Source organism: Paenibacillus sp. FSL H3-0469 (assembly GCF_038051945.1).
Taxonomy (GTDB): Bacteria; Bacillota; Bacilli; order Paenibacillales; family Paenibacillaceae; genus Paenibacillus_AQ.
Genome location: NZ_CP150302.1, coordinates 3686456 through 3917141 on the forward strand (window position 1 = coordinate 3686456; position 230686 = coordinate 3917141).

At 50.6% G+C, this 230686-nt stretch carries 185 protein-coding genes, 1 tRNA gene, 3 rRNA genes, 1 pseudogene and 2 riboswitches (2 of these 192 cut by a window edge); of the genes and pseudogenes, 26 read left to right on the top strand and 164 right to left on the bottom strand.

The features are described 5' to 3' along the window. From gltX to NSS83_RS16250, 4 genes are all read right to left on the bottom strand, one after another. Positions 1–211 carry the beginning of a glutamate--tRNA ligase gene (gene gltX / locus NSS83_RS16235; RefSeq protein WP_341183727.1) on the bottom strand. The gene continues 1253 nt to the left of window position 1, outside the view, so the window shows 211 of its 1464 coding nt (coding positions 1–211); its start codon is at positions 209–211; the stop codon falls past the left edge of the window. A 58-nt stretch (positions 212–269) separates the two neighbouring features. After that, a complete protein-coding gene (gene ispF / locus NSS83_RS16240; RefSeq protein WP_209994308.1) occupies positions 270–758 on the bottom strand; it encodes a 2-C-methyl-D-erythritol 2,4-cyclodiphosphate synthase in 489 nt (162 codons plus the stop codon). Next, positions 755–1453 (bottom strand): 2-C-methyl-D-erythritol 4-phosphate cytidylyltransferase, encoded by a 699-nt coding sequence (ispD, locus tag NSS83_RS16245; RefSeq protein ID WP_341348630.1) that lies wholly within the window; start codon positions 1451–1453, stop codon positions 755–757. Before ispD ends, ispF begins: the two co-directional genes overlap by 4 nt. Before the next feature lie 100 nt (positions 1454–1553). Continuing rightward, positions 1554–2642, bottom strand: a complete 1089-nt coding sequence (locus tag NSS83_RS16250) for a PIN/TRAM domain-containing protein (protein WP_341183724.1) — start codon at positions 2640–2642, stop codon at positions 1554–1556. A 210-nt stretch (positions 2643–2852) separates the two neighbouring features. Between NSS83_RS16250 and NSS83_RS16255 the strand changes: the two genes are divergently transcribed. Next, positions 2853–3248, top strand: coding sequence for a hypothetical protein (locus NSS83_RS16255; RefSeq protein WP_036692322.1), 396 nt, complete (start codon positions 2853–2855; stop codon positions 3246–3248). Positions 3249–3417: 169 nt separating this feature from the next. On the opposite strand, the gene pssA is transcribed toward NSS83_RS16255, so the two are convergent. The 12 genes from pssA to NSS83_RS16315 all read right to left on the bottom strand — a co-directional run bounded on the left by pssA (position 3418) and on the right by NSS83_RS16315 (position 18736). Beyond that, positions 3418–4155: a CDP-diacylglycerol--serine O-phosphatidyltransferase gene (gene pssA, locus NSS83_RS16260; RefSeq protein WP_076081725.1), complete on the bottom strand. Its 738-nt coding sequence runs from the start codon at positions 4153–4155 to the stop codon at positions 3418–3420. 64 nt (positions 4156–4219) lie between these two features. Beyond that, on the bottom strand, positions 4220–5296 hold the full coding sequence (disA, locus tag NSS83_RS16265; protein ID WP_076161525.1) for a DNA integrity scanning diadenylate cyclase DisA: 1077 nt from the start codon (positions 5294–5296) through the stop codon (positions 4220–4222). Positions 5297–5309: 13 nt separating this feature from the next. Further along, complete coding sequence (gene radA, locus NSS83_RS16270) at positions 5310–6677, bottom strand: DNA repair protein RadA (RefSeq protein ID WP_341183723.1); 1368 nt, start codon at positions 6675–6677, stop codon at positions 5310–5312. A gap of 217 nt (positions 6678–6894) precedes the next feature. Beyond that, positions 6895–9363, bottom strand: a complete 2469-nt coding sequence (gene clpC, locus NSS83_RS16275) for an ATP-dependent protease ATP-binding subunit ClpC (RefSeq protein ID WP_341183722.1) — start codon at positions 9361–9363, stop codon at positions 6895–6897. Positions 9364–9399: 36 nt separating this feature from the next. Further along, positions 9400–10464 (bottom strand): protein arginine kinase, encoded by a 1065-nt coding sequence (locus tag NSS83_RS16280; RefSeq protein ID WP_341348631.1) that lies wholly within the window; start codon positions 10462–10464, stop codon positions 9400–9402. A 28-nt stretch (positions 10465–10492) separates the two neighbouring features. Then, on the bottom strand, positions 10493–11017 hold the full coding sequence (locus NSS83_RS16285) for a UvrB/UvrC motif-containing protein (RefSeq protein ID WP_341183720.1): 525 nt from the start codon (positions 11015–11017) through the stop codon (positions 10493–10495). A gap of 30 nt (positions 11018–11047) precedes the next feature. Then, complete coding sequence (locus NSS83_RS16290) at positions 11048–11509, bottom strand: CtsR family transcriptional regulator (RefSeq protein ID WP_036721901.1); 462 nt, start codon at positions 11507–11509, stop codon at positions 11048–11050. A 362-nt stretch (positions 11510–11871) separates the two neighbouring features. Further along, on the bottom strand, positions 11872–13044 hold the full coding sequence (locus NSS83_RS16295; protein WP_341183719.1) for a GNAT family N-acetyltransferase: 1173 nt from the start codon (positions 13042–13044) through the stop codon (positions 11872–11874). 436 nt (positions 13045–13480) lie between these two features. Beyond that, positions 13481–13597 (bottom strand): 5S ribosomal RNA (rrf, locus tag NSS83_RS16300). A gap of 145 nt (positions 13598–13742) precedes the next feature. Then, positions 13743–16669 (bottom strand): 23S ribosomal RNA (locus NSS83_RS16305). Positions 16670–16972: 303 nt separating this feature from the next. Next, positions 16973–17048: transfer RNA gene (locus NSS83_RS16310), tRNA-Ala, on the bottom strand. A 127-nt stretch (positions 17049–17175) separates the two neighbouring features. Beyond that, positions 17176–18736, bottom strand: a 16S ribosomal RNA gene (locus NSS83_RS16315). The 16S, 23S and 5S rRNA genes sit together here with 1 tRNA gene alongside, the layout of an rRNA operon. A 480-nt stretch (positions 18737–19216) precedes the next feature. Between NSS83_RS16315 and NSS83_RS16320 the strand changes: the two genes are divergently transcribed. Further along, complete coding sequence (locus NSS83_RS16320; RefSeq protein WP_036721068.1) at positions 19217–20467, top strand: MFS transporter; 1251 nt, start codon at positions 19217–19219, stop codon at positions 20465–20467. Positions 20468–20581: 114 nt separating this feature from the next. Next, entirely contained in the window at positions 20582–21856 is a 1275-nt protein-coding gene (locus NSS83_RS16325) for a molybdopterin-dependent oxidoreductase (RefSeq protein WP_341348632.1), read from the top strand. A gap of 181 nt (positions 21857–22037) precedes the next feature. Here the strand turns inward: NSS83_RS16325 and NSS83_RS16330 are convergent, their stop codons facing one another. The 27 genes from NSS83_RS16330 to NSS83_RS16460 all read right to left on the bottom strand — a co-directional run bounded on the left by NSS83_RS16330 (position 22038) and on the right by NSS83_RS16460 (position 58650). Continuing rightward, a complete protein-coding gene (locus tag NSS83_RS16330; RefSeq protein ID WP_341348633.1) occupies positions 22038–22946 on the bottom strand; it encodes a hypothetical protein in 909 nt (302 codons plus the stop codon). A 13-nt stretch (positions 22947–22959) separates the two neighbouring features. Beyond that, positions 22960–24204 (bottom strand): FtsX-like permease family protein, encoded by a 1245-nt coding sequence (locus NSS83_RS16335; protein ID WP_341348634.1) that lies wholly within the window; start codon positions 24202–24204, stop codon positions 22960–22962. Further along, positions 24201–24926 carry an ABC transporter ATP-binding protein gene (locus NSS83_RS16340; protein WP_341348635.1) on the bottom strand — a complete coding sequence of 242 codons (726 nt, stop codon included), beginning with the start codon at positions 24924–24926 and terminating at the stop codon, positions 24201–24203. Before NSS83_RS16340 ends, NSS83_RS16335 begins: the two co-directional genes overlap by 4 nt. Positions 24927–24938: 12 nt before the next feature. Continuing rightward, entirely contained in the window at positions 24939–26678 is a 1740-nt protein-coding gene (locus tag NSS83_RS16345; protein ID WP_341348636.1) for an alkaline phosphatase, read from the bottom strand. A 178-nt stretch (positions 26679–26856) separates the two neighbouring features. Further along, positions 26857–28869 carry an NAD-dependent DNA ligase LigA gene (gene ligA, locus NSS83_RS16350; protein ID WP_341183709.1) on the bottom strand — a complete coding sequence of 671 codons (2013 nt, stop codon included), beginning with the start codon at positions 28867–28869 and terminating at the stop codon, positions 26857–26859. A gap of 77 nt (positions 28870–28946) precedes the next feature. After that, entirely contained in the window at positions 28947–31316 is a 2370-nt protein-coding gene (gene pcrA / locus NSS83_RS16355) for a DNA helicase PcrA (RefSeq protein WP_341348637.1), read from the bottom strand. 264 nt (positions 31317–31580) lie between these two features. Then, positions 31581–32288, bottom strand: coding sequence for a heptaprenylglyceryl phosphate synthase (locus tag NSS83_RS16360; RefSeq protein ID WP_341348736.1), 708 nt, complete (start codon positions 32286–32288; stop codon positions 31581–31583). A gap of 165 nt (positions 32289–32453) precedes the next feature. Next, on the bottom strand, positions 32454–33320 hold the full coding sequence (locus NSS83_RS16365) for a phosphatidylinositol-specific phospholipase C/glycerophosphodiester phosphodiesterase family protein (RefSeq protein ID WP_341348638.1): 867 nt from the start codon (positions 33318–33320) through the stop codon (positions 32454–32456). A 120-nt stretch (positions 33321–33440) separates the two neighbouring features. Further along, positions 33441–34841 (bottom strand): undecaprenyl-phosphate glucose phosphotransferase, encoded by a 1401-nt coding sequence (locus tag NSS83_RS16370; RefSeq protein ID WP_341348639.1) that lies wholly within the window; start codon positions 34839–34841, stop codon positions 33441–33443. Beyond that, positions 34838–35791 carry a glycosyltransferase family 2 protein gene (locus NSS83_RS16375; RefSeq protein ID WP_341348640.1) on the bottom strand — a complete coding sequence of 318 codons (954 nt, stop codon included), beginning with the start codon at positions 35789–35791 and terminating at the stop codon, positions 34838–34840. The genes NSS83_RS16370 and NSS83_RS16375 overlap by 4 nt, the downstream gene beginning before the upstream one ends. A gap of 156 nt (positions 35792–35947) precedes the next feature. Continuing rightward, complete coding sequence (locus NSS83_RS16380; protein WP_341348641.1) at positions 35948–36763, bottom strand: hypothetical protein; 816 nt, start codon at positions 36761–36763, stop codon at positions 35948–35950. A 215-nt stretch (positions 36764–36978) separates the two neighbouring features. Beyond that, on the bottom strand, positions 36979–37839 hold the full coding sequence (gene rfbD, locus NSS83_RS16385) for a dTDP-4-dehydrorhamnose reductase (RefSeq protein WP_341348737.1): 861 nt from the start codon (positions 37837–37839) through the stop codon (positions 36979–36981). Positions 37840–37847: 8 nt separating this feature from the next. Next, positions 37848–38870 (bottom strand): dTDP-glucose 4,6-dehydratase, encoded by a 1023-nt coding sequence (gene rfbB, locus NSS83_RS16390; RefSeq protein ID WP_341348642.1) that lies wholly within the window; start codon positions 38868–38870, stop codon positions 37848–37850. 1027 nt (positions 38871–39897) lie between these two features. Further along, entirely contained in the window at positions 39898–40716 is an 819-nt protein-coding gene (locus NSS83_RS16395; RefSeq protein ID WP_341348643.1) for a glycosyltransferase family 2 protein, read from the bottom strand. 19 nt (positions 40717–40735) lie between these two features. Beyond that, positions 40736–41545 (bottom strand): sugar phosphate isomerase/epimerase family protein, encoded by an 810-nt coding sequence (locus tag NSS83_RS16400; RefSeq protein ID WP_341348644.1) that lies wholly within the window; start codon positions 41543–41545, stop codon positions 40736–40738. Further along, positions 41526–42320 carry an NAD-dependent epimerase/dehydratase family protein gene (locus NSS83_RS16405; RefSeq protein WP_341348645.1) on the bottom strand — a complete coding sequence of 265 codons (795 nt, stop codon included), beginning with the start codon at positions 42318–42320 and terminating at the stop codon, positions 41526–41528. Before NSS83_RS16405 ends, NSS83_RS16400 begins: the two co-directional genes overlap by 20 nt. Before the next feature lie 15 nt (positions 42321–42335). After that, complete coding sequence (locus tag NSS83_RS16410; RefSeq protein WP_341348646.1) at positions 42336–43310, bottom strand: glycosyltransferase; 975 nt, start codon at positions 43308–43310, stop codon at positions 42336–42338. Then, positions 43307–44419, bottom strand: coding sequence for an FAD-dependent oxidoreductase (locus NSS83_RS16415; protein ID WP_341348647.1), 1113 nt, complete (start codon positions 44417–44419; stop codon positions 43307–43309). Before NSS83_RS16415 ends, NSS83_RS16410 begins: the two co-directional genes overlap by 4 nt. A 40-nt stretch (positions 44420–44459) precedes the next feature. Continuing rightward, a complete protein-coding gene (locus NSS83_RS16420; protein ID WP_341348648.1) occupies positions 44460–44810 on the bottom strand; it encodes a hypothetical protein in 351 nt (116 codons plus the stop codon). A 112-nt stretch (positions 44811–44922) separates the two neighbouring features. Continuing rightward, positions 44923–47193, bottom strand: coding sequence for a hypothetical protein (locus NSS83_RS16425; protein ID WP_341348649.1), 2271 nt, complete (start codon positions 47191–47193; stop codon positions 44923–44925). 56 nt (positions 47194–47249) lie between these two features. Further along, positions 47250–50909 (bottom strand): hypothetical protein, encoded by a 3660-nt coding sequence (locus NSS83_RS16430; RefSeq protein WP_341348650.1) that lies wholly within the window; start codon positions 50907–50909, stop codon positions 47250–47252. Between the two features lie 46 nt (positions 50910–50955). Continuing rightward, positions 50956–51885 carry a glycosyltransferase gene (locus NSS83_RS16435; protein WP_341348651.1) on the bottom strand — a complete coding sequence of 310 codons (930 nt, stop codon included), beginning with the start codon at positions 51883–51885 and terminating at the stop codon, positions 50956–50958. A gap of 19 nt (positions 51886–51904) precedes the next feature. After that, positions 51905–54157: a glycoside hydrolase family 99-like domain-containing protein gene (locus tag NSS83_RS16440; RefSeq protein WP_341348652.1), complete on the bottom strand. Its 2253-nt coding sequence runs from the start codon at positions 54155–54157 to the stop codon at positions 51905–51907. Positions 54158–54168: 11 nt separating this feature from the next. Next, the gene (locus NSS83_RS16445; protein WP_341348653.1) at positions 54169–55626 is read right to left on the bottom strand and encodes a hypothetical protein; all 1458 of its coding nucleotides are present in this window, start codon (positions 55624–55626) and stop codon (positions 54169–54171) included. Between the two features lie 33 nt (positions 55627–55659). Then, positions 55660–56562 (bottom strand): class I SAM-dependent methyltransferase, encoded by a 903-nt coding sequence (locus NSS83_RS16450; protein WP_341348654.1) that lies wholly within the window; start codon positions 56560–56562, stop codon positions 55660–55662. Then, positions 56555–57832 carry an ABC transporter ATP-binding protein gene (locus tag NSS83_RS16455; protein WP_341348655.1) on the bottom strand — a complete coding sequence of 426 codons (1278 nt, stop codon included), beginning with the start codon at positions 57830–57832 and terminating at the stop codon, positions 56555–56557. Before NSS83_RS16455 ends, NSS83_RS16450 begins: the two co-directional genes overlap by 8 nt. A 17-nt stretch (positions 57833–57849) precedes the next feature. Continuing rightward, a complete protein-coding gene (locus NSS83_RS16460) occupies positions 57850–58650 on the bottom strand; it encodes an ABC transporter permease (RefSeq protein WP_341348656.1) in 801 nt (266 codons plus the stop codon). Between the two features lie 100 nt (positions 58651–58750). Between NSS83_RS16460 and NSS83_RS16465 the strand changes: the two genes are divergently transcribed. Next, positions 58751–61210 (top strand): O-antigen ligase family protein, encoded by a 2460-nt coding sequence (locus NSS83_RS16465; RefSeq protein ID WP_341348657.1) that lies wholly within the window; start codon positions 58751–58753, stop codon positions 61208–61210. Between the two features lie 120 nt (positions 61211–61330). Here NSS83_RS16465 and galU read toward each other — a convergent pair whose 3' ends face one another. Continuing rightward, positions 61331–62218: a UTP--glucose-1-phosphate uridylyltransferase GalU gene (gene galU / locus NSS83_RS16470; protein ID WP_341348658.1), complete on the bottom strand. Its 888-nt coding sequence runs from the start codon at positions 62216–62218 to the stop codon at positions 61331–61333. Between the two features lie 187 nt (positions 62219–62405). Here galU and NSS83_RS16475 point away from each other — a divergent pair, with 187 nt between their 5' ends. Further along, complete coding sequence (locus tag NSS83_RS16475) at positions 62406–63239, top strand: hypothetical protein (RefSeq protein ID WP_341348659.1); 834 nt, start codon at positions 62406–62408, stop codon at positions 63237–63239. 180 nt (positions 63240–63419) lie between these two features. Here NSS83_RS16475 and NSS83_RS16480 read toward each other — a convergent pair whose 3' ends face one another. Further along, positions 63420–65939, bottom strand: a complete 2520-nt coding sequence (locus NSS83_RS16480; RefSeq protein WP_341348660.1) for a DUF3656 domain-containing protein — start codon at positions 65937–65939, stop codon at positions 63420–63422. Between the two features lie 268 nt (positions 65940–66207). On the opposite strand from NSS83_RS16480, the gene rfbA reads away from it, so the two are divergent. After that, on the top strand, positions 66208–67086 hold the full coding sequence (rfbA, locus tag NSS83_RS16485; protein ID WP_341348661.1) for a glucose-1-phosphate thymidylyltransferase RfbA: 879 nt from the start codon (positions 66208–66210) through the stop codon (positions 67084–67086). 21 nt (positions 67087–67107) lie between these two features. Then, entirely contained in the window at positions 67108–67668 is a 561-nt protein-coding gene (rfbC, locus tag NSS83_RS16490) for a dTDP-4-dehydrorhamnose 3,5-epimerase (protein WP_341348662.1), read from the top strand. A 79-nt stretch (positions 67669–67747) separates the two neighbouring features. On the opposite strand, the gene NSS83_RS16495 is transcribed toward rfbC, so the two are convergent. The 4 genes from NSS83_RS16495 to gmd all read right to left on the bottom strand — a co-directional run bounded on the left by NSS83_RS16495 (position 67748) and on the right by gmd (position 72508). Then, the gene (locus NSS83_RS16495; RefSeq protein WP_341348663.1) at positions 67748–69712 is read right to left on the bottom strand and encodes a stalk domain-containing protein; all 1965 of its coding nucleotides are present in this window, start codon (positions 69710–69712) and stop codon (positions 67748–67750) included. Then, entirely contained in the window at positions 69693–70880 is a 1188-nt protein-coding gene (locus tag NSS83_RS16500; RefSeq protein WP_341183686.1) for a trypsin-like peptidase domain-containing protein, read from the bottom strand. The genes NSS83_RS16495 and NSS83_RS16500 overlap by 20 nt, the downstream gene beginning before the upstream one ends. A 131-nt stretch (positions 70881–71011) precedes the next feature. Further along, on the bottom strand, positions 71012–71221 hold the full coding sequence (locus tag NSS83_RS16505) for a hypothetical protein (protein ID WP_036721132.1): 210 nt from the start codon (positions 71219–71221) through the stop codon (positions 71012–71014). A 288-nt stretch (positions 71222–71509) separates the two neighbouring features. Next, positions 71510–72508, bottom strand: coding sequence for a GDP-mannose 4,6-dehydratase (gene gmd, locus NSS83_RS16510; RefSeq protein ID WP_341183685.1), 999 nt, complete (start codon positions 72506–72508; stop codon positions 71510–71512). 189 nt (positions 72509–72697) lie between these two features. On the opposite strand from gmd, the gene NSS83_RS16515 reads away from it, so the two are divergent. After that, positions 72698–72937 (top strand): DUF3977 family protein, encoded by a 240-nt coding sequence (locus tag NSS83_RS16515; RefSeq protein ID WP_341183684.1) that lies wholly within the window; start codon positions 72698–72700, stop codon positions 72935–72937. A 422-nt stretch (positions 72938–73359) separates the two neighbouring features. Here NSS83_RS16515 and uvrA read toward each other — a convergent pair whose 3' ends face one another. Beyond that, entirely contained in the window at positions 73360–76236 is a 2877-nt protein-coding gene (gene uvrA, locus NSS83_RS16520) for an excinuclease ABC subunit UvrA (protein ID WP_341183683.1), read from the bottom strand. 480 nt (positions 76237–76716) lie between these two features. After that, entirely contained in the window at positions 76717–78708 is a 1992-nt protein-coding gene (gene uvrB, locus NSS83_RS16525) for an excinuclease ABC subunit UvrB (RefSeq protein ID WP_036721141.1), read from the bottom strand. A 181-nt stretch (positions 78709–78889) separates the two neighbouring features. Here uvrB and NSS83_RS16530 point away from each other — a divergent pair, with 181 nt between their 5' ends. The 3 genes from NSS83_RS16530 (at position 78890) to NSS83_RS16540 (ending at position 81284) form a co-directional block, all read left to right on the top strand. After that, positions 78890–79675, top strand: coding sequence for a flagellar motor protein (locus tag NSS83_RS16530; protein ID WP_341183681.1), 786 nt, complete (start codon positions 78890–78892; stop codon positions 79673–79675). Further along, complete coding sequence (locus NSS83_RS16535) at positions 79672–80568, top strand: flagellar motor protein MotB (RefSeq protein ID WP_341183680.1); 897 nt, start codon at positions 79672–79674, stop codon at positions 80566–80568. The genes NSS83_RS16530 and NSS83_RS16535 overlap by 4 nt, the downstream gene beginning before the upstream one ends. Positions 80569–80651: 83 nt before the next feature. Beyond that, positions 80652–81284: a hypothetical protein gene (locus NSS83_RS16540; protein ID WP_341183679.1), complete on the top strand. Its 633-nt coding sequence runs from the start codon at positions 80652–80654 to the stop codon at positions 81282–81284. A gap of 97 nt (positions 81285–81381) precedes the next feature. Here the strand turns inward: NSS83_RS16540 and gcvH are convergent, their stop codons facing one another. After that, positions 81382–81774, bottom strand: a complete 393-nt coding sequence (gene gcvH / locus NSS83_RS16545) for a glycine cleavage system protein GcvH (protein WP_341348664.1) — start codon at positions 81772–81774, stop codon at positions 81382–81384. Between the two features lie 184 nt (positions 81775–81958). After that, positions 81959–82056, top strand: a riboswitch (glycine riboswitch). 184 nt (positions 82057–82240) lie between these two features. Between gcvH and gcvT the strand changes: the two genes are divergently transcribed. The 3 genes from gcvT to gcvPB are packed head-to-tail and all read left to right on the top strand — an operon-like array spanning position 82241 to position 86171. Beyond that, positions 82241–83365, top strand: a complete 1125-nt coding sequence (gene gcvT, locus NSS83_RS16550) for a glycine cleavage system aminomethyltransferase GcvT (RefSeq protein ID WP_341183678.1) — start codon at positions 82241–82243, stop codon at positions 83363–83365. Beyond that, on the top strand, positions 83362–84714 hold the full coding sequence (gene gcvPA / locus NSS83_RS16555; protein WP_341348665.1) for an aminomethyl-transferring glycine dehydrogenase subunit GcvPA: 1353 nt from the start codon (positions 83362–83364) through the stop codon (positions 84712–84714). Before gcvT ends, gcvPA begins: the two co-directional genes overlap by 4 nt. Beyond that, a complete protein-coding gene (gene gcvPB / locus NSS83_RS16560) occupies positions 84711–86171 on the top strand; it encodes an aminomethyl-transferring glycine dehydrogenase subunit GcvPB (RefSeq protein ID WP_341183676.1) in 1461 nt (486 codons plus the stop codon). Before gcvPA ends, gcvPB begins: the two co-directional genes overlap by 4 nt. 107 nt (positions 86172–86278) lie before the next feature. Here gcvPB and NSS83_RS16565 read toward each other — a convergent pair whose 3' ends face one another. Further along, on the bottom strand, positions 86279–87052 hold the full coding sequence (locus tag NSS83_RS16565; RefSeq protein ID WP_341348666.1) for a LuxR C-terminal-related transcriptional regulator: 774 nt from the start codon (positions 87050–87052) through the stop codon (positions 86279–86281). A 209-nt stretch (positions 87053–87261) separates the two neighbouring features. Between NSS83_RS16565 and NSS83_RS16570 the strand changes: the two genes are divergently transcribed. The 4 genes from NSS83_RS16570 to NSS83_RS16585 all read left to right on the top strand — a co-directional run bounded on the left by NSS83_RS16570 (position 87262) and on the right by NSS83_RS16585 (position 90439). Continuing rightward, positions 87262–87612, top strand: a complete 351-nt coding sequence (locus tag NSS83_RS16570) for a hypothetical protein (RefSeq protein WP_341027288.1) — start codon at positions 87262–87264, stop codon at positions 87610–87612. A 167-nt stretch (positions 87613–87779) separates the two neighbouring features. After that, entirely contained in the window at positions 87780–88835 is a 1056-nt protein-coding gene (locus tag NSS83_RS16575; RefSeq protein WP_341348667.1) for an ATP-binding cassette domain-containing protein, read from the top strand. Next, on the top strand, positions 88813–89622 hold the full coding sequence (locus tag NSS83_RS16580; RefSeq protein WP_341183674.1) for an ABC-2 family transporter protein: 810 nt from the start codon (positions 88813–88815) through the stop codon (positions 89620–89622). Before NSS83_RS16575 ends, NSS83_RS16580 begins: the two co-directional genes overlap by 23 nt. Positions 89623–89641: 19 nt before the next feature. After that, a complete protein-coding gene (locus NSS83_RS16585; RefSeq protein WP_076161251.1) occupies positions 89642–90439 on the top strand; it encodes an ABC-2 family transporter protein in 798 nt (265 codons plus the stop codon). A 790-nt stretch (positions 90440–91229) separates the two neighbouring features. On the opposite strand, the gene NSS83_RS16590 is transcribed toward NSS83_RS16585, so the two are convergent. The 6 genes and pseudogenes from NSS83_RS16590 to NSS83_RS16615 form a co-directional block, all read right to left on the bottom strand. Continuing rightward, the gene (locus NSS83_RS16590) at positions 91230–92060 is read right to left on the bottom strand and encodes a hypothetical protein (RefSeq protein WP_341183672.1); all 831 of its coding nucleotides are present in this window, start codon (positions 92058–92060) and stop codon (positions 91230–91232) included. A gap of 91 nt (positions 92061–92151) precedes the next feature. Continuing rightward, positions 92152–92352 (bottom strand): annotated as a pseudogene (locus NSS83_RS16595) (cation:proton antiporter); the annotation flags it as partial. Positions 92353–92502: 150 nt separating this feature from the next. Further along, positions 92503–92826: an L-rhamnose mutarotase gene (locus NSS83_RS16600; RefSeq protein WP_341183671.1), complete on the bottom strand. Its 324-nt coding sequence runs from the start codon at positions 92824–92826 to the stop codon at positions 92503–92505. Positions 92827–92933: 107 nt separating this feature from the next. Further along, positions 92934–94094: an ABC transporter permease gene (locus tag NSS83_RS16605; protein ID WP_341348668.1), complete on the bottom strand. Its 1161-nt coding sequence runs from the start codon at positions 94092–94094 to the stop codon at positions 92934–92936. Next, the gene (locus tag NSS83_RS16610; protein WP_341183669.1) at positions 94087–95253 is read right to left on the bottom strand and encodes an ABC transporter permease; all 1167 of its coding nucleotides are present in this window, start codon (positions 95251–95253) and stop codon (positions 94087–94089) included. The genes NSS83_RS16605 and NSS83_RS16610 overlap by 8 nt, the downstream gene beginning before the upstream one ends. A gap of 15 nt (positions 95254–95268) precedes the next feature. Beyond that, the gene (locus tag NSS83_RS16615; protein WP_341183668.1) at positions 95269–96204 is read right to left on the bottom strand and encodes an ABC transporter ATP-binding protein; all 936 of its coding nucleotides are present in this window, start codon (positions 96202–96204) and stop codon (positions 95269–95271) included. A gap of 194 nt (positions 96205–96398) precedes the next feature. On the opposite strand from NSS83_RS16615, the gene NSS83_RS16620 reads away from it, so the two are divergent. After that, positions 96399–97562, top strand: coding sequence for a sensor histidine kinase (locus tag NSS83_RS16620; RefSeq protein WP_341348669.1), 1164 nt, complete (start codon positions 96399–96401; stop codon positions 97560–97562). 385 nt (positions 97563–97947) lie between these two features. After that, positions 97948–98613 carry a response regulator transcription factor gene (locus NSS83_RS16625; protein ID WP_341183666.1) on the top strand — a complete coding sequence of 222 codons (666 nt, stop codon included), beginning with the start codon at positions 97948–97950 and terminating at the stop codon, positions 98611–98613. A 335-nt stretch (positions 98614–98948) separates the two neighbouring features. On the opposite strand, the gene NSS83_RS16630 is transcribed toward NSS83_RS16625, so the two are convergent. From NSS83_RS16630 to ftsE, 5 genes are all read right to left on the bottom strand, one after another. Beyond that, positions 98949–100238 (bottom strand): PDZ domain-containing protein, encoded by a 1290-nt coding sequence (locus NSS83_RS16630; RefSeq protein WP_341348738.1) that lies wholly within the window; start codon positions 100236–100238, stop codon positions 98949–98951. 157 nt (positions 100239–100395) lie between these two features. Next, a complete protein-coding gene (locus tag NSS83_RS16635) occupies positions 100396–101862 on the bottom strand; it encodes a S41 family peptidase (protein ID WP_341348670.1) in 1467 nt (488 codons plus the stop codon). 143 nt (positions 101863–102005) lie between these two features. Further along, on the bottom strand, positions 102006–103322 hold the full coding sequence (locus NSS83_RS16640; protein ID WP_341348671.1) for a peptidoglycan DD-metalloendopeptidase family protein: 1317 nt from the start codon (positions 103320–103322) through the stop codon (positions 102006–102008). Between the two features lie 43 nt (positions 103323–103365). Beyond that, entirely contained in the window at positions 103366–104280 is a 915-nt protein-coding gene (gene ftsX, locus NSS83_RS16645; RefSeq protein WP_076080079.1) for a permease-like cell division protein FtsX, read from the bottom strand. Beyond that, positions 104270–104956, bottom strand: a complete 687-nt coding sequence (ftsE, locus tag NSS83_RS16650; protein ID WP_036721184.1) for a cell division ATP-binding protein FtsE — start codon at positions 104954–104956, stop codon at positions 104270–104272. Before ftsE ends, ftsX begins: the two co-directional genes overlap by 11 nt. 189 nt (positions 104957–105145) lie before the next feature. Here ftsE and NSS83_RS16655 point away from each other — a divergent pair, with 189 nt between their 5' ends. After that, complete coding sequence (locus NSS83_RS16655) at positions 105146–106573, top strand: VanW family protein (RefSeq protein ID WP_341348672.1); 1428 nt, start codon at positions 105146–105148, stop codon at positions 106571–106573. Positions 106574–106687: 114 nt separating this feature from the next. On the opposite strand, the gene NSS83_RS16660 is transcribed toward NSS83_RS16655, so the two are convergent. From NSS83_RS16660 to NSS83_RS16695, 8 genes are all read right to left on the bottom strand, one after another. After that, positions 106688–107293: a DL-endopeptidase inhibitor IseA family protein gene (locus NSS83_RS16660; RefSeq protein ID WP_341183661.1), complete on the bottom strand. Its 606-nt coding sequence runs from the start codon at positions 107291–107293 to the stop codon at positions 106688–106690. A gap of 197 nt (positions 107294–107490) precedes the next feature. Continuing rightward, on the bottom strand, positions 107491–108150 hold the full coding sequence (gene pilO / locus NSS83_RS16665; RefSeq protein ID WP_341183660.1) for a type 4a pilus biogenesis protein PilO: 660 nt from the start codon (positions 108148–108150) through the stop codon (positions 107491–107493). Next, positions 108137–109759: a pilus assembly protein PilM gene (gene pilM, locus NSS83_RS16670; RefSeq protein WP_341183659.1), complete on the bottom strand. Its 1623-nt coding sequence runs from the start codon at positions 109757–109759 to the stop codon at positions 108137–108139. Before pilM ends, pilO begins: the two co-directional genes overlap by 14 nt. A gap of 14 nt (positions 109760–109773) precedes the next feature. After that, positions 109774–110523 carry a prepilin peptidase gene (locus NSS83_RS16675; protein ID WP_341183658.1) on the bottom strand — a complete coding sequence of 250 codons (750 nt, stop codon included), beginning with the start codon at positions 110521–110523 and terminating at the stop codon, positions 109774–109776. 99 nt (positions 110524–110622) lie between these two features. Next, positions 110623–111141, bottom strand: a complete 519-nt coding sequence (locus NSS83_RS16680) for a type II secretion system protein (RefSeq protein ID WP_341183657.1) — start codon at positions 111139–111141, stop codon at positions 110623–110625. Positions 111142–111262: 121 nt separating this feature from the next. Then, positions 111263–112468 (bottom strand): type II secretion system F family protein, encoded by a 1206-nt coding sequence (locus NSS83_RS16685; RefSeq protein ID WP_341183656.1) that lies wholly within the window; start codon positions 112466–112468, stop codon positions 111263–111265. After that, positions 112455–113516 carry a type IV pilus twitching motility protein PilT gene (locus tag NSS83_RS16690; RefSeq protein ID WP_341183655.1) on the bottom strand — a complete coding sequence of 354 codons (1062 nt, stop codon included), beginning with the start codon at positions 113514–113516 and terminating at the stop codon, positions 112455–112457. Before NSS83_RS16690 ends, NSS83_RS16685 begins: the two co-directional genes overlap by 14 nt. Positions 113517–113534: 18 nt before the next feature. Beyond that, positions 113535–115199, bottom strand: a complete 1665-nt coding sequence (locus NSS83_RS16695) for an ATPase, T2SS/T4P/T4SS family (protein WP_341183654.1) — start codon at positions 115197–115199, stop codon at positions 113535–113537. Between the two features lie 295 nt (positions 115200–115494). Here NSS83_RS16695 and NSS83_RS16700 point away from each other — a divergent pair, with 295 nt between their 5' ends. Continuing rightward, entirely contained in the window at positions 115495–120021 is a 4527-nt protein-coding gene (locus tag NSS83_RS16700) for a DUF5057 domain-containing protein (RefSeq protein WP_341183653.1), read from the top strand. A gap of 109 nt (positions 120022–120130) precedes the next feature. On the opposite strand, the gene NSS83_RS16705 is transcribed toward NSS83_RS16700, so the two are convergent. Genes NSS83_RS16705 through NSS83_RS16715 form a run of 3 tightly spaced genes read right to left on the bottom strand, consistent with a single transcriptional unit; the run spans position 120131 to position 123078 of the window. Then, positions 120131–122035 (bottom strand): hypothetical protein, encoded by a 1905-nt coding sequence (locus tag NSS83_RS16705; protein ID WP_341183652.1) that lies wholly within the window; start codon positions 122033–122035, stop codon positions 120131–120133. Next, the gene (locus NSS83_RS16710) at positions 122010–122537 is read right to left on the bottom strand and encodes a prepilin-type N-terminal cleavage/methylation domain-containing protein (protein ID WP_341183651.1); all 528 of its coding nucleotides are present in this window, start codon (positions 122535–122537) and stop codon (positions 122010–122012) included. Before NSS83_RS16710 ends, NSS83_RS16705 begins: the two co-directional genes overlap by 26 nt. After that, complete coding sequence (locus NSS83_RS16715) at positions 122521–123078, bottom strand: type II secretion system protein (protein ID WP_341183650.1); 558 nt, start codon at positions 123076–123078, stop codon at positions 122521–122523. The genes NSS83_RS16710 and NSS83_RS16715 overlap by 17 nt, the downstream gene beginning before the upstream one ends. Positions 123079–123294: 216 nt before the next feature. Here NSS83_RS16715 and NSS83_RS16720 point away from each other — a divergent pair, with 216 nt between their 5' ends. Next, positions 123295–124080, top strand: a complete 786-nt coding sequence (locus tag NSS83_RS16720; protein ID WP_341183649.1) for an alpha/beta hydrolase family protein — start codon at positions 123295–123297, stop codon at positions 124078–124080. 269 nt (positions 124081–124349) lie between these two features. Here NSS83_RS16720 and argH read toward each other — a convergent pair whose 3' ends face one another. The 88 genes from argH to NSS83_RS17160 all read right to left on the bottom strand — a co-directional run bounded on the left by argH (position 124350) and on the right by NSS83_RS17160 (position 225412). Further along, positions 124350–125765, bottom strand: coding sequence for an argininosuccinate lyase (argH, locus tag NSS83_RS16725; protein ID WP_341183648.1), 1416 nt, complete (start codon positions 125763–125765; stop codon positions 124350–124352). Between the two features lie 88 nt (positions 125766–125853). Next, positions 125854–127089 carry an argininosuccinate synthase gene (locus tag NSS83_RS16730; protein ID WP_036694693.1) on the bottom strand — a complete coding sequence of 412 codons (1236 nt, stop codon included), beginning with the start codon at positions 127087–127089 and terminating at the stop codon, positions 125854–125856. Between the two features lie 308 nt (positions 127090–127397). Further along, positions 127398–128366, bottom strand: coding sequence for an ornithine carbamoyltransferase (gene argF / locus NSS83_RS16735; RefSeq protein WP_341183647.1), 969 nt, complete (start codon positions 128364–128366; stop codon positions 127398–127400). Then, positions 128366–129649, bottom strand: a complete 1284-nt coding sequence (locus NSS83_RS16740) for an aspartate aminotransferase family protein (RefSeq protein WP_341183646.1) — start codon at positions 129647–129649, stop codon at positions 128366–128368. Before NSS83_RS16740 ends, argF begins: the two co-directional genes overlap by 1 nt. A 121-nt stretch (positions 129650–129770) precedes the next feature. Continuing rightward, positions 129771–130595 (bottom strand): acetylglutamate kinase, encoded by an 825-nt coding sequence (argB, locus tag NSS83_RS16745; RefSeq protein WP_341183645.1) that lies wholly within the window; start codon positions 130593–130595, stop codon positions 129771–129773. Between the two features lie 44 nt (positions 130596–130639). Beyond that, complete coding sequence (gene argJ / locus NSS83_RS16750) at positions 130640–131872, bottom strand: bifunctional ornithine acetyltransferase/N-acetylglutamate synthase (protein WP_341348673.1); 1233 nt, start codon at positions 131870–131872, stop codon at positions 130640–130642. A 22-nt stretch (positions 131873–131894) separates the two neighbouring features. Continuing rightward, positions 131895–132944, bottom strand: coding sequence for an N-acetyl-gamma-glutamyl-phosphate reductase (argC, locus tag NSS83_RS16755; RefSeq protein WP_341185195.1), 1050 nt, complete (start codon positions 132942–132944; stop codon positions 131895–131897). 156 nt (positions 132945–133100) lie between these two features. Then, positions 133101–133985 (bottom strand): YitT family protein, encoded by an 885-nt coding sequence (locus NSS83_RS16760; protein ID WP_036694686.1) that lies wholly within the window; start codon positions 133983–133985, stop codon positions 133101–133103. 73 nt (positions 133986–134058) lie between these two features. Beyond that, a protein-coding gene (gene prfB / locus NSS83_RS16765; RefSeq protein ID WP_341348739.1) for a peptide chain release factor 2 occupies positions 134059–135136 on the bottom strand; the annotation gives its coding sequence in 2 pieces (ribosomal slippage) (positions 134059–135099 and positions 135101–135136; 1077 coding nt in all). Between the two features lie 655 nt (positions 135137–135791). Next, the gene (gene secA / locus NSS83_RS16770; RefSeq protein WP_341348674.1) at positions 135792–138296 is read right to left on the bottom strand and encodes a preprotein translocase subunit SecA; all 2505 of its coding nucleotides are present in this window, start codon (positions 138294–138296) and stop codon (positions 135792–135794) included. A gap of 308 nt (positions 138297–138604) precedes the next feature. Further along, positions 138605–139162: a ribosome-associated translation inhibitor RaiA gene (gene raiA / locus NSS83_RS16775; protein ID WP_341348675.1), complete on the bottom strand. Its 558-nt coding sequence runs from the start codon at positions 139160–139162 to the stop codon at positions 138605–138607. 230 nt (positions 139163–139392) lie between these two features. Beyond that, on the bottom strand, positions 139393–140850 hold the full coding sequence (locus tag NSS83_RS16780) for an S-layer homology domain-containing protein (protein WP_341348676.1): 1458 nt from the start codon (positions 140848–140850) through the stop codon (positions 139393–139395). A gap of 425 nt (positions 140851–141275) precedes the next feature. Further along, positions 141276–141473: a cold shock domain-containing protein gene (locus tag NSS83_RS16785; RefSeq protein WP_036721237.1), complete on the bottom strand. Its 198-nt coding sequence runs from the start codon at positions 141471–141473 to the stop codon at positions 141276–141278. Between the two features lie 252 nt (positions 141474–141725). Beyond that, positions 141726–142061, bottom strand: a complete 336-nt coding sequence (locus NSS83_RS16790; RefSeq protein WP_341348677.1) for a flagellar protein FliT — start codon at positions 142059–142061, stop codon at positions 141726–141728. Continuing rightward, positions 142054–142446: a flagellar export chaperone FliS gene (fliS, locus tag NSS83_RS16795; protein WP_341348678.1), complete on the bottom strand. Its 393-nt coding sequence runs from the start codon at positions 142444–142446 to the stop codon at positions 142054–142056. The genes NSS83_RS16790 and fliS overlap by 8 nt, the downstream gene beginning before the upstream one ends. Before the next feature lie 28 nt (positions 142447–142474). After that, positions 142475–144361 (bottom strand): flagellar filament capping protein FliD, encoded by a 1887-nt coding sequence (fliD, locus tag NSS83_RS16800; RefSeq protein ID WP_341348679.1) that lies wholly within the window; start codon positions 144359–144361, stop codon positions 142475–142477. Between the two features lie 17 nt (positions 144362–144378). Then, a complete protein-coding gene (locus tag NSS83_RS16805; protein ID WP_341348680.1) occupies positions 144379–144771 on the bottom strand; it encodes a flagellar protein FlaG in 393 nt (130 codons plus the stop codon). Positions 144772–144911: 140 nt separating this feature from the next. Beyond that, positions 144912–146645: a flagellin gene (locus NSS83_RS16810; protein ID WP_341348681.1), complete on the bottom strand. Its 1734-nt coding sequence runs from the start codon at positions 146643–146645 to the stop codon at positions 144912–144914. A gap of 259 nt (positions 146646–146904) precedes the next feature. Continuing rightward, a complete protein-coding gene (gene csrA / locus NSS83_RS16815; protein WP_341348682.1) occupies positions 146905–147141 on the bottom strand; it encodes a carbon storage regulator CsrA in 237 nt (78 codons plus the stop codon). 1 nt (position 147142) lies between these two features. Continuing rightward, positions 147143–147589, bottom strand: coding sequence for a flagellar assembly protein FliW (gene fliW / locus NSS83_RS16820; RefSeq protein WP_341348683.1), 447 nt, complete (start codon positions 147587–147589; stop codon positions 147143–147145). Between the two features lie 84 nt (positions 147590–147673). Continuing rightward, positions 147674–148237 carry a DUF6470 family protein gene (locus NSS83_RS16825; RefSeq protein WP_341348684.1) on the bottom strand — a complete coding sequence of 188 codons (564 nt, stop codon included), beginning with the start codon at positions 148235–148237 and terminating at the stop codon, positions 147674–147676. Positions 148238–148255: 18 nt separating this feature from the next. Further along, positions 148256–149173, bottom strand: coding sequence for a flagellar hook-associated protein FlgL (flgL, locus tag NSS83_RS16830; protein ID WP_341348685.1), 918 nt, complete (start codon positions 149171–149173; stop codon positions 148256–148258). A 13-nt stretch (positions 149174–149186) separates the two neighbouring features. Then, entirely contained in the window at positions 149187–150782 is a 1596-nt protein-coding gene (gene flgK / locus NSS83_RS16835; protein WP_341348686.1) for a flagellar hook-associated protein FlgK, read from the bottom strand. Between the two features lie 57 nt (positions 150783–150839). Next, entirely contained in the window at positions 150840–151340 is a 501-nt protein-coding gene (locus NSS83_RS16840; protein ID WP_341348687.1) for a flagellar protein FlgN, read from the bottom strand. A gap of 12 nt (positions 151341–151352) precedes the next feature. After that, positions 151353–151640 carry a flagellar biosynthesis anti-sigma factor FlgM gene (gene flgM / locus NSS83_RS16845; RefSeq protein WP_036694667.1) on the bottom strand — a complete coding sequence of 96 codons (288 nt, stop codon included), beginning with the start codon at positions 151638–151640 and terminating at the stop codon, positions 151353–151355. A gap of 105 nt (positions 151641–151745) precedes the next feature. Continuing rightward, positions 151746–152153, bottom strand: a complete 408-nt coding sequence (locus NSS83_RS16850; RefSeq protein WP_036694666.1) for a TIGR03826 family flagellar region protein — start codon at positions 152151–152153, stop codon at positions 151746–151748. Between the two features lie 141 nt (positions 152154–152294). Then, positions 152295–153176, bottom strand: a complete 882-nt coding sequence (locus NSS83_RS16855) for a ComF family protein (RefSeq protein ID WP_341348688.1) — start codon at positions 153174–153176, stop codon at positions 152295–152297. Between the two features lie 111 nt (positions 153177–153287). Next, on the bottom strand, positions 153288–154313 hold the full coding sequence (locus NSS83_RS16860; protein ID WP_341348740.1) for a helicase-related protein: 1026 nt from the start codon (positions 154311–154313) through the stop codon (positions 153288–153290). 40 nt (positions 154314–154353) lie between these two features. Continuing rightward, complete coding sequence (locus NSS83_RS16865; RefSeq protein ID WP_341348689.1) at positions 154354–155316, bottom strand: hypothetical protein; 963 nt, start codon at positions 155314–155316, stop codon at positions 154354–154356. Positions 155317–155410: 94 nt separating this feature from the next. Then, positions 155411–155854, bottom strand: coding sequence for a hypothetical protein (locus NSS83_RS16870; RefSeq protein ID WP_341348690.1), 444 nt, complete (start codon positions 155852–155854; stop codon positions 155411–155413). Positions 155855–156106: 252 nt separating this feature from the next. Then, a complete protein-coding gene (locus NSS83_RS16875; protein WP_036699238.1) occupies positions 156107–156829 on the bottom strand; it encodes a response regulator transcription factor in 723 nt (240 codons plus the stop codon). Positions 156830–156833: 4 nt separating this feature from the next. Continuing rightward, the gene (locus NSS83_RS16880; protein ID WP_036699270.1) at positions 156834–157991 is read right to left on the bottom strand and encodes a sensor histidine kinase; all 1158 of its coding nucleotides are present in this window, start codon (positions 157989–157991) and stop codon (positions 156834–156836) included. Positions 157992–158048: 57 nt separating this feature from the next. Further along, complete coding sequence (locus NSS83_RS16885; RefSeq protein WP_341185191.1) at positions 158049–160763, bottom strand: stalk domain-containing protein; 2715 nt, start codon at positions 160761–160763, stop codon at positions 158049–158051. Positions 160764–161012: 249 nt separating this feature from the next. Next, a complete protein-coding gene (locus NSS83_RS16890; RefSeq protein WP_341348691.1) occupies positions 161013–165050 on the bottom strand; it encodes an Ig-like domain-containing protein in 4038 nt (1345 codons plus the stop codon). A 218-nt stretch (positions 165051–165268) separates the two neighbouring features. Then, positions 165269–166471 carry a methionine adenosyltransferase gene (gene metK / locus NSS83_RS16895; RefSeq protein ID WP_341348692.1) on the bottom strand — a complete coding sequence of 401 codons (1203 nt, stop codon included), beginning with the start codon at positions 166469–166471 and terminating at the stop codon, positions 165269–165271. Between the two features lie 203 nt (positions 166472–166674). Beyond that, positions 166675–166947: an alpha/beta-type small acid-soluble spore protein gene (locus NSS83_RS16900; protein WP_341183621.1), complete on the bottom strand. Its 273-nt coding sequence runs from the start codon at positions 166945–166947 to the stop codon at positions 166675–166677. Positions 166948–167136: 189 nt separating this feature from the next. Next, positions 167137–167697 (bottom strand): hypothetical protein, encoded by a 561-nt coding sequence (locus NSS83_RS16905; RefSeq protein ID WP_341348693.1) that lies wholly within the window; start codon positions 167695–167697, stop codon positions 167137–167139. Between the two features lie 90 nt (positions 167698–167787). Next, positions 167788–170649, bottom strand: a complete 2862-nt coding sequence (locus NSS83_RS16910; protein ID WP_341348694.1) for an Ig-like domain-containing protein — start codon at positions 170647–170649, stop codon at positions 167788–167790. Between the two features lie 591 nt (positions 170650–171240). Then, positions 171241–171582, bottom strand: coding sequence for a hypothetical protein (locus tag NSS83_RS16915; protein ID WP_339220749.1), 342 nt, complete (start codon positions 171580–171582; stop codon positions 171241–171243). Positions 171583–171756: 174 nt separating this feature from the next. Then, on the bottom strand, positions 171757–175440 hold the full coding sequence (locus NSS83_RS16920) for an S-layer homology domain-containing protein (RefSeq protein WP_341183618.1): 3684 nt from the start codon (positions 175438–175440) through the stop codon (positions 171757–171759). A gap of 187 nt (positions 175441–175627) precedes the next feature. Next, complete coding sequence (locus tag NSS83_RS16925; protein ID WP_341183617.1) at positions 175628–176755, bottom strand: MraY family glycosyltransferase; 1128 nt, start codon at positions 176753–176755, stop codon at positions 175628–175630. Positions 176756–176868: 113 nt separating this feature from the next. Continuing rightward, positions 176869–177564, bottom strand: coding sequence for a WecB/TagA/CpsF family glycosyltransferase (locus NSS83_RS16930; protein ID WP_341183616.1), 696 nt, complete (start codon positions 177562–177564; stop codon positions 176869–176871). A gap of 70 nt (positions 177565–177634) precedes the next feature. After that, on the bottom strand, positions 177635–178801 hold the full coding sequence (gene csaB / locus NSS83_RS16935; protein WP_341185190.1) for a polysaccharide pyruvyl transferase CsaB: 1167 nt from the start codon (positions 178799–178801) through the stop codon (positions 177635–177637). Continuing rightward, entirely contained in the window at positions 178774–180813 is a 2040-nt protein-coding gene (locus NSS83_RS16940) for a DUF5693 family protein (RefSeq protein ID WP_341183615.1), read from the bottom strand. Before NSS83_RS16940 ends, csaB begins: the two co-directional genes overlap by 28 nt. A gap of 147 nt (positions 180814–180960) precedes the next feature. Next, positions 180961–182679, bottom strand: coding sequence for a phospho-sugar mutase (locus NSS83_RS16945; RefSeq protein WP_341183614.1), 1719 nt, complete (start codon positions 182677–182679; stop codon positions 180961–180963). A gap of 47 nt (positions 182680–182726) precedes the next feature. Further along, positions 182727–183149 carry a 3-hydroxyacyl-ACP dehydratase FabZ gene (gene fabZ / locus NSS83_RS16950; RefSeq protein WP_339251866.1) on the bottom strand — a complete coding sequence of 141 codons (423 nt, stop codon included), beginning with the start codon at positions 183147–183149 and terminating at the stop codon, positions 182727–182729. 303 nt (positions 183150–183452) lie between these two features. Then, positions 183453–183692 carry a DNA-directed RNA polymerase subunit beta gene (locus NSS83_RS16955; protein ID WP_341183613.1) on the bottom strand — a complete coding sequence of 80 codons (240 nt, stop codon included), beginning with the start codon at positions 183690–183692 and terminating at the stop codon, positions 183453–183455. Between the two features lie 9 nt (positions 183693–183701). Further along, on the bottom strand, positions 183702–184523 hold the full coding sequence (locus NSS83_RS16960) for a flagellar hook-basal body protein (protein ID WP_341183612.1): 822 nt from the start codon (positions 184521–184523) through the stop codon (positions 183702–183704). A gap of 74 nt (positions 184524–184597) precedes the next feature. Beyond that, complete coding sequence (locus NSS83_RS16965; RefSeq protein WP_341348695.1) at positions 184598–185476, bottom strand: flagellar hook-basal body protein; 879 nt, start codon at positions 185474–185476, stop codon at positions 184598–184600. Positions 185477–185525: 49 nt separating this feature from the next. After that, positions 185526–186524 (bottom strand): rod shape-determining protein MreB, encoded by a 999-nt coding sequence (gene mreB / locus NSS83_RS16970; protein ID WP_036699265.1) that lies wholly within the window; start codon positions 186522–186524, stop codon positions 185526–185528. A gap of 127 nt (positions 186525–186651) precedes the next feature. Continuing rightward, complete coding sequence (gene spoIIID / locus NSS83_RS16975; protein ID WP_019915029.1) at positions 186652–186939, bottom strand: sporulation transcriptional regulator SpoIIID; 288 nt, start codon at positions 186937–186939, stop codon at positions 186652–186654. Positions 186940–187249: 310 nt separating this feature from the next. Next, a complete protein-coding gene (locus tag NSS83_RS16980; RefSeq protein WP_341183610.1) occupies positions 187250–187987 on the bottom strand; it encodes a M23 family metallopeptidase in 738 nt (245 codons plus the stop codon). 61 nt (positions 187988–188048) lie between these two features. Beyond that, positions 188049–189020: a stage II sporulation protein D gene (gene spoIID / locus NSS83_RS16985; RefSeq protein WP_341348696.1), complete on the bottom strand. Its 972-nt coding sequence runs from the start codon at positions 189018–189020 to the stop codon at positions 188049–188051. A gap of 371 nt (positions 189021–189391) precedes the next feature. Then, positions 189392–190768, bottom strand: coding sequence for a UDP-N-acetylglucosamine 1-carboxyvinyltransferase (murA, locus tag NSS83_RS16990; RefSeq protein WP_036699206.1), 1377 nt, complete (start codon positions 190766–190768; stop codon positions 189392–189394). Positions 190769–190965: 197 nt separating this feature from the next. Further along, on the bottom strand, positions 190966–191223 hold the full coding sequence (locus NSS83_RS16995; RefSeq protein ID WP_036699207.1) for a DUF1146 family protein: 258 nt from the start codon (positions 191221–191223) through the stop codon (positions 190966–190968). Between the two features lie 194 nt (positions 191224–191417). Next, positions 191418–191834 carry a F0F1 ATP synthase subunit epsilon gene (locus NSS83_RS17000; RefSeq protein ID WP_036699230.1) on the bottom strand — a complete coding sequence of 139 codons (417 nt, stop codon included), beginning with the start codon at positions 191832–191834 and terminating at the stop codon, positions 191418–191420. A 63-nt stretch (positions 191835–191897) separates the two neighbouring features. Then, positions 191898–193295, bottom strand: coding sequence for a F0F1 ATP synthase subunit beta (gene atpD / locus NSS83_RS17005; protein ID WP_341183608.1), 1398 nt, complete (start codon positions 193293–193295; stop codon positions 191898–191900). Positions 193296–193330: 35 nt separating this feature from the next. Continuing rightward, on the bottom strand, positions 193331–194200 hold the full coding sequence (atpG, locus tag NSS83_RS17010; protein WP_341183607.1) for an ATP synthase F1 subunit gamma: 870 nt from the start codon (positions 194198–194200) through the stop codon (positions 193331–193333). Positions 194201–194312: 112 nt separating this feature from the next. Beyond that, a complete protein-coding gene (gene atpA / locus NSS83_RS17015; RefSeq protein WP_341183606.1) occupies positions 194313–195824 on the bottom strand; it encodes a F0F1 ATP synthase subunit alpha in 1512 nt (503 codons plus the stop codon). A gap of 11 nt (positions 195825–195835) precedes the next feature. Further along, positions 195836–196387 carry a F0F1 ATP synthase subunit delta gene (locus NSS83_RS17020; protein ID WP_341183605.1) on the bottom strand — a complete coding sequence of 184 codons (552 nt, stop codon included), beginning with the start codon at positions 196385–196387 and terminating at the stop codon, positions 195836–195838. Then, complete coding sequence (atpF, locus tag NSS83_RS17025; RefSeq protein ID WP_209868445.1) at positions 196384–196872, bottom strand: F0F1 ATP synthase subunit B; 489 nt, start codon at positions 196870–196872, stop codon at positions 196384–196386. Before atpF ends, NSS83_RS17020 begins: the two co-directional genes overlap by 4 nt. A gap of 97 nt (positions 196873–196969) precedes the next feature. Then, the gene (gene atpE, locus NSS83_RS17030; protein ID WP_036699216.1) at positions 196970–197182 is read right to left on the bottom strand and encodes a F0F1 ATP synthase subunit C; all 213 of its coding nucleotides are present in this window, start codon (positions 197180–197182) and stop codon (positions 196970–196972) included. A 104-nt stretch (positions 197183–197286) separates the two neighbouring features. After that, positions 197287–198054 (bottom strand): F0F1 ATP synthase subunit A, encoded by a 768-nt coding sequence (atpB, locus tag NSS83_RS17035; protein ID WP_036699217.1) that lies wholly within the window; start codon positions 198052–198054, stop codon positions 197287–197289. Between the two features lie 29 nt (positions 198055–198083). Continuing rightward, positions 198084–198461: an ATP synthase subunit I gene (locus tag NSS83_RS17040; RefSeq protein ID WP_036699219.1), complete on the bottom strand. Its 378-nt coding sequence runs from the start codon at positions 198459–198461 to the stop codon at positions 198084–198086. After that, positions 198454–198687: an ATPase F0F1 gene (locus NSS83_RS17045; protein ID WP_341183604.1), complete on the bottom strand. Its 234-nt coding sequence runs from the start codon at positions 198685–198687 to the stop codon at positions 198454–198456. The genes NSS83_RS17040 and NSS83_RS17045 overlap by 8 nt, the downstream gene beginning before the upstream one ends. Positions 198688–198851: 164 nt before the next feature. Beyond that, positions 198852–200027, bottom strand: a complete 1176-nt coding sequence (wecB, locus tag NSS83_RS17050; protein WP_341183603.1) for a UDP-N-acetylglucosamine 2-epimerase (non-hydrolyzing) — start codon at positions 200025–200027, stop codon at positions 198852–198854. A 64-nt stretch (positions 200028–200091) separates the two neighbouring features. Beyond that, on the bottom strand, positions 200092–200721 hold the full coding sequence (gene upp / locus NSS83_RS17055; protein WP_036721735.1) for a uracil phosphoribosyltransferase: 630 nt from the start codon (positions 200719–200721) through the stop codon (positions 200092–200094). A gap of 443 nt (positions 200722–201164) precedes the next feature. After that, on the bottom strand, positions 201165–202412 hold the full coding sequence (gene glyA / locus NSS83_RS17060) for a serine hydroxymethyltransferase (RefSeq protein WP_341183602.1): 1248 nt from the start codon (positions 202410–202412) through the stop codon (positions 201165–201167). Between the two features lie 59 nt (positions 202413–202471). Beyond that, complete coding sequence (locus NSS83_RS17065) at positions 202472–203077, bottom strand: TIGR01440 family protein (RefSeq protein ID WP_341185189.1); 606 nt, start codon at positions 203075–203077, stop codon at positions 202472–202474. A gap of 137 nt (positions 203078–203214) precedes the next feature. After that, a riboswitch (ZMP/ZTP riboswitch) is annotated at positions 203215–203298 on the bottom strand. A 49-nt stretch (positions 203299–203347) separates the two neighbouring features. Beyond that, entirely contained in the window at positions 203348–203935 is a 588-nt protein-coding gene (locus NSS83_RS17070; RefSeq protein WP_341183601.1) for a low molecular weight protein arginine phosphatase, read from the bottom strand. 71 nt (positions 203936–204006) lie between these two features. Next, positions 204007–204603, bottom strand: coding sequence for a manganese efflux pump (locus tag NSS83_RS17075; protein WP_341183600.1), 597 nt, complete (start codon positions 204601–204603; stop codon positions 204007–204009). Between the two features lie 328 nt (positions 204604–204931). Then, the gene (locus tag NSS83_RS17080) at positions 204932–206104 is read right to left on the bottom strand and encodes an L-threonylcarbamoyladenylate synthase (RefSeq protein WP_341183599.1); all 1173 of its coding nucleotides are present in this window, start codon (positions 206102–206104) and stop codon (positions 204932–204934) included. 151 nt (positions 206105–206255) lie between these two features. Further along, on the bottom strand, positions 206256–207047 hold the full coding sequence (gene spoIIR, locus NSS83_RS17085; RefSeq protein ID WP_341346115.1) for a stage II sporulation protein R: 792 nt from the start codon (positions 207045–207047) through the stop codon (positions 206256–206258). Positions 207048–207154: 107 nt separating this feature from the next. Beyond that, on the bottom strand, positions 207155–208351 hold the full coding sequence (locus NSS83_RS17090) for an FtsW/RodA/SpoVE family cell cycle protein (RefSeq protein WP_341346116.1): 1197 nt from the start codon (positions 208349–208351) through the stop codon (positions 207155–207157). Between the two features lie 169 nt (positions 208352–208520). Then, positions 208521–209714, bottom strand: coding sequence for an FtsW/RodA/SpoVE family cell cycle protein (locus tag NSS83_RS17095; protein ID WP_341183596.1), 1194 nt, complete (start codon positions 209712–209714; stop codon positions 208521–208523). Between the two features lie 353 nt (positions 209715–210067). Next, positions 210068–211153 (bottom strand): HemK/PrmC family methyltransferase, encoded by a 1086-nt coding sequence (locus NSS83_RS17100; RefSeq protein ID WP_341346117.1) that lies wholly within the window; start codon positions 211151–211153, stop codon positions 210068–210070. 4 nt (positions 211154–211157) lie between these two features. Further along, on the bottom strand, positions 211158–212225 hold the full coding sequence (gene prfA / locus NSS83_RS17105; protein WP_341016126.1) for a peptide chain release factor 1: 1068 nt from the start codon (positions 212223–212225) through the stop codon (positions 211158–211160). A gap of 230 nt (positions 212226–212455) precedes the next feature. Beyond that, positions 212456–213556, bottom strand: a complete 1101-nt coding sequence (ychF, locus tag NSS83_RS17110; protein ID WP_341183594.1) for a redox-regulated ATPase YchF — start codon at positions 213554–213556, stop codon at positions 212456–212458. Positions 213557–214130: 574 nt separating this feature from the next. Continuing rightward, positions 214131–214604, bottom strand: a complete 474-nt coding sequence (locus NSS83_RS17115; RefSeq protein ID WP_341183593.1) for a GNAT family N-acetyltransferase — start codon at positions 214602–214604, stop codon at positions 214131–214133. A 43-nt stretch (positions 214605–214647) separates the two neighbouring features. Beyond that, a complete protein-coding gene (gene fni, locus NSS83_RS17120; RefSeq protein WP_341183592.1) occupies positions 214648–215793 on the bottom strand; it encodes a type 2 isopentenyl-diphosphate Delta-isomerase in 1146 nt (381 codons plus the stop codon). A 421-nt stretch (positions 215794–216214) separates the two neighbouring features. Further along, a complete protein-coding gene (gene crtI / locus NSS83_RS17125; RefSeq protein ID WP_341183591.1) occupies positions 216215–217690 on the bottom strand; it encodes a phytoene desaturase family protein in 1476 nt (491 codons plus the stop codon). Further along, positions 217687–218844 (bottom strand): glycosyltransferase family A protein, encoded by a 1158-nt coding sequence (locus NSS83_RS17130; RefSeq protein ID WP_341346118.1) that lies wholly within the window; start codon positions 218842–218844, stop codon positions 217687–217689. The genes crtI (NSS83_RS17125) and NSS83_RS17130 overlap by 4 nt, the downstream gene beginning before the upstream one ends. Then, complete coding sequence (locus NSS83_RS17135; protein WP_341183589.1) at positions 218841–219581, bottom strand: lysophospholipid acyltransferase family protein; 741 nt, start codon at positions 219579–219581, stop codon at positions 218841–218843. Before NSS83_RS17135 ends, NSS83_RS17130 begins: the two co-directional genes overlap by 4 nt. Continuing rightward, positions 219550–220335 carry a carotenoid biosynthesis protein gene (locus tag NSS83_RS17140; RefSeq protein ID WP_341183588.1) on the bottom strand — a complete coding sequence of 262 codons (786 nt, stop codon included), beginning with the start codon at positions 220333–220335 and terminating at the stop codon, positions 219550–219552. Before NSS83_RS17140 ends, NSS83_RS17135 begins: the two co-directional genes overlap by 32 nt. Positions 220336–220337: 2 nt before the next feature. After that, entirely contained in the window at positions 220338–221195 is an 858-nt protein-coding gene (locus tag NSS83_RS17145; RefSeq protein ID WP_341183587.1) for a phytoene/squalene synthase family protein, read from the bottom strand. Next, positions 221188–222708, bottom strand: coding sequence for a phytoene desaturase family protein (gene crtI, locus NSS83_RS17150; RefSeq protein ID WP_341183586.1), 1521 nt, complete (start codon positions 222706–222708; stop codon positions 221188–221190). The genes NSS83_RS17145 and crtI (NSS83_RS17150) overlap by 8 nt, the downstream gene beginning before the upstream one ends. Further along, positions 222705–224261 (bottom strand): phytoene desaturase family protein, encoded by a 1557-nt coding sequence (gene crtI / locus NSS83_RS17155; RefSeq protein ID WP_341183585.1) that lies wholly within the window; start codon positions 224259–224261, stop codon positions 222705–222707. The genes crtI (NSS83_RS17150) and crtI (NSS83_RS17155) overlap by 4 nt, the downstream gene beginning before the upstream one ends. Before the next feature lie 221 nt (positions 224262–224482). Next, entirely contained in the window at positions 224483–225412 is a 930-nt protein-coding gene (locus tag NSS83_RS17160; RefSeq protein ID WP_341183584.1) for a MerR family transcriptional regulator, read from the bottom strand. A gap of 275 nt (positions 225413–225687) precedes the next feature. On the opposite strand from NSS83_RS17160, the gene NSS83_RS17165 reads away from it, so the two are divergent. After that, complete coding sequence (locus NSS83_RS17165; protein WP_341183583.1) at positions 225688–227235, top strand: phospholipase D family protein; 1548 nt, start codon at positions 225688–225690, stop codon at positions 227233–227235. Between the two features lie 65 nt (positions 227236–227300). Here NSS83_RS17165 and cls read toward each other — a convergent pair whose 3' ends face one another. Then, a complete protein-coding gene (gene cls / locus NSS83_RS17170) occupies positions 227301–228809 on the bottom strand; it encodes a cardiolipin synthase (protein ID WP_341183582.1) in 1509 nt (502 codons plus the stop codon). A 183-nt stretch (positions 228810–228992) separates the two neighbouring features. On the opposite strand from cls, the gene NSS83_RS17175 reads away from it, so the two are divergent. Both NSS83_RS17175 and NSS83_RS17180 read left to right on the top strand, forming a co-directional pair. Further along, positions 228993–229907 carry a TetR/AcrR family transcriptional regulator gene (locus NSS83_RS17175; RefSeq protein ID WP_341346119.1) on the top strand — a complete coding sequence of 305 codons (915 nt, stop codon included), beginning with the start codon at positions 228993–228995 and terminating at the stop codon, positions 229905–229907. Positions 229908–229966: 59 nt separating this feature from the next. After that, on the top strand, positions 229967–230686 hold the 5' end (the start) of the coding sequence (locus tag NSS83_RS17180) for an efflux RND transporter permease subunit (protein WP_341346120.1). Its footprint extends 2523 nt past the window's final position; 720 of the gene's 3243 nt are visible here — the first part of the coding sequence; it begins with the start codon at positions 229967–229969; its stop codon lies off the right edge, out of view.

Below are 230686 nucleotides of genomic sequence, written 5' to 3' on the forward strand. Positions count from 1 at the left end.
CCCAATCGATTCCCAGCCACTTCAGATACTTCAGCTGGCTCTCTTCCCCTTCTGCAATGTTGCGTTTAAGATCCGTATCTTCAATCCGGATAATGAATTTGCCGCCCAGATTGCGGGCGAACAGATAATTAAACAAGGCTGTTCTGGCATTTCCGATATGTAAATGTCCCGTAGGGCTCGGTGCGTAACGCACCCGAACTTGATCCGCCATGGGTTTCCCTCCGCTTCATAATGGTTAAAATTAGGCATTTCCTTAAGCTAAAGCCATCTCACGATGATATCACATCTTGCAGCAGACAAACAATAGATTGGGCGGCAATTCCTTCTCCGCGCCCTGCGAAGCCAAGCTGCTCAGTCGTTGTTGCTTTTACATTCACCTTCGATACGTCAGCGTTCAGCGTGCGGGCAATAATCTCCGTCATCTGCGGAATATAAGGTGCCATCTTCGGTTTTTGCGCAATGATAGTTGAATCGATATTCCCCAGCCGGTATCCGCGCTCACGCGCAAGTGCCCATACCTGCTCCAGCAGCTTCAAGCTGTCTGCATCCTTGAAGGCCGGATCGGTATCGGGAAAATGTCTGCCGATATCCCCAAGGCCCAGTGCTCCCAGTATAGCGTCGGTTACAGCATGCAGCAGCACATCCGCATCGGAATGCCCCAGCAGCCCCTTCTCATAAGGAATCGTCACTCCGCCGATAATACACGGCCTTCCCTCGACCAGCTGGTGTACGTCAAATCCTTGTCCTACAGCAATCATCTGTGTTCCTCTCCCCTGCTTCTTACTGTGAATTCAGCGAAATCCAGGTCCTCCGGCGTCGTGATCTTAATATTCTTGTAGCTGCCTTCTACAACTGACACGGTAATGCCGCTGCGTTCCGCCAGACTGGAATCATCTGTACCAAGAAAACCGTCCCGCTCTGCCTGCTCATAGGCCGACAGCAGATCGGACAAACGAAAAGTCTGCGGGGTCTGAATCGCCCACAGACTTCGCCGGTCCGGCGTTGACAGCACCTTGCCTTCACTGTCTACCTGCTTAATCGTATCCTTAACCGGTACTGCAAGCACCGACGCTCCGGCGGACTGCGCCCGCTCGTAGCAAGCCTCTATCTCACTATCCTGCACGAATGGCCGTACCCCGTCATGAACCATGACCCAATGGGTCTTAAGTTCCTCCAGTCCGCGGCGAACCGAATGCTGGCGCTCCGTCCCTCCGGGAATGACTGCAACCACCTTATCCAGCTTGAAGGCTTGTACCCATTGCTTACAGCGCTGCACACCCGCTTCCCCGGTGACAAGCACAATCTCGGAGATCAGCTTATGCCGCTGGAACACCTCCAGGGTATGCACGATAATCGGCTTGCCCTGCAGCAGCAAATATTGCTTGCTCTCTGCCGTTCCCATCCGGGTTCCTCTGCCTGCCGCTACGATAACGACGCCAACACTGTTTGACATGCTTTCGGCTCCTGTCTTTCTTTCACGTATACTCCCATCATAACGTGTTTGGCTGGCATTTCCAAGCCCGAAAGGACACTGCCGGAAGCCTTGACTGAACTTATTGTGCTTTTTCCAGAAGCTTCGGTTTGGCAAAAATCATCCGTCCTGCCGATGTCTGCAGCACGCTCGTCACCAGAACCTCCATCGTAGTGCCGATATAATCCCGGCCGCCCTCCACCACAATCATCGTGCCATCGTCCAGATAGGCTACGCCTTGTCCATGCTCTTTGCCGTCCTTAATGACCTGAACAATGATCTCTTCGCCCGGCAGAACCACCGGCTTCACTGCATTTGCCAAGTCATTAATATTCAGCACCGACACACCCTGCAGCTCACACACCTTGTTAAGGTTGAAGTCGTTGGTAACGACCTTGCCGTGCAGTACTTTCGCCAGCTTGACCAGCTTGCTGTCCACTTCCGAGATCTCCTCGAAATCCCCTTCATAGATCAGCACCTTGACGTCCAGTTCCTTCTGAATCTTATTTAGAATATCGAGCCCTCTGCGCCCGCGGTTACGCTTCAGCAGATCCGATGAATCCGCAATATGCTGCAGCTCCTCCAGTACGAACTCAGGAATAACAATCGTGCCTTCGATGAAGCCCGTTTTACAGATGTCTGCAATCCGCCCGTCAATAATCACACTGGTATCGAGGATTTTATGCTCCTGAGTTCCACGCTCCTCAGGTTCAGCAGCGCGTGCCCAGCGTCCGGTGTTCCAGAGCGAAGCCAGCTCCTCCTTCTTTTCCAGCCCGATCCGCAGGCCCATATAACCCAGAGCAAGCGTAGCAGCTACCTGCAGCAGCTCCCCTGCTTTGCCCAGCCAGGACATAGCGGGGTACAGCAGCAGAGACAGCAGCAGACCTCCCGTAAGCCCTGCTGCGCCTGCAGCAAGCTCATTCATCGGGATACCCGAGCAATACGCAACCATCTCCCGCAGCTTTGAACTTGCCCATTCCGCGCATAAAGTCCCCGCAATCAGAAAAATAATGGCACCCAGCACCGCAAACAAAATACTTCCTTCCATAGGCAAGCTATCCTCCAGTTTCCCAAGGCCTACCGGGAACCCTCTTTCTGCCGCGTGATATAGCGAATAACCGGACCAGGCTCCACAACACCCGGCAAGTATTAAAACAAACTTTTTCCACATAACCTCGCACCTCCTTTTATTCATCCATCAATCCTCTATACCTCACCAGTATGTTCCAATTTTTAGGACAATAATCCGAGGGAACGTTATTTTTTCTGCAAGCCCGGAATTTCCATTGGACTCTGTTGCCGTAAACTGCTATTCCTGGTTGAAAATGAGGGAGGCCCTGGCATATAATGAACTCAATTCGAACCCAGGGGTGAATGGAAAATGAGCGCACCAAGTTTACAGGCCTTTCAGGATCAAGTCTCCGAACTGCTGCTCCGTCACCGTAGTCTTCTGGATGTCATGTCCAAGAATGGACAGAGCAGTGCTTCCGTCAACCGGGCCGTCGTCAAAGCCATTACCGAATGCGGCTGCATTCAGCTGCATGCCACCAAGCAGGTCTTCGAGCCCACTCTAGGACTTGAGCAAGCCAAAGAGCTTGCCGGGACTCATCTGGCAGGAGAGCTGTGTGAGAACTGCCGGGAGGTCATTGGCTCCGAGCTGGGCCGAGAGCTGTTCTACATGTCTGCACTCTGCAATTTGCTTGCTATCAACATGGACGAGGTTGTCGCCAAGGAATCGCAGAAATGCGCAACACTCGGGTTGTTCAACTTGTCCTGAGCAGACCGTCCGTGCTCTCCTTCATCCATTCCGCCAGCTCCGAAGGCCAGTATTCCGTATACTTCCCTTCCCGCAGGCAGCAAAAAGGCATTGCACTCTCCTGATATTCAGGAAAGGCAATGCCTTTTGTACTTACCGGTCTATGAATGAAATAAGTTCTGAAGAAGAGCTAACCGTTCTTGGAATGATATACCTTATCTTCCGCGCGTCTTCTGCGGCGGCGTTGCCGCCGGACCTTAAATAATCCTAAGCTCTGTCTAAAGCCATACAAGGCATACAGCGCCAGCAGTCCAAAGATCAGCTTGGCAATCTGTTCAGGGAAGACCACCGCAACAGCTACAGCGATCACGATAACTACAGGTGCGCCTATAACCGCTTTTTTGGGAAAACCGATCTTCTTGAAATTGGGATACTTCACTGTGCTGACCATCAGATACGACAGCAGGAGAGTAGCCACAATCATGAATGGTGCAGATACATCCTTATGGAAAAGTGCAAGAGTGGCCAGAACACCACCCGCAGCAGGAATCGGCAATCCTACGAAATATCCCGGAATCCCCGGGCGGACATTGAACCGGGCCAGACGCAAGGCTCCGAATACAGGGAAGATCGCTGTGACCGTCCACCCCAGTGCAGGATTCAGCTCCTGCAGACTTGTTAAATACATAATCAGCGCAGGTGCGACTCCAAACGAAACTACATCAGATAAAGAATCCAGCTCCTTGCCGAATTCACTTTCACATTTCAGCGCACGGGCCATACGGCCATCCAGCCCATCGAGCAGCATCGCGATAATCACCATGATAGCGGCCATGCTCAGCTTACCGTCAAACGCCATCATGATACCAAACATTCCAAGCATCAGATTACCAATCGTAAAAAGACTTGGAATTGATTTTTGTATCATTTCTTCACCTCAATTTTCCTACTTGTACTGCATGGGACTGCAACATTACGTGATTGTATGGTATTTACATTTGTCTGTCAATAAGAACTTGTTTCTGGAGCCGCTTCAGCCCGTCCTGAATATTACGTGCGCGAACCTCGCCAATGCCGTCTACTTCATCAAGCTCAGCTATGCTTGCCGTCATCAGGTTAGGCAGCATTTCGAAGCGTTCCACCAAATTGTGGATGATCACATTCGGCAGCCTTGGGATCTTGTTCAGCAGGCGGTAACCGCGCGGAGTCACAGCTTCTTCGGAGGAAATGGCTGTTGAGGAATAGCCCAGCAGACGGGCAATATGGTTGTCATCCATCAGTTCATCATCGCTGCTGCGCTTCAGCCCGGCAATGATCTCACGGATCTTCTCCTCCTGCTCTTCTCTGGCATAGTCTCTGTACAGCAGCCATGCTTCTTCCTCTGTATTTCCAACCAATTCTTCCATCTGCATACTGATCAGCCGGCCTTCATTGCCAAGCTCGTTGATGTAACGCTTAATTTCCATTTTGATTCTCAGAACCATCTCCACGCGCTGGATTACACCGACGACCTCGGCCACCGTCACAATCCCTTCATATTCGGAAGCGGACAGGTTGGTCAGCCCTTGTGTCAGCACGGCTTTGTACTTCTCCAAAGTCTGAATCGCCTGGTTGGCCTTGGCCAGAATGGCGCCAATTTCCTTGAGCGCGTAACGAATGGAACCCTGATACAGTGTAATAATATTCCGGCGCTGGGAAATGGAAACGACGAGCTTGCCGGTCTGCTTCGCTACACGTTCAGCCGTCCGGTGCCGGATTCCTGTCTCGATCGAAGAGATGGAGGAATCCGGGATCAGCTGCGTATTGGCGTACAGAATCCGCTTCAGATCCTCGCTCAGAATAATCGCTCCGTCCATTTTGGCCAGCTCGTATAAATAGTTTGGTGAAAAATCGCAGTTAATGGAGAAGCCGCCATCGACAACCTCCATAACCTCCGGACTATATCCGACAACAATCAGTGCCCCGGTCTTCGCTCGAAGCACATTCTCCAGCCCTTCCCGGAAAGGTGTTCCGGGTGCAGCCATTCTAAGCAGATCATTCATATTATCTGATGGATTATATTCTTTCATGTCCCTGTGCCCCCTAATCTAACGCGACCGCTAGTGCCTGTGCTACTGTGCTGACGCCTATAATCTGGATATCCTGCGGATGCTTCCATCCTTTCAGACTCTTCTCGGGCATAATGACCCGCCGGAAGCCAAGCTTGGCCGCCTCTTTCACCCGCATCTCTGCGCGTGATACCCCTCTCACCTCACCAGTAAGCCCTACCTCCCCGAAAAACACATCATACGGCTTGGTCGGAAAATCACGGAAGCTGGAGGCAATGCTGATGGCGACAGCCAAATCCACCGCCGGCTCATCCAGCTTCACCCCTCCCGCAACGTTGAGGTAAGCGTCCTGATTCTGCAGGAACATGCCCATCCGCTTCTCCAGTACAGCAATAATCAGCGCCATCCGTTGATGATCCATACCTGTGCACATTCTGCGGGGCGAAGGGAAATGTGTCGAAGCAACCAGCGCCTGCAATTCAACAAGAACGGGTCTTGTGCCCTCCATGCTGGCGACCACCGCTGACCCGGCCACTCCAAGCGGGCGCTCGGACAAGAACAGCTCCGACGGGTTCTCCACCTCAGTCAGCCCGACTTCCCCCATTTCAAAGATCCCGATCTCGTTGGTGGAGCCGAAGCGGTTCTTCACCGCCCGCAGCAGACGGTACGTATGATGGCGTTCCCCTTCAAAATAAAGGACACAATCCACCATATGCTCCAGCATACGCGGGCCGGCAATAGCCCCTTCCTTGGTTACATGCCCTACAAGCACCGTAGCAATTCCCCGGATCTTAGCAATCCGCATGAATCTTGTCGTACATTCCCGCACCTGTGCTACACTGCCCGGCGCACTGGTTACTTCCGGCATAAATACAGTCTGTATCGAGTCAATGACCAGAAATTGAGGCTGAATCTGCTCAATGGCTTCCTCAATGCTCTCCATATTCGTCTCACACAGAACATACAATTCCGCAGACAGCGCTCCGAGGCGGTCGGCCCGCAGCTTGGTCTGCCGCACAGATTCTTCCCCCGAAATATACAGCACGCGCAGCCCTTGTGTAGTCAAGGCATGCGAGGTCTGCAGCAGCAGTGTCGATTTCCCGATTCCGGGATCGCCTCCCACCAGCACCAGCGAGCCGGGCACGATCCCGCCGCCAAGCACGCGGTTAAGCTCTCCGATGCCCGTCAGAATACGCGGCTCCTTGTCACTTTCTATATTTATGATCGATTGCGCCTTTTCTTTACTCTGAAAAATAGGTGCATTCATGCCTTGTGTTTTGACGACGCTTTCCGTTTCCTCTACCATCGAGTTCCATTCCTGGCACCCCGGGCACTTCCCGAACCATTTCGGCGATTCATAGCCGCATTCGGTACAGAAAAATTTTGTTTTAGGTTTAGCCATGTGCACTCCTTACCGTCCGAACTTGCTAAAATTGCGGATATTTTACTCTTATTCAAAGTTTACCATTTCTGCACACTGAACGGAAGGACACTTAAGATCTAGTTTTCATTTGCGTCTTCTTTTAGGCGTGTCTAGGTATGCCTGAGGGGCGGAAGCAAAAAAAGCTCCCGCCCCTCTATACGGAGGAGCGGGAGCTTTGTTTCATTTTACGGAACAATTATTCAGTTTCGACTGTTTTCTCCAGAGAGACCTCGGCCCGTGCTTCAACGGTGGTTACGACCAGTTCGCCGTTCACCTCATCAATGTTAAGGGAATCCCCTTTCTTGATGTTTCCTTTGAGCAGTTCTTCGGAGAGACGGTCTTCGATATGCTTCTGAATCGCCCGGCGGAGCGGACGGGCACCGAAGGCCGGATCATAACCCTCTTTGGCCAGGAACGCTTTGGCGCCATCGGTGAGCAGGAAGTCTACATCATACTCACGCAGACGCTTGCGCAGCTCGTCGGACATCAAGGTAACGATCTCTGCGATATGCTTCTCCTCCAAAGAGTGGAACACGATGATCTCATCGATCCGGTTCAGGAACTCAGGCCGGAAGCTCTTCTTCAGCTCTTCCATAACCTTGCCCTTCATATTGGTGTAATCGGCGCCTGCATCTTGAACTGCCGTGAAGCCAAGCGTCGAATTCTTCTTGATCGCCTGTGCCCCGACATTGGAGGTCAGGATAATCAGGGTATTGCGGAAATCGACCACGCGGCCTTTGGAATCGGTCAGACGGCCGTCTTCCAGCACCTGCAGCAGAATGTTAAACACTTCAGGGTGGGCCTTCTCGATCTCATCCAGCAGTACAACCGAGTAAGGCTTGCGGCGCACCTTCTCTGTCAATTGTCCGCCTTCTTCATACCCAACATACCCTGGAGGCGCTCCGACCAGACGGGAAGTGGAATGCTTCTCCATGTACTCGGACATGTCGATGCGGATTACCGCATTCTCGTCACCGAACATCGCTTCGGCAAGTGCCCGCGCCAGCTCGGTTTTACCAACCCCGGTAGGTCCGAGGAAGATGAAGGAGCCCATCGGACGTTTCGGGTCCTTCAGTCCTGCACGCGCCCGGCGGAGTGCCCGGCTGACCGCCTTAACGGCCTCATCCTGGCCGATAACACGTTCATGCAGCAGAGCTTCCATATTCAGCAGACGGTCCGTCTCTTCTTCCTTCAGCTTACTGACCGGAATGCCGGTCCAGCTGGCAACCACCTGTGCGATATCCTCAGGTGTAACCTGGGAATCGGTGCGGCCCTGCTTTTCTTTCCACTGATTCTTCGTAGTATCCAGCTCTTCACGAATCTTCTGCTCAGTATCGCGCAGTGCAGCAGCCTTCTCGAACTCCTGGCTCTGGACTGCGGAATCCTTCTCCTTGCGGATATCATCCAGACGCATTTCGAGTTCCTTCAAATTCGGCGGAATGGTGTAAGAATTCAGTCTTACCTTGGAGCCCGCTTCATCAATCAGGTCAATGGCCTTGTCCGGCAGGAACCGGTCTGGAATATAACGGTCCGACAGCTTGACAGCTTCCACAATGGCTTCATCCGTAATTTTCACCCGGTGATGGGCTTCATAGCGGTCGCGGAGGCCGAACAGGATCTGAACAGCTTCTGCAGGAGAAGGCTGATCCACCGTGATCGGCTGGAAGCGGCGTTCCAGGGCAGCGTCCTTCTCAATATATTTGCGGTATTCATCAAGCGTTGTAGCACCGATGCACTGCAGCTCACCACGGGCCAGGGCGGGCTTCAGGATGTTGGAGGCATCAATCGCGCCTTCCGCACCGCCTGCTCCGATCAGCGTATGCAATTCATCGATGAAGAGCACGATATTGCCTGCTTGGCGAATCTCATCCATAATTTTTTTGAGGCGGTCTTCGAACTCACCGCGATATTTCGTACCGGCCACTACAGAACCCATATCGAGGGTCATGACACGTTTGTCGCGCAGTGTCTCCGGAATTTCATTGTTGATGATCTTTTGAGCCAGACCTTCGGCAATCGCCGTTTTACCGACCCCGGGCTCACCGATCAATACCGGATTATTCTTGGTCCGGCGGCTGAGTACCTGAATGACACGCTCAATTTCCTTGCTGCGGCCGATCACAGGGTCGAGGTTACCGTCCTTGGCATATGCCGTAAGATCGCGGGCCAGTCCGTCCAGCGTCGGCGTGCTGACATTAGCCGGAGCCCCGCTGTGACTGGAGGTCGCTTCACTGCTGCCCAGGAGCTGCAATACCTGCTGTCGGGCCTTGTTCAGGCTGATGCCGAGATTGTTCAGCACACGGGCTGCTACGCCTTCTCCCTCGCGGATCAGACCGAGCAGGATATGCTCTGTTCCTACATACGTGTGACCCAGCTTGCGGGCTTCGTCCATGGACAGCTCGATGACCTTCTTGGCACGAGGAGTATAAGCGATGTTGGTCGGTTGTTCCTGACCTCTGCCAATCAGCGTTTCCACTTCATCCTGTATCTTCTCCAGACCCAGACCAAGTCCGATCAATGCCTTAGCGGCAATGCCGTCTCCTTCACGAATCAGTCCGAGTAAAATATGCTCTGTCCCAATGTTGTTGTGTCCCAAACGTACGGCTTCTTCCTGCGCCAGCGCCAGCACCTTTTGTGCGCGTTCCGTAAATCTTCCAAACATCATATCTCCTGCACCTCCACGGATAATAAATATCTATAATTAATGTTGTGATCCCAGTGTCTCCCGGAGCAGCTTCGCCCGGTACATATCGCGTTCAGTAGGCGACAGCTCGTCACCGAACAGCTTTTGCAGAAAGCCCGGCTGAGTCTTAACATTCAGCTCATTGAGCACTGAAATCGAAGGCCCTTCCAGAATCCCCAGATCTACACCAAGCCGCAGATCGGAGAGCCGCTGTGCCGATTCTTTCAGTTCCATCACAGCAGCATAGGCCAGAATTCCGTAAGAGCGCTTGATACGGTCAGTAATCCGCAATGCGGAATCCGCCAGCAGGCGTTCACGCGCATTCCGCTCATGCTCTATAATCTGGGTGACTACGCTGTGAAGATTCTCAATAATCTCATTTTCGGTCTGTCCCAGCGTAATCTGGTTCGAGATCTGAAAGATATTCCCTACTGCTTCGCTGCCTTCACCATAAATCCCTCTAACGGTAAGCCCCACCTGATTGACTGCGGATAAAATGCGGTTGATCTGATGAGTCATCACCAAGGCTGGCAGATGGACCATAACCGATGCTCTAAGTCCTGTTCCCACATTGGTGGGACAGCTTGTTAAGTATCCTCTGCGGTCATCGAAGGCGTAATTGACAGCAGCCTCGAAAATATCATCGATGGCGGTTGCCCTAACCCATGCTTCTCTGACCTGCAGTCCAGGGAACAGACATTGAATGCGGAGATGATCCTCCTCATTAATCATAATGCTGACCGACTCGTCATCATTAAGAATGACTGCCCCGCCTTTGGAATCATCCGCCAGATTAGGACTGATAAGGTGCTTTTCTACCAGCACTTTTTTGTCCAGCTCACCCAGCTCATCCAGTCTCAGCAGTTCAAAGCTGCCGAAATCTGCAGAGGCATCGCCCTGAAATACAGGGGCAAGCTGCTCCAGCACCTCCTCCGACTGCTCTGTTGTAGCGAGCAGCGGGAAAGGAAGGTGCTCCAGATTACGGGCGATACGCATACGGCTGCTGATGACAATCTCCGAATGACTGCCGCCGCAGCGCATCCATTCACTAAGTGCTTGTTCGGTATACCGGAGACTTGACATGCCTGATCCCCCCTATATATCAAAGACTTTACTCTTGTGGCAATTCTTTTTCAAGCTTGCGGATTCTGTCCCTCAGCTCAGCTGCGGTCTCGAACTCCTCCTGCACAATACTCTGCTGTAATTCCTGCTTCAGCTCGTCAATCTGACGCTTGCACATAATCTGTGCGCCAGCCCGCTTGGGAAGCTTGCCGACATGTGCTGTACTGCCATGCACCCGTCTGAAGAGCGGGTCAAGCGTACTGTCGAAATACTTATAGCAGGAGCTGCAGCCGAACCGTCCCAGCTTGCTGAACTGTGAATAGGTCATGCCGCAGTTTTCACAATGCAGACCCTGCACACTTTGTGCTGCTGCTGATTTGCCCTTGCCCGAGCCTTCCAGATCCAGGAGACCGGAAAGCAAGCTGTGGATTGAGAAGCCTCCCGCAGTTCCGGGAATCAGTTCACCCTTCTCCCGCGCACAGCTTTCGCAAATATGAAATTCCGTCTTCTCCCCGTTCACGATCTTCGTGAAGTGGAGTGTAGCCGGTTTGACGCCGCATTCCTGGCATAGCATGAGCGGTGTCCCTCCTTACCATTTGACAAATTATTTGCCCAATAAAGAGATTAGCATAGCCTTCATAAGCTTGGCACGAATCTCATCCCGGTACGGCAGATTAACCGTCAGGCATTCCCGGGAAACCGCAGACCGCATCAGACACGCTTCACGTTTGGAGAGGAAACGGGCCTCCTCCAGCTGATAAATCAGCCCTTCGGCAGAATTCTGATCAATATCATTCCCTATCGTGGAGTTCAGATGTGCGTATAAGGCCACATTCTGAGGCAGCTCATAGCGCTGAATCCGGATATATCCGCCCCCGCCCCGTTTGCTCTCCACCACATATCCCTTTTCCAATGTGAAGCGTGTACTGATGACGTAATTGATCTGTGACGGGACACAGGAGAACTGGTCCGCCAGATCATTGCGCTGAATTTCCACCGTACCTTCGGGACTTTCATGCAAAATATTCTTCAGATATTGTTCAATAATATCGGAGATATTACGCATCACTCATCCTCCAGTGTGTAAGCATTGGTTAAATCTGTGCTGCGCCAACGCCTGCCGCCCAGTGACATGCTCTTAAGAACTTAACCCGGGCAATGCAATAAGAATCGGCTGTAATAGCCTCTGCACTGCGCTTTTCTCTAAATGTTACATTCCTGAGAACGATCCTATCCGGCCTGCGTTGACTTTGACTTTCTTTGACTTTTTCATATTATAACATATTCTCACTGAATTCCAAGGGGTTACTCTTATTTTTTACTTTTTGGCTGTAATGTATTCCGGTTGCCTGCTTAGTTCACTGAATTGGGGCGTTATGTATAGGAAAGCTCCTCCGCTTCCAAGGGAAGAAGAAGAGCCGTTCGCTGTCAGAAAAAATCGAATAATGCCGTCTCGGCCTGCGGAATCAGCGCTTCAAGCCAAGCAGTCGCCTCAGCAGTCCCGGATAATTGTCCGTACTTTGCCGCCTGAAGCGGACGTTTGTATCCCATCAGCAGCACAGTAAGCGTGCCGATACTGCATTCCAGGTCAGCCTCTGACCGCTCGCCCTGAATCTGGATAAGCGTCGCCTCCCCGTGCTCCGACACCGTCCACCGCCATAACCCGTTGTTCCAGGGCGCATGCTTATCTTCAATATAAAGCACCCGCTCCCGGTCACCCTCCGGCACATTGAAGGTCACGTTCTCCACAAAAGCCTTAGCATTGACGATTCGCGCCATGAAGTATGGATAATTCTCCTGTGCAATCCGCGGATCAGGAAGGAGGAAGGGCAGAATATCGTCAGCAGGCACCAGCTTCAGCTGTGCAGCCGTTATCATGGAGTCATGATTGGCAAGGAAGGTCCACAAGCCCTGGCGGGCAAGCTCGTTCCCATAGATGAACTCATCTATGACCAGCTCCTGCTGCACTATTTTATACAGCACATAGCCTTCCGGTTGACCCTCCTCTGAATAAAACACACAGGAATGCGTATCGTCATCAAGCACACTTTCCTTCCACCAGGTCTCAGTGCGCTGGAGAGTCCCGTTATACCTCATGGCGAATTGGCCGTACAGCTGCTGGAATACTGCAAGATCAGGAGTATCGCGTTTCACGCTGCCCTTAATCTCCTTCTTGTGCGGGAACTTCCCTACCGGAAGAGTGTACTTCTTATATTCACAATAGATCTCCCATCCGAATTTACGGTAAAAGGGAATCAAGAATGGATGCAAAAAGGACAATGTCTGACCGGCTTCGTTCATTGTCTGGAGCGCATGGGTCAGCAGATGGGCCACATACCCCTGCCGGCGGTTCTCCGGCCAAGTAGCTACACCGGCGATGCCCCCCATAGAAACGGGCTTGCCTTGTATATATACCTGTAACGGAAGAAGCGTCAGCTTCGCACCGATGCTGTCCCCTTCAAAAATCGCCCAGGTTTGTTCCGGTTTGAATTTTTCCTTGGCACGTACTCTATCTTCTGCTGAAACCTTATATTTAAAAGCATATTCGGACAAGCTCAGGCTGTCCTCAAATTCTCCGGCACGTAATTGCCTGATTTCCATTCTGTTCCCCCCGTTACATTTCATAAATTAGCTCCAGTTATTTGCTTAATAGAGAGTATAACAAGCGAAGCCGCCAGATGCTAATAGAGGCTTGCCATCAGCTGCAAAAAGAATAGTTATCCACAGCTTTTGCACAGCAACGCAAAAAACCGGAAAGAGATTCTTTCCGACTGAAATGAGTTATCCACGAATATGTTTTATCTATCCACAATATTCACTTTTTATCCACAAAATCGGTGTATTACTCATGTTTTTGCTTGACTCATCCACAATATTATGCGTTATGTCCCCATAATCCGGGGATCAATTTGTTCCTGCAAAGGTATCCACATGTGCGCAACTTTTCTGTACTTACTGAAATCTATCCACAGCTTTTCCACAGCCCTGCCTGCACGCAAAAAAACCACTGTCGATTGCTCAACAATGGCTCATGTGTGCTTGGCAACGTCCTACTCTCCCAGGACCCTTCGGTCCAAGTACCATCGGCGCTGGAGGGCTTAACGGTCGTGTTCGGGATGGGTACGTGTGGAACCCCTCCGCTATCGCCACCAAACGGGCATTTACAGCGTAAATGCTTCAGGAATTTGATTCCTGAAAACTGAATCCGAAACGAATTTGTGTTTGCCCTTCTTACGGGGCCCCCGGAAAGTATTCGGAATCGGCTTCGTCAGCCTCTTCTTCACTTTTTGGGGTAGCTTTTGGATAAGCCCTCGACCGATTAGTATTGGTCAGCTCCATGCATTGCTGCACTTCCACCTCCAACCTATCTACCTCGTCGTCTTCAAGGGGTCTTACATACTGGGAAATCTCATCTTGAGGGGGGCTTCACGCTTAGATGCTTTCAGCGCTTATCCCGTCCGTACGTAGCTACTCAGCCATGCTCCTGGCGGAACAACTGATGCACCAGCGGTACGTCCATCCCGGTCCTCTCGTACTAAGGACAGCTCCTCTCAAATTTCCTGCGCCCACGACAGATAGGGACCGAACTGTCTCACGACGTTCTGAACCCAGCTCGCGTACCGCTTTAATGGGCGAACAGCCCAACCCTTGGGACCTACTTCAGCCCCAGGATGCGATGAGCCGACATCGAGGTGCCAAACCTCCCCGTCGATGTGGACTCTTGGGGGAGATAAGCCTGTTATCCCCAGGGTAGCTTTTATCCGTTGAGCGATGGCCCTTCCATGCGGTACCACCGGATCACTAAGTCCGACTTTCGTCCCTGCTCGACTTGTAGGTCTCGCAGTCAAGCTCCCTTATGCCTTTGCACTCTGCGAATGATTTCCAACCATTCTGAGGGAACCTTTGAACGCCTCCGTTACTCTTTAGGAGGCGACCGCCCCAGTCAAACTGCCCGCCTGACACGGTCCCCGTACCCGATAAGGGCACTAGGTTAGAACCTAGATACGATCAGGGTGGTATCCCAACGGCGCCTCCGCAGAAGCTTGCGCTCCTGCCTCCACGGCTCCCACCTATCCTGTACAGATCGTACCCAAATTCAATATCAAGCTGCAGTAAAGCTCCATGGGGTCTTTCCGTCTTGTCGCGGGTAACCTGCATCTTCACAGGTATTAAAATTTCACCGGATCTCTCGTTGAGACAGCGCCCAAGTCGTTACGCCATTCGTGCGGGTCAGAATTTACCTGACAAGGAATTTCGCTACCTTAGGACCGTTATAGTTACGGCCGCCGTTTACTGGGGCTTCGGTTCACAGCTTCGGACTAAGTCCTAACCGCTCCCCTTAACCTTCCAGCACCGGGCAGGCGTCAGCCCGTATACTTCGCCTTACGGCTTCGCACAGACCTGTGTTTTTGCTAAACAGTCGCTTGGGCCTTTTCACTGCGGCCCCCTCGGGCTATTCACCCTACCGAGGCACCCCTTCTCCCGAAGTTACGGGGTCATTTTGCCGAGTTCCTTAACGAGAGTTCTTCCGCGCGCCTTAGAATTCTCTTCTCGCCTACCTGTGTCGGTTTGCGGTACGGGCACCTTCTCCTGACTAGAGGCTTTTCTTGGCAGTGTGAGATCATGACCTTCGCTACTGTAATTTTCGCTCCCCATCACAGCCCAGCCTTACGGTGTGCGGATTTGCCTACACACCAGCCTCACTGCTTAGACGGACATCCATCAGTCCGCGTCACTACCCTCCTGCGTCACCCCATCGCTCATAGCGGATTACGGTGGTACAGTAATTTCAAACTGTTGTCCTTCGACTACGCCTTTCGGCCTCGCCTTAGGTCCCGACTTACCCTGAGCGGACGAGCCTTCCTCAGGAAACCTTGGGCTTTCGGCGGATCAGATTCTCACTGATCTTTTCGTTACTCATACCGGCATTCTCACTTGTATACTCTCCAGCGCTCCTTACGGTACACCTTCAACGTATATACAACGCTCCCCTACCCCAGATACAAAGTATCTAGCCATAGCTTCGGTGGTGTGTTTAGCCCCGTTACATTTTCGGCGCAGAGTCACTCGACCAGTGAGCTATTACGCACTCTTTCAATGGTGGCTGCTTCTAAGCCAACATCCTGGTTGTCTGTGCAACTCCACATCCTTTCCCACTTAACACACACTTGGGGACCTTAGCTGATGGTCTGGGCTGTTTCCCTTTTGACAATGGATCTTAGCACTCACTGTCTGACTCCCGGCAAGAAGTAAATGGCATTCGGAGTTTGACTGAGCTTGGTAACCCTTGCGGGCCCCGCACCCAATCAGTGCTCTACCTCCACCACTCCATTCACCGAGGCTAGCCCTAAAGCTATTTCGGGGAGAACCAGCTATCTCCGAGTTCGATTGGAATTTCTCCGCTACCCCCACCTCATCCCCGCATTTTTCAACATGCGTGGGTTCGGGCCTCCAGTGCGTGTTACCGCACCTTCACCCTGGACAGGGGTAGATCACACGGTTTCGGGTCTACGTCCACATACTTAATCGCCCTATTCAGACTCGCTTTCGCTGCGGCTCCGGCTTCTCACCTTAACCTTGCATGTTAAACGTAACTCGCCGGTTCATTCTACAAAAGGCACGCCATCACCCATAAAAAGGGCTCTGACTTTTTGTAAGCACACGGTTTCAGGTTCTATTTCACTCCCCTTCCGGGGTGCTTTTCACCTTTCCCTCACGGTACTGTTTCACTATCGGTCGCCAGGTAGTATTTAGCCTTAGCAGATGGTCCTGCTGGATTCATACGGGGTTTCACGTGCCCCGCACTACTCGGGATCCGTCTCGGAGAGAATACCATTTCGGCTACAGGGCTTTTACCTCTATCGCGGGCCTTTCCAGACCTCTTCGCCTACCATATTCCTTTGTAACTCCATGTGAGACGTCCCACAACCCCAAGAGGCAAGCCTCTTGGTTTAGGCTGTTCCGCGTTCGCTCGCCGCTACTGACGGAATCACTATTGTTTTCTCTTCCTCAGGGTACTTAGATGTTTCAGTTCCCCTGGTCTGCCTCTGCGTATCCTATGTATTCAGATACGAGTAACTGCGAATTACCACAGCTGGGTTTCCCCATTCGGACACCCCCGGATCAAAGCTTGCTTACAGCTCCCCGAGGCAGTTTCGTTGTTCGCCACGTCCTTCGTCGGCTCCTGGCGCCTAGGCATCCTCCGTGTGCTCTTAGTAGCTTAACCAATCGCTCCGGTATTGGCTCATTCGCTCATCTTGTTTTGAATAGCGCACCCGGATTACTCCGTATGCTAGATTATTCAAAGCTAAAAGTCGCTCACCATCCAAAACCATCGCTTAGCATTACTAATTATTGAAACTTGTTTACACAAGTTCAGCTTAAAGGAATGTTCTAAAACGCAAATTCGTTTCGGTATCCAGTTTTCAAGGATCAAGTTGCTGTTATTACGGGACAATCACGGCTGTGATGTTCGGAATAACAGACAATGTATCTAGTATTTCAGACATAACAAATAGATGAAGTTTGTTGGTGGAGCCAAGCGGGATCGAACCGCTGACCTCCTGCTTGCAAGGCAGGCGCTCTCCCAGCTGAGCTATGGCCCCGCAAATTCCATCAAAACCGAACAAATGGAAACGCTCAAGGCTTTACGAAGTAAAGCCTACTTCAGGAAGCAAGCTTCCTGAAGACTTTTATTTGAATGTCTTCATTGCAGAAGACGATTCTCCATAGAAAGGAGGTGATCCAGCCGCACCTTCCGATACGGCTACCTTGTTACGACTTCACCCCAATCATCTACCCCACCTTCGGCGGCTGGCTCCCTTGCGGGTTACCCCACCGACTTCGGGTGTTGTAAACTCTCGTGGTGTGACGGGCGGTGTGTACAAGACCCGGGAACGTATTCACCGCGGCATGCTGATCCGCGATTACTAGCAATTCCGACTTCATGCAGGCGAGTTGCAGCCTGCAATCCGAACTGAGACCGGCTTTGCTGGGATTGGCTCCACCTCGCGGCTTCGCTTCCCGTTGTACCGGCCATTGTAGTACGTGTGTAGCCCAGGTCATAAGGGGCATGATGATTTGACGTCATCCCCACCTTCCTCCGGTTTGTCACCGGCAGTCACTCTAGAGTGCCCAGCTCAACCTGCTGGCAACTAAAGTCAAGGGTTGCGCTCGTTGCGGGACTTAACCCAACATCTCACGACACGAGCTGACGACAACCATGCACCACCTGTCTCAACTTTCCCCGAAGGGCACCTGATGCATCTCTGCTTCGTTAGTTGGATGTCAAGACCTGGTAAGGTTCTTCGCGTTGCTTCGAATTAAACCACATACTCCACTGCTTGTGCGGGTCCCCGTCAATTCCTTTGAGTTTCAGTCTTGCGACCGTACTCCCCAGGCGGAGTGCTTACTGTGTTAACTTCGGCACCAAGGGTATCGAAACCCCTAACACCTAGCACTCATCGTTTACGGCGTGGACTACCAGGGTATCTAATCCTGTTTGCTCCCCACGCTTTCGCGCCTCAGCGTCAGTTACAGCCCAGAAAGTCGCCTTCGCCACTGGTGTTCCTCCACATATCTACGCATTTCACCGCTACACGTGGAATTCCACTTTCCTCTTCTGTACTCAAGTCACCCAGTTTCCAGTGCGACCTCAGGTTGAGCCCAAGGTTTAAACACCAGACTTAAATAACCGCCTGCGCGCGCTTTACGCCCAATAATTCCGGACAACGCTTGCCCCCTACGTATTACCGCGGCTGCTGGCACGTAGTTAGCCGGGGCTTTCTTCTCAGGTACCGTCACTCCGGCAGCAGTTACTCTACCGGACGTTCTTCCCTGGCAACAGAGCTTTACGATCCGAAAACCTTCATCACTCACGCGGCGTTGCTCCGTCAGGCTTGCGCCCATTGCGGAAGATTCCCTACTGCTGCCTCCCGTAGGAGTCTGGGCCGTGTCTCAGTCCCAGTGTGGCCGTTCACCCTCTCAGGTCGGCTACGCATCGTCGCCTTGGTGGGCCGTTACCCCACCAACTAGCTAATGCGCCGCAGGCCCATCCCCAAGCAGCAGATTGCTCCGCCTTTCATTCTCTCCTCAGGAGAAGAAAGAAATTATCCGGTATTAGCTACCGTTTCCGGTAGTTATCCCAGGCTTGAGGGCAGGTTGCCTACGTGTTACTCACCCGTCCGCCGCTAAGTTTGAAAGGAAGCAAGCTTCCTCTCAAACTCCGCTCGACTTGCATGTATTAGGCATGCCGCCAGCGTTCGTCCTGAGCCAGGATCAAACTCTCCAATTAGGTTTTTCCGAGCGGCTGCTTCACCCAAATCACTTTGAGGAAATAACCATCCGAAAACTATCGAAAAGAGCGATTGCTCATTTTGAAACTGACGATTCATTGAATGAATCTTGTAAAAATTAAAGCGTTCCATTTGTTCAGTTTTCAAAGAACTTGCTCCCGGCATTTCAACGTTATGTCTCTTGCACAGGAATTAGATCATATCATTTTATTACGTTTGTTGTCAACTTATTTTTCTTCCGCCGCTCAATTCAGCGTCGATGTCTCATAAGCACAAGAAATAATATATCACGCGCTCCAAGCGTTTGCAAGTCTTTTTTTATAATAGGATTAAGCACTGCTTTTTTTGAGTTAATAATGAATAGTTCACCGCAGCCCTGCACAAATTGATTCCCATAATACTTCATTTGTCGCTACAATAGAATTTATCTTCGTGTCCATAGATAACTTATTTATTAAATGTTCCTGAAAGGAGTTCAAATGTCCAACAAGACCCTGCCTCAAGCTCCACCCGGCCCTCTGGGGGAATCACGAAATCTGCAGCAGGCTACCATCTACCGTATTTTGCTTGCTGTCAGCTTTGTTCATTTATTCAATGATTCCATTCAGGCACTGATTCCGGCGATGTTCCCTGTACTAAAGGATAATCTGGTACTCTCCTATGCCCAGATCGGCTGGATAGCGTTCGCGCTGAATCTCACCTCTTCGGTGATTCAGCCTATTATCGGCTTCGCCGCTGACCGGAAGCCGCGTCCGATCCTGCTCCCGCTAGGGATGTGCTGTACCTTTGCCGGGGTGTTCCTGCTCGCTTTTGCAGGTAATTATGTATTAGTGATTGTATCCGTAATGCTTGTGGGCTTCGGATCAGCTGCGTTCCATCCGGAAGGGATGCGTGTGGCTCATATGGCTGCCGGTCAGCGCAAGGGGCTGTCGCAATCCATATTTCAGGTGGGCGGCAACGCCGGCCAGGCCTTGGGTCCTCTATTAATGAAGTGGGTATTCATTCCCTTCGGTCAGATGGGTGCTCTCGGCTTCACCGTTATCGCCGCTGCCGGAGTCGCCATCCAGGCCTATGTGGCCCGCTGGTACCGAGAGATGCTGGATGCCGGATACACCTTCCGCAAAAAGTCAGCGTCACGCTCTATCGACCCTGCCCGCAGCAAACGTATTCTGATTACAACGGTTATTCTGGTCTTCATCGTATTCGTGCGATCCTGGTACGGCGCCTCCATCGGCGGGTATTATGCCTTCTATTTAATGGACAAATACGGGATGACGCTGGATAAGGCTCAGATCTATATCTTCATCTATCTCGCTGCCGGCGCTGTCGGCACCTTCTTCGGGGGCCCGCTGGCAGACCGCTTCGGCCGCCGCAATCTTATTCTGGTGTCGATGATCGGGACGGTGCCTTTTGCGCTGGCCCTGCCTTTTGTGAACCAGTTCTGGGCGGCCGTGCTGCTGATCATCTCCGGGTTCATTCTATTATCCAGCTTCTCCGTCACTGTGATCTACGCGCAGATGCTGTATCCAGGCAATATCGGTACGGTCTCGGGTCTTATTACCGGCCTTGCCTTCGGGCTTGGCGGAATTGGCTCTGTCGTAATTGGGCATCTGATCGACACGATCGGAATAGCCACGGTGTTCGTGGCCTGCGGCTTCCTGCCGCTGCTCGGTCTGCTGGCCCTGCTGCTGCCCGGCGACAAGAAGCTGGAGGAATGGGCAGCGGAATAATCCGCTGAATCTGGATAACGGCAGAGAATTATTCAAGGGACACTTTTTGCGGTACAATTAGTTAAAACTTGAATTAATCACTCTAAGGTGGAGGCACCAGAGGAGGCTAAACGCTTGAAAAACTTACTTACAACCCTTCGCAAAGGATACGGCAAGAAGCTCGTCTCGATTCACTTGTGGAATGCCTGGCTGGTCTTAATTCTTGCCCTTAGCGGTCTGATGCTGGTAGGCGGCTTCTGGAGAGAGCTGCTGGGTGAGGGCAGAGTGTGGCTGAAATGGGGCCATATCGTGTTCGGTCTGGCGCTGTTGATCCCTGTGGTCTACTATCTGCTCCTGGCGGCGAAGCACTGGAAGCGGCTCAAAGGTAAACCTGCGCAAAAAGCCAACGTCCTCTTCGTGCTGACGCTTTTGATCGGCTGGCTGATCTCAGGGGTTGTGCTCTGGCTGTTCAGGCTTGCCGGGCCGAGAGCAGCGAATACTGCGTTATTCATTCATGATCTGCTGACCTGGGTCGGCCTGCCAGTCATCATCTATCACTCCATTACACGGGTGAAGTGGCTGAAGGAGCCCAAGAAGCGCACGATTGTGGCAGAAGCTGTCCCTGTTGAAGAGGCCTCTTCTCCCGCAAGCCGGACACGGCGCGCGGCTCCTTCTGAAGCCCAGCCTATGTATTCACGCCGCGGGTTCATTAAGGTTGCGGTAGGCGCAGGGCTTGCTGTCACGCTCGGCCCAACTTTTGTCCGCTGGATCGGTAAATCCCTGCAGTTTCCCGGCACAGCCGACTATGCGGCAAGCAATGCCAATGCATTGGTTCCCGATCCTATTCCGCTGGCGGAATCGGCACCTCCTATCGGCGGGGGAGCCGAGGGCAGCTTTCGCGTATATACGGTCACGGCCATTCCCGCGTTCGACAACTCCAACTGGTCTTTTACCATTGATGGCCTGGTGGATAAAAAGCTGAGCTGGAACTGGGAAGAGTTCGTCAAGCTGCAGCGCGAGGTGCAGGTCAGTGATTTTCACTGCGTAACAGGCTGGTCTGTGTACAAAAATACATGGGAGGGCCTCCCCCTCTCAAAGCTGCTCGATATGGCCGGTGTGCAGCCTGGGGCCGTCATGGTCAAGTTCTACTCGGGAGACGGTGTCTATACGGACTCACTCACTCTAGATCAGGCGAGGATGGACGATATCATGGTGGCTGTGATGCACGATGGCAAACCTATCCCCAATCAGCTCGGCGGGCCGGTTCGCCTCGTTACTCCGCAAATGTATGCCTATAAATCAGTCAAATGGCTGAACCGCATTGAGTTAATCAATGAAGATTATGTCGGGTACTGGGAACAGCGGGGATACGATAAAGATGCCTGGCTGCCGGGTGCGAAGCGGGTGTAATGTAGCTTCTGTCCTCTATTCAGACAAGTGGAAACGGCTTTGCCGTCCTTTTAAAGGACGGTACCGTTTCAGCGAGAAATAGAAGGATAATGGATAGCGTGAAACCTATACATTCTTATATTTTAAAAAACCTCCTTTCCCAATCCGGGATTTGGAGGTTTTTTGGTTCTTGCTTCATGGATCACAGGCTTTTGAAGGAAGCGTCGTACAGGCGGAACATGGTTTTGTAGCCGGACTCGTCAATCTTGATTCCGACATCCAGACGCCCCGATATTTCCAGCGGACCAGAGGTGTAGCGGAGCTTACTGCCTTCAGGAACAAACACGATCATAATCTTGTTCCAGTAGGTCTCATCCCCATTATCGAACGGACACTCTGCACCCGGTTCGGGAATAAGCAGGAACCAGTTTTTCTCAAAAGAAAGGACCTCACCCATGAATCCCTTAATGGTAACCTGCTGTCCGCTAAGATCCCAGAAGTGCTCTGAGGGCCGGGTCTGATCGTCTCCGTCAAAAAAACCGTTCCAGTCTATGGCTGTATTCCCTGTGGAGGCAGCAACCACGGTAGCCGTTGCTGCCGCAGACGGTGAAGGCGATACGCTCAATGCCGGAGCAGATCCAGCCTTGACGGGTTCTGCTTCATCTCTACTCCCCCTGGTATCCTTAGACACTCCCGCTGGGCGGGGGCTTTGTACAGAAGATGAGGCTGCCGGACTCGGAGTAGTAGTTACGGTCTTCCCAGGGGTCTTCCGGGAAGCCGTCTCAACAGGTGCAGCAGCAGGCGATGGAGACGGCTTGAACGTAACCGTCACCTTGGATCCGGCATCCGCACCTTTGGATGGAACAGCAGACGCAGCAGCTCCGCCCTTGGCAACTGGAACAGTGGCCTCCGGAGAAGGGGCCTGCGGGGAAGGGGATGCGGATATCTGTGCTTCCACCGTGACTTCCGCAGTGCTCTGCGGAGCTTCCGCCACCGCCGCAAAGGACTCCCCGTTCCCATTAGTAGCAGTATTCTGGCCGCATGCCTGAAGCAGCAGCATACCTGTCACAGCTCCTGACAGCAGAAGCATTCTTCCTTGTAGTCGTATCAATTGAACGTACCTCCTATGATTTGAACAAGGCGAGCGGATGCATCCGGTACATCCGGAAGGCCGGTCCAAGCGAGGACAGCAGACCTATAGCCAGCGCCCCAAGCACAATAAGCCAATGCTCCGGTGTCCAGTGATAGGGCTCGATTTGAATGCCCGCCTGCGAGAACAGCATATCCCTCAGCAGATAGGCACCTAAATGACCGGTCACAAGCCCCGCGATAAGTCCGGTTGCCGTTACCAGCAGGCCTTCTGTGGTCAAGGACAGCCATACGTAGGCCCGTGATTTTCCGAGAAGACGCAGAATTCCGACATCCTTGGTCCGCTCCGAGGCTGCTGCAACAAGCGATAATAGAATCGCAATACCTGCGAGCAGCACACATATGGCCGTCAACATCCCAAGCAGCCGGGAGCCCTGATCCACTGCATTCAACACATCGGACACAGCCTTGCTGGTATACACCGCCTGAATACCGCTGCTGCCATCGAACGCCTGCTTCAAATCATGGGCCCCCAGCAGACTAGCCGGCTTAACCAGCACTGCCGTAATCTCCCGCTCCTCAGGCGCCAGCCCATGTACAGCCCAGGCATAGTCCACCGTTGTAAAGACCGCACGGTCATCCGGAGTATGGAGTTCTGGAAGAATACCCGCTACCCTGTACCGAAAATCTCCATGGGCATGCCCGCCTGATTCTCCGGCTGCATGCTCCTCCTCATGACCCTCCTCATGCTCAGGAGCTGAGGATTCGTGGTCTTCTCCCTGCACCAGTCCATGCGCCCCCGCAAAGGTATCGCCTATCTTCAATCCCAGCGACCGGGCGACGTAAGAGCCTACAATCGTCTCTCCAGTATCGGCATACATCTTGCCTTCCTGTAGTCTGCTGCCGCCGTAACGGGTGAAGAAGTACCCGGAATCTATCCCGACAATTGGATAGCCCTTGTAGTTGTCGCCCGTGGTCATTGCATAAGCGGCTTCCACAGACGGGTCCTGCCGTGCCTCATCCAGCACAGCAAGCGGGATATTCCCGGTTGGTGCGCCGATATGATAAAAGGTATTGAGTACCAGCTGTGTCTCACTGCCCGCTGCGCCTATGACAAGATCAAAGGGCCCATAGCCTTTCTTGGCCCCCTGCTCTACACTCTGCCGGGACAAAACAAGCAAGACAATAAAGGCCACTGTAATGGCCACGGCGCACACGGTAAGCAGAGACAGGAACCGCCGGTGCAGCACATTGCGGAGGGTGAGCCGGAACAGGCTCATAGTGAAATCCCCTCCTTGTCCATCCCGCTGAACGAAGACCGCTGACGGGCTGATACCTCCCGGTGCACTTGGTTGATATCCTGAATGTTCAAGCGGTGCGGAAACCGTTCAGCCATATTGAGGTCATGGGTTACCACGATTAAGGTGTGTCCATGCGCTGCGCTAAGCTCCAAGAGCAGAGAGGATATCTCATCGGCCGTCTCCCAGTCCAAGCTGCCTGTCGGTTCATCTGCCAGCAGAAGCGGCGGGTGATTGACCATGGCTCTTACAATGGCAACGCGCTGCTGCTGCCCGCGTGAGAGCTGGGAAGGCAGATGCCTTCCGCGGCCCCCCAGGCCCACCTGCTCCAGCCAGCCGTCCACTATGCGCCGCCGCTCCTTTTGCGGAAGCCGGGCCGTCATGGCAATCTCGACATTTTGCCGTGCGGTCAGCGAGGGAATCAGATGGAAGTCCTGCAGCACATAGCCTATAGCAGAAGCACGGAAGGCATCGCGCTTCGCCTCAGTTAACTCTTGAAGCCGCTGTCCATCTACTGTAATTCTGCCGCCATCTGCACGCATGATGCCGCTGATCAGGTGCAAAAGCGTGCTTTTACCGGACCCGCTGGGTCCGGTAATGGCTACGCGCTCTCCCTTTTCAACCTTCCAAAGCGGGATATCAAGAATCGGCACAGCTCTGCCGTCCACTTTGAATTGTTTGGTTACATTCTGAATCTGGAGCAATAAGAGCCACTCCTATCTGAGGACAATACGTTCGGACAAGGCATCCCAGGTTAAGGTCTTGCCCTTCAACTGGTTGAATGCACTAAGCGGAAGGTAGAGTACGTTGTTATCCACATCCACTGTATATGCGGCCGCTTTGCTGTTCAGCTTCGCTGTTTTACCGGTCAGATCGACTTCAATCGTATTCTTTCCAATAGTGAGCTTGGCGGAGGAAGTATTCCCTGTATAGGTTCCTCCAAGCGCCTTCACCAGTGCCTGTGCCGGGTAGAGCACCTCATTGTCCCGGCTAATTTTGAATTTCGGATAGAGATACTTCGACTGCAGCTCTGCGGAACGCTTGTTCAGATCAAGTCCCAGGATTCCTGCTCCCACAGTGGCAATCTGCGTGTTGTCGATCTGTCCCTTCACCTTGTCAGCAATCGGGCCATACGCCCACACCCCAACATCCACCGCAGAGTGGCCGTGACCCGACCAGCCGACCAGCAGGCGCTTGGAAATCACTGCATTATATGCGCCTTCGCGTTTGTACGAAGAACCGTCGCCATTCATAATCTGGGTAACTTCCTCGTCCGTCAGATCTGTAATCCAGGTGTTTGCCGTTACGATCTTGCGGATCTCTTCCGGTGTCTGTGCGGCTTCAAGATCGGCTGCCAGACTCTCGGAGGAATGCTTCTGCTTGTTCCACAGATCGATGTTGATCTCATAGATATTGTCACGCGAGAGTGAGAGGCCGCCTGTCTCATGGTCAGCCGTAACGACCACGGAGGTGTTGCCGTTTTTCTTCGCAAAATCAACGGCAGTCTTGAAGGCTGCATCGAAGTCGAGCGCTTCCTGCACGAGGGTCGGCAGATCGTTGGCATGACCGGCATGGTCAATACGCCCGCCTTCAATCATCATAACGAAGCCGTCTTTATCGGTGGACAGAATATTCAGGGCCTTGGAGGTCATCCCCGCCAGGCTCGGAATTTCCGGAGTGCGGTCTGGAGTGTAAGCCACATGGGAGTTACCGAACAAGCCTAACACCTTGGTATTCTTGGAAGTAAGTGCATTTAAGGCGGTGGTATTCTCAACAACTGTGTACCCTTTAGCCTTGAAGTCCGGCAGCAGGTTCTTATCCGTACGTTTGCCCTTCTCATCCTTGGTCAGGAAGAACTGCTTCCCGCCGCCCATAAGCACATCTACACCGCTCTCCAGATACTGTGAGGCGATCGCTGACTCATTGTCACGGTTACGGACATGGGATGCATATACAGCTGGTGTGGCATGGGTGATACGGGCAGTGGTCACAAGTCCGGTGGCCTTGCCCGCGCTCTCCGCAGCTTCGATTATGGAAGCAAACGGCTTGGAGACATCCTCATTAGAGACACTGATGCCCGCGTTGTAGGTTTTATGGCCTGTAGCAAATGCAGTACCGGCTGAGGCGGAATCTGTGACGATCCCGGATACGATTTTACCGCTGTCCTCTCCCCGGTCTGCATATGTAGTAGCTTGTCCCACGTAGTATGGATCGAGGTTCAGGTGCTTAACACCCTTGGTATATTGCTGAAAATATCTTGCCGCAGACACTTGGGCCGGGCCCATGCCGTCGCCGATCAGAACGATAAGATTCTTAGACTGGGCCTTGGCAGCGCCCCCGGAATTAGCCGGGCTCTTGGCTGCACCTGCAAGGGTTGCTCCTGATACTACGGCTGCCGCCAATCCTCCAACAATCATGCCCCTCATTAACTTGTTCATCATATACCCCTTCCTCATTGTGACGGTTCTAATCCCAAGCTTACCCTCGAAAGATTAACTAACTGTCAAAATAAGTATGGAGTTGTATTAAATTATCAAGTGTTCACACGTACATAAAAAAGCCCTGTACCCCACCGCCGTCAGGCAAAGGAGTTACAGGACTCTCTATACACTCTATCCGTTGATCGTTCTCACTTTACAACTCCAGCAAGCGAATCAGCTCATCTTCATCTTCGATGACCTTGACCCCTAGTTGCTGCGCCTTGGCCAGCTTGCTGCCCGCCTTCTCCCCGGCGATGACCAGGTCGGTCTTCTTCGAGACGCTGCCGGATACCTTGGCTCCCAGAGCTTCCAGGCGTTCGGCAGCTTCTTCGCGGGTCATTTTGTGCAGCGTACCTGTGAGTACAACGGTTAAACCGCTGAAGTAAGAGTTGGTAGCAATTACACGCGGAGCTTCTGGAGCCTTGGCCTCTACCCCCAGCGCCCGCATACGGTCAATGCTGACCACTACGAACGGATCGGCAAAATAGTTCACGATGCTCTCCGCCACAATCCCCCCGATATCCGGCAGCCCGGCCAGCTCCTCCGCTGTAGCAGACATGACGGCTTCCAGGCTGCGGTAATGGTCGGCCAGCATTCTTGTTGTAGCTTTGCCGGTATTAGGAATGCCGAGCGCATAGAGGAAGGATGCCAGATCTCTGCCCTTGCTGTCTTCGAGTGCCTTCAGCAGATTCGCTGCCTTCTTCTCTCCGAACCGTTCCAGCTTCACCAGCTGGTCGAAGGTTAGCTCATACAGATCCGCAGGCTCCCGTACACTAAGCTCCTCATGCAGCTGAGCCGCCGTCTTCTCACTGAACGTCTCGATATCCATGGCATCTCTCGATGCAAAATGAGTAATCCGGCTGACAATCTGCGGCTTGCAGTCAAGCTTGTTGTTGCAGAACAGATGAGCGCCGCGCATCTCCAGCGGGAATCCACAGGCCGGGCACTCCTCAGGGAATAGGATCTCCCCGCCGTCACTCTCTTCTGTCACCTTGCCCAGAATCTCTGGGATAACATCATTGGAGCGGCGGATGAACACCCGTGTGCCCAGTGCGAACTTCAAATTCTTGCGCTCAATATCGCCCACGTTGTTAAGGGTGCAGTTCTGCACCGTAACCCCGGCTAGTTCTACAGCCTCCACCCGCGCGAGCGGAGTCACTTTGCCGGTACGTCCGACATTCCAGCTTACAGATTCCAGAATGGTTGTGGTCTCTTCCGCCTCGAATTTATAGGCAACGGCCCAGCGCGGGAACTTGTCGGTGTACCCCAGCGCCTCGCGGATGCGGAAGTCCGTGACCTTAATCACTGCTCCGTCAATCAAATAATCCAGACCGGAACGGCTCTCTTCAATCTCTGCCAGCTGCTCGGTCACATCATCGAAATTGCTGAAGTAGTTGAGGTAAGGGTTAACCTTGAACCGGTTGCTGCGCAGGAAATCCATCATCTCTTGGTGATCGCCGAACTGTACGCCCTCTGCATACCCCACATTATAAAAGAAAGCATTCAGCCTGCGGTCGGCCGTCATCTTGGGATTCAGGTTGCGCAGCGCACCCGCAGCACCATTGCGTGCATTCTTCAGCGGCTCTGCTGCGCGGGTATTATAATCCGCCAATACAGACAAATTCATAATTCCCTCGCCCTGCACTTCAATAACGCCTTCCTTGAACGGAATATTCAGCGGAACGGACTTGATCGTCTTCACCTGAGCCAGAATTCCCTCACCTGTCACCCCGTTGCCGCGGGTAGCTGCTTGTACAAGCGCCCCGTCACGATAGGTCAGGTTCAGCGTCAAACCATCGAACTTCAGCTCCACGGCATAACACGGCTCCGGCAGCGGATTGTCCGGGTTCTTGGTGTTATAATCATTCACCAGCTTCAGCACACGGGTGTTCCAGGTACGAAGCTGTTCAATGTTCTGTGCCTTATCCAGACTCCACAGCGGTGCCAGGTGGCGGTGCGGTGTGAACCCCTTCAGCAGCTCCCCGCCTACCCGCTGGGTCGGAGAATGCGGCAACACAATTCCGCTCTCCGCTTCCAGTGCTACCAGCTTATCGTAGAGAACATCGTATTCCTTGTCGCTGATCTGCGGGGTATCCAGCGTATAGTAGTGATAATTGTATTGATTCAGCTCGGCAACAAGTTCTTCCATCGTGAACATAATATCCATCCGGCACATCCCTCCGTCAAATGGGTTTCCTACGGTTAGCGTGATCCAAAAGCACTGCCGTTAATCGCAAGCTTGATTTATTCAACTTTGGTGATCGGCGCAAAGCCGGCCAGCAGGCGCTTGACGCCTACCGGGGCCGGGAAAGCAATCTGCAGCTCCGTATCGTTGCCGCTGCCCTTCACGGCTACAATGGTGCCGATGCCCCATTTGCCGTGGGACACCTTGTCGCCCGCCTTGAAGCCTCCGGCCTCCGCAGCCGCCCCGGCCCCGCCCGTCGTGCGCTGCGCGCCTCCGGTCGTGACCACAACACGGCCCGCGCCAGGTACCGCGCTTGCCGAGCTGCCGCTGCCGAAGCTGGCGGACCCGCCGCCTCCCGGCGCGTTCCCGGCAGCAGCGGTGCGGCTGCCGAAGTTCCCCCGGCCGCCTCCGCTTCCGCCGAAGCCCCGGCCGCCATAGGCACCGCCTGCCTCCGCGCCTCCGCGCCGGAAGCGGTCCGATTCACGGACGGTATCTTCCTTCAGCTCCTCCGGAATCTCCTCCAGGAAGCGGGACGGCGCATTCGCGTTCGTCCGCCCGAACAACGTGCGCATCCGTGCGCAGCTGAGGAACAGCTGCTTCTCCGCACGGGTAATGCCCACATACGCCAGCCGGCGTTCTTCTTCCAGTTCATCATTGTCCTGGAAGGCACGGCTGTGCGGGAACACCCCTTCCTCCATCCCGATGATGAAGACAGTCGGGAACTCCAGCCCCTTCGCGCTGTGCATCGTCATCAGCACCACCGCATCACTGCGTTCCTCATCATCGTTCACGCTGTCGATGTCCGCGATCAGTGCCAGATCGGTCAAGAAGGAGACCAGTGACTTGTCTTCATTATTCTTCTCGAATTCCATCGTAACAGACAGGAACTCGTCAATGTTCTCCAGGCGTGAACGGGACTCCAGCGTATTCTCATTCTGCAATTCAAGGCGGTACTGGGACAACTCCAAAATCTTCTCCGTCAGCTCTGTCACCGAGAGGAATTCCACCATCCGGTGCAAGGCTTCGATCATATCGTAGAATTCCACCAGCGTATTGCGGGTCCGTCCGGCGAACCCTAGATCATCCACTGTCTGCAACGCCCGGAAAATCGAGACGCCCTGAGAAGCAGCCGCTGCCGCCAGCTTGCCAACGGTTGTATCCCCCAGCCCGCGCTTAGGAACATTAATAATTCGCGTCAGACTGATATCATCATCAGGATTAGACAGCAGGCGGAGATACGCCAGCAGATCCTTGATTTCTTTACGGTCATAGAACTTGATCCCTCCGACAATCTGGTAGGGAATATCCGATTTGATCAGAATTTCTTCTATTACACGGGACTGGGCGTTTGTACGGTACAGAATCGCATGGTTCTGGTAAGCCTGTCCCTGCTTCACATTCTTGGTGATCTCCCCGGTGACGAAATATCCTTCGTCGTGCTCGGTGTCACCGCGGAACACCTTGATCTTCGCGCCTTCATCGGAGTCGGTCCACAGCTTCTTCGGCTTGCGGCCCGTATTGAGGGCAATCACGCCGTTGGCGGCATTCAGAATGTTCGAGGTGGAACGGTAATTCTGCTCCAGCAGAATCGTCTGGGCTTCGGGGTAATCCTCTTCGAAGTTCAGGATGTTCGAGATATCCGCCCCGCGCCAGCGGTAGATCGACTGGTCACTGTCCCCGACCACGCAGATCCGGTGGTGGCCTTCAGCCAGCATCCGGCAGAGCATGTACTGCGCCCGGTTCGTATCCTGATACTCATCGACATGAATATACTTGAACTTCTTCTGATAGAAATCCAGTACATCCGGCTTCTCCTTGAACAGCTCGATCGTCTTCATAATCAGGTCATCGAAATCCAGAGAGTTATTACTTCTCAGCCGATGCTGGTATTTGGTGTATACCTTGGCAACCAAGCCTTCAAAATAATCGCCAACCTTCTGCTCATACTGCGCCGGTGTGATCAGCTCATTCTTGTTCGTGCTAATAACGGCCTGGATGGCCTTCGGCTCGAACTTCTTGGTATCAATGTCCAGATCCTTCATACAATTGCGGATAACGGACAGTTGGTCTGTCGAATCCAGAATGGAGAAATTCGAGGTAAAGCCGATCTGATCGATATCCTTCCGCAGAATCCGCACACACATGGAGTGAAAAGTGGATACCCAGATATCCCGGCCCTCCGGCCCTACCAGCTTGGAGACACGATCCTGCATCTCCCGGGCGGCCTTATTCGTAAACGTAATCGCCAGAATCGCCCAAGGCGGTGCCTTGCGGTTCGCGATCAGCCAGGCAATCCGGTGGGTCAGCACGCGGGTCTTGCCACTGCCTGCGCCAGCCATAATGAGCAGGGGGCCTTCAGTTGCTTCTACAGCCTGACGCTGCGGGGGATTCAGACGGCTTACGGCGTCTTGTATGTTAACAAGTTGCATGTGTTACATGCTCCTTTCTGAATTTAAGCTATATCAAGAGGCACTTAAGGTTTGAACTCTAAGCTTGGTCGTCACTGCGGTGAACATTTGGACTTCCGGCCGCTGTTGTCACCTGATTTCCTTGATTTATCCGCTCTTCGCGGTTGAAATCCGTTGACAAAGGCGGTCGCTATCGCTCCTACAGTTCCAAATTTCCCCTCCGCTTCTTTTTGCTTTTCGTTAATTTCTTCAGTGCTTCTTGTATACGCTAAAGATCTATCAATTCTACCAGTCCATCTGCGGTGTATCCCGTACAGCCTGGACCGTCAACAGCGCTTGTTCCACATTGCTATAAATAATATTGCCGACCACTACTGTATCACATAGCGCGGCTACATGCATGGCTTCCTCTGGACCTGTAATTCCGCCTCCGTAGAAAAGCTGGCTGTGCTCAACCACTTCCCTGACCTCGCGCACAATCTCCAGATCTCCATAACGTCCGCTATATTCAAGGTAGACCACCGGGAGGTTCATCAGCTTGTCTGCAATCTGCGCATAGGCTCCCGCACCAGCCGCATCCAGCGAGCAGTCCGCACCGGTCAGGCGCGCTACCGAGGAATCGCTGTTCAGCACAATATAGCCCTCTGTCAGCAGCAATTCCCATGGGATCAGACTGCCGAAGCGTTCAATCGCCCAGCGGTGATGGCCGAGAATCCATGAAGTATCGTCAGTGTTGAGCACCATGGGAATCATATACACGTCAAAACCGGGCACAGCGGCCTCCAGCTCCGAGATCTCCAGCGCGCAAGGCAGGTCATACTGCCGGATTCTCGCAAGCAGACTCACTGTATTCTCATAAGTCACGCCAGTAGAGCCGCCTACGATAATCGCATCGGTTCCCGACTGGCACACAGCGGCCAGCTCCTTGTCACCAAGCACACGGTCCGGGTCCAGCTTGAATGCATGCCGCCATGGCCTGATCATTTGCCGCATCTCGTTCATCTTTGTCCATCCTCATTGTTCATCTAAGTAATATACACACTCCTGCGCACGCACAATCCGTATCTCTAGTCTAAGTCAGTACGAAGGGGAGTGTCAATTTAAAAGAGAACAAAATGCGAACATTTTTTCGCATATTTGCCTTAGCCTTCTCCTCGATCAGCGGAGACCCTTGATCCGGTTCAAATCATTTTCCGGGACAAAATCAGTATAGAATCCGTTGACGCCCAGCCGGGACAGCTCCACAATCTCCTGCTCATCGTTCACGGTATGCACATAGACTCTGGCGCCCGCTTTTTTCAAGTTACGCACGAAGCTCTTGGTAGCCCTGGTTGTCGGCATCGTGATGTCCACGCCGGTCTGCTTGACGAATTCAATGACCACCTCGTCGCTGTCCTCTGTCTGGTATAGGGTATAGATGATTTCCGGAAAAGCGTACACCTGCTTCACAACCTCCAGCATCTCCCGGCTGTAAATCTGCGGAACAATCCGCTCCAGCAGCGCTGGGTCCTTCTTCCGGGCGGCTTCTACAATGAGCTGAAATTGCTTCGTTACCTGCTGCGGCTCCAGCTCCTTCGTGTCCGTTACAATATACGTGTCCGGGTAGATCTCCATCAGATTGACGATTTTCTCAATATCCAGCGGAGAGTAGAGCTCCAGCACCGGGCTGTTCATCACTTCATCGTGAGTCAGCACCTCTCCCTGCTTGTCAGGAGGAAGAACCTCCTGTTGACCCAGCTTCTTACTCATACCTGTAGTCCATTCATGACGGGCCACGAGCTGTTCATCACTGGTCAGCAGCAGGTCCGCCTCAAAGATCCGGGTCCCCTGCTCATAGTTCGCAATAAAAGCGTCCTTGGTATTGGTATACGCCTTGTCATTGATTCCGCCCATGGCATGGGCAATGACCCTGTGGGCCGCGAAGCCTGTAGCTGGCTGTTTTTCTTTTCCTCCAAGCATTAATACAAGCAAAAGTGTAACAGCCCCGATCATAGTAATAGAAGCAATAAGCTTTGTTCTCTTCATGATGGCAGTCTCCTTTGCAAGTAGTAGAGAGTCGGCTGAAAAAAGCAAAAACGGCTGTGTCATCCTCAAGGGGCAGCAACCGTTTTTTAGCGGAGAATAGAATATAGATAAGACCGTGTATTAATAAGCGTTCTTAAACCCATTACGAATAGTCTTGGCAATAATCCGGATATCGAACAGCAGAGACCAATTCTCGATATAGAAAATATCATGCTTGATCCGGTCCTCAATCGAGGTATCCCCGCGCAGACCGTTACTCTGAGCCCAGCCGGTAATCCCCGGCCGTACATGATGCTTCACCATATACTTCGGAATCTCGCCGCGGAACTGCTCTACAAAATAAGGGCGCTCCGGCCGCGGACCAACCACACTCATCTGCCCGAACAGTACATTAAAGAATTGCGGCAGCTCATCCAGACTCGTTCGGCGGATAAACGTACCAAAGCGGGTCCGGCGCGGATCTTCCTTCGTGCTCCAGCCTGTGTCCACTTCACCGTCCGTCTGCATTTTCATGGAACGGAACTTGTACATCATGAAATTACGGCGGTTCAGGCCCACCCGCTCCTGCTTGAAAATCACCGGTCCCGGTGAAGTCAGGCGCACTCCGAGCGCAACAATCAGCATCACCGGAGACAGCATAAGAATGGCGAACAAGGCGAACACAATATCAAACGCACGCTTTGCCATTTTGTTCCCGGCCATATCCAGCGGAATATCGCGCACATTAATCATCGGCATCCCGGCAAAGTTATCGAAATACGGACGGGCCGGCAGGTAATCGAAGAAGTCAGGGATAATCAGCGTCCGCATCCCGGCTTTCTCACAAGTTGCAATAATAGCCGGGTATTTCGAGTGGGCATCCAGCGGCAGCGCCAGAATCACCTCATCGACAGGAAGCATCTCCAGCATAGCCTCCAACTGATCCACTGTACCCAGAATCGGCTTATACCGCTGCTCCTCAATGCCATCCCACTGATGGAAGTCATCCAGGAACCCGATAGCCTCATAGCCCAGCTCCGGATACTGCTCCAGGTTGTTATAGAATCTTTTACCCAATGTGCCTGCACCAAGAATCAGGACGAACTGGCGGTTGAAGCCTTTTTCACGCAGCGACTTCAGCATCTTCTTCAGCACATAACGGTACAGCATAATGGATAGAATATTGAAGCCCATGTAGATCGCCAGGTATTGCCGGGAGATATCAATTTCTCTCAAGAAGAACATTAGACCAAGCAGAATAAAAATACCCATAACATGTACCTGAAAAATTTTGACGAATTCATCAATGAACCGCTTCTTCCGCTTAGGCAAGTAGAGCGACACCATAATCCCGATCAGTATGGCGATGGCCCCGTAAATAATGCTCCAGTAGGCATAGGATTCTACGGGTAGCGTCCGGTAGGACTCCAACAATCCGCTCTTGAACTTCAGCCACCAGGCCGCCAGGAAGGACAACTGGATAATAAGGAAGTCAGCAACCATATAGAGTTGGGTTAGGAATCTCTGATTCCGGCGAATCATAATCTCACCTCAGCCTTCGATTCATTGCGGATACCGGCTTCGCCGGGAACATTCAGACTCTGTGCGGGTGTAGGTACCTTACGCGGGGCAATCAATGCGTTGCGCAGCAGCGATAGAGTGAACTTGACGCCGACGCCCGCATAGACCGCTCCATTTATCATACTATTGTAACGGCTGCTATAATGCTTCTTATGAAATAAAATCATGGCCCGGTGAAACTCATACACAATCTTGAATGGTCTGCGGCGCGCACTGCCACCCTTCAGATGTACGATGGACGTCTGCGGATAATAATAAATCCCCCAGCCCGCTTCCTTGATCCTGTAACACCAATCCAGATCCTCTCCATACATAAAAAAGGTCTCATCCAGCCCGCCCACCTGCTCAATCGTCTCCCGGCGCAGCAGCATGAATGCTCCAACCAGACAATCTACCGGATATTCGTCATCCGGGTCCAGATAGCCGAGCTGATAGCCGTTGAACTTCGGACGGTCCGGGAACAGCTTACTGAAGCCAAACGCATAATAAAAGGACGCAGACGGTGTCGGGAACCCTCTCCGGCAGGCCTTATCAAGCGACCCGTCCGGCAGAATCACCTTACACCCGGACGCGCCAAGATCAAGGCGGCTGTCCATGAACGCAAGCATCGTCTCCAGCGTATCCTTACGGATCACGGTATCTGAATTGAGCAGCAGCACATAACGCCCGGAGGCGACCTCCATCCCCTGGTTATTCCCCTTGGCAAAGCCAACATTCTCCGAATTAGCGATTAACAGCACCTCCGGGAACTCCTTGCTTATCATCTCCACCGAGTCATCCTGGGAGTTATTATCTACTAGAATAATTTCATAGGAATAGCTTGTCTCCGAATCATACACCGACCTCAGACAATCCATCGTCAGGCGGCATGTGTTGTAATTTAGAATCAATATACTAACATCTACATTCACTGCTATACTCTCCTGACAAATATAGTAATCTATCGACAATTATTATAACACAAAAACCTCGCTGATAGGCAGCGCCTGTTCAGGGAGGTTTTCCAAATGAGAATATTTCATTGGTTATTTGGTTAAGTTCCACCTCGAGTCAGTGTTATCCAAAGATTAATTAAAAAAATCATTAGTAACAATGATTCTATTTCCTGGTCGGTCTACCCAATATAATTTATCCCCTATTAGTTCGACCCCTTGACCTGCCCCATATGTAGGCGCTTTAAGCCTTTCAATAAAATTAAAAGAAGTTCCGTCGAATTGATAGTGGTCCAATCCTTGCGTATATTTCTCACCGTATTTATTAGAACCATGGAGATTACCATAAAGTTCATTATCTTTAAAAAAGATACCTTGATATCCACCCTCACCCCCAAATTGTTCAGACAATGCATAACTTGCTTGATATTCAAAGTTACTATTGTATCGTTTAATTTCATTTCTATCATGATAAACTACCCAGAAGGATCCTTTATATGTTGCTAGCGATTCTGCAGTGCCCTGTCCGATATCATACTCCTTTACCAACTTTAAATCAGGTAACCTATATTTAACAATCCGGCTAATACGCTCTTCTTCCGGTGGAGACGAGTTGAAATTATACACTGTGGCATACAAATAAGTACCGGATACAAAACAATCTCCAAAGGACATGAAGCGCCCTTTTACATCTCTACCTGCATAGGCATTCTTTTTTTCTGTTATATATTTCCCCGAAACATCATATACAGAAATTGTGTTTGACAGAGTGAAATTTGAATCCCTATCAGATGTCACATAGATTCTTTCCTGGTCAGCCCCCACTCCCTGCCATGCTCTAAAAAAGTTCTTCATTTGTATAGATTTTGTAATGAGGCCATCGCCACTTCCAATTGTTGAAAAAGAAAATAAAGATGTCAAAACAATTATAATAACAAATGCTTTTTTCATATTTAACACTCCCAGTCCATGGGTTTTACAATCATTTGATGTTCGGTTAAATATAGGTTTAATGGGCATCATAGCCTAAAAAAAACCTACCAAAAAACAGCACAACACCCCTAACCGTTTGCCGGAATAGGGGATGTGATCATATTACTCAGTTCAGTTACTTCTTAGGTGTCTAATTGTTATCTCGTCACTTGCCGAGCTTCCCATTCCTGCAGCTATTTAAGCTCCAGTAAAAAGTCTCTAAGCCCTTCACGCCATGGACGGATATCCTGGAACCCGTTGGTACGGATCGCCAGATGCTCCATCACAGAGTTGCGTGGACGAGGCGCCGGACGGGGAAATTGCTCCGTCGCACAAGGTTCAAGCTTCGCTGTAAACTTCAGCCCCAGAAGTTCCTCGGCCTCAGCAAAGATCGCCTGTGTGAATTCATACCAGGTGCAAGAATCTGTGTTCGAGGCATGGTATACTCCATACTTTTCAGTCTGGATAAGCTCAAGCAAGAATCGTGCCAAGTCTACAGTATAGGTAGGCGAGCCTTTCTGGTCATCGACAACCTGCAGCAACGGCTTTTCCTGCCCCAGCTTCAACATGGTTTTGACAAAGTTATTGCCGTATTTGCCATAGACCCAAGAGGTACGTACGATAAAGAATTTAGAAGATAAGGACTGGACCAGAATTTCTCCTGCCCGTTTGGACTTACCATAGATACTCTTAGGATCAGTGTTATCATATTCATGGTAAGGCTGTTCCCCCATGCCATCGAAGACATAGTCCGTACTGATATAGACCAGCTTAGCCCCTGCCTTCTCAGCAGCGAGCGCTACATTCCGGCTTCCTGTAGCATTAATGAGGTACGCTGCATCAATATCTGTCTCCGCCGCATCAACCGCTGTATGAGCCGCGCAATGGACGACCGCATCAGGCGCAAAAGCGCCGATGATCTCCAGACACTGGTCCAGATCGGTAATATCCATCTCCTGTCGGTCACAGCCCAGCACCTTATAATCCTCACCTTGAAGCAACAGCATAAGATCCTGGCCTAATTGTCCGGCTGCCCCCGTAACCAGTACCTTCATCTTCGCCATTACAGGGAATCTCCCAGACGGCTGCCGTACTGAAGTGCAGCATACTTCTGGTATTCACCAGACTGAATACGGGTCCACCATTCCTTGTTATTCAGATACCACTGAATAGTTTCCTTAATGCCGGTTTCAAAAGTGTGCTTAGGCTTCCAGCCCAGCTCATTCGTAATCTTCGTTGGATCAATGCCATAACGGCGGTCATGTCCGAGGCGGTCCTGAACATACGTAATCAGCGAGTCTGGCTTGCCGAGCTCTTGAAGCACAGTATTCACAATATGCACATTCGTCCGCTCATTGTTGCCGCCGATGTTGTACACCTCGCCATTCCCGCCTTCATGAATAACCAGATCAATTGCGCTGCAGTGATCTTCAACATACAGCCAGTCACGGATATTCATTCCGTCTCCATACACAGGCAAAGCCTGATCTGCCAACGCACGCGAGATCATCAGCGGAATCAGTTTCTCCGGGAACTGATAAGGACCGTAGTTATTAGAGCAGCGGGTGATGTTAACAGGCAAACCGAAGGTTTCGTTGTAAGCACGCACCAGTAAATCTCCGCCTGCTTTACTTGCAGAATACGGGCTGTTAGGCGTCAGCGGTGTTTCTTCCGTGAACAGACCTGTAGCGCCAAGCGATCCATAGACCTCATCCGTGGACACTTGAACGAACTTAGTCACACTATATTTCTTAGCCGCATCCAGTAGCACTTGAGTACCCAGCACATTCGTCTTCACAAACACTTCCGGCTCCAAAATACTCCGATCCACATGCGACTCCGCCGCAAAGTTAACAACCACATCCACGCCATCACCGATCAGCTTATCCATCGCTGCTACATCGGTAATATCCGCCTTCACAAACGTATAGTTAGGATGATTCTCAACAGATTTCAAGTTCTCCAGATTCCCCGCATACGTCAACGCATCTACATTGACGATGCGGTAATCTGGGTGTTGCTGAAGCATATATATTACGAAATTACTGCCGATGAAGCCTGCTCCGCCGGTAACTAGAAGTTTCATATCCCAAACCCACCCTTTATACATGATTGATACTTTCTAATTAATATCCCTTGAGATAGCTAATCTTTTTTTAGTATTAGTAAAGATTCAATTCTGATCCTTATTAATTAGGTAAGCTAATCTTTTCTGATTAACCTAAATTCGCTGTCGTCCATTTCCCAGACATACGGATCATTCATAGTATGCCACGGTCGCTCTTAAGGTAATAACATTCGTCAATTTATATACGACTTGTGTTTTGCAAAAACCTTACAAAATCCATACGCCCCCGCCTAGGCACAAGCAGCAGCGCTTAGTAAATTCCTCAGGATAACCCCGACCTATTGTCTGAATGGAGGAGAGTTGCGGCGAATATCCAAAAATTAAATCATATATCGCCCCGTTAATCACACGAATTAGCCGGGTTTGTGATTTCGGATTCAGCTGGTAACACAGTTGACGTAATGGTAATGAAAGAGATTGATTGTCTTGGATAACTTAAAGTTAATTCTGGCTTTATACATAATTTCTTCATTATAGCTCTCCATAAAAAGAACGGCTATCACCATGGACACCGGCTTCAGAACCTTAGCGATCTAAACAAATGCACCCGTCAACCTATAATTTCAATAACAAAATTCTCACTTAATATCTATCTTGTGCCAGATTGTGAGCTTTGGCTAATGAAACCCGTTTACCAGCCACCTTTAAGTACAACGAAACGTCAATTCTCTACAATTAATATATGCATTATTAACATCAGTGTTTTTACACTACTAAATTACTTCATTATCAAAAGATCAAAAGCTTAGACAATTTCCTCAGATTCATCTTGGACTTTACAAGACAATTATACCCCATTTCTCGAACACTTCCTAAAAAATCGCTACATCTCCCCCATGTGTTCTTCATCGGTGACAATATGGATATATTTTATATAATCTTACAGAAAATCCTTGGACACTTTCCTACGGGAAGAAGATCTTTATTTGTAACCTAGGTTAACAGATCCAAGCATGAGCCCGTCCTCCATCAAAAATTATTTGTTTCACACTTCCTCCTTTAATAAATCATTTCTACTTTGATGTTTGACATCATACTTTTTCAAGAATAAATTAAGCAAGGTCTTAATTAATAGCCAATTTCCTTTTATAGGACTGATTTTCGTTGGGATTTTCCCCCTTGGATATGAACGCGAAACAGGAATTTCTGTTACTTTATACCCTAGTTTTGGGGCTTGAACGGATAGATATCCAAGTAACTCATATGTTTCAAATATATCTCTGAAAGGCTGCACTTTATGATCCAAAAGAAAGTCTAAAGAATGTGCTCTGAATCCATTAGTTGTGTCAGTATAATGGAATCCAGAAATCAGTGAAATAAAGGGTGCATGTATAAGCTTGATAGCTAATTTTCTGCTTAAAGGAGTATTAACCTCAGTACCTCCCGGTACATAACGTGAACCTTGCACGAAGTCATACCCATCCTCAAGTTTTTTGATAAATTCAGGAATATCCTCCACACTGTCTTTATTATTACCATCCACTGTAATAACACCCGAATATTGTTCGTTAATTGCATACGAAAACCCCATCCGCAATTGGGCACTTAGTTTGCCTTTATCCTGTTTGGTCAGAAGAGCCCGTACATTCATTTCTAATAGAAATGAATCTGCTAATGATCCATCTGTACTGCCTCCATCAAGAATAATTATATCTACAACTTCAGAAAATCCTTTTAGTTTGGCCAACTGCTTTTGAATTTTTGCGCCTTCATTGATAACAGGAATGCACACACAGTATTTGTTCGCTTTAGGCTTATATTCAGTAAGCTTAAAAGCGGGTATTTTCCATTCCCCGTTTAACATAAATTAATTAGCTCCTTCATTAGTTGTAGATCGCCATCGCGTATGACAAAGCTTTTTCAACGCTCTCAACATTATTATTTAAAAGATTATCCTTCATTTCGATAGAGACCCAATTTGAATAACCTAAAGTCTTAAGAGCATGAGCAATTTTCACATGAGAAGTAGGATTTAAACCGATAAGGTTAAGATATGGTTCACTAATGTGGAAATGATTCAAATAAGGGAAACCTTCCTCAATAGCAGCAAAAATATTCTCTTCATTTAAAATAAGCGCTCCTGAATCTAAATGCAATTTAAAGCTAGGGTTTGCTACCTCCCGGACCAGTGAAACCGCATCACTTGTGTTAGTGATAAAGTCACAACCGTACTGGACAGGATTAGGCTCAATACAAAAAACAACATTGTTTTTCGTTGCTTCGGCTCCTAAATCATTAAAAAAAGGGATAGCTATTTCAAATTGTTCCTTCTTCGATAACTCCCCTGCCAACCTATTTTTAGGAGATCCAAACACAAGTGATTTAATACCCATCTTTCCGGATAATTGAATTATCCCAGTCAAGTACTTAAGCATTTCCTCGCGCACTTCTTTGGAAAATAGATTCAGGTGGCTACGGCCGAATAGTAGGGATTGCATAGCAACTAGTTCTATTCCTTTATGCGCCCAATCTTCTCTAACTTTCTCAGCTTCAATATCAGAAACATCTAAAGGGTTTGTCCAAATTTTCGTAGGTGCAACCTCGATTCCTTTAACACCCAGTTCATTAAGCAGAGCTATTACACTTATATCTTCTTTTGAGTCCCAAGCAATATTAGAAATTGATAGATTCATCTATAATCCTCTTCTCTCGCTCAATAAATTCAGATATTTCAGAAAGAACAATTTCCTTGGATGCTAAATATCCTTGGTTTGGCTCTGAAGTAAACAAAGAGGCGTGCTTACTAAGCATATTGTAATAGACAGGTTTTTTTTCCGTTTCATTCACAAAAGATACACCCGCAGATCCTGCTATTTCCGAAGCACTGACTGGTTCTGTCGCAAAATTCACTAACGAGAGTGAATTGTTCAGCGCAATTTGAATATCATTCCATAAGCGATCCATATTATAAAATTGAAATTCTGATTGATAGTGGGTTAAATCTAAAGTATTTGTATGGATCAAATCAAAAATAAAATTCTTTTTTAGCCCCTTACCAAATAGTCCTGGAAGTCTAATAATCAAATGATTATCGAAGTTATCCACTACAAACTGCTCCAAATAAAAACGATGACGGCCATAAGGTTCCGTTTTGTCCGGTTCAATTATTGAATCTTCATCTACATTAACTGGATTCATATATACATCGACTGTAGAAATCAAAATAAATTTCTCTGCCTTCACATTTCTTAAAGAGCTAATTAATTTATTTATATTATCGATATCTTCTTGAGGAGCTTTATTAGCTTTCCATTTCACTGCTGGTGCCGCTGCACAAACAACAACTCTGTATTCTTTATTTTGTATTGTTTCAATATTCGAAGAGTTATACAAATCATCAAAATCAGTTTGGGTTAGCAGCGTTTGGCCCACAAAACCTGTATAACCTACAAGACAACTTTTATTCATTGAGAATCCTCCTGATTATTGATTTGAAACACTTTCTCTATCTTGAACTAATTCTAAACGTGCTTTCTTTTCCTTATACATTTCTACAGATTTCGTACTGTAGAAGGGACGATTCTGTATTTCAATTAAGATTCTCGACGTATATTCCCCAATAATTCCACCTATAAAGAATAATCCAGCAAATCCCAATGAAATCAAAATCATTAATGTTGTCCAGCCTTCTACTAACGATTGATTAAATAAATAATTATAAAAAGCGTATCCCCCCATAAACAATGAGAAAATAAAAAATACAAATGTAAGTAAATGAGCAGCTCTTAAACCAAAGTGTGAAAAGGATACCAGTGCATCCATGGCAAGGGATATATTTTCGCGATTGACCGCTCTACCTTTTCTTTTATTAATTGCATCGTACTGAATTAACGTTTTAGAATACCCAGTTAACTCATAAAGTGCCTTCCGATATCGAACGCGTTCCTTTAAATTTTGCATAGAGTTCAGCGCACGACGAGTAACCAAGCGCACAGTCTCAGTAGAAAGGGAAACGTTCAAATAGGAGAGTTTATTTAAAAGTTTATAAAATGTTTTAGATTTCCAATCTGCTTCTCCGGAAGAAGCAACAACAATATCAAAACCCTTACCGGTAGAAGTTTTAAACATTTCATATAGTAATTCTGTATCAAAATCAATAGATAGTGATTCTATTTCAAACACAAAATCACCCATAGACTTATTTAAGCCCGCCATCATAGCATGCTCTACACCATGCTTGCGCGACAAGTTAATGATAGTTGTATCACCGTATATATTTTTCATGACATTATGCATACATTCTAATGTACCATCAGAACTGAAATCATTAACTAATATAATTTCATAATTTTTAAAGTGATTCATCATCGTATTATCAATTTGAACTAATACAGTCTCAACATCTCGTTCGTTATTATGTGCATAAAGAACTACTGACACAAAAACCTGTTCTTTCATAACACTTCCTCCAAATCATATATTGTATTAAACTTTCCAGAAAAGACAGATAAAAATCTAGGACTTTCCGAAAACTCTTTAATTACAGTCGGACGAGAATCATCAAGTTCAGATGCACTAATCAGAGCTTTCACAGCATATAAGGATTTCCTTTGTTGAATTTCTATTTCTGGGATCAAATATTTTTTAGCCAATTGATGCATCCTGATCCAAGCAGAATCCGGTTTAGCAAAACAAAAATTGCAATTTGCTAATTGGTTGGGAGTACAATTGGGATTAAACTGCTGACAAGACAATTCAGGCAAAGCGCTGAACGAAGATTCATGTGGGGTATGCCCCACTGAAGTTAAAGAGTGATAACCGCTTTCTCCAAAAGGCATTAAAGAGAAGAAAGGACCATCCATAACTGTAATTCCGACATTTTTCACATTATCTGTAACTTCGGTCATAATAACTTCACAGATCTCATATTTAGTAGTAAATAATTCATAATCAAACTTACGGAGAATTTGGTTAATGCTAGCATAAGTAGCATTGAGTATATTTGAGGCAGTACTTATTGTTCCATCACTGAAATCAAGGACAAACTGATTTTCGAACTCACTAACCCTTTCTAGAACTTTATTGAAGTGTAAATGGACGTTCTTGAATTTACCTAACTCATTCATATACCAGTCTCGAATAATATTCGCATCATAGCTATACTCTAGTGTCTCGAATGTAGCTTCCACTGTTCCGTTTTTAAAGTATGCCTTACTGTTTATCTCAGATGCAGGTATGTCCACATATTCGCAGAAGTTAAGAAATTGCTCTGCATTAGTGAGCGAGTCATTAGCGGATATAGCATATACCTTCTTGAATCTATTATTAATAGAAAACGAAAAATCCTTAACAAACCGCTCATAATAATGAGCTGATTTGCTTGCAGTCGAGACACTCCGCGGATAATGATATCCGTTATGCACTCTAGCTTGATTAATAAAACTTGCTCGTTGTAATGGTTTGTCATCAATCTCCATCACTGCAACATTCAGGTCTCTTTTAGCCAATAAATGCGCAGCGTACAAACCATATATTCCAGCACCGAAAATCACATAATCATAATTCAAAAAAGTCAATTCCTTTCTATAATTTACTCAAGGTACAATTTCATTTGAATATAATCAGTGTTCCTACTATTAATAGTATTATCCCTAATATTTTTGAACCTGTGATAGGTTCATGAAATATTAAAATGGAGACTGTTACAATACCTAATGTAGTCAATGCTTGTGACACAGGAGAAATCCTACCGAGTTCTCCACGAGATAACGCAAAGATATAGAAGATAAAACTTACCCCGTACATGATAGCCCCTGACCATAAAAAAGGAGAGGCAATCATTTTACTAACCGCACTGATACTTAATCCATCTAGACTTATAAGATTAATCCCATGTTTCAATGCAATTTGAGCAATAATATTAAAAACCATCGCGAGAATCAATAAAAAAATAAGCATTTAAGTCTCCTAATATTCGACATATAATTAATTCTAGAGCTATTATACTTCATTTAATGGACATTTGGTTATGCTATAAGCACTTTTTCATTCCAATTATAGACATATAAATCTATTTTACTTCGAATGATGAAATCGGATTAACAACCTCTCTATCAAGATATACATGTATCCATTGTGAACCCATGTTTTCCAAGTAGGATATTGAATACATCTCACCATTGATTTGAATTTGCTTAGAATTGTTTAAACCTATAACATTGTTGAGATTTTGATCAAATAGAAGAAGTGCCCTATTTTCGCGATTCACCCCGTTATCCCAGTTTATATCTGTATAACTAGATAATAGCACATCGTTTTTATCAAAAGCTCCTTCTAACCGCTTATCATTGAGCATGTTCGTCCTTACAGTTCCATAATCCACGCTATCTCGATATAATTTACTAACAACAATATTGCTTAATTGCAAATCCGTCATATTTGCTGGGTATGAGGTAATACGAACAGTACCTTCTCCATTATTGATTCGAACTGGGATATTATAATTCTCATGTGCATTAGGAATATTGTATCCTCCCTGCCCCTCATTTACCCATCCATCCGAAACATTCACAATCCTACGAATCCCCAAGCCTTTCCATCTATTGGTATTCCACATGCTTTTATAATCAAATGAAATATCGGCTATTCCGTTGTTGATTATTGGATCAGTTGTAACTTTTATCTCCCATGTACTACCATCAATCTGCTGAATACTTGATACTTTCGCTATAGCTTTTAGAGTCAAATCCTTGTTAGTCTTCTCCCATAAAACATTATATTCAGTAACAGCTACTGGTTCATAATTCTCTAAAAACTCTTTATAGAAAAACCAATTCTCTCTTTTAGCCCAATACTCCCAATATGTAAAATCCTCCCGGATCGTAGTCACATACTTCGGATCAGTGGCGTTAAAACTCTCCAAATACTTTTTACGATATTGATCTCCTAAAACATGAATAATATAGTCAATCCCAGAAGGCTGGAATTTACCTGCCATCACATCAAGTGCAGAGGCATATGTCGAGAATATTTCATCGTTTTTTACATAGTATTTTGAAAGAAGCTGAAGTGAATCACCATAATGTGATAAATAACCATTTAACTCTTTTACATAAATCCCCCGTGTTGTATTCAACTCATCTAAAGCTTTTGATATATTGGGTACTAACACTATGGCAACAATCAATATTGTGAGTATTTTGGAATAATTCACAAACCTCACACTTACTTTCGTTATTTTTTTCATGGAATGAAAAATGAAGGATAAAACAGAAATATAGAACACAAGATAATAAGGAGCAAATTGACCGTCTTTCATGCTACTCAACGAATAAGCATATCCAGCCATTAGTGTACTCAAAAAGATGAATAGCAACAAAACATCCTTAATTTCATAGTTAGATTTTCTGATTTTATACGAATAGTACAGCAAAATTCCAAACCCGCATATTAACTCCAAATTTCTTGGTATATCAGATAAAACTAACAATTTACTATTTTGATCTTGCATATAATACCAAAACTGATCACTCGCAACACCTAAGAAATTATAATCAATCCAATTCATTAGATTTCCCCAAGTCAAAACGGAGACAAATACAATTAATCCGCTTAAAGTCCCTAACAAGAATAAAGCAGCTCTCTTAACAAATTGTAAGTTCCAATGTAAATAGAGGATCATAAGAATATAACATATCGAAAGAAACACACTAATTCCAAAATCATTGGACCAGCTAATACATGAACCCGCCAAGAAACCAAATGTAATAATACGAAGATTTTCATTCCGTATCAATTTCTTCCCTTTTCTCTTGCTAATAATCAATAGTACTAATGCAATAATGAAGGGAAGCGCAGCTCTTTGCATTCTCAGGGAAACTCCAGGTGTAGCATAACTTAACAAATTAATTTTTTCAAAAAACAAATGAATGTTCAAAAAATCCCTAAAACCTAATCCAAATGCCAAAAGTGTAAAGGTTACAACCAACGCACTATTTCTGCTAATACGATTTAATTTTAAAATTGAGAATATGGCAATTGAAAAAACAAACGCCGTAACAGAGTTTGTAACAAAAAGACTATGAGTGAAATTATCGCCAAACAATAAAAGAAAGAAGGAATTTAAATATAATGGACCCAAGCCTAAATAAAAATAAAAATCTTTGAAAGGAATCTGTCCACTCAACAGTCGTCGAAATCCATTATAGCTTTGAAAATCACCATTAATAGGAATAAAATCAGAAAGATAAATCCTCCTCAAACCTGCCAAAATACATAATAAAATAATCGAAATAGTCATTAAGACAGTAAATACATCTTTCATACCAAATTTCAATTTCATTGATTTTACTTCCCCTGTCTCATAAATATATTTACCTTTATATAATTGGTCAGCTACTATTTATTCATGATAATCAGGTTTGGAAAAGCAGCACTATCTGTAAATTCATCAACGTCTCCATACACTTCAACGCGCATATAATTCCCCGAAATATTTACAGAACGTATTTTGACTTCTCTGTTATCACTAAAGGTCATTTTTCTGCCAACTTGTAGTTGTGACCTATTATATGGCGTATTATCAAACAAAAATCCATTAATATCACGGCCTATTCCATTAATCCAATTTTCATCAGTAATATCTGAAAGTCTTAATTCTTGTTGAACATCATAATATTTCCCACTTCCATCTACATAAAAAGCAAATTTGTTGATAGAAACAGACTCATTACTTTTAAAATCAATATAATCCACCGTTCCATTCCACCATTTATAATCAGTACTTAATCGAATAGCGTAATCATGCTTTCCTTGGGAGATATTAAATGAGAAATCCCCTTGTTTGTTATTTATCTTTGATCTCATTTCTACTGAGGCAGTGGTATTAACATCACTATCAACTTGTACTATTAAATACATTGCCTTGTTCTTAACAAGGCCCGCCGTACCAAAAGTTATATTGTCAATATTACTTATAGATTCTGAAAGATATGGAGCGTTATAGAACACCTTATTCCCGTCTTGTTCAGCCCATAACTTAGGAATATCTCCAAGTGATCTGCTCCAAACCTCTGGTTGGTTATCAATAACGTCAAGGCCTTGGGAAATATCGATCCACTTTAAAGTAATACTTTTATTAATATCTATTCTGATTTTCTGTGGTTGTGCCGAGAGATTCATTTCTATGCTTCCATCACCAATATCGTTAATATTATAGGTTTCGGACTGTACTTCAGAGAAATCTTCATTTTCTTTCAGTGTATAGAATATTTGCAAATCCCCTATATCATTTGCTGCAAAGTGAAGCTTTATTGTGGTAGGTTTAGTAGCATTAGCTATACTATCACCAACCTCATTTCCGACAAAATCCATTAACGCTCCAGCTATATATGGATCGTCTCCCTGTACTTCAACGTTTAGGGAACCATTAGCTTCTTTTTTAGCAGTAGCATTGTGATAGGTAATATTATCTATGTTTAAATTCTCAAACCCTCCTGAGTATACGCTGTTTCTTGAAATCCCTAAGATACTCAGTTTACTTAGGTATTCCTTCTTCTTTGTCTTTAATGAATATATATCAAAGTTAGATAGTCTAAGTAACGGTGTATAGTTGTTATATATATATTCAGATAACATATAATACTTATAATCTACTGCAATATTATCAATATAGCTCCATGGTTTACCCGAAATTGGCATTAGAACAATGGGTGGCTGCTTTTCTTTAATTGAATCAAGCGCTAAACTCTGAGTTGCATCATCGCTAATCAGAAGAGGAGATTGATTAGCATATATAGGATTCTTTCTTCCAACTAATGAATAGAAATAATTAGTCGAAGAAAAATCAAAATATGTCTCATCTGCATCTATAAGATTATCCAAAATTGTTTTAAGATAAGCTGCATCCGTTGGAATATCTCCGTAAACCCTAGTATTATTAAAATCATAGACTTCAGTGTATTGTTGTTGGTAACTTGGAGAGACTAATGCCCTGGTAGCTATTGAAGCCCCTCCCTTTAAAGAATTATAATTAATGTTGATTAGAATTACAGTCAACAACGAAACCACCAAGAATTTCAAAACCCTATTATCCTCGTTATTTTTAAAGCCAGTAAATGATAGCATAGCCAAGGGAAATGTCCCTAAAACATAAATTAGGTTCCCCTCAGCAAGAGAATGTCTTACAATCCCTCTAGAAATATTGAAGAAAAAAAATGCGGAGAAAAACAGGAACATAATTAGGTTCTGCCGATTCATCTTTAGCATATTAATTTCTGAATAAATAAGTTTTATAAGCACATAAATTACAAGTGCAATTGTAATCATTGGAAATATATAGTACCCCAACACATATGCCACTAAGTTACTGTCACCCACCGATGCATAAGCCCAATTTTGATTGGATTGGCATAACTTAATGAACTCGATAATTCTTCCCCAAGGATTCACACCCTTCGTCAAACATAAAAGAACAAATACAGCTATAGCTGAGAAAAGGGTTATCAACCCTGCTTTCAAAAATATTAATATTCTCGAATACTTTTTATAAACAATAGATAAAACAATGTACGTAAACAAACCTGCTAAGGTAGCGGAAAAACCCAAATCGAGTCTATAAACACATAATATTCCTGAAACAACCCAAAATTTATACTCTGCAAAACCCTTTTTATCTTGGTTTAAACATTTATGAATACTGAATATTAAGACTCCCCCAAGCAAATATGTCACATTGATGAGGCTTCCTAATAAAGGGAAAGTGAGGATGAAAATAAAAGCATTGAGGTTACCGATAAGTAATCTGATTAGATAAAACAAGACCAGAGTGTAGGCTACTTCAATATATGGATTGTATAAAAAAGCAGCCCATGGCTCGTATCCATTGATTAAGGAGTAAAAGTATGCAAATATCTGGCTTGACAACATGTGAGCATCAAAAGTCTCAATAATAGGTATACTTCCATATCTAAATAAATGATCCACGGATAGACCATGATTGGCCATTTCAAAAAACTCTGTTCCAACTGCTGCTGCCCGATAGGGTTGTGCGATGATAAGGGAAAAGGAAACTAAAATCGTCGGAAAATAAACCTTATTTATAAGGTCGATTCTAGAGATATTTAAATAATTCAATTCTCTTTTTAGAATAAAAAAAGCAATAAAAAACATTATAGCCGCACAAAACATTATCACCAATAAATACATTAGGTAAGGTTTGTTAATAAGAATATCAAATCTCTTATTTAAAACATTATTGAGTTCTAACATTATACATTGTAAAATCCCTGTTAACAAAACAGGAATACCGCAAAAAACAATAATTTTTCTATACTTATCTACTAAAACATCACTTTTCCTGCTCACTACTTTTATGATCGATTCAAGTGTAAATAACAATATGACACTTATAAAAAACCAAATTATCACAAACAAAAATGTTGCATTCTGAATTTCTAACTTTTGCAGTACCGAAATGGTCTCTAACCGGCTACTGATATGATATTTATTTGATAGAACCCATACAAATAAACTTAATGGCAATGAAATTAGTATATAAACAACTAGCATCGAGATATCAAAGTCCTCATTTTCTTTCAGTCCAACAAACTTAAGATATACCCATCCCAAAAAAACTGCTCCCCCTATTATGTACAGGGGGAGTTCAACACTTGCTGATAAAAAGCTAGCCACTGTCCCTGCTATACCAACATAAGACAGTCCTTTGATATATTTCACAAAAGAATCGAGTTTCCCCTCCTCGTAAGTTTCAGAGAAGACCTTGCATATTAAAAAGAACAGCAATAGAAAAATTAATAACGTCACTAGCATAAAAGCATAGTAACTGTTAATACGGGAAGCGATATCGACATTAGATGCTGTCGCCCAGGACATAATATGTTTTGAGAATTTTTTTATTTCAGGAGTATAAGTCAATACACTCCGTATAGCTGAAAGTACCAGCAATAGAGAAAAGAGCAGGCTTGAAGCTGTAGCCGAAACAATCAAGCCTCTTTTGCTCTCATACAAATTAATAATATTCTTAAAATAGATTCTCATATTTATCTCCTTAAGTTCGGCAATCCATGTGAATATTCGCAAATATTTATCTGCCTTTATAGTCCAAAAAATATTGCCTCATTTGGTACATTAAATTTATTGGTGTCTTCGAAAAAAGCCAAAAATGATGAAGTGACATCCTTTTAATTTGCTCTAGAAATAAACCATCCCAATTTTGGGGGCTTGGACATAACTTATTCATTGCTTTTTTTGTACGACATTTATAAAAAAATGACCCTAATACTGTTTTCACTTCTTTATCAACCACGTCATTCAATTTGAGATAAGAATTATTTCCATGTAGTCTATAATAATATTGAGTACCAGGAATATATAATGGCTCAGTATAAATCAAGCTTCTCAAGATGAAATCCCAATCATGGCAGTATTTCAAATTTCTAAAGCCGCCAACTTTCTCAAATATTTCACGGGTAAAAAGCATGTTACCAGTAGAAATGGCCGCATTATGGGGAACAAGCGACCATCCCACCGAGGGGAAATTATTAATCGAGTCTTGAATAGCCAGAAATTTACTGGATTCTTCAGATGAAGTTCCCAACAGAACTCCGTCCCCATTTATCACTTCTATTTTGGAGAAAGAAAAATCAGCATTCCGTTTAACCATTTCATCAATCATAGTATCGAATCTATTTTCTTGGAAGAGGTCATCTGCGTTCAATATAGATATATATGATCCTTCAGACGATCTTATCCCTTCGTTTATAGAATAATGAGCTCCCCGATTCACATTATGCTTAATAAACTTTATATTACCCTCAAATCTTTCTTTCACTTTTTTCTGAGAAATATATTGACTAATCAGTTTAACACTTGAATCTTTCGACATATCATCAACAATCACTAATTCTAAATTAGGGTATGTTTGAAGTGAAATTGAGTCTAATGCTTCAACAATAAACTTCTCATAATTATAAGAAGGAACAATAATACTAACTAAAGGACTTTTGATATCCATCTAATTCTCTCCCTGCTTATTAACGCACATTTAATGCTCTTTGAGTTGCTTTAAGATAAGCATGACCATATTTCTGATCGGGTTCTAAGTGTGTTCCCTCTGCCCATTCATTCCATGCATTAATGAAAATCACTTGATTTTCTTCACTATTAAATTTCCTTGTATAGTCTACTAAGCCAATCAACCATTTCTCATATTCCTCTGGGGAAGAGTTATAGAATATGTTAGACGAGCTTTTCCTCCTGGCTGTATTATCCCAACTCAACATTGCACCACGAAACCAATTGTACCCTGCAGAATTTTTCTTTTGTAAAGTTCGTTCTACAACCTCCTTGTAATCGTATATGTTTCCGTTGAATTCTTGATTTAAACCTTTAATTTGACTTGATATCTCGCTAGCGTATATTCCGTGTGGAGGAAATTCAACAGCAGAATCACAACCATAAACTTCAGGATCTTGCTGTCCAAATGACTGTACCATGCAAACATGCAAATCCTTAATTCCATTTTCCCTGCATTTTTCTTTCCAAAACAAAATTGTATTCTTTAGATCCGGGAATAGTTCAGCTCGATAAATAAGTATTATCGGCACTTCATCTTCAATACATATATATCTTTTGTCTTTCAACATCGGAATAATTTCTTCTATGAATCTCTTATCTGAGTCTTCATCATGGATTTGTTGCATTAGCAATTCTTTTTCTTGTCCATCCCACCGTCTAGACCAACTTTCATTAGCCCAGCAAATACAAAAAGGAAAATCCAGTTCTTTATTTTCCAGTAATATATTTAGAGGTTTTTCCAACAACCTCCTACCATTAAACCAATAGTAGTAGTAGCAAAATCCAAATATGTCATTTTCTCTTGCGAGCTTTATTTGTTTTGCATTAATATCTTCTTCCTCAACTAAGTTGTAGTACCCAAGCTCAGCTGGTACATGTGGTTGATAATGCCCCTCATATAAAGGCGTAGCCTTTTTTACATTTGTCCATTCCGTGAATCCCTCTCCCCACCATTCATTATTTTCAGGTATTTCATGATATTGAGGAAGATAGAACGGAATCGCTTTAATCTTGTTTTGATTTAGTTCGTTCCATTGGGATGCAGTTGCTCTTTTATGATATAGAATGTGTGGAATATGAGTTATGATCTTGCTGTTACCTATGATCTTGCCCTTAAATGTAGAGTAAAGAGTTTCATTACAGTAGGCTTCGAAAATATTTTCTTTCACAAGTAATGGTCCAATAAACTCCACCTTATTTTTTATGTCATTTAAAATAAAGTCACTCTTGTAAAAAGGTGAGAAATGCTCATTATCTATGAACCTGTCTTCATCCATGTATAAAAGATCACAATTTTTCTGTTCAATTAGCAGCGTAGAATAATAAAAAGAATTAATTGATAAGAAATCCTCTTCTTCCATAACAAATACGTAGTCTCCAGAAATTTCTGGTCTTGCAGCCCTAATATAATCCATAAAATCAGCACTGCTAAATTCAACATATTTTACATTAAGTCCATTGAATTTGTAGTCTAAATCTTCGAGTTTTCTACCGACTAATATTATCTCATGATTTTTGTACGACTGGTTTTTTAGAGAGTCCAGACATCTATATAGAAATTCAGCATTTTTACTTTGATAAGGGATTATGATGGTGTAAAGAAGATTACTCTTAATATCCTGAGTATCAATTACATCATTATCAATAAATTTATATGGAACAAAACTATATTGTACATCAGCATCAGACGAATGATTCAAAATAAAAGACTCCGCTTTGTTAAATATCCACTTAAAACCGTTCTCACGCCACTTACGAAAACCTTTTTGAAATAATTTCAGAACACCATCTCTACCATATAATTTTGAATATCCCTCAAATACTAGTTTAAAATAAGATACAGATGAAATCTTTTCAATGCTAATATCGCCTAACACAAATTGACCAGGTGAATCTCCGGGATCAAGTCTTAATTGTGTAATATTTTTTTCAAATTTCACAACTTTAAAATGTTGACCCCCTCTTTCATTTATTGAACCTAAAAGAACAGAGTTTTCTTGACTGAAACCATCACCAGAGTTTTTATACAGACGTATATATCTTGTTTCTTTAGATTCGCCTTGCCAGACAAACCTGTAAAATCCTTTGGAGAAGCTTTCATTAAAATATATCTGGGGGTCGTTATTTTGGCTCTCCCAATTATGTTCATTAGTTGACCCTCGCAAACCTTCAACGCCATACAATGAGGATATACGTAGATTCTTTTTCATTTTCCGTCCTTTCAATTCCCTTTAATTTTCCTAATTTCTTTCTTTATTCTATTTTCAATTCTCCACCAGTATTTTTTTTTGATTTCATTCAAAATCTCTTCATTTCGTTCTAACTCTGCTTTCAATTCAACTTTTTCCATTATGAGCCTTTCATTCTCCGATATAACCCCATCTTTTTCCAACACAAGTTTATCTCTTTCAATAATGAGTTGTTCATTCAAGCTTTTAAATTCTTGCATGGTAGCTTGTAGTTCAATATAGGAATTTGAAAGTACATCTTTGTTGTCCATCAATATTCTATATGCTTGACCAAGCTCATTTAAATAATCATTTTCAAAAAAATAAGCATACTTCAAAGAAATCACTATGTTCGCGATTTGTAACTCATTATCTGATGAAAAATAAATTTGGGGATCATCTGTCTCAAAGAAATAACATTGGGAATTCAAAACAAAAAGTGCATTTGACCAAACGTTATTAATACTGAGCTCATTCCCAGCCTCATCATAAGCGGAAATACCATTAAGCTTGATGACACATTTCTTATCAGCGGGATCAAATCTAAATGATTTGAAGCTGGAATCAACAGTAAACTTTAAAATTTCAGTATTATAATCAACTTTCAGCTTATAACTATCTCGTTCTGTAAATAAATCACTTTGTTGCAAGTTGCTATAAAATAATTGTGCTGAAACAACATCGCTTTCTATAAACTCAAAACGCACTCCATTCCGGAGATAATTATTCTGTTTTGCTATAGCTTGGTTAGTGCCTACATAATCCGCAAAACAAATAGACATCTCAGTGTAATATTTGATTTTCACAATACTATCAATACCAAACAGCTCAAACAACTCAGAAATCTCAACAAAGTTAATAAGGGCCGAATAATGTGCGTAATAAAAAGTATTAATTGCTCTAAATGCTACAAATTCAAGAGGCACAGGAAAATCAAGCACCCATTCATAATCCAATACTTTGAAATCACCATTTGTCATTCGGATAATATTATCCAAATTCAAATCTATATTTGGAGTAATAAATGCTTTTAAACCTTCTATTGGGTATTCTTTTTTAAAAAAACAAATAAACTTATCAGTATTACAAAATTCAGAATAATTCTCCATTGCAACTTCATTTATAAAGTTTTTATATAAATTAATATAAAAAATAAATTCATTCTTCTTCTTTTTAAGGGCAGCTTCCAAGAGCAACTCATCAAGACTTTTCCCATCAATAAAATCAAAAACAATTTTATTTTCTTTATATGTCGGCTTTAGCAAGACATCAGATTTGTAATGAGCTTCCAACTCAATGTAATTTTGCATAATACGTTTCAAATGAGGAGCACCCGAGGCATTAATTGCTTGTTTCATCACTTTTTTCATTCCAAATTCACTATAAATGATAGTTTTCATTTGAAACTGAGTATGCCTATCCCTACTATATCTCGCATATAGTACTTCCAAAAATCCCTCACTCCTCAAGAATAGGTAATCAATTCATTTTGAAAAAACCAAAAAAGAATTAGAGAAAAAAGGATATTCTTTTGCACTGAAAAGAATATTATCATAAACTGCTTGTTCATTAAAAAGAATGGCTCTTGATTGATCGTAATTATTAATTACATTTTGCAATTCCCCAATTTTCGGCAACCTTTCGTCAGAATATATAGAGTCCGAAAATTTATAGTCAGGAAATGGATAGTAAAATTTATTTTTTTCAAATCCAGCCTCAGTAATGATATTGATTAATTCTAGTTTGGAGAAGGTTTGAATTTTATGATTAGAGGGATAATTTTCCAAACCATCAAATAAAAGCCCTGTATGATCCTCTTTACTTCCCGCCCAATACTTCAAGCCAAACTTATTCTCAATTGCAATTATCAAAGTACCGCCCGGCTTTAAATTCTTTTTTATATTTTTCAAAAAGTCAATATAAGGGGATTCGGATGCAGTATACATTGCAGCATATTCCAACACCCCTACAAGAGTTATATAGTCAAACTGCTTATCAAAAGTAATATCATTCAAATTACCTACAATTATCTCGAAATTCCTCTTATCTTTATTACGATGATAATTAATTAATGATCGTTTCTGCGAAAGTTCTACAGAGGTTACATATCCACATTTATCGCACAACATTCCAGTAATTGCGCCACACCCAGCTCCAATTTCCAGAACTTCAGTTCCTTCTTCAAACGGATACCACTCTAATAGGTTTTGTCTCTTGTTAGAAAAATGATACAGTACAGGCCATCGATCATCAGTTGCAATGACTGTTTCTAAATCAGCATTACTTTTGACCAAATTAAGCATTTCATCTTCAATTTCTCCATCGGAGTATAAATCCACTCCACTATAAAACGAATAATTAAGTCGCCGGTCTTCAGAATTATCCATTTAGTACAGTCCCTTCGCTTTTCAAAACTTTTATATTCGAGTCCATATCAAAAAAACCAACGCTGTTCTTATTTGCAATTACATGAATGCTAAAAATATCGTATAGCCGATTGTATACAACAAACTCATTACCCTCATATCCCGTGCAACCAAAAGATATAAGATAATCCCCACCCTGCAAAGCAATGTTCTGAGAAAATTCAATCATGTATATATCATCTTTCTTGATTAATCCGGTATTAATTGATTCCAGCATCGTATTCGTTCCAGTTATTTCGGTACCACGAATATCCTTGATACTAAAAGCAAAAATGGGATCTACTATATCCTCATTGAAACGCACTTTGATTTTCAGTTTAAACTCTTTTCCCTTCATAATAACATTCGTCAAATCTCCCGAATGATCAAAAACTCCAAAGTCAATAATTTGCGCTTTATTATTTCCATAATCACTAAAGGAAGGATTAATATTAATCCCTTTTTTCCACTGATTTTCAACTAATGTGTTTTTAACATCTACGCTTTCCACTTTAGAATATTGATTAACCAATATTTTTTTATAAATGTCAATCATAGGACCAGGCGCCCCTTCATCAATGATGACGCCCTCATTCATAACAATGACCCTGTCACAATATTTCATTACGCTGCTCATATCATGAGTAACAAATATTATCGTCTTACCTTGATCCTTAAATTCACTGAATTTTTTAAAACACTTTGCTTGGAAGAATATATCACCTACTGATAAGGCTTCATCAACAATAAGTATCTCAGGTTCAACATTAATCGCTACAGCAAAGGCTAATCTAACAAACATACCACTCGAATATGTTTTCACCGGTTGATGAATAAAGTCACCAATATCTGCAAAGGCAGTAATATCGTCAACCTTCTTATCAACATCTTCCTTGCTCATCCCCATCATCGTGCCATTTAGATAAACATTTTCCAGACCAGAGAAGTCAGGATTAAATCCTGCCCCTAGTTCTAATAGCGCAGATATTCTCCCTTTAACAGATAACTTACCAGAAGTTGGTGACAATACTCCTGTCATTATCTTTAGAAGCGTAGATTTACCAGAGCCGTTTTTTCCAATAATACCTAAAGCTTCTCCTTTTTGAACATTTAACGTCATACTATTCAGAGCAAAAAAATCCTTGTGATAATTTTTACCAAATAAACTTAAAGATTCTTTCAATCTATCTACAGGGTTTCTATATAATTTGTATATCTTTGTAAGCTCATTTATTTCAATTACATTCTCCATTTTTACACTCCTTAATTCTAAAGCACATCTGCAAAGTGAGGTTTTAATTTTTTATAGAGTAAACCACCAACTAATAACAAACTGAAAGCAACAATCCAAAAATATAAAGTTTCAAACGGTTTCTCCCAAAACCACATCTTGTTGAGGAAACAATCTCGATAGCCTTCTGCAATATAATAAAAAGGATTCAATTTAAATAAAAATTGATATTTGGGAGGTGTAATATCTAAAGACCATACAATGGGAGTTAGCCAAAATCCAATTTGGACAATTATGGATACAATTTGATTCATATCTCTAAAGAACGGAACAATGGATGAAGTAATAAAACTAACACCAATCAGCAAGATTATCATTCCTGCTATGTAATAGATAACTTGAATCCAATAAATATCAGGATATATCCCATAAAATATTAATATTAAAAATAAAAATAAAAGAAAAAATAAGTGAATAAAGAATGAAGAGACTATTTTAACAATAGGAAGAATACTAATTTTAAAAACAACCTTCTTAACTAAGAAACTATACTCAGTAAAACTTAAAGTTGCATTCGCAAAAGCCTCAGCAAAATAAAACCAAGGTATCATTCCACAGATTAACCAAACTACGAATGGCGCACCACTGGTTGTAATTCCTGAGCGAAACCCTACCTGAAAAACAAACCAGTATAGCAAAATAGTAATGAGAGGATTTGCAAAAGCCCAAAAAACTCCAAAATATGATCCTTTAAACTTCTTTTTAAAATCATTTTTTGCCAGACTATATATTAGGTTGTTTCTGGCACTAGTTTCTTGTGAGAAGCGTAAATTTAGCAATTTCCTTATCTCCTTATTAATTGAAAATTGATGTTCCTTTAAGATTCTAACCGCTTATGCTAAAATATCCTCGTACCTACAGATAAAGGAGATTAAAAACGTGTCGAAACCAGTATACGGTAAAAATGCGGTTCAGTCGAGAAATGTTGAAAAGATATCCAGTTACATATGGGCGTTAGCGATAGGGTTCATTGTTTTTTTGGTCTGGGCTCCGTTTCAAGTGGGATTATTTAATGGGCAGCAGATTGATTTTGAGAAGCCGATCTATCTGTCTTCACTCCTCAGCAGCCTGTTGCTGCTGGTGTGGATAGGCTTGTACTTCACCAAGTTCAGGCTGGAAGGACAGCGTGATGCGCTGGCTGTGGCTTCGCTGCTGTTGCCTGCTACCTACGCGTTGTCGCTTATTGGCGCTGCTTCGCATTATATGGCGATGAATCTGCTGTTTGTGCAGAGCATGTATGTCGCAGTATTCATTATAGCGTTATATTTGCTCCAACAAAAGCAACTAAATGTTGTCATTCAAAATGCTATTCTGGCGATTGCTTATTTCATCGTCGGTTTCGGTCTGCTGAACTGGCTTGGCAGCTGGAAATTTGCCGGGGGGCTGATAGGTTGGTTCTCCAATACAGTGCGGGATAGTAAATACTTGGATGCGGTCATGACGGACTCTAACGGTCTGCGTTTGACTTCCATTTTCCAGTATGCTAATACTTATGCCGCCTTCCTCATGGCCTTCCTGTTCGTGGCGGTGTATTCCCTTGTCCGCTCCAAAAAGTGGTACGGCACGCTGACGCACAGCTTCATGCTGGTGCCTATCATTGTATCTCTGCTGCTGACCTTGTCCCGTGGGGGACTTGTCATGCTGCCTGTAGTGTTCATCCTGCTCCTGTTGTTCCTGAAGCCAGCGCAGCAGATTCTCTGGATTATTCATCTTGCGCTTTCTGGCCTTGCGGCTCTGCTGGTCACTAACCCGCTGACTACACTTGGAACAGAGTTAAATACTACTTACACCTCATCAGCAGCACTTAAGGCTTGGGCCTATCTGATCGGAGCCTCGGCAGTAGTGGCCGCTCTGGGATGGTTGATTCAACGTTATGTTGCACCTTGGCTGCATGGGAAGCTAGGGAGCTCGGGCACCCGTAAATTCACAGGACTATGGATTCCTCTCGGCTCAGTTGTAGCTGTGGCTATCGTTGCTTTCCTGCTGATTGGGACTAGCGTCCGCAGTGTATTGCCGGATAACATCGAGACACGGCTGGAGAACATTAACTTTAAACAGCATAGTGTACTCGAACGTTTCACTTTCTACAAGGATGCCATGAAGGTAGTGAAGGACTATCCGATTCTCGGATCAGGCGGCGGCGGTTGGGCTTCCTTATATGAAGAGTACCAGAACAATCCTTATATAAGCCGTCAGGTTCATAACTTCTTCTTGCAGTATTTGATCGAAGTCGGGATTGTCGGGTTCATTATATTTATGGGCTTTATCGGATTTATTTTCTACAAATACATCCGTGCCTACCTGAAGCGTGACAAGGATGAATTCCATAATGGGTTCTTCTTCTACATTATTGCGATGTCTATCCTTGTACACAGTCTGCTGGACTTTAATATGAGTTACGCGTTCATGGGTATTCTGGTGTTCATCGGTTTGGCTGGTATGGGCGCTGAAATGGATAACAAACCGCTCCGTCAGAGCTGGAATAAAGTCGAAATTCGGATGGGATACATGGCTGTACTGACCATCGGGACGATATTCCTGCTGTTCCTGTCGATCAACTACATCGGGTCAAGTAATGCGGCGCTCAAAGGAAAAAACTTAGTTTCGGTAAGTACTTCCTATGAGGAGATCAAAACACCTCTAGTTAAAGCATTAGATGCCCGTCCATACCATCCGGAAGCAGCATTATACCTATCTACTCTTGACATGCAGGTATTCAAGCAAACCCAAGACGAACAGTATCTGGCTGAAGCGTCTAATGTGTTAACGCGCGCTTTGAAAGACGAGCCTTACAACAAAAATCTTTTGGCTCAATTGGGCAGTTATTACGATCTGAAGGGTCAACCTGATATGGCACTGGCAGTATACAGTGACAATGCCTACAAGTTCAACTGGGATATCACGTGGTATGAGTCATTGATTAACCGTGCTCAGACGCTTGCTGCGGCAGCTAATGAGCAGAAGGATGAGGCCAAGAAACAGGAATACCTCACCGCTGGACTGGATGCGTACAAGCATGTTGTGAATGGTGTGGAGCATCTGAAAACTTTACCGCCAGAGCAGTTGCAGGGCCGTCCGTTCTCGGTTACTCCTGCTATTGCACTAAATGTGGGTAAGTTACAGGTTATCTCAGGACAAAATGATGTGGCTGCTGCAACGTTGAAGCTTGGTTTAAGTGACGATTACAGTGATCCTACTAACCGCGAGATAGCACGCTGGTACTTGGCAGCACTGAAGAAAGCAGGAACAGCAGTTGATCAGCCAGTCTATGACAAGCTGGTTGCCGCAGATCCGGCCGAAGCCGCAGCCATTGAGGCTGTTGTGAAGACACAGTACTGATCGGAATAGCAGAACAGTTTTAGAAAAAAGCGGCTTACTGTCTGAGTACAGTAGGCCGCTTTTTATGATGATTTAGGAGAGGTTGGATAAGTATACGCATGAAGATAAGCGATAGTTTTCTTACCTGCTAAACAGTCTCTCCTCGTTCTCGATAACCTGCTTCAAATACTCCAACAGCCCTTCCTTAAGCTCTTCATGCTGAAGTGCGTAGTGAATGCTTGTCTGGATAAAACCCATCTTCTCACCGACGTCATGCCGTCTGCCTTCGAAATCATAAGCTATAATCCGTTCCACTTCACTTAAACGGGAAATCGCATCTGTAAGCTGAATCTCGCCGCCTACCCCAACCTGCTGCTCACCCAGCATATCGAAGATACGCGGAGTCAGGATATAACGCCCAAGGATCGCTAGGTTAGATGGGGCATCCTCACGCTTCGGCTTTTCTACAAGCCGGTTGGCTTTATAGACACGTTCTGCTAATTCAGATCCGTCTACCACCCCGTAGCGGGAAACTTCTTCCCAAGGCACCTGTTGGACACCCACAATGGAGGATCTATATTGATCGTACACATCAATCATCTGCTTCAAACAAGGCTTGTTCGACTCCACGATGTCGTCTCCCAGCAGAACCGCAAACGGCTCGTTGCCGATGAATTTCCGCGCACACCAGATGGCATGTCCGAGGCCACGGGGCTCTTTTTGGCGGATGTAATGAATGTCGGCCATTTCTGACGATTTGCGTACTGACTCCAGCAGCTCCCACTTCTGCTTTTCAGCCAAATTGAATTCCAGTTCAAATGAATTGTCGAAATGGTCTTCGATCGCACGCTTGCCTTTACCCGTCACAATAATAATATCTTCAATCCCAGAAGCAACCGCCTCCTCAACAATATATTGAATCGTGGGTTTGTCTACGATGGGCAGCATTTCTTTGGGCATCGCTTTGGTCGCAGGCAGGAAGCGGGTTCCCAGACCGGCAGCGGGAATAATCGCTTTACGGATCTTCATCTCATTGCTCCTTTAACAGATATACTCATAATCTCAATTATAACAGTTCCTGCTGATTTTGGGCAGTATACTGAGGCAGGGACAAACAGGGACGAAGATCTCTGGGTGAACGCCCAGCGTTGACGTTCCCTTTGGATGTTGATATAACAGCACTATACAGCACTTCCATTCGAAGAGGAGGGTATCCATGTTAGACTTATCCAGTCCGGTATGGCAACAGCTTCACGGCCCTTTCGGCCCTGCTGAAGCGGTCCCCGGGTTACTGCAGCAGTTGCGGAAGGAGTATAGCACCGAGGTTAAAGATGAGTTGTACTGGGAGCACCTGTTCCATCAGGACACGATCTACAGCTGCACTTTTGCCGCAGTGCCTTATTTGTCGCAGCTTGCCAGGCAGTCGGATGACCCCGAAGTAAAACTGGATATTTACGTGAACTGCGGGATCTTCCTGACGAATCAGCTGACAGTGAACAGCGAAAATCTTCCTTCTGAGTTTGCTCACCAGAACCCGCCGCTTGCTGAGGAGCTTGTGCAAGAGATTTATACGGCCTACCTCACTGCTATTGAATACCTGGGCAACCTGTCGGAAGAGATCTTCCGCTATGCGGAATCGGCGCAAAAGGATGACCAGGAGAAGCGATACATCCTCGCTGCGGATGCTGCTTACCGGGGAGATCGGGCAGTAGCGGGTATATTGTTGACCTATTCGGAAGGCGATGAATACATGGTCGGATGCCCGAGCTGTTATGAGGAAATGTATATCTGGCCGGATGAGAACAGCCCCGGGATGACCGCCTATTCTGACGACCCGGTATTCAGCGGCAAGGAGAATGGTCAAGCCGTTACGCCTTCCGCGCTTGGCAGCGTCAGTTCGGAAGACAGCCCGTTAGCACGCCTATGGCAAGCAGCTCATGCCGTCAAGAACGGTCAGCTGATGGAGCAATTGCCTTATCTCACCGGAAAGGTGAACTGCCCGGCCTGTGGTGAAGCTCTGGACATCTGGCCGGAGCTGTTGCCGTTGTAAGGGAGCACGGGTGGATAAAAGACTTGGCGGGATAGTTAGGGATACAAAAACAGACCCGGCAGAATCGGGAGCCATCTGATTGGATGGCCCCGGTTTCTGCCGGGCCTTTTATTATGGCCTTAGCCAGTTATATGCGTGAAACACACGAAACCAGCCCTCTTGCGATTGGGTATGATTCATTTACTTCGCATTCACCAGTTGCCCGCGCGTAACGCCAAGCTGGTTAGTGGCCTTCAGGCTTTTCCAGACCTGGGTGCCGGAGATTTCACCACGCAGTGCGCGGCTGTAAAGGCTAATGACCTCTTCTACCTGCTCAGGTGTCTCTTCAAGGAACTCTACACGGAAAGAAGCGACGCCTAGCTCATGGAAGTGATTGAGGTATTCAGCGCCCGACTGCTCGACGGCGTTATAGACGGTGTTGCGGCAGCCTTCATCCACACGGACGGGATGGGACATGCCGATGCGGTCCTGTAAGGACGCACGCTGCTCCTCACAAGGACGGCCACAGTTGGTGTAGTCCGTGCCTTCACTCATGAAGGTACAATAGACGCAGTGTTCTGTATGGAACATCGGCAGATGCTGGTGGATAACAACCTCCATGCGGGAGGTGTCACTGTGCCCGAGCAGATCGACCATCTGCTGAATGTTCAGGTCATACGACGGTGTCACCCTGTCACAACCGGCGTCCAGGAACAGATCCACGGCTCTGTGATTGGCGATATTCAGCGAGAAATCGCCAATCAGCCGGGGATGCACAGCATCCGGGTGCTCCATCCGGTGGCGCAGGTAATAATACAGCGCACCGGTGTTGCGCACCAGCACAGCATCCGGCTGCAGCCGCAGGATGTTGGCATGGTAGCCGTTCTCGTTCGGCATATGGATGCGCGGGGTGGCCAGCGCAATGCTGGCCCCAGCAGCCCGCACAGCGTCTACTGCCGCCGGGAACTGCTTGATGAACTCGAAATCGGCGTAAATATTCGTTACGCCGGCTTCGAGCGCAGCCTGCACCTGCGGCAGGCTGCGGCACAGCGCGGTGAGCTCCGCTTCACCGCTGCCCGCTGCGGCGCCCCTGCGGGAGGCGCCGCTGTAGACCTCTACCTCCCGCTTCACATATACGGGAGGCTTAGGGCGCTCGCCTGCAAGCAGCTCCACCGCCTGGCGGCGGATGCTGTTCAGCTCGCGCATGGGCACGATCACGTCGCCTTGCAGATGCGACTCCAGCGCTTCAAGCTGGAACAGGGTCCCGCCCAGGCGGCCGAATTGTTCTTCCAGCAGCGCGGTATCCATCGGACGCTTCTGCGCTGTCTCCAGCGCGAGCTCCGAATCCACACGGACAGTGACGTTCTTCTGAACGTCCGTCCACCAGGTCGTCAGCTTCTCGCCTACGCAGCCCTGTACTCTTACATGAACCGGGAATACCCGGTACGGCTTCTCGGTCTCGTAGGACTGGCGCAGCGCCTTGTCGAGTGCCGGGTCGTTCGTCTTCCAGATGCGGTCCCCCACATGCAGACGGCGCAGATCTACGTCACTGCGGCCCGGAACAATATCAATGATCCAGCCCTCACCGGCTTCGCCTTCCAGCTTGACGCCCTTGCGGCGCAGATCGTAGACGCGGCCGCCTTCTTCCTTCTTCGTCGGATCTCCGGCGTCGAACACAATGCCGTCTCCGCGTTTAAGCGGAGCATGAATGCGGCAGACCACGCCATCGCGCAGGATCTGCTCCACGGTGCCCAGGTACACCCCGCGGCTTTTCGGGAAGGTGCCATCGACTAATTTCTTATTATTGGTGCCTTCAAGGAAACCGTTCGTGAACCCGCGCGAGAAGCTCTGTTGCAGCTCACGCATATCCTCCTTCGAGGTAGGCGTCCAGTTACCTTCAAAATACTTATCGATCGCCTTACGGTACTTACTGACCACATTAGCGACATACTCCGGGGTTTTGAGCCGGCCTTCGATTTTGAACGAAGTCACTCCGGCTTCAATCAGCTCCGGCATCAGATCGATGGCGGCAAGATCCTTCGGCGACAGAAGATAAGTCACATCGCCCATCGGCTTCACTTCACCGTCAATCATCAGATCATACGGCAGACGGCAGGCCTGGGCGCATTCCCCGCGGTTCGCTGAACGTCCGCCCCACATTTCAGAGGTTAGACACTGGCCCGAATAAGACACACAGAGCGCACCGTGCACGAAGACCTCCATCGGCAGGCGGGCTTGCTCGCCAATCGTGCGGATCTGCTTCAGATTATTTTCACGGCCGAGTACGACGCGTTCCAGCCCCCACGGCTTCGTGAATTCCACCGCTTCCGGCGAGGTAATCGTCATCTGTGTAGAACCGTGAATCGGGAAGTCCGGAGAGATCTCACGGATCATCTTCACCAGCCCCAAGTCTTGAACAATTACAGCATCTACACCAGCGTCCACACAGGCATCAATCAGTCCCTTGGCATCCGGCAGCTCATTCTCGAACACCAGTATATTAAAGGTCAGGAACCCCTTCACGCCATAGCTGTGCAGAAACGCCATAATCTCCGGCAGCTCGTCCATCCGGAAGTTGTTCGCTCTGGCCCGTGCATTAAATTTCTCTACGCCAAAAAAGACAGCATCCGCCCCGTTCGCCACCGCTGCACGCATGCAGTCCCAATCTCCCGCCGGAGCCAGCAGCTCTACGTCTTCTCTGCGTATTCCTTGCTCTTTCATTTATATCCTCCCAAACCGCCTGTTCGGCGGGTCATTTACAGCTTTTTAACTTATTAATTGTATCAAATATCACAGTACTCTGCCAGTAAAATAGCAACACTTGGATTTTGCTTTCCCTAGGGATCTATCTTAAAATAAGCCAGGAGCTCCTGCTTGAATAGACAAATGAAGAAGAACCAGCGTAAAATATGAATAGAAAAGAATAAATACGTAAATGATCTCATCGTTCCCAAAATTTATATGCAGCAAAAGGAGAGTTGAAACAGTTATGAAAGGCATAATTCTTGCGGGAGGAAGCGGTACCCGGCTATACCCTCTCACAATGGTAACCAGCAAACAATTACTGCCGGTTTATGATAAACCCATGATTTATTATCCTCTGTCCACATTAATGCTGGCAGGCATCAAAGAAATTCTGATCATTTCCACCGCTGAAGACACACCGCGCTTTGAAAATTTACTCGGCGACGGCTCCCAGTTCGGAATCTCGTTGCAATACAAGGTTCAGCCAAGTCCGGACGGGCTGGCGCAGGCTTTTATTCTGGGGGAAGACTTCATTGGGGAAGACTCCGTAGCTATGGTGCTCGGAGATAATATATATTACGGCAACGGCATGACTAGAATGTTAAAGCAAGCTGCCGATAAAACAAGCGGGGCGACTGTATTCGGCTACCATGTTCCCGATCCCGAACGCTTTGGTGTGGTGGAATTTGACGGAGACGGCAAGGTCCTCAGCATCGAAGAGAAACCGGAGCATCCAAAATCCAATTATGCGGTTACCGGCCTTTATTTCTATGACAACCGGGTAATTTCTATTGCTAAGGAAGTCAAGCCGTCGCACCGCGGCGAGCTGGAAATCACTTCGATTAATGAAGCCTATCTGAAGCTGGGTGAGCTGGATGTTGCTCTGCTTGGACGCGGATTTACTTGGCTCGATACCGGAACCCACCAGAGTCTGGTAGATGCCACCAACTTCGTCAGAACGATTGAAGACCATCAGGGGATCAAAATCTCTGCACCCGAAGAAATTGCTTATGTCAATGGCTGGATCACTAAGGAACATCTCCTGGAATGCGGACATAAGCTGAGCAAGACCGGATACGGCCAATATTTAATTAAGGTTGCTACAGGTAAAATTCAATTTTAAACCAAAGAAAGAGTGGATACGATGAAGTTTATCAAAACCCATCTGGAAGATGTTCTCGTCGTTGAACCGGCAGTCTTTGGAGACCACCGCGGCTGGTTCATGGAGACCTACAGCGAGGCTAAATTCCATGAGCAAGACCTCCGCTATCAGTTCGTTCAGGACAATCAGTCTTATTCCGCTGTAAAAGGTACTCTGCGCGGACTTCACTTCCAGCTGAACCCAAAGGCACAGACCAAGCTTGTACGCTGTACACGCGGTTCGATCTTTGATGTAGCTGTGGATATCCGTCAAGGCAGTCCTTCATATGGCAAGTGGTTTGGCATTGAACTGAACGCCGAGAACAAGAAACAGCTGCTCATCCCCAAAGGGTTCGCCCATGGCTTCATGACGCTAACAGAGGATGTCGAGGTGCAGTACAAGTGCGATGAGCTGTACGCGCCTGAATGTGACGGCGGAATTCTGTGGAATGACCCCGATATTGCCATTGAATGGCCGATCAATGTAGTTCCTGTACTATCTGCTAAGGATGAACAAGCACCGCTGTTAAAGGATGTAAAGCATAATTTTGTTTATCAGGCTTAAGTAATTATTTTATTCGTATCTTACAAAACAACGTCCCAGCTGATCAGCAGCTTGGGACGTTGTTTTTGTATATACCCTCCTACTCCCCCACCCACCCAAACGACCCCAGCACCCGCTCCAGTACCGCCTGCTGGCTCGCCGTAGCGTTGGCGGTGTTCAGTGTGATAGTGAGCGTATAGACTACATCGTTGCGGCTGAAGACGATGATCTTCTTGCCCACCGGGATGCTATTCTTGGTCTGCTCTACTGTGAGTATGGTGGCTGGCATACCGGCAAAGGTGGTTTCTGTGACGTTTTTTATCTGCGGACCCTTGGGATCTTGCTTGGTGTTCTGGTAGTAGCCCTGCAGCTGGCCGACGGCATATTCCGGCGTAACCTCGGGGCTGGCATAGAGCTGGAACCGGCCGCCGGTGAAGCGGTATTCCACGCTCTGGCTCTCAAACAGATCCTGAACCGGGCTCCACAGCCGCGGAATCTCGAGCTTATAGCCGTAAGTCTTGGAGGTTTTGGTGACCGACTTCTGGCTGAGCTGGGTATAATCCTCTGAAGCCAGGCGTCCAAAGTTACTCTTGGTCTGCGCAAAATCAATATCAATCGAGTTCAGCACCTCTGTGAAGCGCGCCTGATCACTACTCTGCCCCGGCCCGGAAGCCGCAACATATTCAAAATAATAACGGTACCCGTTCTTCAGCAGCAAAATCTGATATTCAGTGCTCCACCCGCTGCCCGGGTTAAGTCCGATCTCATTGATCAGCACCCGCTCACCGGAGACCTTGCCCGCTACGCTGTCCTTCAAGGTGTAGGCCTCAGCCATATAGGTGTCGCGGAGCTGAGACAGCAGCTCCTGGTTCCAGCTTGCCAGCGTGGAGCCCGCAGGGGCGGAGCTTACTTTTACACGCAGATAACTCCCCTGTTTGCCTGCATAGTAGAGCTGCTGGTCATCCGCACTCCAGTCGGCAGGGACCTTAAGCGCAATCCCGTAATCGTCGTTGTAGCCTTCGCGCAGCCCGTTGCGGATGGTGGACAGGTCGCGGATGCTCCGGTCGGATGCGTCAAAAGAGGGCTGGAAAGAATTCAGCAGCGCCGCATATTTGCCCAGGTCCTTATAATTCGCTGCATTATCATCTGTCAGATAGATCTCATACAGCCTGCCTCCGGCATAATATTGCCTGCCCTCCCAGAGCGCACCGCTCGAATCCTTGCTCACAGTCCGGGCATAAGGAACCTTGGCCGTAGGTACAGCCTCCCGGTCCAGCACAGTCTCCCCTCCCTCCTCCGAGGAGCGGACCAGATTCTCCAGCAGCCCTTCGGGATCAAGCGGAACGGCCAGCGGCGAAGCGTGCACCTCCAGATAGTACCCGTTCTCTGCACTCGTAAAAGTCGCTACGCTCTCATTCCCGCCGCTGTCGCCTACCACAAGCCCCGGCGGATAGTTCATGCTCCACTCCAGATAACTGTTGCCGATCCGGGTTTTGCCGGCGTCACTGTCAATCCCGCTCTGCGCTTCAACGCCTACAACCGCTACCGGAGGAGATAGCGTAACCAGTACCCCACCGCCCTCCGCTGGAGCCACCCGCGCGCCGAGCACTTCAGCCACGAACCTCAGCGGCACCATCAGCACACCTGATACCATACGCGGGGGCGCGGCGAGCTTGATTTTGACACCATCCTTCCAGGCAGTCGTGCTGCCTATCGTCATTGCACCGGTATGCGGTCCGTACATAATTTTCACCACATCATCGCCTTGCAGGGAGACGGTGCTGCCGAAGGCTTTTTTGAAAATCCCCAGCGGGACCAGCAGCGTTCCATTCTCCGAAAAAGGCTTCGGAATCGTAACCGGCTTCCCGTTAACCGTTGCGGAAGTACTGCCCGCTTGAAGACTAAGCTGTAGCAATCCCCCCTCCGCCGCCTGAGCCTTTCCCACAGGAAATAGGCTGAGCAGCAACAACAGGACTACAATAACTGACACTCCGCGCCGTAGATGTCCCGCCCTGCTGCCCGGCCCGGCTGTAACTACCGCCTCCTCACTCTGTCGTCTGATCATCGGTCTCCCCCTCCGTCTTAGCGGCGTTCACCAGAGGGTCACCTTGTCCAAGAACAAGGCTTCTGGCCACGATATCGCCGTCACTCTGCATCAGCAGCTTGACCACTGCCCCCGGCTTGTACTGTCTGAATAACTCATTAACATCGACAAGTGAGGTAACCCGGTGTCCGTCTATCGCATAGAGGGCATCGCCTGACGTGATCCCTGCCTTGCGCGCTTCTGCCGTAAGCACCTTCGTCACCGTCAATGGCTCCTGCACCGGCAGTCCGACAATCACGGGCCAGCTCTCCTCAAGCTCCACTCCAAGGCTCGGACGCCGGACCTCTCCATATTGGAGCAGCTGATTCATGATGTACTTCATCGTATCTGCGGGAATCGAGAAACCCATATTCTCTACACCCACAGCTGCGAACTTCATACTGTTGACCCCGAGTACCTCCCCCTTCATGTTAACCAGCGGTCCGCCGCTGTTGCCGGGATTGATCGCCGTATCGCTCTGAATCAGCCGGTACGCCGCATCCACCGAACGGTTGAGACCGCTGATTACACCTACAGTAGCCGAATTTCTCAGGGAAAAAGAGATCGGTGTCCCGATCGCTATCACCTTCTCCCCTACCTGAAGATTGGCGGCGCTGCCTGCGAAGGTTGCGGGTTTTAAGGCTTTGGCTTTGATTTTTACCAATGCAAGATCACTGAATTCGTCCGAGTATGTATCTGTGATGTTATAGCTCGTCCCGTCTGAGGTGACCACTACTGCCTTCTCCAGCCCAGCCATAACATGGGCATTGGTAATGATCCATCCGTCTGCGCTGACGATAATCCCGGAGCCGTGGGTCAGATTGTAACGGTCATCCGGCCCGCCGGTTTCTCCGCCCGTTTTGCCGATAATGCCGACTACAGACGGCGAGACTTTGCTTATGATTTGCGGAACCGGATCTGCTGCTGCAGGCTGGCTCCATTGTCCCTTACTCTCCTTTTGCACAATACCTGCTTGTCCGCCCTTCATTACGTTGACAGCCGTGCCTCTATCAGCCGCTAATGCTCCTGCCTCTCCGTAGCCCACCCCATGAATAACACCGGCTGGACCTATGATTCCCGACAATGATATCAGCAGAATACCCGGCAGTACCACACTAGCCCGGACAATCCCGCTCCTCCCTATTCCCATGGCTCTCCCCTTCTTTCCTGCGCTCGAAGCATATAAATTCTTATCTTCAAAAAAAGACGCCTTTAGGATCGCCGCAGGCGGTAAAGGTGTCTTTAAGATGAACTTGCATTTGAGGTTATGTGTGCTCTACTCTAGCTGAACCAGTTCATAATCATTGCATAATCGGATACCACAAAAACCAGCAGGCTTACCACTGCAAAACCGATGGCAAATTTGTTCTTCTGCGGAGCTCTAAGCAGCCGGACCACACCGATAAGTATCAGGATCGTGAATACAATCATAAACGCATCGAAGGTATGAAATTTAGACGGTTCTTGCGCGGCAGCTTCTGCAAGCAGCATGGCAATCCCTCCCTGAGAGTGTTGTCAAGCAAGTTTCTCTAATCCATATCACCTTCTATGTTATCGTTACCATTTCCGTCACGCAATAGAAATATTTTAAAAACGGTGTATTTGTCACAAAAAATATTCCTGATGGCTAAAACGCGCCTCGAATTGGCGATATTTATCATTGACCGCTGTTGTATCTTCAGTTTTCAATGAGCCCATCCACCTCAATCCAGCCTACAGCTGCTGCTATTCAATCAACGCAAAAGCTTCTCATTGAATCTTACGGCGGACATGCTTTAATTATGCGTGTTTGATTTGGCTGGCCTTTGTGGACTTAGTGGACCGGATAAGCGCTAAATCACTATCCACCATCATCTTGACCAGATCCTCAAAGGCAACCTCTCTTCTCCAGCCGAGCTTTTCCTTAGCCTTGGTACTATCACCTAATAGCAGATCCACTTCTGCTGGTCTGACAAACTGCTGATCCACTACAACATAATCTTTCCAATTCAATCCTACATGACTAAATGCGATATTTACAAGTTCTTCAATTGAATGGGTCTCTGCCGTAGAAATGACAAAATCATCCGCATTATCCTGCTGAAGCATCAGCCACATTGCTTTTACATAATCGCCTGCGAAGCCCCAGTCTCTTTTGGCATCCAGATTCCCCATCCGGAGTTCCGTTTGCAGACCCAGCTTAATTCTCGCAACAGCATCAGACACTTTACGGGTTACAAATTCAATGCCGCGGCGTGGAGATTCATGGTTGAACAAGATCCCGGAGCAAGCAAACATGTTATAGCTTTCTCTATAGTTAACAGTAATCCAATGACCATAAACTTTAGCAACACCGTATGGACTTCGTGGATAGAAAGGGGTCGTTTCTTTCTGTGGTGTTTCTAACACTTTACCGAACATTTCACTGCTTGAGGCTTGATAAAATCTGGCTTCCGGTTTAGTTAAACGAATCGCCTCGAGCAAATTGGTAACGCCCATTCCAGTGGCCTGAGCAGTTGCGACAGGTTGAAGCCATGAGGTGGCTACGAAAGACTGAGCAGCCAAGTTGTACACTTCATCCGGGTCCGAGAGGCTCACTGCTCTCATCAGAGATCCCAAATCAAGCAGATCCCCTTCTATAAACTCTATTTCATTCTTGAGATGCTCGATATTATCCATTATTGGTATACTTGTTCTACGGCGCAAACCAAATACTTTATAGCCTTTGGATAACAGAAGTTCTGCCAAATATGATCCATCTTGTCCTGTAATCCCTGTAATTAGTGCATGTTTTGTCATTTTACGATCTCCTTTTTCAAAGGTAGTTGAGCTTACTCATACCTATTAACAAAGCCTGAATAATATGTCTAAGCGCTTTCTTGTCCGGTATCCTTACAAAGTGGACTAATTGACGCTCATACACACGCTCTACTCCGAATCCATCTCAAGACTCGGTACACATTATTTAGAAAGAACGGTGACCCCTGCTTGAAATACATCGAATTCGGAATCGGAAACACATGGTGGGTGCGAACAGAGATTGAACAGCCGGATGGCACGGAGGTCGAAGTACAGGGGATCATCCGGCCAGTTATCTTCCGTTCCTGTTACATTCGAGTCTGGATTGGAAGAATAGTCTGGATTGCGGACTCACGGGAAGGGATCAAGCGGGGATCTAAAGCTACCCGCCGGTTCAAAATCATCTTCGGCATCCGCAGTGAGTTGTAGCGGGAAGCAGATAATGACAAATGGTGACCGGCTAACATTTCTGTTGTGTGCGTTTTTGCTTACCGCCGGAGTGCGAGTGTTGGGGGTATTTAAGTTGAATTCGTACATTTAATTTGGCGAAAACTTTGCAATTATAATAAATAGTTGGAAAAACAACACTTGTTGAACCCGATTTTTAGGAATTTACAGAGTTCCAGGGAGAGAAGTGGACTTTTTCCAACTACGTTCGTCCAACACACCGTTTCAGCTGTATTAAGTGCCTTATTTCCAATTAAGTTTGCTCTACAACTTAGAAACTCAATCGAGGGCATTCTGACTCTCCAAAACGTATGAACCGCGTGACATTGGCCGCAATATTAAAATACCCCATGCCTCTTCTGTAAGAAGGGACATGGGGTATTCGGGTTAATGAGGTGATTAGACTACACCGTCTCAGACGTCTGCAGTTCCATAGCCTGCGTACGTTCCGTATCACGGATCAGGACAGGCTTCAGGTAGCGGCCCGTGTAGGATTCTTCAACACTGATCAGCTTCTCTGGTGTTCCGGTAGCAAGGACAGTACCGCCGCCGCTGCCGCCTTCCGGCCCCATATCGATGATATAGTCGGCTGTCTTGATGACATCGAGGTTATGCTCGATGACCAGAACCGATTCGCCGGAATCGACCAGGCGGTGCAGTACCTCCAGCAGACGGCCGATGTCATCCACATGAAGACCGGTTGTCGGCTCATCCAGGATATACAGCGTCTTGCCGGTACTGCGTCGGTACAGCTCGGAAGCCAACTTCACACGCTGGGCTTCGCCGCCGGACAGGGTGGTTCCCGGCTGACCGATGTTGATGTAGCCCAGGCCTACATCCAGCAAGGTCTGCATTTTGCGGTGAATCTTCGGAATATTCTTGAAGAACTCCGTTGCATCTTCCACCGTCATCTCCAGCACATCCGAGATATTCTTGCCTTTATATTTCACTTCCAGCGTCTCGCGGTTATACCGTTTGCCTTTGCAGACTTCACAGGGTACGTAGACATCCGGCAGGAAGTGCATCTCAATCTTGATGATGCCGTCTCCACGACAGGCCTCGCAGCGGCCGCCCTTCACATTGAAGCTGAAGCGCCCCTTCTGGAAGCCGCGCACCTTGGCCTCATTCGTCTTGGAGAACAGATCACGGATATCATCGAACACGCCAGTGTACGTAGCCGGATTGGAGCGTGGAGTACGTCCAATGGGGGACTGGTCAATTTCGATGACCTTGTCCAGATTCTCCAGGCCGCGGATTTCTTTGTGCAAGCCGGGACGGACCTTGACAGCCTTGTTAAGCTGGCGGGCCAGACTCTTGTAGAGAATCTCGTTAATAAGCGAAGATTTGCCGGAGCCGGATACCCCGGTTACCGCAGTGAAGACGCCGAGTGGAATTTTTACATTCACATTCTTCAGGTTATTCTCCTTCGCTCCACGGATCTCGATCCAGCGTTCATTATCCGTTGGCCGCCGCTTGGAAGTCACCGGGATGAACTTGCGTCCGCTCAAGTATTCACCGGTCAGGGAACCGGGGTCTTTCATAATCTCCTCCGGGGTCCCTTGGGCAATGACCTGGCCGCCGTGTTTGCCTGCTCCCGGTCCAATGTCGATAATATAGTCAGCCGCCATCATGGTATCCTCATCATGCTCAACGACGATGAGCGTATTCCCCAAGTCGCGCATATGGGCGAGCGTAGCAATCAAGCGGTCGTTATCCCGCTGATGCAGGCCGATACTTGGCTCATCCAGAATATAGAGGACACCCATCAGACTGGAGCCGATCTGGGTTGCCAGCCTGATACGCTGGGCTTCCCCCCCGGATAACGAGCCGGCTGCCCGGCTAAGGGTCAGATAATTCAGCCCCACATTCACCAGGAAACCGAGCCGGCTGCTGATTTCCTTGAGGATCAGATTGGCAATCGCTGTTTCTTTCTCACTAAGCTGGAGTTCTGCGAAGAAGTCCAGGCAATCCCCAATCGAAAGATCCGTCACATCGGCAACGTTCCGCTCGTTGATGGTCACGGCCAGAATCTCTTTTTTGAGCCGCTTGCCTTTACACGAATGGCAGGGCTTAGCGCTCATGAAGCCTTCAATGAACTCACGGATTCCTTCGGAGGCTGTATCGCGGTACCGGCGTTCCAGATTCGGAATAATTCCTTCAAACGCAACCAGGGCGTCTTTGCGCTGGCCGAAGTCGTTCTCATACCGGAAACGGATCTTCTCGCTGCCCGTTCCGTGGAGCAGCTTGTTCATATGCTCCGGGGAGAGGCTGCTAACCGGTACATTCTGCGGAATCTTGAAGTGCTCGCATACGGATTTCAGGAACTGCGGATAGTAGTTCGACGTACTGCCTGTCCAGGCCAGGAAAGCTCCTTCTTCAATCGATTTCTCTGTATCCGGGATCAGCAGATCGGGATCGACTACCATATTCATCCCCAGCCCGTCACACTCAGGACAAGCCCCGAAGGGGCTGTTGAAGGAGAACATGCGCGGAGCCAGCTCTTCGATGCTGAATCCGCAGACAGGACATGCAAAGCTGGCACTGAACAGCAGCTCTTCCTGGCCCATCACATCAACCAGAATCTGACCGCCGGACAGCTTCAGCGCAGTCTCCAGGGAATCGGTAAGCCGGGTCTCAATATCATCCTTAATTACAATCCGGTCAACGACAACCTCAATCGTATGCTTCTTATTCTTCTCCAGTACAATATCTTCCGTCACTTCGCGCAGCTCACCGTCCACACGTACACGGACGAAGCCTTGCTTCGAGATATCTGTGAACAGACCTTTATGCTCACCCTTACGGCCGGAAATGACCGGGGCCAGAATCTGCAGCCGGGTCTTCTCCGGGTATTGCATAATCCGGTCGACCATCTGTTCCACGGTCTGTGAGGTAATCTCTATACCATGATCCGGACAGTGCGGATGGCCGATCCGGGCAAAAAGCAGCCGCAGATAGTCATAGATCTCGGTAACCGTCCCTACCGTGGAACGCGGGTTACGGCTCGTCGTCTTCTGGTCAATCGATATGGCCGGGGAGAGTCCGTCGATGGAATCTACATCCGGCTTCTCCATCTGGCCCAGGAACTGGCGGGCATAAGCAGACAAAGACTCCACATACCGGCGTTGTCCCTCGGCGTAGATGGTATCGAAGGCCAGGGAGGATTTACCTGAACCGCTCAGTCCCGTTAGCACGACGAAGCGGTCACGCGGAATCGTTACGTCGATGTTCTTGAGATTATGGGCCCTTGCGCCCTTGATTACTATACTTTCATGTGCCAACGGTACCTCTCCTTTAAGGGGAATTTAAAATGGAAAAACATTACCTTTCGATCCCTCCCAAACCCTCCCTTCCAAGGGAGGGCCCCAAGGGTTGCACCCTCTGGACACCCGCAAGCTCGGCGGAAGGAATTAGGTTGGTGAATGGACGACTACTGGGGCAATGGGCCCGCTAACCCCTACGGGGCCGCTCCTACTATTAGAGCGATTCGGCTCGCTGTGGCTTGCCGACAACGCTGTCCCTTCGGGATACGCGCTAAGAAATTAACTGCGGGCTGTTCCTGCGGAATGCGCAAGAGCTTAACGGCACGCTGTCCCTTCGGGATACGCGCTAAGAGCTCAACTACGGGCTGTTCCTGCGGAATGCGCAAAGAACTTAACGTCACGCTGTCCCTCCGGGATGCGCAAGGGCGTGGCCCCTTTATCTTCAAAAGGAACGGCCTGAGTAGCGCCGTTCCCTGGATCGTTAACTTCAGCGCCGGGTTACTCTGCCCGCAATTCAAGCAAGGCATCGCGCAGTTCGGCGGCGCGTTCGAATTGCAGGTTCTTGGCGGCGTCCTTCATCTCGGCCTCCAGACGCTGCATCAGGCTCTGTTTGTCTTTCTTGTTCAGCTTGCCGCCGACACCGGTGAGGTAGTCGGCCTTAGATTCGGCCACCTTGGTCGCCTCGATGATATCGCGCACCTTCTTGTTGATGGTCGTCGGGGTAATCCCGTGCTTCTCGTTATGGGCGATTTGAATCTCGCGGCGGCGCTGGGTCTCGCTCATTGCCTTTTCCATGGAGTCCGTAATGCGGTCCCCGTACATAATGACCCTGCCCTCCGAGTTACGGGCAGCACGGCCTATCGTCTGGATCAGCGAACGCTCGGAACGGAGGAAGCCTTCCTTATCGGCATCCAGGATTGCAACCAGCGACACCTCCGGCAGGTCAAGACCCTCTCTGAGCAGGTTAATGCCGACCAGTACGTGGAATGTGCCCAGACGGAGATCACGCAGGATCGCCATCCGCTCCAGCGTCTTGATATCTGAGTGCATATAACGTACCTTGATGCCAATCTCCTTGAAGTAGTCCGTCAGGTCCTCAGACATCTTCTTCGTAAGGGTGGTAACGAGTACACGCTCATCGCGTTCTACCCGGTCACGGATTTCATTGATTAGATCATCGATCTGCCCTTCGGTAGGGCGCACTTCTATGATCGGGTCAAGCAGACCGGTAGGACGGATAATCTGCTGAACCATAGTATCGCAATGCTCCATCTCATAAGGGCCCGGTGTTGCGGACACATATACAATCTGGCTTACCTTGTCTTCGAATTCCTCGAATTGCAGCGGACGGTTATCCAGCGCAGACGGCAGGCGGAAGCCATGCTCCACCAGGACGGTCTTACGCGCACGGTCACCGTTATACATCGCCCGGATCTGCGGCAGCGTCACATGGGACTCGTCAATCACAATCAGCATGTCATCCGGGAAATAGTCCATCAGCGTATAAGGAGTCGCTCCCGGCTCACGGAAGGTAAGCGGACCGGAATAGTTCTCGATCCCCGAGCAGAAGCCGACTTCCTTCATCATCTCGATATCATAACGGGTCCGCTGCTCCAGCCGCTGAGCCTCCAGCAGCTTGCCTGCTTCACGAAGCACAGCCAGCCGCTCCTCCAGCTCACGCTCAATATTGACTAGTGCTACACGCATCGTCTCTTCCTGGGTTACGAAGTGAGACGCCGGAAAAATCGCGATATGATCGCGTTCGCCGATCAGCTCGCCTGTCAGAACATCAATCTCCGTAATCCGTTCGATCTCGTCTCCGAACAGCTCTACCCGGATCGCATGCTCGCCCTGGGATGCCGGGAAGATCTCAACCACATCCCCGCGCACACGGAACGTACCGCGCACGAAATTAATATCATTACGCTGATACTGGATATCTACAAGCCGGCTCAGAATCTGATTGCGCGGCTTCTCCATTCCTACACGCAGCGAAAGCAGCAGGCTTCCGTATTCCTGCGGCGAACCGAGACCATAAATACAGGACACACTCGCTACAATAATAACGTCACGGCGTTCGAACAGCGAGCTGGTTGCCGAGTGGCGGAGCTTGTCGATTTCTTCATTTATGCTGGAGTCTTTCTCAATGTAGGTATCGGAGGAAGGAATGTACGCCTCTGGCTGGTAGTAATCGTAGTAACTGACGAAGTAATCCACGGAATTGCTCGGAAAAAATTCTTTGAACTCACTCGCCAGCTGCGCAGCAAGCGTCTTATTGTGCGCAATGACCAGCGTCGGGCGGTTCAACTTGGAAATCACTTGTGCGATGGTAAAGGTCTTGCCTGTACCTGTCGCTCCCAGCAGCGTCTGGTGCTTCTTGCCCTGCCGGATGCCGTCCAATAACTCTTCTATGGCATGAGGCTGATCGCCCTGGGGTGTATACTCGGACTCCAGTGCAAAAGTCTTCGTACTGACGACAATATCACTCATTTGCCCGTCTCCCCTCTATCGTCTAGAATATATGAATATATTATAATTTTAACCCTAATCATCCTTCATCCATACCAAGCTGAAAAATATGGAAGATAGGAATGCACGTTCCCGTTTATTATACAGCGTTGCCCAGACTGTTGCAAACCATAATATATAGAAATTTAAGGAGCCTGAATTTATGGATTTCATTACAATACTCGGCCTGCTGGCCGGAATTGCCGCTATGATCGGCGGTTTTCTGTGGGAAGGCGGCAGCCTGTCCGGCCTGCTGCAGCCCAATGCAGCCCTGATCGTATTCGGCGGTACCCTTGCGGCGGTGCTCATCAGCTTCCCGGCGTCCAAGCTCCGCACTATTCCGGCGGCGCTCCGCTTGGCTTTTGGCCGGCAACGGGATACCAGCCGGGAACAAGCCGAAGAGCTGATTGCCATGGCTGCACTCACGCGCCGCGGCGGTGTTCTCGCCCTGGAGAAACGGGCAGAGGAACATCCGGATCCCTTCACCCGTGAAGGCCTGTTTCTGATTGTCGACGGCAATGACCCGGATCAGGTCCGGCAGATCCTGGAGCTTGGGATGGATGCCAAAGAGCTGAAATATGAAGGGTACGCCAAGATTTTCGAAGCCGCAGGCGGCTATGCACCAACCATGGGGATTATCGGCACCGTTATGGGGCTGATCCGGGTTCTGAGCAATTTAACGGACCCTTCCAATTTGGGCGCGTCGATTGCCGTAGCTTTTACAGCAACACTCTATGGGGTAGCCAGCGCTAATCTACTCTTTTTACCCATTGCCTCCAAAATCAAATCCCGCAGCCAAAGTGAGCTGGGCACCATGGAGATGCTGCTCGTCGGCATTCTGTCCCTGCAGAACGGGGATCACCCGCATCTGGTCCGGCAAAAGTTGGCTCCCTTCCTGACAGACGCTCCTAAACGCAGCATCGGCACCAGCCCGGGGGAACCGCTATGAGGCAAAGAAACCGCCGGCAGCCCCGTACCGCCGCTGGCAAGGAGAGCCGGGACCGCTGGATGATTACCTACGCGGATCTGATCACGCTTCTGCTTATTTTTTTCGTGATTCTGTATGCTATGAGCAGCCTGGATTCGCAGAAGTATGCCATTGTCAGCGGATCCTTATCGGATACCTTCAGTAGCGGAAGTGCAGTGCTGGAAGGCGGAAACGGCGTGCTGGAGGGCAATCAGGGAATCACCGGGAATGCCGTTTCGAAGGGGAACACTGAAGGCGGCGGAACGGCTGGCGGTCCTTCTGCTACAGGCTCCGCGAATGCGGGCGGGCTGAATGGAACCGGGGCAGATCATCCTGCAACCGGACAAACAGGAAACGGGGAGGGACACCAGCCGTCAGCGCGCGAGCTTGCTTTTCGGGAACAGGAAGCGAAGCTGGCTGCTCTTATGGGCGTCATCACCCAGTATGTGGAGGAGAATAACCTTGGGGAACAGATTTTTGTGGCCGATAAACCGCAGGGCATTGCCATCACGCTGAGTGACCGGTTCCTGTTCGATGCGGGTAAGGCTGAGTTGAAATCCCCTGCCTTCCCTGCACTGCGCCAGCTATCGGGCCTGTTCCGCGGCATCGGCGCCACGATCAGCATCGAAGGCCACACCGACAATGTTCCCGTGACGCCCGGATCAGTCTATAAAGACAACTGGGAGCTATCCGGCGCCCGTGCGCTGTCCGTCCTGCGCTTTTTTCTGGACAAAGAGGGGCTGAGCCCTGATACCTTCCAGTACGCGGGTTATGCCGATACCCGGCCTGCCTACGATAATACAACCGCCGAGGGAAAGCAGCGGAACCGCCGGGTTGAACTAATTGTGCTGCGTCAGCTTCAGGAGGAAGAATAGCACGTAATTGCGAGCGAATCAGCTCAGATACCGGCAGGCGGCAAAAGCATATATCCATTTGCTAATAAAGGAGATAGACCGCTATGCAGGATACAAACGGAGCGGCGTCGGAGGCCGCAGGGTTCTTCAGGTTTTTGCGGCTGGCAGTTTCGCTGATCATGATCATTATTGCCCAGGGGATGCTTACCCTCTTCGTCGGATTTTTTGCCGCCTTCATGCAGTTCTTCTCCTCCCGTTACTTCTGGGGAGACCTGGCCCGCGTCTATCCGCTGGACAAGCTGATTGCAATTGGCGCTGATTACCTTATTGCCGGAGCTCTCTTCGCCCTGGCTTGGTTCGGGGTCTGGTGGATGCTCTACGGCTTGTCCGGGAATGGGCGTATCCGCTGTTTCCCCCTGCTTTTGCTGAGCGCGTATTCGACGTTTCTTCTCCTCTTTGCACAAGTCAATCCGGTCTATAACCCGGAAGCCATGATCCCCAGTTCTGCCGGGGAAGCGACATTTATCGTTTGTATGGGGATGTCGGCTGCTGTGCTTTTCCCGTTTTATTCAGCCGGGGTGTATTATTTCGTGCTCAAGCCCGCCACCCGTCCGCGAAAAAGATACCGTTTCCTGCTGCTGTGCTCTGTATTTTCCATTGCGGGTCTGGCTCTTCTGCCCCTGCTGTGGCAGCTGGCTCCGGGCCTTTATCCCGGTCTGCTTAGCTTCCCGGAATAAGATACAGACGCAAAAAGACAGACCTCTCACATTAGTAACATCTAATGTAATAAAGAGAAGTCTGCCGTATTCAGCGCTTTCGCGGATAAGCTAACTTTTATTCCCCAACGAGTTCCTTGTACGCAGCCGCATCCAGCAGGCCGGTTACTGACTCTGCGAACTCTGCATCAAGCTCCAGCTCAAAAATCCAACCGTCCCCGTAAGGCTGGTCATTGATCAGCTCCGGGCTGGCCTCCAGCGCATCGTTGATCTTGGTCACCTTACCGGATACGGGTGAATATAGCTCCGATACGGTCTTCACGGATTCGATACTGCCCACACTGTCGCCTGCGGAGATCGCCGCGCCCACTTCCGGAAATTCTACAAACACGATATCGCCCAGCAGATGCTGCGCATGATCCGTAATCCCTACACGTACTACGCGTCCCTCGCCCTGCTGCGCCCACTCATGCTCTTCGCTGTATAGCAGGTTGTCAAGCACTTCACTCATTCCAAGCCGCCTCTTTTCCGTAATTGGAGTTCTAAATTTAGTTATAGCCTAAGTTATCGGCTTGCCTAATGTCAATATAACTGACAGTAAAATTAAATTTGTCAACTTTTTGACGTTTTTTTGATTGACAGGGCGGAGGGTTACCCGGTTTAATGGAGTCAGTAGAAAAACATATGGTTTGCGAATGATGGCATAGGGAGAGACTGTCTCACAGGAAGACAGCGCCGAAGGAGTAAGCCCGGGATGGGTGAATCTCTCAGGCAAAAGGACCTTTGCCGGACGCATCTCTGGAGAGCATCCGGGTGCCTGCGCCGCAGGCTTCACGGATCACCAACGGGGAAACCTGCGCGGCATGGCAGGGTAACTCTCAGGTACCAAGGACAGAGCGAAAGTCCATTTATGCATACGTGCATAATGGCTTTCGCCTGTCCTTTTTCGTATGTAATCAGACCAAGGGAGTGACAAGATGGAGTCTTTGAGAAGAACGCCTTTTTATGATCTCTATGCCGCTTATGCGGAGTCCAGATGTATTGATTTCGGCGGCTGGGAGCTGCCGGTGCAGTTCACAGGCATCGTGAAGGAGCATGAAGCCGTCCGTGAACGGGCCGGACTGTTCGATGTCTCGCATATGGGGGAATTCATGGTTACCGGGAACGGCGCTGAAGCCTTCCTGCAGAGAATGACCACCAATGATGTCACCCGCCTGGAAGACGGCGCAGCGCAGTACACCCTGATGCTCTACCCAAGCGGCGGAGTGGTGGACGATCTGCTTGTATACCGGCTGGGCGGGGAGCGTTACATGCTTGTCGTCAATGCGTCCAATATCGACAAGGACTTCCAGTGGCTGCAGGAGCATCATACCGCTGAATTCAGCGGCGTCACCCTGCAGAATATCTCGGATGAGACGCTGCTGTTGGCCTTGCAGGGACCGCTCGCGGAGACGATTCTGGCCAAGGTCACGCAGGTGCCACTAACAGAGCTTAAGCCGTTCCACTTCATCGAACACGCTGAAGTCTGCGGCGTCACCGTCCTGCTCTCCCGTACCGGATATACCGGCGAAGACGGCTTCGAGCTGTATGCCCCCGCCGATACAGCAGCAGCACTCTGGAACGGTCTGCTGGCCGCTGGCGCTCCGCATGGCCTGACGCCTGCCGGCCTGGGCGCACGTGATACGCTCCGCTTCGAAGCCAAGCTGCCGCTGTACGGCCAGGAGCTGTCGGCGGAGATTACGCCGCTTGAAGCCGGTGTCCAGTTCTTCGTGAAGCTGGACGCAGGGGACTTCATCGGCCGCGATGCCCTGCTGAAGCAGAAGGAAGCCGGCCTTCCCCGGCGTCTTGTGGGCCTGGAGATGATCGACCGCGGCATTCCCCGCTCCCACTATCCCGTGTACGCGGACGGAGTGAAGATCGGTGAAGTTACGACCGGCACCCAATCCCCTACCCTGAAGCGGAATCTCGGACTCGCCCTGCTGGACGCTGCCTATACGGAGCCGGGCACAGAGGTGTACGTGGAGATTCGCGGCAAGCAGCTCAAGGCTGCCGTCATCAAAGCCCCATTCTACAAAAGAAGCCAAGGAGTGAAGCCGCAATGAAGCACCGCTATCTGCCTATGACTGAGCAAGACCGCGCAGAAATGATGGAGACCGTAGGCATCCAGTCTATCGATGAGCTGTTCGCCGATATTCCGCAGTCTGTCCGTTACCAGGGGACCCTGCCGATGTCCGGCGCCCTGGACGAATATGCACTGCTTCGCCATATGAAGGGGCTCGCAGACAAGAACGCCGATTTCGACACTCACACCAGCTTCCTCGGCGCCGGATTATATGACCACCATGTTCCGGTCGTGATCAACCATGTGATTTCCCGTTCGGAATTTTATACCGCCTACACCCCTTATCAGCCGGAGATCAGCCAGGGTGAGCTTCAGGCCATCTTCGAATTCCAGTCCTATATCTGTGAGCTGACCGGGATGAAGGTCGCCAATGCCAGTATGTATGACGGCGCAACGGCCCTGTCCGAAGCGGCTGTGCTGGCCGCAGGCGCAACCAAGCGCAAGAAGCTGATTGTCTCCCGTACCGTTCACCCGGAAGCGCGCCAGGTGCTGCGCACCTCCGCCAACGCCTGGGGCCTGCAAATTGTAGAGATTGACTATGCTGACGGGGTAACGGATCTCGCCAAGCTGGCCGAAGCCATTGACAGCGATACCGCTGCTGTTCTGGTCCAGTCCCCCAACTTCTTCGGCGGGATTGAGGATCTGCGCCAGATTGAGCCGCTGATCCATGCGGTCAAGGGACTGATCGTGGTCAGCGCGAACCCCATTGCACTTGGCGTATTGGAGTCCCCCGGACGGCTTGGCGCAGACATCGTAGTCGGCGACGCGCAGCCGCTGGGTATCGCCGCCTCGCTGGGCGGCCCTACCTGCGGATTCTTCGCGGTGGCTGAGCCGCTTATGCGCCGGATGCCGGGCCGGATCGTCGGCCAGACGGTTGACCGGAATGGCAAGCGCGGCTTCGTGCTGACCCTGCAAGCCCGCGAACAGCATATCCGCCGGGAGAAGGCGACCTCGAATATCTGCTCCAACCAGGCGCTTTTGGCGCTGTGCGCCTCCGTCTACCTGTCCGTGATGGGCAAGGAGGGCATGCGCGAGGTAGGTGAGCTGAACATCCGCAAGAGCCACTATGCTGCCGGGCGGCTGGCTGAAATCGCTGGCGCTGAGCGTGTCTTCACTGCCCCGTTCTTCAATGAATTCGTCCTGAAGCTCCCGGAGGGCAGCAGTGTGAGTGCAGTGAACTCCAAGCTGCTGAAGGAAGGCTATCTGGGCGGTTATGACTTAGGCCGGGATTATTCCGAACTGGCCGGACATATGCTGGTGGCCGTAACGGAGAAACGAAGCAAGACCGAAATTGACGAATTCGCAAGCGCACTGGAGGGCTGTGTATGAAACCGGAACAAAGTCTGATTTTTGAATTAAGCCGTCCCGGCCGCTCGGCCTACTCCCTGCCTCTGTGTGATGTGCCGCAGGAAGAAGGTCTTGACTCACTCATTCCCGGAGGGCTGCTGCGCAGTGAGCCGGTTGTGCTGCCGGAGGTATCCGAGGTGGATGTGATCCGCCACTATACCGCCCTGTCCCGCCGCAACTTCGGAGTCGATAACGGCTTCTATCCGCTCGGCTCCTGCACGATGAAATACAACCCGAAGATCAACGAGGATGTCGCCCGCTTCCCCGGACTCTCCAAGATCCATCCGTACCAGCCGGAGGAGAGCATCCAGGGTGCGCTTGAACTGATGTACACGCTGCAAAAGGATCTCGCCGCCCTGACCGGCATGGATGCCGTATCCCTGCAGCCTGCTGCCGGTGCCCACGGCGAGTGGACCGGCCTGATGATGATCCGCGCCTACCATGAGAGCCGCGGCGAGATCCGTTCCAAGGTCATCGTGCCCGATTCCTCGCACGGTACCAACCCGGCAAGCGCCGCAGCCGCCGGCCTTGAGACAGTCACCATCCCGTCCAATGACAAGGGTATGGTTGACCTTGAGGCGCTAAAGGCAGCTGTCGGCAGCGACACTGCTGCGCTGATGCTCACGAACCCGAGTACCCTCGGACTCTTCGAGACGCAGATCGTCGAGATCGCCGCGATTGTCCACGAAGCGGGCGGACTGCTCTATTATGACGGAGCGAACTCCAACGCGATTATGGGCATCACCCGCCCGGGCGATATGGGCTTCGATGTCGTGCATCTCAACCTGCACAAAACGATGAGTACGCCGCACGGCGGCGGCGGGCCGGGAGCCGGACCCGTCGGCGTGAAGGCGAAGCTGATCCCGTTCCTGCCGCAGCCTACTGTGGCACAGAACGGGGACGGCAGCTTTACGCTGGACTGCGGCGGGCCGGAATCGATCGGCCGCGTCAAAGCCTTTTACGGCAACTTCGGGATTCTCGTCCGTGCTTATGCGTATATCCGCACCTACGGTCCTGACGGCCTGCGTGAGGTGTCCGAGAACGCCGTGCTGAACGCCAACTATATGATGCACCGGCTGGCTCCTTACTTCGAGATTCCCTTCCCGGGCGTCTGCAAGCATGAATTCGTCATGTCCGGCAAAAATCTTAAGCAATACGGTGTACGTACCCTCGATGTAGCCAAACGGCTGCTCGACTTCGGTTATCATCCGCCTACCGTCTATTTCCCGCTGACTGTAGAGGAATGTATGATGATTGAACCGACCGAGACGGAGAGCAAGGAAACGCTCGACGGCTTCATTGAGACAATGATCCGAATCGTTAAGGAAGCCGAGGAGACGCCAGAGATTGTCATTAACGCACCGCATACGACTGAAATCAGCCGCCTGGATGAGACGCAGGCCGCGCGTAAGCCGGTACTCAACTGCTCCTGCGGTTAACCTTCTACCAGGGAAGCTAGGCTTCTAAATCAAATAGCCGGGTCAGGGATACCTCAGTATCGCTGACCCGGCTATCTTTTATATGTATCCGAATACGGAATTGCCCGCTACGGCGTAAGGCGCTTCACGAACTGGAAGCGGTCATTCACCCGCATTTTACTATAAATACTCTTCAGCATATTGCGCACGGTGCCTTCACTGATGCCCAGATCGCTCCCGATGTGCAGTGCGCTCTTCTCCATCAGCCACAGCCTCGCCACCTCCTGCTCCCGCGCGGTCAGCTTATATTCCAGCAACGTGGCTTCTAGCCGGTACTGCTGCATCTCCGGGTTCTTCTCCATCCACTTCTCCATGATATTCTCGGCAATCTGCTGTACGAAGGGAATGGCGAACTCTATCGGCTCTCCTCTATTAAAAGAAATATCAACATACCCGTAAACGCTATCATCATCCTGCAGTGGAGCGCATACACAGTTCCAGTCCCGGAAGGTCTGATCCGTATGCTCCGTTCCCCGCACCACCCCGATGCAGTTCATCTCCATCGCCAGCGATACGGCATTCATTCCCGCCTGTTGCCTGCTTAAGCTGACCCCCGGACGCAGCTCCGCCTGCTCCATCTCCGCCCGTGTCTCCGAAGAAGAATAGACCAGCTCCAGAATGGTCCCCGCCTTGTCCGTCAGGAACACCACGTATGGAATGGAGAGCAGCTGGCTTAATTTGTTCATCTCACTGCGGATCGAAGAAATCATAGCTCTATGATAGATATGCTCCCTGGATTCTTCGGAAGAACCCGCCGCAGACATCACTCCCTGGGCATGGGCCTTAGCTGCATCCAGAGGCCGGAAGGCTTCAAGTTCGCTAGCTTCTAAATCCCCAGGCATACTCCATGCTCTTGATTGATTAAAGACTCTCACAAACGATCCCTCCATATTTACCAATTCCTATATTATCAATTTTAAAAGAAAGCATTATAACATACAATTACGGAATAATGAACATTCAGTATTGGATCTGTAAATCCCCGCGTTAGCGCTGTAAAATGTAGAAATCTGTTCATCTTATATTTCTACATAATTCCAGGAGGTTCGACATGCTTCGCATTGGCTATCTATCGACTGCCCTCAATCTGGCTACCGCCATGGTATCCTTCCTGCGCTTTGGCAGTAATTATGCCCTGTTCATTATGGCCAGCTATACACTCTTAACCCTTGCGGGATACCGGCTGCTGCAGAATAAAAGGACGCTGCATCTGATCCCTCTGCTCACCTTCAGCTGTTCATTCCTCTTATACAATGTGACCTATGTATTGTTGAAGCAGATTAACCTCGTAGACCTGTACGCAGTAGACTGGAGACTTGAGGTTCAGCTGGCGCTTCCCCTGCTGGTAGGGTTCGCCGTCCAGACTCTCCTTAAGCGCAGCGGTAAATCCCGGTTGGTGTAGGCTAGCCGGGGTTGCCGCTTTTTTTGCAAAATCGACCTAAACTGATAGTTTTCGACATCGGCTCAGTGATATATTTACTCTTACGTCTTTCGATCGCTGAGGATTCAGAATTTTTCTCGCAGCCATCTGCGGTAACGCTTTCAACGTAATGAACAGGAGGGTTAAGCTTGAGTATAATTGAAGCCAAAGGACTGAGTAAGTCCTTTATGCAGGCGGTGAAGGAGCCGGGCCTTAAGGGAGCGGTGAAGCATCTGTTCCTGCCCCGGCATATTGAGAAGGTGGCGGTCAAGCCGTTGGATCTGAGGATTGAAGCGGGGGAGACAGTGGCCTACGTGGGACCGAATGGTGCCGGTAAATCGACCACCATCAAGATGCTGACCGGCATTCTGATGCCTTCCTCCGGGAGTATCTCGGTGAACGGGATCAAGCCGTACCGCAAAAGAATGGAAAACGCCGCCCAGATCGGCGCAGTCTTCGGACAGCGCACCCAGCTGTGGTGGGATATTCCGATTGCCGAGTCCTTTTCGCTGCTGAAGGATATCTACCAGATTCCGGATGCCCTCTATAGGAAGAACATGGACTTGTTCACCGAAATGCTCGGGATGAGCGAATTCATCCACCTGTCCGCGCGGAAGCTCTCGCTGGGTCAGCGTATGCGTGCCGATCTGGCCGCTGCCCTGCTGCATAATCCGCCGATTCTGTATCTTGATGAGCCGACGATTGGCCTTGACGTATCCGTGAAGGAGAAGATCCGCGGGTTCATCAAGCAGATCAACCAGGAGCAGCAGACGACCGTGATGCTGACGACCCATGATCTGGGCGACATTGAGGATCTGTGCAAGCGGCTGGTCATTATCGATCACGGCGCGATTATTTATGACGGTACGCTGAGCGAGGTCAAGGCCCGTTTTGCCAAAAACCGCGTCATCTTCTTCCAGGTACGCTCCCCTATGCCAGAGTTGTACGAACTGCTGGAGCAGAGTCCCGGGCTGAAGCTGGAACAGCAGAGCAGCCAGGAGTTCTCGGTCACTTTTGACCGGTATGAATATACCGCCAGTGAAGTGGTCAGCCGGGTGATGAAGCATGGGGAGGTACTAGATTTCCGCATGGAGGATACCCACATTGAGCAGGTCATTAAGGCGGTCTATGACGGCCAACTGGACTTGAACGAGCACCGGGGAGCAAGGGGGCAGGCGCACCATGACGACAGCAGCCCGGCTTAACAAATACAGAAGTATTGCCAATCGTTCTCTGCAAAATGTGATGGCCTACCGGAACTCCTACATCATTAATTTGCTCGCAAACTCCATTAATCTGGTCGCGATCTTCTTCCTCTGGCAGGGAATCTATGGCGGGCGTGAGGCGGTGGGCGGCTACTCCTGGGATCAGATGAAAACCTATCTGCTGGTGACATTCCTGGCCAATTCCGTCTTATCCTGGTATTCCGAGACCGCCATCTCCGGCAAAATCCTGGACGGCAGCGTCGCTATGGACCTGTTGAAGCCGATTGATTTTCAGACGGCCCGATTCGCTGAGACCTTAGGTGCAAGTCTGCTGGAGGGGGCGATGAGCACAATTCTGCTGATCGTGTTCGCCACCTTCCTTACCGGAGTGACCTTCCCCCACTCGCCGGTCGTCTATCTGCTGTTTGCGGTCAGTCTGCTCTGCGCGGTTGTGGTCAAATTCGGCGTGGTCTATCTGGCGGCTCTGTTATGCTTCTGGTCGACGGGATCCCTTGGGATTGTCTGGACGCGGATTGCGCTTACTAACCTGCTGTCGGGCGCGCTGGTGCCGCTGGCCTTCTTCCCGGATTGGCTGGAAAAGCTGGCGCTGCTGCTGCCCTTCCAGGCCATCATTCATACGCCAACGATGATCTTCCTGCAGCAGGCAGATACGTGGGAGAGCCTGCGGCTGATCGGGATTCAGCTCTTTTGGGGGGCAGCGCTCTGGATGGCGGGCAAAGCCATGTGGAACTGGGCGGTCCGCCAGGTGACCATTCATGGAGGCTAAGGCGGAAGGAGGACGCAGAATGAAAATATCGCAAATGCTCTATCTCTATAGAAGGCTATATGTGCAGCAGCTCAAGGCAATTCTGGAGTATAACAAAGACTTTTACATCCTAATGTGCTCGGCGGCCTTGACGCAGGTTCTGGGATTCGTGTTCCTGTGGGTGATTTATGACCGGATTCCAGACATTCAGGGCTGGCAGTTCTGGGAGGTCACCTTCATGTACGCCATGATCTTCCTGACGGAGGGGGCGGGTTCGCTGTTCTTCGAGGGAAGCTGGCGGTTGGGCAGGCTGGTCAACACAGGGGAGCTGGACCGTTATCTGCTGCGGCCGGTGCCGGTGGTTCTTCAGGTGTTCTGCACGGGGATTGGGATTAACGGACTCGGCAATCTGCTCATCGGCGGAGTGATCATCTGGCAGTCGCTCATGCACAGCCCTATCCACTGGACTGCGGGTAAGGCCGCTATTCTTATCCTGCTGTTCGTCACAGCGGTGATTATCCGGGTATCCATTAATCTCATGGGCAACTCGGCGGCCTTTTGGATTCGCAATGCCGGGAATGCGTTCCCGCTGATGGTGCATAATCTGTCCGATCTGGCCAAATACCCGATTACCCTGTTTCCGCAGGCGATCCGCATCTTTATTTCGACGGTGCTGCCCTATGCGTTCATCAGCTTCTACCCGGCAACCTATATTTTCGGCAAAAGCGGCTGGTCCGGCTGGTGGCTCCTCGCCCCTGTCGCAGCTATCGGAAGCGCAGCTGCGGCTTACGGAGTATTCCGGTACGGGTTGTCCCGGTATGAGAGTACGGGGAACTGAGGGGTGTGGCGGGTGTGGCGGGTGTGACAGTGTGGAGGTACGGCAGTCCACCGCTCACTTGCGGCGGGTTCCAGCGGTATGTCAGTCCGCCGCTCACTTGCGGCGGGTTCCGGCGAGAGGTGGGGTAGCTGCCAGTAACCGGGGCAAGGAGAATGAGGTGCTGGGGGTGATGAGGTGCAGAAGTGCACCTTATTGGCTGGATTGGCGCGCATTTGGGGATTTCAGGAGCACTAATGCTCCTCATTCAGTCATTTAGCCAACTATCTACGAATTCAGGGGCACTAGTGCACTTCACTTGCCCATTTTGGCGTATGTTCGCTGAAATCAGGTGTATTAGTGCACTTCAATCGGAGCAATACTCTTCTTCAACCAAACTTGGCAACATTCCATTCCACTCACCAGTCCGCTTCCGGCCGCATCTGAGGGATTTATCCCTCTCATTCCACTCGCCAACCCACTTCCAGCAACATCTGAGGGATTTATCCCTTTCATTCCACTCATCCGCCCACTTCCGGTCACATCTGAGGGATTTATCCCTTTCATTCCACCCATCCGCCCACTTCCGGCCACATCTGAGGGATTTATCCCTCTCATTTCACTCATCCGCCCGCTTCTGCCCACATCTGAGGGATTCCTTTCATTCTGCTCATCCGGCATACCTCCGCCTGCCTCCGCCAACCTCCCGAATCACTCCCCTCTGATTTTCAGTATCTTACTATATTAAAAAACCTCCCTTTGGTTACCTGGAAGAAAAACTCCAGATACAAGGGAGGTTTTACTCTACTTCGTTCTACTGTGCAACAAATTGCCGCTTATCGAGGTCCAGCTCATAACTCTGTGGTCCTGGTCCCGGTTCGCCCCCGGCACCCTGTGGCAAGTGCACCACTAACTGTTCATTCTGGTTGGCCGGGAACGGCGGCAGCTCGGAGTAGACCAGTGTATCGTGTATGATCTCCCCTTGCTTGAAGGATAACGGAAATATTTCTCCCCTCTCCTTCTCCCTGGCAAAGGCGTAAGCAACCAGCCCATGTCCCGATTTATATTGGGGAGCAAGCAGATAGACTTCTGCCTTTGCAAAGGAGACCACGGCAAATTCCAGCACACGGTCAGTTGGCTGTACGAACAAGAAGGCAGGCAGCTTAAGCAATACCTGATCCTGCTTCCCCGTCCGGTATACAATAGAGTAATCAGCCTGATAGGTCTGCTCCCCTTCGAGACCGTAATTGCTGGATACCTCCAAGTGGCCCCGCTCCTCGGGGCCGCTTGCGATCATCAGCAGCTCGCCTTGCCCGGCTGCGCTTCTCGCGCGGATGGTTCCCGCAGCATTAACGGAATCAGCAATTACCAGATTGCCCGGAGCTTCTGGCTGAACCTGATTTAACAAGCCAGCCGTAGCTGCCGGAACCGCTGCAGAAGCAGTTGGTGCAGATGACACAGTCTGTGCAGAAGCAGTAGGAGTTGCAGACGGCGATGCAGAAGCAGACGCTAAGGCAGATGGAGCCGGTTCTGCCGCCCGAGTACCGGTGACGGTTGTATTTTGGCTGCTGCATCCAAGCAGCAGGCTAAGCGACAGGACCGCGCCCGCTGCCAGTGTTGTAGCTGTAGACCGGATTGGACTCATTCCCCTCTAATCGTTTTTTGAGTACAATCCATTATATAAGATTATCACGGTCCACAAATTTAGAGATTGTCTTATTTCCTTTAAAAAATAGTCACCGGAACATTCCCTTGAGCAGCGGCGGCGTGGCGAGTGTGGTTACCATTACAGCAATAATCACGCTGGTAAAACACTGCGGCAGCAGCAGTCCGCTCGCAAGACCGGTGGCGGCTATAATCAGGGCGACTTCGCCTCTGGAGATCATGTCTTCGCCGATAATGAGCGAGGAACACGTATTGAACCCGGTCAGCCGAGCTTGCTATTTTCACTCCTTTTCTCCTAAAAAACACGTAAAACGACAAAGAGAAGCCTGCGTGACAGGCTCCTCCTAATAACACTGAAATATTCAGCTCACTTCAAACGATTCTCTCCAAGATAGCTCCAATGAATATTGCTGTAAACCGGACTACTTCAGATAAAAGACCTCACGCAGCGGCACCATCGGAACCGCGTCGTTGAAATCAAAGGAACCTTCGACCATCTTCGAGGTGATCGCATTCCAGCGGTTGCAGGCATCACTCCCGGCAATATAGGCGAACGCAGCTTCCGTATCATCACATTCAAAGCAATAGAAGAACTGGTTGCCGTTCTGAAAAATCGAATAATTGCGGATGCCCGCCTTGCTGTGCTCCTCCAGAATCTCCGGCCACGGCTCCAGATGCATCTGTACGTATTCCTCCAGGCATTCCTCTTTCACCTTCCAGGTCCAAGCCAGCTTATTACTGCCCATCCTAGCATCCCCCTGTCATATATTCCTTTGATCCGATCATATCACATAATTATATAGTTTGAATATGTCTGATTTAGACATGGAAGGTAGCTAGGATACGCTTGTTCTCAGGTGCTGATTCCCGCTTCATTCGGACGGAGAATGGCAGAGCCAATCGCCAGCAGAACGGCAGCCATCAGGCCAAGGATCGCAAACGGCAGCCACAGTTCATTCCAGCCGCCGCCGGTTGCGGCAATGTCTACCGCCTGAATGGCCCACTTCTGCGGTGTAAAGTTGGCCAGCTTCTGCATATATTCCGGCATGATGGAGACGGGCCAGAAGCAGCCGCCCAGCATACAGGTCGGGGTAAGAATCAGCGAATTCAGCATCCCCGCATTCCGCGGATTGCGGATCAGGCCTGCAACGGTGCTGGCGATGCCCATAGATACCAGCATGAAGGCCGCCAGAACCAGGAAGTAGAGAAAGAGCGGCATCTCGTAATCGTAACGGAGCACCCATTTTCCCAGGACCAGCACGACAAGAATCTGAATCATTCCTACAAGGAAGCTGCCCAGGAAGTTGCCAAGCGCAATTTCGTAAGAACGGACCGGCGCGCTGAACATGCGCATCATGGTACGCCCTCTGCGGTCATCTGTGATCTGGGAGACGGAGCTGGTCACCAGTGCCATCAGGAACATGAGCGTCATCCCTGTAACCACGCCCAGCGTCTGCCGCGGATAGAGATCATAATCGGTGCGGGTGCCGACCACGTTGTGCTGCTCCGACTGCTTCAGCACAGCAGCGAGCTGCGCCTGCATATCGCCTGTTCCTCCGCTTGCGGCAGTAACGGTATGCGCTGCTTCGGCAATCTGAGCGGCAGTGGCGGTGATCTTCAGCTTCATCATGATTGAGCTTTCACTTGCCCGCAGCTCATAGATGCTGATCTGCGGCGGCTCCCCCGCCAGCAAGGCGGCAGTGTACCCGGCAGGAATGAACACCCCCACCGTCCCCTCCTGCTTAATGGTCGCTTCCTTCAAAGCGGCCTCGCCGCTGCGCGGCTCGAACCTATATTCTCCGGCCTGCTCCAGTTCCGTAATCAAATGTCTGCCGGCTGCCCCCGTATCCGAGTTGGCATACAACACAGTTGCCGGCCCCTCCGCCATCCCTCCGGTAAGGGAGATAATCGCTGCCACCACTACGCCGGGAAGCAGAATGAATACCATAAGCCCCCTGAAGGTGCCAATGCTTCGTCTAATCATATTCCAGGCAATAATTAATATTTTATCCACGGTAACCCACCTTCCGGTATGAGACAATCACTGCCGCGAATAATGCCGCGCTGATGAAGCACATCACCCACAGATTCGGCAAAAGCTGATCCAGACCGGAATGCAGCATCATCCGGATGAACGCCTGCTGCACCCAATGGTTGAGCGTGAATGCACCTGCGCTGTTCACCCAGGAATCGGGAAGCGGCGCCATTCCACCGCTGACGAAGGTCATCACTATAGTCAGGACACTAATGATGTTCGTTGCAGTCGCCGAGGTCCGGCTGAAGAGGCAGATCAGTACGCCCAGCGTCATGGAGGCGGCAATCATCAGCAGACAGAACAGCAGCAGCAGTCCCGGGCGGTTGCCCCAATAGACCCCGAACAGCCAGTCAGACAGCAGAATAATCGTAAGGCACTGCAGGATGCTGACCAGGCCTACGCCGAGTATTTTGCCAATGAACAGATGACTGTCTTTTACCGGCATGGAATGGATTCTGAACAGCGTATGGTTCTCTTTATCGTTAAAAAGTGAGGCTGCCACAGTAAGTCCGCTGTACATCAGGAACATCAGCAGCATGGACGCCGCATAGAATTGGGCTGCCGAATAGGTCCTCCCGCCATTGTTCAGATCTCCCAGCACCACCCCCGGCTTCCCGGCAGGTGCCGAAGTCGCTGTAAGCGCCTGCGGCCCAAGCGTAACGGCTGCCGCCTGCTTATAATTCAGCTCCATCAGCAGATTGTCGAAGGCTGTTCCCGCTACCCGGTTATCGTCATGGCTCCTGCCCAGAATGAACTCCAGGCTCGCCTTCTTACCGCTCTGCACCTCCTGGTCAAAGCCCGGAGGGACAATAACGCCATAGGCAAATTTACTGGTGCGCAGCCCGCTCTCTGCGGCTTCACGGCTCTCTGTCTTGACAGGAATAATGAGCCCCTTCACCTCAGGCGTCTCCAGAAAAGCTGTAAGAATCGCTGATGCCTCTGCCCCTCCGCCTCCGTTATTCACAATAGCTACTCGTACAGGCTTGATCTCATCTGCCCCCTGTACTCCGACCACCCCGGAGAGCGAAGCGCCCAAGAGGAAGATCAGCACCAGCGGCAGCAGGAACATATTAAGCAGCAATGTGCGTGAACGGAGCTGCCTGCGCAGCTCAAACCCCATAATGATCCAGATATTCACACCTATCCCCCCTCTCTAGTCCCGCAAGGTCCGGCCGGTCAGACTAAGGAACAAGGTCTCCAGATCCGGCTCTTCAATATTCAGGGAGGAAATGACCCCTTCGTGCTTGGAGAAAATAAACAGAATATCCTGGAGCGCACTTTGCGAGGAGGGAAGATACAGCTCAATCGCATCCTGCACCGCTTCTACCCGGTTGATCCGGGGATGCTGCCCCAGTTCGTTCATTAAGGCAGGGGTGACGCCCGCTGCCTTCACAACGATTTTCTCCTCGTGGGCCACCCGTTCGCGCAGCTCGTTCTCCGTACCGCAGGCAATGATATGCCCCTGGTCCATAATGGCTACCCGGTCACAGATCGCAGCTACCTCCTCCATATAATGGCTGGTGTAGATCACCGACGACCCCATCTTATTCAGAGCCTTCACGGATTCCAGAATATGATTGCGCGACTGCGGATCAATGCCGACTGTGGGTTCATCCATAATAATCAGGCGCGGCCGGTGCATGATGGCGCAGGCGATATTCAGCCGTCTTTTCATCCCTCCCGAGAAGGTGGACGGCTTATCCTTGGCCCGGTCGCTAAGACCGGTGAACTCCAGCGCTTCCCGGGTCCGCTCCTTCAGCAGCTGTCCGCGCAGCCCATAGAGCCTGCCGAAAAAGCTTACATTATCGGTTGCCGACATATTCTCGTATAATGCCAGCTCCTGGGGCACAAGGCCAATCCGCTTCTTCACCTCAAGCGGCCGCTCTCTTACGGACAGCCCGTCGATCCGGATCTCGCCGCTGTCGGCTTGAAGCAGCCCGCAGATCATGCTGATGGTCGTGCTTTTTCCGGCACCGTTCGGGCCCAGCAGGCCGAAGATTTCACCCTCCTGTATATTGAAATTCACGTGATCCACAATCAGCTTACCGTCATATCTCTTCACAACATCGCTCAGTACTGCAAGTGCCATTGCCGATGCCCCCTATTCCTTCATTCTCGTATTCTTATTGTACAGTAGGGCAGGCACAGCCGAAGGTACTAAAGGTCATGATCCGCAGGTGACGAAAGTCATCTCCTGAAGAGCAGTACTCTTATGCTAAGATGGATGTACCTGAGAAGCATGTTGAAGAATAAGCGATATTTTATCTAAAAGGATGAGCCTACTTGACCAGAGAACTGATACTGCTGCGCTATAGCCTGCTGATCATCCCGGCGATCTTCTCGATTCAAGTCTATGAATTCGCCGACTATGACAGGTTCACTCTGCATTTCATGCTGCTGATGCTGCTGGTCACACTGGGTGCAAGGACTTCCGGATCTCTCGCCGCACTGACCGGAGGCATGGAGCTGGTCCTCACTGCCTGGCTTTGTTATGAATACGGGCCGCTGATGGTTTTTCCGGCCTTGTCTGCGGTGATCTCCTATACCCGGCGGCAGCCCAAGAATACAGCCCTTACCTTCTTCTGTATTCATCTAGCCCTGCTGAATGCTGCCCTGCTGAATGCGGCTCCGGCAGTGCTTGTGTTCACGAACCTTACCTTCCTGCTGGGTGCCGGCCTGAACCTGCTGCTGCTCCGGACAGGGCGCGGGCGTGCCGATACCTTATTCCTCTATGATGAGCTGCGCAAAAAGCATTTCGAGCTGGAAGAAGCACGCGCAAGGCTGCTCCAGTTCACCTCGCACATAGAGGTGGCCGCGCAGGCCGAGGAACGGATACGGATTGCCCGCCAGCTGCATGATGACATCGGCCACCGGCTGATCCGGGTCAAGATGATGACTGAAGCGGCCATCCACACCCTCCCTGCCGCACCCGAAACGGGACTGCAGATGATGAACCAGATCCGGGATCAGCTCTCGGGCAGTATGGACGATATGCGTGCGGCACTGAAGCAGATTAACCCTACTCCGCAGTCAGAAGGTGCCTATGCGCTGGACCGGCTGCTGGAAGAAGTGGGCCGCGATACCGGCATTGCCACCTCCTATACGGTGCAAGGGATTCCTTATCCGCTCTATCCGAGCCTTCAGGTTGTGCTGTACACCAATGCCCGGGAGGCCATCACCAATGCACTGCGGCACGGGCAGGCCAGCTCCGTATGGGTGGAGATCACCTATACGGAGCATGAGGTGCGGATGGAGACCGGCAATAACGGGAAGCTGCCCGAAGCTGAACCGCTGAGCCGTCTGCCGGGCAGCAGCGGGATGGGCATGAAGGGCATGAGCGAGCGCTGCTCCATGGTGGGCGGGACGCTGGAGCTGCGGCTGGAGCCGCAGTTCACGGTTGTTACCCGGCTGCCGGTGTATCGGCAGCCGGAGAGAGTGCTGCGCTGAACGGGGAGTAGGGGAAGGGGGCGGCTGCTCCCCCTCTGCCAGAAGCAAGTGGAAAAACGCATCTTAATTTCACAGGTTCCGATGATTTTGGGAAATTGGTTGGAAAAACTGCATCTGCTGTTGCTGGTTGTGATGCTGACGGACGAATTGGGAGTAATTAAGTGTCGTTTGTCCAACTGTTGTCCCCAGAGAGGGCATTTGCTAATCAGCAAGTGTTGTAAATCCAACTATTTTCCCATGCTAGAACATCAACAAACTGATCTGCTGTCCTACTATTCGCTCGTACTGTAGCAAGAGATGGAGCTTACCTGAGAGTTCGCATACACTCATCAAGTTCGCCGGGACGGGCAGCGGGAGAATATTCACAGATAAGAGGTGCTGAACCATGATTAGAGTATTGATTGTTGACGATGATTCTTTTATCCGCGAGAGCTTGAAGGTGTTGATCGGGATGGATGCCGGTATCGAAGTGGCTGGAACCGCAGGCGATGGACGGGAGGCTCTGTCCTTGCTCGGGGAGCTGCCCGGCGGAGCGGATGTTGTACTTATGGACATCCGTATGCCGGGCTGTGATGGGGTGGAAGGTGCACGGCTGATCAAAAAAACTTATCCGGCAGTAGCCGTCCTGATGCTGACGACCTTCGATGATGACGAGTATATTATTGAGGCTCTGCGCGCTGGAGCCAGCGGATATCTGCTCAAGAACATCCCGCCGGACCGGATCATTCAAGGCATCAAGACCGTACATGAGGGCAATATGCTCATTCATCCCGAGATCGCCCGTAAGCTGGCCGGCTTCCTCCAGCCATCCGCGCGTCAGGAAGCCTCCGAGTCGGCTCAACCGCTTGCTTCCTATGGCCTGACCAAGTCCGAGCAGGCAGTCGTTACCTCCATTGCAGAGGGACTCACTAACAAGGAAATCGCCGCCAAGCTGTTCCTGAGCGAAGGCACCGTCAAAAACTATATTACCGACATCCTCAGTAAGCTCGGCGTACGCGACCGGACACAGATTGCGATTCTGTACCTGAAGACAGAGCGGGTGAACCCTTGAGCCACAGAAATGCTATCTCTCGCCAATTCTGAGCGTTTCCTCTCACGGGCCGCTTATATGGATCGCATTGTTGCACATTTCGCAGGATCCTTCTAAAGTGTTACGGGCTACGGGTACATTGGAATTCCGGTGCTAAGTGCGATCCACTCCGTCCGAATGTGGTCGGTTTTTCGATTACATTTGGTCCATATGCCTCACACCACTCCCTTAACAGGTATAAATTTAAAAGGCCCGTTCTCTCTGAACTTAGTTCAGAAAGAACGGGCCTCTTTAACCTTCCGCGCCAGCAGCCGCTGGGGGAACCAATTACGTTGGTAATCTACGATCAGACGCCGTCAGACACCGGCAGATTCCTGCTTGGTCTCTGCCGGAGAGGTCTGCTTAGCCTCTGCAGGCGGCGTTTTCTTCGTCCGGCCCAGCCGGTCACCCTGCACGCCCCGCTGGCGGATGCCTGTGCGCATCCCGATGATGCTGAAGATGCTGGACGGCTTGGTCTCTGCGGTGATGCCCCCGTCCGGGTCCGGCACCAGAATGATGCCGAGCTGATGATGGTCCCCGGCATAGATCGCGCGCTGCAGATACTTGCTCTCGCCTTCGCGGTTCTGCACCTCCAGCTTGCAGAACGCGGGGTTCATGCGCAGCGCCTCATGCAGCTGCGCCGCGCTGGTCAACAGGACCCCGTTGACCTTCAGCAGGATCTCGCCGGGCAGGATGCCCAGCTCCTGCGCGGGGCTGCCCTGCAGCACGGCCAGCACCTTGCGGCCGGCCGGGGGATGCACGAAGACGGGGCTAAGGCTGCGCTCCTCCAGAGCGCTGTACCAGCTTAACCCTTCGTGCAGCGCAATAGCCGCGAGCGCCGCGACCACCGTCAGCGGGCTCCATAGGTCCGCAAGCAGGCTGAGGCCGAGCAGGACGGCGCTGTAGACCAGCAGCCGTCCGAACGTCCGGGCCGCCTTGCGTCCGGGCAGCATGCCCTGGGTCATCTCGCTAAAGCCGATGATGACCGGCAGCGAGACCAGGCCGAGGCCCCCGCCCAGCAGCGGATGCCACGGCAATTCACCGATTCCCGCACCTGCGGGAATCAGCACGAACAGCGGCAGCGGCCAGAAGGCCTGCAACTGGTAGCCGCCCACCACCTTGCCGCGCTTGCCGGCAAGGAACAGCGGCGTCGCCAGCCGGGGCCCCTGCCAGCGCGCCAGCAGCGCCTCGGCCACGTGCAGCAGCGCGGCGAGCGCCAGCAGCGCGGGGATGTCCATCGTCCGCACGGCACCGGCAACCGTTCCGGCGACTCCGCTCTGTAGCGTCCCCGGGAAGAACGACAGGACAAACTGCACAATTCCAAGCGCGCCTATGGCATACGCAAAGCATAAGTAACGCACCCGAAACAGCATTAAGACAAGACTGACCACCCAGATACAGGCTACAGCCGTATAGGTCACTGAGACTCCCAGTGCAACTGCGGCAAGGGAAACAAGCAGCCCCATAAGTCCGCCGGTCCAGACGGTCCGCCAGGTTTCCGGTCCCCAGCTATGCAGCTTCACATGAATAAGCTTCCGCTCCAGGACCACCTGCCTGCGGTAATACAGGGCAATAAATACAATAGCGATATAGTAATAGGGCTGCATCAGCAGATGAAGGACTGCTGTGCCTAAGCTGGTCAGCAGCTCCGGGAAGACATTCAACGGTTCGCACACTCCTTTTCATAGCCTAGAGGATAATTATAGCGCGAAGCATGTAAATTCTTTTCTTGTAAAGAAAAAAAGAAGGCTGAAATCAGCCTTCTTACTTTTTCGACGCTGCAGCCTTGATTTCCTTCTGAATTTCTTCGATCCCCTTATTCCGCTGATTGTCATTCACCGGATCTTGGATGACCTTGATCAGCGCCAGCTCCAGCGCTTCAGCGGTCTTGGCGTCAATCGAGCCAGTCGACTTCAGCTTGGCTGCGCTCTGGAATTTCTTGACCGCTTCTTTGGTCCCGGCATCGAAGTAGCCGTCCTTGCGGCCCGGCTTGTAGCCTAGCCCGTCTAGCATGGTCTGTGCACTTTTGACATCTGCATTGTTCATATTATATTGCAGCGTAACGCTCTTGTTAATCGGCGCCACCGAGAAGTAATCGGGCTGGGCTACGGCGATATCCGGCTTAATGCCCTTGCCGTGAATCCAGGTGCCGTCAGGCGTAAGCCACTTGGCAATCGTAATCTTCAGCAGGCTTCCGTCACCGAGCTGCTCCTCGAAGCTGGTCTGCACGGTCCCTTTGCCGAATGAATTCTCTCCGATCAGCTTGGCTCCGGCCGATTGCTGCAGGGCTCCGGCCATGATCTCCGAAGCACTCGCGCTGCCTTTGTTCATCAGCACGACTACCGGATACTTCTTGCTCGATCCCTTAGAGGTGCTGATCTCGCGCCGCTTGTTCTTGTCTTCCACCTGTACAATGGCTTTGCCGGAAGGTACGAACTGCTCAACCATCTCAATGACGACTGGCAGCACACCGCCCGGGTCATTGCGGACATCAATAACGAGTCCCTTCATGCCTTGCTTCTCCAGCTTCGTCAGCTCTTCCTTGAACCGCTCCGAGGTGTTCTGTGAGAACTGCGTAACCTCGATCACACCGACATGCTCCTTCTCCATCTTCGCATAGACCGTCTCCAGTCTGACATCATCACGGGTGATGACGAATTGCAGCGGCTCTGCTGTTCCGGTCCGCTGGACCTTCAGGGTAGCCTTGCTGCCCTTGGGACCGCGGATTTTGGCTACAGCCGCATTCAACTCCAACCCTTCCAGCGATTCACCATTAACGGTGAGGATCACATCCTTGGCTTGAATGCCGGCCTTCTCTGCCGGTGAGCCCTTGATAGGGGAGACTACAACGACCTTGCCGTTATCGGAGGAGACTTCAGCGCCAATCCCCGAGAAGGAGCCTTCAATGCTCTCCTCGAACCGCTGTGCCGTCTCCTTGCCCATGTAGTTTGAATACGGGTCGCCCAGTGCTTCCATCATTCCGTTGACCGCACCGTCAATCAGCTTCTCCCGGTCGACCTTCTCATAATAATTGCTCTCGATCAGGCTAAGAGCGGTACCCAGCTTCTTCGATTCCTTCTCCTGTAGTCCGGCAGTCTGCAGGACCGTCGCCAGCCCTTCACCTGCGGCTTGTCCGAATACCTGCACATAACCGGTCACGCCCAGGGTCAGCAGACTGCCGCACAGCAGTGCCGCGACGATCATAAAGGCCGCAGTGCTTTTCTTTAACATGATGTTCCCACCGTCCCTTCTTGTCCATCTTAACACCAGCATGGGCCCGTTCCATGAGAAACGGCATCTCTTCCAGTATATGCCGCAGCATGAAAATATATTTATCAGTTCAGCCAAACTTAAAATTTATCCGCTAAGCGCGCTTACAGATAAGGCATAGGATTTACCGGTTTCCCGTTGATCCGCACCTCAAAATGCAGATGCGGGCCGGTAGAACGTCCCGTTGAGCCGGATTCCGCAATCTTCTGCCCGCGCTCCACCCGTTGTCCCTGGCTCACCTTGATACCGCCTTCGCGGATGTGACCGTACAGCGTCCATACCCCGCCGCCATGGTCAATAATGACACAATAACCATAGCCGCTATACCACTGCGCTAACACAACCGTACCGGAATCCGCCGCGTGAATACTCGTACCCTGCGGCACTGCGAAGTCCATACCGGTATGCAGCTTGCCGACCTCATGCGTCACCGGATGGGTCCGGTAGCCAAAAGGAGAGGAGATCCGCGCGTAGCCCACCGGCCGGAGATAAGGACCATCTCCGCCGGAATATTCCTCTACACTCGCAACGGAGGAGCTGTCGCCGCCGGAAGATTTGGAGGCTTTCGCCTTCTCCGCCGCCTTGGCTGCGGCTAACGCCGCCCGGCGCTGCGCCTCAGCCTTCGCTGCCGCCGCTCTGCGCGCCGCTTCCTCCGCCTTAATCTTGTCCTTCTGCGCTTCCAGCGCGGAGCGGCTGCTGGCCAGTTCTACCAGCTTGGCATCCTGTTCGGCGGAGAGGACCTCCGAATTCTGAATCTCCTCATCGTAATACGCGATGAGCTCCTGCTTCTCCGCTTCCTTCTCCTTCAGCATACTGCGCTGGGCTTCCAGATCGGTATACAGCTGCTTCGCCGTGGCATATTGCCCTTCCAGCTCCTGCTTCTTGGTAATTACCGTCTGCTTGTCCAGCTTATGCTGCACCAGCAGATCCTGATCCTGATCCACGATCATCTTCAGGGAATCGGCCCGGTCCAGGAAGTCGGAGAAGCTGGTTGAGGACAGCAACACATCCAGATAGGAGACTGCGCCATCCGTGTACATCAGACGGACACGGGATTCCAGCAGCTTTTCGCGGGAGGCAACACGCGCCTCCGCCTCATCCAGCTCCGTTGCCGTCACGGTAAGCGACTTCTCCGTGCTGGCAATTTTGCCGGATATCGTGGTCATCTCACCCTTCACCTGGGCAATCTGCCCCAGCACGTAGTCCAGATTCAGTGTGGTCTTATTCTTATAGTGCTTCGCTTCCTGATTACGGGAGTCCGCTTTCTCCTGCGCCGCCTTCGCCGCCTGGACCTCCTGCTGCAGCTGCTTCAGCTGCTTATCGATTTCGGCAACACTTGTTTTCTTCGCATATCCGTCAGAGGGCCCGAACATTGTGACAGCCAGCAATATAACGGCCATTCCGGCAGCTATTCTTTTCAACTTGCACTCTCCGTCCTTTGTTCAAAGATGTGAATCATACAGGCTATACCTTCAAGAACTTGCGGATCGACACCGTGCTGCCCCATACGCCAATCAGTACACCGAGGCCCACCAGCAGACCGCACAGCAGCAACCAGATATTTTCGAATGGAATCAGTTGAAGCCCCAGCATCGGATCTCCCTTCACGGAAGCCACCAGACTGCTGTAACCGGCGTAGAGCGCACCAGAGGTTACCACTGAACCAATCAATCCGATCAGAGCGCCTTCGATAAAAAAAGGCCAGCGGATGAAATAATTCGTCGCGCCCACGAGCTTCATAATGCCGATTTCCTTGCGGCGGGCCAGAATCGTTACCCGGATGGTATTCGAGATCAGGAACATCGACATCAGCGCCAGTCCCGCTACAAAAATAAACCCGATATTCCGCACCGCCTTGGTCACCTTGAATAAAGTCTCTACAGAGCCTTTACCGTAGTTCACCTTGTAGATCGGCTGCTCTTCATGCGTCTTGTTCAGTGCTTCTATCTTCTCCGCTACAAACGGAACCGTGGTCGGCTCAATGACTTCGACGAGCAGCTTGTCCGGCAGCGGATTATTATCTTCATCGAAGCCTTCCAGGAGCTCGGCGGCATCCGGCCCCATATCTTCACGGAATTCCTTCAAGCCCTGTTCTTTGGAGACGAACTCCACCTTGCTGACTTCCGGCATATTGCCGATTTCGTTTTCCAGCTTCTCCCGCATCTTCTGGTCCGTATTCAGCGTCAGATGCACATTGATCTGCACCTGGCTGTCTGCTTTGTCCGCAATTTGATTGACGTTGAGCACCAGCAGGATGAACACTCCGAGTACGAAGAGAGAGACAACGATGGAAGTGATGGACGCCACCGACATCCAGCCGTTGCGGAATACGTTTTTGAAGCCTTCCCGCAAATGCCGCAAGAAGGTTTTAAAACTCATAACCGTATTCCCCTCTCAATTGGTCTCTGACGATCGTTCCATTCTCAATCGCAAGCACCCGTTTACGCATTTTGTTCACAATATCCCGGTTGTGGGTCGCCATAACGATCGTGGTGCCGCGGAAATTAATCTCATCCAGCAGCTGCATAATGCCCCACGAGGTCTCCGGGTCCAGATTGCCGGTAGGCTCGTCCGCAATAATAACGGAAGGATTGTTGACGATAGCTCTGGCAATCGCGATCCGCTGCTGCTCTCCCCCTGAGAGCTGTGAGGGCTCACGCCCCGCCTTGCTGCGCAGTCCCACCAGATCGAGCACTTCATTCACACGCTTCTTGATAATCTTCTTCGGCGCCTCAATAACATCCATCGCAAAAGCCACATTCTCATACGCCGTCATCTTCGGCAGCAGCCGGAAATCCTGAAAGACCACACCGATATTGCGGCGCACATATGGGATCTTACGGGGCTTCAGCTTGCCGATATTGAACCCGCCTACAGAGATCTGTCCTTTGGTTGGCGTTTCTTCTCTATAAATTAATTTCATGAACGTTGATTTCCCTGCGCCGGACGGTCCGACAATGTAGACGAACTCATTACGGTCGATTTTGACGGATATTCCTTGCAATGCATGGGTCCCGTTAGCATAGGTCTTCCATACATCCTGCATCTCAATCATTTTCTCACTTCCCGATTCTGACATCTTCCGCCGGGCCACTGGGCCGGGGGAGCTTCCATAAACTGCATGATTATCGCAGGCGTATCTATTGTAACAAATCCATAACCCCTTGAGTACCCGAAAGTTTTACCGAATCCTTACATATACATAAAAACATCAGGTTTCGCCCCATAGAAGGAGAGATTACTTATGAAAAAAATACACGCCGCTCTCATCGCGGGTTTCGGTCTGATGCTGGCCGGTTCGCTGGCTGCCGGAGGGCTTCATCTGTACGGCAGCCAGCCCACCCTGCCCGCAAACACCGCTATCGCAGGCTGGGAGGTAGGCGGAATGAACATTGCTGACGTAGCGGCCGGAATGGATGCAAGACTTCAGGCGCTGGAAGCTACTCCACTCATGCTGAAGGCAAAAAATAACGCCGGACTACAGGTTACCCTTAAGCAGGCAGGCGTGACCTATGAAGCCGGGGATTTCCTTCAGGCGCTGAAGACACTGACGGACGGCACGCTGATGGAGCGGGTACAAGCCCGGCGCAACTGGCCCGGCAGCTGGAATATGGACATTCAGTTGCAGACTTCGCAGCTTAAGAGTCTCTTGAATCCCGAGTGGGAAAAAGAAGCCTTCGGCGTTCCGGTCGATGCGGTCCGGCAGATCACCGGAGATGACCGGGTCGTATATACGCCGGGCACCTCCTCCTACGAGGTGGACTGGCAAGCGCTGGAGCTTGCGATGCAGGCGGCGGTGCCCACCCGGTTGGCTGCTGACGGTAAGCTTCGAGATCAGCAGATTCAGCTGGAGATCCCCCTTGCCGTCAAGCAGCCGAAGATCACGCTACAGTCACTCAAGGATCAGGGCATTGACCGCAAAATCGTCCAGTTCAGCACCTCCCTCGGGGCCAGCGGCCCCGGGCGCAGCTTCAATGTAGAGGCCGCCGCCAAAGCCGTGAACGGCACGGTGCTGCCGCCGAATGCGGTTTTTGATTACGGAAAAGCGATCCAGAAGGCCCAGACCGAATACGGCTTCCGCGAAGCCCCGGTCATCGTGAACGGCAAGCTCCAGCCCGGCACCGGCGGGGGGATCTGCCAGGTCTCCAGCACCCTGTATAATGCCGCGCTTCGCTCGGGCCTTGAGATTGTAGAACGGCGCAACCACTCGCTTCCGGTCAGCTATCTGCCCAAGGGGCAGGACGCCACTTTTGCCGAGGGATATATTAATTTCCGCTTCCGCAACAATACCGGCAAATATCTGATCATCAAATCCGAAGTCCAGGGGCGTACGCTGACCATCAAGCTGTTCGGCACGTTCCCGAAGAACGTCACCTATTCCATTGAATCCAGGACCGTCGAGGTGCTGCCCCCCACGGATAAATATGTGAGCGATGCCTCGCTCCCCAAGGGCGGAACCCGGGTACTGCTTGCCGGTAAAACCGGTTATGTAGTTGAAACTTACATTACCCGCCATGTGGATGGTAAAGCTGTAGAAAGAAATCTGCTTTCCCGCGATACCTATTACGCCCAGAAACGTGTCATCGCCATCAACCGCGGCGGGATGAGCAAGTCCGATCAGCCCGAATCCCCGCGCAGACAGCTCGTCGAGGACGGAGTGAAGGTGCGGTAACGTCTATTCCCCCTGAATGTACGGCAAACAGAAACGGCTGTGCTCACCTTGTGACAAGGTCGGCACAGCCGTTATTTTTATGAAGTGCTGGACTGAGCCTGAAGCCTCTGTTGCTTAGAAAAGGGTATCCGGCGACATATCAATTCTCCAGTAGCCGTTCACCTTCTTCAGCTTCACTGTTACTACTTCGGAAGACCCGTTCGGTCCTTCCGCAGGTACAGTAAGCTCGAACACTGCCGCCTGTGCAGTCTTGGAGACCATCCGTGCAGTCGCTCTGGTGAAATCAAGCGAGTTGCCCAGATCAGAATTGACCTGTGCCATTCTGCCCTCATGCTCCAGGAACTGTGTCTGTGCATAGAAGGCGGCCGCATTATGCGTGAAGCCCTTCTTGATGTAGCTCATCAGCTGCTGCTTCGTGCCCAGATCGCTCGACAGATAGCGGTACTCCACTGTTTTATAAGTGAACAGCTCCGGGCTGAATACATTGCCTCCCCGGCTGGCATACGTGTATAGCTTCTTGGCATGAACCACCAGCGGAACAACGCTCCGTTCCGTGAGGTTGTTAATGGTAGCCGGCCCTTCCTTGCCCGGTGCAGACGCCGCAACCGTTCTAACGCCCTCAATGCTTGCCACCGGCGAAGCCGCAAGCGCTCCGCCCCCTGCAGAGACAAGACCCAGTGATAATGCCAGTGAACCGATCATCCATTTTTTGTTCATCATGAACGCCTCCTCATATTCCTGTTGGGTAGTTTGACCACTGCTTCTCTTCAACTGCTGCGATAAGTACTATATAACTTACGATAGCCCGTAAGCTGTAATACCCAAACCACCCTGGGGTATAAACGGATAATGGGGGAAAAGCGTAAAAAAACTCTGCTCCCGTGTAGTCGGGGGCAGAGCTCTATAGTTATCAACTGTTATTTATTTCCGCTTATGGATACCTGAGTGGAATTGCCGGCTGCAAGTGCCTGATCTTCAGTTTCAGGATCAATGGCATCTTCAAAATAGGCTGTAAACGAAACGTTCGCCGTTATAATTTTAGAAGAACCTCCTGCACCCCCGCCGTCCGAGGACCGCTGAAATGTTAATGTATCGACATTCACTACGCGGGGCAGCTGTTGCAGCGCAAGCAGCCATTTGCTGATACTCGAATAATCCCCCTCGACTACAGCCGTCATAGTCAGCGGCTTGACCGCAGGATATACCGCCGTACCTGAACCTGTCATGGTCTGAATCGGATTCTCTTGGCCTATACTGAAATTGACATCCTTTAGCTTCGCCCCGGATACTGATCCGATAGAGCGCAGATCCAGAATCATTTGTTCACTGTTGTCGCCTTTCGGAAGCTGGGTGAGCAGTGCAGCCTCTTCGGCTTGCTGTGAGGTGTCGTTCTTGCGTTCATTAATTTTGCTCTCAAGCAGACTATTCTGTTCATTCAACTGGCTGAGCTCCGATTCCTGATCTTTGACAGTTCGGCTGGTAGGCTGTAGACCAAGCATGAAGAAGGCGAACAGCAACAAAAACAGGATTAGAACGCCCAATGTAATAGGGGACCTGTATTTATTAATTTGTTCCACTGCCATCCCCCTCCCCTGACGCTGCCTGTTGGTCTATTCCAGCTGCTGTATCGTTAGTCTTTGTTTTTAGTAAGCTCACATGGTAAACCGCAGTATACGTACCATATCCTGAGACCGAACCGGACTGTACGGTGGTATCCCCTTCTGTCAGCTTCTGAATTTCGGCTCCCTTGGTGAAAGACATTTTGCGCAGATTGGCCAAATAAATAGAGGAAGCTTCCATACTCGGCACTCTTAACGTGAGATCAATGGAATCATGGTACGTATAGTTTATACTTCGCAGTAAGCTATCCTGCGGCAACCCCGAAGATAGCTCATTCAATACAGGTACAATAATTGTTCTATATGCAAGAATTTCATCCACTGCAGCCTTTCTGTTCAGTGTTCCGGACACTCCATTTATCTTGGCGAGTTCGCTTTGAAGCATCAATGAGCGGTCCTGGGCACCCTGAATTTGTTGCTCATTCTCTGTAATCTGCCCTTTATTTGTTGCAAAGAATATACCGACTCCTACCACACCGACCAGCCATATTCCAACAAGAGCAACAGCAACATATGGGAAAAGAATGGCCTCCCGGTCTTCCCGCGGCAGCAGGTTAACGGCAAGGGTATTACTATCCTGCAGGGCTGCCCCGGCGGCTACACGATAATCATTCAGCTCAGGATCAGGAGCACTGTCACCCGTGACATCTTCCAGTCCGATAGTTGTAACCTCAAGCTCCGTCAAGGATTGTTGCAGTTCCTCGAGCAGCTGGTTGCGAATCTGTAGAGGGCCTGTAATCAGGACATTTTGAATTCTCGTGCTTCCGTCATGAAGACTGTATTGATAAAAGTTCAGCATGCGCGATATTTCAGCGGTGATCTCCAGCATCCGCCCAGGCGCAAGCAATCCCCCGGCCAGGCTAGCTGACGTTGCCGCAACTTCTCTCATATATTCTATCCCAGCTTGTACAGTGGGCTGTACTCCGCTGTTCAAATCCATTTGATTAATGGTTCGGATGAACACCGGATTACCGCTGCGGAACATATATACGTCAAGAACATTCTGCTCGATATTAATAAGCATCGTATCCTCAAACTCTGCCTTGCGGCCAATACTCAAGCTACGGGCAAGTGCTGTTGCCGCAATCTCCACAGTAGCAACCCGCAGACCCGCTCCTTCAAGCACATCAATATAGTCTTGAATCGGCTTACGGGGAGCAGCGAACACCAGGAGATGACTGTTCTCCTCATCTACATCAATTGTGACATAATCATAAACAGGGCTTTCAAAGGGCAGATGCAGTCCCGTCTCCACCTCCAGCTTCACAAGCTGCTCTACCTGCTTCGGATTCGTGCTGGGAATACTCATTTTACGGATGATGATCTGTGATGGCGGAATCGACAGCGAGACCCGTTTACCGCGCAGTCTCTCAACCTTCACCCAGTGCTTGACAGTTTCCAAGAGAGCTTCACGATCGGCTACCTGATTCTCAACAATTAATCCTGGCGGGAGCGGAAGATAGCGCTTCTTACGTACTTCCCATAACTTTTTGTTCTTAAAGCTGATATAGCGGATTCCCGTCTGCTCAATCGCAAGACCGGCCACCGGGTTCTGAAGTCCAAGCATAAGCCATAAGCCTCCTAATGAATAAGCGAGAGATACCCGCCGATAATCTCTGAACCGTAACCGTAAGCAAGTAATCCTCCCAGAGCAAGCCAAGGACCAAAGGGAACGGGCTGCCCGCGCTTAACGATACCCGTCAATTGGAGTGTACCGCCAACCAGTGTACCTAATAGACATGCTGCGAAGAAGGCCAACAGCACATTAGGGAACCCTATGGCCAGTCCCAGCAATGAGAATAGCTTGAAATCACCCATACCCATTCCGCCGAACCAGGCAAAGGGTAGAATGATCGCTCCTCCAACAGCAGCACCTAGAAAGAATAACCATATCGATCCATCAACATTCAATAGAGTGAGCACTAGCAGGAATGGTGTGAAAAATAGCAGGATTTTATTCGGTATCAGCATATATTTGAGATCAGCCACCGTTACAATAACAGCCACACTTGATAATACAATCGCCGTCACACCTTTAACAGTTACGCCGAACTCCAGATAGGACCACAAGAACAGCAGTCCGGTCGCAAGCTCACCTAGCGGGTACAGCATGGATACTTTGGCACCGCAATGCCTGCATTTACCACCGTTTGCCAACCAACTGAGTACCGGTACCAAATCCCGCGGCTTCAGGCGTGTTCCACAACCGGTGCAGTGCGAAGGAGGATGATTGAGCGATTCTCCCGCTGGCACACGCAGAGCGACAACGTTATAGAAGGAGCCTAATATTAGCCCGAGCAGCGTGATATATACAGCGATAACGATGGTCATAGTCCATTCCTTTTGTGTAAAGTGATTTGTAAAAAAGGAACCGGAATGATCCGATTCCTAGATAATTAAGTAAGATATCGTTGATTACTCAAATAATCTTTAAGAATTTGGTGTTGGCGCCGGTGTAGCTGGACTTGACTTTAAGACCTCTGAAGCTGTATAGCTACCTCCAGCCTCCTTACTAGTTCCAGTAGTGGGAACAGATGGTTGATCAGCAGAACCAAGCGGCTTTGGCGCTATTTGAACTGAATCTAACTGGCCTTTGTCAGTGAAAATAACAACACCGCCCTTAATAGTGGCTTTTGAACTTGGAAGACTCAAGTCAGTATCCAAATACCCTTCTCTCTGCATTTCAGCAATAGTAACATTTACACCAGAAGTATCAACGAACTTACCATCTTTTTCACCAGCGATGTAAAGTCTCGCCGCATCATAAATTTGCCGGGCTGTAGCTACGTCAGAGTCTTTTTTTGTATCCGAAATAACATTCCCGATCAAAGGAATCGCAATAACCGCAATAATCCCCAAGATAACGATAACTGCCAATAATTCGATCAGCGTAAAGCCCTTCTGGCCTTCCTCTTTACTCAATCTCTTCTTGATTGCATTTGCTAACATTTGATTTCCTCCTAAAATGTATTTTTAAAGGTCTGGATGAGTGCTTGAATTCGTTGTATCTGCATTCGTCAGTACGAAGGCTATCTGCCCCCGCCCGGCGTCACCCCTCTCAAAGATGTCATCACATATTGCTATAGATACTGAACATTGGCAGCATAATGGCTGCTACAATCACGCCGACTACTCCCGCCAGGAAAGCTATCAATAACGGCTCAAGTAAAGACTTCAGCCGGTCAACAGTGTTTTCCACATCCATCTCATAGAAATCTGCTATCTTGGACAACATCTGGTCGAGCGCACCCGTCTCTTCGCCTATGGCGATCATCTGTGTGACCAGCGGCGGAAAGACCCAGGCTTTTTTCAAAGGTTCCGACAGAGGCTTTCCTTGTCTGAGTGAGTCTCCTGCGCTGCGAATGTACTTTCCAATTACCTTGTTGCCCGCAATTTCTTCAACAATCGCCAGCGATTGCAGGATCGGCACTGAACTGGCATACAGCGAAGAGAAGGTTCTGGTGAACTGCGCAATAGAGCCCTTCTGATTAAGCTTCCCGAACACAGGCACCTTCAGCTTGGCATAATCCAATGCGTAGGCCCCCTTCTCTGTACGCTTCGTTATCTGAAAGGCTACTATGATCACAATCAGACCGATCAGCCAAAAATACCATTGCCCTTGTATGCTCTTACTAAGCACAAGTACCATCTTGGTGATAGCCGGAAGCTCTGCATTCATCGACTCGAACATAGTTACGAACTGCGGAACGATAGCCCACAGCAGATAGATAACAGCGGCCACCGCCATAACGCCAACGGTGATCGGATACATCAGCGCAGATTTAATTTTCTCTGTGGTGGTATGCTGTTTCTCAAAATACATTGCCAGCCGTTCCAGCGTTCCTTCAAGGTCCCCGGTTTCCTCACCCGCCCTTACCATACTCACGAACAAATGCGGGAATATCTTTTTGTGATCCTGTATAGCTTGTGAGAAAGCTATTCCCCGCAAAAGACTGGAACTGACGTCCTGCAGCGCTTTGGCCAGCGGCTTGCTGTCTGTCTGCTCCGCCAGAATTCGGGTCGCATCAACGATAGACACACCTGCACGGATTAACGTGGCGAACTGGCGGCAATAAATAATGAAATGAATGGTTTTCACCGGATTACCGATATAAATCTCCATCGACAGGATAGAGTTTTTCTGCTCATTCAGTGAGAAAACAGTAAGTCCCCGCTTGCGGAGTTCCTCCATGGCAGTGGACTTATCTTGTGCCGTAAGCTTACCTTTGAGCTGTTTGCCCGCCGAAGTCTTAACCTGATATTCAAATTGAGGCATCGGAACTCCCCCCCGCAAGATAGGTTTTAGCTGCCGATGTATCAATTAGCCCTCTAGCCAGGCATTCACGGATGTTCATCTCCAGCGTATGCATCCCCTGAGCTTTACCCGTCTGCATGATATTCTTGATCTGATGTGTCTTCTCGCTCCGTATCATATTCCCGACTGCAGGCGTATTAATCAGAATCTCAGTTACACTGATTCGCCCCTGACCTTGAGAGCGGGGGAACAAGCGCTGGGAGACTACTGCCAGCAATACGGAAGCCAGCTGCAAGCGGATTTGGTTCTGCTGATGTCCGGGAAATGCATCGATAATCCGGTCAATTGTCTGCGGTGCGTCTGAGGTGTGCAGGGTTGCCATGACCAGGTGGCCGGTTTCAGCTGCGGTTACCGCTGCCGATATCGTCTCCAAATCGCGCATTTCTCCAAGAAGGATGACATCGGGATCTTGCCTGAGCGCCGCCCTAAGGCCGGTTGGGAAACTGGCAGTGTCGCTGCCAATCTCTCGCTGATCGATAATGCAGGTCCCATGGCTATGTAAAAATTCAATCGGATCTTCCAGCGTAACAATATGTTTACGTTCACGGCTGTTAATATGATGGATCATTGCTGCTAATGTAGAGGACTTGCCGCTCCCTGTCGGGCCAGTTACCAGAATCAGCCCCTGTGGCTTCAGCGCCAGTGATGAAAGTATCGGCGGAAGCGCCAGCTTCTCCAGGGTCGGAATATCTGCCGGAATACTCCGGGCAGCAATACTGATCCCCCCTCGCTGACGGTATACGTTCACTCGGAACCGGACTCCGCCTTCTAGCGGGTAAGAGAAATCATACTCACCCGCCGCCCGGAATTCAGCTTCTCTCTCGGGACCGAGCAGGTCAAGGGCCATCTCTTCAGCCTCGCCGGGACCAATGAGTGCTCCCTCCACATTCTCTAGCCTGCCGTCAATCCGCAGCACAGGAGGTGAGCCTACGGAGATATGCAAATCAGACGCTCTGGAGGAGTGAGCCAAGTGCAGAAGCTGTATTATCGTTCTAGTTGAAACTGGCAATATGTCTCCCCCTAATCATTAATGGGATACTGTCTCCCGCAGCACTTCCTGCAGAGTGGTCATCCCCTGCGATACTTTAAGCAGACCATCTTCCATCAGTTGGACCAGTCCGCCTACTTTGGCAGCGGAGCGCAGTTCTTCTACCGAAGCGGAGTCGGTAACCAATTGCCGCATATGATCATCAATAGTCAAAACCTCATGGATGGCAAGCCTGCCCCGATATCCGGTAGAGTTGCAGCTTCCACAGCCGCTTCCCCGGTGAAGGATATCCGTTCGGAGTCCGTAGCGTTCAAGCATAATCGCTTCCTGCTGGGATGGCTTATAGGTCTCCTTACAGTCTGTGCAAATTTTGCGCACCAGCCGCTGGGCAACGACACCGATCAATGACGACGCAATCAGATAGGGCTCGACACCCATATCACGAAGCCGGGATATGCTGCTTACAGCATCGTTAGTATGTAATGTTGACAGTACCAAGTGTCCTGTCAGTGAAGCTCGGACCGCAATTTCAGCTGTTTCGGTGTCCCGTATCTCCCCTACCATGACAATATTGGGGTCTTGACGGAGTATAGAGCGCAATCCCGCTGCGAATGTAAGGCCAATAGCTGGATTAACATGTACCTGATTAATTCCTTCAAGCTGGTACTCCACAGGATCTTCAACCGTGATAATGTTAACCGTCTCCTGATTCAGTTGGCTGAGCGCGGAATACAGTGTCGTAGTCTTTCCGCTGCCTGTAGGCCCTGTAATGAGCATGATTCCATATGGGCGGCCAATCATTTCCTTGAATGTGGCTGCATTGCCTTCACTGAACCCCAGCGTATCCACTGCCTTGATACCTGTACTGAGATCCAGCAGCCGCAGTACAATTTTCTCCCCATGCATCGTCGGCAATGACGACACACGAATGTCGATCATCTTGTAGTCGAATTGCATTTTGATACGGCCATCCTGGGGAAGGCGGCGTTCCGCAATATTCAGCCGTGCCATGATTTTGAGTCGGGCTGTAATAAATCCCTGCATCTGCTTGGGAATCAGCCGCTCGGTACGAAGCGTCCCATCAATCCGGTAGCGGATAAGCAGGTTATTCTCGCCGGGATCGACATGTATGTCGGACGCCCGCAATTGAACCGCCTGTTGGATCATCTGATTAACAAGCCGGACAATGGGAGAATCCTCGTCCGTAATTTCTGTCTCCGTAATCTCCTCCTGTGTCGGCAGCTCAATCAGCATCTGGTTCATAGAGTCGCGCATACCATAGTGCCGGGCAATAGCACGCTGCAATTCGTCTCTGGTAGAAATGGCCGGTTCAATCCGGAATCCCGTGCTCATCCGCAAATCCTCAATTGCGAAATAATCCAGCGGATCTGCCATAGCTACCATTAGCTTCCCCCCCTCTTTCAAGAAAGGGAGAACCTGATACCGCTTGGCCATACTTTCCGGAATAATCTGTGTAATCGCCGGGTCAATATGGTATTTATGCAAACTGACATGAGGGATACCCAACTGGAATTCCAACACCTCAATCAATTGCTGCTCTGTAATGTATCCTTGTGAAATCAGCAGGTCACCTAGTTTACGTTTGGTCTTGCGCTGGTCTATCAGCGCCTCCTGAAGCTGTTCCTCTGATATAATTCCGTTCTCTACCAGCAAATCTCCCAATCTCTTTTTTATGATTGCCAACCGCAGCTCATCTCCATGCCATGTGGATTATGTAGATTATCGGTTCATATGTGAATCAAAGTACCCATTTTAAATTTTTATAATAAAAATTTAGATAATCAACTTTAAAATATAATTCTAAAGACTCAAATATAGGGGTATATTTACACACTCCCTCATTGCCTATCTGTGAAATTTATCCTAGAATGATATATAGCATATTATAGGTGATCTTACAATAATTTTAGGGAAAAAATGCAATTTTGACATATGAAATACACTATTCAATCTATTTTTTCGATAAACGGAGGAATTGATGATGAAGGAAATGTTTAGACGGAGAAAGTTGGTCTTTTTTTCTGGGGCTTTTGCATTGATAGTAATGCTAGTTGTACTAGTTCAGGTGTTCAGTCCAGATGTGGAGGCCTCCAATAATAACTATCCGATAAGCATTCTTGAGGTCACTGATCCAACTAGTAGCAGTCTAAGTTCAGGCGGCAGTGAACTGGAAGAAATCAAGAGACTTTCTAATGTCAACGTAGAGACTATGACCATGAAAAAGTTCGTGTCACTGCGTGAGGACTGGGATGGAAAGTACGATGCAATTTACATAGGCCGCGGAAGCTTCAATAAGCAATTGGTTGCAAGCACTGTGAACACTAAAGATACCGACCGGGATAAAGCCCATAATACGCTCGCTGTCCAGAATGATATCACGGGTCTGAAGGCACAAGAAATTATCGATTACTATATCAATAAAGGGCTTTATGTATACTTTCAAGAGGATACCTTTGCAGCTCAGGATAAAGATAAGAATCTTCAAGGGAAACTCTATGCCTCTTTTAATATCTACCGTTCCTCTATGGGTGCAAAGAGTAATGTCATATTTCTCACAGATACTACCCGCAGCAGCCTGATAACCGCAATTAAGACCCGTACTGCACCAACAATAACTGGCCTAATTCGGCGTCCGCTGCTTACAATTTCTAATAAATCAAAGATCAAGAGTTACCTGGCTAATCCTAATGAGACTTATGGACCAGGCGACACCATAACATTCGCAATTAAACTTGATAATGTCCCTAATATTGCTGCCACCCCTGCCAGGGTTCGATTGTATATGAATATGGATTCTTCCATTCCTATGACAGAAGAGCATGTGGTTGCCTCACTTGAGCTGAACTCAACTGAAGGAACGCTCCAATACACACTACCTGATACTTATACCGGACTGCTTTACTGGAAACTGGAGGTCACTGATACCTCAACCAACCTCAAATCCTTTGATAGGGACATCATTCGCTATACTGGCATTAAGCCGGTCATCAATGTTCTTCAGGTCATGCCCTCAGGCCGTTCTGACAGCTCGCTCCGCAATAGTCTTAACATGAATCAGAATTACTTGGATACCAGCAACTATCAGCTTTCTATTTCTACGATGAACGTCGACAGGTTTAATACTTATATCACTGAGCATGCCAAGGATCCACAGCGTGGTCTGAACGGTGTTTATGATATGATCGTCTTCGGTTTTCAGGATATGTATGACCGGGTAACCAATCCAATGCTTTCAAAAGAGGCTGCCCAAGCAGTCTATGATTTCGCTAATACGACAAAACAAAGCATCATGCTCACCCATGATACGATTTTCATTGATGACCCGAACGATTCAAATTTCTGGGGTGATTATTTCCGGATACCCGTTGGACAGACTATAAGAACTTATCTCGGGGGAAATGCAGTAAATACATCCTCCAAGGTTGTTCCAGTCAATAACGGCTTACTAACGCAATATCCTTTTAACCTCAATAATGCAAACAATACCTACTACCCTGTTGCTGATACACATGATCAATTTTTCATGCTGGATCTGGAACGGGCCGATGTAGTACCTTGGTATAACATAAAGAGTGAGTCTGGGAAAACTCAGCGGGATGTTGACGACAGCTATAACCACTTTTACACCTACTCTGTAGGAAGCATTACTTTCTCTGGTACAGGACATAGCAAGAAAGGAGATATTAATAGTAATATCAAATTTCCGGACTGGGAACAAAGGCTTTTCGTCAATACCATGTACAGGGCTTTTGCCGGGGCTAACCATGCACCAGAGATCACAGTGAACTCCCCTGCTGATAGCAGTGTCATCCCGTCCTATGCCAATGAATTACTGGTAGATTACAGCGTAAGAGATTTTGATCTGAATGACCGCAGCCTGAAAACCTCCATTCGCTTTAAAACGGGAGGGAATTACATAGATAATATCGGGGTTAATGATTTGAACCTTCAGTCTGGACGGACCATCAGCCGCTCCTTTACTAATCCGCTTCCGAATGGCGGAGATCTTCAGATTGAAATTAAAGCCTGGGACAGTCATGGTGCGCTGGCAACCAAAACGGTTAACGTAACGATCAAACCGGCCACCTCCAGTCTGATAGCAACACAATCCTTACCCGCAAATATTATTGATGGCCACATTGTAAGGGGGGAACAGGTTGCTGTTACCTATACAATCACTCCAAAACCGATCCCATTCTCCCAAGCCCAGATTACGGAAAATGTCGGCGACAGCCAGATTATTTCTAATGTTATTTTTAAAAACAATCTTCCATCCGGGCTGGAGATTGTTGGATCATCCTCACCGATTAACCAAACAGGCACGGTAGAATCCGGCTATAGCATTACAAAAAAATTAAATGATATCCGTTATACCCTCCAGACTGGAACAAACGGCATTAAGACATTTGTTCCCGCTCCAGGCCAGGAGGTTACTTTCTCAATTACAGTATCTCCGCAAAAAGGCGGGGACTTCACATTGAATTCAGCTACTCTGCAATATGATGAAATTCATGCTACAGCTAACGATTCACTTCTTGGAACCGGAATGGATTATAATCTCATTGTTATCAATAATCAAACAGCTGCTACGATCAATAATCTCTCTATTAAAGGACGGGTGGCTGTAAGCGGCGATGTCGATTTCCGCAATATTAGCGGGGGTGCCACTATTTACGGGGATAACGCTAACGGCGATTATTCTCAGAATGCTCTAGTAGTAGGCGGAAGCTTGTACTATAACAACAATATCACTATCAACGGTAATGCAGTGTACAGCGGTACTTATTATTACAGCGGTGCTGCAGACACCCAGTCTATCAGAGGAAAGGTTGTGAAGGGCTCACCTGTTGACTTCGCTTCGCTTCGGGACCGGATGACGAGTCTCTCAGCCCGACTCGGTAAACTGACCAATAATGGATCAGTAGAATCCGCGTATGGCACAATTAAACTAACAGGCACGGGTGATGCCAAACTATTTGTATTTACCGTTCCGGCTGCTATGGTTGCTTCCGCTTCGAGCTTAAATATCTCTGTCCCATCAGGCTCTACTGTCTTAGTCAACACTGGCTCAGACAGTGATATTGTCAAAATGGCACTCAACACTAATCTCAGCGGAGTCGATGCCGCCCATGTTATTTACAATTTCCCAAGTGCTAAATCATTGGAATTGCACTATACCCTGAAAGGAACATTCTTGGCTCCAAATGCTACTGTCAGTTTTGATAATGGAGAGCTCACGGGTCAGGTAATCGCAGGTTCCGTTACGAAGATGACGACCTTATTGTACTCACCTTTTAGCGGAACAATCCCGGTTAATGATGTCCCTGTCCCTGGCACGGCGGTATTTTCACCAGAGTTAAAACTGCATGCGGCAATCTGGGTTGAGAAAATTACGCTGCCGCCAACAGATATCCTGCTGAATGATAACCCTTTGCGGATTGTTCCTTCAGAAATTTCACCAGCGGATGCGACTAATAAGGTATTAAGCTGGAGTTCAGCCAATCCTTCAATTGTGTCCATTGATCCCATAAGCGGAGATATTACCGGTAATAGAACAGGTTCCGTTGAAATTACAGCTGCAGCTACAGACGGAAGTGGAGTGACAGGAAAAGCTATAATTACCGTCAAGAACCGCAGCCTGAGGATTGAAGGCGGAGATAGTCCGGTCAGACCTGATTCCAATGTCGGGCTTATAGCCATTTATAACACAATCCTGGAGAAGCAAATTACCTATAGCTGGAAGGTTTTTGATGTAAACGGCAAAGATGTGAGTAGCTATATCCAGGCTACCGCTGAGAATGCTACATTTAATGCACCTGTATCCGGAAAGTACAAGGTTCAAGTCTACGTCTCCAGCGACAAGGCTGATCATGTTTCTTCCAGCAAAATCATAACCGTGAAAACTCCGCTTGAGGCACTGACCATTTCGGGCACCGGGAACTCGATACCAACCAAAGGTTCTCTTACTCTTACGGCAATTCTAACACCAGTAAATGCAGACGAGACATCCTTGGAGTGGAGCTTCCTCAATCCGAACGATAGCCAATATGCTGAGCTGAAGCCCATTCCCGGAACGAACCAATGTCAACTGGTAGCAAAAGATGTTCCTAACCATACGGTTCAGGTTATAGTACAAGACAAAACTAGCGGGATCACCAGTCTGCCTTATGCTGTAAATATTACCGGTCTTATTAGTCTCGAATTCAGCCAGTTCAGCCACACCATATATGTCGGTGATCCTGCCTTTAATCTGGCGGATCTGCTATGGACAATACCACGCACCTTTTCCTTGGCATCGATTCTGAATGACTTAACTTGGACTAGCAGTGACCCTGCTGTTGCCTCGTTTGCCAACATCCACACAGGATCAATCACGGGGAACAAAAAAGGTACAGTGACGGTGACAGTCACCTACGCCCCTCCTGGAACAACTGAGGTTAAAGCAAATATCGAAGTGATTGTAAAAAAACGTGAAGCAAACCTTAATGAGGGAGACCTCTACTAATCAACTTTGGGTAAAGATCTTATGTCAAATAAAAAGACCTTCTTAGCTCCGATCGTTACAGAACGGATGAGAAGGTCTTATTTTGTCTTATATCAGCTAACTCTCTTCATCAATTTGTTGGATTCGTATCAGAAGCTCTGGGAGGTACACTTATCAGCCTCATCGGACTGACAGCTATATTCACTTTGCGGACCCGTGGCAGACTGGATTGCTGATCGGTGTAAACCCTGTGATTGTAAATCACCCGAAAACGTTCCCTTGCTCTTGGCTCTGTAACTTGGGGTTCCGAGAAGATCAACTGGCTGGGAAGTACTGCGTCAGGCGGTTCAGATGTATTGCCCAACACCGCATTCACTGTCAAATCTCCTTTTGAGAAAAATCCGCCTTTCAACCAAAATATTGAACCTACCCCATAAAGTTTAGCTTCAGCATCTGTATAAAAAAATGCATTCATTTCATCTGGATCTGCATTGGAAAAGGCATCAATCCGGTTTACCAGCACCGGTCCCTTGGAGATCAGCACTAATTCCTTCTTATCAGTACCCGTTCCTAAGCCGCTAATTACAGCATCCTCCACTGTAGTTCGTCCCAGCACAAGCATCGTAGAATCGAAGGACACGTTGCCTTTAATCTTTACATCACCCGTGACTAGAATGTTTGCTTTTATATATAGTGGATCGAAGTCAGCTTTATTATTTGTAATATCTAGGTTGCCGTCTATCACAATCCATTTTGGAACGGCACCCCTTTTAGCTGTCTCTTCAAAAGTCAGGCCGTAGAAGTCATTCCCCTCAATAGTGAGATTACCGTTAACCCGAAAGGATTGATTCAGGTTCATGAAGGATTGGTGATACGCAAGAAGCTCCCTCTCATACTGATCAAGCCTTGCCAGATAATCTTGATCGCTCTCTTCTTCATCTTGTGCAGGTTTCTCGGGAGGAGAAGTTACTGTCTTGGCATTAATAAGACTCCCTGTCTGAAGCCACTCGGTTAGCTCACCTGTACTTTTTTGGTTAAGTTGTTTCCTCAATGCCTCAGCGGCATTGTCATTTGAAGGCGATGTGGCTTCAACGAGCTTATCAATAAAGGACTCCTCTACATTAATTTGCACAAACTTTTTCTGCTCTTTAATTTTAATCTTGTCCAAACTAATCCCCATGATATCCTTAACGGTTTGTTTCATATCGGAGCTATCAGCCAATATTTTGGCCTCTCCCCCGTTTCCTGAGGAATCAAACACATGGTATTCAATGTCCTTAAGGGACTGAACAAAGACTTCTCCCAGATTCGCAGCATCTATTCCATTAGGCTGTATCTGCGGAAACATTGTTGATTTTTTTAGCCCGGGATCACCCAGATACTTATAATCTGCCCTGTTAGAGATAACCAGCTTATTACCTGCATAAATATTACCTTTCAGCACTGGAGCCCCATTCAGATAGACGTTCTGCTCAGAACCAAAGGCATATTTCAAAAAATCAGGGTAGGTGTCGATCGTAATTCTCTGCTGCAGTGTACGTTGCACTCCATTTACCAGTGCTGAAGCCTCCACATCAATATAGTATTGTCTTAGCTGACTATCGAATTTCTTATCTTTATACTCAATGTAATCAATCATGCCACTGCTGTTAACGCCAAGCTCTGTAGATACATTAAGACCTTTCTTGTCTAACCCGCTTAGAATATTCTCTAGCTTGTCAGGATTAATATCCGTAATTGGGGACAGCTTGGCCTGGATAAACGCGGTGGCCTCATCCAGGCCCTTTTGCGCCAAATGAAGACTTTGCACATCATTCTCCCTGGTCTCTGTCCGTACAGCTCCACCAACAGTCGCACTAAGTACCCCCATCCCAAGAATCGTAAGCAACAGCACGATGAACATTACCAGAACCAGGGCGGAGCCACTCTCGGAACGAAACTGCTGTACTCCAACTCTGTTTCCATCCTCTCGTGAGAGACTTTTCAGCTTAAGAATCAAAGCCTTGCCTTTAGAAACCGAATTGGCTATCCACATGTAGCTCCTCCTCCTCTGATGCTCCACCTTTATAATTTAACTTAAGCTGGATTCGCACCAATCCGGATTCATATAATGCATTAAGATTGGACCTATCCTCATCTACCTTAGTAACTGCTATGGTTGACCCTGCTAATGCTGAGTCCAAATGAAGTGCCGCCGTGCTTCCCGGACCAATCCTTGAGTCCCCAATTTGAATATCATCGCCGTCAACCTGAATACGCAGCGGATCACTATCAGTTCTCAATAGCATAATTCCTGAATTCGTACTCTGAATTTCCTCAGGTCCATAGGTATATAGCTGTGTAATAATTGAAGACATCACAAGATCAGCTTCATCACGCAATCTATTTTCCACCGTAATTTTATGATAGCTTCGGAAACCAAACGTAGTCACGGAGCCAATGATTCCGGCCACAATGGCAAATAGACTGATGGCAGCGATCAGTTCAATTAGAGTAAAACCATTCTCGCGCTCAGCTGTATTAGCGAATCTCTTCATTGCTGATATATCCCTCCACCTCTACGGGTGCTGATAGGCTTCCCCCGGAATCACGGGTAACCACTACCTTGACTGGAAGCAAGTAGTTTCGTAAATCATTTTCACCTGTATTTACATCTAGCCCCTTTTGATAAATAACATCAATACTGTAATCCGTTCCATTTACTTTGGGGTGTAGTACATGAGACAGGGTTTCCGTGTTAAACGCCTTACGGTAAGCGGCTCCCTCATCACTGATAGCATCACCACAGTCTCCAATCTTGCAAACATCAGCAGAAAGTCTTTCTGTTGTATCTCTGAAAAACTCCACCGTCTTATCAAAATCCTGCTTCTCCATATAAAACAAAGCGTTCCGCGCCAGATTGACCATGATCGTCTTGTTCTGGTTGGACTTGGAATAGGTCATGGCATTGGTAAAATAAGAAGTCAGCACCAGGGACACTATCGACAAAATGACGATGGCGGCCAGCACCTCGATCAAGGTGAAGCCCGCTTCCTTGCTCCGCTCGCGGCTGCGGTTCCATGGGTCTTTCCAGGACATTGTGTTCGCTCCCTATACTCTATTAGATTCAATTATGGGCTTATCTGTGTCTTCAGTCCTGTGTCCTTGCGTGTTTCTATGAATCTTTCTACCTACTTCCATTATATTCTTTCTCCTCCGGCAGCAGCAATGCTTGCGGACAATAAATCTGGAGAAATCTACAGTTTATATCAGGTAGGGGCTGTGCTATCATGTGGGCAGAAAGGGGATACGTAAATGGCTTTGATTGAATGTAAATTTTATTCGGAGGTGCTGGGGCTCAGTACTTCGATGACTGTCATTCTGCCGCAGCAGACCACTACGCAGATCGGAATGAGCAATGTCTCCAAAGGAACCTTACACCCCACCCTGTACCTGCTGCACGGCCTGTCTGACGATGATTCGATCTGGCTGCGCCGGACCTCGATTGAGCGTTATGTAGCGGAGCTGGGTATCGCTGTTGTTATGCCGCAGGTCCACCGCAGCTTCTATACGGATATGGAGGCGGGCGGCAAGTACTGGACCTTCATCAGTGAGGAGTTGCCAGCGCTGGCCCGTTCCTTCTTCCCTTTGTCAGCCAAGCGCGAGGATAACTTCGTGGCGGGATTGTCGATGGGCGGATACGGGGCGATGAAGCTGGGACTGCGCAAGCCGAAGGATTGGGCCGCTGCCGCAAGTTTGTCGGGAGCACTCGATATGGCACATAATTTCTTGGACTTTGAAGATCCATCGCAGAAAACCAAGGATTATTTGCAGATTTTTGGGGACAAGGACATTGCGGGCACTCCGGAAGATCTGCTCTGGCTGCTTGAGGAAGTGAACCGCTCCAAAGGGCCGAAGCCGCTGCTCTATCAGTGCTGTGGAACCGAGGATTTCCTCTATGAGGACAATCAGGTCTTCCGTAAGGCCTGCTCCAAGACCAAGCTGTCTCTGACCTATGAAGAGGGGCCGGGCGAGCATGAGTGGGGATACTGGGATGCCAAGATCCGCGATGTGCTGAAGTGGCTGCCGCTAAGCAAGTAGAATCATCCAGATTGTAAGCGGATACGGGTCATTTCCATAAGCTTCTATCTGGGGTGCGGAGAATATAAGATTACCTCTCGAAAAAAAGACTGTCCTACCGCATCTAACCGATGCTGAGTAGAGACAGTCTTTCGTTTAAAATATAAGAATTTATATGTTGCACACGATAACTTATACTTCTATTTCTCGCTGAAACGGTACCGTCCTTTAAAAGGACGGCAATGCCGTTTCCACTTATCCGCTAGTTTCGCCTTCAGGCTCCACCAGGCTTACTCCGCAGCATGTCCATGCTGCTTCACCCATTCACCCGCAGCAACCAGGTCCGCTTCGGCCCGCCCGATGGCAGCCTGTACCTGAACCGTGGCGGTACCGCCGTAGACATTACGGGCGTTCACCACGGCCTCCGGCTGGAGCACCGCATAGATCTGGTCGTCGAACAGCGGCGAGAACTGCTTGAATTCGTCCAGCGTCAGATCCAGCAGGAACTTGCCCTCGTTGATGCAATACAGGACGGTCTTGCCGATCACCTCATGCGCCTGACGGAACGGCAGGCCTTTGCCTACCAGGAAGTCGGCGATATCGGTCGCATTGGAAAAGTCCGTATTCACCGCTTCGCGCATCCGCGCCTTGTTCACCTTCATGGTGGAGATCATCGGTGCGAACAGCTGCAAGGCCCCTGTAAGGGTAGCAACTGTATCGAACATGCCTTCCTTGTCTTCCTGCATGTCCTTGTTATAGGCCAGCGGCAGCGACTTCAGCACGGTCAGGAGTCCGATCAGGTTGCCGTAGACACGGCCTGTTTTGCCGCGTACCAGCTCCGGCACATCCGGGTTCTTCTTCTGCGGCATGATGCTGCTGCCGGTACAGAAGGCATCGTCCAGCTCCACGAAGCTGAATTCGGTGCTGCTCCACAGTACCAGCTCTTCGCTGAGCCGGGACAGGTGAGTCATCACGAGCGATGCATTCGCCAGGAACTCCACGATGAAGTCGCGGTCACTGACCGCGTCGAGACTGTTCTCATAGACGCCATCGAAGCCAAGCTGTTCAGCCACGAAGTGGCGGTCGATCGGGAACGTCGTTCCCGCCAGCGCCCCAGCGCCCAGCGGCAGCACGTTAATCCGCTTGTAGCTGTCGGTCAGGCGCTCCGCATCGCGGCGGAACATCGACACGTAGGCCAGCAGATGATGCGCGAACAGAATCGGCTGTGCCCGCTGCAAGTGAGTATATCCTGGAACGATAGTCTCCAGGTTATCCTTGGCCTGCCCGATTAGCGCACCCTGCAGCTCATGCAGCAGCGCTACCAGCTCCACCACGCGGTTACGCAGGTAGAGGTGCATATCTGTAGCCACCTGATCGTTACGGCTGCGTCCGGTGTGCAGCTTGCCGCCGACCGGGCCGATCTCTTCGATCAGGTTCTTTTCAATATTCATGTGGATATCTTCATCAGCAACCGAGAACACAATCTCCCCCGCACGTACCTTGTCCAGTACCTTCGTGAGCCCGTTCTTGATCGTCTCGACATCCTCCTGCGGCAGAATTCCGCATTTGCCCAGCATCGTGACATGTGCCAGACTGCCCTGCACATCCTCTTCCGCCAGCACTTTATCAAATTCGATAGAAGCCGTATATTCCTCTACCAGCTTGTTCGTCCCTTTGGTAAAACGTCCGCCCCACAGCTTACTCACCAGTTGTTCCTCCTTGATAGACGTTAGAAGGGCCGCCCCTGTCCGGTTGGGAGGAACGGCCTTCTTGTGCCCGCTTTTATAGTCCTACTTATTTATTGGATTCCGCTACGCCTGCCGATACCTTCAGACGAAGGGCATTCAGACGGATGAAGCCGGTCGCATCGCCCTGGTCATAGGCCTGGGTAGGATCTGCCTCCATGGTGGCGATATCCGGGTTGTACAGGCTGACCGGACTCTTGACGCCGGCGCCGATGATGTTGCCCTTGTAGAGCTTCACGCGTACCGTACCGGTCACGTTCTTCTGGCTCTCCTTCACCAGGGCCTGCATCGCAATCCGCTCCGGTGCGAACCAGAAGCCGTTATATACCAGCGTACTGTAACGGGTGATCAGGCTGTCACGCAGGTTCATCACTTCACGGTCCATGGTGATCGATTCCATTTTGCGGTGAGCGGTGAACAGAATGGTTCCGCCCGGAGTCTCATACACACCACGGCTCTTCATGCCGACAAAACGGTTCTCGACCATATCCACGCGTCCAATCCCATGCTTGCCGCCCAGCTCATTTAGCTTCTCCATCACTTGCAGCGGGGATAACGCTTCGCCGTTCAGCGCTACGCAGTCACCCTTCAGGAAGTCCAGCTCCAGGTACTCGGCTTCATCCGGAGCATCCTCCGGAGCATTGGAGAGCAGGAACATTTCCTTGTTCTCCGGTGCGCTTGGATCGAACCACGGATCTTCCAGCACGCCGCTCTCATAGCTGATATGCAGCAGGTTGCGGTCCATCGAATACGGCTTGGCCGCAGAGGCTTGTACCGGAATACCGTTGGCTTCGGCGTAAGCGATCATCTCGGCACGGCCCGGGAACTGGTTGCGGAACTCTTCCAGGCGCCAAGGCGCGATTACCTTAATGCTCGGCGATAATGCCGCAGCGTTCAGCTCGAAGCGTACCTGGTCATTCCCTTTACCTGTAGCTCCATGGGCAATGGCTGTTGCGCCTTCGGCGATAGCGATATCGACCATGCGCTTGGCGATCAGCGGACGGGCAATGCTGGTGCCCAGCAGATATTGTCCCTCATAGAGTGCGCCCGACTGGAACATCGGGTAGATGAAGTCATTCGCGAACTCGTCGCGCAGATCATCGATGTAGACTTTGGATGCGCCGGTAGCGAGTGCTTTTTCCTCGAGACCGTCCAATTCTTCCTTTTGACCAATATCCGCTGTAAAAGCAATAATCTCCGCATCATACGTTTCTTTCAGCCACTTCAGAATGACTGAGGTATCCAGCCCGCCGGAATAGGCGAGTACAATTTTTTCTTTTGGCATGGGGTGTTTAGCTTCCTTTCGGTGTGGAGGGTGATAAGATCAACTTCGGCTTTAAAAACGGGTTTTGAACGTCACTACAGAGAATATTTGGACTTCCGGCCGCTGTTGTCTACAGATTTCTTGATTTGTACCGCTATTCGCGGATGAAATCGTAGACAAAGGCGGACGCTAACGCTCCTACAGTTCCAAAATTCCCTTCAGATCCTCCCCAACCCTCTTATTAAAGTTCCCGTTGATCTTATATATGTGTTGTGTATATAAAATTAAATACTTTACCCCAGCGCCTTGCTGGGGGTGGTGCGCTACATCTAGCCCATCAAAGCCGCCATAAGCGCCTTCTGCGCATGCAGGCGGTTCTCCGCCTGATCGAAGATCACGGAGTTCGGGCCGTCGATAACGCCGGTGCTGACCTCTTCCTCCCGGTGGGCCGGCAGGCAGTGTAAGAACAGATAATCGCTCTTCGCGCCTTTCACCAGCTCCTCGTTGACCTGATAGTCCTTGAACGCCGCTTCACGCGCCAGCTGCTCGGCCTCGAAGCCCATGCTCGCCCAGACATCCGTGTAGATGACATCTGCGTCCTGTACTGCCTCCTGCGGGCTGCGGGTCACAGTGATGACTGAGCCTGTCTCCTTGGCGATCTCACGCGCCTCAGCCACGACTGCCTCGTCCGGCTCGTAGCCTTCCGGTCCAGCGATAGAGACATGCACACCCAGCTTGGCGCCGCCGATCAGCAGAGAATGGGCCATATTATTGCCGTCGCCGATGTACGCCAGCTTCAGGCCTTTCAGCTTGCCCTTGTGCTCGTATACAGTCTGGTAGTCCGCCAGCACCTGGCAGGGATGCGCAAGATCGCTGAGGCCGTTGATTACGGGAACTGAGGCATAGCGCGCCAAATCTTCCACTTTATCATGGCCGAACGTACGGATCATGATACCGTCCAGATAACGCGACATGACCTGGGCCGTATCACCAACCGTCTCGCCGCGGCCCAGCTGGATATCATTTTTGCTCAGGAAAAGTGCATGTCCGCCCAGCTGATACATCCCCACTTCGAACGACACCCGGGTACGGGTAGAGGATTTCTCAAAAATAAGGCCGATCGTCTTCCCCAGCAACGGCTGGTAGACTTCACCGTTCTTCTGCTTGCGCTTCAGCTCAATCGCGAGGTCGATCAAATACGTGATCTCCTCCGGGCTGTAATCATTCAGCTCCAGCAAATCACGGCCTTTGAGCTGTGCGGCAATTGCATCTGTAGCGCTTGGTGTAACCTGACTCATCAATTTGCCTCCCCGCTTACTTTGTTAGCATAAGTATGAATTAGTTCCGATAGGATGTCCACCGCCTGATCAATCTCATCGGTGCTTACATATAGATTAGGCAGCAGCCGAATGACATTCGGTCCGGCCTGAACGAACAGCAGTCCGCGCTTCTGTCCGGCAAGCACGATCTCGGCCACCGGCTCCTCGCATTCGATGCCGATCAGCAGGCCTTTGCCGCGAATCTCCTTCACAAAAGAAGTATCCGCCAGCTTCGCTCTCAGCTGTCCGCTTAAGTAATCGCCCATCTCCGCCGCCCGCTCGGGCAGCTTATCTTCAAGCATGGTCTCAATGGTCGCTTCCATCACCGCTGCCGCCAGCGGGGTGCCGCCGAAGGTGCTGGCATGGCTGCCCGGGCTGAAAGCCTCGCGCAGATAGCCTTTGCCGAGCATCACACCGGCCGGGAAGCCGCTCGCTACCCCTTTGGCCAAGGTGAAGATATCCGGCTCAATGCCGTAATGCTGATGAGCAAACAGCTTGCCCGTACGGCCCATGCCGGTCTGCACTTCATCCACGATCAACAGCAGCCCGTGCTCCTTGCACAGCGCAACAACAGCATCCAGGAACTCCTGCTGTACCTCAAGCACACCGCCCTCGGCCAGCACCATCTCCAGCATGATCGCTGCCGTATGTTCAGTAATGGCGCCTTTCAACGCGTCCAGATCATGCAGCGGCACCGTCTTGAAGCCCGCCGGAAGCGGCAGGAAGCCTTCCTTGACCTTGGCCTGCCCAGTGGCTGTCAGTGTAGCCAGCGTGCGTCCATGGAAGGACTGCTCGAACGTAATAACCTCGTAACGGTCTGTACCCTGCACCTTCTGATGATACCGGCGCGCCAGCTTGATGGCCGCTTCATTCGCTTCCGCCCCGCTGTTGCAGAAGAAGACCTGATCCGCACAGCTATTCTCTGTCAGCAGCGCAGCTACCCGGTCCTGGCCCGGAATGTGGAACAGGTTCGAGACATGCCACAGCGTATCAATCTGCTCCTTCAGCTTCGCGCCGACCTTCTCCGGCGCATGGCCCAGACTCGTTACCGCAAGTCCGCACATGAAGTCCAGATACTTGTTACCCTGCTCATCCCATACCCAGCTGCCTTTGCCTTTGACCAGACTAATATCATATCTGCTGTATGACGGGAATACCGCACTCAGCTTGGCAGGAGCGGCCCCCTGTCCGTTCGTTCCTGCTGAACGCTCCTGCGGCGCCCCTGTCAAAGAATTCTTGTCCGTTTGCGTAAGCTCACTCATTCTTAGTCACTCTCCCACCATGCTGCTGCCGGCTACCCGTCAGCGCGTCTAATTTTCACTTGTCACTCTACCTGAAAATCCAACTCATTATTCTATCCATGCCCCGGTTTCTGCACATCTGTTATCTTACAATCCGCGTCCCCAGCGCCTCGCCCTTCAGCACCCGGCTGAGTACACGCGGCTCTTTGCCGTCTACAATAATAACCTCGGACACCTGACCCTGGATGCAGTCCATCGCGGCACGCACCTTGGGAATCATTCCGCCGTAGATTTCACCATTCTCAATCAGCGCTTCGATCTGCTCCACTGTTACGGAAGGAAGCACGACCTTCTCCCCGTCCACCGTCCGCATAATGCCCGGCACATCCGTAACCACGATCATGCTCGGTGACCCTATATAAGAAGCCACCGCCCCGGCGGCGGTATCTGCATTGATGTTGTACCGCTGGCCTTCGCCATCTACGCCCACTGGTGCAATAACCGGAATATAGCCCATCGCGAGGATACCCGTCACAATCTCCGCCTGGACTCCGCTTACCTCTCCCACCAGACCGACTTCCTGATGATTGGCCACCGGACGAGCCGTAATCAGGTTGCCGTCAACGCCCGACAACCCGAGTGCCTGCCCCCCGCTGGCCTGAATTCGGCGGACAATCGCCTTGTTGATGCTGCCGGACAGGGTCATCTCGACCACATCCAGCACCTCTTCCGTCGTTACCCGCAGGCCGTTCACGAACCGGCTCTCAATGCCGAGCTTCTCCAGATTGCCGGAGATCGCCGGGCCGCCGCCATGCACGATTACAGGCTGAGTCCCGCTGACCTGAAGCTCACGCAAATCCTCGAAGAACGAATCCGGCAGCGCCGCCAGCGTACTCCCCCCGCATTTCATTACGAACAGCCCGGCGGCCCCCGCCTGCGCCTGAGGCTCTATCGGTTCTACTGTCATCTCCCTGCCCCCTCTGTACCAGCTTCTACACGCCTCTGCACAGATTACGTGCGGTAAGCCGCGTTAATCCGCACATAATCATAAGTCAGGTCACAGCCCCAGGCTGTAGCCTGCCCGCTGCCGTCTGACAAGGTTACCGTGATCAGCACGGTATCGCTTTTTTGCAGATAATGCAGTGCCTGCTCCTCATCAAAAGCCACCGGACGCGAGCCGCGCAGCACCTCGATCTCACCCAGCTTAATATCCACCCGCTCCGGTGAAACCGGAACGCCTGCACGTCCTACAGCCGCAATAATCCGCCCCCAGTTGGCATCCGCGCCGAAGATCGCCGACTTCACCAGGCTTGAGCCGACCACGGTCTTGGCAATCGCCGCCGCAGCCTCATCATGCACCGCCCCGCTCACCTGCACCTCAATCAGCTTCGTGGCCCCTTCGCCGTCACGGGCAATCGCCTTCGCCAGACTCTGGCACACATGAGTGAACGCCGCTGCAAAAGCTTCCCAGTCCGCATGCAGACGCGTCAGCTTCTCATTGCCCGCAAGTCCGCTGGCCATCGTGACCAGCATATCGTTCGTACTGGTGTCACCATCCACTGTAATCATATTAAAAGTAGAATTAGTAGCTATACGCAGCAGGCTGAGCAGATCCTCGCCATCAATGAGCACATCAGTGGTCATGAAGCCCAGCATCGTCGCCATGTTCGGGTGAATCATCCCGGAACCCTTCGCCGCACCGGCAATAATAACCTCAGTACCGCCTACCGTTACTTTCACGCAGCTTTCTTTTTTGACCAGATCGGTGGTTAGAATCGCCTGGCTGAATTCCTCCGCACCGGCAGCGCCTGCGTCCATCTTCTCCGGCAGTCCGGCAATCCCGCTGCGCACACAATCCATCTTCAGCAGTTCCCCGATCACACCTGTGGAAGCGACAGCGACATCCGTCTCATTCACGCCCAAATAACGGGCAGCCGCCGCACGCATCTCATACGCATCCGCCTCGCCCTGGTCCCCTGTACAGGCATTGGCATTGCCGCTGTTCACGATCACCGCCTGCAGCGTCCCGTCCGCCAGACTCTCCCGCGTAACCTTCAGCGGAGCCGCCTGAAACACATTGGTCGTATACACCGCAGCCGCCGTAGCCGGCACCTCACAGAGAATCGCGGCAAGGTCATTGCGCTCTGTTTTTTTGAGACCGCAGTGCAGGCCGCCAGAGGTGAAGCCCTTAGGTGCAGTAATACTTCCGCCTTCTACGACGGTATATAGTGGTTGCTCACTCATGATATTGTTTGACCGCTTGCACTTATGGATACACTGGTGTGTAACCAAGCCCGCGGGTTTCCTCCCATCCCATCATCAAATTGAGGTTCTGAATCGCTTGCCCTGCGGCGCCCTTAACGATATTGTCGATAACCGACACAATGGTAACCCGTCCGGTACGCGCGTCTGTGGCGAAGCCGATATCACAGTAATTCGATCCGCTGACTTCCTTCGTTGCCGGAACCACTCCGGGTTCACGCACCCGTACATACGGCCTGCCTGCATAATAGTTACGGTATAATTCCACCAGTTCCTGTTCGCTATGTTCACCAATCATCCCGGCATACATCGTGCTCATAATCCCCCGGGTCATCGGCACCAGATGCGTAGTGAACGTTACCGTGACCTTTTCCCCCGCAATATCGGTCAGCACCTGCTCAATTTCCGGAATGTGCTGATGTTTGTTGATTTTGTAGGCTTTGAAGTTCTCATTGATCTCGGCAAAATGTACCATCAGGCTCGTTCCGCGCCCTGCCCCGGACACCCCGGATTTCGCATCAATAATGATACTATCCGGCTTGATCCAGCCTGCCGCAAGCGCCGGAATCAGCCCCAGCAGCGTAGCTGTCGGGTAACAGCCCGGGTTCGAGATGAAGTCCACTCCGGCCGCACGTTCGCCGTACACCTCACATAAACCGTATACCGCCTGCTTAAGATAAGCTTCCGGAGGAGCCGGGTGCTTATACCACTGCTCATACTCCGCGCCATCCTTCAGCCGGAAGTCCCCGGACAGATCGACAACCTTGAGTCCTGCCGCAAGCAGCCCCGGCACCAGCTTCGCACTCACTCCCGAAGGGGTAGCAGTGAATACAACATCCGCCCGGCTTGCAATCTCTGCTGCATCTACGCCATCCAGCTTACGCTGCACCACTCCCGTTAAATGCGGAAAACCCTCCTCAATCGGCGCACCCGCACTCGAAGAGGAAATCACTGAAGTAATCTCTATATCAGGGTGGCCCTGCAGCAGCCTGATCAGCTCCACGCCCCCATAACCTGTTGATCCGACAATTGCCGCTCTCAGCTTGCCTGTCACTGTCATCCCCGCTTCCCGTTTCTCATTTCTATCATTATCGCCTGACTTGAACCGTTCTGCAAATATGTATTATTATACGACCGAATTAATATAAATACAACATGTTACGTTAACTTTATTCAGGCAAAAAGAAAAGCGCAGAGCCCCTATGGGAGCCTACGCTTCTCTTTTAAACCCTTCGCCCAGCACTTCGTGAGCCTCTGTAATAATCACAAAAGCACCCGGGTCCACCGAGCGGACAATCGCCTTCAGCCTGGTAATTTCATTCTGGCCTACTACGACCATCAGCACCGTACGGTTGTCACCGGTATAGCCGCCTTGCGCATTCAGCTTGGTCAGCCCGCGGTCCAGATCATTCAGAATCGCCTGCGAGATATCCTCAGTCTGATCCGAGATGATATAAGCAACCTTCGTGGTGCTGAAGCCCACCTCCAGCGCGTTGATCACCCTGCCCGTGACGAACAGCCCGATCAGTGCATACATCGCCTGCTCCATCCCCAGCACAAAAGCCGCCAAGGTAATCACCGTACCATCCAGCAGCACGACAGACAGCGAGAAGCTGAAGCCGGTTAGCTTTTGAATAATCTGCGCCGCAATGGTCAGTCCGCCTGTAGAGCCGCGCCCCCGGAAGACGAGGCCCAGGCCGAGGCCCACACCAATTCCTCCATAGATAGAGGCCAGAAGCGGATTCGTGGTCGGCACAGGCCCGTCCTTCGTCAGGAAAATAAACAGCGGCAGCACAAAGCTGCCCAGCAGAGAGCGGATGCCGTACTGTTTACCGAGGAAGATCACGCCGAGAATGAAGAGCGGAATATTAAGCGCCCACTGGGTAAAAGCAGGCTCTGCCCCAAACCAAGCCTCAGCCAGTACCGACAGCCCCGACACCCCGCCGGAAGCAATCCGGTTCGGGAGGAAGAACAGGTTGAACGCCAGCCCTGTGATCAGCGAGCCGATTAGAATTAGCGCAATATCCACCGTATGACGCAGCGGCCCGTTCAGGGGGATAAGCGGAGGTTTGTTGCGTGAATTGATTTTTTGCATCGTTATAGCCTGCTCCTTTATATTCAGAAAAAAATCCCTACACCTCCGAAGACGCGTAGGAATGTGATTACTTTTATTCAGCTTCCGTCTTGATCTGGCTCCGCAGATACCCGTCAATGAACCCGTCCAGATCGCCGTCCATTACCGCTCCAACATTGCCTGTCTCTACAGAAGTGCGGTGATCCTTCACCATGCTGTAAGGATGGAATACGTAGGAACGAATCTGGCTGCCCCAGGCAATCTCGGATTGTTCCCCGCGGATCTCGTCCAGATGTGCCTGCTGCTCCTGAATTTTACGCTCATAGAGCTTGGAACGCAGCATCTTCATTGCCTGCTCCCGGTTCTTGATCTGTGAACGCTCATTCTGACAGGTGACCACCACGCCGGTTGGCATATGCGTAATCCGCACCGCTGAGTCGGTAGTATTGATGTGCTGACCGCCCGCGCCGCTGGCCCGGTACGTATCAATCTTCAGATCTTCCGTACGGATATCCACCTCGACGTCGTCAGCAATCTCCGGTACCACATCGCAGGATACGAAGGAGGTATGCCGTCTGCCAGAGGAGTCAAAAGGCGAAATGCGCACCAGCCGGTGAACGCCCTTCTCTGCCTTGAGGTACCCATATACATTGTGGCCCTTAATTAACAAAGTTACACTCTTGATTCCCGCTTCATCGCCCGGAAGATAATCGAGCACATCTACCTTGAAGCCCCGCTTCTCCGCCCAGCGTGTGTACATGCGCAGCAGCATCTGGCCCCAGTCCTGAGACTCGGTACCGCCTGCCCCCGGATGGAGCTCCAGAATGGCATTCAGCTTGTCATATGGCTGATTGAGCAGCAGCTGCAGCTCGAACTCATCCACTCTGGCACTTATACTGCGGATCGTCCCGGCGATCTCCCCGGCCAGTGCGTCGTCGCCTTCCTCATCGGCCAGCTCCGCCATCATGGCAGCATCGTCATAATCCTGCTGGAGCTTCTCAAATTGATCAACCACCGACTTCACGGCATTCATCTCGCCAATCACGCTCTGTGCCTGATCGGGATCATCCCAGAACCCGGGAGCCGCCATCTTCTCTTCGAAGTTCGCTATCATCTCCAGCTTCAGGTCTAAGTCAAAGTGACCCCCTAAGGTTGGTTAATTTCTTGCCCATTTCACGCAGGTCCTGCTTCACATTAGGATCGATCAATTGGATCACATCACCCTTCAAATTAAAATATTGCGCCGGTGCTGATTGGGCTGCGGAACATGTTGTTCAGCTTCGCCTGAACAGCCAGTGGTTCGGATGAACCCTATATTGAGGTGTACGCCGTAACTGCGGGAAATGTTTGGACTTCCGGCCGCTGTTGTGCCCAGATTCATTTGATTATACCGCATAGCGGATTCAATCCGGGCACAAAGGCGGACGCTACCGCTCCTACAGTTCCAAACTTCCCCTCCGTTACTTCCACCCTAATTTAGGAGAACAACCGATCCACTTCAAGTCCTGCTTCGCTTTCAACATGACATCCGAAGCCCAAAAAAGCAGCCGGGCCGCAAACGGGGGAGTCCCCGGGCCCAGCCGCTTTTTATTGTCATTATAACCTAAGTGCCAGTCAAGTAGAAACGGCTTTGCCGTCCTTTTAAAGGACGGCACCGTTTCAGCGAGAAATAGAAGGATAGTGTATAGAGTGAAACATATATATTCTTATATTTGAACAAAACCGTAAGTGCGGTACGGTGAAAGGTATTCGCAGCTTCCATGCCTGCTCATTATTTCACCAAGTACACAGAGACCGGAATTGAACTCTCAGACCCAGCCGTAGCTCTTAAGCCTGACCATGGCAGTTCTTATACTTCTTGCCGCTGCCGCATGGGCAAGGATCGTTACGGCCCACAGTGGATTCCACATGCACCGGACGCTTCTCAGCAGGCTCTGCGTTGGTGGAGATCTTATCTTCCTCCACTACCGATTGCCGCTCCTGATTCGTCTCGATGTGCGCCTTCATAATATAGGTCGCTACTTCCTCCTGAATGTTCGCAGTCATGGCGTTGAACATCTCGAAGCCCTCGAATTGATATTCGCGCAGCGGATCGGTACCGCCGTAAGCACGGAGGTGAATCCCCTGACGAAGCTGATCCATGGCGTCGATATGATCCATCCACTTGCTGTCTACGGAGCGAAGTACAATAACCTTCTCGAATTCACGTACCAGCTCAGAGCCCAGACGCTCTTCACGGGCAGCATATTTCTCAAGGACACGGGCGAAGATGAATTCGACCATTTCATCTACTTCTTTGCCCCACAGATCATCGCGGGTCAGCTCATTTTCTTCCAGAAGCTTGCTGTTCACATAATCTGCAACCTCTTGCAGCTCCCAGTTCTCCGGGATATCGTCACTACAGTGGGCATTCACGATGCGGTCAATGACCGGCTTGATCATTTCCACTACGATGTCTTTGATATTGTCCGACTCCAGAATCTCGCGGCGCTGCTTGTAGATAATCTCACGCTGCTGGTTCATAACGTCATCGTATTGTAATACGACTTTGCGAATGTCGAAGTTATTGCCTTCTACCCGCTTCTGGGCAGATTCAACAGCCTTGGTAATCATACGGCTCTCGATCGGCTGATCTTCCTCGAATCCCAGACGGTCCATCATGTTCAGCACGTTGTCCGCACCGAAGCGCTTCATCAGCTCATCCCCAAGGGACAGATAGAACTGCGTGGAGCCTGGGTCGCCCTGGCGACCAGCGCGTCCGCGAAGCTGGTTATCGATCCGGCGTGATTCATGGCGCTCTGTACCAATAATATGCAGACCGCCCACATCGGTTACGCCTTCGCCCAGTACGATATCCGTACCGCGTCCAGCCATGTTCGTGGCAATCGTTACGGTTCCCGGCTGACCGGCATAAGAGATAATTTCGGCTTCGGCCGCATGGTGCTTCGCATTCAGTACCTGATGTCTTACACCCTTGCGCTTCAGCATTTCCGATACGCGTTCAGAGTTCTCAATCGATACCGTACCTACCAGCACCGGCTGATTCTTCTTGTGACGTTCCACAATTTCAGCAACGACGGCGTTGAACTTGCCGTTCTCGCTTTTGTAGACCACATCAGGCATGTCAATTCGTTGATTCGGCTTATTCGTAGGAACCTGAAGAACCTCAAGACCATAGATCTTCTTGAACTCCTCTTCCTCCGTCTTCGCCGTACCTGTCATGCCGCCCAGCTTACGGTACATCCGGAAGTAGTTCTGGAAGGTGATCGTAGCCAGCGTCATGCTCTCATTCTGAACTTCGATCTCTTCCTTCGCTTCAATCGCCTGGTGCAGCCCGTCACTGTAACGGCGGCCCTGCATCAGACGGCCAGTGAACTCATCGACGATCATAACCTCATCTTCGTTAACTACATAGTCAACATCCCGGCGCATAATCGCGTTCGCCTTCAGCGCCTGTACGATGTGATGGTTCAAGGTAACATGGCTATGGTCATACAGATTCTCTATCCCAAAAGCCTTCTCCGCCGTAGCCACGCCCTTCTCGGTAAGCGCAACAGACTTCACCTTAATATCTACGGTGTAATCCTCTTCGGCAGTCAGCTTCTTCACGAAACGGTCTGCTGCATAATACAGCTCTGTCGATTTCTCAGCCTGGCCGGAGATGATCAGAGGAGTACGCGCTTCATCAATAAGGATGGAATCGACTTCGTCAATAATACAGAAGTAGAGCGGACGCTGTACCATCTGTTCCTTATAGAGCACCATGTTGTCGCGCAGATAGTCGAACCCGAATTCATTATTCGTTCCGTACGTAATATCGCAGGCATATGCCGCTTGTTTATCATTATGGTCCATGCCGTTGAGGTTGACCCCAACGCTCATGCCCAGAAAGTTATAGATTTGTCCCATTTGCGCACTGTCGCGCTGAGCCAGATAATCATTTACGGTGACGACATGCACGCCTTTACCCAGCAGCGCATTCAAATATACCGGCAGCGTTCCAACCAGTGTCTTGCCTTCCCCGGTCTTCATCTCGGAGATCCGGCCTTCATGAAGCGCCATACCCCCAACCAGCTGAACGTCAAAATGCCGCATGCCCAGCGTCCGTTTGGAAGCTTCGCGTACGGTAGCAAAGGCCTCGGGAAGAATCTCTTCCAGGCTCTCACCTTTCTCAATACGGGCGCGGAATTCCGCTGTCTTCGCCTGCAGCTCTTCATCCGTAAGCGATACGAAATCCGGCTCCAGACCATTAATTACTTCGACCGTCTTCATCAGACGTTTGACATCCCGTTCATTAGTGTCGCCAAATATTTTCTTAACAAGTCCTAGCATGGTTAACCCCTTTCATGCAACACAGATGGTGGAACCGAGCCCATCCTCATAGATTGAAAGGGCCATATATGATTTCGATTCCGCTGCTTCATAAATTGTAACAGTTTGTAAGAGAAGCCGCAATACAAGCTGCCCTAACCTTATTCTGTATAATCCTCTTAGAGGAGGACAGAAGATGGCATTTTAATGAAACTTCTATATATACGCACAAGAGCCCTATTCGCTTCAGGCGAATAGGGACTCGTCTAATTGTCCACGTTAGGCTGAACCGAAGCCCTTGCTTATTCCAACAATTCCCGGTCCGCGGGTTAGTTCTGCTCGATCAGACCGTACTTGCCGTCATCGCGTTTGTAAACTACGCTAACTTCGGAAGTCTCAATGTTGGAGAACACGAAGAACGTATGTCCAATCATGTTCATTTGCAGAATCGCTTCTTCCACATCCATAGGCTTCAAGGTGAACCGTTTGTTCCGCACAACCTCAAGATCATCATAATCCTGTTCCTGCTCTTCAACAGCTACGGCGCTGCCAGAACCTTCAACGAACAAGGTCTTCAGGCTGCCTTCCTGGCGGAACTTGCGATTAAGCTTAGTCTTGTGCTTGCGGATCTGACGTTCCAGCTTGTCCACTACGGCATCGATGGATGCATACATATCATCGCTGCGGTCTTCCGCACGAAGCGTCACACCAGCTAGAGGGATTGTCACTTCCACCGTATGAAGGCCGCGAACGACGCCAAGCGTCACATATCCTTCTGAGGTAGGGGGTGCTTCGAAATACTTCTCAAGTCTGCTGAGCTTCTTATCAACATAGTCTCTCAAAGCGTCGGTCACTTCAATTTGTTGACCTCGAATGCTGAATTTCATAAGGCACTCCTCCTTTGTTTACTTTTCCATTATAGCAAATTGTCAGGGCTAAGTAAAAAACAAATCATGACAGACTTTACATTCATCTAACAATCGATGTAACAGACCTGTCTTAACAACAAACGGCCCGGCTCGAGCATAAAGCCGCCCTCGCCGGACCGAATACCGATGCTGTATTATTTCACTCTAATGCCTGGTTTATGAATGATTGCATTCAACAAGATTACTGATTAGTTAGTGTGAATCCGCAGAAGCTCTACAGGTGACAAGGTGCCATTAGAATCTGTGATAAAGAAGACTTTATAGGCCGTATTGGCAGTGAGTCCAGTTAGGTTAATACTTTGCTTCACAACTGGATTACCTGTAAGAGTTCCAGCCCAAGGTGCTGGTATTGTAGCACCTGCACTGTTCTGTCCGTTAGCAATCTGCATAGCCGTTGGATCTGCATCTGTTGCCTTAACCACCACATATTTCAGAGGGGTTACCGGAGTCGGAGTACCTGCCTTCCCGTAAGCAGCGTATACTTCCGCAGATACTGTTGTTACGTTGGTGATTCCAACTTGAGAAACTGACCAGTTGCTGCCTGCTGCTGTTTTCAATTGAAGCGGAGTTACGCCGGACCAGTTACCAGAAGCGTCAGCCAGGGCAACGTATACGGTATAATCCATACCTGCAGTCAGACCATACACAGAGAAAGCGACAGGAGTGTTGCCGGTTGCAGCGATTTTGCCGGAATGAACGCCTGCTGTTGTAGCATTAATCAGTCCGTCTTTCACTTGTGCTGCAGTTGGTGCAGTTACGTTCACGCTGTATGGAGCAACTACATAATACACGGCTCCTGTAACAGAAGGCGTAACATATACATCAGCGGTAACAGAACCTACATGGCCGTAAGTCACGTTTCTTACAGACGGCAAGGTAACGCTACCGCCTCCGCCACCACCGCCGCCTCCGCCAGTGCCGCCACCACTACCGCCTCCAGGAGCTGGAGTAGCTGTTGGGCTGGTGCTTGGCACAGGTGTTGCAGAAGGAGCCGGTGTTGCTGTCGGTGCTGGTGTAGGCGTTACTCCGCCCGTACCCGGCTTATGCACCACCGAGTTGCTTATAATTCCGACCGCTTCGGCACGGGTAAGCGATTTCTTCGGACCGAAGGTTCCGTCAGGATAGCCGTTGATGATCTTCTTCTCAGCCGCTGAGGCTACGGCCACCTTGGCCCATGCCGCAATCTGGGCATTATCCTTGAACTTAAGCGGAGTAGAGCTTGTACTTAATTTAAGCAGCTTGGCAGCAATCACTGCTGCTTCTTGCCGGGTGAGCGGATTATTGGCCCGGAAGGTATTATTCTCATACCCGCCAATATAACCGGCCTTCACAGCTTTAGCCACTTCACTGTAGACCCAATTGGATTTCTTCACATCTGTGAAGTTAAGAGTAGCTGCTTCGGTGAACCCGAACAGACGATTAATCAGTGCCACATATTCACCACGGGTAATTGCCTTATTCGGCTTAACCGTTCCGTCAGGATAACCGCCCAGGTATCCTTTATCCAGCCAGCTCTGCAGTTGCTTCTGCGCCCAGTGTCCTTGAATATCCTTAGGTGCAGGCGCTGCGGACACACTTCCCAGTGATCCAAGCAGCATCGAAATACCAAGTACTCCGGCCGTAAGGCCACGCCACAATTTCTTCATTCTTTTGTTCATCCTCCTGTGAGTTTGATGGGCATAGGCTTCACTGCATGACTTCTTACCAAAAGATCTTTCGGAAGCATACGCCTAAGCAATAATGAGAGTGCAGACTAGGCAACAAAAAAAGCCCAACGGTTTCTATTACCCATAATTTGGAGGATGATAACATTTTTCTGTAACTAATTTTTACAAAGTGTCCAATTTCGGACTCTTTTCGACCAGCAAAGCAGGATATTTACAAGAAATATGTAAAATCCCCCCGCGATCTCAAAGACCCTCAACTCCATACACACCTTATTCCTAACAGACAGTAATCGTTATTTTAAGCCACAATAAAAAAGACCCGGGGAAGATTCCCTGGGTCTAACGCTAGCGTTGTCTCAATTGCTAACCATCTACCATATATGTAGGTCGGCTTCGCCGGATGATTATAATTTGATGACGTTAGCTGCTTGTGGTCCGCGTGCGCCTTCAACGATATCGAACTCTACGGATTGGCCTTCATCCAAAGTCTTGAAACCGTCAGTTTGAATCGCGGAAAAGTGTACGAATACGTCGCCACCATCGGAAGTTTCGATAAAACCATAACCTTTTTCTGCGTTAAACCATTTAACTTTACCTTCCATTGACTAAACATTCCCTTCGTCATCAGATGAACGTGAGTCTTGCTCACAATTCGACTATACCACCGCAGCTTCTCTATTGTCAATTGGAATAGTAAATGATTACTTTCAATAATTTACCAGGGTGCAATCGGCATCAGAAATGGATAGAATTCGGTAATATAAGTTACAAAAAAAGGAGCAGACGCTTGTAAATACCCGCCTGCTCCCCGACTGAAACAGGGAAATTTATTATTTTTTCTATTAATTTTTCTGTTATTTTTTCCGGTCCATCAGGAAGCTGTCCGGGGTATAAGCCGTCTCGTAGGCATTGCGCTGGATTTTGGCTTGGCCGCGCTTCTGGAGGAAGTCTTGGGCTTCCTGGCGAAGGGCGTTCATCCGGTCCAGCAATTCATTATCATGTGACAAAATCCGATGAATTTCCTGCTTTTGTGCAGGAGTGGATGGACATAATTCGACCTCTTGTGTGATGGAATCGACAAGCTTCTGCCGCTCCTCTACAAAGTCTTCAAGCTCTTCATAGGTTGCTTCTTGAAGCCTGTCCATCATCGCTTGGGTCAGCAGATCCAAGTTACGGATAAGCTCATCCATTCGCAATCTCAGTCTGACTAGCCGCCAGCTTAGAGGCCTGAAGCCAAGTCTCTCTGAGGTCGGTAAGATAGCCAATAGCTTCTTCGGCCTTCTCCGGGTTCTTCTGGATGTTCGCCTGAATTAACAGGGAGTTCGTATATTCATAAAGGGAGTATAGCCCCTTCGAGACTTCAATAGAGTGGTCCAGTGTACTCATCAACTCACTGATGATGGTCTGAGCCTTGCCAAAATTCAAATTGGACTTCTCCAAGTCCTGCTTATTCAACCCGTCAACGGCAGTCTTCACAAAGCGAATGGCCCCATCATACAGCATAATCACGAGTTGCGCAGGTGTTGAAGTCTGGACAGAAGACTGGCGGTATTTATCATAAGGAGATTTAATCAAATTGGTCACCCTCTATTGTGAAATATTCTTATTTGCCGGTGGAGAAAAGGCTGGAAGATTGGGATTGCAGCTTAGCCATAGCCGTTTCCATTGCTGTGAATTGTTTATAATAGCGCGTCTCCCAATTATTTAAATTAGTTGTCATCAAGGCAATACGGCTGTTGTACTCTTTCATCTTTTTACCCATGATACTCTCTTCTTTGAAACTGCTCGAGAGATCAGTAGAGTACCTATTGGTTCCAGCCCTATCAGAAATTTGCTGAATAGCGTTGGTAATTTTGTCTGTGAGCTTATCGAAGATTCCCTCTTTGGGAAGGTTAGCGGGCCCATGGAAAATATCCAGCGCAAGCTGAGGGTTAGTACTAAGGGCGGTCTTGAGCTTGAATTCATCTTTGATAATCAACTTGCCATTCTCAGAGTAACTTCCTGTAGTTATCCCCAGCTCACTTAACGGGCCCAACTTGTTAGAAATCACCAAGCGCATTTCAGACAATACGTTGCTAATAATATCATTATTTTTAAATAATCCACTTCTAGCCTTTTCAGTCCAGGCTTTAACCTCTTCGTCTTTCATGTCCTTCTTCTGTTCATCTGTCAAAGGTTTGAAGTCACGATATAACACCTCATCCACTTTGGCATTCAGTGTTTTAATCAGATTATTATAATCATCTACAAAGCCTTTAATAGATTCAAGCGCTTTATCAGGGTCACTCTGTGTCTTTATCACAGTAGGAGTACCATTGGTTAACCCCTGCAACGTAAGCTCAACCCCATTGATGGTGTAAGTATTGCTGGTTACGTTAGTCATTACAACGTTATTAATCTTAACCTGGGCGTTATCACCACTAGTGACTTTGTAAGTATTAGGATCTGCGCTAAGTGGAGTTGTACCATTAAACAGCTTCAGCAAATCAAAAGCATCTCCACCCAATTTAACCTCCGCCCCCGAATTACCAGTTAACGTCAACTTACCTCCCGTAAAATCAGCAGTCACGTTCGCTGCCGTTCTTGAGTTAATCTCATCTACCATACTTTGGATGGTCGCCGAGCCATTGAATACAAAACTCTCATTATTTACAGTGAATTTATATTTAAGACCACTGGCTATATCTTCTGTAGTTCCATCTAGTTGTGTCTGTAGGTTAGATAGCGTCTTCATGGGATCGGTTAGTACCGTCCCCACGGTAGTTACCGAAGTTACTGCGCTACGGGGAGCAAATAACGACAGCAAAGAATCTTTTCCTGCTGGAGTATCTATTGTTAGTGGTACATCCGTCCCATCCAACTGTTTGCCGCTAGTCTTGGAAGCAATGGACAGCTTACCAGTAATCTGATCAAAGCTGGCAATTGCATTGGCCTTTGCATTATTGTTAATAGTAGCAATTACAGTCGAAATTGAAGTAAGTCCATTAAACAGAGAATTACCATCCTTATCCGTAAAAGTCTCTCCATTAATGGTGATGAATAATCCTTTCTTCATATAATCGTCTTGACTCTTAGGGGAAAGTTTCGAAAATTCTACCCCCTCCAACTGTGACAATGAAGTTGAACCTGTCAAACCTTGTCCCAAGCCATTCTTCATCTCCAACGTTGTTCGAGTAGCTAATTGGGTTACTTCGACGCTCATATCAATATTATTCGCCGTGGCAGTAGCTACTGCCTTAACAGCATCCGTGTTTCCTGAGGTAACGGCCTTATTCGCATTGAGGGCAGAACTTGTCCCATACTTAATCGCCAGTTTGTTTGCACTAAAATCATATAGGGAAGCACTGAATTCACGATAACCTTCCCGTCTCCATTGCAACAATTGTTTGTCCTGGTTAAGCTTGTCTAGCGGCACGCGTTTGGCAGCCATCATACTCTTAACCATACTATCGATATCCATACCTGAGAATCCATTGACCCGAGTAACCAAAACAGCACCTCCCTCTATTAAATCTTCTCGTCTATAAGAATACCAGCAAGTTCCATCATATTCGCCACCAAATCGAGCGTCTTCTCTCGGGGAACTTCACGAATTAACTCACCGGTATCTTTGTTAAGGACCTTCACCATAATGTCATGTGTCTTCTCGTGGATGCTGATCTCCAGCGTGGTCTGGGGGCCTTGCAATGATTTCACTGCCCGTTCTATGGTGCGGATTAACTGTTCCTCACCTACTGACACACTCGCTCCCTGTTTCTCCTTCAGGCTCATATCCCTAACATCCCGGATGACCGATGCTTGATCTACAGGCACTGCTGAAATACTACTGGATGGTACTGCCTCTGGCTTACCCTGTCCACTTGCTGTCGTACTAGCAGTTAGCGAAAACTGTACATTCATTAACCCCGACCTCCACCAACACTCATTTTATACTTTATATATCGGTTAGTTTGAGGGATAATTTAGGATTTTGTTGCAGTCAAGCAAAAATAAAAAGGCCCCGAGGGGTTCCCCGGAGCCTAAGGTGAAGCGAATATAAATTAACGAAGCAATTGCAGAACGCCTTGTGGCTGTTGGTTAGCCTGAGCCAACATAGCTTGAGCAGCCTGTGCAAGGATGTTGTTCTTAGTTTGTTGCATCATTTCTTTAGCCATGTCAACGTCACGGATACGGGATTCAGCAGCTGTCAGGTTCTCAGAAGCTGTTCCCAAGTTGTTGATCGTGTGCTCCAGACGGTTTTGAACAGCACCCAGTTTAGCGCGTTCGCTAGAAACGGTGGAAGTAGCTTTATCCAGAACGGCGATAGCTTTGGAAGCATCTTCTCTAGTAGAGATGTTCAGAGCTGCTTCCGATTTAACGTCGTTTGTACCGTTAGTAACACTGTTTGTCTTAGTGAAACCAGCTTGTCCGGCATTACCAGTGATACCCAGAGCGCCAGCACGCATGTCATTAACAGTCAGGGACATGGATTGACCTGTGTTAGCACCAATTTGGAATTTAGTGGAGAATCCTACGCCTTGAGCGCCTGCGCCTACTACTTGTTCGACGTTCTTCACTGCACCAAGATCAGCTGTTGCAACTCCAATAGCCGTTAGCGGAGAATTTGTGCCTTCAGTAAGTTTAAGATCTTTTCCAGTCTCAGAAATAAATTGAATGTTATTGTCTTTGGACAAAGAAGCCGTTACCTTGCTGTCCAAACCAGCTTTTTGCAATGCTGCATTCAAGTCTTTAACCAGATCGTCCATTGCTGCTTTTGCAATATTGGTATCAGTGTTTCCTGTATCATAAGTCTTAGCAGTGTCTCCAAGACTTACATCAACAGCACTTTCTGTTCCAACGGTAATTTTGAAAGTAGAGTTTGCAGCGATTGTATTTCCGGCAGCAGTAGCACCTAGAGCATTACTTCCTTGAAGACCTGCACGTTCAACTGTTGATGGTGTTCCTTTACCGATTGATTGAACATCATCAGTTGTATCAAAGCCCAGTTTCGCAGCTTCAGCAGCAGTACCAGAGATTTTAACTCCGCTTGATGTACCCGTAGACTTAGCTGTAAATTCAATAGCAGCACCATTGACTTTAATGTCTACCAAATCAGAAAGTTTAACACCGCCAGATGTGAGTGCACCCAACTTGTCCTTAAGTTCTGCAGCTTGTTCATCAGCTGTAGAAGCAGCTACAGCTGGTGGGCCAACGACAGCAGCATGCCCAACATTAATTGCACCTACATCAAAGGTTTGACCGTCTACTGTCAACTTAACACCAGAAGCAATGGACAAGGCACCGGTACTAGTAAGTGCATCACCAGTGATTTTTGCACTTGTAGCTTGAGTTAGCTTGCCGCTCTCACCGGAAGAAATACCACCATTCAGCAATTTCTGAGTATTAAACTCAGTAGTGTTACCGATACGGTTGATTTCGGAAGTCAGCTGGTTCATTTCGTCTTGCAGAGCGCCACGGTCAGTATCTGTGTTCGTACCATTCGCGGATTGGTTGGAGATTTCGCGCATACGTTGCAGAATGCTGTGGGTTTCGTTCAACGCGCCTTCAGCTGTCTGAATCAAGGAGATACCGTCTTGAGCATTACGGGAAGCCTGATCCAAACCGCGGATCTGACCGCGCATTTTTTCGGAGATTGCCAGACCAGCTGCGTCATCACCTGCACGGTTGATGCGAAGACCGGAAGACAGCTTTTCAATATTTTTGTTTGTTGCAGCAGTATTAGCAGACAGTTGGCGGTGAGTATTCAGCGCCGCGATATTGTGGTTAATAATCATTTGATATTTCCTCCCTGAAATTAAGTTAGTTCCACATCCATGTGGTAAGCACTGAACCATTAAGGTCGGCCGCCCTGCCGGCTCAATGCCTAATACATATATCGACGGCTTGGCCCTAACTGTTTAGAGCTTTTTTTCTTTTTCTAATATTTTTTTTGATTTTCCCTATGATCATAAAAAACGATCACAAAGAAACCCGAGCCACATTAGCGGACTCAGGTTCATATAATATATCTTTTATTTCCCTAAAGAGACTACCTTAAGAGTTCAATCCGCGAAGACGGTGTATCAAGGCATTCAAGTCTGCTGGTTGAGGAGCTACCGACTCACGGTTCGATTCCTGTATCGATAAGTAGACCTCTTTGCGGAAGATATCCACATGCTTAGGTGCAGAAATTCCTACTTTTACGGTGTCGCCGTCTACACTCAGAATCGTGAGTTCAATCTGATCCTGGATGACGATCGTCTCCCCTTTTTTGCGGGACAGTACGAGCATATTAACCCCCATCCTTTCCATCAGCCACTAACTGCTCTTGCAGCAGACTGTGCTTCGTATGATATGAGGTGCGGTGTATTATAATCTGCTTCCCGGTCAATCCACTGGGATTGAAGATAATGGGTGCTAACAAATTAATGGTCGAAGCTTCTACTTGTTCCTTCAGAGTAACAATACAGCGGACAACCACGTCAGACTCGATCCCGAGTTCTTCTGCTTCATCATCCGGAAGTTCAAATTCATAAGAAGGATAGAATGTAAAAGGATCAGCAAGCAAAAACGAATGGCCTCGCTCCTTAACGGACTGCAGTACCCAAAACGGGGACTCTTCCAAAGCCACAAGCGCAAAGTCTGCTTCATCATCAAACCCTGGGATTCCTTTGGCGAAATGGAATATCTGATCCTCCCTAACTTCAAGTGTACCCATGGATAGCGTTTCTATAATCAAGTTATTCACTCCTTATCAATCTGACTGTTGTTAGATAACAGAAAAGCTATAGAAGTGCCCAGAGCACATCCATAGCTTATTACATTACATTTGAACATTCAATTCCGGCGGAATAAACTGCACGGAAGCATATTGCTGCATATAAATATCAAGCTTGCCGCGTGTATATTCCGTCTCCGGGCGGTGTCTTTCCACTTGAATATCGACTGTAGCAGGTCTGAAATTAATCTCCGGGGCTCTTGCTTCGTAACGTAAATCCACATTATCATATGACGCTGGGCCACAAGGCTCGGGAAAGGAATTCGGCTCGGTATCTGTGCCGACGATCTCGGCAATGCTGTTGCCGGGCTTGAAGAACTCCGCCATCCGCGTTCCCTGCTCCACTCTGCGGGCAATGGCCTGAAGATACAACTGCTGAATTCCCGAGTATATTCTACGGTTCATATCCAGCACACTCCCCCCATTATAAGCGGCGCGTGCCCGTGTCTGGTCAATGATAAGCTCTGGAGATGTGGATTGAATACTTAGCTCACCGGGTGTTGTCGTAATGCTGACGTCTGCCTTCGGTTGAGTGATAGAGAATGACCCAAGATCCGCATCAATACCGATCCGCGCTGGTGTCTGTCGAATTTGCAAAATAGGCTGCATCAACAAGAACCACCTCCGTTATCGGATAAAGTCTACTAGTGTAGTAGAGATAATCTTCGCTCCCACAGACAGCGAGGCATTATAAATATTCTCCTGGATCTTCGACTTCATGATCAGTCCTTCATAATCAGCGTCCTCTGTCTTAGCCTGGAGATCTGTCAGGTTAATGTTCAGATCGCTTAAACGGTCCTGCATTAATTCTACACGGTTAGTCTTGGCACCTATCTCTGCGCGAGCCGACAGAATCGTCTCTGTACGGGTATCAAACTTATCAATTTGGCTTGAAATCCCTGTGAGATCACCTGACTTAAGTGCAGATGAAAGATTATTAATTATTGAGAATAAGTTATCTGAATCTCCAGTATGACCAAACACATCATTACCCGTCATATTGATGGGCATTTGCACACCTTCGCCTACTATATACTGAATCTGACCGGAATCTGTAGTTATTGCTTTGGTAGTATCGTAAGTACCATCAGCGCCCTTGGCAAACTCGTAGGGCTTGGTAGTATACTGTTCTCCATTAAAAATATACTTTCCGTTAAGCTTACTGTTAGAAATATCTACAAGTTGCTCCTTCAATTGCAGCACTTCTTCATTGATGCTATCTAAAGCAGATTGCGGATTACTTCCCGTGGAAGCCTTCACGGTAAGCTCTCTCAGACGTTGAACAACATCTCCTGCTTGTCCTAGTATGGTATCATTATAATCCAGCCAGGACAGCGCGCTGTCCACGTTCTTCGTGTACTGCTCGTTAGAGGACAGCTCGGCGCGGTAACGGAGGGAATAGGTGATGCCTACCGGGTCGTCGGAGGGCTTGTTGATTTTGCGGCCGCTGGCCAGCTGGAGCTGGGTGTCGTTCATGGTACGTGCATTGCGGTTCAAATTAAGCAGCAGCTGTGAGCTCATCATATTGGAGGTGACTCTGATCATTGTATGTTCCTCCTTATCTTCCGACCATGCCGGTAGAATTAATTAATTTATCAAGCATCTGATCATAGGTTGTCATAAACCGCGCAGCAGCGCTGTAGGCGTGCTGAAACACCAGCATATTGGACATCTCTTCATCCAGGGACACACCGCTTACAGACTGGCGGCGGGAACTCACCTGATCCACCAAGTAATCCGAGTTGCTGGCCTGGCGTGTGGCTTCTTGGGATTGGATACCCAATTGCCCGACCATGGAGCTAAGATATGATCCGACTGTACCGGTCTTGGTGCCATCTGCTGTAGCAAACGTATTGTTATCCTTCATATTGCTGAACAGCAGCGCCAATGTGTTATTCCCTTTAACTACGGATACATTGCCTGAGGTGTCTGTAGTAGTACGCAAGGAAGTAGCAAACAGCGTGGGATCAGCAGCGATTTCCGGATTCAGCTTGAGATTGGCAGCAGTGATCGCTTCTCCAGCTACCGCAGAGGTGAAGAATGGCCGGCCCGAGGTCCCGTTCAACGCATATCCCAGCTGGTGGAGACCGTTCAGACCTTTGACGGTTGTTTTCAAATCACCTGGTAGCGGGATAGGCACTGCGCTTCCTGCCAAGAGGGTAGTTTTGGTGCCATCCGCATTAATAATCTCTGAATCCTTGAGCACTGTGGTTCCTGCGGGCAGGTTAGAGCCTGCCGGTATGGTCACCTGCACTTCACCATTGGCAATGGTATTGGCCATCGTGTCGAGCTGCTTCCTGTAATCTGCTACATAAGTGTTTTTGGAGAAAAGCATCCCATAAGCTTCACCGGCCTTCAGATCGCCAGAGGCGAACGCTGTATTAAGAAACGCGCTGTCTACAGCCGCAGTTACGGTTGCTCCTTGAACTAACGGCTGTGTGCCCAGGGATATGTTATATCCGGCATCTGTATCCAGAATGGTGATGTTGGCAATCTTGGACAGCTTGTCCGTCAACAGGTCGCGCTGGTCGCGCAGATCATTGGCTTTGTCGCCCATGCCTTCGATCTTGGAGATGGATTGATTGAGGTCAGCGATTGAGCTGAGGTAGCTCTGGATCTCTTTGCCCTTGACGTCAATGTTGGTGCTTAGATCGCGGTCCAGATTGCTGAGCTGTGTACTCATATAGTTCATGGCATCCGTTAGGGCCTGGGCTGTCTGCACGACGATCTTGCGGGCTGTGGGATCTTCCGGGTTCTTACTGAGGTCCGACCAGGATTTCCAGAAGTTATCCAGCACGATACGGACACCGGTATCTGAAGGCTCATTCACGATCGCTTCCAGCTTATCTAAGGTATCCGACTGAATGCTCCAGTTCCCGCTTGCCGAGTTCTCCCCGCGGAACTGATCGTCCAGGAACATCTCCCGAATCCGCTCAATGGAACTGAATTCAACCCCGGTTCCCAGTTGCCCAGGCATCGTCGAGTTATTCATACCATAGGCTTCAATCGGGATGGCTGCCTTCATATTCACACGCTGGCGGGTGTATCCCTCCGTGTTGGCGTTGGCAATGTTGTGGCCGGTGGTATTGAGCGCCGCTGTCTGGGTAAACAGGCTTCGTCTTGCGGTCTCGATGGAGTGGAATGTAGATGTCATACTGCGTGTTCCTCCCTTGTGATTGCTGCGGTGAGCGCAGCTCAGCGGATAACCTGATTATCCACGGGCATCAAAAAGACCCGGCCGAGTTACACTGCTGCCCTTGTCGGACGGATGATGGTATGTCATTTCCTGATTTGGTCTTCCGACCAGCAAATCCAGGGAATAATCTATAAAGGTAAGCGACTGCTCAATCAGCTTCTGGTTCAGCTCATTGGCCTTTTTTAATTGCTGCAATGTGCCGGAAAGCTTCTGCTGAATCTGCAGCAGGCGTGATTTGTCATCGGGATCAAAGACAAGGCGGGACAGCTCGGTAAGATTCAGATTCAGATTGGAGCGGATTCCAACCCCCTGCAAAAACTCGAAGGCCGCTTCTGCACGCCGTTCTTCCAGCTGTCCGATCACCTTCATCAGCTTGGACTCGCGGTTCAGGATATCAATAAGACCCTCCACCTTGTTGTCCATAATGGTCTGTTTCTTGACTGCGGCCAGATCCAGCATCTGCACATGCGCCTCGTCCAGCCGCTCAAGCAAGTCTAATAATGTTGTAAGTGCCATGGGTGTTTTCACCTAATTCTCGGAGGATTGCTTAAAGTAGGGGGCGAGTGTCTCGGCGAGCTTGGCTGCGTCAACCTGGTAGGTACCTGCGGATACTTGCTGTTTCAGGCTTTCGATCTTGTTCGCACGTTCAGTGTCAATCTTCCCGCTCTTCTGTGCCTGAAGCAGCTTGATGGCTTCATCCGAAATCGATACCTCATCCTTGCGTGTACTCTTCTTCATCTGTTCCTGCCTTTGCGATTCCGCACTTCGTTGGTATGGATTAATCGCATTGATTCGTCCGGCATCGTTAATTTTCATAACTTCACCTTCCTTCTGTAATAAAAAAGCCGATAATCTTTACTAAGTTTATCGGCCCCTGTTGAAACATTCTTTATAGCTGCAAGCGTTTTTTTGCAGAATTGTTTAGTTGCGGAACTTGTCCACCGCGCGGTAAGCGCCATCTGGAGCCTTCTTGGAAGCGCTCGAGTCTGCACTTTCCTTGGCTGCATTGGCAAGGTCCTTGGTCAGACGGCTGCGGCAGCTGTCGCACATATGCCCGTCCCGGATCAGGGTTCCGCATACCTCACAAGGGTACATCATATTAGGCGCATTGGCGATGGAAATCCGGCCCTCCCGGATAAAACGTGTGATTTCCTTGATGGAAATATCGGTGGCATCGGACAGTTCCTGTATGTTGGTGCCTCTATTTTTACGCAAATATTCTACACAGATTTCATATTCATGCTCTAACTCTTTGATGCAGGGCTGGCACAGGTTCATCAGGTTCTTGACATATAACCGGCCGCATCTCGGACAATTGTCTACATTCATTTCTACCGCGGCTCCCTTCTATCATTCTGCACAACTCATGAATCGCTTATGCTACTAAGATTACATGATCGCCGAAGATCCGTCTATGATTAGTATCGGTCAGGGAAGCGGTTTTATTGAATTCCAGAGCGGCAGCTGCTGCTAGGAACGGGCCCAGGTCAGAGAGTATATCTCGGCAGTACAATCCAGGCTGCGGCAGAGCTGCTGAAGCGCCCCGGCGCAGGCACGAATCGTACTTCCGGTAGTGTAGATATCATCGACAATGATGATTTGCAGGGGGCGCTGTTCAAGCTGATGCGTCGCATGGGAATGTAAGTATTCACTCAGACTTTGCAGAACCGCTGAATCTGTATTTCCGGCAAAAGCATGCTTCATATCGGCCAGCCGCTCCCTTCTGCTTTTGAAGCTCTGCTTGGCAGTATGATGGGTGCGGACCAGCAGCGGAAGCTGAGGGACCCCTCTGCGCAGGGATACTACTTCAGCCAGCCGCTCCGCCTGATTGAAGCCCCGCTCCGACAAACGAACAGCGCTCACAGGCACAGGGACCAGCAAATCGGCTTGCCATAGGTTAGAACGCATACGAAGCTTTGATCGTAATACAGGGAGTGGCTCGCTGAAAAAATCACCTTGTAGCGCTCCATTCAGTTGTTGTCCACTCTGTTCTTGTTGCAGCAGCGCGTATGCCCTGTCCAGCATCAGACCAAGCAGGGGCGCAAGCCGCTCATTCCCCCGGTATTTATACTGGCCTAGTATTTCTCGCATATCACTGGTGTACGCTACTGCACTCCGGTTGCACCGGATCGGTAAGTGCCCATGGCTCCGGCTGCAATCGGGACAGCCCACATGACGTCCGCAGGTCTGGCACCGGGGAACGCGAATCCATGGAATGCTGCTCTGGCAGTGTACGCAGATTCCGGGCCATTCGGGGGAAGGACGGCCTCTGCGGCCGCAAAACAGACATTCCGGCTGCGAAGGCGCGATCAGGGAGCGGGCTTGCTTCATCCATGACGTCAGGTGACGCATTGTAATCCTCCTAATAAAATAGAATGTGCAGAGTTTAAAAGTACAGAGTGTATAGAACTCAAATTGTGGGAGCTGGGCATTCACAGCTATTTCCAAGAAATCCTCACAAAATTATTTGAACTTGAGATATCCCTGTCTACGGGCAATCGAATTCATACTGCGGATCTGTGATATAGCGGCGCGCTGCGAGCGGCTCCATTCTGCCGAAGCGAAGATGACGTTGCCTGCCGGATCATCCTTGGAGCGCCCCGCCCGGCCCGCCATCTGTACCAAGGCCGCTTCATCAAACAGTCCGCTGTCCGCATCAAGAATAAACACATCACTATGGGGTACTGTAACCCCACGCTCCAATATCGTTGTCGTTACCAGCAGGGAAATAGTACAATCCCGGAACTGAAGTACCTTCTCTGCCCTGTCCGGATCTTGAGAGGAGGTTCCCTCTATAGATATTCCGGGAAATATCCGCCGCAGAAGCTGTAGCAGTCCCTCAATGTGGGCAATCCGTGAGACAAAGAGGAAAATCTGTGCCTTACGGTCAAGGGACCGCTGTAACGCTGAACGCAGTCCTGCCGGAAGTCTCCCCTGCTTCAGGCAACGAGCGAGCGGCGGCATATGAAGATGGCGCGGAACCGGCAAGGGATGGCCGTGAAAGCGGACCGGAACTCTCGCATGCGGCAATCTGCCGGCACGGGCAAGTCGCTGCAGCTCCGCAGGCGGCGTGGCAGAGAGAAGGATGAATCGTCCGCCCGGCTTGCAGACCTGCCTTGCGGCATAGTCCAGCATAGGATCGTTATGATAGGGAAATGCATCGATCTCATCGATGATGACCAGATCGAAGGCCTGGTTAAACCGCAGCAGCTGGTGCGTGGTCGCCAGGGTGATCCGGCGGCGGCGCAAGCGGTCCTCGCTGCCTCCGTACAGCACGGCGGGTATATCCGCCGGGAAGGCTCTCGCCAGGCGCGGCGCAAGCTCCAGCACGACGTCACGACGCGGCGTGGCGATCAGCGCCCGGCCCCCGGCGGCGAGCGCCGCGTCCAGGAGCGGGAAGATCATCTCCGTCTTCCCCGCTCCCGTCACTGCCCAGAGCAGGAACCGCTCTGGGCCCGGGCCGGCGGAGCGCCTGCGCGGCTCCGCCAGGAACCCGAGCGCGGCGGCGGCGGCGGCCGCCTGCGCTGCGCTAAGCCCCCCACCGGCGCGCCGCTACGGTGGGGGACACGCCGGCCGTGCAGCGCACGGCCGGCAGCGGTGCGCTGCGCAGCAGCAGCGCACAAGCCCGGCTGCGCCCCAGTGCGAGGCAGGCCTCGCAATAGGCGCAGCCGGCAAGGCCGCACGCGGCGCAGGCCGTGCGGCCCGTGGGTACGCTGCCGCAGCGCAGGCAGCGCGGCACTTCGCGGCGGCGCAGACCTAGCCGCGCGGCGCCCGCAGGGCCCTGGACGGCGGCCGTAAGCCGCAGCCGTCCCTGGAGATAGGCGAGCTGCGCCGCAGCCCGCCAATGCTCCGCCAGTTCCGGGAGCTGCTCGGCCACCAGTGCCTCTGCTTCACCCTGAAGCAGAGAACGCCCGTCCAGTGCTGCGACCAGGCGGTCTGCTCCCGCTGCAAGCACCTCCATTTCCCTCCTCCGTAAGCTCTCCTGTTCGTTCCTTCGCAATTTTGTCCTCGTACTCGCCTGCACGCCGACCTGTTCGTTCTCTTGCCAATTCTCCCTCACATTCCCCTGTCCATCCGCCTGTTCGTTCCCCCACACACCCTCCAATCTCCCATACCTGCTCCATCCCCTGTCCTCCGGCAGCCTGTACACCTTAGCCTCCTCAAAAGGCCACCCTTCGCCCCGTCCCCCTCCAGCAGCCCGCTCCGCCCGGATCTCCGCCTTCAAAAGAACTGCGGCGGATTTCCGCCAGGCTGCCTCATCCCAGCGCCGCATCTGGTCCGTGAACTGGCAGGCTGCTGCCAGCTTCACTGCCCAGCCCAATGGCAGTGACCGGGAGAGCAGCACAACCCGGTCTGCCGCTTGGTTTTCCTGCGCTTCCAACTGCCCTCCCCAACCCTCACCCGCCCACCATAATTCATCCACCCCCAGATTTAACGAAATCCGGGCCTGCCACTCTCCACCCTGCTCCACCACATACACAGCCACCTTCAATCCCCTCGCCCCCTTATCCTCTGATGCACAACAAAAAAGCACACCGCCCCATTCCTGGAGAGTGCGCTTCACCCGTAACTTACATATTTTCCTGTCATTCGCCGTGCTTGGATGAGAATCTCCCGCTTCCCGGCAACCGCATCATCCGCAGCGGCAGCAGCGGCTCCTGAACCCGCAGATCCACTGTAACCCCCTGCAGGAGTGCATCCCTGTCCGCGAGACCGTATAACGGCACCGCAGGCGCAAATTCAATAGAAGAGTTGTAATAAGCCATCCGTGAGGCTACCGCCATGGTCCTGTCCTCTGAACCGTCATCCACCAGGGTGACCTGCAAGGGCCTGCCGATCCAGCAAGCATGCACTGCAAAGACCCTGAGATACCACTCCAACACGGCCTCATGATTACGGGTAATCAGAATATAGTGAAGCCGCTTACCAGTCCGTGCTGCTGCCCGGGTCTCTTCCCGATGATGCAGGAGTTGAACAAGGGCTGCTGCGGATGCATAAATAGAGATAATCCAGATTAACTGGGCGATCATGAAGATGCACCTCCCTCTTATACCCACACTATATGCCGGTGATAAAAGGACGGTGACAGCCCACTAGCGCGGGAGCCTCTCCCGCCAGTTTAACTTAGGGTACATATTTAAGTTAGCATTTTGCAAAATTCGAATAGAGTGCGGACTGAAACAATACTATGGCTGCAGCTCGCGGCTGCATACAAGTTATGTACCGTTTATAAGGATCATTAGGATTCTCCAAAACGCTCAGTTAAAAGTTTATGAGGGAAGCTATAAAGTTACCCAGCCATATTTGATAGAATTAATTACAGCCTGCGTGCGGTCATCCACTTCCATCTTTTGCAGAATACTGCTGACATGGTTTTTGACCGTCTTCTCACTGATAAACAGATACTCCCCGATCATCTTGTTGCTCTTGCCCTCTGCCATCAAGCGAAGCACCTCTGCCTCACGGCGGGTCAGCGGATTGTTATCGCCTGCAACGAATTTGACACCGGCTTCCTTCACAGCCGTCTCGGCCATAGCGCCAGTCTCGTTAAGGTATGTCATACGCCGCAGCTGATTAATCAGCTTGCCGGTCACCTTCGGATGGATAAAAGCATGTCCTTCGCATACAGAGCGGATCGCATTAATCAGCGACTCGGCTTCCATATCCTTCAGCAGGTATCCGTTCGCCCCCTTACGCAGCGTCTCAAACACGTAGCTTTCATCATCATGAATCGAGAGGATAATCACTTTGACATCCGGGAACATTTCACGGAGCTTTTGCGTAGCCTCCACGCCGTTCTCAATGGGCATATTGATATCCATCAGCACGATATCCGGCTTGTTGCCGTTGCAGAATTCAAGCACCTGGATGCCGTCCCCGCATTCGCCTATGACCTCGATGTCATCCTCCATATTCAAAATACGCTTAAGCCCTTCACGAAACAATTGATGATCATCGGCCAAAAGAACTTTAATGGGCGCTTTGCCAGAGTTTTGGTTCTCCATCACATTACTCCTTTCCCTTTTCCACATTCGTCGGAATGTGAATTACGATTGTTGTGCCCTGGTTCTCGGCTGACTGTATTTCCATTCTTCCCTCCAGCAATTCCACGCGTTCGCGCATACCCACCAGACCGAAGCTTTCCCGGTTGGCTTGTTCACTGATTTTTTTCACATTGAAGCCTAAGCCATTGTCTTTCACGACAATCTTGATCAATTGAGCCTGATAAGTAATCTCCACCAGCACGTAACTCGGATAAGCATGCTTCGCCGCATTGGACAGACCCTCCTGCACCAGCCGGTATACCGCCGCTTCCATCGCTGAGGACAAACGGTGCTCCTTCCCCCTGGTTTCAAAAGAGGTACGGATTTTCGTCTTCTCCTCATAATCATGCACATACTTCCGCAGAGTCGGAATCAGCCCCAAATCATCAAGCGCCATCGGACGCAGGTTGAAAATCACCTTGCGCATTTCTTCCAGGCTGTATCTTACCTGCCCCTTTAAGTCTATTACTTCGGCTTGTACCAACCCAAATTCCTGCTTTACCAGCATTCTTTCTACAATTTCCGTCCTTAGGACTAGATTCGCCAGCATTTGAGCAGGACCGTCATGAATTTCCCGGGCAATTCTTTTCCGTTCCTCTTCCTGAGCCAGGATTATTTTGAGTCCGATCATCTGGCGGTTCTTCGCAGATTCGACAATTCGCGTCACTTGACCTAGTTCTCCGGACAGATATTCCAGGACAACGCTCATTTGCGAACCAATCGATTCGGCACGCTCTACAGAATTTTCGACACTGCGAACCCGCATTTGCAGTTCATCGCGTCTGTTCCGCAGATAGGCCTCCCTCTCCCTCGTCATCATCAGCTCCAGCTGCAGCTCCGTCGCCTTCTCATAGGCAATCCGGATATCCTTCTCCGTGTAGCGGACAAAATCCCGGCTGACCTCTGTCAGCCGGATCCGGGAGCGGTGGTACTGCTGCTCCAGCTTGTCTACCTTTTGCAATGTTTCATCCGTTTCTTCCATAACCCGCTGCAGCTCTTTGTTGAGTGCAGCAAGCTCATCCCGTGCCACCTGCAATATTTCGAATATCTGATACTTGCTGCTCTCCATCACGTCGATGGTGTTCTTAATCACCCGATCTATTGCATCGGCCTGAAATTCCACGGATGCTTGCCCCATTTCTATCGAATCGTATTAAAGGCTTTCCTTTATACTAACATATCACGATTCGATAGTTACGGTCTTAGTGTTCTGTTCCCATTTTACAGTGAGTCCGAGCTGTTCTGTCACGAGTCTGAGCGGTACTAAAGTCCTGGCATTCAGGATCATAGGTGCTACTTCAGCACTCTGCCGCTTCCCGTTCAGTACGAATTCCTTCTTGTTCACGGTCAGATCCAGCGCCTTGGCGCCGCGAAGGACCATAATCTTCTTGGTCTTCGCATCCCAGACCGCATTGCCGCCGAACGCATCCAGTACATATTTTATCGGCACATACGTACTGCCGTCCTTCACAATCGGTGCGACATCAATCGGCCGTTTGGTGCCGTTAACCGTCATTGCCTTGCCGCCAATGCTCATCGCTGCCGTCCCTTTAGGCAGTCCCGCCTCACTGGAGAGCGATGGCATCACGAAGGAAATATTATCAAAGGCCACTGTCCCTGTCTTGGCCCGTTCATCCTGGCCTTCTTCTACATTTACCACGTAAAGTCTCTTAAGGGAAGCTGGGAATTTAATCCCTGAGCCGGACAGATCGATATTAAGCGTCTTCCAGCCGTTCCAGTCGATAACTTTTGCCAAATCAATATAGGCCGTCTTTCCGCTGGCATCCGTCAGTTCGGCACGCATCCAGTTCAGGCTCATGTCCCCCATCACATCGACTGACATTGAGGTTGCTGCCGCCGGAATATCCTTGCCCTTTGTTCCGTTGAACTGGGCGTATGCGTACATTTTCCCGGTGCCTGCACTCATATCATAGCTAAGCGATAACACCTTCGAGCCTGCACGCTCTGCGCTGCCCGCAACTACTGCTGCTGTTCCAGTGACGCCTGCCGCATTGGTAGTGAATGCGAACGGATAATTGGCATTCTCGAAATCCTCCCAAGCCGTAGCAGCCGCAGTAGACAAGACAACTGCCGTACTGAAGCCGTCATAGCGGGCAATCGCATATCCGGTAGTTACGCCAGGATCGACAGCCTCCACCTTAAGCTTGCCATCTCCCACACTTCCTTTGAAGCCGATAAACTCCCACTTCAGTGCGGTTGCCGGAACAGCTATCGTTGCCCCGCTCTTCGACACTGCGCTAACCGGAACTGATACAGTGGCCCCTGCTTGCAGCGGTGCAGTTGCTGTACCTGCAATCAGGCTGGACAAATCTTCTCCGCCCAGAACGGTGACCTCGGTCTCCGCACTCGCTGTTCCGCTGGTCGCCTTCAGCTTGACGGTTCCCGGCTTGACGGCCGTGGCTTCGCCTGCATTCACAGTTACACTGCCGCCGCTTGCGGTCCAGGACGGATTAGCCGCTGCTACATCCACCGGATTGTAGTACGTATCATAGCCCTTCAGAGTGTATGTGGCCTTTTGTCCGATTAACAATACCGAACTGCCGCTGATCTTGATCCCTTTCACTTCACCTTGCGGAGCAGAAGTATATACCCCCACGCCGTTAACGATTGTGCGCTGCTCCTTGCCGTATTCGGTATTGAAGGTAAGTGTAGTCGAGGTTTCAGCCAGCGGGCGGTCCACCATCGTTGTAGAGCCCCCTCCGTCCAGATTTATCCCTTTCCACACCCCGATATTCGTCATGAAGGATTGCAGCTCTGTCAGCGACAGACCCGCACTATTGCTATTCTTCTCGGCTGCAATGACATACACATATCTGCCATCCTGCGAATACCCCAGCGCTGTACGCGCCCGGTACCCGCCAATGCTGCTTGTAGAACGGGAGAACGACGACGCCTTGCCGTTATTGACCAAAATGGTATGTCCGCCGATCATCATCTGCAGCGTAGAAGGATCGAGCTCCTGCTGGGTGGTTTTGGAACGAAGCTTGTAAGCGCTGCTTAGCTTCTGTCCTACAACCAGATGGGCTTTAACGAACTGGGCAGCCAGCCCGTGCGTCCGCAGAATATAAGCCCCTTTGGGCACGGTCACCGGCAGAGCCGAATCCAGCGAGATCTGGGTAATGACATCATTCTCTACCAGCACCTCTGTCGGTGTAGTAGAGCTGCCCTTAGGGCGTTCCAGCGCTGTCCATGCATCTGTATAGATATAAGCAGCGTTAGCGTGACTGTAAGTCGAACTGCCGCCTTCGGGATTGTAGGCCCCTTTGTTGATGCCGGACAGCGGGAACTGGGAGCCATCCTCTGCGGTCAGCATCCCCTCAAATGTATATTCATCAATGATAGGTTTACGGTCCTTGGTTACTGCAAAAGCGTACATTCCGTTCAGCTGTGAAGGAGTAGACACCAGCACACCGCCGGATACCTGACCGCCGATCGGTGCACCTTCTCCGCCAGTATTGAAGTAATCCCCGTTCACCGCCGCGACTGCTCCTGTCTCCGCCGCCATGCCCCCGGTGCTCTGCCGTGTCGTCAGATTCCCGCCTTTGCCGGTCATTACATCCAGAGAGACGTACGGATTATTCAGATCGACACGAATGACGCTGGCCAGTCCTGTCGCACTCTTACCGGAACGCACCGTGGTAAATTTATATTTCATCATCATCGCCCCGGAAGTGATAACCTCTTCACTAAGCTTCGTCGCCGAGAAGGACGCTGCTGCTTGTGCTACCGGTGCAGGGCCTGCGCCCAGCCATCCTGCACCTTCACTCCCGACAACAGGCATGATCCAGATTACACCCGCCAGAGATGCAGCAATCCATTTTTTAGCAGGCGACCATTGATTTCCCCGTGTTTGCTCTGTACTCTTTTTCCCCATGAAAAGCTCATTCATTTCAGTGTAACTCTCCCATCTATTTGTACTCTTCTACCTCGCTATCAAGACCTGGATATCAGTTCATAGTAATAGACTATACCTTTAATAGACTGAATTCAGCTCGAAAAGTTGCGAAAATTGGAGAGAAGTAGCAGGTTTTACCGGCTGGGCGGAGCCACTGTGGTGCTGGATGTGCAGACAAAAAAACACCCGGCCTAAGGGCCGGATGCTCTGCTTAACGATACAGTTCACTTACAAATAGCCTGCCGATTTCAGCATCCGCTGCAGCATAACCGCAGCCTGCCCTCTGGTAGCATTGCCTTGCGGCTGGAATTGTGTGGTGCTGATTCCCTGAATGATCCCCGCCTTGACCGCCTTGGCTACAAATTCAATACTCTGGCTCAGAATTCTCGCCCGGTCCTTGAACGGGCTAAGCGTATCCATCACCGATGCGCTTAACGTTACAGGTTGCCCCGTATACTCCAGAGCCCTCACCATCATAATCGCCATCTGCTCACGGGTAATCTTATCCTCCGCACGGAAGGTCCCGTCCGTGTTGCCGTTGATGATGCCGGCTTTGGCGGCAGCGCCGATATAATTGCCCATTTGACTGGATGACTGCACATCTGAGAAGCGTTGCGCTGTCACGCTATCCCCTAGCAGACCTAGCCCTCTGCTCAGCATTACAGAAAATTCGCCCCGGGTGATGGCTTGGTCCGGCTTGTACTGGCTGCCATAGCTGTTGTCGATGATATTCTTGGCTGCCAGTTCAGAAACAGCCGTATTACTCCAGTGAGTTGCAATATCCGCAAAAGAACGCGTGGAAGAAAATGCTCCAACGATCTGATTTCCGCTGGTTAATGCACGCATTACTTTGTAAGTTCCTTTGGTAATGCTCGTTGTAGGCAGATACGCTGCATCGTAATAGGATTGGTCTAACCTTGCTACAGAAGTCTGCTCACTGCTATTGGGACTTGTTGTCCGGATCATATACTTCCCTGGTAAGCTAAGCGCAGTCTCATTCGCGTAATTTCCTGTTACAGATGCTGCCAGCCGAAGATCAGCCAAAGGCGTTATACTGGTTAGCCCCTGTGTCTGAAATCTTTGGACGAATGGAGCAAACGCCTCAGACGGCATTTTCTCTATGCGATAGATAAGAGAAATATTGCTGCCGGTTGTATTTAGACTGGCTACGATTCCGTTGAGGTCTATTTTACCGAGATCAACACTATAGATCTGATCCCCATAACGAATACCAAATGATGAAGCCTTGTTTCGGTTGAACGCATCCATGAGTGGCTGTAGAGGTACAGTAACATAGGCTGCCAATTCGGTGGAAGGCACTTCAAACACTAGTGAAGCCGTGCCCTGAGCGTTTAAATACATATAACTGGCTGCCAGCTTATCTGCATTAAGACTGTATCTTTTCACATCCTGACTGTAGATTGAGCGGTCTGCTGCGATTACGGCGGAGTCAATCTTCAGTAGCGGGATTGCGTCTCCAAACTCGCTTGCCTCCAAGGTCCCCAGATAAGCTGGACGGTTCGCATCTGTTGGCACAGCAGCCGCCACACCTCCAGTAAGGTTCTTCACCGGAAGCTGCGAGAACGAAGCGAGTGCATTTCCGTTAAGATCCTTAATGAAGGATGTCCCCGTAGTATAGGATAAGTCAACTGTCTGCCCGCTGGCCGCAGACTCAGTCAGCATTAGTTTGAGGACATTGCCTGTTAGGGTATAGTTCTGCACCAGGGTATTTGTGCTGTTCAACCTGACGGCAAACTGCGAAGTACTCAGTGCAGAAGAAGTCAGCATACTTTGGACAAAAGTTACCGTCAGCTCATTACCGTTCACTGTTGCGCTGCTGATCTCCGATACTGTGATATCGCTCAGATCAACCGGCTTCAGGTCCACATACACAGCCCGGTTGCCGTTAAGATCAGTTAAGCCTTTTACGCCGGGGACATAGGAGACTGTTACAATTTGACCAGCTACCAGGTTATTTTGAAGTGTTAATGTCACACTGCTTCCACGTACTGCAACATTGGTGACGTAATTTGGGCTACCTCCCACCAGGACCGAGAACTGGCTGTTCATCGGAAGGTTGCTGTCAGATAACCCCTCATTGTAGTTCATTGTAATTTTCTTTCCTCCGCCCGTCGCATTCTGGAACACGGGCGGCACATTATCATTACTATTGCGGATGTTAAACTCTGCGAAATTCGCAATATTCTGTCCCAGAGAACTAACCAGCGGATAGGAACCGGCGTAGTAGGATACCCGGACCGACTCCGAATTGCCCACCTCAGAGCCTACAGTTAAATATAGGGTGTTGCCGCTGATACTGATAGAATTCACCCCAAGCGAGTAGCCGTCAGTCGTGACTACAAACTGCTCATAGGCATATGAAGAGACCGGTTTGAGCGTATCATTGAAGGTCAGTGTCACTGTTCTGCCGGTGATTCTGCCTTCTTTGGGCGTAGGGAGCGCAGATTCTATAGTGTTGATGATCTGCTGTCCAGAAAAGGTGGCTGCAGCATTCCCGCTTGTATCCTGAATGGTCCGCACACCGCCGGTATAGCTGGTTTTTACATTCTGGCCTACAGCGATGCCTGTGCTAATCACTACAAATACACTGTCCCCTTGAATATAAGCATTTTCAATGTTCCGGGTTTCCTCATTGACGGTTACCCCGAAGCTGGAAGCCAGCAGAGCCACAGAAGCGTTAAGCGGCTCATTATACCTCAGGCGGATCGTCCGGTTGTTCTCCAGCACTGCACTCGTCAGAGATGGCGGAGTCTTATCTATGGCTACAGTGCGGAAGCTCCATGACTTGGTGCCGCTTAATCCCTCATACTGTACGCTGGGGTCTGCTGCATCCGTGAACGTCCCTTTGGCGATGTCAATATAATAGATCGTATCCGATTCCAATGCTGCTGTCGGCTTGATTAAAAATTCCTTGGCAGAGGCGCCCTGCTGAACTGTCGCTGCCACTTTAGATCCATTGCTTTTGTACAGAACTACCCCGTTCGTGACGGTGCTATTATAAACAACATCCCGGTTGAAATTAACTGCAATTGTCTTGGAAATATCTACCGCCTCACTGCGGTCCGCTGGGGATAATGCGGCTACAGACAGACTTGTTAATGAAGCTGTTGTAAATGTCCAGGAGTACGGACCTGAAGCCGGAAAGAGATGCCCATCCTGATCATAAAAAGCCCCCTGCGGTATAGTCACTGTATATAGTGTGCCGCTCAATAGCGGTGAAGCTGCGGAGGCTGGCAACAGAGTAATTGTCGAGCTTCCCCCACCGGTAACATTCGTTGAATTGACATTCAGCCATCTTGTTCTAGGGTCCCCTGCACCTGGAGCGACCGAGATCACTCCAGAAGCCGGACTCATCGGGCGGTCGAAGTACAGCTTAAGTGCTCCAGTGACCGATGCACCAAAAGAGGCGTTTGCCGGAGCCGTAGATGCAGAGATAGTCCCCGTGCCGATCGTAGAAAAGCTCCAGCCGCTGCCGCTGGCTATCCCCTGATAGGTTGTATTATTAGCATCCTTGAATGCATAAGCGTCGATAAGCACATAATAATTCCCGCCGGACGCAAGCTTATTAGCCAGTGTCAGCGTCACCGTTGTCGAGGAATCTGCACTCTGGAAGGCTACACCAGGTTCTCCATCTCTGATCGCAAACTCTTGTATAACCGCGTTATCCGCTGCCGAGAGCAGCCTGACGCCGCCTCCTCCGGCTGTAAGGACTCCAGATAAGCGTATACTCAGCTCCGTTAAGCTACTCGCCTCTACCCTGGAATTGATGGCAGGAGTCATGCTACTTGCTGTAATCGCCGGATTCACCTCCGGGGCCGTCGTGAACTTCCAGGTTGTTGCTGCTGACTCATTGCCTGCACTATCCTTGAACAGCCCCTTAGGCACACTCACGCTATATGTTTTGTAGGGAGCAAATTTAAGACTGGAGCCTAGCTTGATTTCGTAGCTTGCCGAGTTTCCGATTAGCCCTGCACTCCCGATTGCAATTTCCGTAAATACCGTTTCGGCATTTACATCTGTAATGGTGATTTTCCCGGCTTGCGGGATCACCTGGCGGTCAAAGCTAAGCCCCAGCGAAGCCCCGGTATTTACAAAAGCAGACCCGTTCGCAGGAGAAATGCTGATTCCGAATTCCGAAGCGGCGTATACCGCTGATGTATGTATGCCGATAGCCGGACTGCCCAGACCAAGCAGCAGATGACCTGCAATAATAATCGCTGTGCCTATTCTTACCTTCTTTTTCATTCCTGATAAAGCTCCCTTCAGCCCCTCGAGCGTTTCTTATATACTGTTATATTCGGCTAAAGGGCTTCCAAAGTTTAGAAGATGACAGCTAAGAGTACGTCGGCTTGCTTTTTCCATAAAAAAAAGCCCATATAATCCCCCCTGATGAGGGGTACTATATAGGCATGATTATGATTTGATGGCATTATGCAAACTAGCTCAATTCATTTGCTGTACTTTTAGATCCCGGACTGGACTTTTAACAAATCCGCCTTATCCACGCGTTCCCAAGGAAGGTCCACATCAGTACGGCCAAAATGTCCATAAGCAGCAGTCTGTCTATAGATAGGTTTACGCAGATCCAGCATCGAGATGATTCCTGCCGGACGAAGATCAAAGTTATCGCTGATCAGCTGAACCAGCTTCTCCTCACTAATCTTCCCCGTCCCATATGTATCTACATTGATTGATACAGGGTTTGCAACACCGATAGCATACGCCAATTGAATCTCGCACTTGTCAGCAAGGCCGGCAGCGACCAGATTCTTCGCTACATAACGGGCAGCATAGGCTGCTGAACGGTCCACTTTGGTCGGATCTTTACCGGAGAAGGCTCCGCCGCCATGACGGGCATAACCGCCATATGTATCTACAATAATCTTACGTCCAGTCAGACCGGCATCTCCCTGAGGACCACCAATAACAAAACGCCCAGTAGGATTAATGAAATATTTAGTGGCCTCATCCAGTAGTTCAGCTGGAACAACCGGAAGAATGACATGCTCTTTGATGTCTGCCTGAATTTGCTCAAGGGTGATTTCTTCTGCATGCTGGGTAGATACGACGATCGTGTCCACACGCAACGGCTTGTCGCCCTGGTACTCAATCGTAACCTGGGTTTTTCCATCCGGACGCAGATATTTCAAAGTTCCATCTTTACGGACTTCCGCCAGACGACGGGCAATTCGGTGGGACAGGGCAATCGGTAGAGGCATGAGCTCAGGCGTCTCATTCGTAGCGAACCCGAACATTAGACCTTGGTCACCGGCACCAATGTTAGCAGTCTCTTCAGCTAATGATGCAGGATCACGGTGCTCAAGAGCAGCATTTACACCTTGGGCAATATCTGCCGATTGCTCGTTCAACGAGCTAAGGACGGCACAAGTATTATAGTCAAAACCAAACTTCGCGCGGGTATAGCCAATTTCCTTAATAGTATTACGTACGATTGCCGGAATATCCACATATTCAGACTTGGTGCTAATTTCCCCGATGACAAGCACGAGACCTGTTGCTACAGCTACCTCACAAGCTACACGGGCATTAGGATCGTTAGCAAGAAATGCATCTAGTACCGCGTCGGATATCTGATCACAGATTTTATCGGGGTGTCCCTCCGTTACGGACTCAGAAGTAAACAGATGACGCCCTTTGATCGACATATACAACAACCTCCCATATTGTTGATCTGACACTGTATTCAAGGGGGCTCCCTAGTAGAAAACAGGCCAAATATAAGTAGTAGAATAATAATGGCCAATGCCTGTTTTATTCAAAAAATGAACCTTTTCCGAATGGAAAAGGTCTACGGCCTTCCTCAAAGGTCATATTATCTTATTTACCGGTGGCTGTCAATTGAAGCCAGTTATGCGAAAAGCGACTGCTCGGCCTGTTTGATCAACCGCTTTGTGATTTCCCCGCCAACAGATCCATTATCTCTGGAACTAAGATGTCCCAGATACGGCGTTCCTCCAGAAACCCCTGATCCACCTATGGTCCCCAGCTCAGAAGCAAACTCCGTGTCCATTCCACCACCGTACGAAGCTCCATATAATCCGAATTCAGAAGCAATTTCATATTGCATTTGTTTCAGCATTGCCCGGCTCTCTGGTACCACTGTGCGATTTGTACGTGCCATGTTACAGCACCTCCTGCGAATTTTTTTAAGATTACAGGTGGTATTGTGTACGAATTCCAAGGGCCTAAGTCGGCTCAATGTTTGTCAGCTGTGGGAATGAGTTCCGGGGTATAATGTTGTCCAATATAGGGCATTCTTTATATAGAAAGAAAAATGTCGATTGAAGTGAACTTTAACACAAGCTGTTGTTTATTTAAGAGTATATGCACCACGGACCATAACAACGATCTTCATCGTCTGACCGTCCTGTACAGCGATCCCACGTCCATCCCGCGGGAAAGATAACAAATGATTCGTAGGCGCAGCGACACCATTCGCCAAATCGACACCATCCGTCAAGTCAGCTACCCCATTAGCATCTTGGGAATAAATAACCGCTTTGCCGGCGCGAACAATAAATTCTGCACCCGCCCCGGCAATCAGGGTTTGTCCAGGTTTCACATCAACGATTTCGCTGGCATTGCCTGTATCACCCGAACCGGAAGCCGGCGCTTTGGTAGGAGCTGTGGTTGCAGCCGGTGCATTAGTCGCAGTAGCAGCCGGAGCCTGAGTAGGAGGAGTAAAAGTCCCACCCTGCAAAGCCTTCTGGATCTGTTGGTCCACATAGCTCTTAGTAACCACCGGGTCCTCAGCCGTTCCTGGCTGTGATCCAACACCGGCGCCTTCAGCCGTTAAGTTAAGCATGGAGCCTGCCCACAGGCCACCTGCCAGCAGCACTGCTGACATCGTAACTTTCCAAGCGGTCTTCAAATGTGATTCCTCCTCATAGTGGGATAAATGGCTATAAAAAAAGAATAGCCTCCGAAGAGGCTATTCTTTGCTTCGTTAAGGAAGCTTAAATTATTTACCGTTCAGTTCTGCACCAGTAACGATTGGGTTACCAGTAGCGTCAACGATTTTGGAAGTATCTTTCACCTTCACAGTGATTTCGTTGATGTAGTTAGCGCTCAAGTCAAGCTTACCAGCAGTAGCATCCTTCACATAAGCAACAATGTTGCTTCCGTTAGAGTTGATGCTGCTTCCGAAGTAGAGAACTTCTGCACCTTGATATACGCCTGCTTTAACATCAAAGGTCACATAGTATTTGTTAACATCAGTACCGGATTCGATACGTTGTCCAACAACAGCTTCAGTGTCACTTACAGGGACATTGTTAATCTTGAATTCGAAGTTGGAAGAATCCAAGTTACGAGCGCCCTTAGCATCTGTTGGCAAGTTCTTGATTTGCTCAGAGAATTCAAGGATCAATGACTTTCCATCATTTGCTGCAACAGCAACCGATTTGAATGTTGGTTTCACTCTGTCAGTCAGGCTGATTGCAGTAGTAGATGCCACTACACCGTTACCCGCAGTATCAGCAATACCGCTAGCAACAAAGTTATAGTTTTTAGTTTCACTGATAGCTGATCCTGAGAACTGAACTACTGCAATTGCATCAGTTGGAGCAGTGTTTGGACCACTCAGGGTTTGAATAGTCACATATGCATCAGAAGGAAGAGCCTTGCTATCGAGAGTGTAGCTGTTAGGATCTCTCAAGCTGGAAACATTCAGACCACCAGCATCTTTAGCATATACATAAACTGTAACAGTGCTGTTGCTAAGCGTGCTATCATTGTGCTCTACTTTATAAATTTCTGGAGCTTTCTCATCAGTAGAAGCAGAAGCTCCTGTCAAGGACTGTACAGTCGCAGCCAGTGCATTCTTAGTGAAGGAATCATCTGTTACCAGGCCTTCAGGAATACGAAGGGTATGAGCACCAGTGAATTCTTTAGACACTTGATAAGTCAAAGTCTTCTTGTCGCTGGAAAGCACACCACTACCGGAAGCGATAGTTGTAGTAACAGCACCAGTAGAATCATTGATCAAAGTCAAAGTTTTACCAGCAGCTGGGGACAGTACTTTCTCAGAGAACTTGATAACAAGACCTCTGTTCGAGTAAGTTACACTAGTTACTGTTGGAGCAACTGTGTCTTTTGTGAAAGTAATAGCTTGGGACACAGGAGTACCCAGGGTATTACCAATGGTATCCTTAACATTTGCTCCGAACAAGATAGAACCAGTGAACGTAGTAGTGGACAATGAGCCCAGTGGTGATCTCAAAGTAATTGTTGCGCTATCAGAAGTATTTTCAATGGAGAACACACCTTTGCTTTCGCCATTAGCATCCAACAAACGAACGTTACCTACGAGAGAATCTTTGTTAAGTTTCTTGTCAAATACCACTTCAACATAACGATCACCTACTGGAGTTACACTCTTAATTACAGGAGCATTAACATCAGAAGTAACAGTTACAGATGTTTTAACTGGGTTTGGAGTAGCAACATTTCCAGCAAAGTCAGAAACGTTTGTCAGAGACACATCATAAGTTTGGCCACTAGTCAAAGTACCAGTAGTCAGAACGAAGGAATCATAAGTGTCGCGAGCTACGCTTGCAGCAGCACCATTCACATAAGCAATCAGACCAGACAGCTTAGTAGGTTCGCTCAATTTCACATAAACCTTATTAGTTGTAGACTTAGCAACAGCCGTAACAGAAGTTACAGTTGGAGCAACAACGTCAGCAACATTGATCAGGTCAGTGAATGCTGGAACTTCTTCATTACCTGTAGTTCTAACATCTTTACTTACAACTACAGTGTATTGACCTTTAAGGTAGTTAACTTCACCAGGTACTGTCAGAGTAGCTTCAGTGCCGTCAGCGTTAAATACAACTTCAGCATTGTCAACTACATTAGCAGTTGTCGATACTTTTACAACTTTAACTACATCATCAATCAATTTGCCATCAGAAACGATTGAGTCAGTTGCAATCTGACGATTGAACTTAACGACTACTTGTTTCGAGTTAGGAGCTGTTACGGAAACAACCTTAGGAGCCTGCAGAGTTACTTTTGCAGTGTAGTCCTTTTCAAGGTGTTTGAAGTTGATTGTTTGTTCAACGCCTGCTACCAGAGCAGTTGTCAACTCAACGTTTGCAGTAGTTTTGTCGGAGAAAGTTACAACTACTTTGGTTGGGCTTACTGCTTCAGCAGAAACTACAGTCAATGTAGGAGTTTTTCCGATTTGATCAGCTGCATAAGCTGTCTGTACTACCAGAGCACGGTCAGCATTAGATTTGAAGTTTACATCTTTAGCAATCAGACCAGCGTTGATAACTGCTTGTGCATAGCCTTTAGCCCATGCGGATGCACTGTTATCAGTTGTAGTAGGCTGTTCCAGTTTCAGAGCGCGGAACAATACTGCCGCAACTTCTTCAACTGTTACTTTACCGTTGTAGTTGAAGATGCCCTTAACTGTGTCTTGACCTTGCATCAAGCCTGCAGCTGTAACAGCTTCTACATAAGGTACAGTCCAGTTAGTAGCTGTGTAACCTTTGTCTTTGTAAGACAGCTTACCAGTTACTTCAGTAAGACCGAACAATTTAGTAACGATCTTAGCGAATTCACCGCGAGTCAGATCTTTTTCAAGGTGAGCCTGACCATCTGGGTATCCATTAAGAATACCTTTTGCTGCCAAAGCATCAAATGCTTGTTGTGGAGTTACCTTTGCTGTTTCACCAAATGCTACAGAGGCAAACATCGAGAATGCCATTGCTGTAGACAATGCTACGGATAAAATTTTCTTCATAACCTTTTTTTCTCCTCCTTGGACATTCATAAACTGGGAATTTTCTTTAGTTGTGTAGCTCATATCACTCATTTGTCGAGCACCCCCTTTCCCGAGTTGAGCAGATTAAGTATAAATAATGTCTGTGACGGGTATCACAGAAACTTGTAAACAGCTTCAAGGCATAGTAATACTAGATTCCTAATTCTACCTAAGTATTATACAATGTGCCTCTAGTCACGTAAAGCTAATTTTTCCATTTCGCAATGGGCAGTGCCTTCAGGGCATTCCGCAATTGCCTTGTGCAAGTGACTCTACACCTTAAACGCAGTAGTTTCAAAAAAGTTGCGCTTTGGTTAAAAAAACTTTTTATGCCCTGCTGTATTCCTGCCCCGATACTCTAGAAGATACAATATGTATGTTCTACTAACTATTGTTAATGTTGGGTGGCTACGGGAATCAGTATAGCATAGAGGCATTCCAAACGTCATTAAACAATATTTGTTAAGTTTACAAACAAATATTACATAATAAAAGTGATGTATTTGTTGATCAGCATTCGAGCTAATAAGTATATACCCACATTACAACAAGGTTAACACGTTCACAAATAAAATGAATATACATAAAGAAAGGCTGCCGAGAATCCTCAGCAGCCTTTCTTGCAACCTTGTAAATCCAGGACTAACGAATCTTCATGGATAGCTGTATCAATTCCTGGCGTTTCTCAGGACTTGCATTAACATTCTCATACATAGCATCAATCGCTGCGCGGTTCTCGCGGTAGCTCTTCTCATGTTTGATTGTGCTATGAGACCATTCAATCAAAGCATTCTCAGCAATGACCAGCTCGTTATACGCATCATGGAAGCCAGTTGCTTGAACAAGCTCTTCCATTACTTCCTGAGTGATCTCCTGCAGTGCCCGCTTCGCTGCAATTTCTTTTTCCATAACCTTTGCTCTATTCTCAAACATATTCTTTGCTTTCGTGTAATCCAATTGTGCTTTTGATAAAATCGGTTTCATCGATGGCTTTCTCCTTCTTGCATTAAATGTTTGTGCTTACAGCTTCTTAGGCCATTGTAACGCAAAATAACACACAATTCAAAGATTTGTATATGGAAAATGTAAAAGATAAGCCTCTTTCCCGTAAACAGGGAGTCAGAGGCTTATTTTTACTTCATATATAGTTGTTTATTTCTACAATCTCTTCATCTTAGCCATAATACGTTGTGCCATCACTGCTGCGTCCGCTCTCGTAAAGTTAGCTTGCGGATCGAAACGGAATGTTGCCTTCTTTTGTCCAGCCACCAGCTTGTTCTCAATTCCAGAAATCACACCAGCCTTGTAGGCTGCAAGGATAGAAGGTGCTGAGTATACTGACACAATTGATCCCGTATCCGTAAATAGCTTCTGCAGGGCTGCCAGATCAGTCGCATTGTTTCCAAGCTTCAAGCTCATTGCACGGGCGATCATGACCGCTGCATCTTCTCTGGATAAGGTGCGGTTAGGGGAGAAGATTCTCGGAGCTGTTCCGCGGATAATCCCTTTGCGGACCGCTGTTTCTATATAACGGTAATCCCAGTGATAATCACTGTATTTAACCACATCTGAGAAAGTCAGATTGTTTGGCTCGTAATCAAGCTGAATACCCATAATTTTGACAAGCATAGTAGCAAACTCTCCACGGGTAACATTCTCATATACGCCAAACTCATTAGCATCCTTCGCATTCATAATCCCACGGGATAAAATAGTCTCCAGCTCGCTGCGTGCGTAGGTGTGGGAGACAATATCATCGTAACTGTAGCGTAAGCTCATTACAGTGTAATAACCAAAGCCATCGAAGGTGGCCGTAATCGTCTTACTCCCTGTGTTGACCACACCTCCCATGTTATACCAGGTGCCGTCAACATTCTTCCAAACAGAGATGTTAGAGGTTGCCGCATTAACGATTGTCGGATCATATTTCAGTGTAATCTTCCCTTGCTGGGTAGGCTCCATCCATCTGCCCATATGCCCAAGGAAGGATTCATTCCCCTTCTTATATGGATGAGAAGCAACTACAGTTGAATAATCATTAATGGAAGTCGCGGAAACAAAGTATCCCGGGTCGATCCAATACAAATTCGAAGCATATCCATAATGAAGCTTTGGAGTCATATAAGCAGTAGCCAAGCCGCTGGCAGGAACTTCAACCAGCTTGCCATCCTGATAACTCGTACCATCAAATTCACCTACCGGGTTATACTGCTTCACGGTACGTCCATCTTGCTTATCAGCAATGCCAAGCAGGATATATTGTTCATTGAACAGATTGATTTGCCGGGTATTGCTTGACCCCGGTGTCGGTGTTGCATCCCGTAGCATCGTTCCTTTTGGGAAAACAAGACTCACTGCATTCTGGAAGGCTGTCAGCTTGCCAGATGAGTTAAGAGTCGTTTTTAGCTGTGCACCTTGCAGGATCTCATCTGAGTAGGTTACATCGAACGTTCCGTTGGATTTCGTAGTGCCTGTCGTGACGGTGAATTTAACCGTATTCTTCCCTTTTTTCAGACCCTTTAATTCGAGACGGAATATGTCCTTCGCCCCTTTAATCATTGGTTCTTTACCAATTACAATACTTGTAGCACCTTCAGCCTGAATGCTGACATCAAGGAAGTTCTGTTTGATAATGCTCTCGTTAGGAAGCTTAGGCGATAAAATGCTGTACGGAGGAACCTCACGGGTGATCTGCAGTGTCTGTGTAATAGCCGCAGTTCCCACTCTTGCCGAAATCACAAAGGTCTGGAGACCGGTTGTAGGTAGCTCTTGACCTTTTAATACGAATTCACCATCTTTGGCGGGCGAAATAGGCGTACTAAGATAACTGGATGCTGTACTCCACCCTACATTCTTGCCACCAGAGCTATCAGAATTATAGTCAGCAACAGCGTATTGTTTACCATCTTTCATAATTACAACCTGAGTGGCATTGCTTACGACAAAGTGAACATCTGTAGCAGATTCGTTCGTTGTATAATTTAGATTTGAATTTTTGATAAATACTCCATTTGGGTCGGACGTCTCACCTACCGGATAAGGCACGACACCATCAATATTCGGAGTATTCTCTGGGAACAGATACACAGTAAGAGTGGTCGTGACCGGCACACCGTTTGCTGTACCTGAAATGGTGATCTTATTCGGGCCGGACACCAGAGAAATACCAGAAGTAGAGGTAATCGCATAATTAAATACGTGAGTTACATCATTAATTGTCGGGACAACCGTTGTTCCATTGATGGTTATTTTAACGGATGACTTGTCTATGTCCGGAAAGTTCACTAACCGTCCATTAATGGATGTGAACTCACCACTATATTTGAACACCTGGTTATTATAAATATTAGTTACATCTATAAATGGGGCCGATACATAATTAACCGAAAGTACCTTCTTATCTATAATGTTAGTAGTAGATCCATCCTTTTTCAGATCAATCTGTAAAGTCTGCTCGCCTGAAGGCAGGCCGGTGATCTTAAATACTCTATAACCCTGGCTAGTCTTCATTGAGGTTCCTTCGATCACAAACCGGTCCGAAGGGACCTTGGCACCATTCTGATACGAACTAATCTCCAAATTGTCAGGAGCAATTGTTGTATCGCTGGTCTTGATCATTAACCACAGTGGAATCTCGAACAAATTGGAATTACCCGAGAAGACACCGGATGAAGAATAGCTGACAGTTTGATTCGTTGTGCCGCTCACTACAGGACTATACAGTTGCTCTACACTTGTAATGTAAGGATCATCTGCATTCCGGTAAGTGAAATCCAATGGATTAATACTCTTTCCATTATAGGTCCCATTGGTAGTAGTAAATGTAATTGTATATTTACCATTGCTGGATATTGTAACATCATTGGTACTTGTATATTTAAATGTAATATATTCTCCCGACTTAACCGGAGTTGCATCAATGGTAGTTGCGCCACCAGCAAGTACATCACTGCTTGTAGTTGTGTTACGAACAGTAAAGGTCATGCCTGAAAGTGGAGCCTCTGCCGTATCCTCGGATACTCTAAATGTAATGGACCCTGTAAGCTTACCTTTAATCTCAGTATCCCCGCCTGTTGCAGATACAACATTCCCACTATCCACAGCATATGTCCCAACCTTGGTCTTGTTCGGAGTTCCCTTATCAATAGGCGCATACACTACTTCACGTGTCACCGCATAAGTACGCGTACCCGAATCTGTAGTCGCAACAAAGGTCAGCTTATTAAGACCCGGAGTCAGCGGTATGTCGGCAATGACGAAGGTACTGCTACCGCCGTTAAACATCTTGGAATTATTGACCATAACCTCTGTGGCATTCGGAGCTTCCAGAGTCAACGTTAATCCTGCTGTATTAACCATTGTGGGTGTATTCTCACTTAGCAAAGTGCCATCCGGTAGAGCTATATTATAAATGGCAGGAACGTTGGAAAAATTAACATAGGCTTCTCCGCTGGCCAGGCTTCCAGTAGCTGTTGTACCAAAGACTGTAATCCGGTTAAGGCCCTGACTTAACTTGACACTTGGGAAACGGAAGTTTTTCTCGTTCTCAATAATTGGCTTGACGTCAGCACCACTTGCTCCAGGAACTACATTCCCGTTGACAATGCCGTCCACCTGATAATAGATGCTGTCTGCAGACACTCCATTAAACGTACCCTCTACGTCAACGGTACTTGTATTGACTGAAGTTGGGGCACCCTTATCTGTACTGAACTTGGTGAACTGAAAGTATTGTCCTGTTGCAGGGTCCGCTGCATAAACAGCACCTGCTGAGGAAAGTGTGGATAGCAGCATCACTATCGCTAAAAACATACCGCCTATCGCCTTCAAACTTTTTTTCACGTAAGAAACCTCCTACTGCTTTTTGGTTTGTTGTCGGCCTGTGCAGCATTCCGCGTCTTAACCAACTCTATATTTTTATCGGACAGCTATAGACTAATAATTAGCAAAAAAATAAAAAACCTTACTCCACTGGAGTAAGGTTAGGTGCACACTGTAATTTTAATTTTATAAATTGCTAATAATGTATCTAAGATTTGGAGCTGCGTTCAGGGTCAACCTTCATCCGCATTCTCAAAAACAAATCAATTACCGGACGCTTGGTCTTACTGATGACCCCGGTGATCTCTGCGCCGATCTGCAGGAAGAAGAGCATGACGCAGATGACTACAAAGGTAACCCAGTTGGCTTCGTAGAGCGAAGCTGAGGTCTGGATGACCGCCAGGATACCGAAGAATGCGGCAATGCCGTAGATGATCAATACTGTCTGGCGGTGGCTGAAGCCAAGTTCGCGCAGACAGTGATGGAGATGGCCTTTATCCGGAGCGAAGATCGGCTTCTTCTGCAGCTTGCGCCGGACGATGGCGAAGAATGTATCCGATAACGGAACTCCGATGATCAGGAGTGGTGTGATGAATGAAACCACCGCAATCTGTTTGAAGCCGAGCAGTGCGAGCAGCGCCAGGCAGAAGCCCAGGAACAGCGAGCCCGTATCGCCCATGAAGATTTTGGCGGGATGGAAGTTGAAGAACAGGAATCCCAGAATGCTGCCCAGAAGCAGCAGACAGAGCAGGGCAACCATGGTGTTTCCCATCAGGAAGGCCATGACAGCAATCGTTGCAATTGCGATACCAGATACGCCTGCTGCAAGCCCGTCCAGACCGTCAATCAGGTTCACGGCATTCGTGACGCCGACAATCCAGAAGATGGTCAGAGGGATGGCAATCCAGCTCTCCAGGGAAGAATAGCTATTATGAAAAGGAATATTTACGAAATCAACCGTGATGCCAAACCCGAAAACTACGATACAAGCAGCGGCAATTTGGCCCAGCAGCTTCACTTTGGCTGACAGCTCGAACCGGTCATCCAGACCGCCGATCAACACAATCAGACCTCCGCCGCATAGCAGCGCCTTAATGAAATTAGCCTCCCGGGGAGTGAAGTCATAAGGAATAATCGGTAATACGGCAAGCAGGCCTAACACAAACGCCAGAAATATACCGAGTCCGCCGAGGCGGGGCATGATCTTCGTATGCACTTTCCGGGCATTTGGCACATCTGTCGCACCGATCTTAATAGCGAATTTCTTCACGAACGGCGTCAAAAGCAGTGCAAGCCCCATGCACACAATGAATCCGGCGATGTATATGATTAACATGTGAAAAGTCGACCTCCATTTCTCTACCGCATTGAATTATACGCTGAACCAAAAACAAATTCCAATACTGTTTTTAGGCGATACCACGGATTTTTTCGGTGAATTCCCTCATTTTACTGGTCTTTTGTGACTTTATCTTTCTCTCGTACCACTTTTACTGCGAATTTCGGCAGCGCAAGCATTCTTTTGTAACGTGTAGGTTCCTTGAGCAGCCGGTATAACCATTCTGCCCTTAATTTCTGAAAGGCAACAGGGGCGCGGCGGCTCTTGCCGGAGATCACATCAAAGCTCCCGCCGACACCCATCATCACCGGGATCTGCAGCCGGGATTTGTATTTGGCGATCCATGGCTCCTGGCTGTCTGCCCCTCTGGCAACAAAGAGCAAGTCAGGCTTCGCTTCAAGGATGCCGCCCACAATCTGTTCATCTTCTGCCGGACCAAAATACCCGTCATGATATCCTGCGATGACAATACCGGGATATCTTGTTTGTAACCGGGAAGCCGTCTCGCGAATCACCTCAGGGGTAGAACCGAGCAAATATACTCTCCAGTTATAGCTTTCGCCTTGGTGCAATAATTCATGTAAAAGATCAAAACCGGCTACACGCTCAGCTACAGGCTCATGACAATATCCCGCTGCCCATACTACTCCAGTCCCGTCAGGGACAACCAGCTCTGCTGATTTCATAATTTCCATATAAGACGGATTCTCCAGCGCCGCCATAACCATGATCGGATTGGCAGTAATTACCTGATGAGGCTCACGCTTACGAACCGCCTCCGTTAAATAGGAAACGGTGGTTTTCATATCCGCCTTGGATACTCGTATGCCAAAAATGGGCACTGTCGGTATTACGCTATCTGCTTTCACTTGTCACTCATCCTTTATGGCCGAAATATTGGGCAATTCGCCGGGCCGGAGCCTCTGCCTCTCGGGTGAGCGCGGCGATCAGCGGCTCCCGCTCCTGCTTCCAGCTCTCCCCCGAGCTCAGCAGCTCCAGAAGCCCGGCAGCCACCTTGTCTGCCTCCAGTGTATCCGTCTTACCCACCGGCTGACAATTCACCCGCTCCAGAAAATGATCAATCTTCGGATCATACGAGACGCCCATCAGCGGAACACGCTGTCCCGCAGCATAGATAAGGCTGTGCAGCCGCATGCCTATAAGCGCCTGGCACTGGCTTACCTCCCGCAGCATCTGCAGCGGATGAAGCGCATCCTCACGGATCGTTACCGATCCCCCATTATCTTCTATAGCCCGGCCTATCTTCTGCATCACATAGCGGGAAGCCTCATTGTCCGCAGAATGATGGAAGGGCAGAAAGTGTACATGGAGCGGCTGGACCGCTGAAGCCTTCACCAAGCCCTCAGCCAAGGAATCCAGCTCCTTACGGGACTGCTCCCAGAAGCGCACGGAGACACCTACAGTAGCGGGCGAACCTTGCATGCCGTAGTTGGGTGTTCCAGCTACCGTATCTGCTCCTGCAAGTTGTTCCGGCTGCATATCTTCAGGCAACTCCAGACCCATAACCGGGTCAGGTACTACCTCTACCTCATCAATACTAAACCCCATCGACTGAAGCAACAAGCGGGACTGTTCATCCCGCACCGAGATGTACGCACATTTCCGGAAAACCGATTTGATCAGCGGATGAAACAGCTTGCGGTTCACTGGGCCGATCCCCTGGGAATAGATAAATGTCGGCTTCCCCATCCACTGGGCCAGCTTGATGATGCCCAGGTAATATGGGATGGTCTTGCTGCTTGTCACATCCTGAAGCAGGCTGCCGCCGCCGCTGATCAGACCCGCACTGTCTGATATGGCTCTCCGCACCTCTCCCAGCTTCATCCGGTGTACTGACTCCACCCCGTATGTGGCAGACGTCCACTCCGGATCAATGGATAAGACCACAGGCGTAAGTGTTATTCCGGCGGCCCGGGACTGCTTGTGTACAGCATTCAGAATCGACTGCAGAACGGCTTCGTCTCCACTGTTGTGGAAGCCGTAAAAGCCGGAGATTACAATTTTTTGAGCAGAGGTGACCATCGTTTCCAACACCCTTCCGCAATCTGCCATACCCCTACAGCGATAATACCGATAATCAGGCCGAGTCCCAGACCAAGAAGTCCGCGAACCAGCGAAATCAGCACAGGCGAATGAATATGGGCAAAGGTATCCACCATAGACAACTGCCCAATGACTGCAATAATCATGATGAAGGCTGCACTCCTGTATTTATAAGCCAAGAATGCACCGAGGATAAAGAGCGGATGTGCCAGCAGGAATTCCTTGTTACGCGGTCTGACCCCAACGGTATTCTCCAGGAAGACACGAAGGAGTTTCTCCGGTGCACTTACAGTTCCGGCATTCCCGGTCCGGCTCAAATAATACATCCCCACGATACCGATTACGCCGGCCGCAATGACCATAGCGAGTGTAATCGGTGTCCGCAGCAGCTTACCTGTCTTGTTAAAGGCAAACTCTCCACGGTACAAAAGAACATAGATTGCGGTAAGCCCGATCGGTGCCAAATGCAGCAGGCTCACACCACGGAACTGTTCCAGTACCAGGGCATAGGTAATATTATTCAGCAGCGCAATGACGAAAGGCACCGCACTGAATGTAATTAATGCAGTTTTGACATACAGAACGAGACTATGCGTCAGACGGCGGCGCGGGCTCATTACGGCAAAGGTTAACGGATTGGCACGTAAAGGCGGGCCCATTTCATTAATTTTGCGGATAGCCAGTATTATAGCCAGGGTAGGCGCACTTATGGCTACGGCAAGCGCAAGCGCCTGTTCAAATAAGGTTGGCTTCAGAACCAGCAGCCCGGCGCTTCCCACCAGTCCAAGCACCCATACAGGCAGAGTAAGCCATGGAATGAAGTAGGAGAACAACAGCGCAACCATAGCTACCGCTCCGATTACTGCAATCAGCTTGAAATAACGCTGGAAGGAGGAATCGCTCACATCAAATGCTGTAGCCTGCCCAATGTGGAAGCCGTTCGCCTCAATCTTGGCCACCGCACCCTCAGGTCCGCTGAGACTCTCAATCAGGTTATCCATCGTATCTGTAATGGCAGCCTTCTTGGTATCTCTCGAGGGAATCGTATTCAGATAGATCATGCGGATATTGCGGTCTTTTGTGCCCAGCGCGAACCGGTCAGCAATCACCTCAGTCTTGAGGCTGGAATCCGCCTCGCTGAGGGAATACAGGCGCGTCACGTTGTAATCCAGCATATAAGCCAGCTTGGAGAAGCCCTTCTGTTGAACCTTAATATTCTCGATTGCCGCTATTCCCATCCCGTGTTGCTTCAGGAGGTTAGCGAAGGTGGTTAGACTGCCTGTATCCGCATCATCGGAGTACCCCTTAACCGACTCTCCTTCAAAAAGAATCCGCTTGACGCCAAGCTCAGCGTAACGGTCCAAAAGTTTCTTCACGGCATCCTGATTGTATGCCAGCGAGTCTACAAGCCGGGGCACAATGCTGAAGCCCTTCTCATGCAGCATTTCCAGTGTAATCGGGTCCGGCTGCAGCGGCTTGAGCGTTGCATCCTCCAGCGGCGTCTGGATAATTAGCCCCTGCTGGCCGCGGTAGTTCCATTCTTCCGTCCGGATGTCCACTCTGCTGAAGGCATCGCGGATAACCGGTGAGAGCATTTCACTGTTCTTCGCACTGGTAAAGAGGACATATGTATAGTTCTCATTCTCCGGAATCACAGTATCGGTAAGATTGGCGATATCAGACGCTCCCCAGATCATCAGGCGGCGCGCCTTGCGGAAATCCTCCAATGTATTTTCATAGATAGCCATACTCTGAACACCGGCTGCCTTCAGCCGGTCCAGCTGCTCGTTGATATAATCCTGCGGATTCTGCCGGTAGCTCGCAACCTCAACCAGATCCCGGTAATCAAAGACAAACTCAACCGATTTGGAAGACTTCTCTGTCTGTAGACGGTCGTATACGACCGGAAGCGCACCTATAAGCCCTATCACCATAATGATCCATAACCACTTGCGTGATGCTATATTCCAGCGTTGCCATTTCTGCTGCACCAAAGTACCTCCTCTTTCACTTTAAAGCTGATTGCCGTACGTCACAGCTGCCGACCCGACCCTCTTGCCAGCGGCAAATTTAAGCGGAAACGGAGGTCTGTCCATCTGGAGCAGCTCCGTTTCCGCAGGGAAGTTATATATTGCTTATTATTTCCCGTCTACCCGTGCCATAACCTGACTGGTTAATTCCGCAACCTTGTGCTTGGCGTTGTCCAGGGATTCACCCACCACGGCAAAATACACTTTGATCTTCGGTTCCGTGCCGGAAGGGCGCAGGCAGAACCAGGAGCCGTCCGACAGCAGATATTTCAGCACGTTCTCTTTAGGCAGACCGTCAAGCCCCAGGGAATAGTCCAGCACCTGCGTCACGGAAGCACCTGCGATTTCGTGCGGAGGGCTGGTCCGCCAGTCATTCATAATCCCCTGAATCTGAGCCACTCCATCCTTGCCCTTCAGCGTGCGGGACTCCAGGCTCTCCAGGAAGTATCCGAACTGTGCATACAGCTCTTGCAGCACATCGTAAAGGGTCTTGCCCTGAGCCTTGTAATAGGCACCCGCTTCAGCGATCAGCATTGCAGCAAGGACTGCATCCTTGTCACGGGCATAGTTACCGGCCAGATAACCATAGCTTTCTTCATATCCGAACAGATACGTATACTCGCCTGACTGCTCGAACTGGTTCATTTTCTCCCCGATATATTTGAATCCGGTCAGAGTGTTGAACACCGTAGCGCCATAATGGCTGGCTACAGCAGCGCCCATCTCACTGGTTACAATGGTCTTGACTACAGCGCCGTTAGCCGGCAGCTTCCCCTGTTCCTGTAAACGGCTCAGGTAATAATGAATCATGAGCGCGCCGGACTGATTCCCGGACAGCACTACAAATTTGCCTTCGTTGTCACGAACCACAGCGCCCATACGGTCAGCATCCGGGTCTGTACCGATCAGCAGATCTGCATTCAGCTCTTCGCCCAGCTTCATCGCCAGGGTGAAGGCTTCACGTTCCTCCGGATTCGGAGATTTCACAGTAGAGAATTCGGAATCCGGCTGTTCCTGCTCAGGAACTACATGTACCTGGGTGAAGCCGATCTTCTCCAGTACACGGCGGACCGGAAGATTGCCTGTCCCGTGCAGAGGCGTATAAACAATGGAGAAGTCACGGCCCAGCGAAGAAGCAATTTCTTCACGGCTGACACTTACCGCAGCAACCGTATCCGTAAAGGCTTCGTCCTCTACGGCTCCCAGCCAGTGCAGCAATCCTGCGCTCTCTGCAGCGTCCTGAGACATGCGCTTCACACCGTTGAAGGAGTCCACATTCAGGATATTAGCAATAACCTGCTCTGCTTCATGCGGCACCAGCTGCCCGCCCTGTGCATTGTAGACCTTGTACCCGTTATATTCAGGCGGGTTGTGGCTGGCAGTGATCACGATGCCTCCAGAGGCCTTCAGATGGCGGACGGCAAAGGAGAGCTGCGGCGTAGAGCGCAGGGACGGGAACAGATGGGTCTCAATACCGTTGCCGGCAAGTACAAGCGCAGCCTCCAGCGTGAATTCCGGCGAGAAGCGCCGGGAATCGTGGGCAATGACCACCGAGGGTCTGCTTTCTCCCGTATGTTGTCCCAGAATGTAATCTGCAAAGCCCTGAGTTGCCCGTCCCACCGTATAACGGTTCATCCGGTTACTGCCTGCCCCAATGACTCCGCGCAAGCCGCCTGTACCGAATTCAAGATCTCTATAGAATCGTTCTTCCAGTTCCTTCGGTTCACCCGCAAGAGCCTTCAGCTCTTCTTTGGTGTTCTCGTCGACAGAAGGGTCCTGCAGCCAGCGTGTCAGGGTCTCCTGCGCTTTCGGGCTTAATCCAGTCATGTCAATCTCTCCTTCTCCATCTATAATATATAAGTTTATAACAGGAACTAGCTGAGTGCGAACATAATCTCGCCGGACGCTACTGTCTTGCCGTCCACCTTGGCAGTGGCTTGTCCTTTGCCGATGCTGCCTTTCAGCCGGGTAATCTCTACCTCAAGCACAAGGGTATCGCCAGGGACAACCTGCCCGCGGAAGCGGAAGCCGTCGAGCCCGGCCAGAAAGCCGATTTTCCCACGGTTAGCCTCTACTCCGAGAATAGCTACAGCACCCACCTGAGCCAAGGCTTCGGTAATCAGCACACCCGGCATAACTGGAAACCCTGGGAAATGTCCGGCGAAAAACGGCTCGTTCACTGTAACATTCTTGATGCCTACCGCACGTTTGCCCATTTCTATTTCAGTAATTCTGTCCACCAGCAGAAATGGGGGCCGGTGGGGGATTATTTCTTGAATTTCATTGGTATTCATCATAATTATAAAGCTCCCTTCGGTTGTAACCGCGTCTTATGAACCTCCGCCTACAGCAGCACTTTTGTTTTATTCTCCGCTGCCCTGCATAAATATGGACAGCTTCGGCAAAAACTATAATTATCCTTCACCACCTGCAGCAGTGGAGGTTAAGATAAGGGGCTTTCTCCACCGCACGCGGCAGCATGACGGAGAGAGCCCTTTTTGGCGCTCTTAGGGCACGCCATCATTATACATTTTCCAGTATAAAAAAGAAAACTCCCCTGCACAACAAGGGAGCCTTAACTATCAGTATGCGATAACGCTTCAAGGTGCGAACACCAGATCATATACATGCTTCCAAGTACTCCACAGGAGCACATCGCTTAGTTCCTTTTTGCCGAGGATCACATATCCTACGACCAGCCCGCCTCCAAGTGCGGCAACCAGCAGCAATGGAATCAGGAACCACTGAATAATGGTCCAGGCCCTAATCCTGCGCCGCTTCACCGGCTGCTGTTGTTCCTCTTCTGCATTCTGTGCAGTCTTAACCTTCTCACGACTCATTCCTTCACCTCACGCGCGCATGTTATTAGCCAGGCCCAGCATCTGGTCACTGGAGGACAGCGCCCGGGCAGCAAGCTGATACGTACGCTGAATCTGCATCATCTCCGTCATTTCCCGGCTCAAATCCACGTTAGAGGATTCCAGATAGCCTGAGCGAACGCCTACATCCTTCGCTTCGCCCGCTGCTCTTTGCACGAATGCCTGCTGCGTTGTCACGCCTTCAGCCAATACATAGAAATTACCATCTACAGCTTGCAAGGCATTCTTGCTGAGCGGCTCAACAATCATTAAGCTGCCTGCCAGGACAGGCGGCTGTTTCTCATCCGTCTTGGTCCACACCTGCCCGCGCTCATCAATAGCAGCACTTACATTAGCTCCTACGCTGAGCGGGGTGCCGTTAGCACCCAGCACAGGATTGCCGGTATTGTCCACAAGAATCATCTTATCCTTATTGGCGGTATCCGGGGTGAAGTGGAAAGCGCCCTGGCGGGTATATGCCGTTTCACCATTGACTTGAACGCCGAACAATCCATTGCCTTGAAGCGCCAAGTCCGTAGGCTTCCCTGTCTCCTGGAGCGTGCCTTCCTCCCAATTACTTGACACTGTAGGCACACGCACACCAAAGCCGATATTAAAACCCAGCGGCATACTGCGTCCAGGCTGGTTATAGTCCTTGGATTGCTGCTGTACACGGGTAAGCACATCCTCGAACGAGCCTTGTTTGCTCTTATAACCATTCGTATTCATATTGGCAATGTTATCCGCTATAATATCCAGCCGCTGCTGCAGACTGGCCATTGAGACAGAAGCACCGATTGTTGAGTTGTTCACAGGTCTAACCTCCTACTAGCTTGATAAGAAGAAACTGGCTAACACCATCAATATAATGATCCATGCAAGCCCGGCTATACCCGGCCGACTTCATTCACAGCCTTTTGCAGGCTGCTGTCATAGAACTGGATCACTTTCTGATTCGCTTCATACGCGCGGTAAGCGGCGTTCATATCCACAGTGACCTGAGTGGCATCCACATTCGAGTTCTCAAGGTAGCCCTGACGGACCTGCAGATTATCAGTTCCATTGGAAAAGCGGATGTCTGCGGCCTCGGCATCATCGGCATGGAAGACACCATTACCGTCACGCACCAGCTCCTGCGGTCTTGTGATGACGCTGATTCCGATCCGTGTGCCTGAAGGCAGTCCGGTAGCATTGTTAATCAGATTGCCCTGCCCGTCCACTTTAAGGTTATCCTGAGGCCCTGTCAATCGCAGCGGATTGCCGTCACTGCCCAGCACTCTGAATCCGCCTGAGCTAAGCACTTCCCCTGTAGGAGCAACTGTAAAGCTTCCGTTACGTGTATATAAATTATTGCCTTCATTGTCTTGAACCGTAAAGAACGCCTGGGGCCGGTAAATAACCTCGCCATCCGGACTGATATATTTCCCCGAGCCGTCAAAAGCAAGGTTGGTGCCTGGATTATCCGGGTCTGGGACCTGCAAATCGGTAGACAGCGCAAAATCTACGCTCTTGCCGCTCTCAATGAGGTCGCCCTGCAGGTATTGGGAGACGGACTGCTCGGCAAAAACCCCGGTATTGATCCGTCCGACAGGCTTAGCAGCGCCCCCGTTCATCGCGGTGATCAGCACCTCGGGAAAAGCATGGCTGACACTGTCGACCTGCTTGTACCCCGTAGTATTTAAATTGACCAAGTTCTGCGTCGCCGTATCATGTCTGCGCTGCTGCGTTACCATTCCTGCTGCGGCTGTATATAATCCTCTGAGCATGAGGTCAGTCCCTTCCTGGAATCTGCTGTTCTCCCTTATTATCGGCAGGCTAGAACTTTTTCTTAACCACCTTGTCCAAATGATCCAGCATAATTCCCGTGCCCTTGACTACGCAGTGCATCGGGTCCTCAGCCACCCAGACCGGAACATGCAGCTGTTCGGAGAGCAGCTCGTCCAGTCCGTTAAGCAGGGCGCCTCCGCCGGTCAGCACAACTCCACGGTCAATAATATCTGCCGACAGCTCTGGCGGTGTACGCTCCAGCACCGACTTGGCCGCAGCCACAATCGAAGAAACCGGATCCCACAGCGCTTCCTTCACCTCACCGGATGAAATAGTAAGGGTCTGGGGCAGTCCGCTCACCATATCACGCCCGCGGATATCCATCTCTGCCTTCATACCGCCCGGCCGTACCGAGCCGATGGTCACTTTGATATCCTCCGCTGTACGTTCACCAATCAGGAGCTTATATTTCTGTTTAATATATCTTAAAATGGCATCGTCGAACTTGTCCCCCGCGATCTTAATGGAAGAGGCGGTAACGACGTCGCCCATGGACAATACGGCTACATCCGTCGTTCCGCCGCCAATATCGACGACCATATTTCCGCTAGGCTGATAAATGTCCATTCCTGCGCCAATGGCTGCAGCTTTGGGCTCTTCCTCCATGAAAACCTCTTTGGCCCCGCTGCGCTCTGCCGCCTCACGGATGGACTTCGTTTCCACAGAAGTAATATTGGTGGGAGCACAAATCAAAATACGGGGCCGCGAATACCAGGTCCGGCCGCCAACGCTGTCAATAAAGTATTTGAGCATCATTTCCGTAATGGCAAAGTCGGCGATTACACCGTCACGGAGCGGACGAATCGTCGTTATATTTCCAGGTGTCCGCCCGACCATCCGGCGTGCCTGTTCACCAACCGCAAGGACCCGCTTCGTATCACTTTCAAGTGTGACCACGGAAGGTTCATCCAGAACGACTCCCCTTCCCTTGACATGAATGAGCACGTTAGCTGTGCCGAGATCGATTCCGATATCCTTGCTAAGCATAATGAAAGAGCCCCCAAAGTGTTATTTTAAATGAGAAAAGAAGATTGTACCAAATTTAAAAATACCATACTTTAGGGGGTGAGTACAATGGACTAAACCTGAATTATGGCGCGAAAATCCGAAAATCTTATGGCTTTGAGGCTACGGCAACCTCACGCTTCTTACCTGTGGTTTTCTTATATTTAATTTTTGTGGCTTCTCCCCCCCGAAGATGACGGATGGACTTGTGATATTCGAGAATGTGCTTCACCTGATCAGCCAGATCCGGATTAATTTCCGGCAGCCGTTCGGTTAAATCTTTATGCACCGTGCTTTTTGAAACGCCAAATTCCTTGGCTATGGTCCGGACCGTGTGCCTGGTTTCCACGATGCAGCGTCCGATTTTAATGGTACGTTCCTTGATGTAATCGTGCACGCTCCCGCCTCCCAACTGTGAATAGTTTGGTACATTATATGAGGGGCGGGCCTATATATTCGCGCTTTCAGGACATGACAAGCTCAGGAAGGCTCATTTTATTTGTCGGACAACCCAATTCACTGCATTTCACTGCCCCATTTCCGGAATAGAACCTGCCGGACTGTCCATTTCGGGGAGAAGCAAAAAATAACCCCACAAAGTGGGGCTTTAGCGTAAGTGATGACTCAGGTACTTTGCGGGGACCCCAAAACATATAAATTCTCTTTAAAAAAACAGGAGGCTTCCGCCCCCTGCTGAACATTTCGGCTTAGCGCTGCGGAAGCAGATCCGAAGGATTCACAATCTTGCCGTCCTCATGCACTTCAAAGTGTACATGGTTGCCAAGACCCTTCTCCATCTCATTACGTCCCGCTGCCCCCAGCATATCGCCTTGCTTCACTTCATCGCCCTGCTTCACTTTGATTTCACCAAGACTCTGATAGACCGTCTTCAGATCGCCGGGAGAGGTAATCTCGATTACCTTACCCAGTACAGCAACATCTTCCACTCTGGTAACTTCACCGCTGAGCGCCGCCTTCACATCAAACGTCTTGTTGTCCTCACGGGCAATATCAATTCCGGTATTGGTGACAAAGGTATTATTGTACTGCACCATCGCCGCAATATGATTCTCTTCCGTGCCGTTCTCGTCGTAGTACGGTTTGACCACTTCCACTTCACTCGGGCTGGCTACCGGCCAGACCAGGCTTTCGGCTGATGCGACAACTTCCAGGGCTTCGGGATCACCGTTTGCAGCTCCGGTTTTGCTGCCGGCCTCACCTTGGGATACTACCGCGGCGTTATCAGGATTCAGCGGCTTCTGGCCGGCATCCTGATAGACCCACACCAAGGTTAGTATAAGTGCCGCTGCCGCCGTGTAGACTGCCGGGAATACCCACCGTTTGGATAACAGTCTGCTCCATGAAGAAGGCTTAGCGCCTGAATCTCCCTGCTTGTTTTTGAGAGATTCATCATGGGTTGATTTGATTTTGTCTTGTTCATTCATATGGTTATCACCTCAGTAACCAGTGTTACCGGGCGCTTCGCTTTTATACGTATCTTGCAGATTATTTTTTCAGAAGAGTTGAGATTCCGGTAAAAGAGACCCCGCTGTAGTAGTGTTTGAGAATCTGTGTAGCCGTCTTGCCCTGCTTCGCCATTCCGTTCGCCCCCCACTGGCTCATGCCGACACCGTGGCCGTTACCATACGTGGTGATCTGCACCTTCCCCGCTTGGCGCTTCCAGGTGAACTGGCTCGAGCGCAGCCCCAGCTTCTCTCTCACTTCCCGCCCGGTAAACACCTTCCCTCCGATAGAGATCTGTTTGATCCGGTGGCCGGCTGTAAGCGACAGCACCTCCGCCGGCAAGCTGGCAGAGGATTGAGCGGAGACTGGCGTTGCCTTACCCGAAGCTCCCAGACTGGCTGACACCGGAAGGTCCTTGGTTCCAAGGCCCAGCTTGCTGCGCAGCTCCGAGTTACTGAAGGTGTAGGTTACGGCCAGGTTCGGGGTGATCTGCAGCTCCCAGGGGCTGGCTACACTGCGCAGGTAGGGAACCGCAGCATTCCAGTATTCCTCGGAGTTCTCGGTATAGCCTCCGCTGGAGGCGAAGAAGGAAGCCGTTATCGGCTGCCCCTGATAGGTCATGATCGTTCCGCGCGTCTCCAGGACCGCGCGGCGGATCTTCGCCAGTCCGGCGCGCTTGCTGCCGGATGCCCAGTCCCGTTCCAGCACGGCCTTCGATACGTAAGCCTGATGGCTTACCGTATCGCTCACATCCGCTTCGGGAACGGGTACCCCGCTGTGGTCGCCGGCGGCCAGACGGCGGGCAATGAACGTGCGGGCCGCTACGGCCTGCGCCTTGAGCGCTTCAAGCTCAAATTCGGCCGGCATCTCGGCCGCCAGTACGCCGCTGACGTACTCCTCCAGCGGCAGGGTCTCGATTTGTCCGCTCCGCGACAAATAGACGGTGACCTCCGGCTGCGGCGCCTCTGCGGCAGCCGGTGCCGGCGGCGCCGGAACGGCCGTGGCCTGCGGCACGGCCGGGGGCGCCGGCGGCTGTTGTCCCCGCGCTGCGGGACAACAGCCAGCGGCAGCAGCAGCGCAGCCAGCAGGGGCGCTGCCAGCCAGGCGGCGGGGGCCAGCCGCCGCAGGGGGCGCACGCCGCGCCGCCGCGCGCGCGCGTAGCTATGCGGACGCTTCAGGATGCGCCGCAGCTTGATTAACTCTTTCATCTCTATGGCTCCTTCCGTAAGCACCGGTGATTCTTATAGATATGAATTTGCGGCACCTGCTAGAACGGGATTTTGAGAGAAAGAGAGTTGCGGAATCCCACGGTACGTATAAGATTTTTTTCAAAAAAAAAGGACCAGCCGCTTAGCGGCTGGTCCTAATATTTTTAAGAATAACTATTATACCCAAGACGGCTGAATCTGGAAGCGGGGTCTGATCTCTTCGGCTTTGGAGGATTCGCTTCTGGCCGGTTCAGGCTTAAGCGCTTCTTCTTTTGCAGCAGGAACTGCCGACTCTTCCATGGAAATACGCCATATGTCCGCACCAAGTCCTGACAGCTTCTCAGCCAGGTGCACATACCCGCGGTCAATGTGATGTGTTCCGCTAACTTCTGTAGTGCCTTCCGCCACAAGCCCTGCCAAAATAAGCGCAGCACCTGCACGCAGGTCCGTAGCACATACCTTAGCGCCGACCAGACTGGCATTGCCCGTCACAATCGCAGAGCGGCCCTCAATCTTGATCTCCGCGTTCATGTTGTGGAATTCATCCACATGCATGAACCGGTTCTCGAAGACGGTCTCTGTCACTACGCTGGTTCCTTCCGAGCGGAGCAGCAGTGCCATCATCTGTGACTGCATATCTGTCGGGAATCCCGGGTAAGGTAATGTCTTGAGATCGACAGCCTTCAGCGGCTTGTCGCTGATGACACGGACTCCGTTCTCATCCGGGATAATCGTAACGCCCATTTCCTCCATCTTGGCAATCACCGGACCCAGATGGTCGGCAATAGCTCCCTCAACATACACATCACCGCCTGTAATCGCCGCTGCTGCCATGTAGGTTCCAGCTTCGATCCGGTCAGGAATGACATGATGTCTTACGCCGTGCATACGCTCTACGCCTTCAATCCGGATGACTCCGGTTCCGGCTCCGCGTACAATGCCGCCCATCCCGTTCAGGTAATTGGCAAGGTCGACAATCTCCGGCTCTTTAGCCGCATTCTCAATTACTGTGGTGCCTTCGGCAAGCGCGGCAGCCATCATTATATTTTCGGTCGCACCTACGCTGGCCACATCCAGATAGATCTTGGCTCCGCGCAGTCTTCCGTTACTTTTCGCATCGATGTAGCCCTGGCCCAGACTGATCTCGGCTCCAAGCGCTTCAAAACCCTTCAAGTGCTGGTCAATTGGCCTAGTTCCAATGGCGCAACCGCCAGGCAGAGAAATACGAGTATGCCCCATACGGGACAGGAGTGGACCCATAACCAGGAAAGAAGCCCTCATTTTGCGTACCCATTCGTATGGTGCTTCACAGGAAGTAATATTAGTGGCATCTACTTCAATCACATCGTTCTGGTATGTAATACCTGCACCCAGAGATTCCAATACCTTGTTAATCGTCATTACATCGTCTAACGGAGGTGCGTCCACAATGACGCTAACTCCTTCTTCTGCCAATAGAGAGGCGGCTATGATCGGTAGTACGGAATTTTTTGCGCCGCTAACTTTCACGCTCCCGGTCAATCTGTTGCCACCGCGGACGATAAATTTGCTCATTTCGGTTTCCCTCCGCGTCCATTATTTCTGAAATAAATTTTGAGGTTAAAATTCGTCTGTTAAGATATTGAATATTCCGTCATTGCGTCTTAGGTGCAGATTCCTTGCTTAACTTCAGTGTTGACATAATAAAACCTTATTATTCGACACTTTTTTCACTGCATCAGCCTATACAGATATAACCAAAGCCGCTGCCGTTAAAACATCCGTCCTATAAGTCCGCTCCAGCCCAGATAATCAAGCAGGAACCCGGCCACGAAGTGACCCAGGACAATTGCCAAGAGCAGGTGCAGCAGTCTGCCCTGAGGGCTCTTGGGATATCTTATGACCAAATCCAGCTTAAGGTTCTGAAGTGACCACCAGGATAATGCAACGCAGATCAAAGAGATAACCATCGATATCATATTGCTGGTGCCGATCGCACCCGACAACTCAGCGGATAAGCGTGTGTTCATATTAGCCCCCTGTGTTAGGTACTCGGAAATCGACTCTTATATCATACTTGTGCAGGGGAAAAGAATCCAGTACTTTTACGAAATTTTAAACAAATGGGTCTTTATATGCAGATCTGATGACGATATGTTCATAAACTGCTAGATTCTCATCTAGCAAAAAAAGCAGTCAAGCCCAGGGCTTGACCGCTTATCTGCTACTGTTGTCCTTTACCGGTCGAAACTTTGATGCGCGTTACAGCACGCTGTAATGCCAGCTCCGCACGGCGGTGATCGATCTCATCCTGCTTGCTTTGCAGCTTAAGGCGGCGCTCAGCCCGCTCCTTAGCCGCTTCAGCGCGCTCCACATCAATATCCCGGGGCAGCTCAGCACTTTCAGCCAGCACCGTTACCTTATCTTTGTGCACTTCAACGAAACCGCCATGCACAGCGATGGAGACTGTAACGCCGTCCGCCTTAACGCTAAGCGGAGCAACCTGAAGCGGGGTGACGAGCGGAATATGTCCCGGGAGAATCCCCAGTTCACCATTCACGCCGCGTACCGTCAGACTGTTCACTTGCTTGGAGTAGACCAGATGCTCCGGAGTAACTATTTCGAGCAAAAAGGTATTCACTTCCATTCCTCCTCAAAGCTTTACAGAATAAAGCCCGATCCCCCAGCATAAGCATGCTTAGGGTTACAACGTTTTCGCTTTTTCCACGGCTTCTTCAATCGTACCTACGAACAAGAACGCTACTTCCGGAAGATCATCGTGCTTACCTTCCAGGATTTCCTTGAAGCTGCGTACAGTTTCTTTGATTGGCACGTACTTGCCTTTGAAGCCGGTGAACTGCTCTGCTACGTGGAACGGCTGGGACAGGAAGCGCTCAACCTTACGGGCGCGGGATACAATCACCTTATCCTCTTCACTCAGCTCATCCATACCCAGGATGGCAATGATATCCTGAAGCTCAGTATAACGCTGCAGCAGCTGCTTAACGCCTTGTGCCACGTTATAGTGCTCTTCGCCGACGATTTCCGGTGCCAGCATCCGCGAGCTGGAAGCCAGCGGGTCAACCGCAGGGAAAATCCCTTTTTCGGAGATTTTACGCTCCAGGTTGGTCGTCGCATCCAAGTGGGCAAACGCCGTTGCCGGTGCAGGGTCTGTATAGTCATCCGCAGGCACGTAGATCGCCTGGATTGAAGTAACGGAACCTTTCTTCGTGGACGTAATACGCTCCTGCAGCTGACCCATTTCTGTAGCCAGTGTAGGCTGGTAACCTACCGCAGAAGGCATCCGGCCGAGCAGGGCCGATACTTCGGAACCCGCTTGGGTGAACCGGAAGATGTTATCGATAAAGAGCAGCGTATCGCGGCCTTCTACATCACGGAAATATTCCGCCATGGTCAGTCCGGTCAGAGCTACGCGCAGACGCGCGCCCGGCGGCTCATTCATTTGTCCGAAGACCATCGCCGTTTTTTTGATAACGCCGGAATCGGTCATTTCGTGATAGAGGTCATTCCCCTCACGTGTCCGCTCGCCAACGCCGGCGAATACGGAGATACCGCCGTGTTCCTGTGCAATGTTGTTAATCAATTCCTGAATGGTTACTGTTTTACCTACGCCGGCACCGCCGAACAGGCCGATTTTACCGCCCTTGGCATAAGGGGCCAGCAAGTCGATAACTTTAATTCCGGTCTCCAGAACCTCTGCCTGAGTTGATAACTCATCAAAGGTAGGAGCCAGACGGTGAATCGGGTTTCTTGCAGCTACCACCTCAGCACCGTTATCGATTGGATTACCAAGTACGTTAAATACGCGGCCCAGTGTTGCTTCACCGACTGGAACCGAGATCGGTGCTCCCTGGTCAATCGCATCAATCCCGCGTACCAGTCCATCTGTGGAAGACATGGCGATACAACGCACCAGGTTATCTCCAAGATGATTGGAAACTTCAAGAGTCAGATCCATGTTACGGCCATCGCTTAGAGTTTCAACAATTTTGATGGCGTTGAATATCTGGGGCAACTGGCCGCGTTCAAATTCAATATCGACAACCGGACCCATAATGCTCACAACGCGTCCTTTGTTCATCTTCATTTCCCTCCTCGAAAGCTGTTACATCTGTATTAAGACTGCGCGTTCGCACCAGCCACGATCTCGGTAATTTCTTGCGTAATGGCCGCCTGACGGGCACGGTTGTACGTAAGTCTAAGTTCTCCGATCATTTTTGACGCGTTCTTCGTTGCACTGCCCATGGCTGTCATCTTAGCTCCCAGCTCACTGGCTTTGCCGTTCAGAAGAGCACCGTAGATTAAAGTCTCGGCATATTTCGGAAGCAGAACTTCCAGTACGCCTGCAGGCGAAGGCTCGTATTCATAAGCAGCAGATGCTCCGTGATGCTCGCCCTCCCCAACGCCTTCCATAGGCAGAAGTCTGTCTACAGTCGGAATCTGGCTGATCGCATTAACGAACTGGTTGTAGCAAATGTAGATCTCATCATAGACGCCTGTCTCGAACTGGTTCACCGCCGAATAGGCAATCGACTTGATGTCGGCAAATTTCGGGGTATCGGACAGCTCGGTGATTTCTTCTACAATGGGATATTCACGGCGCCGCAAAAAGTCACGGCCTTTGCGCCCGATCACAAACAGCGCATACTCATCCTTGGACTTATGGCGTTCTGCGATCAGCATCGTTACTTTACGCAGAATATTCGCATTGTAGCCGCCGGCAAGACCTCTGTCCGAGGTGATGATCAAATAACCTGTTTTTTTGACAGGCCGGCTGACCAGCATCGGGTGCTGGAGATCCTGCGTACCGGCAGCAATACTCGAGACGACCTCTTTCAGCTTCTCTGAATACGGACGGGCTGCTTCTGCCTTCTCCTGCGCCTTGCGCAGCTTGGACGCAGCGACCATCTCCATCGCTTTGGTGATCTGTCTGGTGTTCTGAACGCTCTTAATTTGACGTTTAATATCGCGCATGCTTCTTGCCATGATTTCACCACCTTAGAGCTTTGGCGTAGCCAAAGCTAACTTCGTAAGCATAAGCTGAGCTTTGACGTACCCAATAGCTAACTTCGTAAGCATAAACGGTAATCTCTATATATTAGCTTGTAGCAAAGCCTCTTTTGAATTTCTCGATGGCAGCCTTGAGCGCTGCTTCGTTGTCAGCTGTCAGATCCTTGGTATCCGAGATGGATTTCAGGATTTCAGTGGCACTGCTGTCGATAAAGGCCAGGAATTCCTTCTCGAAACGCTTAACGTCCTTGACAGGAATATCATCCAGATGTCCTTTGACAGCGGTGTACAGACTAAGCACTTGATGCTCAACGCTAAGCGGCTGGTTCACACCCTGCTTCAGAATCTCCATCATACGCGCACCGCGGTTCAGACGGGCCTGCGTTGATTTGTCCAGATCGGAGCCGAACTGGGAGAAAGCCTGAAGCTCACGGTATTGAGCCAGATCCAGACGCAGGGAACCGGCGACCTTCTTCATAGCTTTGATCTGTGCGGAGCCCCCTACACGGGATACAGAGATACCTACGTTGATCGCCGGACGCTGTCCGGAGTTGAACAAGTCGGATTCAAGGAAGATTTGGCCGTCTGTGATCGAAATTACGTTCGTTGGAATGTAAGCCGATACGTCAGAAGCCTGTGTTTCGATGAATGGCAGGGCGGTTAATGAACCACCACCAAGCGCATCGCTAAGCTTGGCTGCACGTTCCAGCAGACGGGAGTGCAGATAGAATACGTCACCCGGGAAGGCTTCACGGCCCGGTGGACGGCGGAGCAGCAGAGACAATTCGCGGTAAGCCGAAGCCTGCTTGGACAGGTCATCATAAATGACAAGTACATGCTCGCCCTTATACATAAAGTATTCGCCCATAGCGCAGCCTGCGTACGGAGCAATATAAAGCAGCGGAGAAGGCTCGGAAGCCGACGCGGTTACAACGATAGTGTAATCCAGGGCGCCATGACGGCGGAGGGTTTCTACTACCTGTGCTACAGTAGATTGTTTTTGTCCGATAGCAACATAGATACACTTCATCCCGTTGCCCTTCTGGTTGATAATCGCATCAATCGCGATCGCAGTCTTACCTGTCTGACGGTCACCAATGATCAGCTCGCGTTGTCCGCGGCCGATTGGCACCATGGCATCGATTGCCTTAAGACCCGTCTGCATCGGTTCGTGTACCGACTTACGGTCGATAACCCCCGGCGCGTTATGTTCAACCGGACGGAATTCTGTAGTAGCAATCGGTCCCTTGCCGTCAAGCGGCTGGCCCAGTGCATTTACTACGCGGCCCAGCATGGCTTCGCCAACCGGAACCTGCATGATCTGGCCGGTACGTTTAACCTGATCGCCTTCGCGGATCTCTTTGTATTCACCCAGAATAACAACACCGACGTTGCTTTCTTCCAGGTTAAGCGCCATGCCCACTACCCCGTTGGAGAACTCCAGCAGTTCCCCTGCCATTGCGTTTTCCAGACCGTAGACACGGGCGATACCGTCGCCGACTTGAATGACGGTGCCAATTTCGGCCACTTCGATATCGGCTTTATATTGCTCAATTTGACTTTTGATCAAAGTGCTGATCTCTTCAGGTCTGATGCCCAATATCCTCACCCCTATCTTCTTTGCTTATCATTAAAGGATTTCTCAAGACGCGTAAGCTTACCGGCCAGACTTCCGTCATACAGCGTATCGCCGATTACGACTTTCAGTCCGCCGAGCAGGCTTGTATCGACCACATTGGTTACACGAATCTTACGGCCAGTAAGCTGGCTGAATTCAGCCGCAACACTGTCCTGTTCTGCCTGGTTCAGGGAATAAGCGGAATAGACAGTAGCGTAGCCAATGCCAAGGGCATCCCCTTCAATCTTGATATATTTAGCCAGTAACTCTGCGAAAATATCGGTTCTGCCCCGCTCTACCAATAGCTCTACCGTGTTCATGACCGCTTCCGAGACTTTACCTTGAAGTGTCCCGCGCAGCACATTCAGCTTGTCGGATTGCGAGATACGGGGTGCCAGGATAAACCGTTTCACCTCTGCATCATTATGAAGCACTTCGACGACTAATTTGAGCTGTTCTTCCACTTGAAGCGTAATGCCTTCATCCACTGCTACACTGTACAAGGCTTTTGCATAGCGCCCGGCAACTACCGTATCGCGGCTCATGATCGGCCTCCTACCTCTTTGAGGTATTGATCAACAAGCTGTTCCTGCTCGCCGTCAGCTGCAACTTCCTTCTCAAGCAGCTTCGAGGCAATGCGGACCGAGGCTGTACCCAGCTCGCTGCGCAGCGCTTCAACCGCTTTATTCTTCTCGTTCTCAATGTCGCGTACCGCTTCGTCTTTCAGACGGCTCGCTTCCACATGGGCCTGCTCGAGAATCTTGTCAACCTGGTTGTTGCTGGTAGCCTGGGACTGCTGAATGATAGCCTGTGCCTCTTGGCGCGCCTGCTGCAGGGCCTGCTTCTGCTCTTCTACATAAGCGACCGCCTGCTCTCTGGTCTTGGCTGCTTCATCCATTTGCTGCAGCACCATTTCGCGGCGCTTCTCCATAATTCCGAACAGCTTGCTGAAGGCAAACTTGCTGAGCAGGAAGTACAGAACTCCAAATGCAACAATGGAAAATACTATATTGGTCCAAACGATATTCACTGAGGTCACTCCCTTCCGTTACCGCGGCTTGCGGACATATACAAAAGTAAGGCGCGGATGGCACTTGCCCTCCCCGCCAAACCGTAAAAACGGTTTATTAAGTAAACATGATCAGGAACGCGATAACTGTAGCGGCCAAAGGAATAACTTCCACGATACCTACACCGATAAACATTGTTGTCTGCAGTGCGTTACGTGCTTCCGGCTGACGGGCGATAGATTCCACCGTCTTGCTGACGATCATACCGTTACCCAGACCTGCGCCGAGTGCGCCCAAACCAACCGCGATTGCTGCTGCTAAAAATTCCATTTGTAAATATCCTCCTTTAATTTCGGTTCTTTTTGTAATGTCTTAATAATATAAAATCTCCCGCGAAGTATTCCGGCACCTGCCGCTATCCTCACGGCAGCTTATTAATGCGCTTCTTCCTCGTGGATCGTCATCTGTGCGATGTAGACCATCGTCAGAATCGTAAAGATAAAGGCCTGAAGCGCCCCGACAAAGATACTGAAGCCTTGCCAGATGGCCAGAAACGGAATACTGAACAGTCCCAGCTTCAGAATGACGGTAATCAGAACCTCGCCGGCAAAAATGTTAGCGAATAGACGAATGGCAAGCGCCACTGGCTTCGCCAGGTTCTCAATAATGTTCAGCGGCAAGAAAATTGGAAACGGCTCAATATAATGCTTGAAATAATGCTTGCCGTTCAGCTTGATGCCTAAGTAGTTCATGAGTACAAACACAACGATCGCAAGTCCTGCGGTTACGTTGATATCTGCAGTCGGCGATTTGTACCACAGAATCTCAGCATGCGCGCCATCGGCCAGGTTCTTAGTTGCTTCGATAACATGTCCGAAGACTGTAACCGGACCATCGGCCTCTGTAATAACGGAAAACGGCAGACCAAGGAGATTGGAGACGAAGATAAACAGTATCAGCGTCAATCCCAGTGATATGTAAGGCTTTCCCTTCTTCAGATCCATGGCGCTGCTGATCAGTCCCTGTACAAATTCAACCACCCATTCCATGAAATTCTGGAGCTTGGACGGATTCTCAACCGACAGGTTGCGGACGGAGAGCATGACCAGTACGAACACTATCACCGAGCTGATTACCAGCATCAGCACAGCAGACAGGTCAATCGGTATTCCGCCAACATAGATTAAAGGCATTTCGTGCATAGTATCATCCCCCTTTCTCTTTAATATGGCTACAGCTTATTCTTGATTCCTAGATATATCCCCACGGGAATAGCCAGAAGCTGGGGGATGAACAGGCCGATAATCGTTGCCTCCAGCGAGAAATGCTCATATTTGACTGAAAACATAGTAACCAGAATTCCAAAACTGATTCTTGTAGCAAAACCAAGACTGAAGGAGCTTTTCCCTTGCTTCGCCACCGCTGCTGTCACTCTTCTGACCTTGAGGGCTAGATAACGGAAATTAACCAGTCCTGCCAGCAAGCCGAGTGTCATTCCCAGAGTAACTGCACGGGTCTCATGATGGAGAGCCCACCCCATTACCAATCCTGCCATAATGATTACTGTCACCCTGGTGACGATATTGATTACGGGAGTCATATTATCCATTTTGCTCCCCCAAAAAATTTTTGATTAGCAAAGCAACATTCACAACGCCGAGAATCAACCCGGTAATTGTTCCGATAGCCAGCCAAAAAGCAGGTCCGTCCATCAGATTGCGCAGCCACTTTGCCACAAAAAAGCCTATTACAATGTAAGCGGCAAGCAAACTGCCCGCACCCGCGAGTACTAGAGCTGTACGCCCCAGTCCAGGCTCATTCTTTGATTCCTTCATAGGCTACAATCCCAACTAATTTTACTGAATATCCAGACTCTTTGTCAATTCACAGAAAATTGCCCAAAATCGCATGAAAATATGAAAATAATCACAGCAAAAAACACCAAAACCATATAAACCGTACAGTTTAACTGTATGCTGCTTTTATTAACGTTAGTATATTAGTTGTCTTGCCCTGTTTTATCATTTGTGAACATTGTGTGAAATTCTTCCGGGCGCTCTGGAGCGACTCCGAAATGGTGCAAAATCGCATTGACAATTCTTTCGGAGGCTTTGCCGTCTCCATACGGGTTGGCGGCCCGGCTCATCGACTGATACAGGTTCTGATCGGTCAAAAGAGCATGTGTCCGTTGATACACCTTCTCCTCGTCCGTCCCCACAAGCTCCAGTGTTCCGGCCTCGATCCCTTCCGGGCGCTCGGTTGTATCACGCAGCACAAGCACAGGAACTCCAAAGGAGGGAGCTTCCTCCTGCAGGCCGCCGGAATCGGTCAATATCAGGTGGGTATGCGGATAAAAGTTATGCAGGTCAACGACATCCAGCGGATCAATCAGCTTGATTCTAGGGTGTCCGCCGAGGATCTCATGCGCAGGTTCCTTCACTGCCGGACTCGGGTGCACGGGATACACAATGGCTACATCTTCAAATTCATCAGCGATTCTTTTGACTGCACGGAAAATATGACGGTGCGGTTCGCCTTGGGATTCTCTGCGGTGCGCCGTCATCAAAATAAGTCTTTTTCCTGAAGCAAAATCAAGGACCGGATGCCGGTAGTCCGGCTGTACGGTATATTGAAACACATCGGTTACGGTATTGCCTGTGATATAAATACTTGATTCTTTTTTGTTCTCGTGTCTCAGGTTACCCGCTGACCAGTGAGTCGGAGCAAAATGCAGATCAGCAAGCACGCCTGTCAGCTGACGGTTCATTTCTTCCGGATAAGGCGAAAGCTTGTTCCATGTCCGAAGACCTGCTTCCACATGCCCAACCTGAATCTGCTGAAGGAAAGACGCATAGCTGGCCAGGAAGGTGGTCAGGGTATCGCCATGCACAAGCACTAGGTCCGGCTTCACTTCGCGGAGCACGGGCTCCAGGCCTTCGAGCACCCGAATCGTGATCTCATTGAGCGTCTGGCGGTCCTTCATTACGTCCAGATCGTAATCCGGAGTAATCTTGAACACCTCGAGTACCTGATCCAGCAGCTCCCTGTGCTGCGCAGTTACACAGACAATGGACTCAATCTGCTCAGGATGTCTGTTCAGCTCCAGAACCAGAGGCGCCATCTTGATTGCCTCGGGGCGCACTCCGAAAATCGTCATTACTTTAATTTTGGACATAAGCCCTTCCCTCTCTTCTGAAAACCGTGGTCTATTGGATTGATACTATTATTATCTGTGCTTCTTACTTGGTACCGTACAGTCTGTCCCCGGCATCTCCGAGGCCCGGAACGATATAGCCATGATCATTCAAATGATCGTCAAGTGCTGCAACATAGATATCCACATCCGGATGAGCAGCTTGTACAGCCGCAACGCCTTCCGGGGCAGCAATCAGGTTCATCATCTTGATCTGGGTGCAGCCGCGGTTCTTGAGCGAGGTAATCGCTGCAATGGCAGAGCCGCCTGTAGCTAGCATAGGATCGATCACGATCAACTCACGTTCCTGGACATCCGTAGGAAGCTTGATGTAGTATTCTACCGGCTGAAGGGTGTCCGGATCACGGAACAGACCCACATGGCCTACCTTGGCTGCAGGAAGCAGCTTAAGCACACCTTCGAGCATCCCCAGACCGGCGCGCAGAATCGGGATCAGTCCCAGCATTCTCCCCGAAATCACCTTGCTCTGCGTTTCCTGCACGGGCGTCTGCACCGTAATGGTCTCCAGCGGGATATCACGTGTAATCTCATAAGCCATAAGTGTTGCTACTTCATCGACATGCTCCCTGAAGTCTTTTGTGTTGGTCCGCACATCGCGAATGAATGTCAATTTGTGCTGAATCAATGGATGATCGCAAATCACCAATTTTCCCATGTTGTCCCTCCGGTAATTGTAAGTCTTATTTATAGCCAAAGTAAGCGCCCGGCTTCTCAGGTGGCTAAATCCTATCTATTATATCATCACCAAGTCCTCTTTTCACCTACAGATAGACAAATCCGCAGGTCCCCCCGTTTACTGGGGAATTACCACACCATGGAAGCTTAAGGCAATATAGCCACCTCTCTGGATATAAAACAAAGCTTAGTTTGTACGATTAAGCGCTTTTAATACTATTCACAGTTCTTTCACTACTTTTATTGAAAATTCCATGAACTTTCATGTAACTTTCAGTATAATTCAAACGTTTTCTTGGGAGCCATTTGTGAACATTATGTAACAGCAATAGCGTGAAACATATACATTCTTATATTTTAAAAAAGCCCTTGCGTAAATCCGGCGGAACCGGGTACGCAAGGGCGATGTTAGAGGGACTCAGATTAATACTGCAATCCAGGGTAGATCGGATATTGTTCAGTCAGCTTAGCTACCTCGCGGGCTGCTTGGCTCAAGTTAGCTTCATCCTGCGGATTCTTGAGGACACTGGCAATAATCCGGCCGATCGTGACCATAGCCTGCTCATCCATTCCGCGTGATGTAACAGCCGGTGTGCCGATGCGGATACCGCTGGTGACGAACGGGCTGGTCGGGTCAAACGGAATCGCGTTCTTGTTGACAGTAATTCCGATGGAATCCAGCACCTTCTCGGCGTCCTTACCAGTAATGTTCAGGTTACGGGTATCGAGCAGGATCAGATGGTTATCGGTTCCGCCGGATACAATATTAACGCCTTCGCCGACCAGAGTCTCTGCCAGCACCTTGGCATTCTTAACTACGTTCTCGGCGTAAGTCTTGAATGATGGCTGCAGTGCTTCACCGAACGATACGGCCTTGGACGCAATCACATGCATCAGAGGTCCGCCCTGGGAACCAGGGAAGACCGCTTTATCAATAGCGGCAGCCCATGGCTGTCTGCACAGAATCATCCCGCCGCGCGGACCGCGCAGGGTTTTGTGCGTAGTTGTAGTGACGAAGTGGGCATGAGGAACCGGGCTCGGGTGAAGACCGGCAGCCACCAGACCGGCAATATGAGCCATATCGACCATGAACAGAGCGCCCACATCATTCGCAATCGAACCGAGTGCGGCAAAATCAATGGTACGCGGATATGCGCTCGCACCGGCAACGATCATTTTGGGGCGGTGCTTGAAGGCGGCTTTGCGCACTTCATCATAATCGATCAGGAAGGAATCCTCCTGTACGCCATAAGCCACGAAGTTATACAGAATGCCGGAAGCATTCACCGGGCTGCCGTGGGTCAAATGGCCGCCATGCGACAGATTCATACCAAGAACAGTATCGCCGGGCTTGAGTGCAGCCAGGTATACAGCCATATTGGCCTGTGCGCCGGAATGCGGCTGCACGTTGGCATGCTCAGCACCGAACAGCTCCTTGGCACGGTCGCGGGCCAGGTTCTCTACGATATCCACATCTTCACAGCCGCCGTAGTAACGCTTGCCGGGATAACCTTCGGCGTATTTGTTCGTAAGCACGGAGCCCATGGCCTCCATGACGGCTTCACTTACAATATTCTCTGAGGCAATAAGTTCAATGTTCGCACGCTGGCGGCTCAGTTCGAGGCCCATCGCTTCCAGTACTGCCGGGTCACTTTTACGCAATTGTTCCATGTTTCTAATTTCCTCCCTGTAACTCTGATTTATGTGGTGTTAGTTAAACCCTCTCAATTTCAGTCACAATTCGCGGAACCGCTAGTCTCAGGCGTGCGGTACACAGCCCGTTCCCCGCCGATCAGCGGCGGTCTGCTCCAAGCGGCATTTACCCGGGCAGCCCCGATATACCTCAGGCTAGGCCGGTAAGGTACAGCAATCCGGCGCAGATGCATGCCGATCAGGGTCTCCCCGATATCTATACCGGCATGAGCTTCAATGGACTCTGCCAGCACCGGATCTGTCATGGACTGGTAGGCCGCAGCAGCCATAGAGCCTCCGGCTCCCGGAATAGGTACAGCCGACACCTCTCTAAGGCCAAGAGCTTCCAGCAGGGCGCGTTCCATCACCAGCGAACGGTTCAAATGCTCGCAGCACTGATAGACCGGCTGAAAGCCAAATTCAGCTGCAACCTGCGCGATCCCCTCCAGCAGCTGCCGCGCAACCTCCAGCGCACCGCCTGTCCCAATCCGCTTCCCCGCCACTTCGCTGGTGCTGGCTCCGACGACCAGGATCTTCCCCGGACCGAGCTTACCCGCTACTGCAAGTTCACGCGTTACCGCAGCAGTGGCTGCGGCCAAAGAAAGTTCCCCGCTGCCGGTTAGCTGCTGCTCTGCAGCCGCCATACCGGATAAGCGTTCATCCCCTGATTTCTGCTTCAGGATTTCCCCCATCTTACCGCCCCCTTCAACCGTTTCTGATTTCCATGGAGATGCAACTTTTAAACAAAAAAGAGCAGTCCGCAGGTTGAACTGCGGATGTGCTCTTTTGCCCAGGCGACCGGCCGTTTATTCCAGGTGCTCCATCGTGGTTTCATCCACACTTGTCGCCAGTTACACCGGAACCGGATCATATTTATTACATCTTAAGGGATAGTCAGCAAAAAATCAACCACTTCAAAGCCTTCTCAGCGATTCAAGCTTATCAAGCAGACCGTACAGCGCCGTACGGATCTCGGCCGCCGCCAGCTCGTAATCTTCACGCGAGCCGCCGAACGGATCACTGATATCGAAGCTGGGGATACGCTGGCGGATCTCAATCATCCGCTGCATAGCCGCATCATCCGGTTCGGTGCCCAAAGCCAGATTCAGCTCCGCCTCCGCATACAAGCTGTCCAGCTCCCGGATATCGGCATTCACGGATTCCTGCGTCTGGACATACTCCTTAAGGGTATGGGTCTTGGTAACGGCGTCAGGAAAATACTGCAGCAAGTGCCGCTTATGCGCTCCTGTCAGGGTAAGGATCAAATCGGCCCAGGCTACCGCCTCCCCGTCAAGCTGTGAGGATACGATGCGGTCCTGAATCCCTTCATCCTGCAGAATGCCCGCAGCATGTCTGGATATGGAAGTACCCGGGACAGCAGAAACTCCGGCAGACCGCACCTCCACCTGAATGCCCCGCTCCTTCGCAAGCTTCCGCAGAAGCCCTTCGGCCATGGGACTACGGCAGGTATTACCTGTGCAGACAAATAAAATATGCAGCAACCTTTCCACCTCCGGTAAACATTATAATTTCGGTATGAAGCTTAAAAAGTATGGGTATTGCCGTTATTGTATCAGAAGATGAACATCAAGCCAAACGCCAGCAGGATGGCTCCGCCCAGCGCTTCCCCGTATTCTCCGAGTCCTCGGCTTACCCGCCGGCCCAGCAGCAGCCCCGTAATGGACATGACACCGCCGCAGGCACCGAAGGCCAGCACGGTTAGAATAATACTATTCACAAACATCCCGAGTGAAACCCCGACCGAGAAAGAATCTACACTAACACTGAGCGAGATCAGCAGCATCCCCCAGATCGTCCGGTGATCCATCTGCCGGCTGCTGCCGCCGTCGTCCTGGCGGAAGGAATTAAACACCATATGTCCGCCCAGCAGAACCAGCAGGCCTCCGGCCGCATAGGTGGTAACCTGTCCGAGCAAATGGCCGACATAGCTGCCTGTGAACAAGCCCAGCAGCGGCATCAGGACATGAAAAAAAGCAATCAGCAGGCTAAGCTGCAGCACATGCAGCAGACGGATACCCCTCATCCCGATACCCACGCCCAGCGAGAACGCATCCATCCCCAGCGCAACTGCCATAATAGCTATTGTTACTAACTGGCCCCAGCCGCCATGTATTCCGCCCCAACCCCCATATATTCCGTCCCAGCCCATGAATAACCCTCCACCCTGAGTCCGTAAGTTCTTGTACAACAACGATATGCGGACAAGATGGTATTCATGACTGTGAGGTGGATGGAAGGTACTGGAGATTCTGGCTTATCACGGACTGAGAAGCCGTTATTTTTGAGAAAAACCACTTTTGCGCGGGCTAACGGACTCCCATGCGCTTATCCGCTGACTTCCAACCCAAAATGAGCTGACGGAGAGGAAATAAGCACATGACAGTCCTTTAGGCCTGGAAAATGGACTAATATGCGAAAATAACGGTATTACGATCCGCAAGGCCATCAGGAATGAACGGGGGGATAATATTTCGGCGTTAGTCGGCGTCGATTACCGTATCACCGGCGGCTTTCATCAGCCGGTTCATGATGGCTGCGCCGAGGCCCGTGACCGGGCAGGCCTCGGCCAGAATGTACGTGGCCCCCGCTTCGTCAAAACGCCGCAAGGCGGCATACAGGAAGCGGGCAGCCTCCTCCGGCGAGGACAACGAGCCGAGAGACACCGTGCAGGCGGCCGGGTCGGCGGGATACAGGGCTCTATGCTCCTCGAAGAGGAGCAGGCCCGTGATCTCGCCCGCCCGCTGCGCCGCCTGCAGCAGCCCTGCGGCGGTCTCCGCCACGCGCTGCGCGGAGGAGCCGCGTACAATGCCAAGCGCGCCGCGCGGGGCATAGTGCGTGTACTTCATGCCCGGCGCGCGCGGCGCCGGGCTGCTGCCGGCGGCCGGCTCCGCTGCGGCCGCTTCAGTGCCGGTCACCGCCGCGAGCTGCTCGGCGGTGATGCCCCCGGGACGGAGCACGGCTACCGTCCCGTCCGGCTGCACCTGCACCACGGTCGACTCCAGGCCGACCCCGGCCGCGCCGCCGTCCAGAACCCCGCCGATATATCCGGCGAGGTCTTCCAGCACATGGGCGGCCCGCGTCGGACTCGGCCGCCCGGAGCGGTTGGCGCTGGGCGCGGCAACCGGACAATCCGCCGCGCGCAGCAGCGCAAGCGCGACCGGATGATCCGGCATGCGCACGCCAACCGTATCCAGGCCCGCCGTCACCAGCGGCGAGAGGACGCCGGGGCGGACCGGCAGCACCAGCGTCAGCGGGCCGGGCCAGAAGGCATCGATCAGCGCCGAGGCCACCGGATGCACCTCCGTCACCAGTCGTTCGAGATTCTCCCGCCGGGCAATATGCACGATCAGCGGGTTATCAGAGGGACGGCCTTTGGCGGCGAATACCGCTTCTACCGCTGCGGTATTCCGCGCATCTGCGCCCAGTCCGTACACCGTCTCCGTCGGAAAGGCCACCGTCTCCCCGCTCCGCAGCAGCGCTGCCGCTTCCGAGATCATGCCCAGGTCACTCCCGCCCGGCTGCCAACCGGCAGAACTCCCCAATCCGCCGTCCGTTCCCGCCTCACCGGAAGCAAGGCTCCAGTACAGAGTGGACTCTATATGACCGCTGCGGCGCTGGGCCGCGAACGGTGAATGCTTATCTTCTGTCATCTATCATCACTAGCTTTCTGATTGAATTATTACGCCAAAAACGGCCCCCTCAGGCGGAGCCGCTTCTGCTCAAGTGCTGCAATCATCGTACCATATCCGGCGCAAAAACTGTAGAATCCAATATCCGTTTACGCCATGCTTCTCAGGACATTCAAGCGAACAGCCCGCAGATCCAGCTCCAGATATTCTTCAGCAGCTCCCACACGAAGAACTTCACCTTCGGTGCCTCAGCAGCATCACCCGAACTTCCCTCCTTGTTAGCTGAATCAGAGAGACTGGATACTGCCCCTTGTCCTTTTCCATCCGCAGCCTTCACCTTCGCGCCGTCTCCCGAAGCCTTTGCTGAGACCTTAGTAACATCCTTCGCCCCTGCCTTCGCAGCAGCCGGTTCCGCAGCCGCAGCATCCCCGGTTCCCGCATCGATGAAGCAGAGAGGCGGAAACAGCACACACCACCAGTTCTGCCCTTTGCCTGCGCCAAGCGTGACCCGGACGGCCTCATATTCTCCGGCAGGGTAGACCCGGCCGCCATACATTTTGGTCGGAAAAGGAACCGTGCCCAGCTCCACCTGATAGCCGTATTCAATCCCGCGTTGCGCCAGCTCTCTGCCCACCAGCTCATTCAGCTCCGGCAGATGATTACGGATCAGGGCACGGGCCTGCTCCAGACTCTGCGGATCTTCCAGCCCGGCCACCCACTGATTAATCTGCTCCACGATCCGGTCACGAATCTGGCGCTTGACCAGCTGATCCCCGGTGCCGTCCGAATTCGCCAGTATACGCAAGCGGATGGACTCCTGCGGGATGGATACCTCTGCTACAGCAGCATCACTTTTTTGCCCTTCCCAGGCCATCATTAGAATCATAAAAAAACAAATTAAAATGGCAGTATACTTAAAGGTAATCCGCAGGGAATCCCCCCGCTCCAGCTTAACATCCTCCATCCTTCCGCAGCCCCTCTCCCTCTGAACCTCTTATGTTCCCAGTATGTCCAGGAATGAGAGACTGCAAACCTAGTAATCTATTATTTTTGAAGTAGGAACCCTAACGGCTAAATTTTGGACAAAAGGGATTTACCCTTCGTGTCCGGCTGCGGCAGCGGGAGATCGTCCTCCACATCCTGCCCGTAGAGCCTTACGCTCATCGCTATCCCCATACAGGCCATATTAATCAGCAGCGAGGTCCCGCCGTAGCTGATGAATGGCAGGGTAATGCCGGTCAGCGGCATCAGTCCGGTCATCGCCCCGATATTCTCCAGAATCTGATACAGCAGCATCGCCACGATCCCGACAATCAGGAGCGGCCCGCCGCGGTCTCTGCATTCCAAGGCAATCAGTATTAATCTGTGAATCAGGATAAAAAAGAGCATCAGCAGCGCCGCTGCACCCAGGAAACCGAATTCTTCCCCGATCTGCACAAAAATCGATTCTGAATACAGATACGGCACACGGTTGCTCTGTACGGAGCTGCCTTGCAGATAACCTTCCCCATCCAGCCCGCCGGAACCAATTGCCGTCTGGGCATTTTTGGTCTGATAGCTCGCAGTGCTGCTGGCCAAATCAGGTACCAGCCAAGGATCAAACCGTTTGATGAAATGTTCCTTGCCCAGACCTTTTTCGATAAAATGAACCATCTGCTCATGATAGTGAATATAGCTTAGAACGAAGCCCAGAATCATTCCGCCCGCAATAATCATCCCAATCAGAGCATGGGAGAATTTAAGATTCCCGATCCACAAAAGCCCAAGCAGAATCACGATATAACTGAGCGCATTGCCCAGATCATTCTGGAGAATAACCAGCGCGAACGGCATTAACGCGATTAGGCTAAGCGGCACGACATCCCGCCAGAAGCGCAGCGGATTTCTTTTTTTACGGACAAGCATGGTGGTTAGAAAAATAATCAGAATCAGCTTGAACAGCTCCGCCGGCTGAATGCTTAAATCTCCAATACCGATCCAGCCCTGGGCACCATTCTTGACCTTGCCGAAAAAGCTGACCGACAGCAGAATCCCGATCCCGGCGATGTAAATATAAAGTCCATACCGCACCAGCAGGCGGTAATCGAACAGGGTGATCAGGATAAACGCGATGAAGCCCAGCGCATAATATTTCAGCATGGTGATATGCATACCGTCCAGGTCGTCTCTTCCGTGAGTCACGCTATAAATGGAGAAGATACAGATCCCCATCAGCACAATCAAAATAAGCACAATGCTGCCGTCTATTCTTTTGATTCTCTGCAACATAAGGATATAACCCCTTACCTTCTCCGGATTAGGAATCCGCCCGCTGCATTCAGCCAGGCTTCAACCCACTAATTTCCATTGTAATTCAATTGGGAACAAAAAAACACCGGAACCCTTCGTTAACGAAGAATTCCGGCATTCTGGTATCGCTCAGCTATTCTCAAGCAGGTCAGCTTCTTTTGGCGGGAGCCGGTGAAGAATATAGCGCAGGAGTCGGCAGATCCTCCTCTACCTCTTGCCCATGCAGACGCACGCTCATGACAAGCCCTATGCTCGCCATATTGATCAGCAGTGAGGTTCCCCCGAAGCTGATGAACGGGAGCGTAATCCCCGTCAGCGGCATCAGGCCCAGGAAGGCCCCGATATTCTCAAAAATCTGGTACAGCAGCATCGCCACCACCCCGACGATCAGGAACGGCCCGCCCCTGTCCTTGCACTCCAGTGCAATTAGTATCATCCGGTGAATCAGGATAAAGTACAGCAGCAGCACCAGCGCCGATCCGACAAAGCCGTATTCCTCTGCAATCTGTACAAAAATAGAGTCCGAATAGGTGTACGGTACACGGTCGGTCTGCACCGAACTGCCCGTCATATAGCCTTCACCGCTCATTCCGCCGGAGGCGATCGCCATTTTGGCGTTCTTTGTATGATAGATCGCTTTGGCCGTCGCCTTATCCGGCACCAGCCACGGATCGAAGCGCTCGATCCAGTGCGAGCGTTTGATATCTACCAGGAAATCTTTAATTTCATCGTGATAATGAATATAGCTCATAATTCCGGCAGCCGCAGAGCCGCCTATAACCAGCAGCCCGATCAGCGCATGGGTGAATTTAATATTACCGATCCACAGTAGGCCGATCAGAATAACGATGTACGAGAGCGCATTTCCCAGGTCATTCTGGCTGATTACAATCACAAACGGCAGGAGACTGAACAATGCCAGCGGAACCACATCGCGCCAGAACAGCAGCTTATTCTTTTTTTTGCGGACCAGTACAGCCGCCAGGAACAGAATTAGAATTAGCTTGAACAGCTCAGCCGGCTGAAGACTGAAGCTGTTGCCGAACTTGATCCAGCCTTGTGCGCCGTTCTGCTCTGTGCCGACAAAGCTGACCAGCACCAGAATGCCAACCCCTGTGATATATACGTATAGCGCATATTTTACAAGCAGGCGATAATCCACGAACGTCAGCCCGATAAAGGCAACGAAGCCCACGATATAGAATTTGATCATCTTGATATGCGACCCGTCCAGCCTATCGCGCCCGTGGGTCACACTGTATATGGAGAAAATGCTGACCACCATCAGCAGCACAAGAATCACCAGGATGACGCCGTCAATCTTCTTAATCTTCTGAAGCATATTCTGTCTCCTTACTCAGTACTGGTTCTTCCCGTTCTTGTCCCCCGGCAGCAGCCCAGGCAGAAGTTCCGTCCTGTCTATTGTAAAGGAAGGGAGCGCCTAAATACAATTTCCATCGTTTGGGGGTGCTCTGTCAGGTGAACAGCCGGACCGCCTTCCCTGCAGCGGACTAAGCGGACCTTATTCGTTGCAAAAACACCTTCCCGGAAGTTATGCGGACAGAGAGGACTCTATTGGTTCAGTTGGTTGCTCACACAGGCCTGTTTACAGGCAATAAGTTCTTCTCAGTCCAGAAGTGTTGGTCTTTTCGCGTTAATTAAGCAAATAGCGTCTTCTCAGTCCGTTCCCCGTCTTCACCGGGCTATGCCCAGCACATGCCGGGGAATCCCGGCGAGATCATCAATGGTGATGATCTCGTCCCAATGTCCGGCTGCCCGCAGCAGTCCGGCTACCTGCTCGGCCTGCCCCTGGCCGAGCTCAAAGCCGACCAGGCGCGGCGGAGCCGGGAGCAGCGGCAGCTGCTCCATCATGCGGCGGTACGGGTCCAGCCCGTCCCCGCCGCCGTCCAGTGCCGTGCGCGGCTCATGATCGCGCACCTCGCGCTGCAGCCCGGCGATGTCGCCGCCGGGGATGTACGGCGGGTTGGAGACGAGGATATCCGTCTCCAGCCCCGCGAACGGCTCGAGCAGATCGCCGAGCCGCAGGTCAACGGCCGTGCCGTGCCGCTGCGCATTGCGCCGGGCCACGGCCAGCGCGCCGGGCGAGATGTCGCCGGCGCAGACCCGCCACGCGGGCGCTTCCGCCGCCAGCGTGACGGAGATGGCTCCGCTGCCGGCGCCGATATCAACGGCGGTCAGCGGCCGTGCGGCGCAGGCGCAGCCCGCGCCGCTCTCCCCGCGGGCGGCGCTGCGGCCCGCCCCGCTGAAGGCGGCTGCTTCATCCGCAGCCGCCTCATTTCGCGGTCCCGCTTCGCCCGGCACCGCCCCAGCCTCACCGCCCGCAGCTGTCCACTGCTCGTCTCCTTCATCTTCACGTGCGGCTTCGCCCCGCACCCCCGCCAGCCCGTCCGGCCACAGCTCCGCGCCGTACTTCAGAATCGCCTCGACCAGCAGCTCCGTCTCCGGGCGGGGGATCAGCACATCGGGCGTGACCTCGAAGGCCCGGCCGTAGAATTCCTGCTCGCCGATGATGTATTGCACCGGTTCCCCAGCCGCGCGGCGGGTCACCAGCGCTTCCCAATCGGCCTTGCGCGCCAGCGGGAACGGATCAGCCAGCGCCATATAATAAGCCGCCCCGGACAAGCCCAGCACATGCTCCAGCAGGAGCTGGCTGCTGCGCTGCGGCTCCATAAGGCCGTGCCCGGCCAAAAAAGAAGAAGCCTCCGCAAAGGCTTCCCGGATGCTTTGCAATTCCGACATGACGTAAGAGTCGTGTTTCAAAGCATTATTCTCCTTTTTCCATCAATTCTGCTTGTTCCGCAATCGACAGCGCCGAGATAATCTCGGTAATATCCCCGTTCATCACCTGGTCCAGACGGTGGAGGGTCAAGCCAATCCGGTGGTCTGTCACACGGCTCTGCGGGAAGTTGTAGGTACGGATACGCTCACTGCGGTCACCGGTTCCCACTTTGCTTTTGCGTTCTCCGGAATACTTCGCTTCCTCTTCCTGACGCTTCAGATCCGAGATCCGGGTACGCAGCACCTTCAGAGCCTTATCTTTGTTGGAGTTCTGGGACTTGCCGTCCTGGCAGGTAGCCACGATCCCCGTAGGTACATGGGTTACACGTACTGCCGATTTGGTCGTATTAACGGACTGTCCGCCCGCACCGCTCGAACAGAAGGTATCGACACGGATATCCTTGTCATGAATCTCGATTTCGAAATCTTCCGCTTCCGGCATTACAGCAACCGTTGAAGTAGACGTATGGATACGTCCGCCGGATTCTGTGGTAGGTATGCGCTGCACACGGTGTGCGCCGCTTTCGAATTTCATTTTGCTGTAAGCGCCGCGCCCGGTAATTTGGAAGATCACTTCCTTGAAGCCGCCGAGATCATTCGTGTTCACATCCATCAGCTCCACGCGCCAGCCCTGGGTATCGGCATAACGGGTGTACATCCGGTACAGGTCAGAGGCGAACAAAGCCGCTTCGTCCCCGCCGGCTGCGCCGCGGATTTCCACGATTACGTTCTTGTCGTCATTAGGGTCCTTAGGCAGCAGGAGCAGACGAATCTTCTCCTCAAGAACGGCCTGACGCTCGGACAGCTCCTCGATCTCCATCTTGACCATTTCTTTCATTTCATCATCAAGCTTCTCGGCCTGCATCATCTTCGCAGCTTCGAGCTCTTCCATTACGTTCTTATATTCGCTATACGCCTCGAAGGCGGGCTGCAAGTCGGATTGTTCTTTGGAATAGTCCCTCAGTTTCTTACTGTCGCTTGCAACATCCGGGTCACATAGCAGTTCACTGAGTTTCTCGTAGCGGTCCGCCAGGGATTGCAATCGGTCCAACAAGGGAATTCACCTCTCCTGATTCAAATTCTTCGTTCAATATTACTTTAAATTGTTGCTACAACTGAAGTAGATATACGACTTTATATTATACCACCACAAGCCTCAATTGGCTACACTGCCGGCGGCGGGGATGGGAAAATCTTTTGAAAAAGGTTCAGATGACGCAAAGAGACCATCCAGCAAGCAAACCTCTACTCCTGAATGGCCTTTCTATAACAAGCGAAAAGTATCTATACGTTGAACCGGAAATGCATAACGTCGCCGTCCTGCACCAGATATTCCTTACCTTCCAGGCGCAGCTGCCCGCGTTCCTTGGCACCGTTCATTGAACCTGCCGCCACCAGATCGGTGTAAGCTACAACCTCCGCCCGGATGAAACCGCGCTCAAAGTCCGTATGAATCACGCCCGCTGCTCCAGGGGCCTTGGTGCCCTTGCGGATGGTCCAGGCACGAACCTCTTGAACGCCCGCAGTGAAATAAGTGTACAGACCCAGCAGCTTGTAAGCCGCTTTGATCAGACGGTTAAGCCCGGATTCCTGCAGCCCCAGCTCCTCCAGGAACATCTCCTTATCTTCGCCTTCCAGCTCTGCAATCTCCGCTTCCACCTTCGCGCTGATCGGCACGACTTCAGCATTCTCGGCTGCTGCGAATTCACGGACCTGCTGCACATAAGGATTCTCCTCGGCAGTCGCTACTTCATCTTCGCCCACATTCGCCGCATACAGCACCGGCTTCAGGGTGAGCAGGTGAAGATCACGCACGATCAGGCGCTCATCGTCAGACAACTCCAGACTGCGTGCAGGCTGATCAAGATACAGGGCTTCCTTCACGCGCTCCAGTACTTCTACTTCCTGGGCGTATTTCTTGTCGCCGCCCTTGATGTTTTTGCGGGAACGCTCAATCCGCTTCTCCACGCTCTCCAGGTCAGCCAGAATCAGCTCCAGGTTAATCGTCTGGATGTCGCTGATCGGATTCACCTTGCCGTCTACATGGGTCACATTCTCATCAACGAAGCAGCGCACCACATGAACAATGGCATCCACCTCGCGGATATGGGCCAGGAACTTGTTGCCCAGGCCTTCACCCTTGCTCGCACCGCGCACCAGTCCGGCAATATCGACGAATTCAAAAGCGGTCGGAACCGTCTTGTTCGGCTGTACCAGCTCTACCAGCTTATCCAGACGTTCGTCCGGCACTTCTACAACCCCGACGTTCGGGTCGATGGTGCAGAACGGATAGTTGGCGGATTCTGCGCCCGCTTGTGTAATTGCATTGAATAATGTCGATTTGCCTACGTTGGGAAGTCCAACGATACCTGCTTTCAAAGCCATTTATATGACAACTCCTATTTTCGGTTGGTTTGATCACCGCATGAAATCCCGAACTGATCTCAAACCATTATATATTAGAACAATTTCTCCAGCAACAGCGGATGTCAAGGGCGGGCGGCCAAACTCATCATGCCGGGTAAAAAATATTTACTTGGCTCTGCCCGTTGTGATCTGTTTTTCGAATACATCCAGCCTACGGGGGCGCTTCCACTCCAATTGTGGTCGGTTTTTCGATTACATTCAGCCTACACGGCGCTTCCGCTCCAATTGTAATCGGTTTTTCGATTACACCCTGCCTACACGGCGCTTCCGCTCCAATTGTAATCGGTTTTTCGATTACACCCTGCCTACACGGCGCTTCCGCTCCAATTGTAGTCGGTTTTTCGACTACATTTCGACTACACGTTGCACCAGTCCCATTTTGTTCATTTTTCCGTGAATCCTTGGCTCGCACACCGCCGCACTTACTCCCCAACACTGCCCCTCATGCAAAAAGACTCCTTAAGGAGTCCAGTTACTTCGGCAGGTGCTATGCAGAACTTTATGCCTTCCTGGTGCTACTTTCCGCCTGCGGCTATAGCGTCTTGGACATTGTGATGTCTGTAACCTGGAAGCCCATTTTCTTGTATAGCCCAAAGGCGCGTTCGTTATGCCCAAAAACATGCAGGCCGATCTTGGCCGCCTTCAGCTTCTTAGCTTCTTCATCCAGCAGGAGCAGTGTCTGCTTGCCATAGCCCCGGCCCTGGAAAGGCTCAAAGATATAAATGTCATAAATGAACGCCTCCCGCACCCCGCGGTTCTCGGTCACGTTGAACCAGAGGTAGCCAGCTTGAGTCCCCGAAGTCTCCTCTACTACCGAATAGAAATAAGCTCCCGCCGTATTGAGGCCTTGTGGCAGGTAGCGATTCATCGATTCCTGGGCCTGCGCTAACGCTGTATCTGCATCCCAGGCACCGGCTTGTATTTTCTCTTCTGCGTAGTCGCGGGTAGATTGCTTCAAGAACGACTGAAACGCAGTTTCGTCCATCGGGATTAGTGTAATCGTCATTTGGATACCTTCCTTCGGTTCTGATTATAAAAGCAAGCCTGGCTCAGCGCCGGACCAGACGCGGCGTTCCGCGCAGTGCGGCAAGATCCGGCGCGCCGATGCCGAACATCACTGTCCGCAGTTCCAGCTCTACCTGGGCCAGCGCCTGATCCAGCGCCTCCTCGGAGCTGACGGCCGGACCCAGCAGCCCCCGTCCGAAGCCCGCCAGATCAGCGCCAAGGGCCAGCGCCTTAGCGGCATCGACGCCGTGCTTCAGTCCGCCGCTGCCGATCATTGCCCCGCGCGGGGAGACCGCGCGGACCTCGGCAATGCACTCCGCCGTGGGGATGCCCCAGTCGGCGAAGGCCTCTGCTGCCGCACGCCGTACCGGATCGATACTACGGAACTTCTCTACCTGGCTCCAGGAAGTGCCGCCTGCTCCGGCGACATCTATGAAGGCAGCGCCAGCCTGATATAGCCGGGCGGCGGTATCGCCGTCAATCCCCCAGCCGACCTCCTTGATCCCCACTGGAATCTCAAGGCTCCGGCATAATACCTCTATCCGCTTCAGCAGGGAACCGAAGCCGGTGTCACCCTCGGGCTGGAATACCTCCTGCAGCCCGTTCAGATGGAGAACCAGCCAGTCCGCTCCGGCAATCTCAACCGCCCGGCGGCATTCTTCTACTCCGAAGCCGTAGGCGAGCTGCACGGCTCCGACATTGGCAATGACCGGAATCGTGGGTGCATTGGCCCGCACATGGAAGGTACCCGCCAGTTCCGCGCGTTCTACAGCTGCGCGCACTGAGCCGACTCCCAGCGCCCAGCCCCGGCGCTCCGCCGCTTCGGCCAGCCGCTCATTGATCTTCCCTGTAGCCGCGCTTCCCCCGGTCATGGAGCTGATCAGCAGCGGGGTACGCAGCCTACGCCCTAAGAATTCAGTTTCCAGTGAGATGGCATCGTAATCCAGCTCCGGCAGGGCGTTATGGCGGAACCGGTATTGCTCGAACCCGGTTGTAATTCCGCTGCCGGCCACATCTTCATTCAGGCAGAGCCGTACATGCTCAATCTTCCGTTCTCCGGTTCTGGAGTCGGGCAGCAGAGATTTATGTCCGGCAAGGCTTGAGACTGCCGCCTCCTGCCCTGGCTGGGTATATGCGCCTGACTGCTCCACAGCGCTCTGCGGCACACCGTTTCGCGGCATATCATTCATGCTGTCTTCCTCCGTTTCTGCTGCACTATTCTCAAACTATAACAACGCCTGCCTGCGAGCACAATTTATGCTGTTTTCCACATACATTCGGCCATACGCCTGCCTGCGAGCACTATGTATGCTGTTTTTCACATACATTCGGCCACACGCCTGCCAGTGAGTACTATGTATGCTGTTTTCCACATACATTCGGCCATACGTCTGCCTGCGAGCACTATGTATGCTGTTTTCCACATACATTCGGCCATACGCCTGCCTGCGAGCACAATGTATGCTGTTTTTCACATACATTCAGCAACCAAGTCACTCTAAGAGTTATTCATCTACTTTCAACATATCCCGCTCCACAATTACCTTCCATTATAGCATAACTATAGCACAACCCCGCTCGGCCATTGAACGTTGGCAGGATGCTCACTCTTCATACATGGCTTGCAATATATTCGCCCACCAGCCTGCCGGACAAGGACACCACAGGGGTTCCACCGCCCGGATGCGTGGTTCCGCCCACATACCACAGTCCCTTAACATCGCTGGAACGGTTGCCCGGGCGGGAAAAGGTCTGCTTCACCGTATTGGAGGATATCCCGTAAATGGCCCCCTGATGCGCCAGCGTATCGCGGGCGATATCCTGCGGGGTATACCGCTCCAGCACATCTGCGGACGACAGCCCGCTCACGCCGTGGCTCTCCAGTACAGATATTACCCGCTCCCCGTACACATCCCGCTCCTCACTCCAATCGCACGCCGGGCTCAGATAAGGCGCATTAGCCAGAATGAACAGGTTACTGCCGCCCGCAGGCGCCATCTCAGGCTCGGAATAACCGGAGTGGCATACATATACTGTCGGCTGCTGCGGCGGGCGCTTATGCTGGAAGATATCCTTGAATTCTTGCTCATAGTCCTCCGGGAAAAACACCGTATGATGCAGCAGCGCATCATACGTACGCGGCACGCCCGCCAGCGTTACCAGCCCGGACAGGGAGGGTTCGTACGCTTCAATCCTGCGGTCCGTCATTCCCGGACGAACCGCTTCAGGCAGCAGCATCTTGTTGATGCTCAGGACATCGCCACCGGCTATCACAGTCTTAGCCGGGTAGAAGCCCTGCGCTGTGTCCACACCTTCCACCGCACCGGAGACTACGGAAATCCCTGTTACCTCTATGCCTGTAATCAGCTGCACGCCCAGATTCCGGGCGAGTGAAGAGAGAGCGCTGATTAATTCATAGGTGCCGCCCTTCACCCCGTATACGCCTTCCTGAATCTCCAGATGACCAAGCATAGCGAAGATAGAGGGGGAACGATACGGCGATGATCCGACATAGGTGGCATAGCGCCCCAGCATAGCCAGCGTATTCGGATGGCTGAAGTAGCGGAGGAGCAAGCCGTGCAGGCTGAGAAAAGGCCGGACCCGCACCAGATCCCGCACAAGGGAAGGGGAGAGCTTATCCCTCCAGGATAGCAGCAGCCTGTTCAGGAACTGCTTCTCGCTGAGCTGATACAGCCGCGAGGCTTCCTCCAGAAACTCCGGGAACTTCGCAGCATCTGCCGGGCTGTAGGAGGCCATCTGCTCCCGCATTCGCCCGGTATCCCTTGAGAAATCGACCACCCTGCCGTCGGCGAAGACATTGCGGGTGCGCGGCTCCAGCTCATAGAGCCGGACATAATCCTCCATGCGGGCTCCCGCAAGCTCATAGAGCGAGCGGAAGACATGGGGCATCGTAATCGTACTTGGGCCGCGGTCAAAAGTGTAGCCCCCCGCCTGCACACGCTGCAGCTTGCCGCCGGGCTGCTGCTGGCGTTCCAGCACAGTCACTTCCCAGCCCTCCGCGGCAAGGGTAACCGCACAGGACAGCCCCCCAAATCCGGCGCCTATGATTACTGCCTTCGGTTTCATCCATAACGCCTTCCTTTCCATTCATAGCCTGCACGCGTGCGGCTACCGCGCCAGGACGCCACAGCAATCAGTGACAGGCAGAGTATACCCGCCGGGAGGAGGAGACAGAACCACAACGGCTGCCGTCCGGCAGCATCACTGGTCCGTTTCACGGCCAGACCCGCAAGCAGCGCAGCAGCAGGCCAGAGCGCCGCGCCCGGCTGTCCGCTTAACCCATAATACAGAACGGCGGCAGCGGGCACAGCATACAGCGACAGATACGCAATAAGCACACCCAGCAGCAGCACCGGGCGGCGGCCAATACCGGCATAGATATTCTTCCGGTAGCCCTTCCATACTTGCCTTGCATTGTGGTACATCCTCATGAACACCTGCTCCGTAACATCCATAAGCGCCACTGTCCCGCCTGAACGTTTCACAGCGCGGGCCAGCGCCATGTCATCCACCAGCTCGCTGCGGATGGCTGCATGCCCGCCGCAGCTGTCGTAACTGTCCCGGTGAATCAGAATGAAGCCTCCATGCGCCGCAACAAAGCGCGGATCTCTGGAGCCGCGGACCAGCGGAATGGGCAGGTGGCAGATGATGGTAAAGACCATCAGGGGAACAACCAGCCGCTCCAGCCAAGTTCCAGTCATCTGCCGGGGGAAGCCGGTAATCATGCCGCCGCCCGCTGCTTCAGCAGCAGAGAGGGCCGCCTGAAGCGCCCCTTGCTGAAGACGGACATCTGCGTCCAGGAACAGCAGCCAGTCTCCACTCGCCGCTTCTGCAAGCTGAGCGCAGGCATGGGACTTGCCCAGCCAGCCCTCCGGCAGCTCTCTTCCCTTCAGAACTCTTACTCTGCCGCTGCCCGCCGCTTCGGCAATAGCACCCGTTCCGTCAGTCGATGAATCATCCAGCACAATAATCTCCGCCCCGATACTGCCGGTGCTTGAGGCCAGTACGGAGGAGAGGCAATCCCCAATATTCTCCGCTTCATTCCGGGCAGGGATCAGCACAGACAAGCGCAAGGCCCGAGAGGACGCCGATCCTGGAAGTACCTGCGCCGCTCTTGCTCCTGGCGCTGCCCCCAGCTTAGGGAGCTGCGCTGCATTCCACATTGCGAACACAAGCTGGAGCAGCAGAATAACGGTTACAGCCTGAAAGAACACATTCATCCGCTCCCTCCGCCCGGCCGCAGCAGGTCAAGCCATTCATTGGTTGATCTCCCCCGGCGGAGGAGCGGCCTGAATTCATCCGGCATATAGCCTTGATGGTTAAGCACTTTGCAGCGGTGTGACTCCAGTTGTCCGCCAAGAACAGTCTCCAGCCGCCGGGCGATCGCCGAGCGGTCCATCTCCGCCCAAGGGAGCAGCAGCGGCGCACCGGCCAGCAGTGTAGCTTCCGGCTTGGTATGCCGGAATAGGCCGTGGTATAGCGTCACTGGGACTACCGCCGCCCTCGGACTGAGCCGCAGCGCCAAGGAAGCCCCTTCCTTCAGACTCAGCGGCCGGTGCTCCAGCGGCCGGATTTCCCCTTCAGGGTACATCCAGACACTCTCCCCCGCCTCCAGCAGCCCGGCTGTATAGCGCAGGGAAGCCCGCGCATCTCCTGGACTTCCTGGGTTAATGGAGTACGCGCCAATCTTTCTGAAGAAGGCATACTTACGTAGCTGCTCCTCTTCCATCATGAAATAATGACGCTTCCCCGGCAGCTTCCCCACGGCGTGATAGGCCAGCAGGCCGTCCCACCACGAGCTGTGATTCATGAGGTAGAGAATCCCCCGCCCGGCAGCGGCAGCGGGCTGAAGCTCTCCGCTGATTCCGATGAAGTGGAAATATCTGCGCAGCAGATACATGGAATTATAGCGGTAGAATAACCAGTCAAACCTTCCCGACGGAACGGCTTCCAGCATAGCGTAGACTCCCTTCAGCCAGTGCGGCGCCTGCCACAGCGATCACCGTGCAGGCAGGCAGTCCCTCTGTCAGGCTGATCAGGCCGAACAGGATCAGGATTGCCTGATACAGGCGGGTGCCCCGGCGGGCAGCCAGGCGGGTGAACGGCACGGCCGGGAGCAGCATGGACAAGGCAGCGCCTGCAATCAGCCAGCCGCCGAAATTGCTCCAGGGCACCTGATAGAAGCCACCGCCGCCCTCCCAGTGCCAGAAATTCCTGGCGTGGGCAACAGGATCGAGCACCAGATCCATCAGGACCGTCCAGAAACCAACCTGTACGGCCCGCAGCAGCAGAAGCCGGAGGCCGCGCTGTCCGAAATCATGGCTGATCAGCACGGCATTGCACACCACAGCAATCCAGGCGAAGCCCAGGGTAACCGGCACACCAAATAATAAAGGCCCCAGAATAGTAGAATAATTATAATCCCCAAACAACCGGCCGGAATGCACGCCTACCCATTCGACCGCCATTCCGCCTAACCAGATAAGAGCTGCAGCACACCAGAACCGCTTGGTCATCCGGCCTCCCGAAGAATTGACTGACCAGTCAGACATGAACGGTTTGAATTGCCCCTTGATTACTAAGTCCAACCCGTAGGCACCATAGAATACGAGAAATAATCCGTTAGAGAACTTCAGACTATCCGGAATTCCGAACACGATCAGCAGCAGCGCACCGATGGTATACCAGATCCAAAAAAGAGTTCGGACCATCGTTAGACCACCGCAGTTCTTACACCGGCATAACGCACGACCGTACGCTGGAACATCTGAAGCTTGGCTTCATCGCTGACATAGGATCTTTTGCGGAAAACATCATACCCGTCTGCCTCCACAGCATCCAGAATAGCAGCATAGAAGGATGCGGCAAGTTCAATGGCAAGACCGCTCTCCAAAGGGTACGTATTCACATGCGCAAGTCCTTGCCGGAACCAGTCCAGCGCTTCTGTCCGCAGCTCCTGAATAACAGCGGTGAAATGGTGATTGACTTCTCCGTCCTCCAGCTCCTGCTGGCTGTAACCATGTCTGTCCATCACCTCAAGCGGCACGTATCTGCGTCCTCTCCGGAGATCCTCACCCACATCGCGGATGATATTCACCAGTTGCATTCCTATCCCCAGCGCAATTCCCGAGGTCCGTGCCGCTTCACTCTGATCATCCCGCAGAACAGGCAGCAGCATCTCTCCTACCGTTCCCGCTACAAGATAACAATAATCCTTAAGCTGCTCCATTGTGTCATAGGCTGTGAAGGTAAGATCTCTAAGCTGTCCCTCCATTTGCAAAAGGAACGGCTCACGCTGAAGCTGCGGGAAGCTGCTGAACAGCCAGCGCAGCGCCGGCCAGATGAAATGCCCGTCCGCCTGCTCCAGATTCATGAAATGCTCCCGCAGCTCATGGATGCTGTACGGCGCGCCTTCCGGCTCATCCACACTATCGTCTATAATCCGGCAGAAGGCATAAATAACATGCACCGCTTCACGCCTGGGACTTGGCAGAACATCAAACGCCTTATGGAACGAAGTGGACCCTTTCTTCATCAGTTCCTCACATTGCTGCAGTATCCTTTCATCCATGTACGCTCATCTCCTTTATCATTTCCTGAACGGCAAGCTTCGCTCCCTGCATCACGATTGGCACACCGCCGCCCGGATGGACGGAAGCACCAGCGGCATACAATCCCTTAAGCGGATAAGGCTTCGGCTGGGGCCGGAATACCCCCGACTGGCTCAGCAGCGGTGCAATACCGAAGCTGCCCCCGCCGTACATTCCTTCCTGCTCCGCATCGGCAGGCGTTCTCAATCTGCGCCAGATCACACTCGCGGCAAGTCCGGAGAAGCCCCGCTTCTCGGCATCCGCCATAACCTTATCAGCCAGTGCTCCGGCTATTTCCTCCCAGTTCTTATCCGGTGCCGCCGGGACGGGAACCAGGAAATACAGCACGCTCTGTCCGGGTGGAGCTGCACTATCGTCCAGTGCTGCCGGATTAAATACATAATAAGATGAATCCTGGGGAATTTGTCCCCGGTCAAACAGCTCGTGAAGGCTGCTGTTCAGACTGTCCGGCAGGAAGAATTGGTGCACCAGCGACTCCGGCCAGCGCTTATCCGTGGCTGCATAGATCAGCAGACAGCCCGAGGACGGCTTCCATGTACCGCGTTTTATGGCCTTAGCCGATGCGGCTCTGACCTTATTCTCCGCCACAACCGGTGCCTGTTCCTGCTTGAATACACCGGGAGGCAGCAATTGCTCTACATTCGGGAAATCTCCATTGTACAGAACGGCATCATAGGGAATCGACTGCCCCTGAACAACAACTCCGCAGCAGCGGCTCCCTTCAACAATCAGGGATTCCACCTCGGCACCCGTATGAATCTGTACCCCGCGGTCTTCCAGCTCCCGGCCCATGATTTGCGGCAGCGTGCCGTATCCGCCTTTCAGCATCCAGATGCCGAAGGCATGCTCGGCGTAAGGAAGCATGGTGTAGATGCCCGGTGTGCGGAAGGGGGCTCCTCCAATATAGAGGCTCTGAAGGGAGAAGGCATCCTTAAGCTCCTCATTCCGAAAATACTGGCCGATAGCAGAGCGCAGATTCCGGTAAGCGCGCAAGCGGACCATCAGCGACAGGTTAGCCGGACTGAAGAATTCCCGCCCGCTTGCATACCCCCGCTCCAGGAACGAGCTCCGCCCCTGCGGATACAGCACCGACATGTCCTTCATGAACCGGGTGAAGCCCTTGCCCTCTCCGGGATAGAGCCGGTCAATCTCTTCCGCCTGCGCCGAAGCATCCGCGAATTTGGTCAGCACCCGCCCGCTTCTGAAGTGAACCCGGTAGAGCGGATCACAGTGCAGCAGCTCCAAGCTCGATCGCGGAAGGCCGCCTTCTTCCAGAATACCCAGAAGCATCTCCGGCAGCAGCACGATCGTAGGCCCGCGGTCAATCCGGTAGCCGTCCTGCTCTTCAAAGGCCACACGCCCGCCCGCTTGGGCCGCCCGTTCATAGATCACTACCTCATGCCCCTGACGGGTAAGCAGCAGCGCCGCCGTCAGCCCGCCGATTCCGCTGCCAACGATGGCAATGCGGCTCATAGCGGAACCCCCGCACCTGCGCCGGGCGCGCCTGCCTGTACGGTGAACCGCCCCCGCACAGCCTGGTCATGCTCCCGGAGCAGCCGTGCGCTGATCTTGGCCGACTCGAAGATGGTCGGCAGGCCGCTGCCCGGATGGGTTCCCCCGCCCACCAGCCAGATGCCGCGCACCTCCTCGAAGGTATTATGCGGCCGCAGGTGCATCATCTGCCCGAGATTATGGGCCAGATTGAAGGTAGCCCCGTTATATACATTCTGCTGGTTCTGCCAGTCCAGCGGGGAGAAGAACAGGCTCTCTTCCACTCGTCCTGCAATTCCCGCGAGCTGCGGGATCTGCTGCAGCCGCTCCATCATCCAGTCCTCTACCTCCGCACGCTCCTGCTCCCAGTTGATATCGGCACTCAGATTAGGCACTGGCATCAGCACGTAGAGCGAGGACTTACCGGGAGGCGCCAGTGTCTTATCAATAACGGACGGATTATGAATATAGATAGAAGCATCCTCCGACAGAACGCCCAGCTCAGTGATCTCTCTGACATTACGCCGGTAATCGTCCGCGAAATGAACCGAATGATGACTGAGGTCCACCTCTCCATCCACCCCGAGATAGAGCATGGCGGTGGAGCAGGAATATCTTTTGCGGGCAATCTTGGCAGGGGTATATTTCTTCAGAAGTCCGGGCTCGAACAGCTGTGTCATTGCAGAACCAAAGTCTGCACCAATCACAATATAATCCGCATCCACCTTCTCCCCGTTCTCCAGCAGCAGGCCTGCGGCCTGCCCTTCCTTGACGATAATGCGTTTCACTCCGCTTGCGGTATGGACCCGCCCGCCATGCTCCTGGATGACCTCAGCCATAGCCCGGAGCACACGGTTAATTCCGCCGGCCGGATGATACAGGCCGTAGCGGTGCTCCATGTACGACAGAATCGTGAAGGTGCCGGGACATTCCCATGGCGACATCCCCAGATACTTAGCCTGGAAAGTGAACGAGAACCGCAGCCGCTCGTCATCGAAATAACGGGACAGCCGGTTGTACACAGTGTCTGTAGCGTTCAGCTTGGGCAACGCGTGGAACACATCTCTTTTGACATAATCGCCTAATGATTGGAACGGACGCTGCAGCAGCGGAATCACCCGCTCCAGCTTGTCGGCCTCATCGGCCATGAAGCGGCGGTAGCCGCTGCCGTTGCCGGGGAACAGCCGCTCAATCTCCTCCGCCGTCTGATCCTGGTTCGTAGAAGGCGTAAATACGGTATCTCCAAAATGCAGGGAGTACAGCGGATCAAGCGGCGTAAGCGCAACATAATCATGCACAGAACGCCCGGCCAGAGTGAACAGCTCCTCCAGCAAATGAGGCATCATCAAGAAGGTAGCTCCCCGGTCGAAACGGTAGTCTCCCAGCTTCAATTCTCCTGATCTTCCGCCAACCGCCGCCTGCTGTTCATAAAGATCTACTTCATATCCTTCGGCGGCAAGCAGCATGGCGGCGGCAAGCCCGCCCGGCCCTGCGCCGATTACTGCGACTTTTGCGGTATCTGTGGTTCGGATCAAGCGGCTTCCTCCTTCGTCAAACATTATACAAGAACTATACAATGGTGATACAAATATCATACATACTTTGCCGGGCCATGTAAATATCATCCGCCGCACTTCCAGCAATTTGGTTGCTAGACTTGTCCATAGCAAAAGAACCGGCCAGCCCTATACAAGGGTTCTGACCGGTTCTATGGAATCGCATGCTCTATTAAAATTCACTATAACTGCTGCAAAAGCTACGCCCTATGCCGGCTTCCGGCAAATTCCTGATCGAACCAGGCCTGCCACTGCTCCGGCGGCTCCGCCATCACATAGGTGGCGCTGGTATTTTGGAGGCTGATTCCCTCATAGGCTTTGCCGCCCGCAATGAGTTGCAGCTCCGGGTATAGTCTACCCAACCGTTCGAGCAGCTCCTCCGTATAAGGGACCAGCGTACCATTCGTAACGGACAGGCACACCGCTCCGATCCGCTCTTGCTTCTCCAGCAGCTCCATCACCCCGTCCTCAGGCGTGTTGGCCCCCAGATAGATGACTTCAACCCCGTTCCTGCGCAGGAACAGCGAGAACAGCAGCAGGCCGACCTGGTGATGCTCTCCCGCCGGGCAGAAGGCAAGCACCTTGTGCAGATGGGCATACACCGGGAAGACATGAAAGAACTGGGATAGCCGGTTCGAGATCATATGTGTCATATAATGCTCCTGGGCCACGGTTGCCGTCCCTTGCTCCCAGGCATCACCAACCTTCACCAGAACGGGCACCAGCACCTGATGGACCATCGCCTCATAGCCGTACAGGGAGAACCCGAAATCAATCAGGGCATCCGCCCGCTCACCCTGGATATCAAGCAGCGCTGCATAGATCTGCTGCCTCATTTTGTCCAAGGCATCCTTGGGGTCACCGCCCGCAACGGACAGCCGTTCATCCAGGTCCTTCTGCTTATGCTGCTTCAGCATCCGCACAGCATGTGAGATACTGATGCCCGGTTTATCGGTCTGTTCCTTCAACCAGCGGAGGTCCTCAATATTCTGTTGGTTGTACAGTCTATAGCCGGACTCGGTACGTTCCGGGACGACAGCCTGATACCGGTTCTCCCACGCCCGCAGAGTGACAGAGGGAATATCGAGCATTTCGACGACCTGTTTGATGGAATACACGATGGTTCTCACTCGCTTCCTGTTTACACTGAATACTTTGAAGATTCAAACCTTATACAAATTATTTACACTCATTATACAATCGCTTCCGTGTTATGTCACCAGAACTTGTATGATGCAGCTTGCCGGTACAGTACGGATGAAATGGAGGGCTTTTTGTAACACTAGATTTTTCAGGGATTTTGCACTCAGCTGCTTCACTTCTCCTTAGCGGGCGTTATAGGTATTTACAATGCCGGGCCACCCTATAGCCGCTCTGGCCCGGCAGCAGACCCAGGAGGATGAATATGAATCAAGGCCGCCATCCCGTCACACCCGAACAATTACAGATTACGCTGGCTTCAGGTGCCATTACGGCATCCCGCCACAAGCGCCAGACGCAGCTCTTCCTGCGCCGCCGTTCCAAGCTGCTGCTTGCCCTGATCCTTCTTCTCCTCTGGCTGGCCGGGGTGATGCTCTATCAGACCCATAAGCCGCTGCCGCCCGGACTTTCTGCGGAGAGCCCTGCTTATAAGGTGAATACGGTCGCCTTCTGGCATGATCTGACCTACCAGGACAACAGCGGCAAGCAGGCGAGGGAAGAACAGATTCTGCCCAGAATCCTGCAGATTATTGAAGAGTCCCGGCAGTTCCTCGTGATCGACCTGTTCCTGTTCAATAACTATACTCATACAGACCAGCAGTTCCCCGCTGTCAGCAGACAGCTTACCGATAAGCTGCTTGCCCAGAAAGCCGCTCATCCGGCCATGGAGATCGTCTTCATCACCGATGAGGTGAATACGAATTACGGCTCTGCGCCCAATGCCCTCCTGGAGGAGCTGAGCGCAGCCGGAATTAAGGTTATCCTGACGGATGTGGACGATCTGCGTGATTCGACACCTGCTTATTCGGCGGTCTGGCGTACCTTCATCCAGTGGTTCGGGCAATCCGGCACCGGCTGGATTCCGAATCTGATGGCCAGCGGAGGACCGGATATTACCGCCCGTTCCTATCTGAAGCTGCTGAATGTCAAAGCCAATCACCGCAAGGTCGTGCTGAGTGAGAACACCGCTCTGATCTCCTCCGGCAATGTGCATGACGCCAGCGCTTATCATTCCAACATCGCCCTGGAAGTGCAAGGTCCTATTCAGGAGGATATTCTGCGGAGCGAGCAGGCGGCGGCTAATCTCTCGGGAGCCGGCCCCTTGTTAAGCAAGCCTCCTGAGTTCAAGCAGCCTGCCGCCGCATCCGGTGATGCCCCGCTTGGAGTCCGCTATCTGACCGAAGGCAAGGTGTACAAATATGCCCTGGAAGGAATCGCTGCGGCAGGACCCGGGGATGTCATCTGGATGGGTATGTTCTATCTGGCGGACGACAAAATTATTGATGCCCTGCTTGCCGCAGATGCCCGCGGTGCCCAGGTCAGATTGCTGCTTGATCCTAACCAGAATGCCTTCGGACGGGACAAAATCGGCATCCCGAACCGCCCGGTTGCGATGGACCTGGACCGCCGCTCGGAAGGAAATATCCTGATCCGCTGGTACAACACAGGCGAGGAGCAATATCACAGCAAGCTGCTGTTCATTGCCAAGGCATCAGGCGACTCCATTATCTTGGGCGGATCAACGAACTTCACAGCCCGGAACCTGGATGACTATAATCTGGAGAATGACCTCTGGGTGTCTGTTCCACGGGAGCAGCCATTGTATGCGGAGGTGGAGGGTTACTTCAAGCGGCTATGGAACAACGAGGGGGCTGAGTATAGCCTGCCGCTGAAGGAATATCAGAGTGACGCGACCTGGTTGAAGTACATTCTCTACCGGATACAGACGCGGCTTGGATTCACTACCTTCTGAATGAAAAAAGAAAAAACGGTACCGCGCCCCAAGGGTCGGTACCGTTTTTCATTCTGCTTGTCCGCTTACAGCAGCGGAGACATCAGCCGGGCTGCCGATTCCAGCAGCCGCTCCAGCAGTCTTTTCTCCATGAAGGTCTCATGGACAATCAGCCGCGTGGACTGCAGGTCACGCTCGAAGTCTGCAACAATGCGCGAGACACTCTCGGTCTGCAGCAGCAGCGCGTTCACCTCGAAATTAAGATGGAAGCTGCGCATGTCCATATTGGCCGTTCCGATCGTAGCAATCTCCCCGTCGGCAATCAGCAGCTTGGAGTGGATGAAGCCCTTCTCATATTCATAGATCTTCACGCCGGACTCCAGCAGCGCCGGGAAGTAGGAATGGGAGGCCAGGAACGGAATCCATTTATCCGGCTTGGCCGGGAACAGCAGGCGGACATCCAGCCCCGACATCGCCGCCACACGCAGCGCAGTCAGTATATCCTCATCGGGGATGAAGTAGGGACTGGCGATCCAGACGGATTTTTCCGCTGTAGTTATCATGGAGAAGAAAATATTCTTGAGCGCACGCCGCTCATTATCCGGGCCGCTGGCAATAATCTGCACCGCCCCGTCTCCGGTCGTGAAGCGAAGCTGGGGGGAGAGGTAATCCTGCTCCAGGATTTTCTCACCGGTCGTGTGCATCCAGTCCTGCAGGAAAATAATCTGCATCGTCCGCACCGCTTCGCCCCTCAGCAGCATATGTGTATCCCGCCAGAACCCGTAGGTTTTGCTGCGGCTCAAGTACTCGTCCCCGACATTCAGACCGCCCATGAAGCCGACATCGCCGTCGATGACCACGATTTTGCGGTGATTGCGGTAATTCACCCGGCTGGAGAAAAAGGAGGTCGAGTTGCCGTAAGCAGCCACCTGCACCCCCGCATCACTCAGCTCCTTAAGGAAGGCTCTGGAGAGCTGAATGCTCCCGACCGCATCATACATGAACCGGACCGCCACGCCCGCACGGGCTTTCTCAATCAGAATCTGCTGAATGCGCGTGCCGATATGATCCGCCCGGAAAATATAATATTCCATATGAATATGATGCTGCGCCTGCCGCAGCTCCAGCAGCAGCGTCCCGAAGGTTTCTTCACCGTTCGTTAAGATGCGCGTCTCCGAGCTGAACGAAATCGGCGTCCGGCCCAGTCTCTGCGACAGACCCAGCAGCTTCTGCCGCGCAGGGCTGAACACTGACCAATCCTGATGCATCCGCAGCGCGTCATTCTCAATCCGTTCATAGGCCATGAGATCCCGCTGGGCTTTTTTGTCATACTTGCGCCGTTTGAACACATTCTGCCCGAACAGGAAGTAGAACACCAGCCCCAGCACCGGAATCAGCGCCAGCAGCAGAATCCAGGATACAGTGGTCGAAGGATTGCGGTTCTCCATGAATATACCCAGTCCGATAGAGATGACCGTCAATGTGGAAAAAATACTGATAATGGTTCCGGCTGTGCTGCCGAATATCCCAAATCCAAAATAATAAAAAGCCAGCATAGCCGCTATGATAACCATAGCCTGCAGTCCTCTTCTCATATGTACCCTACCTTCTCATTCCGCCGATTCTCACCAAAATGACACATTTATATCTTACATGAAGAATCCGTTTCTTCCTACTGAAACCTGCAAATTTGTATTGCTGCAGGATATATAATATAATCTCCCTGACCAATCAGTCAAATACAGAACTGTCTAGTCAGAACGGGGGCTTATATCGCCTTGACCGCTAAAAGCATCAACAAAAAAGAGCAAATCATCAAGACCGCCATGCAGCTGTTCGCTGTAAAAGGCTCCTCCTCCACCTCCATGCAGGAAATTGCCGAATTATGCGGGATCTCCAAAGGAAGTCTATATCTGATCTTCAAATCCAAAGAGGAGCTGGAGCGCAGTATATACATCTACTGCTTCCGGATGATTCATGATCCTCTGCAACAAGAGGAGCAGGCGGCTGGCAGAGAGCCCCGGGAGAAGCTGCGCAACCAGCTCGAAATCCTGCTCAGTCATGTATACGAGCTGCGCGAATTCCTGCAGCGCCAATTCCAGGATGTAGCCGGCCGGGGTGTATCCGAGATTCCCGATTGGGTGAAGCAGAACAACGCTGCCCTGCTGCGCTGGTTCCAGCATAAGCTGGAGCTCATGTACGGGCCAGAAATTCTGCCCTATGCAGGCGAGCTGTGCGTGCTCAGCCACGGCATGATCAGCTCCAGCATCAAGCTGTTGTTCGGCCAAGAGACTGTTGTCTCCATCCCTAAGCTGGCTGACCGGCTGGTGGACTGGCTGGACATTATGGTCGCCGGCCTGCTTGCCGGGCAGCCCGCCCCTCTGATCTCTTCCGCAGTCCTGGCCGGATGGGCCGAGGGTCAAGGAGAAGGGCCGCGCCAGAGTCCGCTTCAGCTGATCAAGGCGATGAAGCTCCTGCTCAGTGAAGCAGACGGGATCAGCCCCGAGCAGGCCGAAGACGGTCTGGAGTCCCTGGGCATTCTGGAGAGCGAAATCCTCACCACCCAGCCCCGGAAAGCGATCATTCAAGGGATGATTGCCAATCTCGAGGGGTTCCCCGGGCTGACCGGCGAGCTAAGTCAATTGAAGAAAGAACTCACACCCTATATGCACACTTCCTGCGGACTTCATTAAGGACAGATGCGGCACACCTGTAAGATCAAGAATACTTATACTGGAGGTTCCCTTTACTGATGAAAAGCCTTATTAATTTCTCTCTCCGCAACAAATTCGCCGTCTGGCTGCTGACGATCATTATTGTCTTCGCCGGTCTCTACAGCGGGATGACCATGAAGCAGGAGACCCTGCCTAACATTAGTATCCCTTATCTCAGCATTACTACTATTTATCCCGGAGCCGCACCCGAAGGCGTCGTGAATGACGTCAGCAAGCCGCTGGAGCAGAAGCTCCGCAATGTGGACGGCGTGAAGATGCTGACTTCCACCTCACTGGAGAACGCCTCCAGCGTCACCATAGAGTTCGACTATGGCACGAACCTGGACAACGCGACAGCAGCGGTGCGTGAGGCGCTGAACGAGGTGGCTCTGCCGGATAATGTGCAAAAGCCGCAAATCTCGCGCTTCAGCCTCAGCTCGCTGCCGGTCATCTCCCTCAGTATCTCGGATGAGAGCTCCGGCGATCTGGAGGAGCTGACCCGGGTTGCCGAGAATGATATCCGCCCGGCGCTGGAGGATATTGAAGGCGTCGCCTCTGTGCAGATTGCCGGACAATATGTCAAAGAAGTCTCCCTTAAGTTCAATCAGGAGAAGCTGAAGCAGTACGGACTGACCGAGGATACGATCAAAGGTATCATCCAGGCCTCCTCCCTGCGGGTGCCGCTCGGATTGTTCGAGATGGACAAAGCACAGAAGGCTGTTGTCGTTGACGGCAACGTCACTACAGTGGAGGACTTG

Coding starts and splice junctions, on each gene's coding strand:
- ispF (WP_209994308.1), bottom strand. CDS start 758: ATGATTGCTGTAGGACAAGGATTTGACGTACACCAGCTGGTCGAGGGA.
- ispD (WP_341348630.1), bottom strand. CDS start 1,453: ATGTCAAACAGTGTTGGCGTCGTTATCGTAGCGGCAGGCAGAGGAACC.
- NSS83_RS16250 (WP_341183724.1), bottom strand. CDS start 2,642: ATGTGGAAAAAGTTTGTTTTAATACTTGCCGGGTGTTGTGGAGCCTGG.
- NSS83_RS16255 (WP_036692322.1), top strand. CDS start 2,853: ATGAGCGCACCAAGTTTACAGGCCTTTCAGGATCAAGTCTCCGAACTG.
- pssA (WP_076081725.1), bottom strand. CDS start 4,155: ATGATACAAAAATCAATTCCAAGTCTTTTTACGATTGGTAATCTGATG.
- disA (WP_076161525.1), bottom strand. CDS start 5,296: ATGAAAGAATATAATCCATCAGATAATATGAATGATCTGCTTAGAATG.
- radA (WP_341183723.1), bottom strand. CDS start 6,677: ATGGCTAAACCTAAAACAAAATTTTTCTGTACCGAATGCGGCTATGAA.
- clpC (WP_341183722.1), bottom strand. CDS start 9,363: ATGATGTTTGGAAGATTTACGGAACGCGCACAAAAGGTGCTGGCGCTG.
- NSS83_RS16280 (WP_341348631.1), bottom strand. CDS start 10,464: ATGTCAAGTCTCCGGTATACCGAACAAGCACTTAGTGAATGGATGCGC.
- NSS83_RS16285 (WP_341183720.1), bottom strand. CDS start 11,017: ATGCTATGCCAGGAATGCGGCGTCAAACCGGCTACACTCCACTTCACG.
- NSS83_RS16290 (WP_036721901.1), bottom strand. CDS start 11,509: ATGCGTAATATCTCCGATATTATTGAACAATATCTGAAGAATATTTTG.
- NSS83_RS16295 (WP_341183719.1), bottom strand. CDS start 13,044: ATGGAAATCAGGCAATTACGTGCCGGAGAATTTGAGGACAGCCTGAGC.
- NSS83_RS16320 (WP_036721068.1), top strand. CDS start 19,217: ATGTCCAACAAGACCCTGCCTCAAGCTCCACCCGGCCCTCTGGGGGAA.
- NSS83_RS16335 (WP_341348634.1), bottom strand. CDS start 24,204: ATGAGCCTGTTCCGGCTCACCCTCCGCAATGTGCTGCACCGGCGGTTC.
- NSS83_RS16345 (WP_341348636.1), bottom strand. CDS start 26,678: ATGAGGAAGGGGTATATGATGAACAAGTTAATGAGGGGCATGATTGTT.
- ligA (WP_341183709.1), bottom strand. CDS start 28,869: ATGGATATTATGTTCACGATGGAAGAACTTGTTGCCGAGCTGAATCAA.
- pcrA (WP_341348637.1), bottom strand. CDS start 31,316: ATGCAACTTGTTAACATACAAGACGCCGTAAGCCGTCTGAATCCCCCG.
- NSS83_RS16360 (WP_341348736.1), bottom strand. CDS start 32,288: ATGCGGCAAATGATCAGGCCATGGCGGCATGCATTCAAGCTGGACCCG.
- NSS83_RS16365 (WP_341348638.1), bottom strand. CDS start 33,320: ATGAAGAGAACAAAGCTTATTGCTTCTATTACTATGATCGGGGCTGTT.
- NSS83_RS16370 (WP_341348639.1), bottom strand. CDS start 34,841: ATGATTCGCCGGAATCAGAGATTCCTAACCCAACTCTATATGGTTGCT.
- NSS83_RS16380 (WP_341348641.1), bottom strand. CDS start 36,763: ATGAAAAAAGCATTTGTTATTATAATTGTTTTGACATCTTTATTTTCT.
- rfbD (WP_341348737.1), bottom strand. CDS start 37,839: ATGAAGGTACTGGTTACGGGGGCAGCCGGACAATTAGGCCAGGATCTT.
- rfbB (WP_341348642.1), bottom strand. CDS start 38,870: ATGAAACTTCTAGTTACCGGCGGAGCAGGCTTCATCGGCAGTAATTTC.
- NSS83_RS16395 (WP_341348643.1), bottom strand. CDS start 40,716: ATGTTAAACGGGGAATGGAAAATACCCGCTTTTAAGCTTACTGAATAT.
- NSS83_RS16400 (WP_341348644.1), bottom strand. CDS start 41,545: ATGAATCTATCAATTTCTAATATTGCTTGGGACTCAAAAGAAGATATA.
- NSS83_RS16405 (WP_341348645.1), bottom strand. CDS start 42,320: ATGAATAAAAGTTGTCTTGTAGGTTATACAGGTTTTGTGGGCCAAACG.
- NSS83_RS16410 (WP_341348646.1), bottom strand. CDS start 43,310: ATGAAAGAACAGGTTTTTGTGTCAGTAGTTCTTTATGCACATAATAAC.
- NSS83_RS16420 (WP_341348648.1), bottom strand. CDS start 44,810: ATGCTTATTTTTTTATTGATTCTCGCGATGGTTTTTAATATTATTGCT.
- NSS83_RS16425 (WP_341348649.1), bottom strand. CDS start 47,193: ATGAAATTGAAATTTGGTATGAAAGATGTATTTACTGTCTTAATGACT.
- NSS83_RS16430 (WP_341348650.1), bottom strand. CDS start 50,909: ATGAGAATCTATTTTAAGAATATTATTAATTTGTATGAGAGCAAAAGA.
- NSS83_RS16435 (WP_341348651.1), bottom strand. CDS start 51,885: ATGGATATCAAAAGTCCTTTAGTTAGTATTATTGTTCCTTCTTATAAT.
- NSS83_RS16440 (WP_341348652.1), bottom strand. CDS start 54,157: ATGAAAAAGAATCTACGTATATCCTCATTGTATGGCGTTGAAGGTTTG.
- NSS83_RS16450 (WP_341348654.1), bottom strand. CDS start 56,562: ATGGATAATTCTGAAGACCGGCGACTTAATTATTCGTTTTATAGTGGA.
- NSS83_RS16455 (WP_341348655.1), bottom strand. CDS start 57,832: ATGGAGAATGTAATTGAAATAAATGAGCTTACAAAGATATACAAATTA.
- galU (WP_341348658.1), bottom strand. CDS start 62,218: ATGAAGATCCGTAAAGCGATTATTCCCGCTGCCGGTCTGGGAACCCGC.
- NSS83_RS16475 (WP_341348659.1), top strand. CDS start 62,406: ATGTTAGACTTATCCAGTCCGGTATGGCAACAGCTTCACGGCCCTTTC.
- NSS83_RS16480 (WP_341348660.1), bottom strand. CDS start 65,939: ATGAAAGAGCAAGGAATACGCAGAGAAGACGTAGAGCTGCTGGCTCCG.
- rfbA (WP_341348661.1), top strand. CDS start 66,208: ATGAAAGGCATAATTCTTGCGGGAGGAAGCGGTACCCGGCTATACCCT.
- rfbC (WP_341348662.1), top strand. CDS start 67,108: ATGAAGTTTATCAAAACCCATCTGGAAGATGTTCTCGTCGTTGAACCG.
- NSS83_RS16495 (WP_341348663.1), bottom strand. CDS start 69,712: ATGATCAGACGACAGAGTGAGGAGGCGGTAGTTACAGCCGGGCCGGGC.
- NSS83_RS16500 (WP_341183686.1), bottom strand. CDS start 70,880: ATGGGAATAGGGAGGAGCGGGATTGTCCGGGCTAGTGTGGTACTGCCG.
- NSS83_RS16505 (WP_036721132.1), bottom strand. CDS start 71,221: ATGCTGCTTGCAGAAGCTGCCGCGCAAGAACCGTCTAAATTTCATACC.
- gmd (WP_341183685.1), bottom strand. CDS start 72,508: ATGACAAAACATGCACTAATTACAGGGATTACAGGACAAGATGGATCA.
- uvrB (WP_036721141.1), bottom strand. CDS start 78,708: ATGAGTGATATTGTCGTCAGTACGAAGACTTTTGCACTGGAGTCCGAG.
- NSS83_RS16530 (WP_341183681.1), top strand. CDS start 78,890: ATGGATTTCATTACAATACTCGGCCTGCTGGCCGGAATTGCCGCTATG.
- NSS83_RS16535 (WP_341183680.1), top strand. CDS start 79,672: ATGAGGCAAAGAAACCGCCGGCAGCCCCGTACCGCCGCTGGCAAGGAG.
- NSS83_RS16540 (WP_341183679.1), top strand. CDS start 80,652: ATGCAGGATACAAACGGAGCGGCGTCGGAGGCCGCAGGGTTCTTCAGG.
- gcvH (WP_341348664.1), bottom strand. CDS start 81,774: ATGAGTGAAGTGCTTGACAACCTGCTATACAGCGAAGAGCATGAGTGG.
- gcvT (WP_341183678.1), top strand. CDS start 82,241: ATGGAGTCTTTGAGAAGAACGCCTTTTTATGATCTCTATGCCGCTTAT.
- gcvPA (WP_341348665.1), top strand. CDS start 83,362: ATGAAGCACCGCTATCTGCCTATGACTGAGCAAGACCGCGCAGAAATG.
- gcvPB (WP_341183676.1), top strand. CDS start 84,711: ATGAAACCGGAACAAAGTCTGATTTTTGAATTAAGCCGTCCCGGCCGC.
- NSS83_RS16565 (WP_341348666.1), bottom strand. CDS start 87,052: ATGCCTGGGGATTTAGAAGCTAGCGAACTTGAAGCCTTCCGGCCTCTG.
- NSS83_RS16570 (WP_341027288.1), top strand. CDS start 87,262: ATGCTTCGCATTGGCTATCTATCGACTGCCCTCAATCTGGCTACCGCC.
- NSS83_RS16580 (WP_341183674.1), top strand. CDS start 88,813: ATGACGACAGCAGCCCGGCTTAACAAATACAGAAGTATTGCCAATCGT.
- NSS83_RS16585 (WP_076161251.1), top strand. CDS start 89,642: ATGAAAATATCGCAAATGCTCTATCTCTATAGAAGGCTATATGTGCAG.
- NSS83_RS16590 (WP_341183672.1), bottom strand. CDS start 92,060: ATGAGTCCAATCCGGTCTACAGCTACAACACTGGCAGCGGGCGCGGTC.
- NSS83_RS16600 (WP_341183671.1), bottom strand. CDS start 92,826: ATGGGCAGTAATAAGCTGGCTTGGACCTGGAAGGTGAAAGAGGAATGC.
- NSS83_RS16615 (WP_341183668.1), bottom strand. CDS start 96,204: ATGGCACTTGCAGTACTGAGCGATGTTGTGAAGAGATATGACGGTAAG.
- NSS83_RS16625 (WP_341183666.1), top strand. CDS start 97,948: ATGATTAGAGTATTGATTGTTGACGATGATTCTTTTATCCGCGAGAGC.
- NSS83_RS16630 (WP_341348738.1), bottom strand. CDS start 100,238: ATGCAGCCCTATTACTATATCGCTATTGTATTTATTGCCCTGTATTAC.
- NSS83_RS16635 (WP_341348670.1), bottom strand. CDS start 101,862: ATGTTAAAGAAAAGCACTGCGGCCTTTATGATCGTCGCGGCACTGCTG.
- ftsX (WP_076080079.1), bottom strand. CDS start 104,280: ATGAGTTTTAAAACCTTCTTGCGGCATTTGCGGGAAGGCTTCAAAAAC.
- ftsE (WP_036721184.1), bottom strand. CDS start 104,956: ATGATTGAGATGCAGGATGTATGGAAGACCTATGCTAACGGGACCCAT.
- NSS83_RS16655 (WP_341348672.1), top strand. CDS start 105,146: ATGAAAAAAATACACGCCGCTCTCATCGCGGGTTTCGGTCTGATGCTG.
- NSS83_RS16660 (WP_341183661.1), bottom strand. CDS start 107,293: ATGATGAACAAAAAATGGATGATCGGTTCACTGGCATTATCACTGGGT.
- pilM (WP_341183659.1), bottom strand. CDS start 109,759: ATGCTTGGACTTCAGAACCCGGTGGCCGGTCTTGCGATTGAGCAGACG.
- NSS83_RS16675 (WP_341183658.1), bottom strand. CDS start 110,523: ATGACCATCGTTATCGCTGTATATATCACGCTGCTCGGGCTAATATTA.
- NSS83_RS16680 (WP_341183657.1), bottom strand. CDS start 111,141: ATGTTAGCAAATGCAATCAAGAAGAGATTGAGTAAAGAGGAAGGCCAG.
- NSS83_RS16685 (WP_341183656.1), bottom strand. CDS start 112,468: ATGCCTCAATTTGAATATCAGGTTAAGACTTCGGCGGGCAAACAGCTC.
- NSS83_RS16700 (WP_341183653.1), top strand. CDS start 115,495: ATGATGAAGGAAATGTTTAGACGGAGAAAGTTGGTCTTTTTTTCTGGG.
- NSS83_RS16705 (WP_341183652.1), bottom strand. CDS start 122,035: ATGTGGATAGCCAATTCGGTTTCTAAAGGCAAGGCTTTGATTCTTAAG.
- NSS83_RS16710 (WP_341183651.1), bottom strand. CDS start 122,537: ATGAAGAGATTCGCTAATACAGCTGAGCGCGAGAATGGTTTTACTCTA.
- NSS83_RS16715 (WP_341183650.1), bottom strand. CDS start 123,078: ATGTCCTGGAAAGACCCATGGAACCGCAGCCGCGAGCGGAGCAAGGAA.
- NSS83_RS16720 (WP_341183649.1), top strand. CDS start 123,295: ATGGCTTTGATTGAATGTAAATTTTATTCGGAGGTGCTGGGGCTCAGT.
- NSS83_RS16730 (WP_036694693.1), bottom strand. CDS start 127,089: ATGCCAAAAGAAAAAATTGTACTCGCCTATTCCGGCGGGCTGGATACC.
- argF (WP_341183647.1), bottom strand. CDS start 128,366: ATGAGTCAGGTTACACCAAGCGCTACAGATGCAATTGCCGCACAGCTC.
- NSS83_RS16740 (WP_341183646.1), bottom strand. CDS start 129,649: ATGAGTGAGCTTACGCAAACGGACAAGAATTCTTTGACAGGGGCGCCG.
- argB (WP_341183645.1), bottom strand. CDS start 130,595: ATGACAGTAGAACCGATAGAGCCTCAGGCGCAGGCGGGGGCCGCCGGG.
- argJ (WP_341348673.1), bottom strand. CDS start 131,872: ATGAGTGAGCAACCACTATATACCGTCGTAGAAGGCGGAAGTATTACT.
- NSS83_RS16760 (WP_036694686.1), bottom strand. CDS start 133,985: ATGCAAAAAATCAATTCACGCAACAAACCTCCGCTTATCCCCCTGAAC.
- secA (WP_341348674.1), bottom strand. CDS start 138,296: ATGCTAGGACTTGTTAAGAAAATATTTGGCGACACTAATGAACGGGAT.
- raiA (WP_341348675.1), bottom strand. CDS start 139,162: ATGAAATTCAGCATTCGAGGTCAACAAATTGAAGTGACCGACGCTTTG.
- NSS83_RS16780 (WP_341348676.1), bottom strand. CDS start 140,850: ATGAAGAAATTGTGGCGTGGCCTTACGGCCGGAGTACTTGGTATTTCG.
- NSS83_RS16785 (WP_036721237.1), bottom strand. CDS start 141,473: ATGGAAGGTAAAGTTAAATGGTTTAACGCAGAAAAAGGTTATGGTTTT.
- NSS83_RS16790 (WP_341348677.1), bottom strand. CDS start 142,061: ATGGATGAGCTTATCCGTAACTTGGATCTGCTGACCCAAGCGATGATG.
- NSS83_RS16805 (WP_341348680.1), bottom strand. CDS start 144,771: ATGAATGTACAGTTTTCGCTAACTGCTAGTACGACAGCAAGTGGACAG.
- NSS83_RS16810 (WP_341348681.1), bottom strand. CDS start 146,645: ATGATTATTAACCACAATATCGCGGCGCTGAATACTCACCGCCAACTG.
- csrA (WP_341348682.1), bottom strand. CDS start 147,141: ATGCTCGTACTGTCCCGCAAAAAAGGGGAGACGATCGTCATCCAGGAT.
- NSS83_RS16825 (WP_341348684.1), bottom strand. CDS start 148,237: ATGCAGCCTATTTTGCAAATTCGACAGACACCAGCGCGGATCGGTATT.
- flgL (WP_341348685.1), bottom strand. CDS start 149,173: ATGATCAGAGTCACCTCCAATATGATGAGCTCACAGCTGCTGCTTAAT.
- flgK (WP_341348686.1), bottom strand. CDS start 150,782: ATGACATCTACATTCCACTCCATCGAGACCGCAAGACGAAGCCTGTTT.
- NSS83_RS16840 (WP_341348687.1), bottom strand. CDS start 151,340: ATGGCACTTACAACATTATTAGACTTGCTTGAGCGGCTGGACGAGGCG.
- flgM (WP_036694667.1), bottom strand. CDS start 151,640: ATGAAAATTAACGATGCCGGACGAATCAATGCGATTAATCCATACCAA.
- NSS83_RS16850 (WP_036694666.1), bottom strand. CDS start 152,153: ATGAATGTAGACAATTGTCCGAGATGCGGCCGGTTATATGTCAAGAAC.
- NSS83_RS16855 (WP_341348688.1), bottom strand. CDS start 153,176: ATGCGTCACCTGACGTCATGGATGAAGCAAGCCCGCTCCCTGATCGCG.
- NSS83_RS16870 (WP_341348690.1), bottom strand. CDS start 155,854: ATGATCGCCCAGTTAATCTGGATTATCTCTATTTATGCATCCGCAGCA.
- NSS83_RS16875 (WP_036699238.1), bottom strand. CDS start 156,829: ATGGAGAACCAAAACTCTGGCAAAGCGCCCATTAAAGTTCTTTTGGCC.
- NSS83_RS16885 (WP_341185191.1), bottom strand. CDS start 160,763: ATGGGGAAAAAGAGTACAGAGCAAACACGGGGAAATCAATGGTCGCCT.
- NSS83_RS16890 (WP_341348691.1), bottom strand. CDS start 165,050: ATGAAAAAGAAGGTAAGAATAGGCACAGCGATTATTATTGCAGGTCAT.
- metK (WP_341348692.1), bottom strand. CDS start 166,471: ATGTCGATCAAAGGGCGTCATCTGTTTACTTCTGAGTCCGTAACGGAG.
- NSS83_RS16900 (WP_341183621.1), bottom strand. CDS start 166,947: ATGGCACGTACAAATCGCACAGTGGTACCAGAGAGCCGGGCAATGCTG.
- NSS83_RS16910 (WP_341348694.1), bottom strand. CDS start 170,649: ATGAGTGATATGAGCTACACAACTAAAGAAAATTCCCAGTTTATGAAT.
- NSS83_RS16915 (WP_339220749.1), bottom strand. CDS start 171,582: ATGAAACCGATTTTATCAAAAGCACAATTGGATTACACGAAAGCAAAG.
- NSS83_RS16925 (WP_341183617.1), bottom strand. CDS start 176,755: ATGTTAATCATATACATCGCCGGATTCATTGTGTGCATGGGGCTTGCA.
- NSS83_RS16930 (WP_341183616.1), bottom strand. CDS start 177,564: ATGAAAACCACCGTTTCCTATTTAACGGAGGCGGTTCGTAAGCGTGAG.
- csaB (WP_341185190.1), bottom strand. CDS start 178,801: ATGGTCACCTCTGCTCAAAAAATTGTAATCTCCGGCTTTTACGGCTTC.
- NSS83_RS16945 (WP_341183614.1), bottom strand. CDS start 182,679: ATGACTGGATTAAGCCCGAAAGCGCAGGAGACCCTGACACGCTGGCTG.
- fabZ (WP_339251866.1), bottom strand. CDS start 183,149: ATGATGAATACCAATGAAATTCAAGAAATAATCCCCCACCGGCCCCCA.
- NSS83_RS16955 (WP_341183613.1), bottom strand. CDS start 183,692: ATGAGTCGTGAGAAGGTTAAGACTGCACAGAATGCAGAAGAGGAACAA.
- NSS83_RS16965 (WP_341348695.1), bottom strand. CDS start 185,476: ATGCTCAGAGGATTATATACAGCCGCAGCAGGAATGGTAACGCAGCAG.
- mreB (WP_036699265.1), bottom strand. CDS start 186,524: ATGCTTAGCAAGGATATCGGAATCGATCTCGGCACAGCTAACGTGCTC.
- NSS83_RS16980 (WP_341183610.1), bottom strand. CDS start 187,987: ATGAATGAACAAGACAAAATCAAATCAACCCATGATGAATCTCTCAAA.
- murA (WP_036699206.1), bottom strand. CDS start 190,768: ATGAGCAAATTTATCGTCCGCGGTGGCAACAGATTGACCGGGAGCGTG.
- NSS83_RS16995 (WP_036699207.1), bottom strand. CDS start 191,223: ATGAACACACGCTTATCCGCTGAGTTGTCGGGTGCGATCGGCACCAGC.
- atpD (WP_341183608.1), bottom strand. CDS start 193,295: ATGAACAAAGGACGCGTTGTGAGCATTATGGGTCCGGTTGTCGATATT.
- atpG (WP_341183607.1), bottom strand. CDS start 194,200: ATGGCAAGAAGCATGCGCGATATTAAACGTCAAATTAAGAGCGTTCAG.
- NSS83_RS17020 (WP_341183605.1), bottom strand. CDS start 196,387: ATGAGCCGCGATACGGTAGTTGCCGGGCGCTATGCAAAAGCCTTGTAC.
- atpE (WP_036699216.1), bottom strand. CDS start 197,182: ATGGAATTTTTAGCAGCAGCAATCGCGGTTGGTTTGGGCGCACTCGGC.
- atpB (WP_036699217.1), bottom strand. CDS start 198,054: ATGCACGAAATGCCTTTAATCTATGTTGGCGGAATACCGATTGACCTG.
- NSS83_RS17040 (WP_036699219.1), bottom strand. CDS start 198,461: ATGGATAATATGACTCCCGTAATCAATATCGTCACCAGGGTGACAGTA.
- NSS83_RS17045 (WP_341183604.1), bottom strand. CDS start 198,687: ATGAAGGAATCAAAGAATGAGCCTGGACTGGGGCGTACAGCTCTAGTA.
- wecB (WP_341183603.1), bottom strand. CDS start 200,027: ATGTCCAAAATTAAAGTAATGACGATTTTCGGAGTGCGCCCCGAGGCA.
- upp (WP_036721735.1), bottom strand. CDS start 200,721: ATGGGAAAATTGGTGATTTGCGATCATCCATTGATTCAGCACAAATTG.
- glyA (WP_341183602.1), bottom strand. CDS start 202,412: ATGGAACAATTGCGTAAAAGTGACCCGGCAGTACTGGAAGCGATGGGC.
- NSS83_RS17065 (WP_341185189.1), bottom strand. CDS start 203,077: ATGGCGGCTGCAGAGCAGCAGCTAACCGGCAGCGGGGAACTTTCTTTG.
- NSS83_RS17075 (WP_341183600.1), bottom strand. CDS start 204,603: ATGGGCTGGGACGGAATATATGGGGGTTGGGGCGGAATACATGGCGGC.
- NSS83_RS17080 (WP_341183599.1), bottom strand. CDS start 206,104: ATGACAGAAGATAAGCATTCACCGTTCGCGGCCCAGCGCCGCAGCGGT.
- spoIIR (WP_341346115.1), bottom strand. CDS start 207,047: ATGGAGGATGTTAAGCTGGAGCGGGGGGATTCCCTGCGGATTACCTTT.
- NSS83_RS17090 (WP_341346116.1), bottom strand. CDS start 208,351: ATGTTGCAGAGAATCAAAAGAATAGACGGCAGCATTGTGCTTATTTTG.
- NSS83_RS17095 (WP_341183596.1), bottom strand. CDS start 209,714: ATGCTTCAGAAGATTAAGAAGATTGACGGCGTCATCCTGGTGATTCTT.
- ychF (WP_341183594.1), bottom strand. CDS start 213,556: ATGGCTTTGAAAGCAGGTATCGTTGGACTTCCCAACGTAGGCAAATCG.
- NSS83_RS17115 (WP_341183593.1), bottom strand. CDS start 214,604: ATGACGATTACACTAATCCCGATGGACGAAACTGCGTTTCAGTCGTTC.
- fni (WP_341183592.1), bottom strand. CDS start 215,793: ATGAATGATATGCCGCGAAACGGTGTGCCGCAGAGCGCTGTGGAGCAG.
- crtI (WP_341183591.1), bottom strand. CDS start 217,690: ATGAAACCGAAGGCAGTAATCATAGGCGCCGGATTTGGGGGGCTGTCC.
- NSS83_RS17130 (WP_341346118.1), bottom strand. CDS start 218,844: ATGAATGTGTTCTTTCAGGCTGTAACCGTTATTCTGCTGCTCCAGCTT.
- NSS83_RS17135 (WP_341183589.1), bottom strand. CDS start 219,581: ATGCTGGAAGCCGTTCCGTCGGGAAGGTTTGACTGGTTATTCTACCGC.
- NSS83_RS17140 (WP_341183588.1), bottom strand. CDS start 220,335: ATGGTCCGAACTCTTTTTTGGATCTGGTATACCATCGGTGCGCTGCTG.
- NSS83_RS17145 (WP_341183587.1), bottom strand. CDS start 221,195: ATGGATGAAAGGATACTGCAGCAATGTGAGGAACTGATGAAGAAAGGG.
- crtI (WP_341183586.1), bottom strand. CDS start 222,708: ATGAGCCGCATTGCCATCGTTGGCAGCGGAATCGGCGGGCTGACGGCG.
- NSS83_RS17165 (WP_341183583.1), top strand. CDS start 225,688: ATGAATCAAGGCCGCCATCCCGTCACACCCGAACAATTACAGATTACG.
- cls (WP_341183582.1), bottom strand. CDS start 228,809: ATGAGAAGAGGACTGCAGGCTATGGTTATCATAGCGGCTATGCTGGCT.